Raw genomic sequence first — 216,904 nt, 5'->3', positions numbered from 1 at the left:
CATTACCTTCTTCATCGCGGATGGAATCCGCGCCGATGCGTTCGACCTCACCAGCAAGGTCGCCGTAAACCGTATAGTCATAGGCCGTCACCTGTATGCGAGCGTCCTGTCCCGGATGAATAAAGGCAATGTCTTGCGGCCGCACTCTGGCTTCTACCAGGAGGGTGTCGTTGACGGGCACAATTTCAATTAGTGTCTCACCAGGTTGGATGACAGCGCCTATGGTCTTCAGGGGAATAGCATTGATCACGCCATCGACAGGCGCGCGCAGCACAGTCCTTGCCGCCTTGTCCCGTAGCTGGCGGACTGTTTCGCTTAGGACGGCGAGTTCACTCAGGCTTTCGACGTATTCCTCATGAGCTTTTGCTTGAAAGGAGGAGTTCAGAGACGCGATTTTCTGGTCTGCTTCACGAATGCTTGCTTCAATCCTAGGTAATGTCGCCGTAAGTGTACTCCACTCCCGCTTGTCCTGCTGAGCCTGCCTCTCGAGTTTCAAATACTCCAGAACCGGCATGGCGCGGGCGTCCCTGAGCTTGCCTGCAACCTCGAGCTCTCTTTCTGACAGGGCGAGTGCGGTCTGAGCAGCAGAAATTTTCAACAGCGTTTCCTCGCGCTCAAAGAGGCGTTGCTGTTTCTGTTCCTCGGCAATAGCAGTTTCTTTGGCAAGCGTATCCCGCCGGATGACGAGAAGGCTCTGTTCTCCCCGAAGAATGGTGTCCGGCACGTGGCCCAAAAGACCGAAATCCGGATCTGTGCCCTTAATTTCTGCTTCCAAGCGTGCTTTTCGGGCGGAAAGATATGCAATGCGTTCTTCAACTTCGCCTAGCTTGGAAAGGGCGGCAGTGTCGTCGACCCGCATCATCACCTGCCCCTGTTGCACCAGGTCGCCCTCCCTAACCGCAACCTCCGCGATGAGCCCCGCATCAAGCGACTGCACCACCTGGTTGTTCTGCGCGGCGATGATCTTTCCGTCCCCTCGCGTGACCTCTTCTAAGACGGTTGAAGAGGCCCAAGCATATCCAAGTCCCAAAAGGGTAAACAGCATGCCGAGTAGCACCCAGGTCCTGCGGCCTGAGGGTCTAACGAGCGCCCGCCGGACGTCATTAGCAAAACGGTCTTCAACTGCTCTTTGCATCCGCTTTGACCTGGTGAACCGGTTTTTGGAAGGAGGCAAGTTTTTGGAGGACCAGATCACGCGGTCCGTCGAGTGCAAGTCGGCCGCGATCAAACACGAGAATCCGATCTACATGTGCCAGCGCGGCCTCCTTGTGAGTGGCAATTAGCAAGGCAGTTCCCTGTCGAGCAATCTCGGCAAGTTGTCCCATCAGCTCCCGCTCGGCCTGTTTGTCCATAGCTGCAGAGGGCTCATCCAGGAACAGAAAAGAGGGAGGGGATAGGAAGATCCTAGCCAGCGCGATCGATTGTCGTTGTCCACCCGACAAATTCCGACCGCGTTCCAACACATCCATGTCCAAGCCCTTATCGTGTTGAGCAAGGTGGCGTTCCAGTCCAGATTGGCGGACCGCAGCCAGCAGCGCGTCGTCGTCAGCAAACGGTTGGGACATCAAGAGGTTGTCGCGCACGGTTCCGGAAAAAATATCCGGATCCTGTCCGCAGTACCTGACTGCCTGACGCAATGTGGCGGGTCCGAACTGCCGGCAATCGATCCCGTTGAAAAGAACTTGACCGGTAGAGGGATCTACCAGACCGGAGAGCGCCCGTCCGAAAGTCGATTTCCCCGCACCTACAAGACCAACAATTCCGACACGTTCCCCCGCTTGAAAGCGAGTGCTGACCTTTTCAAGAGCGGGCATGGCCTGGCCGGGGTACTGAACGCCAATGTCGCGGATCTCCAGACTTGATCCTGCGCGGATGGGAGCTGGCAAGGCGAGACCGGCCCCATTGCGGTCGGCGGGCAACGCCATGAATGCGTTGAGGCTTCTTACGGCCGAGCGCGCCTGTGATAGGCGGCTTAGGGTCTGGGCAACGTTTGCAAGCGGCGCAAGGACACGGCCGGCCAATAGGTTGGTGGCGATGACGGCGCCCATGGTGATTTCGCCATCGAGGATCAAAAAAACACCCCAAACTGTGACGGCGATGGTCGTCACCTGTTGGACCGACGTGAGTACCGAGAGGGCAATGCTGTTCCAGAACCGCGCCTGGGCGGCGGAGCTTGCTGAAAGTGCGACATTACGGTCCCATTTGCGCCGGAGCCATGAGGCTGCCCCGATCGACTTAACGGTCTCAAGGCCGGATAGGGTCTCGAACAAGAGGCCATGGCGGCGGCCGCTGTCCTGCTGGCTGCGCCGCACAGCGCTTTCCAGTGGTAGTTGGCACAAAATCGTGACCACGAGAACCAACGGGACAGCGGCGCCGACAACATATGCGAGCGGACCGACAAGCAGCCAGATCACATAGAGGAACAAGCCGATAAACACGGTGTCCATTAGCGCGATCACAGTGCTGGATGTGATCAGGTCACGCACCGTGTCGAATTCGCGGATCTGGTTCGATAGGTCTCCCGAAGAGTTGGGCCGAGTTGTCAGTTTAATCGCCAGAAGGTGGTCAAAAAGTCGGCCGGAAATTGCCATGTCGACCCGCCGTCCGGTCTGGTCGACGATGCTTGTGCGCAGAAGTCGCAGGAAAAAGTCAAACACCAATGCTAAAGCAACGCCCGCGGTCAGCGTCCACAAGGTGGGGATCGCCAGGTTCGGCACAACCCGGTCATAGACATTCATCGTGAACAGCGGTGCGGCGAGCCCGAGCAGGTTCACAAATAAACCGCAAAGCGCCACCTGAAGGTAATTCGGCCAGAAAATACTGACCGCTGACCAGAACCAGCGAGACGGTTTTGCTTCGAACGCATCGTTGGTCGGGTCGTATGATGCCGTACCAAATTCTGGCGTAAGGAAAACACAAAGGCCGGTATAGTCCTGATTAAGTTGTTTCGAGGACAAAGTGCGTGTTGTTTCAAGCGGCGACGGCATGAAAATCACGAGTTTATCTGAACTCGTCCGCTCTTTCAAAACCACGAAAGATCCGTCTTTCAGCGTCAGAAGAACCGGAAATGTTACCGCCGGTATTGCGATCAGCCGGCGCTGTTCTGACCGAGTGACCAACCCTAGGCGACCAGCTGCTTCTTCAAGGTAGTCGATTGTTAATCCGGTAGAAGTGGCAGGAAGGCCGTGCGCGATTTCCAAAGCGTTGGCGGATAAGCCGTGCAACTTGGCGACATGGACCAAGCACGCCAAAAGACCGTTATCAGGAAGCCTAACCTGCTCGTTGCCATGGACGTCTTCGGACTGCAACAACGCTCCACTCCCAACGGGGCTATTTTCTGTAAAACGCCGGGAGCTTCGATCTGTTGGGTACCGGTCGCATCCGGTTTGAGGTGCGCCGGGACTTCCTTCCAACACGCAACCGGCTCCTGATTCAGTCAAGCGGTTTCAGGTAAAGACCATTTGAAAGTGCAAAGCCCAAAGGATTGTTAGGCTGCTGCAAAAGCTGGTGCTGCTCGGGCGGTTGCACGTTGAAGTAACTCAGCAATTTGCCAGTGGCCGCAAGCAGCTGATAGCGCGAATAGTGCGCAATGGATTGGGTGCTTGTCAGTTCGATGCGTACGTTAAATCGGTTGCTTTCAGCCGTCATGAGATCGAAGTAGCTGCGCGTTCCCGCCTCGTACTCCCGTTTAAATGCGGCCACCATTCGATCCGCTTCGGCGAGTTGGGCACGAAGATCACTGGCCTGCTCATCGACCGTGACTTTCTTAACCCATGCGTCTCGAACAGCAAGATCGACGTCTCTTCGGATCTGGTCCAGCTGGTGTTTGCGAGCCGAAACCTCTTCCACACGTTCGCGTTCGCGGGCGTTCTTGATGCCTCCGTCAAATAGGTTCCATGCAACACGCACCCCGACAAAATACTCGTTGTTCAGTCCGGACGTTCCGCCGACGTCTTCACCGACGGAGGCGCTACCGTCTAGGCTAAGAGTTGGATAGTAGTCGCTCCGCGCCCTCTTGCGTTCGAACTCGGCTTGCTCAACGGCCATTTCACTAGATTTTAAAGCGGGATGACTGGCCCTTGCTTTTGCGATTGCCTGACCAACGGAATTCGGCAGTGTCTTCGGGTAGGCTGGAGCGGTCAGGCGTTGTGGCGCGATACCGACGATTGACTCGTATTTCGCATCTGCCAAACCGACCGCTTGGCGCACATCCGCAATTACCTTTTCTGCTGCCCGCAGGCGCTCTCGGGCCTGGGCAACATCGCCGCCTGTGGCCCCACCATTTTCAAATGAGCTAGTAATTTGCGACAGATATGATCGGTGGATGTCGACATTGTTTTTGGCGATCAAGAGAATGTTTCGATGCCTGATTACATCGAGATATGCCTCAGTCGCCGCAAGTGCGGTTTGTTCGGTCTCGTCCAGGACTGCATATGAGGATGCGTTGAGGCTGGCGATACGTGAATAAACATCATTCGCGCGCTTAAACCCATTGAACAGGACTAGACTTGCTGTAAGGTCAGCCTGGCGTTTGGTTTTCCATTCCCGATTTTCATCGACAGAAAGAGAATTCGGTTTGTCGACGTACTGCGGACCGATCGCGGCAGCCAGGTCAACAGTCGGCGAGTATCGGCCGACAGACTGGCGGAGCCGGGCGGCCTCCATCCTGTAGTTGCTGCTTGCTTCTAGAACTTTCGGGTGATTCTGCGTTGCGGATTGAACTGCTTCCTGCAAGTGCACCGTCTGTGCAGACGCCGGCACGGATAGTGTTAGGTATGACAATATCAATATTAAAATGGAACGCATACTTACCCCCGACACAATACTTCGGGTACTAGTGCATCCGCTTTGCTACGTTAGTGTGACTGGAATGTGAGGTTTTTACTGCAGATACTGACCTGCCCCTCCGGAGTGGTTCGATTCGATCATTAGTGCATGCTCGGGTTTTGATCCATTGGGATTATGGCTTCCGGTGTCAGTGGTCCAAGGCGCTTTGTGGGCCCTTGATAATGTAGTGTTTCCTCCATTGCTCGATCAGGGCTTTTTACCTTTTTCAGGGAGTAGAAGGTTTTTTCGTCCAGAGTTTATCTCGGAAACGGGCGTCGAAGAAATCGCAGTAACCTCTCTCGCATGGCGAAACTGGACCTGTCCCGGATTTGTACCGCTCCTTTGACTTGGTATTTTGCCACAAAGGAGAATGTTCATGGCATCACGTCACGGCGCGGAGTTTCGCGCAGAAGCCGTAGGGATCGCGCTGACCAGCGGCTTGTCTCGTAGGCAAGTCGCCCAAGATCTTGGTGTTGGTTTCTCGACACTGGACCGTTGGATACAGCATATCCGGCGCGATCCTGAGAAACCGGCCACCCAATCTGACCTTGAAAAGCAGAGAGCGAAGCTTCGCCGAGAAAACCGCCTGCTCCGGGAGGAGAGGGAGGCGTTAAAAAGGCCAGCCATTTCTTTGCGGAAAGAAGCAAATGAGGTTTTCATTCATCGCGGAGAACCAAGGTGTTTTTCCGGCTTCCAGATTATGTCAGATCATGAACGTCAGTCCCCGGGGCCACCGTTTCTGGCGGGATCGCCCTGTAAGTGACCGGAAGCGTCAGGATTTGGTCTTGCTTGCTCAAATCCGAGAGCAATTTCGGTTTTCGCCTGGCAGCTATGGGCGTCCTCGCATGACCGAACACCTGAAGGCGCTCGGACTTGATGCCGGTCATCGGGGTATTGGACGGCGGATGCGTTAGAATGCGATCACCGTGACAAGGAGCAAGAAGTACAAGGTGACAACCGACAGCAATCACAAGTTCAACATCGCGCCAAATCTGCTGAACCGTGACTTTTCTGCTGACCGGCCGAACCGGAAATGGGCTGGCGACATCAGCTATGTGTGGACCTGGGAGGGCGGCTCTACCTGGCCGTTATCCTCGACCTGCATTCCAGACGTGTCGTAGGTTGGGCTGTCAGCAACCGGATGAAACGCGATCTGGCCATCCGGGCTCTGAATATGGCCATCGCCTTGCGCCGTCCGCCCAGGGGCTGCATTCACCACACGGACCTCGGTAGCCAATATTGCTCTCACGACTATCAGAAGCTTCTGCGCCAGCATGGCTTCCAGGTCTCAATGAGCGGCGCTGGACGCGGCGGGAACGGCGGCCCCGGGGGCACTGGCGAAGTGGGAGGCCGAGGTGGAAACGGTGGTGACGGTGGAACTCTCACCTTGATTGGCGTGCCAGTTAGTCAAATCGACTTTAAAGGGAACAGTGGCACGGCAGGTGCAGGAGGAAATGGCGGCGAAGGAGGCCCAGGCGGTTCTGGTGGCAGTGGAGGCGCACCCCGTGGCTTCTGCAGTGGAAGTGGCCCTAGGGGAGCAGACTGCCCAAGGGGGCGGCGGAGCCGGTTGGCCCCAGCGGTCAATCAGGTCAACAGGGCTCGCCTATTGCAAGTGGTGATTAAGACGCGCGAAGTAAAGCGGCATGACAAGGGTCACTTCCGTAGAAACAAGCTCCATACCGCCACGCAGGTGTTCGACCTGATCTGTTACCCGCCGCTAACGCAGCATGGTTAGGCGGTCCCAGTCCGCATACTCTGGGGAACCCTCGGTCCTCACATCACCATTGTACCCATACTCAATCATATGGATCATTACTGACGACTTCTCGGCAAGCACCACAGCATAACTCTCAGGAAGATCCGATCCAGACAGATTTCGTTCATTCCCGAAGTCCGGCCACGCGGCATGGTTGGTGCCGCGGGGGGCACTGAAAGGTGATCCTCCCCCTTTGAAGTGGTCCGCCGTTATGTTTAGGAAATCGGAGGATCAAAATGTCTACGAAACGTCGCAAGCCAGAAGAAATTGTCTCGAAGTTGCGGCAGGTTGAAGTCCTTGTCGGCCAAGGGATGCCGAGGATCGATGCCATTCGACAGGTTCGCATCACCGAACAGACGTTTTACCGTTGGCGCAAGCAGTATGGTGGGATGGGAACCGACCAACTGAAAGAACTCAAACGCCTTCAGAAAGAGAACGAGCGGCTGCGCAAGGCGGTCTCTGACCTGACCCTAGACAAGCTGATCTTGTCAGAGGCCGCAAAGGGAAACTTCTGAGCCCCGCCCGTCGTCGCGCCTGCATCGATCATATCCGCCAACATCTTGGCGTGTCAGAGCGTCGAACCTGCCGTGTTTTGGGTCAGCACCGATCCACGCAGAGGAAATGTCCAGCAGGGCGTGCTGACGAAGAACGTCTTGTGGCGGATATGATTGAGCTGACCCGCCAGTATGGCCGTTACGGCTACCGTCGGATTGCTGCTTTGCTCAGAGAGGCCGGTTGGCATGTGAATGACAAGCGTGTTGAGCGACTTTGGCGACGAGAGGGGCTGAAAGTTCCTATGAAACAACCAAAGAGAGGGCGGCTCTGGCTGAACGACGGATCATGTGTCCGGTTGCGACCAGAGTATCCCAATCATGTCTGGAGTTATGACTTCGTGCATTGCCGAACCAATGAAGGAAAGGCATTCCGGACTCTGAACATCCTGGACGAGTATTCCCGAGAGTGCCTGGCAATCCGGGTGAAGCGAAGGCTGAACGCCACCGACGTGATTGATGTGCTGACGGATCTCTTCATCCTTCGAGGTGTTCCAGCCAACATCAGATCAGACAACGTCCTATGTCGGGAAAAATTGGCTGCTTTAGTCAGCAGGTCATGGGGCATACGGCGTTCCGAATGCCCTGTTACGTTTGCCCAGACGGGCTCTGCCGTCAAGAAATGATCTCTTCCATAGCAAACACAGAGTACGCCTGCTGGCGGCTCTCACCGTCCTCAATACGAGATTCCAAATCCCAAGCAGAAAGCCCGAACATTATCTACGAGGTCAGCAAGCTGCCTCCACGGCTCTTCAGAGAGAGGTCTTTCCGCCTGGGCTCATCCCCTCGAAGAAGGGACGATAGGGTTCGCCGTTCTTGACTACGGCGTGTGCAGTGCGAGCCATCTTGGCAGCGATTGCGGTGTAGGCCTTGCGACGCAGATGAGCATTGTGCCGGTCCCTTGAGATGTAGCGTTCGAACTTGTCGCGGAAACTGTTCGTTTTCTTCAACACTGCTGTCTGGCCAGCCATCCAGAGGGTACGTCGCAGCCGGGCGTTGCCATACTTTGAGATTCGGCTTTGGCCGCGGAACATGCCTGACTGGACGGTGGCGAGATCCATTCCGCAGAACTTCAGGAACTGCTGGTGATGGCGGAAACGACGCAGGTTGCCAGCCTCAGCCAGGATGGTCATGGCGTTGATCGGACCGATGCCGGGAATGGTCGTCAGCAACTGGTAGTCAGATAGATCAGACAGCAGCTTGACCGCTCGGGCCTCAATCTCATCGCGTTGCCGGATCAGGCTGCGCCCCTCGGCCAGTACCAAACGGAACATGCGAACGGCATCAGAATCCGGATGAACCGGTAGGCCAACCGAACCAACAGCAGTAGCGTAAATATCTGAAAGCAGGCGTTCTTTAGACACTTTGCGGCCGACAACCGCCCAGGCATCTGCGATGAAGGCCTCCCGGCTCATGGCGGTGATCATGTGTGGCGATGGGTACTTCTCCAGGAAAGCCAAAAACCAATCCGTCCGCGAGTTTCGATGAAAGCGGTCGGCTTCCGGAAAATATAGCGGCAGGTAATGAGTCAGGATACGGTGCCAGAGTTCGGTCTTTGAGCGTGAAACGATCTCGTGGGTCTTTGATAGCTCCTGGATGTCGGCCGTACCGGTCACCAACGGGTCATGGAAAAACTGCACGGCACCGATCTCCAGCATGTGCAAGATAACCTGGGCATCCTTGGGGTCATTCTTGGCTCTGACGCACTTTTGCTGACGTACAGATCTTATGGTGCACCAATCAAACGCGCTTGCAGCAGATCGAGTTTTACTCGCCCGTACATTTGGCGTTTGATGAGCTTCAGGCGCGTGATCTGTCCCTCAGTTTGCCCATTCGACCAAGGAGAGATGATGGCGTTTCGAACGGCGTCGATATCCTTTTCGACGCCTTTTGCGAAGGATCCGACCAAGCTGTTCTTGGCTGTTTCAAGCCAATCATCAAGCCTGCGTGCTGTCTTCGAGCGGATCATGGATTGGAAGTCGCCGATGGTGTCGCGCGCGGCCACCAGTTCCGGAACACTCATTTCGATCGCCGCCACCAAGACTGCCTCGGACTTCGCCAAATCATCGCGTGCGGCAGTCATCAATCGAGCGATAACCCTTACCGATGGCGTTCGGGCAAGTCCACTCTGGTTGGCCTTCTCTGCCAGCCGGCGGCGCTGCGCCCATTGTGAGACGACACCGCTTTGCCCTGGAAAGCCCTTCTCCCGCATCTCGCGCCAAAGTGCCAAAGCGTTTCGAGCTCCTTCGTCCCAGCGGCCATTGAGCCAAGGCAGCCAGCTATCGAGCGAGCTGGGCCGTGTACGAAAGACATCAAGGCGCTGGCCTCTTAATACGTCGCGGACAAGCTTCCGGCTATGACCGGTTTGCCGCACGATCTGCCGAATGGGGGTGCCCTTTTTCGAAAGCTCGCGGATCGCTTCATTCGTTTCCTGACGGCGCAGATAACCCTCGTATTGCAACTTTTCCGCATAAGTCAAAAGCTCGGGGTCAACGACATTGCTGCCGACCGCTTGCCTGATCTGGCGCATAGACCTGCCGACAGCATCGAGAAAGGCCCGGCTGGAATTCTCCATCAGATGCCAACGGTCAGCGACCTGCTCTGCATCAGGCAAGGCCTTCGCGATGGCCTCACCATAGCCGCCACCCCTGTCGCGAGCGACGATCGATATCGACTGATGTTGGGCAAGCCATGATCGAGACGTATCCAGCGCCCGATCTGGCAAGAGGGTGACAGGCCTCCGCCGTTCCAGGTCGCAAACGATCGTTCCGTAGGTCTGGCCGCGTCGAAAGGCAAAGTCGTCAATGCCTATGACAGTGAGTTCGTCGCTCTGATCGGCAATACGCCGGCGAACCACCCGTAGCAGCGTGTCGTTGCTCACCGGCATCATGAGGCGGTTGGCAAAGGCGGCGGCCGGTCTGCCACCCAGTGCCAGGCCGAGATGATGGACGATTGTTTCCAGTCGCTGGGTACGCCGACCATAGCGAGCCAGCACACTGCCATCGAACTGCTCGCAGAAGATGCGTCGACCGCACAGGACAGCATCGCACCAGAACCGGCGCGCGACTATCTTCAGTTGGACACGCCGACCGGAAAGCGGAAGGTCAGCAGGCCGGCGCACATAACGGCTTTGAACTCTTCGGCTTACTCGCCCGCAGTCCGGACATCTTCCAAAGGGCTGACGCGACCGCAACTGAATTTGAACGCTATCCGCTGCAACCTTCACTTCATCTACTGAAAAGCCGTCAGGCGCGAGGCTCGCGCGCGGAATTCGATGTCGCATAAGCTGATCCTCCAGTGAATCAGCAAAAGCCTGTCTTCAAACAGCAGCAAATGTGAGTCAGAGCCAATTCTCGGTGGAAATACCGGGTCAGTTCTCGGTGAAAATCAACACTGTGAATGGCAAGTTCGGCTTCCAGGTTCTTGGCGAGCCGGAACAGGATCGCAAAGGACCGGGCCAAAACCAGCATTTGACGGGCGGGCAGCGGGGTGCCGGACTTGCCGGCCTCCAGAAAATCCTCATGGAAAGCGTTGAGGCTGTCGCTGAGTTCGGTGGAGACGGCCCTCATGTGACATCCTCCACGTCGCGGTTTTTCCAGGCGGCCTGGATATGATCGACGGTGAGATCCTCGCCGCTTCCCATGGCGATCATGGTGGCAAGTTTCATGGTCTTGTCGATCTGGCGCATGGCGCCGCCCTTCATGCCAATGCCGATCAACAGCTTGACGCAGTCCGGATCGGTGACATTCCAGCCCTGTATGAAGGTGCGCAGATCAGAAACCCGGGGCTTTTCCCGTTTCAGCCGTTTGCCAAGCCGGCTTTTCAGCTGGGCATAGGACGGCCCGTCGTTCTTCTTGGTAAAGCGCCCATAGACCTCGTTGTTGCCGACAAGGGCAACGCCGCATTTATGGACATCGACAAAGTGCCGGAGCTGATTGATGGCATCGTCCACCAGGTTCTGGGCTTCATCGACAATCAGCAGCGAGCCATTGCCGATGCGCTGCAGTTTGCGCCCGATCGCACGGGTCAGCTTGGCCGGATTGTGTTCCATCACGTCCAGCTCGGCGGCAAGTTCCACCAGCATGCCGTGAACGGTCTTGGTCTGCGGGGAAACGGTGGCGATATAAGCATGCGGCCGGGTGGCGCAATAATGGCGGCAGGCTTCGGTCTTGCCGGTTCCGGCCCCTTGCGTGATCATCACCAGGTCCGAGGTCATCTGCGCCCAGGAGAGCGTTTCGATGATTTCCTGCGACATCTGCATTTTCATGAAGCCGGGAGAGGCTGGGATGAGCGAACAGATATCGGCCTGTTCCTCGATGGCATCCAGCCATTTGGAGACGAGTGAATTCTGGTTTTCCAGCCGGCCGGAGTATTTTCCGGAATACCAGACGGAGAATGTGCCGCCTGGCATGCCGACACGGCGGGCAACTTCGCCCATCGACCAGCCGTTTGCACGGGCGACCTCGATGATCCGGTCGACAAGACCCCACCAGATGTCAATGTCATGCCGGGTTCTGTTCGGCCCGGTTTGGGGACCGGTGACCGGACGCTCCCAGGAGGTTTTTCGGAAAGGTGTTGCGCCAGCGGGCGGGTTCTCACCGGCAACGGACGTGTGGGTATTCATGGAGGGATCCCTTAACGGTTCTGGCCTGCGGCCAGTCATGGTTTGCGGGAACCGTACTGAGGACACTTCGGTTCAATCTGTTCTTCAGGTTTCGGATCGATGGGGGCAGACCTTTGCACCAGCTGAAGCGCTCTGGAAAAACTGTGCTCCACGGCATCGGAACTGAGATCTTCAGCTGGTCGTTGTGTGTGCGCAGACGGCCGGATCTTCGTGTCCGGGACCAATCTTGGAATTTTTGGGAGGTGGGGCACCTGCCGGTTTGTTGAGGCCTCTGGCTGGTGCCCCTTGGCATAGATGTCGGCAAGCTGATTTGCGCTGAGCGCGGCATGCGCCCGCCGTTCCTGGTTGACGGCCTTGGTCCAGGCACTGCGCGAGCGTTCATGGCTGCGGGCGGCATCCACATCATGAAAGCCTGTATCGGCGACGCAGTCCGCTTCGCAGATCAGCGCATTGTCCAGGTCATAGATCTTGAGCGGCCTTGTCAGATGGTCCGGATCAAACCTGATGATGACCTTTTTGCCCGCATAGGCGGTGAGGGACGGGTGCCAGAAGCGGTTGCCATAAAGATGGATCTCGCCGTTGCCCTTGCGCGCCTTGAAGGCTTCCGAGGCCAGCAGCCATAGAGATTTCTGAGCCGATGTTGGCCAGCGCACGATGGTTGCCGGATCGGCGAGGCTTGCTTCAAAGGTCTCTTCGAAGGACCGCCCGGCGCAGGTGGACGCTTTTCGGCCCGTCCTGAGATTGTGCTCCTGGATCTGCCGGTCGACGTGGTGTTTCAGATCTTCAAAGGGAACAGCCCGGCTGGCATAGTTCTCCGGTTTTGCATCCGGGCTGTTGCCGGTATAGGCCCCGGCGCAAACAGGATGGCGGGCAATGTCGTCCGTCAGATCGCGGAACGCCCGCTCGATCGGCTTGGACTGGCCGGAAAACGGCTTGGTCCAGGAAAGCTCAATGCCAAGGGCAACCAGAAGCCCGCGCGGGTCCTCATCGCGCACCTTGAAGCGGTAGCGGGTCGGGGCGCCGCCGGTGATCCATTTGGAGGCAAAGGCACGGCCATTATCCAGCGTGATCTTGTCCGGAATGCCATAACGCTCAACCATATCACCAATGGTTAGGCGCACGGTCTCCTTGTTTTCGCTTTCCGACAAGCGCCAGGCGACGAACTTGCCGGAATAAAGATCCTGAAGGGCGATAAGACAGGGCCGGATGATGTCGCCATTCGGCATGCGGGCAAAAACATCAAGCGTGTGGCCATCCATGTTGACCGCTTCCATGGCGTGTAGGTGATGGCGGGTGCGCCGCTGCGCCGGGTATAGCGCCTTGGCCTTGTCGCGGCCCTCGCGGGCCAGAACCTGAACGGCGCGGGGGACTTCAGTGTCGAGACGGCGGCGGAGGGCGCGTTCGGAGGGGATTTTGCCCCAATCGTGTTCTCTGGCAGCGGAGACAACACGGCGATAACAGGCCGACAGGGACGGTTGTTCTGGCCTTAAGTAATCGGATTTGAAGGTTTCCCAGGCGTCTTCGTGGCACTCGGCGCGCTCGGCACGGCGATTGGCCTGCACAGAATTTTTGGGCGCTAGCGCTGCCAGCCAGTCCTCGCGGGGGTGTCCCTGGATCTGGCCATACCAGGCATAGAGGGTGGCAATGGCAATCCCGGCCCGTTTTGCGGCCATGCGCATGGCAGCGGTCTGGTTGAGGCCTGCGAACTTGAGGTCTTCCACCTCCTGAAGGGCGTTTAAACGCTGTTTACAGAGGGTTTTATTGTGCGCTGACAGGGCCTCATAGCGTTTCCAGAGGTCTTTCCGGCGCCGCCTGGCATTCTTGTCGGTGTCTTCCGAAAATTCCTGGGCGAGGATCGACAGCCGCAACTGGGCAGCTCTTGGCAACAGGGCAATGTGATATTCCCGGCCGCCGCCGCGGCCCTGTCGTTTGCGGGCATAAAGCGGATTTTCCTGCCAGCCTTCCGATCGTGCCAGCGCCTCCAGCCCCTGACGGGTCTGCGGCAGGTCCGGTAGACGGACCGCGGCGAGCTCTGACAGGGAAAACCAGCTGGTCATGAGCGGCCCGATCCCCCAGACTTGTGTCTTTTGATGACAACGGGAACAGAACGCAGGGTTTTAAGCTGTTTGGCGAGATCCCGTTGTTCCTGCTGGAGGCGGGCAATCTCGGCAAGACGGGCTTCGTCCCCTTCAAGGATCAAAAGCCCTTCTTCTGAGACGACCAGATCCCAAAGCCAGGTGGCGCCGGTGGCCCGGACGAAGGCCTTGAAGCGCACCAAAGAGATATCGTGGGTTGTCTTGCTCTCGGCGGTATAGGCATCAAGGGAGGCTCTGGAGAGATTGGGAAGCCCCAGATACTGCGCCATACGCGCGGCAATGACGGGCCGGTTGTGAGGGCATTCGCGGATCGCTCGCGCCATCGCCCGTTTGATCTTTGAGCGGAAGCGGTCCGGATCGATGCTCGCCGAGACGCTGCGCACCGGAAACAGCGCTTCCTGAAAGAGATCAAACTGGTCCGGGTGCGGCTTCATTATTCGGCGGCCTCCATTTGAGAAGGCTGGTCCGTCCGCACAATATAGTCGCAAAACCGCTGTCGGGTTTCTGTACCCGCCCGCTGCCAGGCGTTGACAAGATCGGAAAAAGCCTTGGCCTCGGGGTCCGGCCGTTTGGGTTTGGGCCGGTCATCAATGGCGGTCAGCACCATCTTGAGATCCGGTTCCTGTTTGAAAGCGGCAGCAGCCTGTTTCTGTTTGACCGGTTCCAGCCGTGAGAGTTTGAGAAGGGTCGACTGGTTGTCGGCAATCTCCGTGCCTTTGACGGCAGAGCGCAGATCGGCATGCAAGTTGAGAGCGATCTGGCTAAGGCGCTTGATGGTCTTGGGGTGCAGGCCGAGCCGCTTGGCCGTGTGGTCGGAAAACCCATGACTCTCCGAAGGGACAACTTGTCCCTTCGGGTTCCGCGCTGAAATCTTCTGGATTTTACCATGCCGCTCTTCCCAGAGTTCCCGGTATTTGAGAACGGCAACAGCCCGGTCAATGACGGAGAGTTCGTTGCGATGCAGGTTCTCCGCAATCTCCAGAAGCTGAGCGTCAGCCTGGTCGGCTTTGAGGACAAAACAATCGATTGTCTCAATCGCCAGAAGTTCGGTGGCGCGAAGACGATGGAGACCGGCAATCAGGGTGTAGCTGCCGGCTTTGGCCCGGGGCGTTGCCCGGACCGTGATCGGGTTCATCAGACCGTATTCGGCTATCGACCCGGAAATGACACGGGCAAGGTCTTCGTCCAGGTTCCGGAGACGGGTGGAGATCGAGATTTTGGAGAGAGACAGGGACTTGAACTCGGCCATCAGGCAGCCCCCTCCAAATCAGAAGAGGGCAGGGTGCGGTCGACCTGGAAGTGATAGCGCGTGGCAGCTGCCTCGGCGATCTGACTGTAATGCGCGGCAAAGACCGGACACTCCAGACGCTCATTGATGGTCTGAAGCGCCCGGTTGACCGCCTCGCGGGATCGCTCTTGTGAGGAGACAACACGGCGTTTGGGCAAATTGAACTCGGTGACCATCAGGTGCATGACAATCTGGCGGGCAAGGGCTGCATCAAACCAGTCGTGCGGCGGATCAATCACCGCATCGACGCTCAAATGGGGAAAGCCGTCACGTGTCGCAGACACGCATGCGAAATAGACCGAATTCAGCAAGTCCAGGCTGTTGTGGAGGTTCATCATGACAAATCTCCATCAGGAAAAAAGTGGACGCGCCTGCCTGTGGCGGGGGGACAGCAGGCGCGCCGATCCTCAAGCCTCGTCTGAGACGAAGTACAAGACCGAGCCTTGAGAAGATGGGATTCTGTCCGGTGTGGGTTCATGACGGGACACCAGAAATCTGGCTGCAACTGGCCATGACTGCGAAAAGAAGACTGAAAGCCAACACAACAAAAAGAAGCGCTGTCTCATGGCGTGCCGCCGGTATCTTTACGTGTTGCCGGAACGGGTTTTCCGGTCTGCCGGCATTGTCACAGTTATTGTCTAATTCGACAGGCGGTTTTGCCGTTGCGCGCAAGTCGCTGCCGGGCCAGACTTTCTGGAGAAGTTTACAGATCGCATGGGACGCAGCGGCAACAAGGGTTTGGTGAAGCCGGGCCATCTCACGCAGCCTTTGTGGAAGCTGTGCTTGAAGCGGCTTTCTGGCTGGCAGACTCGGCTTCGTATTTGGTAGACAGAATACGGGATGTTCGAATGGGATAGCGGTCCGGGAAGAGATCTTCGACCGGAACGCTCAAGAACCTGGCCAGGGCAGCTTCCGCCTTGCGATGGGTTCTCGCCCAGACACCCCGGAAAGACTTGGGATTGATGCCCTCCCGTATTGCAAGAGCCGTCAGGGTCATGCCCTGGCGATGCAATTCGGCTTTGATGGCGTGTTTATCCCATAGTTTTCCGGTCATCGGATGTCTCCGGCGGCACCGGCTTGTTGCAGCAAGCCGGTTTATGTCGAGGGTGAAAACGCAATCGCGGGGTGCATGTGCAGTCCGCTGCAATTATAGATAAACAACATTCGCGCTTTTGTAAAGCGCAAATGTAGTCTTTGGTGATTTTTTGTGGCTAGACCGGAGAGCGAACCCAAAACTGATTTAGGTCGGCGGCTTCGTGACGTGCGTAAAGCCTGCGCTGTGCCCGATCGTGAGGCCTTCGCGAAGATCCTTGCTGTAAGCAAGAACTCAATTGCTCACTACGAGCGCGGGGAACGAACCCCAGATGCGTCGGTTCTCGAAGCTTATCTTGATCGCTTTGGCGTAAACCTGAATTGGTTGATATCAGGTCAAGGCCCGATGTTCCTGAACGGTGCGCCGCCTGAGCCAGGCGGATCTTCACCCGACAGCGGCAAGCCGATGGTCCAGTCCGATGTCTTTCGCGAGACCGGCAAGCTGGTCCAGGACAGCCACCGGGAAAAGGGCGTGAGCCTGCCCCCCGAAGCCCATCTCGCCGAAACCGTCGCCCGCTATAACGAGTTGAGCGCCGCAGCCGCCAATCCGTCCGATGAAGCCGAGCTCCGCGCGCTGTTCCCCTGGCTGAAACTGCGCATTGCCCGCGATCTCGAAGCCGCCCGGTCTGCCCCCGGCACCGGCAAACGGCCGGCCTGACGCTGGTCCGGGGTGCGCAATAATAACACTGAAAAAATTGCTAATCAATTTTCGGGATTTCGGGAAGGAACTGGCCACGCCGGTTTGATCACGTTCTTGATGTTCCGCTCATAGCCGGTATTCAGGCGTTTCGCGGCGAAGGGGCGGAGTGAGGCCAAAGTGACTTCCTGCGCGGTGCGCTGAGTTTGAACCTTGGGTGGAAAGCGGCCATACACTGCGGTCTGCACCGAAGCCGGTGCAGTGGACTAAGCCCAAGTCTGAACAAGTCTTTCCTGCTTGTTTCTTGCAAAACAGTTGTTTTGTTAGCAACCGATGTTACCATTTGTCGTACTTGCCGAGTGAATAGATCATTATCTGATTGGCCACCAGAAATTCTAATGCCTGATCGATGATTTCTGGGGTTCCGATTTTTGCTTCTCCCAACCGAGGATTAAACGTGCAGGGTGCAGCTCCACTTTACTCGAGCTCACGCTAAGAAATTTGCACTTCTCATGGCCCGGAGCTCTCTGAAGAAAAGCCGAAGCGCCGCGTGAGTTCAGGCAGGTTTTGTAGCTTCCAACCCTGGCGATTGATTGAACCGGACCGCTCTGCGGAAGAGCGTCACTTAACAGGGAGTTCTCGAGAATGCTCACAAAAACCCTCAAACTGGGCACACTGTCTTTCGCCGCAGGATTGGCGATGTCATCCGCGCTGATGGCGCAAAATGTGACTTTGAATTATGCGACGAATACCCCGCCCAACAACGTCCGCGGGGAGGCTGAGTCGATCTTCCTCGAAGAATTGGAGACCGCTTCTGGTGGCGAGATTTCCGTTGTTCCCTATTGGGGTTCGTCACTGATCCAGGGCCGTGAAATCCTTGGCGGTGTGCGGGACGGCATCACAGAGATGGGTTTTGTAAACATCAATTATTACCCGAACCAATTGCTGCTCAACAGTGCCTTCAATCTCTTCCCCAAAGGACCTTCTGACTATGAAGATATCGTCTGGTCGTTCGAACAGATGTACGAACGCATTCCAGAACTGAACGAAGAGTTTGCAAACCAAGGGCAACGGATCGTTCACATGTACGGTGTCACGCCGTATGCTGGCGTGTTCAAATCTGAAGTCACCAGCCTTGAAGCGATGGAAGGTTTGCGCGTACGTGCTGCTAGCCGTTGGTACCTGAACCTTCTAGAGGGCGCCGGTGCGACCCCAGTTTCCATGCCTTGGGGCGACCTTTACCAAGGCCTGCAAACCGGTGCAATCGACGGCGTTTTCACAAACCTGGACGGCATCCATCGCGCAAGCCTCGATGAAGCTGCTCAGAACGTATTCTTTGTACCAGACCTCTGGCTGGCCATTCCGTTCGCCATCACGATCAATGAGAGTAAGTGGCAGTCGCTGACTGACGAGCAAAAAGCCGCTTTTGAGTTGGCTTCTGAACGTGCCACGGCGCGTTACTCAGAGATCTGGAACGCCTCCATCGAAGACATCCTCCAAGCACAGCGCGACGCGGGCTACACGGTCAACGTTGCAGCAATTTCCATTGCAGATGCCTTCGCCGAACTGCCGGAAGTCGCAAACAACCAAGCGACTTGGGCCACCGAGGCGCGGGATGCCGGTGTAAGCGATCCCGAGGCAATTCTTGAGCAATTCAGGACGGTTATTAGCGAAGCAGTCGCTCGCTGACACTCGGAGCAAATCGGAGAAGTGGTACCTGCCAAGGTGCCACTTCTCTCAGGATGGGAGGGAAATTCATGAAATACGTGCTCGACGGAACCACGAATGTGCTCGCCGAAATATGTGGATGGCTGCTTCTAATTGTGATGGGCTTCATCACTACCGATCTTATTAGCCGTGCACTCGGTACGCCCATCTATGGTGTCTCTGAGAGCGCGATGTTTGTAATGATCGCTATTGTTTACCTTGGATTGCCTTACGCTGAAAAAACACAGACCCACGTTCGTGTTGAACTGGTCCTGGATAGGCTACCGACCAAAGCGGCAGCTATCTTGGATTTGCTCGTTTACCTCCTCGTCGCCGGCACCATGATCCTTATTCTTTACGCGGTAGGCTTGAATGCTCAGAACGCATTGGCAAGTCGGCAGGCGATCGCAGGACCAACGCCACTGCTAATTTGGCCCGTGAAGTTCGTCATGGTTGCGGCTCTGGCGCTCTACTGCCTGCAAATCCTCAGCACAGTTTTCGGCATGCTTCGCAAAATCGGCGAAGCCAACCCACAAGAACAGAAAGGGCAGTAGCCATGGATTTTTTTACGACCGTTGGCATACTTGGTGTTGCGGGTCTTCTGTCGCTGCTTCTGGCGGGCATGCATCTTGCCGTGGCATTTTTGTTCGTGGCTTTTAGCGGCGTTTTCGTGCTCCTCAATTGGAATGCTGCAATCGCTCTCGCAGGCGAAACGCTTTATTCTTCCATAGCAACGCCCACCTACACGGTGTTGCCGCTTTTCGTGCTGATGGGGGCTTTCGCAGCAGCAAGCGGGTTTGCTGAACAAGCTTACAAATCGATACACAGAGCGGCGGCCCGCATCCCGGGATCATTGGCTATCGCAACTTCATTCGGGAGCGCAGCATTCGCAACGATTTGCGGTTCATCTCTTGCGACAGCGAGCGTGTTCGGCCGCATCGCCTATCCTGAAATGCGCCGCTACGGATATGATCGCGGGTTCGCGCTGGGTTCGATCGCCAGTTCCGGAACATTCGCCTCAATGATCCCGCCCAGTGGCATGTTCATCCTCTTTGCGATCTTTACGGAAACATCGATTGGGCAGTTGTTCATGGCGGGCATCATTCCAGGTCTGCTTACAGCGACGGTTTATGCCATTTCGATGTATTGGCGCGCGAAGCGAAACCCAAAACTTGCGCCAATTTCTGAAGAAGAACATGCCGTAACCCCAAAAGATCGCGTAAAAGCGCTCAGGGGTTTGTGGCAGATCGCACTTCTTGGAACACTGGTCATCGGCGGGATGTATGCTGGGTTCTTTACTGCAACCGAAGCCGGCGCCATCGGCGCTATTGGAACACTGCTCTTTGGACTAGCAAACGGTCCGCTGCGGAAGCTGGATAACTTCAGAGGGGCGTTGCGGGAGTCTGCGCAAATCACCGCAACTCTGTTCTTTATTATTATCGGTGCGATGTTCTTCAGCAGGTTCTTGGGACTAACCCGCATTCCGTACAACCTAACGCTTTTCTTAGAAAGTTGGGATGTCCATCGCCACTTCATCCTCGCACTGATCCTGCTGACGTGGTTCGTGCTGGGAATGCTGATCGCGCAGACCGCAGTTTTCGCTCTCACATTGCCTATTCTGTTCCCTATCGTTGTAAACTTGGGGTACGATCCGATCTGGTTTTGCGTTGTGGCAATGAAGATGAATGAAATTGCGGGCGTGACACCGCCTGTCGGATTGAATGCATTCGGTCTGGCAGGATCGGCGGGGCCTGACGTCAGGGTGGAGCATGTCTATCGAGGCGTATTCCCTTTCATCATGTGCGACGTTTTCGTACTTATCTTATTGATCATGGTGCCGAGCATTGTGACTTTCCTCCCGAGCATGATGTACTGATAAGACTTTGATCAATTTTTATGCGGCTGGCGATCAATTGCCGGCCGCTTAGCGTTTTACTTTGGCAAAATTTACTTGATCTAGTTCCGCTTCAGCGCCCTTCGGAGCCAATTCTTGAAGGAACGTATAACGGGGTCACTGCTGTTGGAGGGCAGGTGGACAAGGTGGTAACCAGTTTCGAGTTCTATCGTCTTTTCGGTCAGTTGTGTCACCCGCTCAGCAGATAGATCATCGGCGACAAGGCACTCCTTGACCAGTGCGGCTCCTTCGCCATTAATAGCCGCCGCGATCACCATCCATTGTTGCGAAAACTCTCTGAAAACGAGCCCGTCGACTTGCTTCATGCCGAGTAACTTCAGATATTCTGCCCAACCTGGATAGTTGGCAATAAGCCGGGGGTGCCGATCGACAAGCAGTGGCAGGCAAGATATGAACGACAATTCCTCATCAAGCGCTACGTCTTGAACCAGAGTTTTCGATGCCACCAAAACAAGCTTGTCTTTCGCAAGTTCAGTTGAGGCAAATGAACCAAAGTCGCCAGTCCCATACCGGATACCGACATCGCCATCTGACTCTTCGAATTTTCCGAAAAGCTCGGTTGTCTTGACCGATATCTCAATATCCGGCCACTTTTCCCGAAAGTCCTGCAAGCGTGGCATTAGCCATTTCATGGCGAATGAGGACGTTACCGAAACAACAAAACTCTTTCTGACATTTGGACGAGAAATGGCAGAGGTGGCTGCTCGCAGCGTTCCGAATGCAGTGGACACAGCGGCGTAATACTCTAGCCCTTCGTTAGTGAACTCAAGACCCCTGTTGTTGCGACGAAAGAGTTTGCAACCAATCCACTTCTCAAGTTGTGCGATCTGTTGGCTGACGGCTCCTGCAGACACCCCAAGTTCTTGAGCAGCTCTTGCAATGTTGTGGTGTCGGCCGGCCTGTTCAAAGGCACGGACCGCGTTGAGTGGGGGTAGGTTTTCTCTCATCCCTCATCTGTCATCAGAAAATCTAACTTCAAAACGACTATTACTCACTACGTGCCAATGCACAAGTCCGGTAACATCGTCGTCAAGCTTGCAAGATGGAGGACACTCGCGTTGGCAGATGCATCAAAAGAAACGCTCGAAATTCTGTCGCGGCTTGTCGGCTTCGATACGGTCAGCGATCGGTCCAACCTCGGATTGGTTGGTTATGTGGAAGACTACCTCCGCGATCTGGACATTCCTTTTGAAACAATTCCAACCGAGGACGGTACCAAAGCGAGCATTCTTGCGAGGATCGGCCCCCAAAGGCCTGGTGGTGTTATCCTGTCAGCACACTCTGACGTAGTGCCAGTCGAGGGGCAGGATTGGTCTAGCAACCCTTTCGAACTTAGAATTGAAAACGGGCGTGCGTATGGACGTGGTACTTGTGACATGAAAGGTTTCTTTGCGTCTGTCCTCGCCGCTGCTCCGAAATTCAAAGCCGAACACTTGGAGACACCTATATACTTCGCATTTTCCTATGATGAGGAAGTCGGATGTGCAGGCGTTGCTCCGCTGATCCAGAGAATAAGGGAAATCTGCGATGGACCACGAGCATGTATTGTCGGCGAGCCGACCGGCATGGAGCCAGTGACAGCACATACCGGTAAGCAGATATTTCAGTGCGATTTTTTTGGCACGCCGATGCACTCTTCGCTCGCCCCGAGAGGCCGCAATGCAATCACCGCCGCTGCAGAAGTACTCAACGAGCTGAACCGTTTTGTAGCGGAACTATCTTGCTTCAAAACCTCAGATACGCGCTTCCCGATAACGCATCCGACTATAAACGTCGGTACGATCGAGGGTGGCAAAGCAACCAACATTGTGGCCGAGTATTGCAAGTTCGTTGTTGAGTATCGCCACCCGCCGGGGACGCCTGAAAATGCCCTTCGCGACGAGCTGTCGACCATTTTCGCCGCTATCCCCGACCAGATGGGCAGGTTTCGCGAAACAGCTTCTTACCCTTCATTCTTGTTACCCAACGGCTCTCGAGCACTGGACTTGGTTCAGCAGGAGGGAGAACCGCGCCAGACACACGCGGTGAACTATGGAACAGAGGCAGGCTTATTTGCAGAAGCTGGGATCGACACGGTCGTCCTGGGACCAGGTGACATACAGCAGGCACATCAACCAGACGAGTTCATCGAACTTTCAGAGCTCGCTTCATGCGATGCATTTCTGCAGGAGCTCTGCGCAGAGTTATCGAAAGGAACGCTGGCATGTCAGCTTCCAGCCTGATTTCCGCCCATTCTCTCGGTGAATTTGCAGAAGCGGCGTCAGCGCTTCCGCCAATTACTCATCAAGCGGCGCGTGAATCCGCGCAGTTGGCCGTTGCAGACACCATTGCTTGCATCATTGCCGCTGTAGACGATCCCGCAACTTCCATAGTGAGAGAAACTGCTGTCAATACTGGGATGGGCCGGTGTTCCGCTATTGCGACGTCAGCGCCACTTTCCACTGAAGCGGCTGCAATGCTTAACGGCACGGCGGCGCATGCACTTGATTTTGACGACAACTACTTGCCGGCAGTGACCCATGCTTCTGCGGTACTTGTTCCGACACTGCTGGCATTAGGTGAAGAATGTCAGGTCGCAGGGACGGACCTGATTGATGCTTACATTGTAGGGCTTGAGATCCAAGCTTGGCTTGGCGCGCAAATGTCTCCGGACCACTATGTTGCAGGATGGCATGCAACATCGACCATAGGAACGATTGGTGCCGCTGCGGCAGCGGCGCGTTTGCTACGATTGCCGGACGGACAGTTTCGCAATTCGATCAGCATTGCTTGTTCCCTGGCGGGCGGCTCAAAGGTGCAAATGGGGACGATGACAAAGCCGCTGCATGCTGGTCTTGCCGCCCGATCCGGGGTCCTCGCATCAAAACTTGCGCTGGCAGGCATGGAGGCCAATTCAGAACCTATGTCCGGCGAATGGGGCTTTGTTGCCATGCATCATGGCCGACGCGAAACTGCAAGGACAAACCGAACGGATTTCTCCGTAGTAACCGACGGTCTTGCACAAAAGCGCTTTCCCTGTTGTGCCAGTGCACATCGAAGCCTGGACGCGATAGTACAACTGCGGTCGGAGCATGGCTTTGGGCCCGAAGACATTGAAGCGATCGAAACGACGATCCCATCGTCCAATTTCCGTAATTTGCGATTCAATCAGCCCAGGAACGAAAAAGAAGCAAGATTTTCAATGACCTATTGCGCGGCGCTTGCCGCCATTCAAGGTCACCTCAGTCTTTCCGACTTTGAACCTGATGCTGTTAATCGGGCTCCAGTTCGAGAGTTGATGTCTAAAGTGACCATGAAAGATGCTGGACCCGAATCCGATGAAGGTACAGGAATTTGGGATTTTCCTGCACACACACGCATCAGATTGCGGGACGGTTCAGATTTCGAACTGTCCATCGAACAGCCAGTGGGAACCAAATTTTCTCCGTTGAGTTTAAAAGATAATGAGCGAAAATTTGAAGACTGCGTTGGTCAAAAACTATCTGGCGAGAGTAAAGAACATCTGAAAAGCGTGATTAAGAACATCGAAAACCGCCAATTAAATGAACTCACCGGACTTTTAAGAAAGGCGTCCGCCTCAGAACTGGAATCAGTCTGATGAGCACGCCCAAACATCAACGTACCGAAACCGATGCTCTTGGCAGTGTATGCTTACCCAAAGACGCGTATTGGGGTGTGCATACTGAACGTGCAAGGTGTAATTTTGCAATTTCCGGAATCACCCTGGGGCAATATCCGTGCCTTGTCAGTGCGCTTGTCCAGATTAAACATGCCGCCGCCATTACAAATGGTAAGCTCGGCGTAATCGAACCAAATATATCACAAGTCATCCAAGAAGCGTGCATAGATATAGTACGGCAGGATTACACAGAACAATTTGTTGTTGACATGATACAGGGTGGTGCAGGCACTTCCTCAAACATGAACGCGAACGAGGTGATTGCAAACCGGGCAATTGAACTGTGCGGTGGGGTAAAGGGCGATTATCACGTCATACACCCGAACGATCATGTGAATGCATCGCAATCCACGAATGATGTTTACCCAAGCGCGATTAAACTCGCCGTGTTGAAGGAGCTGGATCGCCTTCTTATCCAAATGGAAGCCTTCAAAACGGTCTGTATTGAGAAGCGGGACGAGTTCAGCACGATACTCAAACTGGGCCGCACACAGTTGCAAGACGCGGTTCCAATGACGCTGGGTCAGGAGTTTGGAGCATACTCGACGACGATTGAAGAAGACATCGCAAGGCTCCGGGAAAGCACAGTACATCTATGCGAATTGAATATAGGCGCAACCGCGATCGGGACAGGCATCAACGCTCCTGTTCGCTTTTCGGAGCATTGCGTTGAAGAGCTGAGGAGACTTAGCGGCTTTAACCTTCGCATCGCTGAGAACCTGATTGAAGCGACGTCAGATGCCGGTGGCTTCGTCCTGTTTTCCGGAGTCGTAAAGCGAGCCGCGATCAAGCTTTCGAAGGTCTGCAACGATCTTAGGTTACTGTCCAGCGGGCCGCGTGGTGGGTTAGGAGAAATAAGACTTCCAGCGGTCCAGGCGGGATCGTCAATCATGCCAGGCAAAGTTAACCCGGTCATTCCTGAGGTTGTGAATCAGATTGCGTACATGATTATGGGCAACGACGTGACGATTAGTTGCGCGGCTGAGTCAGGACAACTCCAGCTGAATGCCTTCGAGCCGGTGATTGCCTTTCGACTCCTGAATTCAGTTCGTTTGTTGACGGAAGGGTTTGCCACTCTGACCGACAAGTGCATTCGCGGCGTTGAAGCTGACGCTGAAAAATGCCGACAAAACCTGAATATGAGCATCGGTCTCGCGACGTACCTTAACCCCGAAATTGGCTACGCCGCGTCCTCTGATCTCGCCAAGCAGGCATTGCTAGAGGGGCGGACAATTAGCGACGTGGCCGAAGCATATCAAGAAGGGTTGAGTAGAGCGATCGATCAGGGTTTGTCCATAGCGCAGGGGCAATAAGAGACTTGCAAAGCGGCTGCGCAAGCGAGGATGGACCAATATGGGGTATGATCTCTCTATCCACGACGTCACGATTTTCGACGGGACCGGGGCAGAATCATACGTGGCGAGTGTTACGGTCAACCTTGGCAAAATCGTTAGTATTGGAGCTCCTGAAAAGGCGCGATGCACGATCGATGGTCATGGTTTGGCGCTTGCTCCGGGTTTTATTGATGTTCACACGCATGATGACGTCGCACTCATCGCGACGCCGGATATGCGGAACAAGATTCGTCAAGGTGTGACGACGGTTGTCACCGGGCTCTGCGGCTATTCGGCGGCGCCGTTTCCAAAAGGAAAGCCACCCCCGCAAGAGTACGGTATCTTGCTGCGGAACAATCAAGACACGTTCGAAACCTTCTCAGATTATCTTGAAGCCGTTGAAAAAGCACGTCCGGCCCTCAATTGGCTTCCGCTAGTTGGTCATTCCACGCTGCGAATTGCAGCAATGGAAGATCTGAACCGAACCGCCAATGATGAAGAGATCTGCACAATGTCCCGACTGCTGCGCGATGCAATGGAGGTGGGGGCTGCTGGTCTGTCAACGGGATTGGCCTACGACATGGCGGTGCACGCACAAGAAGACGAGATTGTCTACTTGGCGAGAAATCTTCAGGAATTTGCCGGCCTGCACGTCACTCATATTCGTGATGAAGCAGACGGATTAATTGATGCGACTATGGAAGCGCTGAGAATTGGTCGTCGCGCGAACGTTGGTACCGTGTTCTCGCATCATAAAACGATCGGTTCCCAAAACTGGGGGGCAACGCAGGAGAGTCTAGAAATCATTGATAATGCAAGTTCGCAGCAGGAAATAGCTCTGGACGCCTATCCCTACACTTTCTCTTCAACGTCCCTTACACCAGCCCGCGCCAGGAGGGGCGGTAAGGTGACAATCACTCGCAGCGATCCGATGCCATCAGCGGCCGGTCGTGACCTTGACGAAATCGCAAAAGAACTTGGCTTTACGACGGATCAAGCGGTTGAAGCTCTGATGCCAGCTGGAGCATTGTTTCATAGCATGTGCGAAGATGACGTGTGTCGCGTGCTTTCTCATCCGAAGTGTATGATTGGGTCGGATGGTCTTCCATTTGATCCCGTCCCACATCCCCGACTTACAGATAGCTTTCCGCGGGTGCTCGGGCATTATGTCCGCGATCACAAGGTTCTGACACTCCCGGAGGCAATAAGAAAAATGACTAGTTTGCCGGCTCAAGTTTTCGGGCTGAAATCGCGTGGCGTTATCGAGTTGGGCAACGCGGCTGATTTAGTTCTCTTTGATCCCTCGCGCATTAGAGAGGGAGTTTCATTATCGAATTTTGCCAACGGTATTGAAGCGGTAATTGTTAACGGTGTGGGTGCTGATAAGAGATCTGGACAACGCCTCCGATCACATAGATCGAGCACTGTAGTTTAGCCATTATGCATTAGCCCATTCATATCTATACTTGAATGGTTCGGAAAAAACTGCATTTCTTCGCCGCCCGATGCAAAACAAGTGGTAAAGTATCACGGTTGTTTGGTTATCGAGATCGATACTGGGGCTTTGGTTGGTCCGCTAGATCGAGGCCAGACTGGTTTCAGAGATTGAGTTGTGTCTCAAAATCTTCGCGTTCAGGTTTTGGTTCGTTCCAGTTATTCGCCATACAGGGCACTGATGGCCTTTGTGGGCCGTTACTACCGTTCGGCCACAGATCCGTATTGTCCGCTCTGCGGGCGTTAAACCGGTGTGCGACGAAAGCCCGCTTTTCGACCAATGTTCCATAATGGACGTTATCCGTGACTGGGTGACTTGCATGTTCCCGCTGTCCAAGGGGACAGGGAAGGGACCCTCCAATCTCCGGAAATCGGAGACTTTTGCGTTGAGATCGTGCTCGCCGCGAACGCCATCATCTTAGGTTTGACCGCGGCAAAGCCCAAGCGCCCTGCAAACACCCGTAAACCGCCGATAAATGCGCATTGAACAGCATTTGAAATTCCGGTTATCTGGCGTGCCGGGACATGGATTTACGGGCCCTCGGAGAACGTGAGTGTCAAACGACTGGCTGTTTTCCAATCATCTATCGTCGCTTAACACACTGAATAAATGCATTATTTCGCGAAATCCCACCTAATGCCGGATAATCCCGTCAATTCCAGTCTCAAGTGTCAAACAACAACGGGCGTTTTTAAAAAGGGGCGCAGGCTTCAACGGGGCCAACGTCCGAAATGGGCGCGCAAAGCGGAAGTTCGTCGACGGAACGTTCGATGATAGCTTTGGGGGATTACCAACAGCCCGTCGAAGTGCCGTTCAATAGCCTGCGGACTGGCGGATTTGCTGAAGACCCATGATAGAGCCTTTTTGGCGCGGGATCAGAACCATTGATCTTGCCTGTTGCCTGGTTTTTAAGGCTCGCGTTCTTCCAAAACCTTCTTGGCAACCCGGAAGCATTCCAGTGCCTGCGGGACGCCGCAATAGATGCCGATCACATGGATGATGGCGCGGATTTCCTCTTTGGACACACCATTGGTGACAGCGCCGCGGCAATGGGTTTCCCACTCGGTCATCTTGCCGAGCGCGCCAATCATGGCAAGGTTCATCATGGAACGGGTCTTGGCGTCGATGACATCATCGCCCCAGCCAAAGCCCCAGCACCAGGCTGTCATGGCCTCCTGGAATGGCCGGGTAAAATCGTCGGCGGCGGCAAGGTTCTTCTCCACATACTCCGCGCCGAGTGTCGCCTTGCGTTGGGCAAGCCCTTTTTCAAACAGATCCTGATCCATCAGCCTATCCTGATTGCAATGTTTTTGGTCTGAACGTAGTTGAGCAAAGCCTCGCGGCCCTTTTCGCGGCCATAGCCGGATTTGCCGAAGCCGCCGAATGGCGTTTCGACACCGCCCGCATACCATTCGTTGACAAAGACCTGACCTGCCCGGAGCTGCCGGGAGGCGCGCATGGCGCGGTCTATATTGGCGGTGAAGACCCCGGCCACGAGGCCATAGGGCGTGCCGTTGGCAATCTCGAGCGCTTCGCTTTCATTCCGTGCCTTCAAAACCGACAGCACAGGCCCGAAGACTTCATCGCTGGCGATAGTCGTATCGGGCGCGACGTTCGTCAGAACAGTCGGCTCGAGAAAGTAGCCCAGGCGGTTCATGCGGTGGCCACCGGTTGCGATCACGGCGCCTTCACGCTCTGCTTCAGAGACCATGCCGGCCGCCCGCTGGCACTGCGCTTCAGAGATCATCGGGCCCATGTTATTGCCGAACTCCGGAAACTCGAGACCCGGACCAACCTTGAGACCTTCCGCCATACTGACGATGCCGTCCACCAATCTGTCATGGATGGCTTCATGGGCGATCACGCGGGACATGGCCGAACACACCTGGCCGGCGTTGAAATAAATCCCCCAACGGACATCGGAAAGGAAGGCGTCAAGATCGGCATCATCGTAGACGATTGCGGCTGATTTTCCGCCAAGTTCAAGCACACAGGGCACGACTTTCCGGGCGGCTGCCGCCGCAATGGCGGAGCCTGTTGCGACGGACCCGGTAAAGACGATCTGATTGACCTCAGGGTGCGCGGACAAGGCCGCACCGGCCTCCCTTCCGAGACCGCAGAGGATGTTCAATGCCCCCGCCGGGAGGCCGCAGGCAAGCGCGGCATCCGCAAAATACCGGTTCGTAAGCGGGTCAAGCTCCGGTGTCTTGACGACGACGGCACATCCGACTGCAAGCGCGGCTGAAACAGACCGTGCCGTCATCTCCATCGGATAGTTCCAAGGAATGATCTGGGCGGAAACGGCAAAGGGCTCATGGACAGTAAAATCGAAATACCCGCCGCCCAAGGGAATCGACCGGCCCTCCATTGTTTCGGCCTGATTGCCGTAGTATTCAAAGTACCGGGCTGCGCCTTCAATCTCGAGTTTCGCTTCCCAAAGCGGCTTTCCGGCTTCCCGGGTCAGGATCGGCGCAATCTCGTCAATACGATCCAGTATATACTCGCCCATCTTGCGGACGATCCGGCCCCGCTCTACAGGGCGACGATCCATCCAGGCCCGGCTGTCGCTGACCCGTTTGGCAGCCTTGACCGCGCGGTCGACGTCAGCGGCATCGGCTAGGGCCTGCTCGGCGAGCTTCTCTCCGGTGCCCGGGTCGAGCACATCAAGACGCCCGGCGCCACCTTCCACAAATGCGCCGTCGATGAAGTTATGCCAATAGGCTGGAGTGCCCTTCATCATACCTCCCGCATCCAGCTTTGCAGCGCTTTGACCGAGTGTTCGGAACTCACGCCGCAGTTCGGGTCCAGAACCAGAGGCCCCGGATTGTATCCCCGGCTCTTCAGCCCGCGCTGTACGGATTCTACAAGGTAGATGTCTTCTTCGACCGTAGTGGAGCGATCCTGCACGGCAAGGCGGCGCACGACTTCACTGTCAACGCCGTCAATCGTGTACCAACCCCGCCAGACGATGACGTGATCCACATCGACTGCCCGCCAGTGATAGGTGTTCAGGATGTTGCCCGGATAGACCTGGAAGGAGAACAGCGGCCACAAAAACCAGGAGGAATAGTCTCCGGCGTGTTCGTTGGACCCAAGGTCAATTTCGTAGGTCATGCGCTCCAGGTTTTGGCACTCTGTTGTGTGGCGCAGACAATAGCCTTGTGGCTGTATGTCATAGGTTTCCGGCTTGATCACGCCGGTTGCGAAAGTGGGGTGGTTGATGGGGCAGTGATAACATTCGGAATAGTTCTCGACCGAGACTTTCCAATTGCAGTTTTCTTCGATTTCCACCCATTCAAGCGGACGCAGCCGGTCGATATGCGGCACGAACGCCCGGAGCTCCGCGCGCACGTTGGGAAACCACGCGTCCATTGGCTTGGCCTCGGGGTCGAGATTCACAAACAGGAAGCCGCAAAAGTCCTCGATGCGCACCGGGGTCAGACATATCTGCTTGCGGTCGAAGCCCGGCACGGAGTTGACGTTCGGCCCAGAGCGGAGACCGCCGGTCAGCTCGTAGGTCCAGCTGTGATAGGGACAGACGAGCAGTTTGGTGTTGCCTTCGCCTTGAACCAACTGGTGCGCGCGGTGCTGGCAAACGTTGTAATAGGCCCGTAAAACGCCAGCCCTGTCGCGCAGGCAGATGATGCTCTCGCCTGCAATGTCGACTGTGAAATAGTCTCCGGCTTTTTCAAGAAGAGAGACGTGACCTGCGAATTGCCACGTTCGAGCCAGCAGGCCCGCCTGTTCCCGTTCAAAGTGTCCCGGATCCGTGTAGTACCGGGCTTCAAGCGAGCGGATAAGCTGGCTGTGTGCGTTCATCAGCGGTCCTTCCATTCTTCCTGATAAAGGCCCATGGCGTGGCGGCGGTTGTGAAACCGTTCAATGCTTGCAATGACTTCGGGCGGTGCATCGGCAATGACGAAGGCGAGAAGTGTTTCCAGAAGCGCGATGGTCGAGACAGAGGACGGAAAAAATTGAGGCGTCTCTGCATCAATGATGAACGCGTGGTCGCTGCCGACCACAATCGGCGAGGCGGCGCTATCGGAAATGGCGATAATGGTCAGGCCGAGTTCGCGGGCCACGTCAACGGCATCAATCACATCCGTGCGGTAGGGCTTGCAGGTCATGGCGACAAGCACGTCCCGCTCATCGGCCCGCGCAAGATCATCTGTTGCCACGGATCCCATGCGCGGGATCGTCCAGATGGTGTCGACCGCCATATCAGATAGATAGGTGAAGTTGCGGGCGTTGGAGTTGTTCACGCCAACGCCGAGCACATAGGTGTGCCGCGCATTCACGATGGCGTCCGCTGCGCATTTCATCGCGTCGGCATCTGTCGCCGCAAACGTGTTTTCGATGTTTGAAATCGCACAAGCCGCCATTTCGGCAAACAGCTCCCCAAGCTGCCCCCCTCTTGAAAGCGACTGCAGCCACCGTGCGCGGTCTGGGAAATCTGTGCCACGGCGCCGGATGGCTTCGCGGAACGGGTGCCGGAAATCCTCATACCCCTCGAACCCGACCGAGCGCGCCATGCGCACAAAAGTGTTGGGTTTCACACCGGCTGCATCTGCAATCTCGCGGATTGAACTCACGCTCACATCGTTTGGATTATCAAGCACATAGCTTGCAGCCTTGCGCAGCTCTGGTGTCAGCTCCTCAAGCTCGGACGCGAGCGTTTCCAGAACATCCGCCGGTGCAATCGAGTCTGTTTTTGGTACATTCATATCATTCATAATTGACGAGCGTACAATTGTACGTTTACGCTGTCCATCAGAAAATCGCCAGCAATGGAGATCAGCCTTGGCGGACCTTGGAACATCAAAACTCCCTTCGTCAGCTCGCGTCGTCATCGTTGGCGGCGGCATCATGGGATGCGGACTTGCCTACCACCTGGCCCATGAAGGCTGGTCGGACGTTGTGCTGCTGGAAAAGGCCGAACTGACCTCGGGTTCCACTTGGCATGCGGCAGGGCAGATCACGCATTCGACCTCCAGCTTTGGCCTTGGAAAATGTGTCGGCTACAACATTGATCTCTATTCCGGTCTTCTGGAAGAAGAGACCGGCCAATCCGTGACATGGCATGGCTGCGGATCATTCCGGCTGGCCTACACCGAAGATGAGATGGACTGGCTGCGCCACACCATGAGTGTTGGCCGGGCCCTGCAGTTTCCGATGGAACTAGTCGGGCCAGAGCGGATCCGGGAGTTGCATCCCTTCTATAATCTGGACGGCGTTCTCGGCGCCTTGCACACGCCGGATGACGGCCATGCGGATCCCTCTGGCGTCACCCAGGCGCTGGCGATCGGCGCGCGAAAGCTGGGCGTGAAAATCATCCGCCGCTGCCGCGCGAAGGACATCAAGCAACTTGAGACCGGCGAGTGGAAAGTCTTCACCGAACTCGGCGATATTACTTGCGAACATGTGGTCAATGCCGGTGGGACCTATGCGCGGCAGATGGGCGAATGGAGCGGCCTGCAATTGCCGATGACCTCCATGACCCACCACTATATCGTCACCGACACGGTGCCGGAGTTCCTGGAGCTAGACAAAGAACTTCCGGTCATTCGCGACGACAAGCTGGTCTCCGGCTACATCCGCATGGAGCAGAAATCCGGACTGATCGGGATTTACGAGAAGGAAAACCCGAACACGGTTTGGGAGGACTTCTGCCCATGGGAAGCCGAGAACGAACTGTTTGACGCCGACTATGACCGGATCATGCCCTGGCTGGAAAACGCCATGGACCGGATGCCGATTTTCGCAGAGCTGGGCATCAAGCGGGAAGTCCATGGCGCGATCTCCCACCCGCCGGACGGCAATCCCCTAATTGGCCCCGCGCCGGGCGTCAAAAACTACTGGTGCTGCTGCGGCACCCAGATCGGTATCGGCTGGGGGCCCGGCCTAACGCGCGAGCTCGCCAGGTGGATGGTACATGGCGCTGCCGATATTTCCATGCGCGAATTCGATCCGCGCCGGTTTGGTGCCTACGCCGGCAAGGAGTGGCAGGTGATCAAGGCCAAGGAAGACTACTGCCTGCGTCACGAAATTCCGTTTCCGCATTTCAACCGTCTGGAAGGCAGGCCCATCAAACCGAGCCCGCTGTATGAGCGCCTGAAAGATAAAGGGGCGGTCTACGAAGAGGTTTATGGCCATGAACGGCCCCGCTGGTTTGCCAAAGATGGTCTTGAGCAGCGCGACTACTATTCCTTCAACCGGGCTGAATGGCATGATGTCGTGGCTAAAGAGATGAAGGCAGTGCGCGAAACCGCCGGCATCATGGACATCTCCGCCTTCACAAAGGTTGAGCTTTCCGGCCCGGACGCAGAAGCCTATCTCGATTGTCTCGTTGCAAACAAATTGCCCAAGAAGGTTGGCGGCATCGCCCTGACCCATATGCTCAACCGGCGTGGCCGGATCGAGCTGGAGCTGACAGTCGTGCGGCTTGCCCCGGACCGGTTCTATCTCGTCTGCGCGGCGTTCTTCGAGCAGCGCCTCCTTGATCATCTGGCGCAGCATCTTGATGGAGAAACCGTGACCATCCGCAATCTCTCCACCGAGTGGGGGGCGATGGCGCTGAATGGCCCGCTGGCCCGCGATATCCTGCAGCCGAACACGCCTGCGCCGCTGGACAATGCCTCCTTCCGGTGGCTGACCGCACAAGAGATTGAGGTCGCAGGGCGCAAGTTATGGGCCTTTCGCATGTCCTATGCAGGCGAGCTGGGCTGGGAGTTTCACGTTCCATACGAAGACATGCTGGTCGTTTATGATGCGCTTTGGACAACCGGCGCGCCGCTCGGCCTTGCTGACTATGGCTCCTTCGCCATGAATGCCCTGCGGCTTGAGAAGGGCTTTAAGGGCGCTGGTGAACTGACGAACGAAGTCACATTGCCGGAAGCGGACGTGATGCGGTTTGTAAAACTGGACAAGGGGGAGTTCCTGGGGCGCCAGGAGACTTCAGAGAGCGCTGAGAGCAAACTCCCCTGGGTCTGTGTCTATCTTGAAGTCGAACCCGACGGTGTGGCCGACGGTCATGGCGGCGAAGCCGTTTTGATGGACGGAGAGGTTGTCGGAGCGACAAGTTCGATTGCCTATGGTCATTCGGTCGGCAAAATCCTCGCCTTTGCTTACGTCAAACCGGAAGCCGCAAAAACGGGAACGGAACTGCAAGTTGTCGTCATGAACGAGGCGCGTGCCGCTCGGGTTCTCGATGTCCCGGCCTATGATCCGGAAAGCATTTTGCCACGCACCGATGCGCCCGTTGGGGTGGCTGCAGAATGACGCAGCGCGGCAACAAACAGCCGATCCCGACGGAGGCAACATGAGCAACGTGCCCGACCTTGAGATTTCCGGCTTGTCTCTCTGGCGGGTCCCGCTGACCAGCCACGAAACCTACTACATGGCGGCCGGCAAGGCCTGTGCCACAGTGGACAGCATGGTCTTGCGCATCGATACCAAACAGGGCGTTTCCGGGTGGGGCGAAGTCTGCCCAATTCCCCACTATCTGCCGGCTTATGCCAACGGCGTTGCTCCGGTCCTGGAAGAACTCGCTCCGGTTCTGATCGGCCGGAGCCCGGTCGGCGCAGAGGCGGCCATGGCTGCGTGCCACCAACACCTTATCGGCCACGTTTACGCGAAATCGGCAATCGACATTGCGCTTTGGGACTTGACCGGCAAGGCTTGCGGGCTGCCGGTTTATACACTACTTGGCGGCCTGCAAACGGCACAGCTTCCGCTTTATCACTCAATCACCTGCATCGCGCCGGAAGACATGGTCCGGATCGCCAAGGATGCGATTGCCGCCGGGATGACGCAGATCCAGGTGAAACTGGGGGCCGACAATGATTGGCAGGCAGATGTCGCCCGTCTCCGGCTGGTGCGCGAGGCGGCCGGGCCGGGTCCGATTGTCTATGGGGATTGGAATTGCGGTGCGACCCGCATGGATGCAACACGGGTTGGACGGGCCGTCGCCGACCTTGACATCATGCTGGAGCAGCCCTGCCAAACACTGGAAGAGTGCGCAGCCGTGCGCGCTGCCACAGGTCTGCCAATGAAGCTCGATGAAAACGCCCATGACATCTCCAGTCTGTTGAAGGCCTACGAACTTGGCTGCATGGATGCCGTTGCGCTGAAACTGTCCAAGTTCGGCGGCATATCCGAACTGCGCAAGGCACGGGACATCTGCCTTTATGCCGGTGCCCGGATGTGTATCGAAGACACCTGGGGGTCTGACATCGCAACGGCCGCGGCCCTGCATGTCGCCGCGGCCACACCGCGCCAAAACATCATGAACGTCTGTGATCTGTCCGGTTATGTTGCGCCCCGGCTTGATCCGGACGCTCCCGCGCGCCACGGTGGGACCATCGCGCCGCCGGCCGGTCCCGGCCTTGGCGTATCGCCCGATCCGGACACCCTCGGTGACCCTGTTCTCGCCGTTGCTGCCTGAAGGAAGCGCCCGATGAAAACGACAATCTCACAAGCCGATTGGAGCGCGCGTGCCGCGGAGGTCCTGCCTGGCGCCGGGTTCGGAAATTTCGACCCCTCCTTAATCGTTCGCGAGGGCAAAGGGTCAAGGGTCTGGGACGAAGACGGCAAAGAGTATATCGACTATCTGATCGGGTCCGGTCCGATGATCCTGGGCCATGGCCATCCGGAAGTGGTCGAGGCAGTGCAGGAACAGCTTGGCAAAGGCATGACCTTCTTCGCCAACAGTGCGGCAGGCATAGAGCTTGCGGAAGTGCTGGTCGATGCCATGGCCTGCGCCGATCAGGTCCGGTATGTGTCAACCGGGGGCGAAGCGGACATGTATGCCATGCGTCTTGCCCGCGCCTTTACCGGTAAAGACCGGGTCCTGAAATTCGAGGGCGGCTACCACGGCATGTCCGGCGAAGCCTTGATGAGCCTTGCACCCAAGTCCTTGATCAACTTCCCGCAAGCGGTCCCGGATTCGGCCGGCATTCCGGACAGCGTCCGCGATGGCATGCTGATTGCGCCGTTCAACGATTCGGATTTCGTTACCTCGCTGGTGGAGGAATACGCGCACGAGATCGCCTGTATCATCGTCGAGCCGCTTCAGCGTCTTGTCCCGCCCGCGCTAGGGTTTCTTCGGACACTTCGCGACCTTGCGACCAAACACGGCATTGTTCTGATTTTCGATGAGGTGGTGACCGGCTTCCGCTTCGCCTATGGCGGGGCGCAGGAATACTACGGTGTCACACCGGATCTGTGCACGCTTGGCAAGGTTATCGGCGGAGGGTTTCCGCTCGCCGCCGTCGCAGGCAAGGCCGAGATCATGGCCCACTTCGACAAATCCAAGGTCGGGGAAAAGGGCTTCACCTTTCAGATCGGCACCTTGAGCGGCAACCCGGTCGCAAGTGTTGCCGGTCTCAAGACGCTGGAGATATTACGCCGTCCCGGTGCCTACCAAATGCTGAAGGATACTGGAGAACGGCTGATGCAAAGCTACGCCACACATCTTGGCGCGGCCGGAGTAGCGCATCAGATCGTTGGCGAGCCGATGTTGTTTGACGTGGTGTTCACGGAGCAGCCCGTTCGCGACTACCGCGGTACACTGAAGAACAACGCCGCCCACGCGAATGCCGTCAACGCATCGCTTCGGCAGAGCGGCATTTTGAAGCCGGACAGCAAATTATATGCGCATCTGGCTCTCACAGAAGAAGATCTCCAGCAAACGGACGCAGCAATCGCGAAGGCCGCGGCGCAGCTCTAGGCTACAACCTGCTGAAGGTTCGCATGGAGCGCTGACCACAACCGGAATTCGGGGCCTGACGAAGCCTAGGTTGGGTCGGTCCGCTTCCAATCGCTTGTATCGGCGGGTTGAAGGGCGGTTGCAACCTGTGACTGGGGTTTACGGGCGAGCGTGCCACCTCCAGGCTTCCTGACGCTCCCTGTTTTCTAAGACTGTTTATCTTGCAAACCGGCGGTGCGCTGTATTGCCCTGAGGACCCGAAACCGCAGCGCCGCATCCCCTTGGCCCGCAGCCACGGACACCGGAGGCTGTGTTGCCATTCGGTCCCGTCACTGTTCCCGCTGCGCCGCACCCGCGCGGACCGCACGCTCGGGCGCCGGCCGCCGTGCCGCCATTTGCGCCGGTTGCAGTGCCCGTTGCTCCGCAGCGCAGGCCAACGCATCCACGGGTGCGGGTGGCGGTCCCGCCATTGGGGCCAACGGCAGTTGTCGTTGCGGTTACTGGAGCGCGGTAATAGGCCGTCCAAGAACCATACCAGGGATAGGTGGTGTAATACCGGTCCCAATAGGCCCGGTTATACGTCACCACGGTCACTCCGGCGGCGGGCGCAACGGCCGGGGTCAGGATCACCGGCGCTCCATTGTAAACGACTTGGATGTATCTGGCTGACACCCAGCCTCTATATGTCCCAAAAGCAATATCGCACCAAGTGTAACCAGAGACGCAGCCATGCGTTACCACACGGCTGCCAGCGGGCACGACTGTCACCACCGGATAGGAGGTCGAGGGGCCAGCTCTCAAATTGACGTTAGCGGTGGAAACCGAGACGGTTGCCGCTGAGGCTGCGGAAACACCAGCCGTCAGAACTGCCATGATCATCAATAACCGCTTCAACATGTTCGTCTCCAGTCTTTTCAAATCAGTCGATCCGCAAGATGCGTCCCAAGTGTTTGGGGTTCCACTTGTGTGAAATGCGCGCCGCTTTGGGGGAAGCGGCGCGCGCGATGCAATGGGCTTGCGGGCAAGAGCCGATTGCGTTGCCTCTTCGCGCCCCGTTAGCGGCCGGCACTTTGCAGTTCAGCTCCCGTGACCTTGCCGTCACCATTGGCATCGAGCCGCCCGAATGCGCGCCCATAAAGATTGCGGTCGCGCACAGTTTGAGCCCTGCCAATGCTGTGCGCGGCATTTAAATCAATAAATGCCTTGAACTCGGCCGGGGTGAGGGCACCGTCTCCATTTCCGTCCGCCTGCATGAAGTTGGAGGCAGCCTGTTGACTGGACGCTGAGGCTTTTTGGGCCTGGGCGAGAGACAACGCCACGAGTGCCGTGCAAAGGACAGTGATTTTGACAGATGACGTCAGGCTGACTGCAAGAAGCGGTTTTCCGAACATAAGAGGACAATCCTTCAAACTCTTGGCAGAACCATCTCCGCCGTCGGGGCCTTTTTGAGTGACACACATTTCAGGAGTGTTGCGGAAAAGGAGGACTGTGTTTCGTCCCGTGTCATGCCTTTCTATTTGTCATACTTTGAAACATCTTGGAGAAAACCGGGCCTCCCGGCTTGGATGATCATCGCGGTAGTTTAGGTGCATGACCCAGAAACAAAGCCGGATTGTCGTTGTGGACGATGATCCTGAAATGCGGACACTTTTGCGCCGGTTCTTGAGCGAGCATGGTTTTGAGACCCGCGCCGTCGAAGATGGCAAAGCGCTTGACCGCGAAGTGAGCCGGAACCCGGCCGACGCCATCGTTCTTGATCTCATGATGCCGGGCGAGGACGGGCTTGCCATTTGCAGGCGTTTAAGAGCGGCCGGTGACACGACCCCCATTGTCATGCTGACCGCACGCGGAGATCCCATCGACAGGATCGTCGGCCTTGAAACCGGTGCCGATGATTATCTGCCGAAACCGTTTGAACCGCGTGAACTGGTCGCCCGGTTGTCTGCGGTTTTGCGCCGGACCCAGTCCGCCGGTCCCGTGCCTTTCGGGGAAGAGGTGCTGGCCGTCGGCCCGCTGGAAATCAACTTTTCCAAGATGACTGTTTTCCGCGATGGCAGGCCCTTGAAGCTTTCCAGCCGGGAATTCGCGCTCCTGTCGGTGCTGGCCCGGAGCCGTGGATGGCCGCTCAGCCGCGCCCAGCTGATTGACCGGGCGCTTGGCCGCGACGCAGTCGTGTCAGACCGTGCGATCGATGTGCAAATTGCCCGGCTGCGCAGGGCCATCGGGGATAGCGCGGACGATCCGGAGTTGATCAAGACGATCTGGGGGATCGGCTACGTGCTGGTCAAAGAGGATGCTTGATACCTTCCTCAAGCAAACAATCGCCGTTCTGGTCTCCACCATTTTTGCAGCCCTCGTCATTAGTTTTGCGACGGTGTCGATTTTTGTCGTCCGTCCGCAGATTGATCGGGCTGCCGAAATCACAGCTCACACACTGCACGCGCTCGGCAAAAGCCTGGATCAACTGGATACGCTTCAACGCGCGCGCCTGATCGAGACACTTACGGCCGATAGTTCCCTGAATGTGCAGGTCGCGCTGGAACGGCCAGCGGTTCAATCACAGCCCGATCATTTTCTTGGCCGCTATTTCAAGCAAGCCCTTGAAACGCGGTATCAGCTTCCAGACGGGGCGGCCGTTGCCAGTGATGCGGGCGGGCAGCTTTGGGTCCGGATCAATGTCGCCCAGCAACCCCTTTGGTTATCGGCGACAACGGCAAGTGTCGCCAATCCTGTTCAGAACCTGCTGCTGCTGGCCGCGCTTGCATTCGTCGCAGCCCTTGTTGCCGGAATTGCGCTGCAGCGCCGTGTCAGCCAGCCCCTTAAAACGCTTGAGAACCACGTCCGGCAGTTTGATGATCCAAAGGCGCACCATCCGCTCAGCGGATCAGGTGTGCGGGAGATCGAAGCGGTTTCCGATGCGTTTAACCAGATGGTCAACCGGCTGAAGCTGACGGAAGCTGACCGGGCCGTGATGCTGGCCGGCGTCAGCCACGATTTGAGAACGCCGCTCACAAAGCTCCGGCTGTCTCTCGATATGCTGCACGATGCCGATGAAGAGCTGACCGCGAGCGCGAAACGGCAAGTGGATCGCATTGAGACGATGCTTGTGCAATTTCTTGAATATGCCCGTGGTTTCGACGCGGAAGAGCCCGTGGCGGTGTCCCTTTGCGCGCTTTTGGACAGGTCGGTCCGGGCGTCAGACTATCCGGATACGGTGCATGTTGATGTGCCGCAAGACGCCACGGTATTTGTCCGGCAGGGGGCTTTGCTGCGCGCCCTTGGGAATCTCATCAATAACGCCATGCGTTACGGCAAAGCACCGGTCCGTGTTTCGGCGCGCCTTGAGGGCGAAATCCTGAGTTTGGAGGTGCTGGATTGTGGTCCGGGCATGGAGCCGGAGGAGGCGAGGGCCTTGACCCGGCCTTTTGCGCGGGGCAACAGCGCAAGAACCGGCGATGGAACGGGCCTTGGCCTTGCCATCGTTGAGCAGGCCGCGCTTGCGCATGGCGGCCGTCTGGACTTCAAAAATTCCGAAATGGTTTTTGGCGCAGCCCTCGTCATCCCCATTCAGTATTCTATGCAAAGTGACCCTTCGGGAGATGATCCAGCTTGATGGACGAGCAATAAATAAGTGATTGTAAAGTGGAGCTTTTATTGAGATTGAAACAGGGTCTTATCGCCCAGAATGACAAGCCATTCAATGATTTTACATAAGTTCTGATCTTCCACTTCTCCTTCTTCGATTGCTTTGTTTACGCGAGCACTTACTTCCGGCCAGTGTTTGTGTAGATCTACAAGACTTTTTATTTCGATATACGTATCACCAATTCTGATCACAGTGGCCTCTTGTGGCATGGTCAAACTCCCCAGTTTGCCCTTCAGTCTTAGCGTTGTTTCGCGGTTTCAATGCGCTAAAAAAACGTGAATCGATGTATGGTGGCTGGATTCACCTAGCTAAGTTGTTTTATTAAAAAGAACAGCTTGCGGGGGAACAGTCTTGGCCGATGCGTCGGTGTTCATCAGAATGTATGGAACATTTACCTGCTCAGATTCTGAGACAGGAGACGTGTTCCCGCTTACTGGCAAGACGGCCGCGATGGTGGCGTTGCTTGCGTCTGCCCCAAACGGGCGGCGGACACGCTCCTGGCTTCAGGACATGCTGTGGCCAAGGTCCGGTTGGCAGCATGGCCGGGCCAGTCTTCGCCAGTCATTGGCCGGGCTCAAGCGGACGCTTGGCCCAAAACACGTTTCCATACTCGGTGCAAACAATCAGGAAATCTGGCTGAACCTGGACCTGGTCAGCTTTGTCGGGTCTCCGCATGAAGGTGTCCTGCTGGAAGGTCTCAATCCTGCCGGTGCGGATGGCTTTGAGGCTTGGCTGAAAGACCAGCGCCGGAGGATCGTGGCGGGTCTCGACAGCGACATCAGATCAAATTTCCGGACGCTGCCGGCATCGCCTGTCCCGCAGCCGGAAGCTGCGTCTGAAAAGGTGCAGCGGTTTACAAAGCTCCGGCCGGCGATTGCTATCTTGCCGTTCTCCCATGCAACCAGTGATCAGATCGATCCGGTTTTCGGCGATATGATTGCCGGCGATCTATCACGCATGATTGCGCGGGCGCACGGAATCGATGTGATTTCCCACTTGTCCTGCCGCTCAACGGGCTTCCTGAATGCCGATTTGGAGCGGTTGAACACGCTTTACGGCGTTGACTACGTTGCCACCGGATTTCTTCGGGATGCGCGCGGCCAGATGACGCTGGATATCGAGTTCACCGACAGCGCTTCCGGCATGATCGTGAATACGAAACGCTTTTCCCGGTCCAGCAAGGACTGGCTGAGGGGAAGCGCGGATATCCTGCAGGAAATCGCCAACTACATCGTTGATTCCCTCTTTAAAGGAGCGTTGCGGGATATCCGCACGAAAAATACCGAAGACGTTGCCTCCCACTCGCTGCTGATGTCGGCGATTGCACTCATGCACCGGCAGGATCTGGCAAGTGTGCTGCGCTCGCACAAGTTTCTGGAGAGCATTCTGGATCAAAGGGGCCCATCGTCGCTTGCATATGCATGGCTTGCCCAATGGTATGTATTGTTCCTGGCGCAGGGGTGGGGAACGAATATCGAAGACGAAAAGCTGGCCGCGCGGGATATGGTGTCCCGGGCGCTTGAGTCCGATCCGGATTGCAGCTTTTCCCAGGTCATGGACGGCGTCGTCTCCTACCAGTTGGAACGGGATTATGAAGGCGCTTCTGTCACTTTCGAAAAAGTGCTGGCGGAAAATGAAAACAATGCGGTGGCCTGGTATTGGAAAGGGATCAAATACGCCTTTGAGGGCGACGGCCAGCAGGCCATTGCATATACCGATTGCGGCCGGCGGCTGACCCCGCTTGATCCAGGCGGGTATCTTTACAAAAACCTGTCAGCCACCGCGCATTTGTCCGGCAGAAATTTTCAAAGCGCGCTGGATCTGGCTAACGAGTCTCTTTCTTTGAACCGCCATCACGCTTCTGCAATTCGGGCCAAAATAATTGCTCTGAACGGATTGAACCGCTTTGACAGCGCCCGTGCCACAGCGCGTGAGATGTTGCAGATGTACCCCAAATACACAATCGAAAATTACCTCTCGGCGCACCCGGCTGCGGAACTGGAGATTGGGCAGGAATGGGCTCAAGCACTTGAGAGTAGCGGAATTCCAAGACGTTAGTATTATTTTCAGGAGGTGGGTATGGCATTTGAAGGTTTCGTGAGCGGCGCCTCTGGTGCAAGTGGTGCCAGTAGCGCATCCGGGGCAAGTGGTGCATCGGGCGCGAGTGGCGCCTCGGGTGCCAGCGGTGCATCTGGTGCCAGTGGCGCGTCAGGGGCCTCCGGGGCAAGCGGAGCCGGCGGCCGTCAGTTCTCCGGCTTCATGGCGCAGAGCATCGTCAATGCCCGCGACGCTATCGTGGGGCCGCGCTCAAGCTGGGACATTCAGTCCGTTTCCCATCTAGGCTTCGAAGACCCCAAGGACACAACCCGGTGGCCGGACTGGGCGCGCGCCATGGTTATTCATGGCGAATTGATGAGCGGTTTGCGGATCTCGACGGATGGGGCCGTTGCCGTCCAGATTGCCCACCGCGATGAAGAACGCACCAACGCGCAGGCCGGTGCGGTCAAGACTCTTGCAACCATCAAGCGGCCCAGCGAAACGTTTTTCGAAGGCCAGATGAACCTCGTCCTGTCCTATGCGGATCTGCGGGTGGACCGTCTTGCCGAAATCGTCAATCAGACAGGCTATCCCGATCACTATTTCGGTATCATTGTCTCCCTTCATCCGGACCGTACCCGCTATACGCTGGAGCTGATGGGAATTGCCCAGCGGTTCGCAACTGCTGTGGTCCAGAACGTCAAAATGGCGCTGGCCTGCAAACGGCCGGATCTTTATTCCGCGTCTGTGCAGCCTGCCATTCCGATGCCCGGTCATGGGGCCTTGCCGTCCGGGCACGCGACAGAAGCCGCGGCCATGGCTCTCATGCTCGCCAAAATCTCGGGCAATCAACCAGCATCGTCGTCCAACGAGAACCGGTATGAAAGGATGATGATGCTTCAGGCGGAACGGGTTGCCGTCAACCGGACGGTTGCCGGTCTTCATTTTCCAGCCGACAGTATTTCCGGCGCCGCACTCGGCCTTTGCATAGCCGAATATTTTGAGGCTCGCGCCCAATCGTCCGCCGGAAACCCGACCTCGATCAAGCCATTTGTATTCGACGCCGCCAAGTCCGGTGAAGACTGTGAGGCAGAATTGAAACGCGCCTCAACAACCGACTTTTACATTCGCGACTATTACAAGAACGGCTCCCGTCAGACCGGGAACCTCGTGACCCTTGGTAACGATCTTGTTTCCGTTAATCACGCGATACCGCAGCTGGGGCATCTCTGGAAGCTGGCCAAAGACGAGTGGAAGTAAGCGGAGGCATGGTGTCATTATGTCGGGACCTTATGCATGGAAACCGGCCAAAGCCTGGCCACACACCGTTGATCCTTACACAAGGTGGTTGATCGACACCGCGCCGAACTGCCTGGACGCCGGGCAAATGGAAAACTGCGCGGATAATCATTGGTTTCTGGTTCTCCTCAAAGAACCGGAGAAAAAGGCGGGCCGGAAACAGGGCGGGTATGGTCTGAACCGGATCGATGCCCATAACCTCGTCTGGAAACCGGAAGGCTCTGAATACGCGTTCTTGTTGACCTGCAAGGACTTTGGGGGAATGGCCGGTGAGTTATGCCAGTCCGGTCCGGAAACTGCGGCGGCTACACACCCCTCAGAGCCTACGGCCAAGGACAGCTCAGACCATGCGAAGGTGGATGCGCAGGCGGATGCGCCAACAGGGCGCATGGCAGATGAAGTCTATGCCCAGCTTGCGCCGCTCGATGATGCCATGATCCCGGAGGAGTTGTACGAGCCGCAGTTGGACGACATGTCCTCGCTCGGGATAAATCCTGCCAAGGCTGTGATTGTGGGCATCATTGATGATGGCATTAACATCGCCCACGAGCATTTCATAGATGCTGATGGCAACCCGCGGGTCGACTGTGCCTGGATCCAAGATGGACGATTGAGCCCGGACGGGCGCCGGGCGTCCTCTGTGCTGTTCGGACAGGAACTCACGGCCAGCCAAATCAAAGGGGTACTGGCACAGTTTGACAGTGAGGAAAAGACCCTGCGCGCCCTCGGTCTGGTGGACCCGACCAGGTCTGAACCGACGACCTTGAGCAAGGCATTCAGTCATGGGACATTCGTTCTGGACGCGCTCGCGGGCTATTCGCACAGCCCGTTCGGACATGATGGCCCGCTGCTGGAAGAACAGGGCCGGCCGGCAGGGCGCCAGACCGCCGATGCGAAAGACCGCCGGATTGTCTCTGTTCAGCTGAACCGCAGGGTCACCGGGGAGAGTTCAGGCGCGCTCTACACGCTGTTTGCGATTTTGGGCCTGGAATACATTGTCGACCGGTCGCGGCGCATTGCCAAACAGCTGCGGAAGCCGGGGGGGAAGAAAATCCCTCTGGTCATGAATTTCAGTTATGGCCTGTCCGGTGGCCCGCATAATGGCGATCATCTGTTTGAGCGGTTCGTGCAAAAAACGGTCGAAACCCTGGACAAGGATCCGGATCTCGGGCCGCTGCTTGTGCCGATGCCGGTTGGAAACCGCTTTCTGCTCAAGGGCCACGCGCATGTTGCCGCTGAAAAAGCGGGAGACCACACGCTCAATCTGAACTGGATTACACAGCCGCAGGACCCCTCGCCAAACTATCTGGAAATCTGGCTGCCGAAGCCGGCAGGCGCTCAGAAAAAACGCGGCAAGGCAAAACAGCCCGTCACGCTGACCTTGACCCCGCCCTTTGGAGACAAGGAGGCCGTGTTTTCCGAAACGGTCGACATTGCTAGTCTGAATGGAACCGAAAACCGGGATCTTCACGATAGCTCCGGAACTATTGTGGGACGGCTTACCTTTGACTGTCTGGATGCGGCCAATGCGCCGTCCGGGCCCGCTTCCGGTCCGCTGCCGAACTCCTATCCAAAACTGCGCATTTTGATTGCGCTCGCTCCCACCCGTCCGGTGGCCGACGAGACGGCCAGCATCCCCCCCGGATCCTGGAACGTGTCGGTAACGGCAAAACTCTCAAAAGGCGAGTTTCTGGAGGCCTGGATCCAACGGGACGATTCCCCACCCTTCTTCCGGCGCCAGGGGCGTCAGTCCTATCTTGAGCATCAATCCTGGACTGTTGAGGGACAGCGCCAGGACGAATTGAACGAACATGTTCAGCCGCTTCCGGAAGAGGCGGGGCTGTCCAAATACGGCACGATAAACGGTCTGGCCACATCCAGCGCCATGATCCGGGTGTCCGGCTACAGACTGAAGGACGGATCCCGGGCGGTCTATGCGGGCGCGCCGCATGCGGGCATGCCCGGCGAGGATGTCTCCGCCGCCTCCGACCGCTCGCGCGTTTTTGCCGGGCTTGTCGGCACAGGGGGCCGGAGCGGCAGCACCCAGATCATGAATGGGACAAGTGTGTCCGCCCCTATCGTTGGCCGCAGCCTTGCAGATTTCCTAGCTGAAAACAGGTTTCAAACGGCAGAAGAGGCGCGCAAAGCCTACCTGACTGCGCTGGGCCCCGGGTCGCCAATTGTGCGGAACCTGTGTGACTAATTGAATGGCCGGACAGTGCCGGCGCAAGCCGTCGCCCTAAACCAAGTCGGGACCACGCCGCTGGTGCATGCGATCCCTGGACCCGCAGGCAAGTGTAGTGGAAATAGAAAAGTGAGGGCTTTCTTCCTAGCCAGTAGTATTGTCGCTCTTCGGGTTCCGGCGCAAACGTCTCGCGAAGCAGAAAATTCCGCCTCGCAGGCTCGCGGTCGCATTCGGTCCACTGCTGACGTTGAAGCATTTAGCTACCAATGTCCGCAATGTGCGCTGGTTGATGTTCAGAATTGTACTGTTCTGAACCGCACCGGGTTTGTCGGAGGCTCCAACTTCTGAGAAAGTGGAGTTATGAGCAAAACAACAAACAAGTTTTCAGCTGAGGTACGCGAACGCGCCATCCGCATGGTGCTCGAGCATGAAGGCGAACATCCGTCCCGGTGGGCCGCAGTTTCTTCTATCGCGGTCAAGATCGGCTGCGCTCCAGCGACGCTGCATGAATGGGTCAAGAAGACAGAGGTCGACAGCGGCAAGCCAGCTGGCCTACCGAGCGATGTAGCCGAGAAGATGAAAGCTCTTGAGCGGGAGAATCGTGAGCTTCGTCAGGCCAACGAGATCCTGCGCAAGGCGTCTGCTTATTTTGCCCAGGCGGAGCTCGACCGCCCACTGAAGCGATGATTTCTTTCATCGATGAGCATCGCCCGGTGTTCGGGGTCGAGCCGATTTGCAGAGTTCTGCCGATTGCCCCGTCGACTTATTACGAGAACATCGCCAAGCGTGAGGACGTGGACCGGCTTTCAGTCCGCGCCCACCGCGATATCGCCTTGAAGATAGAGATACGCGGCGTCTTCGAGGAGAACTTCCGAGTCTATGGCGTGCGCAAGGTCTGGCGGCAATTGCAACGGGAGGGCTTCGATGTTGCCCGCTGCACCGTGGCCCGGCTCATGAGGGCGATGGGGCTTCAGGGGATCATCCGAGGTAAGCCTGTCAAAACGACGTTTGCGGACAAGTCGGCACCCAGTCCACTCGACCGTGTGAACCGCCAGTTCAAGGCACAGGTGCCGAACAGGCTCTGGGTTTCGGATTTCACGTACGTTGCCACCTGGCAGGGCTTCGTCTATGTCGCCTTCGTCATTGATGCATTTGCCCGCCGTATCGTCGGCTGGCGCGTCTGCCGGACAGCGCATGCCACCTTCGTTCTCGATGCCCTGGAGCAGGCACTTCATGAGCGGAGTCCCGTTCTGGCGGTGGCCTTGTGCATCACTCTGAGAGGGGTGTCCAGTACATGTCCATTCGCTATTCCGAGCGGCTGGCAGAAGCAGGCATCGACCCCTCGGTCGGGAGCGTAGGCGACTCCTATGACAACGCGCTCGCAGAAACGATCAACGGGTTTTACAAGGCCGAGGTCATTCATCGGCGTGGGCCTTGGCGAAACTTCGAAGCCGTCGAGTTCGCAACGCTCCAATGGGTCGACTGGTTCAACCACCGGCGTCTTCTGGAGCCAATAGGAAACATCCCTCCGGCTGAAGCGGAGGAAGATTACTACGCCGCGCTGGATCAAACGGCCGTGGCCCCATAACTTATACCAAACAGCCTCCGGCAAACCCGGTGCGGTTCAGTTCGGATTATATGACGAATAGTTATTTACTTGGGATCATGAAGCTTACTGCCGTAAACAAACTATTGTCATTTTACCGTTTCGATCAGGCTCGTGAACTCAATGCGCGATCATGACATGGCGTACCGCGGTGTAGTCTTCGAGCGCATACATCGACATATCCTTGCCGTAGCCGGACTGTTTGAGACCGCCATGGGGCATTTCGTTGACCAGCATGAAATGAGTATTCACCCAGGTGCAACCGTATTGCAGCGCAGCCGAAGCTTCCATAGCCTTGCTAATATCCTGGGTCCAGACAGATGATGCCAACCCGTAAGGACTGTCATTGGCCCAGTCTATAACAGGATCTGCGTCGCTAAAGCGGGTGACGGACACGACTGGTCCAAAAACCTCACGTTGAACGATTTCGTCGGTTTGGAGCGCGCCGGCCACGACAGTTGGTTGAAAGTAGAAGCCTCCACCGTCCACGACGTTGCCGCCGGTCGTGATTTCGATGTGCGATTGTTCAGTTGCTCTTTGGACGAAGCTGGCGACGCGGTCCCGCTGACGCGGTGAAATGAGGGGTGGTATCTCATTCTGGTCATCATCGCTTTCATTGAAGACGATACTTGCTGCGGCAGAAGACAAGTCGGCGACAAAATTGTCGTAGACCGATGCGTGTGCATACACCCGACAGGCTGCGGTGCAGTCTTGTCCCGCATTGTAGTAACCAAATGCCTTGAGACCTTCGACCGTGCGGGCTATGTCTGCGTCGCCATAAACAATGACTGGCGCTTTGCCGCCAAGCTCGAGATGGGTGCGTTTTACGCCTTTCGATGCCGCCATCAGAACCTTCTTGCCAGTAGCGACGTCACCGGTAATCGAGATCATGTCAACGCCGGCGTGATTGACAAGCGCGTTTCCAACCGATGCCCCTTGTCCAGCTATGACATTTACGACGCCCTCCGGAAGGATTCCGGAGAGGATTTTGGCGAAGGCGAGGGCAGTGAGAGGTGTTTGTTCCGACGGTTTCATGACGACAGTGTTGCCGCCAGCAATCGCAGGCGCCAACTTCCACGCCATCATCATAATAGGGTAGTTCCAAGGTGCGATCGAGGCTATCACGCCAATTGGGTCGCGCCGGATCATGGACGTGTGTCCTGCCATATAAGCGCCAGCGACGGGTCCATGCATGTTCCGTACGGCGCCTGCAAAGTATCGAAAACAGTCAGCGACGGCTGGAATTTCTTCGTTTCGCACTTCATTTATCGGTTTGCCGCAATTGAGTGCTTCCAGCTGGGCCAGGTTTTCAAGGTCGGCTTCAACAGCGTCAGCAATTTTGAGAAGCAGGCTTGACCGCTCGCTTGGTGTGGTTTTGGCCCAACCGGGCGCAGCCACACGAGCCGCCGCTACCGCGCGGTCGATCTGATCGGCGTTGGCCTCCGGTATTTTCAACAGGGTTTCACCGGTCCGTGGGTTCAAAACAGTTTCCTCTACTTCGGTGCCTGCTTCAAATCGGTTTCCAATCAGCATTTCGGTTTGCATGGGTCTATCTCCCTGTAATTATTTGCCTTGTCCGGCAACAGTTTCTGTTCCGCGGGTCAGGTAGTAGGCGGCAAGAATGGGAACGAACGTGACAAGCACGACCAGGAGCGCGACCACATTCGTGACCGGGCGTTGGCGAGGCCGGACCAGTTCCTCCAGCATCCAGATCGGAAGCGTTTGTTGCTGCCCGGCGGTAAACGTCGTGACGATGACCTCGTCGAAGCTCAGTGCAAAGGCAAGCATCCCTCCGGCCAACAACGCGGTTGCTATGTTCGGCATGATGACGAAGCGCAGCGTCTGGAAATATGTTGCGCCGAGATCCATGGAGGCTTCGACAAGAGAACTTGACGTTCGTCGGAAACGGGCCACGGCGTTGTTGTACACGACGACAATGCAGAAGGTCGCGTGTCCCAGAACAATGGTCCAGAAGCTGAAGGGTATGTCAGCGATATTGAACGCCGATCGCAGCGATATGCCTGTGATGATGCCCGGCAGCGCAATCGGCAGAATCACGAGAAGCGATATCGTTTCTCGTCCAAAGAACCTGAAACGCGCAACAGCGGCAGCGCACAACGTTCCTAGCACCATTGCGATAACCGTGGAGATCGCAGCAACACGAAGTGATAGCCCCAAAGCCTCCCAAACATCCGGACGGTTCCAGGTCACGCCAAACCATTGCAGCGTTAGCCCGGGAGGAGGCCATTGATAGGACTTGTCTTCCGTGGTGAATGCGTAAACGAAAATCAGCAGGATCGGCAAATGCAGGAACAAAAGCCCGCACATAGCAGCAACTTTGAGTCCAAGCGTGGCTTTAGAGTGCATCGAACGCTCCTGCGCGTTTGGCGAGCGTTAGATAAATGCCCATGACAAAGATGGGGACGACCGCGAATGCAGCAGCGAGCGGAATGTTTCCGGCGGTGCCCTGGAACTGATAGACGGCCTGGCCAATCATCCTTGCAGAAGTGCCGACGATCTGCGGGATGATGTAGTCGCCCATTGTAAGCGAGAAGGTGAAAATCGATCCCGCGATAATACCAGGCAAGGCAAGGGGGAGGATCACGTGACGCAGCGTTTGTCCAGACGAGGCTCCAAGGTCACCGGAAGCCTCCAACATGCTGGGCGGCACGCGTTCGAGCGCAGCCTGGACCGGCAGAATCATAAAGGGCAGCCAGACGTATACGAAGACCAGGAAAGTACCGGTCCAACTCACAGACAGGGAGTTGCCCCCGACAACCGGTATCGCCAGATACGCTTCCAAAATCCAGCTCAAGTAGAGAGTTTCAAAAAACCAGTTAAGGATGCCTTCTTTGGCGAGGATCAGCTTCCAGGAATAAACTTTGACCAGGTAGCTTGACCAAAGCGGCAACATGATCCCGAGGTAGAACACGGCTTTCCATCGCCCTCTTGCATACCTGGCGGCGTAGTAGGCGATGGGAAAGGCGATGATCGCAGATGCGATCGTCACCGCACTTGCCATGACAATTGTTCGAATGAGGATATCGAAGTTTGATGCACGCAGCAGTTCCGCATAGGTCTTCAGCGTGAACTCGTAACGCACCAAGCCTGTAAACTCGTCGATTGAGAAGAAGCTCTGGGCAAGAAGAGCAAATAGGGATCCCAGATAGACAATGCCGAGCCAAAGCAATGGTGGCGTCACAAGAAGAAGCAACAGGATCGTCGGCTGCCGCCAAAAAGCATCCGAAATTCGCGACGGGGCCGATGTTGTATCAGACATCTGGGCCCCGCATCACATGCAGCGCATCTTTGTCCCACGTCAAATGAACGGTACTGTCCAACTCCGGAACTGACGCCGCCTTCGGGAGCAAAACCGACAGACTGTTTCCCTCGACATCCAGCTCGAGCCTTGTTGCAGCGCCCAAGAAGGCCGAACCGATCACTTTGCCACTTAGCTTTCCGTCAGCACTGGTCAAATGGATTTGTTCAGGCCGCAGGCTTGCAGGGGCCGTTTCCCCAATCAGTTGCGCGACCAAATGTGCCGGAAGAACATTGGAAGATCCGACGAAGTCAGCCACAAACGGCGTTTCAGGTCTGTCATAGACATTCTGCGGCGCACCAATTTGCTGAATGTGACCACGATCGAAGACTGCCACACGATCCGCCATTGAGAGCGCCTCGCCCTGATCGTGCGTTACGAAAATGAACGTAATGCCGAGGCGCCGCTGGAGAGCTTTCAGCTCAGTCTGCATTTGTTCCCTGAGCTTCAGGTCCAGGGCACCGAGGGGCTCATCGAGCAGCAACACTTTAGGTTTCAAAACCAAGGCGCGCGCAAGTGCAACGCGCTGTCTTTGCCCACCGGATAGCTCTGATGGTTTACGGCCACCAAATCCCGCGAGCGCGACAAGGGACAAGGCTTCTTCCGATGCCTGGCGCCGAGCTGCTTTTTTTTCACCGCGCACCATCAAACCGTAAGCGACATTGTCAAGAATGTTCAAATGCGGAAACAGGGCATAGTCCTGAAAGACGGTGTTCACGGGGCGGCGGTACGGCGGTACGCGGGTGGCGTCTTCGCCGAAAATGACAACTGAGCCGCTTGTTGGTTGTTCAAATCCGGCAATGAGGCGCAGACAAGTTGTCTTGCCGGATCCGGAGGGACCGAGAAGGGCGAAAAATTCGCCCTCCGCAATGTCGAGATTCACAGCGTCAACAGCCTGAACCTGGCCAAAATGGACGTGAGATGTTTTGGAGCGAGACTGCTGGTTTCATGCTGTGTGCCAAGGGTTGGAAAACATGTGTACTGACCAAGTCCCTGTCGAGTTTAGCGTCCACCGATGACCCCGATGTAATCCGAGACCCAACGGTAGTAGGGAACACACTCATCCTGGCTTTCACACCTGGTCACCGGTGTCGTCCAGAAACTGACCCTGTCGAACTCGTCGAAGCCGTTTTTGGTGCAACCTTCAGCGGTCTGCATACCGCGCCCGTCAGTGCATGCTGCCGGAACAGCCGGGTTTGCGCCGAACCATACAGAAAGGTCAGACATTAAATTCGAGCTGAGCGTATGCTCCATCCACAAGTAGGCGCAATTTGGATTGGCGCTGTCCACGTGCATCATCGTGGTATCGGCCCAACCTGTTACGCCCTCTTGGGGAATGACGCTAGCGATCGGCGCGCCATCACTTTGCAACAAGTTGCGCTGGAACGGCCATGAGCCCGAAGCAGCCATACCTTCGTTCTTAAAGTCGTCGATTTGAATAAAGGCATCATGCCAGTAGCGGCTCACAAGCTTCCGCTGCTCGCGCAGCAGGTCCAGTGCCGCTGCATATTGGTCCGCATTCAGCTCGTATGGAGACACAATTGCGAGCTCTGGCTTGTGTGTCATCAAATACAAGGCAGCATCAGCAATGTGTATCGGGCCATCATAGGCTTGAACGCGGCCAATATTACTTTCGCCGTCCGGGAGGTTTTGTTCTTCGAAGACCACCGACCATGAACTTGGAGGTGTCTCACCAAAAACCTTCGTATTGTACATGAGGATGTTTGGGCCCCACATGTATGGCGTGCCGTAGTGCGTCTGGTCGACAAAGTGCCAAGGCGCCTCTTTCAACCGTTCATCTATGCTGTCCCAACTTGGGATCAATGCGGTGTTGATAGGTTGGACGCGTTTTCCGGCGACCATCCGAAGACTGGCATCCCCCGAGGCGGTGACGAGATCAAAGCCGCCCTCGTTCATCAGAGCCACCATCTCATCGGAAGTATTGGCCGTTTTGACTTTAACCATGCACCCCGTGGCTTTTTCAAAGCCGGTCACCCAGTCAAAATCAGCTGATGTTTCACCACGTTCAATATAGCCCGGCCAAGCTACAATGTTCAGCTCGCCTTCGCCGTCACCAAGTTCTGTCACCATATTGGCGGCGAAAGACGGTGTGGCGATGAGAGCACATAGGCTCACAATTGCTGTGGTCTTTAGAAACTGTCTCATGTTCACCCTCTGAGGCCTATTTTCGCTGGGGTAAAAACTGAGGCAGCAAGCGTAAATTGGCAAATTCAATATTCCGCGACTTAATATCGGCGTTTCCGATATCAGCGCAATCTAGGAGCGTGAAAGGTTTGAGCGACCGAGATAAAACTACGGGCGGTTGCGGTGATGTTTGCTCCGCGCCGCCAGACCAGACCGACTTGGACAACGGGCAATTGACCGGAGACGTCCCTGCTTTCAATCCGCTCGCCATCGAGCGACCAGGGCCGATAGATGAGATCGGGTAACAAGGCAACACCGGCACCACTCGCTACCAGGGAACGCACCGCCTCAACCGACCGTGTTCTAAAGGCAATTGTCGGTCGCTGAGCGAAAACGTCGAGTAGGCGCATGGACTCCGCCTCCATCTCATCGACGTCCAGGAGAATAAGCCGTTCTTCGGCAAGATCCTCAATAGCGATGCTTTCTTTTCTGCTCAGACGATGACCAAGAGGAAGCCACAACCGATAGGGAGATACGACAAGAATTTCGGAATGAAGCGCATGGTGATTGCGCAGGTTTGTCACAACCATGATGCCGATATCGAGTTCGCCGCCGACAAGAAGGTGCTCCAGATATTCGCCGGTGTCTTCGATGGCCCTAGTGTCAATGTAGGGTTGCGCGCGACGAAACCGGGATAGGAGATCAGACAGGACATAACCGGCGGTCAGAGATGTCACACCCAGATTGAGTTCACCAAAAACAGCATTTTCGCGATTGCTGAGATTTATCTCTGCATTGGAGACTTCCGTCAGAATTGCCTTTGCGTGGCGGAGGAAGACATGGCCGTCATGAGTGAGCTCAATCCCACGCTTGCGCCGCTCGAACAACTTCACTCCGAGCCGGATCTCAAGATCCTTGATCGCTTCAGTGACAGAACTCTGTGACACGGATAATTCGACAGCTGCTCGACTAATTGCACCATATTCTGCGGCTCCTACAAAATAGCGAGCCTGCTTCAAAGTAAACGACATCTACTTGCCTCTGACGCAACATATGATCAATCTCAATCGACATTAAACGGTAAAGTCAGTTTGCAAAATACGTCTATTTACAAGCGAAATATCAATTTATTCTTGGCATCTTAACCGATTGCCACATATGTATGTTTCAACAGCCACAATGAAAACGATTAAAACAAAACAGCAACAAGAAACGGTCGCAGATTTTCCGCGAGGCAGAGAGAAAATTGACTAAGCTGCGCGTACTTAAGATTTGCGTCGCCATCCTAATACGCGAAAAGACGACATTCGTTTAATCCGCAGCAAGAGGCCGCTTTCCGCCCAAAGCGGTTGTTACTCGTCAGCTGTTATCGAGAATTGCAAACCGTGCCTTCTTGCCCGCGCCGAATGCGAACTCTTAGAGAATTGTCAGCTCTGCTTGGAGGGTGCCTTACGAGGGGCAGCTAAGCGGTGTTCTACCGCGGGAGGAGTTGAGTATTGGTGGATCCAAAGACCAACACTCAATCCGGGTCTCGGAAAGAAGGTAAATGAAAAAACAGGCAAGCATTCCAAGTGCAAGTCGAGCCGACCCGTCTTGGAATCCTAAAGCGTCACAAGCCGTGCCGCGCCGATCGAAGCTTCTGTGTGTTTGGAGACCGCGATTTTTAGTCCGAGAGCCCGTGATCTGATCTCAGTCCAGGCGGAGTTGGCGGAGCCTCCTCCTGCTGTGTAAACGGTCTCAGGGTAGCCCGCGCCCAGAGCTTCGATCTTTCGGTAACAGGTTGCTTCAATCCGGGCCATGCCCTCCAGCATTGCCTGAAGAAATACCACATCATCTTCTGGGCATGGTTCCAGTCTCGGGGCCAAGTCCGGATCATTGACCGGAAACCGTTCTCCAGCGTCCAGAAGGGGGTAGAAGTCCAGACCAGTGCTTTGGGCCGGGTCAATTGCCTGGCTCAGGGTTTGAAGCTGGTCATCGCTAAAGTGAGCCTTTAGCACCGCGCCGCCGCTGTTGGAGGCGCCGCCCGCCAGCCAGAGATCTCCTAGTCTGTGGGAATAAAGACCGATTTCGGGTGCATCGACCCGGATTGGCGACAGGTATTTTACCGCAATTGTCGACCCCAGCGAGGTGACCGCAACTCTTGGCTTGAGCGGGGCTGAGGCCAGAAACGCCGCAATGCTGTCTGTTGTCCCTGCGTGAACAGTCGTCTGCGGTGACAAACCAAAGTCACGCGCGATGTCAGGCGCCACTTCATCTAATTGTTCGCCAGGGGAATGAACGACCGGAAGAAGTGCAGGGTCAAAGACATGCTCAATCCAGTCAGGCCATTTTTCAGGGCCCGGGTCGAACCCGGTCTTTAAGGCGTTGTTGTAGTCCGACCGTCCGCCAACACCTGACAACTTGGCAACAATGAAGTCGGCCTGATGCATGAGGTGCGAAGGCTCGGACCGGGACAGTTTGTTGAGCCGCATCGCCCTTGCAAGAGCCGAGTTCCCACCTTTTGTGATGTGAGGGCCGGAGACATGGTCTGCGATAATTGCAGCTTCCGCCTCAAAACCCTTTGAATTATACATCAGACCCGGACTGGTCGGCCGCAGTTCTGTGTCTGTCAGAACCATCGTTCCGGATGTTCCATCGACCGCAATGCCTGAAATCTCGGATAAATCGCGGCCAAGAGCTCTGAGCGCTTGACCCTGCATTCTCAGGCACTGCCGGACCGCCTTCCACCATTTTTCGGCGTCAATGTTGGCCGGGTCCTGTGTCAGATGGGGCGTGCGCGCTTCAGAGATGAGCTCCCCATATTCCAGAACCGCCGTGCGCACTCCTGATGTGCCAATGTCGATGCCGAGTGCCAGCATCAGCGTTGCTCCGCAAGCGCCTGGCGGTATTTCTCGGCATCCCAATTGAGCAATTCCGCCTCTGCGTCCGGGCCAATCGGATCCACAGTCCAATCTGCGGGCAGGCGAGCGAGAACATCTGACAGGCAGCGTAACATTGCCTTTTGAGAGCTCGTTGCATCTTTGCGGATAAGTATTCCTTGTCCCTTGATCAAGATTGCTGGCGGAGCACCGTCATGGTCGCGGACAGGCAGCGCCGGACCGAGAAACACCACATGGTCCGGGTAGTACGTACCGGTAAGTGCCAGATCGGCAATTTGCGGATCGAAGGCAATCCAGCTCTCTTCAGACCAAACAAACCCTTCTGGTGCCGGATTGGCGGGATCTGCAGTCTTGTGTTTGAGCGGTGGCATCGCCAACCGGTTTTCAACCTCTTGTAGGAGGTCGCTGACCGCGTCCACGCTTTTTCCGCATACAATCAACCCATGATTTTGCAGCACCACTATTTGTGTTTCCGGCTTTATTCTTGCCAGGATTTCCCGCGTCAGCGGTAAGCCGGGTTTTGCATATGGAACCGTGACGAAGGGCATGTCAGCCAGCTTGTCTGCAAGCACCATCCGCCCTTCCGGACTGATCGCATGGGTGATTGTTGCCACCGAATGCGTGTGCGCGACCACCGCGTGATCCAATGCTGCGTGGAAGGTTGTCTCAATCGACGGCCTCAGTTTGAGCGCCGGGTCCAGTATGGTCGATTTGCAGCTTCCGTCTCCGTAGATTTCATGTGCCTCTGAGAGGGCCGCGGTTCGGTTGACGGCGACGAAAATATCCGCTGTTTCCGCGTTCGCAAGTTCTGTGCCCGACGCTTTGATCCACATGACAGCCCCGGACTTGATCGAGGTGTTGCCGCCTGGGCCTTGAACTTGAAGCGGATCTTGTCCCAGCCGGGCGGACAATGCGCGAAACGCAGGTGTCAGAAGTTCGGGCATTGTTCCGTTCATCGGAGGACCTCCAGTCTGTAGGTCGGAAACGGGGCGCTTTTTTCAGCACATAACCTGGCGAGTGTTGTGTCTGTATCTCCGGTCGAAAAGTCAGCGGCATATAAACCGCCCTGGATCAACACGCTGTCCCATCCGGCAGCGTCTGCTCCGGCAATGTCATGCTCCAGACTGTCGCCAACCATGAGCAATCGATCCGTACCGAGTGCTTGTGCCAAAGAAGCAAATACGGGCTTGAACGGTTTTCCGTAGAAAACGACATCACCTCCGGCAGCGGTGTAGACATCTGCAAGAGCTCCGGGAGACATGACGGTCTGGCCGCCGGCTCTCGGGCTGGCCTTGTCCGGATTGGAGCAATAGATGCGCAGGTGCCGGCTTGCGGCCTCTTCCAACAGTGGTTGCCAATCCGACAGGTTGGTGCCATCCGGTAGCCCCATCAACAACACGGCTTCTGCAGAATTCAGATCCGGCGTTAGGTCAATAGCAAGGTCCGTTGCCCACGCGCTGGCGTCGCCCGCCGTCCGTTCCACCGGGAAAAAGCGGCGTTCGGAAATCGTGCCATTCGCGATGTCCCTCCAAAGGGCTTCGCCGCTCGTCATGACACAGTCAAACAGCCCGCTGGGGAATCCCATGGCGGCGATGCGGGCCCGGTTGGGAGCTGCCCGTTTGCCGGAGTTCGACAGAACTGCAAGCCGGGTCCCTCGTGCCATAAGGTGCTTGAGGGCTGCGGCCGTGCCCGGATAGGCCGCGCTCCCGTCATGCAATACGCCCCACTGGTCCAGAACAATCGCATCATAGTCCGACGCAATCTCCGAAAGGGATTTGATGACTTGGGTCATCCGCGCTCAGTCTTCCATGTCCTCGGGTTTGGCCAAGCCCGAAATGTAGGCCTCCACGTCTTCCGGTTTCATAGCGGTGGCTTCTTTTTGTGCAGCCCCTGATGGCATGTCGCCAAAATAGAACTGGTAGCCAGGGATAACCTGACGCCGCTTCCGCAAAGGCATGCCCGCGTAAGGGAAAACGTCGGATCTGGCGTTTGCCTCATAATCATGACAGGGGAGGACATAGTCGGCGCGCTTGTCGAGTTCTTCGACCGATTTCCAGCCTTCGACCGAATTCACAAAACGCGCTGGTACCCAATACCGCCATTTCTCGGCCGGATTCGGTTCCAGGTTCCGTTCTTCAAAAATAGCGTCGCCACACACCACGATGTCGCCTGCGGTGGTCGCAACGCTGACCGCCATATGCCCAACAGAGTGCCCAGGCGTATGAAACATTGTGATTCCAGGAAGGACTTCGCATTCATCTGCAACGGCCTCGAAAACGCAGCCGGCATAGGCCGGTTCTATCCCTAGGATCCCGCATTCATAGGTGCGGTAATAAAGCGGGAGAGGGTTATAAGCCATTTCGATTTCGGCCTTTGGGGCGATGTATCGGGCGTTTTTGAATTCCTTCATATTCTGCACGTGGTCCCAATGCAGATGGGTGAAGACGATTGCATCGATTTCGTCCGGATGTACACCAAGCTTTTGTTCAAGGTGTTCGTGCACCTGCAGACATCCGCGTTTCTCACAGTTGTGGTGATATTTGCTCGCCCGCTCCTGATCCGGCAACCCGGTATCAATGAGGATCTTGTGTTCGCCGGTGTCGACGTAATGACAGAAAACGGGTTGCCATTTCTTCCTGCCGGCGGGTCCCTTCCAGAAAATGTAGGTGCCCAGATCGCCGTGGAGCCATCCGGTGTTGATCGGGTAGATTTTTGTCTCGGCAACGCCCATCGGCTTCTCCCAACAAGAGGTTGTTATTTTGCATACAAAAATATGTTTTGCATGCAAAAGCAAGAGCAAAGTTCTTCTTGGAGGTGTCAGTTTGCTTTCAGGGTCTCTAGAAAGCTCACGGCCATGTGGTCCCGCATGCTTTTCGATGCGGCCGCCGCGTCTTTGGAGAAAATGCTGTCCAAAAGTGCCTGATGGCTTTGGGCGGAGGAGAGGAGGTCTTCGCGGCTGGCGAATTTCTTTGCGCGGAAGGGGCCGGTTCTTTGCCGAAACTCCGATGCGATTTCTGCCATATAGGGGTTGCCCGTGGCCTTGTAGATGGCCTGATGGAAGGCTTCATTTGCTCTAAGGTATTCTGTGCGGTCGCCCGCCTCAGCGGCTTTCACGCAGCCTGCTTGAGCCGCTTCGATTTCAGATCTGGACAAAAAATCAAGTCTTTGGGCAACGATCCTTGCGCAGGCGGCTTCTATTTCATGCATGGCCTCAAACATCTGGCTTAGCTGTTCACGGCTGTATTCCGCCACGAACACGCCGCGCTTTTCCCCCTGAACCAGGACGCCTTGAGCGGTCAATCTTGAAAGCGCTTCCCGCACAGGCGTGCGGGAAGCGCCAAACCGGCTCGCAAGGCCGGCTTCATCAAGCCGCTGTCCCGGGGCGAGTTCACCTGCTCCGATCTCCTCCAGCAGGCCGCGCTCAATGCGTTGTACGGCCGAAACTGACTGCTTGTTCTCTGTGTTTGTCGAGCCTGTTAGCATGCTTTGCATTCCGTCTTCCGCGAACATCGAGTGACACTATATTACAAAAAAAACCTATTTTGCATATTTACAAATTGATTTGCATACAAAATAGTATCCCGAACGTAGGAGGCGTCCATTTATGCCGCAAATTCGCTTACAGAACCTCGTCAAGCGCTACGGCCACCTAGAGGTTCTGCACGGAATAGACTTACAAATGGCGGAGAACGAGTTCACGGTTCTTGTCGGCCCTTCTGGATGTGGAAAGTCCACAACCTTGCGGATGATCGCGGGTCTGGAAACGGTTTCGGACGGCGAGATCTTTTTCGGTGACCAGCCAGTCAGTCAGTTGGAGCCGAAAGATCGCGGTCTGGCAATGGTCTTTCAGGACTATGCGCTCTACCCGCACATGGATGTTGCTCACAACATTTCTTTTGCGCTGCGCCTTCAAAAAAGGCCGAAAGAGGAGATCAAGGCCAAGGTCAAGGAAGTCGCCGAAATTGTTGGTCTCACCGACTATCTGCAGCGCAAGCCCGGAGCGCTTTCGGGAGGTCAAAGGCAACGGGTTGCAATGGCGCGGGCGCTCGCAAAGGACAGCGAGATTTTTCTGTTCGACGAACCGTTGTCGAACCTTGATGCCAAGCTGAGGGGGCAGATGCGCGCCGAATTGGCGATCATGCGGCAACGGGTCCAAAAAAATATGATCTATGTCACCCATGATCAGATCGAGGCGATGACACTTGCGGATCGGATCGTTGTGATGAGCGACGGCTACATCCAGCAACAAGGATCTCCGGAAGAGCTTTTCAAGCACCCCGCAAACAAGTTTGTCGCGGGGTTCCTGGGCTCGCCGCCGATGAACTTCCTGGATTCCGAACTGATTGATCTGGATGGCACGCTCTATGCTGTGGGTGAGGGGTTTCGGATCGCCATTCCGGCGGAAAAGGCCCATGCCCTTGATCAGTCTGATAAGGCGGTCACCCTTGGCATTCGCCCGTCAGATCTCAGTTACGCCCCGGATGCGCCGCCAGGTCTTGGCCTCGATCTGGAGGTGATCGTTTCAGAATATGTTGGCGCACAATCAGTTCTCTTGTGCGTTTGCGGCCAGGCCAGCGTCACGGTGGAGTTAAAATCGGAAACACCGATCGCGTTGGGGGAGACACTCAGGTTTGCGGTCAGACCTGAGGGCATTCATCTGTTTGACCGCAAAACAGGAACGGCGCTGTAGCGCCCGCAATGGAGCCGAACGGGAGGAACTCCAATGTTGAAAGTCTTAAGACAGGCGTCTCTTGGCGTCGTGTCAGCGCTCGCCCTTACAACGGCTACGCTGGCCAATCCTTACGAGGAATACGCAGGTGAAACCCTGATCGTGAATTTTCCTGCGCACCCCCATTTTGATGCTGTGATGAAAATCCTACCGGAGTTCACAAAGGAAACCGGCATCGAGGTTGAAGTTGACCAACTGCCTTACCTCAAGATGCGGGAGCGCCAAACCCTCGAACTGGCGCAAGATGAGGGCGAATATGATCTGATTGCCTACGTGGTGTTCTCGAAAGCCGATTATGTCTATGCGGACCAGCTTGAAAATTTGGCGCGCTATTTCATGAACCCGAAACTTGCTGATCCGGCATACGATGCCGACGATCTGATTGACGGCTATGTCTACAACATCGGTTTCGCCGGCGGCAACAAGGGCTATCTAGAAGGTAAGACGGGGTCGCTTTTTGGTATTCCATATGGATCAGAAACATCTGTCCTCGGATACCGAAAGGATATCTTCGACAAGCACGGTCTCAAGGTGCCCGAAACATATGAGGAACTTCTTGAGATCGCGTGCAAGATCCCTGAACTGGAACCGGGTATGGGGGGATTGTCCTCGCGTGCGGCATCCGGTCACCACGCCTCGCATGCGTTTCTGCTTCATCTTGCTCCGCTCGGCGGCCGGATCTTTGACGATCAATGGAATCCAATCGTGAACAATGAAGCCGGGGTCCAGGCGGCAAATGCATTGAAGACGATCGTGGATTGCGGCCCCGAGGGCGCAGCTTCCTTCGGCTTTGGCGAGGCTCTTGGGTCCTTCCTGAACGGTGACACGGCGATGTTCCTGGACACCACCGTGGTGGCAGGTCAGATCAATGACCCAGCCAAGAGCCAGGTGGTTGGCAAAGTCGGCTGGGCGATGCATCCGATGGGCGTGCGCCGTGGCTCGCAGACCGGTGGTTTCGGTATCGGTATCCCCAAAAACGCAGAACACAAGGAAGCAGCCTTCCTGTTGATGCAATGGTTGACGTCAAAGCATGGTGACAAGCTGGTTGCCATGCAGGGTGGCAATCCATCGCGCTTCTCCACGCACGCAGATCCTGACGTCAATGAGAAGTTTCCACACATGGGGACATTCGGGGAAGCTCTGAAACATGCGGATCCGGATTGGCGTCCGATCATCCCGGTATGGGGCAAGATCAATGCGGATCTCGGGACCACATTGTCCAAGGTCCTGACCGAAGACCTGGATGTACAAGAAGCGCTTGACGGTGTGGCCGAGCGAACAAAAGCTGTGATGGACGAAGCCGGTTATTACACCTGGCAGTAAGCTCCACCACCCGCGCAGCCCGGTTTCCCCTTCGGGCTGCGCACCCTTTATTCAGTTTCGGAGCGATCATCTTGCGTGCGCAAACCCTCAATCGGGCTACGCCATACATGTTCATGGCGCCGGCTGCCATAATCATGGCCATCGCGCTGCTCTATCCGCTCGGGTACATGATTTACGGATCGTTCCGGGATTGGAACCCAAGCCAGAGTATCGGCGAAAGCGAATTCGTTGGCTTGAAGAACTACATCACCTTGTTTTTCGATCCTGCCTTTCGCGAAAGCCTTTCCGTTACCCTAACGTTTGCTTTTGTTGTTGTCGCTGCCGAGATGGTCCTCGGTGTCGGTTTGGCGCTGCTGTTGGATCGCAACATCCGCGGCATGTCTGTCTTGCGGACGCTTTTCATCCTGCCGATGATGATCGCCCCGGTCGTGGTCGGCCTGATGTGGCGCTACATGTACCACCCAACAGTTGGCACGTTTAACACGATGTTGAAGTCCTGGGGGTTCGACGGGATCGATTGGCTGGGCCAAAACGCCCTCCTTTCCGTGATAATTGCCGATGTATGGCAATGGACCCCTTTCATTTTCATCCTTGCCCTTGCCGCGCTCCAGTCGCTGCCAAGGTCTGCCCTGGAAGCGGCCCGTATTGATGGCGCGACTGCCTGGCAGCAAATCATCCACATCAAGCTGCCGTTGATGATGCCGGTTCTAATCGTCACCGGGCTCCTGCGATTGATTGATGCTTTCAAGGTGCTGGAGGTGATCCTCGTCATGACCGAGGGTGGACCGGGCTTGTCGACCGAAATTGTCGCGTTGCGGATATCCCGCACGGCCACAGAGTTCAGGGAGCTTGGGGTCGCTGCAGCGATGTCGAACTATCTGTTGATGCTGCTCTTATTGCTGACAGTCGCAATGTTCGCAATCACACGCCTGCAAGAGGCCCGTGCCCAACGCGCGGCCAGGCAAATTCAGGAAGATTGACCGGCATGCAGTACGAACGACAAAATCCCGCTTTCTATGCCCTTTTAGCGGCTCTGATCTTCATGTCAGTCGGCCCAATCCTGCTGATGTTTGTTAACTCGTTCAAGCTTGACGTGGACATCATCGGGGGCCGGACAGGTTTGCTTTTTCTGCCCACAATCCGCAATTACGAAACCGCGCTGTGTGATGTGTTGTGGTACGAGCCTGATCATCTCGACTTCTGTTCACTGAAGTTCGGCGGAGCGTTCATCAATTCCTTGATCATTGCACTGGCGTCCACAGTGATTACGCTGGTGATCGGCTGCATGGCTGCCTATGCCCTTGTGCGGTTCCGCTTCATGGGACGAGATACGATCTCCCTGTCAACGCTGATGGTAAGAATGGTTCCGCCCGCCGTTTTGCTGGTGCCGGTCTTCGGGCTCTGGAACAATGAATTCTGCATCGACAAAGCGACAATGGTCGGTGGCTGGATCAGGGATACCTTCGGGGGGCGGGGCGATGTTTGCCTTGCCGGCACCCATTCCGGGATCATTCTGGTTTATGTCGCAATGAATCTACCGTTTGTGATCTGGATTCTTCAAAGCTTCATTGTGCAGGTGCCGCGATCTCTGGAGGAGGCGGCGCGTGTGGATGGTGCCGGCCCATTCCAGGTCTTTTTCAAGATTGTGCTGCCACTGATCAAACCGGGTCTTGCAGCTGCTGCCATCTTCACATTCCGCATTGCCTGGAACGAATACTTGTTGGCCTCGGCCCTGTCTGACCGCAACACCAAAACGGTGCCCATTCTGATTGTAAACAACATGTCCGAATTCAACGTTGAATGGGGTGTGATCATGGCTACCGGCATGTTGCTTGCGATCCCGCCGATCATTTTCACACTGTTTGCCAGCCGCCAGATCATCACCGGAATGACTGCGGGCGCGGTCAAGGGCTAGGTCATGGCGCAGGTTCTGGTGTTAGCGACACTGCAGACGAAACAGGCCGAGGCTGATTTCCTCATCACACAGTTGACTGACTGTGGTGTGTCTGCGCGCGTTGTCGATATTTCTCTGCAGTCGAAGGGTGAGATCCTCGATGGCGCCGGAAAACGTCAGGCCATGGACCAGGCAGCCTTGAATGTTCTTCAGGATGTCGCGGCGGCGGCGAGCGGTGAGACGGAAGTCGTCCTGGGGATTGGCGGCGGTACGGGCGGCGAAATCGCCTTTCGGGTGCTCCGTGCGTTGCCGATCACGTTTCCCAAGATCCTGGTCACCACACTCCCGTTTGATCCCCGCGCCGTTGTTGCGGACAACTCCATCATTCTGGTGCCAACGCTGGCTGATATTGCCGGCTTGAATGCCATTTTGCGTGAAGTCCTGGAAAATGCAGCTCTCATCGCTGCCGGCTTGTGCCGGAAGGAGCGAAAAGGCGAGCTTGTCGATGTTACACCGTCGATCGGCATTACTGCGCTTGGCGCGACAGATGGAGCAGTTGCCCCACTGGTTTCTGAGCTTTCAAAGCGCGGACAGGAAAGCACCGTTTTTCATTCCAACGGTTACGGTGGCGCCGCGTTTGCCCGGTTCGCTGCACATGGGGCCTTCAATGCGATCATCGACCTGACCCCTCATGAACTGACCCGGATCCATCTTGCCGGCGCTCATGTCGACATGCCGGATCGTTTCGTCGCTGGCGGCGATCTGCCCCGGATCGTTCTGCCGGGCGCTTTAAATTTCATCGGCCTCGGCCAGAAGACGCTGGTCCAAAGCGAGTACCTGTCCCGGCCTCACTATGAACACTCCGGGTTTTTTACGCATGTGAAGGTGACGGATGAAGAGATGAAGCTCGTTTGCCTGCGGCTTGCTGAAAGCCTAAACAGCCTTGATGGCCCCTGCGCAATAATTGTCCCAATGGGTGGGTTTTCTCATCAAGACCGGCCGGGAGGCCCCATTGAAGACCCGGCGTTGCGGGAGGTGTGTTTCGATACGCTTAAAGCGTCTCTGAACCCGGATATTCAGCTTCATCGTCTTGATGCGCATCTTTTTGCGCCGGATGTGACAAATGCAATTCTCGAGACATTGACCGTGCTTACGAGCGAAGAGGTTGGACCATGCAGGACCTGACAGCCAAGAAAGACGCCTTGATTGCAACAGCAAAACGGTGCTTCGACTTGCGCCTTCAGACCAATGCTGGCGGGAACCTTTCCGTGCGCCTTGAGAGTGCGGACGCGATCGTGATCAAGCCGTCCGGGATTGGTTTCAACGAGTGCACACGTGACAACCTGCAGGTGGTTCATCTGGACGGAACCATAGAACCGTCGGACCACAAGCCCTCAAAGGACCTGGGGTTTCATCTCGATCTCTATCGAATTCGGGCCGATATCAAGGCGGTTGTCCATTGCCACAGCCCCTGGGCGACCGGTTATGCCAGCGCCGGGGTCGAGATCCCGTGCCTAACGGTTCAAACCATAGAAAAGATCGGAAGGATGCCGTTGATCCCACTGTCACCACAGGGCGGACCGCAAACGGAAATCGAAATCAGTCCGGTCTTCGAGGATCCCAAGGTGGTGGCTGCCGTGCTTGCCAACCATGGAACAATCGGTGTCGGTTCCTCGTTGATGAAGGCGCAGTATCTCGCCGAAATCATAGAGGAAACAGCACATATTGCCTTTGTTCGAGATGCCGTGATGGCGGCTCATGGAAAGAAAGTTGCTGATCTTCCGCGGTTTGGAACCGCAGCCGATGCAGATGCGAGCGCCCCTGATTGACCATCGAGCTTGTTGCATTTTCCATCAGCTGTTGGATGTCGGTATGAAGCGGTATGCTCCTAAACCAGGTCATCGGCCTCGCATGCATCCATGCCCATTTCCCAGGTTGTCTTCAGCACTCTGATTTTGAAAATCTCGTGCGCCTGACATTTTGCTCAGGCCTGAACACATCGTTGGCCTTCAACCCCGGTCAAGTCCCGATCCGTCACCCGTCTTCCAGAACCTTTTTCACCCGCGCGCGGGCGTTTTCGTTGGCTTCGTTTTTCGCGAGCTCAGTTCTGAGGCGTAGGACAAATGGCAGGGTATCGTCGCTGAATGTCCGGACGGGGAGAGGGGGCTCGGCCCAATCCGGTCATTCGTTCCGACCGCAGCGAACGTCCGCTTCCCGCCCAACTCGGACTTCTGCTTTCTTTGCGGGGCAGCCGATTTCAGGACTCTTTCCGGGATTAGGACGGTTGTGGTTTTGAGAGCCCGCCAAAGGCCTGGAGCACGGTGCTGGCTGCGGCGACCATGGGGTCATGGGTTTCGGACAGGATGGCGACCCGGTCGAAGCGGTCCGGATCCCGGTTGACGGCCTCGCGCATGGCCGTGCCAAACGCCTTGCGCAGTTCCGTACCAATATTGAACTTGCAGATGCTGGTTTGCCGCGCGAGCCGCTGGCGCTGGGCAACTGGAACGCCCGAGCCGCCATGGATCACGAGCGGAATTTGAGTCAGGGCCTCAATCGCGCTGATGCGCGCCTCATCCAGACCGCCTTCCTTGTTTTCCTGCAGGTGGACATTGCCAACGGAGATCGCCATGGCATCGACGCCGCTTTGGGCTGCGAATGTTTGAGCTTCCTGCGGATCTGTGCCTTCCGACGCATCGCCCTTGGCATAGCCGACAAAGCCGATCTCGCCCTCGCAGGATATGCCCGCCCCATGGGCGAGCTCTGCAATGCGCGCGGTCTCGTCGATGTTCTGGGCGAGCGGCTTGCGGGACCCGTCATACATGAGCGAGGTGAAACCGCTGTCCAGCGCTTCCAGGCATTCCTCATAGGTGTAGCCGTGGTCAAGATGGGCAACGACCGGAACACTGGCGCCTTCCGCCAAGTGCCGGAACATCTTTCCCAAAATGGGGAGCGGCGTGTGCTTGCGGCAGGAGGGGCCCGCCTGCAGGATCACCGGAACGCCCTCTGCTTCGGCGGCAGCCACATAGGCGCGCATGTCTTCCCAGCCGAGGGTGACCAGCCCGGCCACCGCATATCCGTCCCGCAAGGCCGGCTGGAGAACGTCGCTCAGTGTTGCCAGCGTCATTTGAACTTGGCCACCATGTCCTTGATCCCCGGGATGGTCTCGATCTGATAGGCGTGGGTCGGCTGGAAATACTGGACCAGGGACCGCTGGCTGAGGCCGCCCAAAATGGTGAAGTAGTACATCTCATAGCCGGGCATGACGGCACAGGGGTGATAGCCCTTGTCGATCATGAACGTGGAGCCATCCATCAGCTGATAGGCTTCGCCCGGAACGCCTTCCTCGCGCTGTAGGATCTGGACCCCGGACCCATGTTTGGGCCGGAAGCGGAAATTGTAGGTCTCGTCATGCCGGGTTTCATGGGGCAAGCGGTCGGTATCATGTTTGTGGGCGGGAAAGCCGGACCATCCGCCCTGGCCCACGGTGAAAAGCTCACTCACCAGCAGGCGGCCAACCTTGCCATGTTGTTTCTGCCCCAGAATATGCTTGATCTTGCGATGCGTCTTGGTGTCGTCGGAGCCATATTGCACCAGGTCAATGTCGGCGGTGCGCACGTCGAAGGGCTCCAGCACCTGATCAAATTTCGCACCGGCGATGAATGTCTCGGTCTCATCCGACGTGCAGATGATTGTGACCTTGGCGCCGACGGGGATATAGACGCCTTCCGGCTCGCCGTCCCAGACATCTTCACCGCGATTGCCGAGCGTTTCGAATGTCATGCCTTCGACTTCAACCGTCACGGTTCCCGTGGCCGGTACAATGCAGGTTTCATACCCAGGCACCTGATACTGAAAGGCTTCCCCTTTTTTCAGCTTCACGATGTTGAAGTAGTTGAGCGGAACCAGCGGGTTGTCGATGTCAACAATCGGTTTGTTCTGGTTGTCATGCGGAGCGATATGCATGGGACGTTCCTTTGTGCAGGTGTCGGGCCTTTATGCAGGTGGCGGCCTTTATGCTGGCGTCGGGCCGGGGTGAGAGGCCAGGAACGCCTCCAGTTCGGTCTTGTCGGGCATGGCGGGGGCGCATCCGGGTTTTGCAACGACAATCGATGCACAGGCGGAGCCGCGCAAAACGGCGTCCTTCAAAGAGAAGCCATCAGCAATAGACGTCACCAATCCGCTCATGAAGCTGTCGCCGGCACCATTGGGCTTGAGCGCCTCGACGGGATAAATGCCGGTCTTGAATTCGCCCTCCCGGGTGATCGTGATCGCGCCGTCTTCGCCCATCTTGTAGATGACCAGTTCGGCCGTGGTGCGCACGAGCTCGCGGGCCTTGTCGAGGCCCTTGTCGTAGCCGCCTGCCATGAAGCCGAATTCGACATCATTGCCGACAATCATCTCGCATTGCGCGGCAGCGCGGGAGAGAACTTCGGCGGCAACCTCTGGGGAAGGCCAGGAATAGGGCCGGTAGTCGACGTCGAAAATCAGCGGCAGGCCGGCAGCCTTGGCAAGTTCGAATGCCTGAAAAGCCGCGCTGCGTGAGGGTTCTGCGGCAAAGACCGTGCCCGCCGTGATGAGCGCGCTGTAGCTGGTGTAATCAACGCTCGCGACATCCGCGTCATCCATCTGGAAGTCGGCAGCCCCGTTCCGGTAGATCACATTGCGGTGGCCTTCGACGACGGATTCGTAAAAGGCAAGGGAATTCCGGTATTCGCCGCCAACCGGCGTGACGTGCGTTGTGTCCACGCCATAGTGCTTCAACTGGCCGATACAGTAGCTGCCGACGCTGTCATCGGAGACCCGGGTGACGAGCGCTGCCTTGCCGCCGAGCTTGCAAATGCCCGCGCCGATATTGGCCGCCGACCCGCCCAGGCCGACACTGATCCGCTGGGCATCTTCGGCCCGGACACCGGCGTCGGTGTAAAAATCGATCCCCGCGCGGCCAACAACCACGAAGTTGTTTTTTGCGATTGCCTCGAGAAGCATCAGATCCCCCGGCGCTGTTTGGAGCGGGTGGACTCCCAGTCTTCGTGCGCAGCGCGCACCTTGTCGCTGTCTGTCACATGCGGCGTACCGACCTCCCACCAGGTGTGGCCTTCCGTGGTCCAGCCCTCATAGGCATCGACCTTCATGGAAATTACATAGGTCTTTGTGGCAGCTTTGGCGCGCTTGAACGCTTCGCCAAGTTCCGCCGGATTTGAGACGGTCTCGGCAATGGCGCCCATGGAGGCCGCATGGGCTTCGAAATCGACCGCAAAGGGTTCGGGAACAGTCGGGCAATCTTCGATCAGGTTGTTGAAGCTCTCGTTGCCGGTGTTGTTCTGCAGTTTGTTGATGACCGCGAACCCGCCATTGTCCAGCACCAAAATGATCATCTTCTTCCCGGTCAGGACCGAGGAGTAGATGTCGGAGTTCATCAGGAGATACGACCCGTCGCCGGTAAAGACGATGGTGTCCCTGTCCGGCTCGCGCTCGGCCTGGGCAATCCGGGCGCCCCATCCGCCGGCGATTTCATAGCCCATGCAGGAATAGCCGAACTCCACATCCACCGTGCCAATGCCGAGTGTCCGCCAGTTGGCTGTCACTTCGGCGGGAAGGCCGCCTGCAGCTGCCACGATCCGGTCCCGCGGGTCACACAGTGCGTTCACAACGCCAATGGCTTGAGCGTAGGAATTGGGCCGGTTGCCGGAAGACACGTTGTCGGCAACGTAAGCATCCCAGGCCTTGCGTTCGTCTGCGGCCGTGTTTGTCCAGGCCGATGGCGCCTTATAACCGGCTATTGCATCCTTTAGGGCAAGCAGCGCGAGCTTCGCATCACTGACGACCGGCAGAGACATATGCTTTCCGGCATCATGACGTGCTGCGTTGATCGAGATAAACCGTGCGTCTTGCGCGAATGCGGTCCAGGATCCGGTGGTGAAGTCCTGCAAACGGGTGCCAACCGCCAGAATGACATCGGCCTTTTCGGCCAGCTTGTTGGCGCTGTCAGAACCGGTCACGCCAATCGGACCGGCATTCAGCGGGTGCGTTGCCAGCAGATTTGCGCGGCCGGCAATGGTTTCAACCACAGGGATCTGATGAGCCTCCGCAAACGCGGTCAGTTCGGCAACCGCACCGCTGTATTGAACGCCGCCGCCTGCAATGATCAACGGGCGTTCAGCGGATTTCAGCAGTGCAGCAGCATCTGCAATCTCGCGCTCATCAGCGCTAATGCGCCTGATCCGGTGAAGGCGGCGTTCGAAGAAGGCCTCTGGATAATCATAGGTCCAGCCCTGAACATCCTGCGGCAGGCCGAGAAAAGCGGGGCCGCAATCACCGGGATCAAGCATGGTCGCAAGGGCCGCCGGCAAGGACTGAATGATTTGCGCCGGGTGGGTGATCCGGTCCCAATAGCGTGTCACCGCCTTGAACGCATCATTTACACCCAGCGTCGGGTTGTTGAAGTGTTCGAGCTGCTGCAGCACCGGATCGGGAAGACGCGTGAGGAACGTGTCGCCGCACAGCATCAGCATTGGCAACCGGTTCGCATGCGCCAGGGCTGCCGAGGTCAGAAGATTTGACGTGCCGGGGCCTGCGCTGGCCGTGCAGAAAATGAAGCGCTGGCGCAGCCATTGCTTTGCATAGGCAGCCGCTGCAAAGCCCATGCTTTGCTCGTTCTGGCCGCGATACAGGGGCAAATCAGCTTTGTGATTGTAGAGCGCTTCCCCGAGGCAGGTGACGTTGCCATGGCCGAATATGCCGAAGCCGCCGCCGCAAATGCGCATCTCTTTGCCATCGATTTCGATGAACTGGTTTGCCAGGTAGCGGATAATGGCCTGCGCAGTCGTGAGCTTAACCGTTTTGGTGCTCATCGCTGTCTCTCCCCGAAACGTGTTTTGCCGCAAGGCGAGCGATTGCCGCTTGCGCGTTGTTGGATCTCAAGATACAAATTTTGCAACCGGTTGCAAATCTTTTTCGAAAGCGTAAACAGCAAGACCGGATTAAGGGAGCGGAGAATGGCGGAGATCGGGATTGGCATCCTCGGTGGCGGCTATATGGGCAAGGCCCATGCCGTCGCCATGTCGGCTGTCGGTGCGGTGTTTGGCACTGCCTTGCGGCCCCGCCTGGAAATGGTGTGCGCCAGCTCCCTGGCCTCGGCGGAACGGTACCGGGAGGCTTTCGGGTTTCGCCGGGCTGCCAAAGACTGGCAACAGCTTGTCGAGGATCCCGCGGTCGAGGCGATTGTCATCGCGTCGCCGCAGTCGACCCACCGGGCGGCGGCTGAAGCGGCGTTTGCGCTCGGCAAGCCCGTCCTTTGCGAAAAACCCATGGGCGCGACGCTGGAAGATTCCGAGGCCATGGTCCAGGCCGCCGAGCAGAGCGGCTGTGTGAACATGGTCGCCTATAACTATATCCGCACACCCGCCAGCCAGCATGCCCGCAAACTGATCGCGGACGGCGTGATTGGCGATGTCACCTGGTTCCGGGGTGAGCATACCGAGGACTTTTATGCCGATCCAAAGGCGCCGGCCACGTGGCGCACGCAAGGGGATGCCAATGGCACCATGGGCGATCTTGCGCCGCATATGATCAATGCGGCGCTCGCGCTTGTCGGACCAGTTGCCGGGGTCATGGCGGAAATCGAGCGGGTCCATGAAGACAGACCCGGCGGCAAGGTCACCAATGATGACCACGGCCAGATGATGACCAGGTTTCAGAACGGGGCCATGGGGCACATGTATTTCAGCCGGATCGCGACCGGCCGCAAGATGGGATACGCCTATGAAATAACCGGAACCAAGGGGGCGATCCGCTTTGATCAGGAGGATCAAAACGCCCTGTGGCTCTATCTGATGGACGACCCGGAAGCAGAACGCGGTTTCCGGAAAATTCTGACCGGACCTGCCCATCCAGACTATCTGCCCTTTTGCCAGGGGCCGGGGCATGGAACCGGGTACCAGGACCAGATCATCATTGAGGCCAAGGATTTTCTGGAGGCGATTAATTCCGGGAAATCCATCTGGCCAACTTTCCGGGATGGCCTGGAGGTCAAACGTATCGTCGATGCGGCCATGACGTCATCGCGGACAAAATCCTGGCAATCGCTGCCATCCACATAAATGCACGATCTGAAAGGCTCGCAAGATGAGCATTAGAATTGGCAATGCGCCCTGTTCCTGGGGTGTTGAGTTTCCTGACGATCCCCGGAATCCGGCCTGGAAGACGGTGTTGAAGGAGTGCGCGGGCGCCGGGTACAAAGGTATCGAGCTCGGCCCGGTCGGTTTCATGCCGGAAGACCCTTCAATCCTGTCGGACGCTCTGGCGGAGTATGAGCTTGAGTTGATCGGCGGCGTTGTGTTCCGTCCGTTTCATGATCCGGGTGCCTGGGACAATGTCCTCGACGGAACCCACAGGACGGGCAAGGCCCTGGTTGCTCATGGGGCCAAGCACATGGTTCTGATTGATTCCATTTCTCCGCGCCGTGCGCCGACCGCAGGCCGTCCTGATGAGGCGGAGCAAATGGATGCAGCCGAATGGACTGCATTCCGGGGCCGGATCGCGGAAGCCGCAAAGATCGGGTCCGAGGAGTATGGGCTCACCGTCGGGATGCACGCGCATGCCGCCGGGTTCATCGACTTTGAACCGGAACTGGAGCGTCTGCTGGACGAAGTTGACGAAAAACATCTCAAGATCTGCTTCGATACCGGCCACCATTCCTATGCCGGATTTGATCCGGTGGCCTTCATGGAGCGCCATATCGCGCGGATTTCCTACATGCACTTCAAGGACATCGATCCGAAAGTGAAGGCGGATGTGGTTGCCAATCGGACCGGCTTCTACGATGCATGCGGACAGGGGATCTTCTGCAATCTGGGCGATGGCGATGTCGACTTTCCGAAGGTCCGGCAGATCCTGCTGGACAACGGGTTTGAGGGCTGGTGCACCGTCGAGCAGGATTGCGACCCGACTCTTGATGTGTCGCCCATCGATGACGCGCGGGCGAACCGCGGGTATCTGGAATCCATCGGCTTCAATTAAGGATTTCTTCCATGGCACGTTTGAATTGGGGCATGATCGGCGGCGGTGAAGGCAGCCAGATCGGACCGGCACACCGTCTTGGCGCGGGGCTCGACGGCGCGTTTTCGTTCGTCGCCGGCGCGCTTGATCACCGGCCCGAAGCCGGGCGCGATTACGGCCAGCGTTTGGGTCTTGCGGCTGATCGCGCCTATGGGGACTGGCGCGAGATGCTGTATGGCGAAAAAGGGCGCGATGACCGGATAGACCTGGTCACCGTCGCAACGCCGAATGCCACGCATTTCGAAATCACCAAGGCTTTTTTGGAGGCCGGGTTCCATGTGCTGTGCGAAAAGCCCATGACGATGACGGTGGCAGAAGGCGAGGAAATTGTCCGGATTGCGAAGGCCGCCGGTACCATTTGCGCGGTCAATTATGGATATACCGGCTACTCGCTCGTTCGGCATATGAAGGCGATGGTTGCGCGGGGCGATCTCGGCAAGATCCGGCTGGTGAAAGCCGAATTCGCTCATGGCCACCATGCGGATGCAGCCGATGCCGACAATCCCCGCGTGCGCTGGCGCTATGATCCGGCGCAGGCCGGTGTGTCCGCGCAGTTTGCCGATTGCGGCATTCATGCCTTGCATATGGCCTCCTTCGTCACTGGTCAGGAGGTGGAGCGCCTATCTGCCGACACGGTGTCCTGCATCGAAAGCCGTGTTTTGGAAGACGATGCGATGGTCAATTTCCGAATGGATGGCGGGGCTGTTGGACGGCTTTGGACATCGTCCGTTGCGATTGGCCGCCAGCACGGCCTTACCCTGCAGGTTTTCGGCGAAAAGGGCGGGTTGCGCTGGTCGCAGGAACAGCCGAACCAGCTCTACTGGATGCCACTCAATGGGCGTCTTGAGGTCATTGAACGGGGTGAGGGCAACCTTTCACCAGAGGCAGACCGCACATCGCGTGTCACCATTGGGCACGCAGAAGGCATGCCTCTTGCTTTTGCCAACATCTACACGGACCTGGCCGAGGCAATCAGGGCGCGGAAGGAGGGGAGGGCAATGGATCCTGCGGCCGATCTTTATCCGCGCGCCGAAGATGGTCTAAGGTCCATGGCGGCTGTCTTTGCAGTCGCAGAATCTGGCAAAGCCGAGGGTGTTTGGACAGACGCCCGCCCGCCAATGTTCAGATAGGTTGATGGATTGGTGCCCGGACCGCAGATCTAACTCTCCAATCGATCAGCTTTGGACGGTAAATCGGGTTCGGTTTATCGCCCGCTGGTCTCACTCCGGACCGGGCGCAGGGTGCCGCGTTCGATCACCTGGCAGGGAAATAGCCGTGCTTCCGGATAACGGGACGGGTCTTCGAGCATGGACACGATCAGTTCGACCGACGAGTTGATGATCTGCTGGACCGGCTGGCGGATCGTGGTCAGGTTGATGGTCTGCCAGCCTGCCATTTCCATGTCATTGAGGCCGATGATGCCGATATCGTCCGGGACGCTCAAGCCAGCGTCTTTAATGGCGCTCAAGACGCCAATCGACAAGACATCATCCCCGCAGAAATAGGCTTCAGCTGGCGGGGCTTCGGCCAGCAGGCGTTTCATTTCTTCCCGGCCCGCCTCAAAGGAATAGGCTTTCGCATAGGTATAGGTCATGTCGATCCCGCGGTGATGCGACAGCTCTTCCTGAAAGCCTTTGAAACGGTCCTGGGTTGAGGTGGCTGTTTCCGGGCCGCCCAGAAAGGCAACACGCGTGTGCCCGCGGCTCATCAGTGCCTTTGCCGCCATGCGGCCGCATTCCACGTTGTCGATCCCGACCACATGAAACTCCGGTGCGCTCGAATAGCGTCCGAAGCTGTTCACCACGGGTACCCCGGCATCCTTGAACGCTTTTGAAAAACCCGGCGGGAGCGTGGAGGACGCGACCACGACCCCATCGACGGAGTATTGGCGCAGCATCCTGACTGAGGCCTCCGGATCGGTTTCATCCGACAGATTGACCAGAAGCGGGCGCAGTCCGACGCTTTGGAGCTTGCGGGTGAACTGGTCGAAAACCTCCAGAAAAATCGGATTGTGAAAGTTGTTGGAGACGAGGCCGACAAGCTTGGTGCGCCGCGTGGTTAAGCCGCGGGCGAGGAAGTTGGGTGTGTAGCCGAGCTTTACTGCGGCCTTTTCCACCTTGCGGCGGGTTTTTTCAGAGACCGATGCTCCGTCCGTAAAGGTGCGCGACACCGCAGAGCGGGAAACGCCCGCAAGTTCGGCAACTTCTTTTAATGTAACGGTCATTGATCTCATCATTCCAAATGCCCAGTGGGGTTCATATCCCAACTGACTGTTCCGGGCAGTATGAATTTCCATTTTCATTTTTGCAACCGGTTGCAAATATCTTTGGTTCATGGTTTCCTGCTTGTGAGAGAGGACAAAGAGCCGCTCTTTGACCATGAGAATGGTAATCCTTGGGAGGAAGGAATGAGATCAACTCTTAAGTCGCTGTTGCTTGCAGCAGCAGTCGTCGTAGCGCCGTTTGCAGGCGCGCAAGTCGCATCTGCTGAAGGTGAGAAGTACATTCTTGTCAGCCATGCGCCGGACAGCGACAGCTGGTGGAATACAATCAAGAACGGCATCGCGCTTGCGGGCGACCAAATGGGCGTCGAAGTGGAGTACCGCAACCCGCCGACAGGCGACCTTGCGGACATGGCCCGTATCATTGAGCAGGCAGCTGCCTCCGGCCCGAACGGGATCATCACGACCCTGTCGGACCCGGATGTTCTGTCCGGCCCGATCAAGGATGCGGTTGCCTCCGGGATCGATGTCATCATCATGAACTCCGGAACGCCGGATCAGGCGCGTGAGGTTGGCGCCCTGATGTATGTCGGCCAGCCGGAATATGACGCCGGACACGCGGCCGGTCTGCGGGCAAAGGGCGACGGCATCACGAGCTTCCTTTGCGTGAACCACTACATTAGCTCCCCGTCGTCGACCGAACGCTGCCAGGGCTTTGCTGATGGTCTTGGCGTCGAGCTCGGCGATCAGATGATCGACAGTGGCCAGGATCCTGCCGAGATCAAGAACCGTGTTCTTGCCTATCTCAATGCAAATCCGGACACGGATGCCATCTTGACGCTTGGGCCGACCAGCGCGGACCCGACCCTGCTGGCGCTCGATGAAAACGGCATGGCCGGCGACATTTATTTCGGCACCTTCGACCTCGGTGAAAACATCGTGGAAGGCATCAAGAGCGGTGTCATCAACTGGGGCATCGACCAACAGCCGTTCCTGCAGGCCTATCTTCCGGTCGTGGTTATGACAAACTACCACCGCTATGGCGTGCTGCCGGGTAACAACATCAACTCGGGCCCGGGTTTCGTGACCAAAGACGGCCTGACACTCGTGGAGAAGTATGCGGGCGAATACCGCTAACCTTTACGCACTGATAGGGCGGCGGACCCCGCCGCCCTTTTTCACGAGCTTCACAAAAATAAGACAGAGCCGGGGAGAGGCTAAATGACTGAGGCCAACGCCGCAGCGATTTCCGATGAACGGGTCAAACAGCAATCGGGCCTTCGCAAAGCGCTGATCCGTCCAGAACTGGGCGGGATCTGCGGCACCATCATCGTATTTTCGCTTTTTCTCATCTTCGCTGGCGACAGCGGCATGTTCAACGCGCAAGGCATGATGAACTGGTCGACGGTTTCGGCGCAGTTCATGATCATTGCGGTCGGCGCCTGTCTCTTGATGATCGCTGGCGAATTCGACCTGTCCGTCGGATCCATGATCGGCTTTTCCGGGATGATGATCGCGATCTTCACGGTCACTCTGGAGTGGCCGGTGTGGCAGGCTATCCTCGTGACCTTTGCCTTGACGGTCGCTATTGGCGGGCTCAACGGCTACATCGTCGTACGCACGGGCCTTCCAAGTTTCATTGTGACGCTTGCGTTTCTGTTCATCCTGCGCGGGTTCACGATTTACCTGCCGCAAATCATCGAACGCAAAACCATTATCGGCGGGGTTGACCGGGCAGCTGAAGGCGATTGGCTTGCGGCCCTGTTCGGCGGAAAAGTCCTGACCGGTTTCTTCACCTGGATGGGGGAAGCGGGCATCATAGATGTTTTCGAACGCGGCTCGCGCGCCGGACAGCCAGTTGTCGAGGGCGTCCCGATGTTGATTGTCTGGGCGATCGCGCTGGTCATCTTTGGTCATATCCTTTTGACCCGTACACAGTTCGGGAACTGGATCTTTGCAGCAGGCGGGGATGCCCAGGCAGCGCGTTATGTCGGTGTGCCGGTGAACCGGGTTAAAATCCTGATGTTCATGTTCACGGCCTTCTGCGCGACCGTGTTTGCAACCTGCCAGGTCATGGAGTTCGGTTCGGCCGGGGCCGACCGGGGGCTCTTGAAGGAGTTCGAAGCCATCATCGCCGTTGTGATCGGCGGCGCGCTTTTGACCGGCGGATACGGATCGGTGATTGGAGCGGCTCTGGGGGCGCTGATCTTCGGTGTGGTCCAACAGGGGCTGTTCTTTGCAGGTGTCGAAAGTTCCCTTTTCAGAGTGTTCCTCGGTGTGATCCTGTTGTTTGCGGTGATCCTGAACACCTACATTCGCCGCATCATCACTGGGGAGAGATAAGATGAGCTCGACACATGCTCCCATCATCCAGATGAAAGGCATCGAGAAGCATTTCGGCTCGGTGATCGCACTGGCCGGTGTCTCGGTCGACATCTACCCGGGCGAATGCCATTGCCTTCTTGGCGACAACGGGGCTGGCAAATCCACTTTCATCAAGACAATGTCCGGCGTTCACAAGCCCACGAAGGGCGAGATCCTGTTTGAAGACAAACCAATGCACTTCGCGGATCCGCGGGACGCGATTTCCGCAGGCATTGCCACCGTCTATCAGGATCTGGCCATGATCCCGCTCATGTCGGTGAGCCGGAATTTCTTCATGGGCAACGAGCCGGTGCGCCGGATCGGCCCGCTCAAACTTTTCGATCACGACTATGCCAACCGGGTCACGATGGAAGAAATGGGCAAGATGGGCATCAATCTGCGCGGACCGGATCAGGCTGTAGGAACGCTCTCGGGCGGGGAACGCCAGACGGTTGCCATTGCCCGCGCCGTGCATTTCGGTGCCAAGGTCCTGATCCTCGACGAGCCCACATCGGCATTGGGTGTCCGGCAGACCGCCAATGTGCTTGCCACCATCGACAAGGTGCGCAAACAGGATATTGCCGTGGTCTTCATCACCCACAATGTCCGCCATGCCCTTGCAGTCGGGGACCGCTTCACTGTTCTCAATCGCGGCAAGACCCTTGGTACGGCGCAGCGTGGCCAGATCACGCCTGAAGAGCTGCAGGATATGATGGCCGGGGGGCAGGAGCTCGTGGCCCTGGAAGACTCTCTCGGCGGCACGGTGTAGCTATACGGACGTCTAAGGTCAAAAAGCCGCCCGGCCTGGGCGGCTTTTTCATTATGGGCAAGTGCTCGCCCGCCGCTGCGCGGCCGAGCCGGATCTATCGCCTCAAGTCCTTGCCTTTTCGAACGCGCTCCAGGCGGCTTCGAATTTCTCGAAATTGAAACCGGGTTCACGGGCAGGGGCGAGCACCAGCTTTTCCGTTTCCAATAGTTTTCGGATTGCCCCGCCAAGCGCTGGAATGATGTCTTCAGGAACAACCAGTGCGCCATGGCGGTCTGCATGGATCAGCTCGCCAGGATGAATGTCGAGCCCGAAGATTTTGACCGGGCCGCCGATCTCCTTCACATGCACATAGCCATGGCTCGGTCCGATGGAGCCGGCCACAACAGGAAAGCCGTCGGGCAAGTCGCCCAGATCCCGCATGACACCGTTGGTCAAGGCGCCCGAGAGACCTAGGCCCTTGTGAACGGTTGTGTTGATCTCGCCCCAATAGGCGCCGATTGCATTGGGGTAATCCACGTCCTCCACGACCGTGATCGCCGGGCGCGGGCCTTCGCTCATGTACCTGTAATAGTCCATCCGCCTTGTCCTGATAACATCAGCGGGCTCTGTCGGCGGTGCAAGGGCCGAAATCTTCGCGGTTCTGGCATATCCCACCATGGCGCCGCCCTGAGGATCTGAGGCGAGCATCGTCCCCCGAGTGAAACGGTTGAAGCCTCTGCGGCCTTGCGCGACCTCGATGGCGTTGCAAACGGTCGGTGTATCGACCGTTTTAAGAAGATCTAGAAGGTCGGTATCCATCAACGCTCCAGCCATGTTTGGAATGCGGCATTGACCGCAACAGGTTGTTCGAGGGTCGGCAGGTGTCCGGCATTACCGATGATCTCAAGGACTGAATCTTGTAGCAGGTCATGCATCAATTCGTGCCGGTCCAGCGGGCACAGCCGGTCTTCCCGGCCCATTAGAACCAGCGCTGGGCAGGACAGCCCGCGCAGCGTTTCCTGCTGATCCGGGCGTGCCGCCAAGGCCCTAGACTGGCGTTCAAAGACTTCCGGGCCCAGATCGAGGGCCATTTCCATGCAGGTGTTGAGAACATCCTGGCGGAGCGGGCCGTTGGCCAGATAGTTGGGTTTGAGTTCATCCCGCATGACCTCTTTCAGGCCGCCTCTGCGGACCTTCTCGATCTGAGGGAGCCGCCGGGCCCTGACATCGTCCAATTCCGCGCGCGGATTTGTGTCAAGCAAGGCGATCCGGTCGATGCGCTCCGGTGCCTGGCGGGCAACTTCCATGGCAACGATCCCGCCCATGGAAAGTCCGGCGAGTGCAAATACCGGAGGCGCCGATGCCAGAACGTCCGCCGCGAGATCTTCGACCGTATCATGGCCCGTGAGCGGGCCGAGATGGACAGCACGCTGACCGGAAAAAGCCGCGATTTGAGGACCGAAGAGGCGGGCATCACACATCATGCCGGGTAGAAGCAAAAGCGGTGTCACGCCCGCGCAGCAGCGATCGCCGCCCCTTCAGCCAGTGCGCCGAGCTTGGCATAGGCAATGTCTGGATCGACAGCGCCAAACCCTGCGAAAGTTCCAAAACCGCAATCGGAACCGGCGATTACCCGATCTGTTCCGACTATCGGAACGAACCGCTCCAGGCGCTGCGCCACGACCTCCGGGTGCTCCACGAAATTGGTGGTGGTGTCCACGACACCAGGTACAAGAATTTTGTCGTCCGGGATTTCCGCTTTCCTGTCCCGGAACACCGTCCATTCATGGGCATGCCGGGGATTGGAGGTCTCGAAAAGAATATAGCGCGCCCGCGCCTCCATCAGTGTCGTGAACACTTTGTCCATGGAGATGTCGCACACATGCGGGCCTTCGTAATTGCCCCAGCAGATGTGAATGCGGACCTTGGCCGGATCAATGTTTTGAAGCGCATGGTTGAGCGCTTCCACATGGCTTGCGGCAATTTTGATGAACTCCTCGTCCGACAGATCGGTGAACAGCATGTGGCGGGACAAGGCGAGGTCCGGACAATCCAGCTGAAGATCAAGACCAGATGCCACGATGGTCTCGTATTCGGCCTTCATGGCGTCTGCAAGCGCTTCAAGATAGGCAGCACGTGTCTCGTAGAAATCATTTTGCAGGAACAGGGAAATGACACCAGGCGAGGCCGCGTTCATGAAACCGCGCTCCGCGCCGTGTTCCGCCATCGCCGCTTTCAGGTTGGCGATGTCCTTTTCCAATTCGCCCTGGCCCTTAGACCGGACTTCGCCGGTGCACATGGGCCGGGCGTATTTGGGTGTGCCGCCGCTTTCGGCAATGCGTTTCAGAAAACTCGGATAGAGCTTCAGGTCGGCGGGTGCGTTCCGGGGGCTGTCACCGGAAAAGCCGGTGTAGCGGTCTTTCACATAGGTCGCATAGGAGATCTTTGAGGTCTCGCCATCGCTGACAATCGTGACCCCTGCGTCCACCTGCTTCCGGACGGTATCCGAGACCGCCTTGGCCATCGCCGCATCAAATGCCGCCTCATCATAAGGCTGCTCCTGTTCGCGGGCGAATATGAAGTCGACGACTTCCTGAGTGCGCGGCAGCGACCCTACATGCGAGACGTCAATTTTAGCCATGGTTTCCCCCTCTATGTTTTTGAGGCAGCCCCTTTTTTCCGGGGCCCAAGTGCAGCCCCGGCCGTTGACCGGGGCTGCTGCTGGTTCAGTTTTTCCAGGTGGGGCCGGCCGGATCGTCGGTGTTTGTGACCCGGTAAAGACTGGCCTCGCCGCTCATGGACGGAACAAGAGAATGCTCCAGTCCAGGCGGCACCGCGCATGTGTCCCCCGGAGCGAGGGTATTTTCACCGCCGCCCCAGGTTATTTTCCAATGGCCCCGCATGATCATGAGGATTTCATGGCGGTCCAGCCGGTAAGGAGTTTCGGGGATGGAGCCGCGCGTCAGGAATTCGACATCGAAACCGGGCTTGTCCTTCAACAGCGCTGTTTCTCCGATAACCTTGCAGGGCGCATTGGCCGCCAGTGCCATCATGTCCCAGTAGCGGGCGACATGATCCTTCACCACGTCGACATTGCCAGGTTCGGGGAAGCCTTTCAGGTCTTCATCGCTCAACAACGGCATCGGCGGGACGCTGTCGGGAAGGGTCTGCCCCTTCTTCGTGTCGTAAAGAACACCGTTCTTGCCCAGAACCAGCCCATGGTCTTTCGCATCCTCAATCACCTGCGGTGCCCAGATGACGCCGCCTCCGGCATCATCTCCGCCCAGGATGGCCATGATCATCCCGTAGTCGGTTCCGATGTTTTCAAATCCGCGAAAGATACCCGTGGGGATATTGAAAATGTCCCCTTCTTCGAGGACCACTTCACCGGCCGTTCCCCAGCGCCCCCAGAAGAACCGCCAGCGCCCTTTCAGGACATAAAAGACCTCGGCTGTCGTGTGGGAGTGCAAGGAATTCCGGCACTTGGGCGGCTGGCCCGCGGCGCCGATGTTGAAGCCCGGCGTGTCCTTGATGTGCACATGCTGGTCCGGGCTCTCTGAAACGCCGCCACCGATGATGGTGAAGTTCTCTTTCTGATCGGATCCGGGCGTGTGTGCGTCGATAAATGCAGTCCGGCAGGGCTTCAAATCGCCATAACGGACAATCCGGGTTTCCATTTCTTCGGGGGTCATGACTGGACCTTCAAGGTTTCGCTGACATCAGCCGGTTTTCAAGGCAATCTGCTTCCAGACCGCCGTTTCGTCGAAAAGCACATATTCCCGGCGCAGGCCCCAGGGGCCGAACTCGGCATGGGCCGCCCCCATGACATGAACCTCTGCGCCGGTCGGTTTGCCGAACATGCCCCAGCCGTCATGCGTTCCGGTCAGGGACCACCGAAGCGCGGCTCTTGGCGGCATCATGGGATCATCGCGTCCGATCTGATGCTCGATCTTGAAGTCGGCGGAGGGCAGGCTCGCCCGCAGGCTCATCCAGAACCGGTCGGCATCGCCCCAGGAACAGCCGTTAACGCCCCCCGGATAGGCCAATTGGCAAGCGCGATCATAGTGGTTCTCGATGGCCGCCATGTCCGCACCCATCATCCGGGTGAGAAGGTCGGCGTACTTGCCGCCCCATTCATTGTCATTGCCGTGCCCGGTGTAGGGGCCAGGTCTGTCCATGTCTGGCGTGAAGGGTTTTACGCAGTTCTCAGGTCCACCTTCGCGCTCAATCAGATCAAGGGCATAGTCCTTCGGATCCCAACCCATCTGCCGGACGATGGCGCCCTGATCCCGGATAAGCCATTCGTCGTTGATTTGATTGTTGACCGCATGGCAGTCCGCAATAATCCGGTAGCGCAGCGTCTTGCCGGTCGCCTGGCCATAAACACCGTTTCCCGCATGCGTCGCGGTCGACAGAATTCTGTGGGAGGACAGCATGCCGTCTTCGGGTGTGCCCGACCAGATGACGTCCTCGCCCAGAAGGGTGCGGTCGGGAAACTCGGCAAGGGTCGCCATTGTTGCGCCGATAACATCTTCATTTCCAACAACGATCGACCCGGGCGAGCGGACAATGATGTCGCCGGAATAGTAATGATGGAGGGTTGCGATCTTGCGCTCTTCCCAGATCTCTTTGGTTATCCCGATGATGTAGTCCGGGAAGTCCTTCCAGCGGGCATCAAAGCCTTTCATCATTCCATCCTTGCGGTATTCGGGCCGAGCCCCGGACCATCAACGGCCCATCAATTTGAATCTTCTGAATGCTGGTGCTGCCGTCTTCGATCCAGCCAAGCAGCGTTGCAACCGTGGCCTCGACCATGCGGTTCGAGGGCTGGCGCAAGGTGGTCAGGTCATAAGCGGGCCAGGAGGCCAGAGGGACGTCATCGTAGCCGACCACGGACACGTCCCCTGGAACGTCCAGTTTCAGTTCGAAGCGCAGGACGTCCATAACGGCGAAGGCCATGTGGTCGTTTCCGACGAAGACGGCGTCCGGCCGGTCAGAACCGGAAAATAACTCTATTGCAGCCGCAGCAGCCGTTTCGCGCTTGTACATGCCGTCAATACAGGCGCAGAGCTCGAGGCCAGCGTCTTTTAAGCCAACGCGGAAACCAGCCTCCCGGTCGCGTCCGGTCGAAGAGCCCGACCATCCGGCGATGTGAGCTATCCGCTCATGACCGCTTGCTGCCAGGAATTTTGCAATTTGGCGGCCGCCCTCAAAATTATTGGATGTCACCTGATTCAGCCGGTCATCGTCCTGGCCCCGGTTGAACAGTACGACGGGAACACCGGCTGCCGCACAGCGTGCCGCCAGATCATTCGACATGCCGACAGAGGCGGTAATGATCCCGTCCACCTGATAATCCAGCAGCTCGCCCATAACCTTGTCGACGCTGGCATCCTCGTTGGACACCATGAAAACGAGAATGTGGTAGCCGTGAGCCTGAAGGGCATTCGACAGCTTTTCCAGCGCATCCGGATAGAACTGGTTTTCCAGATAGGCGACCACCAGCCCAATGATTTTGGAGCGTCCGGTAATGAGGGACCGGGCCAATACATTCGGGCGGTATCCGAGTTCCTGGGCGGCCTTGTGGACCTTTTCCGCCATTTTCGGGGAAACGGACGCGCCTTGCGTAAAGACGCGGCTCACCGCGGACTGGCTGACCCCCGCCCGTTTTGCAACATCAACGGATGTGACTTTTTCTCCGGGCATCAGTCTGCCGTCCAGCCTCCGTCAACCAGCAGCGATGTTCCTGTCACAAGCGAGGAGGCATCACTGGCCAGGTAAAGCACCGCGCCCATGATGTCTTCGACAGTTCCGGTCCGCCCGAGTTTGATCTTCTCTTCGATCCATTTCACCCGCTCCGGGTTGTCGAAGGTCGGTTCGGTCAAGGGTGTGCGGATGAAGGTCGGGCAGATGGTGTTGACGCGGATTTTTTTCGGGCCGAATTCCAGAGCCATGGCCTTGGTGAACCCTTCCACCGCAAATTTCGACGCGCAGTAGACAGCCCGGTCGATCCCGCCCACATGTGCCATTTGGGACGACATGTTGATCAAGGATCCGGGCTTCCCGGCTGCGATCAATCCTTTTGCGACGCACTGGGTGATGAAATAGGCCCCGCGAAGATTGACGTTCATGACCGCGTCAAAATCTTCAGGGGTGGTTTCAAGCGACGGCGTATGGCGGGCAAGACCGGCGCTGTTGACCAGCACGTCAAACGGCCCGTGCCGGGCGACACTGACCTCAACTTCAAGCACATCTGCGATGTCAAGCTGGAGAGCCGAAGCGGACCACCCTTTCGCAGTCATGGCGGCCACAGCGTCCTGAAGCTTGTCGGTGCGCCGCGCCGCCAGCACCACATCGCCGCCAGCCTCCGCAAGCGCTGCGGCACACGCAAGCCCTATACCCGAAGAGGCACCGGCGACCAGCACACGCTTGCCACTCAAGGAAAAACTGGGCGTAGAAGGAAGATCGATCATGACAGAGCAACTCCGGTTTCTGGATCAAAGCCCGGACGGGCCTTGTTGAATTCCCGAAGCCGGCGGAAAACGTCAACGCCCAATTGCGCAAAAGCATGCAGGAGGTCGACAAGCACCCAGTTTTCCCGGATCAGACCATTTTCCACCCGCCAGAAATCAAGACTGCGCAGGGTGATGCGCTGCCCGGACGGTGCAATGCCCAGCCAACCGTCATGGGTCACCGTCTGAACCATGTTCGGCCAGCCGGTAACCGCTGCGTAATTGCGGTCGCCGAAGAAGTGAGCATCCACGGGCTCGTCCGACTGGCCGCGATCCGGCATCGCGCTCAGGAACGGAAGCTGGTGCCAGGTCCTGAAGCCACGGATACCCCGTCCGGTCCCAATCCCGGCCGGACCATACCAGCTCATACGGCTGTGCCAGAACTTCGGCAGCTCCATCACCTCTGGACCGCCCTGGGCAGGATGGCGGGTGAGGTGATCGAGCATGTCCAGGATAAGGCGGCAGGTGGCACTGCCTGTCGTTTCGTCGTAGGGACCCGGAACAATGCCGTCCTGGGTTGCCGGTCCGGGTACGTGCCATTCCCGGCCAAGGCTCGGGGCCATCGGCCAGGCATCCGCCTGCATCATGAGTTCGGGAATATCCCAGAGCGCCTGGATCTCAACGGCCTTGCCGTCTTCAAACCGGTAGAATTCATGAAAGCGCATGGCAACCTGATGACCGGTCGCCGGAATGTCGAGCCAAGGCGCAGTGAAGGTTCCGGTGTAATAGCCGCCGCATCCGAGCCAATCGTTTCCGTCAGCCGTTGGTCCCGCCATGACGATGGTGTCGCGGCGTTCCAGGTCCGGAATGGACTTCAACAAGGGAGCATACGCTTTGGTATAAAAAGCATCTGCGCCATCCAGGTCGCCAAATGGATGGCAAAGATGAACCACGACCCCAGGGCCACACAGATCCGAAAGGGCACGGCGGACGGCACTTTCCTCAAAGTCATACATGGCCGCGCGAAGCGGCGCGATCAGAGACTTGTGCTGTGTGTGCCGGTCCAATGTCATGCGCCGGGCACTTTCATATGTGCAAACTCGACCATGACAGCCTCGCGATATGCGGGCCGGTCGCACAGGCGCTGGTAGTAGGACCGAAGGCCCGGCAAATCCGCACGTTCGAAGTCGAGTTCGTAATACCGGTACAGCAGGGCGCCGATCTGGTAATCCGCAAGGTTCAGGCTCTCACCCCCGATGATCCCGTCCGTGATCAGGTCCTGGACGATGGTCATCGAGGTCTTCAGCGCTGCAACAGCACCATCAACCGCTGCTTGATTCCGGGCATCTGCAGTGGTCCTGACCATCTGAATGAAGATGGTCGGGATAAGCGGGACGTAAATGTGCTGCCGGGACATGTCGGCCCACCGTTCGATCCGGGCAGCCGCCATCGGATCACCCGGATGATCCCCATATTGGCGCATGAGGTAACGCAGGATCGTTGCCGCTTCCGAGATAGCATGCCCATTGTCCTCAAGGACCGGTACCAGTCCGAGCGGGTTCATCTTCAGGTATTCCGGGGTGTCGTTGCCACCGAAAGGCCCGCCAACATCCAGGCGCTCAAACGGGACGCCCAGTTCCGACAGGCACCATATAACGGGCTGGACATTTGCCGAGGTTATGCGGCCATGAACCTTGATCATTCAGCTGCCTCCCCATAAGGCACATTGCCGCCGCCATACCGGCGGACCCGGATGTTGGCTTGTTCCGCGTGACCGACAAACCCTTCGAGCATGCATAGCCGCGAGCAATAGGCGCCGATTTCGGCTGCAGCCTTGTCCGTGAGGACTTTCTGATAGGAATGCGTCTTCAGGAACTTGCCGACCCAAAGGCCGCCGGTGTAACGCCCGGCCTTCTTGGTGGGCAGCGTGTGGTTGGTGCCGATAACCTTGTCGCCATTTGCAACGTTTGTCCGTGCACCCAGGAAAAGCGCCCCGTAGCAGGTCATGTTGTCCAGGAACCAGTCATCCCGGTCTGTCATCACCTGAACATGCTCGGATGCAATGTCATCGGCAACGGCGAGCATTTCATCATAGGTGTCGCACAGAATGACTTCGCCATAGTCCTCCCAGGACTTTGCCGCTGTGTCCGCTGTCGGCAGGATCTTGAGAAGCCGGTCGATTTCTTCCAGCGTCTCATTGGCAAGCTTGCGTGAATTGGTCACCAATACGGCTGGCGAGTTGTAGCCATGCTCGGCTTGTCCGAGGAGATCTGTTGCGCACAGTTCCGCATCCACCGTCTCATCGGCAATCACCATGGTTTCGGTGGGGCCGGCAAATAGATCGATGCCAACCCGGCCGAACAACTGGCGTTTTGCCTCGGCCACAAAAGCATTGCCCGGGCCGACAAGCATATGAACCGGATCTATGGTCTCGGTGCCGATCGCCATGGCCCCAACTGCCTGGATCCCGCCAAGCACATAGATCTCGTGCGCTCCGCCCAGATGCATGGCGGCAATCACCGCCGGGTTGGGAGCGCCTTTGAATGGCGGCGTTGCAGCGATGATGCGCGGTACCTTAGCGACCGAAGCTGTTGCCACCGACATATGGGCTGATGCGACCATCGGAAATTTGCCGCCGGGCACATAACACCCGACAGACTGAACCGGAATGTTCTTGTGGCCCAAGATCACACCCGGCATGGTCTCGACCTCGATGTCTAGCATGGAGTCGCGCTGGGCCTGTGCGAAGTTGCGGACCTGCTCCTGCGCAAACTTGATGTCTTCCATATCGCGCGGGGCGACCTGATTCATCAGGGCTTCAATTTCGGATGCGCTCAACCGGAAGCTCTCCGGCGTGTAGTTATCGAACTTCCCGGACAATTCGCGAACGGCAACATCGCCGCGGGTCTCGATGTCTCTCAGCGTTCCTTCGACAATCGCGCGGACCTTGGCATCGTCTTCGGAACGTTCTGTCTCGGGCTTGCCGCGCTTCAGATATTCAACAGCCATGTTTCTTCCCTTTCAAAGCGCCACGCGAAGGCCGGATTTCTAGAGCCTCCACATTGATCGGGCGCGATGGTTTTTTCTTCAATTTGCATACGTATGCACAACTATCAAGGCCATTTCTCTGGATGGGGTGCTTGCGCCGAACAACGATCAGGCCGCCTGTTCAGGGGCTGGTGGTATCCGGTCGCCACGATCAAAACTCTCCCAGCCTTCGCCGCCAAATACATCCTTGCCGAGCTGCGCCAGCACATGCGGGAAATCAACCATGACCCAATTGTCGACAATCTTCCCGTCGACGACTTTCCAGAAGTCCATATATCTGATTTCAATCCGCTTTCCGGTTGGGGCCACGCCCATGAACTCACCCGAATGGGTGGCTTCCTGCCGCCCGAATGCAGCTGCCCATTCGCCCATGTACAGACGGGCTTCATCCACGCAGACTTTGTCGGAAAAGGCGGCTTGGAACGGCTTTTGCCAATTGTCCTGAAACTCCTTGAGCCCGGTTTTTGTGCCGCAGCCGGTATTGCCCATCCATCGGAAGCCGTCGGCGAAGAACTCGCCGATATCACCAATGCGGTGGTCATTGAGCCCGTCGACCATGCTTTCAATGACCTGCCGGGTTGCGTCGGTTTTGCTCATGTCCGTGTCACGGCTCAAAACCGCTTGTTCGGGTCGGGACCCTCTCATGTGTCACCTATCAATTGGGCGTTGATTGCTGGCATCTGCGTTATCCCTTCACGGCGCCAGCCGTCAGGCCGGACACGATCTGGCGCTGGAACACCATCACCAGCAGGAACAGCGGAACCGTTGCGGAAACCACGGCAGCCACGGCAAACATCACATTGCCTTCGGTGTAGGTGGTCCCCAGGAACGCAGCGATCTTGGGCACCATTGTCCGGTTCTGTTCGTTCAGCAGCATCGCCGTGACGGCAAAGTCATTGTAAGCGAGCAGGAAACTGAACAGGCCGGTGGTGATCACGCCCGGCCACATGACCGGAATGATGACAAACCGGAAGGCCTGAAACTGGGTGCAGCCGTCGACTTTTGCGCTTTCGTCAAGGTCCTTCGGGATCTTCTGGAAGAAGGAATGCAGCATCCAAAGTGTGAAGGGTTGATTGATCGCGACCAGGACGATGATCGCCGTGGGCAGGTAGCCCCAGAGGTTCCACTGGAAGAACGGCGGCAGATAACCCGAAACCAGGGTGATCGGCGGCATGGCGCGGAAGATGAGCGCGGCAATCAAAAGCCAGAAGACGTAATTGTGCCCTGAGCGGCTCAGCGCATAGCCGCCGAGTGTTCCGATGGTCAGAGACGTCACGACGACAAAAAAGCACACGATGAAGGTGTTCAGCGCCGCGCGCCAGAACTCTTCCTGAACCCAGGCCCCATAGTAGCCAGCGCCGGTGAACGGGCGGCCATACGTCTCCTTGGTGAGGTCGCCCGTGAGAGCGTTGGTCCAATCCGCGATGGAAAAGAAGTCGAGCTCGACCTTGAACGATCCCCAAAGTGTCCAGAAGAACGGGAAGGCGGCGACCATAAGCCAGATAACGATAAAGACCAGCGAGGCAACCTTGAGGGAAACCGGTTTTCTTTGGGCAGCGGCAGCCATGATTTCACGCCTTTCCTCTGAAGTCGCGCCATGTGCGCACAAGAACCGGCGACAACAGGATCGCAACACCGATAATGGTCAGCACCGACGTGGTTGCCGCAGCCGACAGCTGATTGGTCTCACCGCCAAGGTCGTTGAAGATGATCCAGGAGAGCGATGTCGCGTGGGCAGACGCGTTGAAGCCAACGATTGGCTCAAAGACCCGGAAATTGTCCATCAGCTGAATGAGCGCAACGAATGTCACCAGCGGCATCAAATGCGGCAGGATGACATAGCGGACCTGCTCCCATCTGGATGCGCCATCGATCTGGGCGCTCTCCAGAGTGTCTTGGGGAACGGTCTGAAGCCCTGCATAGAAGACGACGAACGCAAACGGCGCACTGTGCCAGACACCATAAACCATCAGTGCCATCCACATGAGCGGTGTTGAGGCCTTCAAGGACAGGTCAGGATCACCGGCCAGATATTGGATCAACTCCCCGATAATCCCCCGGCTGTCGATCATCCAGAAGAGGATCAAGGAGCCAATCAGCGGCGTAACGATCATCGGCAGAAGCGAAAAGAAGATCACCAGGCCTTTGATGCGCCGGTTGAGCGAGTTGACCGCTAGCGCAATCACGAACCCCAGGATGATCAGGAGCGGGGTCACGATAAAGGTGTAGGAGAGGGTGAATGCCATGGCCCGGTAGAACGGCAGGTCGCCGAGTTCGCCCAGGAATTCGCCGATGCTTTCGCTGGTCTGCCAGGCTTCCCCGATTTCCGCGACTGCCAGGTGCCCGCGGTCGAAGTAGATTTCAAGACCGGCAAACCGGCCGAGCGGCCGCTCTTCGCGCAGTTGTTCCGTTGCTTCCTGGTCGATGACAATGCTCGTTGTACATCCGAACGGTCCGCAGTTTTCCGTTTCGATTAAAACGGCTTCGTGGGGAACGAATAGCGATTGCATCACCACCGAGACGATAGGCGCAGCAATGAAAATCAGCATTGCAAGCGCGGTCGGCAGGAAGAACCAGAAGAAGGTTCTGTGCTTCATGGCAAAGCCCGATCATACGCGAGAGGGATAGGTGGGTGCGCCCTTGGCCAGGGCGCACCAGTCTTGCCAAAAGTCCGGACGGCAGGGCTTAGAGAAAGCCCTTTTCCTTGGCAGCAGCAGTGTAGGCTGCTTCAACGTCCTTCAAGGCTTGCTCCGCGCTTTCCTTGCCTTGCATGAAGTCGGTCAGCTCGGCTCCGAGCGCTGTGTGCATCAGACCCATATATGGGAAGGTCGGGTAGGGGATCGTCTTCATGTTTGCGGCTGCGAAAACACCTGTTGCGGCCGGGGTCGGCTCATAGCCTTCAAGCAGCCAGACCGCCTGCAGTGCAACCTCAGGATCCTGAACGATGGACGGATCGATTGCGTTTTTCATGGCAATGAAGGTCGCTTCCGCGTCTTCGTCGCTGATGTTCTTGGAAACAGTCCAGCCATCCCACCAAAGGGTGGACGCAGCCGTGTCACCACCGCCCACGGTCATCGGGCCGGCAATCGCAAAGCCGTCGACGACTTCCTGCGGCACGCCGTCCGCGGACGTCAGGGTCGCAGCGCGGGAGCCCCACATGTTCATAAGCGCAACATTGCCGGCACGGAACTCGGCATTCGTTGCATTGGAATCATGGGTGAGGAAATCCGGGTTCATGTACGCGCTCAGCGCCTTCATCATCTCCAGTGCCTTGACGCCGGCTTCGGAGTTGACATTCGGCTCAGCCGTGCCTGGCTTGAAGAACTCGCCGCCAAAGCCAAGGAACATGTTGTTGAATTCCTGGGCCAGGTTCCAGCCAGCCGCGTAGGCCCCGCCCACTGGATTTTGCAGGATGCCTTCATCCCGGATCTTCTGGGCAATCTCCAGCATTTCCTCATAGGTCTTCGGCGGTTCCGCGCCAATCTGGTCCAGAATGTCCTTCCGGTAGACAAGGTGTTGGGCGTTGGCCATGAAGGCAACGGCCATCACCTTGCCGTTGATCGTGATCAGCTGGTTTTGCGACAGACCGTCTCCATGTTCTGCCACCAGATCATCAAGCGGACGGATCAGGTCTTCGTTCAACAGCGCCACAATCGAGGAATTGGCGATGATGGCGGTGGTGTATTCCGCCGGATCACCGCTCATACCCGCGACATTCAGCTTCTGATGATCTGCTGTCAGGTTGGACTTCACTTCCACGGTGTCGGAAGCGCACTCGGCAGCGCCGGCGCCGACGGTCTGGATGGCCGGGAATTCATTGCCGATGATGCTGACGCGCCCGTTTTCAATTCCGCACTCGGCGAAAGCCGCGCTCGACAGCAATGTGCCGGTCATCAGTGTGATTGCGCCCGCAAGCGCTGCCTTCCTCATTAACATTGGGTCGCTCCCATTGTTTCAGCGCCTCATGGCGCCACTCTGGATGGTTGGGCCGGTTTCCGGCCGGGGCGGACTGGCTTATCCGTCTAGACGGGCGCCGGTCTCGTGATGAAACAGATGGCAAATCTCTGCCGGGATATGCAGGCCGACGGTCTCGTCGATCTCAATGCGGTAATCCTTGTTGGCCTTGACGGAGACGAGAGCCCCACCGGCCTTGACCGTAATCATGGTTGCGTCGCCCAAAAGCTCCATGGTGTAGACGGGCGCGCTGATTTCGGTGTCCGTGGAGTCGTGAGCGACCGCTGCATCTTCCGCACGGAAGCCAAGCGTGATGGGGCCGTCCGGACCGGTCAATCCGGCAATGCGGACATGATCGCTGGTAAACACACCGCCGCTGAGCGTGCCTTCCATTAGGTTCATGGCGGGAGAGCCGATGAACGCGGCAACGAACGTGTTTGCTGGCCGGTCGTAGATTTCGGTTGGTGAACCCACCTGTTGAATCACACCGCGTTGCATCACAACCACCCGGTCGGCAAGGGTCATCGCCTCGATCTGGTCATGGGTCACGTAAATGGTGGTGACCTTCAGTTCGTGTTGAAGGTTCTTGATCTGCGCGCGGGTCGATACCCGGAGCTTGGCGTCCAGGTTGGATAGCGGCTCGTCCATGAGAAAGACATTCGGCTCGCGCACGATTGCCCGGGCAAGGGCCACGCGCTGACGCTGGCCACCGGACAACTCGGCCGGTTTCCGGTGCAAGAACTCCCGCAGTTCCACCATGTCCGCGGCGCGCATCACCCGCTCGTCATGCGTGGCCGGATCGACCTTGCGCACTTTCAATGGGAAACGGATGTTCTCATAGACATTCATGTTGGGATAAAGGCCATAGGACTGGAACACCATGGCGATGTCGCGGTCCTTCGGCTCAAGGTCGTTCACAACCTGATCGCCGATGATGATCTCGCCGCCGGTCGCCTCTTCCAGCCCTGCGATCATCCGCATGGTTGTCGTCTTGCCGCAGCCAGACGGGCCGAGAAGCACTAGAAATTCGCGGTCGGCGATGGTCAGGTCGAAGTTGTCGACACCGATAAAGCTGCCCCAGCGTTTTGATACGTTTTTGAGCTGAATTTCAGCCACAACGCCCCTCCCAGATCGTTCGCCGCCGTAATTTTGCATTCCTATGCAAAATAGGTAGACACACGGATAAGACTTTGGCAATGCTTTTTTGCATACGAATGCAAAATTCATCTCCAGGCGCGTTCTGCAATTCTCCCATTTATAGAAACACCGAGAATCCCATGACTGATTTCCGAAACGCCCCCCACACGTTCCTGAACACGCTCTGGCATGTGGACGAAGACCGCCAAGGGGCGCTTTTCAAAGACCATTTACAGGAGGATGTGGTGTTTGACGTTGCCCATCCGGTCAATCGCCTGGAGGGGCGGGACGCCGTCCGGGAGGGGTTTTACGCGCCCATGAGGCAAGCCCTGGCGCATGTGCGGCGGCGGGACGAAATCTTTATCGGAGGCCCGAACCGGCGGGAGCCAGGCGGCCATTGGGTGGCGAGTGTGACGCACTACGCCGGAAACTTCGAAAAGCCGCTTTTCGGGATCCAGCCGTCAAACCACCTTGTTTTCCTGCGCTCGGGCGAATTCTACCGGATTGAGCCGGACGGCCGCATATCAGAAGCGAAAATCATCATCGACCTGCTCGATCTCATGCGGCAGGCGGGGCGCTTCCCGCTGCCGCAGATGCTCGGCACCGAGATGCTCTTTCCAGGGCCTGCGACCCATGACGGGGTTTTGCCGGAGATGCAGGGGGACGGCGAAAAAACGCTGGACCTCTGTGAGGCCATGCTCGCCGACCTTAAGGCATTCGATCCGGAGACTTTCACCTCGAAAGGCCAGACGGGTAAGGATGGATACTGGCATGACGACATGCTCTGGTATGGACCTGGCGGAATCGGCTCCAATTACCGGTGGAGCGGATTTGAAAAAGACCACCGCGCTGCCTTTCTGACCGCTTTCCCGGACCGTGTCGGGGGCAACCACTATTGCCGGATTGGTGATGGAAATTATGCGGCAGTCAGCGGCTGGCCATCCATGACAATGACTCACAAAGGCGATTACCTCGGGGTTCCGGCCACTAACAAGGCCCTGACCCTGCGCGTCATGGATTTCTACCGCTGCGCCGGGGGCAAGATCATGGAGAACTGGGTTCTTCTGGACTATCTCCAACTGTTCAGCCAGATGGGGCGTGACCTGATTTCGGAACAGGCATAATTGAGGGGCTTTGCTTTTACGCTCAGCGTCTTGCATCTTGCCGGATCAAGAGCCCTTCATCATGCAAGCAGCCGCTCTTCCGGGTGAACGTCAGCGGCAAAAGGCTTGTTTGCAAGGCCGCTATTCCGCGGGCGGGGCATCTGCACTGGCTGGGCGGTTGCCCAGCTCCGCATCCAGGCGGCGTTCGATGGCCGAGCGCGGTTTGGTGAAGCGGGCCAGTAGGCTGTACAGCACCGGTGTCAGGAACAGCGTCAGGATCCCCGACAGCAGCAGCCCGCCGACAATCACCGTGCCGATGGCCGTGCGGCTTTCGGCGCCCGCGCCGCTTGCCAGCACCAAGGGCATCGCGCCGAGGATCGTTGAGATCACCGTCATTACAATCGGGCGCAGGCGCAAGACGGCCGCATCGATGGCTGATTGGGTGACGGCCTTGCCCTCGTCCCTAAGCTGATTGGCGAACTCGACGATCAGGATGCCGTTCTTGGCCATTAGCCCGACCAGCAGGATAATGCCGATCTGACTGTAGATGTTGAGCGACAAACCGCTGGCCGCCAGAGCGAACACCGCGCCTGCGACCCCAAGCGGCACGGTCAGCATGATCACCAGCGGATGGACGAAACTCTCGAACTGGGCGGCGAGCACAAGGAAGACGATCAGCAGCGCAAGCGCGAAGGTGAAACCAGCCCCGCTCGATGTTTCGCGGAACTGCTGGGACTGGCCAGCAAGGCTGATGCGGGCTTCGGCGGGCAGCAGCTCGGCCACCGCGTCTTCCATATATGTGATCGCATCCCCGAGCGAATAGCCTTCTGCCACCGCGCCCTCGATGGTGATGGACGGCAGGCGGTCGAAACGGCGCAGTTCGGCGGGAGCCGCTTTCACCTCCAAGGATACCAGAGCACTGAGCGGCACCAGCGTTTCGCCATCATCGGCGCGCAGGAAAATGAACTCGATGTCGCTGGGCGAGGCGCGGTCTTCGGAACTTGCCTGAACGAGCACCGGGTATTCCCGCCCCCGTTCGAGGAAGGTCGTCACTTCGCGGGAGGCGAGGAGCGTCTGCATGGTCGTGGCGATGGTCTCGACCGAAATGCCAAGGTCGTCGGCGCGTTCCCGGTCGAGCTGGATGTCGAGCTGCGGCTGGTTCTCCTCGTAGTCCATCTCAAGGTTGCGAAGGTTCGGGTTTTCCTGCCCGCGCTCTAGCAAGATGGCCGCCCATTCCTTCACGCTGTCGAAATCCGGACCGCTGACGACGATCCGCAACGGCGTCCGGCTGCCGCGCAGACCCAGCCCGGCGGGGGTGATCGGAAAGCCGCGGGCCACGGTGATGTTGCCCATGTTCGGGATCATCGCCCGCACCACATCGCGGTGCGAGCGGTCCCGGTCGTCCCAATCGGCCAGACGCAGCACGATGAAGCCCCGGTGCGGCCGGCCCCAGCTCCCCGTAAACGTGAATACGGTCTTCACGTCCCCAGACTCAATGAGCGGTTCGGAGATCCGCTCCACCTGACGGGCGGCCTGGTCGGTGAAGGTGACCGTGCTGCCCTGCGGGGCGGACAGGGGCACGAACACGACGCCGCGGTCCTCGCTCGGGGTCAGTTCGCGCGGCAGCTGCTGATAGACCATCGCGCCAAGGGCCGCGACCGTTACCGCCAGCGCGATGACGACCAGCGGCATACGCACCGCCAGGGTCACGGCGCTGCGGAACCCTCTCAAGAACCAGTTTTCCGGTACGTCTCCGGTGTTGCCGTCCAGTCCACTGGCTGAGCCGGAGGACGGGGTCAGGACCCGTGAGGCGAGGGCAGGACAGGCGGTGAGCGCAACAAAGGTGGAGATGACCACGGCGCTGGCCATGACAAAGCCGAATTCCACGAACAGGCGGCCCACCTGTCCTTGCAGGAAGGACAGCGGCACGAACACCGCAATCAGCGTCATGGAGGTTGCCAGCACGGCGAAGGTGACCTGGCACGTCCCCAGGAAGCTGGCCATCAAGGGGCTTTCGCCGCGGTCGATGCGCCGCTGGATGTTTTCCAGAACCACGATGGCATCATCGACGACAAGGCCAATGGCCAAAAGCAGCGCCAGCAGGGTCAAGACGTTGAGCGAAAACCCGAGCGCGGCAATGGCGGCGAAGGTGCCAATGAGGGCGATCGGAATGGTGATGGCCGGGATGAGCGTCGCCCTGAAGGAGCGCAGGAAGACCAGAATGACCAGCACGACCAGGCCAAGCGACAGGAAGAGCGCGGTCAGGACCTCGCGGATCGACGCGCCGACGAAGATCGCATCATCCGATCCGACCTCGATCTGCATGTCGGCGGGCAGGTTCGGTTCAAGATCGGCAATCTCGGCCCGCACGGCCTCGGAAATGGCGATGGTGTTCGACTGGCTCTGACGAATGACGGCCATGCCGACGGCGGTGCGGCCATTGCTCCGCACAATCGTGTCGTCTTCCGCGACCCCGGCGACGACGGTCGCCACGTCCTTGATGCGGATCGGGTATCCGGCCACCCGGTCGATCACCACATCGGCAAACGCGTCCACCGTCGGCAGGCGGCTGTCGAGGCGGACGGAGAGCTGGCGCGCATCGGATTTCAGTTCGCCCGCGGGCAGTTCGATGTTCGCGCGCCGCAGCGCCTGTTCAATGTCCAGAACGGTCAGGTTGCGCGCGGCCATGGCGCGCCGGTCCAGCCAGATCCGGACAGCCTTGGGCCGACCGCCATAGGTGTCGATCGACGCAACGCCGGGCACGGTGGCGAGCCGGTCGATGATGTAGCGGTCGACATAGTCGGTGATTTCGGCCGCGCTCAGCCGATCTGACGTTACGGCAAGGCGCATGACCGGATCGGAATCCGCATCGTTCTTGACCACTTGCGGCTCGTCGGTGTCGGTCGGCAGGTCGGCCCGCACCCGTGCCACCGCATCGCGCACGTCGTTCGCCGCCGCATCAATGTCGTTGCCGACCTCGAACTCGACGACCACCCGGCTGCGGCCCCGGCGGCTGCTGGAGCTGATGGTTTTCACCCCGGCAACACCGGCCACCGATCCCTCGATGATCTCCGTGATGTCCGTGTCGATGACCTCCGGGGCCGCGCCGCGGTAGGTCGTCGTGATCGTGACCACCGCGGTGTCGATGTCCGGGAGTTCGCGCACCGGCAGGGAGTTCAAAACCCCGATGCCGAACACAATAATGAGAAGACTGGCAACCGCGGCGAGAACGGGACGGCGGATGGCGAGATCGGACAGCATGGCCGCTCAGCCTTGTCGTGCGGGTTGCGGCTTAGCCGCCGTTTCCGGACTTGCCGAACCGTCCCCAGAGCTGGCGGGCGGCGCGCCGATGATTTCGATGGTGCTGCCGTTGCGCAGCGACTGGATCCCGCGATGGATGATGAGGTCACCGGCGGCAACGCCCTCCAGAATTTCGACTTCGCCGTTCCGGCGAATGCCGGCGGTCACCGTCCGCCGTTCGGCCGTTTCGCCGTTGGCGACATAAAGGAAGATGTTTCCGCCTTCTACCTGCAGGGATTCTTCGGGCACGACGATGGCCCTGCGCACGGCCAGTTCGATTTCAAGGCGCATGAACATTCCGACGGGCAGGGCCCTGTCCGGGTTCGGCAGGCGCGCTCTCACCCTGAAGGAGCGCGATGTCTGGTCGACCCGGCTGTCGATTGCCACAACCTTTCCGCTGAAGTTCCGGCCGGGAAAGGCGGCACTCGTGGCAGTGACCGGCTGATCCTGGCGGATCTGCCCATAGAATGTCTCCGGCAGGCGGAACTCGATCTCGACTTCGGAAAGGTCGTCGAGTGTGGTTATCACGTTCGATGTTTCCACGCGCGCGCCAAGATCTATGGAGCTGATCCCCAGGATCCCGCCGAACGGGGCGCGAATAGTCCGGTCGGCCAGTCGCCGCTGGGCCCGGTCGAGTTCCGCCCCTGCAATGGCCAGTTCCGAACGCAACAGTTCCAGGTTGGCCTGACTGATCGTGTTGGTTTGCCGGAGGGATTCGGCCCGTTCCATGGCGAGGCGGCGCTCATTCACACGGGCCTTGGCTTCCGCAAGCGTTGCCCGCTCGATTTCATTGTCTAGCCGGGCAAGAACGGCGCCTTCCGCAACCTCCTCGCCGGGCACGATATCAATCTCGATGATGCGCCCTTCGGCCAGGGGAACAATGTCGACTGCTCTGAGCGCACGGGTCGAGCCCACGGCCTCGGCGAAGACCGGCAAGGCTTTTTCCTCAGCCGGGACGGCCTCGACCTTGACCGTGCGCGCACCGCGCTGGGCCCGGGGGCTGTCGGCTTCGGTGGCGCCAGCGATATGCGTGTCGTAGTACCAGTACCCGCCGCCGCCAAGGCTCGCGAGCACGCACAGCACCAGAACCTGCTTGAAAAAACCCATCGTTTCACGCCTTTGCATGAGCACATCAGCCTCAAAGCAAAGATGCTACAGGCTACAGCCTAGTAAACCATATATGCCGCTGCCCAGCCGTATCAACCTTGCAGGGCAACGGTGGTTCCCGCGAAGCCAGGCGGTCTATCACGCATGCCAGCGCCCGAAGATCACAACGGCCCGCGAGGGCCGGCGGTTTGCTGGGCGGGATCTGCAGGTGGCCGGTAATGGCAAAGCAGACTTCTCCGCTTAGTGCTTTTTCCGCTTGTCGGAGAGCCTTTGGCGAAGCGAAGTCATACGGCCACATGCGAACAGCGTCCCCAGCAAAAGGATCGCCGCGGCAAGCAGCAGAAGATGGAAGGGTGAGCTGACAAAGTGGGCGATGGCGTGGCCTAGACCGGATACTTCATCGTGGCTTCCGGCATGCGCAAATGCCTTGCCGGAAACGAATATTGCAAGGAGGGTGAGGACAGTTCGGTTCATGGCATGGGGTCTCCGGTTTCAAGTCTGGGTTCCAAAAGGGTCAAGAGATCAATGTCCGAGCGCTCGGTGCGCGAGACAAAGGTGAATGTCATCGTTTCACGCTCCCGCACCAATGCGCCAGGGAACGGCATATAAACAAGCTCTTTGGAGGCGAAGGCCGGAGAAGCCGTTCCGATCTGCCAATTGCTGATGATTTGAGCGTCGACCAGATGCTGCGTAAGTCCATCAGATCCCGTCCTTTGAAATGGAATGCCGGCAATGCGCAGGTAGCTGGTCTTGTCGGTAGCCTGCCGGAACCCGTCCATGAAGCTGGTTGAGAGCGCTTGAAGCTCTTCAGCCCTTTCGGATGCAGAGGCGCCATGCACATGGGAATGCAGGTGGTCAGGCCCTGCATGGTTGTGGTCATGTGGGTGGTGAGGGTCACTGCCGTGACGGTGGTGGTGATGGTGCGAGTGGCTATGGCCCATTTTTGCTACTGCACCTCCGGCCCGGCAGGTATTGAGACTGGTTTGTCTATGATCGTCTTGTGCGCTCCCATCTTGCCGTGTGAAACCAACGTCCCGAGCACATCGACAATGACGCGGGTCGCCAGCAAGGCGGTGATGTCGGAACAATCGTAGGGCGGTGACACCTCCACGACCTCCAGGCCGCAAATGCCTTCCTTGGCAACCAATGACACGAGTTCCAGAGCCTCTCGCGGCAAGAAACCACCTGGTTCCGGCCAGCCGGTGCCCGGAACGAAGCCGCAATCAACGCTGTCAATGTCAAAGGATATGTAGACGGCATCCGCGTCCTTCCAGGCGAGCTCCAGCGCGCGGGCCGCCGTTTCCGCAAGGCCCATTTCCTCCACATCCCGCATGGTGAATATGTTGGTGTTTCTGTTGCGGGCGATTTCCACTCCTTCCCGGGGAACCTGCCAGCCGCCAATGCCGATCTGCACCAGATTGACCGCCGGAACATTGACAAGGTCCGTTGCATGAAACCAGGGCGTGGTGTGCATGCGCTCATCAAGATCCTTTTCCTGGATGTCGATATGCCGGTCGAAATGGACAATGCCGATGCGCTTGGACGTGCATTGCGCGATGCCGCGCACACATGGGAACCCGATGGAATGATCGCCGCCGATCATGATCGGCAGGGCGCCGGATGAGGCCACATGAGAGACCGCGCGCGTGATCTGGTCGAAGGTCTTCTCGATGTTGGCCGGGATTGTGAAAATGTCGCCAACGTCGCACAACGTCATCTGCTCCCGCAGATCGACGCCCATCTCATAGTTATAGGGGGTGTAAAGCGCGGAGATCTTCCGCACCCCTTGCGGCCCAAAGCGGGTGCCTGGCCGATATGTGGTCCCACCATCAAACGGAATGCCGATAATCGCGGCATCATAGGCCCCCACCTGCGTGACATCCTCAATGTAGGGTGCCTTCAAGAACGTGTTGATCCCGGCATAGTGCGGCAGCTCACCGCGTGCAAAGGTCGGTATCGATTTGTCGGTGAGGCTGTCCGAACCGGTGAGGCCCATCCTCAGAGCCCAAGCTTTTTCTTTCTCCCAGGCGGCTGAGGGCAATTGGCCTTCCTTCTCGGCCGCTTTCCAGCCACGCAGCTGCAGTTTATCGAAATCGGGGTGGTGCTGGCGGTGTTTCGGTCTTCGGGAAATTGCACCTGCAGCCCGATGGTGTGTTGTGGGTCCACTTGATCCAAAGATGGTCATGGGCGTTCCTTTTTACCTGATTTGGGTAATGGTAGTTTGAGCCAAGACGGGCGGACGCAGTGCATCCGCAATATCGCCCGGCTGGTTCTGGGATTTGCCGGACTGTCCGTTGAGCGGCAGGTCATATGTGATGGTTGCACCATAGGCTTCCGGCGCCTGCGGATCGTGGCGGATCTTGTCGAACACCAGCAAACGGGTGCCCAACTTGAAGGCCTCATGAATATCGTGGGTGACCATGAAGATGGTCATTCCAAGCTCTTCCCAAAGGCCTAAAAGCAGCTCGTGCATGTCGAGCCGGATGCCGGGATCGAGCGCGCCAAATGGTTCGTCCAAAAGCAGGATGCTGGGTTTCTTGATCAGAGCCTGGGCAATGGCGAGGCGCTGCTGCATGCCGCCCGAGAGCTGGGCCGGATATTTGTCCTTTGCAGCGCACAGCCCGATTTTCATCAAAAGGTCGTCGATACCCTCCAGCGCGGACATTCGCGCGCGTCCGAACAACCGGCCGGAGAGAGGGGCTTTTTCGAATTCGCTGGCCAGAATGAGGTTTTCGGCAACGGTCAGATGCGAAAACACCGAGTATTTTTGGAAAACGATGCCGCGGTCAGGCATGGGTTCGTCCGGAAGCGGGTGTCCGTCCAGCAAAATGGTGCCGCGTGTTGGATGTTCCTGGGACAGCAGAATTCTGAGAAACGTGGATTTGCCGCAGCCCGAAGCACCGACAATCGTGCAAAACGCTCCGGTGTCTACATCAAGTTCGACACGTTCCAGCACTGGCATTCCGTCATAGGATTTCGTCAGGCCGCGGACTGAGAGTTTGGGAGCGCCGGTCATAGGGCATCGCTCCCCAGATGATGCCAGCGGAAGGTGCGGCGCGACAAGGCCAGCAGCAGGCGGTCGAGCAGGAAGGCAAGAAGGGTAATCCAGACGACATACGGTAGGATCACATCCATCGCGAGGTACCGGCGGACGAGAAAAATCCGGTAGCCGAGCCCTGTGGTCGACGCGATCGCTTCGGCGGAGATGAGGAAGATCCAGGCCGGTACCAGCCCGAGCCGCAGGGCTGTCAGCAATTTGGGCAAAACCTGCGGCAGGACCAGTCTGGTGATCATCTGCCAGACGGATGCACCGAGCGTTTCTGCCTTGATGATCATCTCACGGGGAATGTCGAGAACGGCCTGTGCCGTTGAACGCACCATGACAGGCGCAGTGCCGACCACGATCAACGCGATCTTGGAGGCTTCCCCCAGGCCAAAGGTAATGAACAGGATGGGCAGGATCGTAATCGGCGGGATCAGCGAGAAGGTCGCGATATAGGGTGCAAGAGCGCTGCGGACATGCGGAATGAACCCGATCGCAATTCCAAGCGTGAGCGCCAGAAGAGTGGCAATGGCCATGCCACTTCCCAGCCGCCATAAGCTGTCAGCCGTATCGACCCATAGCAACAAGTCGCCGGATCGCCGGTCCGGTACCGCTGCCATCCTCCAGAAGGCATTCCCCATGCTTTCAAGGGACGGGAGCAGCTTGTCTGCGGGATTGTCGAGCCGCCGGTAGTGGCTCGCGATCGCGTAGACCAAAATGGTCGCCAGAAATGGCAGGAGCCCTAGGGCGAGGGCCGTGACCCGGGATGGCTTGCGGTTGATGATGCGCATGGAGACGAGGGTCCGATGCTGGTCAGCGCTTGGGAACGGCCCGGCCACTTTTCAGCCGGGCCTTGATCACAGGGCAGAAGTCAGAGCGATCCCTGGGCTGCCATTTCCATGAAACTCGGGTCGAACCGCAGCTTGACATTGTTGACGTCGCCGTAAGTCGACCCGTCGGGGAATGAAATCCCGACAAACTCCGGGCTCGGCGCTCCTTCGCCAAGAATGCCCTTGTCGAACAGGAACTCGGCAACGAACTTCATGGTTGTCGGCAGTTCGGATGACTTTGTGAATTCGACCGCATCTGCGGGCGTGTAGAACATTTTCGTGGTCGCCAGCTGGGCATTGTAACCGTCGAGATCTGTTCCAGATGCCTCTGCCATTTCGGTCAATGCGTCTGCATCGCCGGATGCCATCAAACCCATCACTTCATACCAGGCACCAACCAACGCTTTGCCGAAATCGGGATTCGCGGCCAGCGTCTCGGTGTTCACCATCATGATATCGATGATCTCGCCCGGAATACCCGAACTGTCGAACACCTTGGTCGCATTCGGCTGCGCCTCGATTTCCGACAGCAGAGGGTTCCAGGTCACGACCGACGTAACGTCCGGTGTTGCATAGGCCGCGATCATGTCGGCATCGGACGTGTTCACAACGGTCAGGTCGCGTTCGCTCAACCCGACCGTGTCGAGCGCCCGGGCCAGGAGGTAATGGGAAACGGACAATTCAACCAAGTTGACGGTCTGGCCTTTGATATCCGCCAGTTCGGTCTTGTCCTTCAGGATGATGCCGTCATTCCCGTTGGAATAGTCGCCGACGATAAGCGCAGTCGTGTCGACCCCGCCACCTGCGGGAATGGACAGGGCGTCCATATTTGTCATGGAGCAGCCGTCATATTCGCCGGCCGTGTACTGGTTGATGGATTCCACATAGTCGTTGATCTGTACGATCTCGACATCGATGCCGTATTTGTCCGCCCATTTCTTCATGATGCCGCTGTCCTGGAGGTAGCCCCAGGGCATCCAGCCGACATAGATCGACCAGCAGACTTTAAAGTCCGTTTTTTCCTCGGCTTTAGTGGCGCTCATGGATAAGGGCAGCGAAAGGGCTGCGGCGAGGAGGGTAGCCTTTGCAATGGATTTCAGCATGTGTGCGCGTCTCCTGTCATCTGCCAGGCGTTGGCCGGGCTCTACTGATCAGATCTCTTGCGCACGTCCGGGAGCAGGTTCGCGCGCGCGAAACCTCGTGCAGTTGTCTCCCGGGTTTTTGTCCCGCCGTGTCCCCGGACTATGGAAACGGGCTTCTTGTTGAAGCACCGCTTTTGTCCGGCTTGCACCTCTCGGTCCTGCATCGTTTTGACCGGATCCCTAGGCGCGCTGCACGCTGTCGGCCTCGCAAACCCGATGCCAAGTTCGATGATTTGAGAATTTTCTGCGCAATATCAGAAGGTTGCGTCTGCCAATTGGGTGCGCCCTGCCTGAAGCTCATGTGTTTAAGTCGTGTGCATGTCTAAAAATTAGGCGCCTTCGGGTTGAAATCTGGGCAAGCCAGCTGGCCGCCAGACAGTCATTTGCCGACCGTAAGTCATGATCTCATCGCCCGGCAGACCATATGCGCCGTTTCTAACGTGAACGTACTGTTCACTGATCCTTATCTAGTTGATGGTGATTGAGTGGACTATCTTCCCATCATGAACAGTTCAGGGCGCCCTAAGCCGCCCGAATGACAGGATGGAGACAGCTATGACAGCCTCGGCCAAGACAATTCTTCAAATCGATGCATCCGCCCGGAAAGCGGGTTCTGTGACCCGCGAGCTCGCGGATGCGCTCGTAACGCGCCTGATCGAACAGACGCCGGATGCCAGCATCCTGAAACGGGATGTGTCGCAGGGGTTGCCGTTTCTGGACGAAGACTGGATCAACGCCAACTTTACGGATGCTGCGGACCGGACGCCGGAGCAGAAGCTGAAACTGGCCCTGTCCGACACGCTCGTATCTGAATTGAAGGCTGCCGACACGATTGTCATCGGATCGCCGATTTACAATTTCTCGGTTCCGGCCGCTCTCAAGGCCTGGGTCGATCTGATTGCAAGGGCCCGTTTGACCTTCCAGTACACGGAAAACGGCCCGGTTGGTTTGTTGGAGGGGAAAACCGCCTACATTGTTGTGGCTTCCGGCGGGACCAAGGCGGGATCCGAGATTGATTATGCCTCTACCTACATGAAGCACGTCCTCGGGTTTATCGGGATTACCGACGTCCGGGTCATCGCTGCCGATCAGTTGATGATGACACCGGAGAACCGGGATACGGCACTGGCGCAAACACGGGATTTGGCCGCTTAAAGCGTAACCCCGTCGGCGGCATTGCGATGGCCATGGCAAGGAAGCGCTTCTGCGGAAACGCCTTTTTTGCGTTAATCGGCCATCTGGCTGTGATCATGCAGGCAACACATTGGTCAATGTAACCCGCATGGGTTGTGCCGGAGCGTTCATTCCCAGGCGGTCTCCGCCCGTTTTCCAATCTGAAGATCAGGCCCGCAGCTGGCCGTTCTGACCATTAAAAGACGAGCTGTTTACCATCCGGGATGTGACACAAAAACGGGATCCGCAATGCTCTGTCGCGGATCCCGTCTGCCTGGTGTGGCTATTCCCGTTTTTATAGTCTTTGGCTTAAAGTCTCGCAGGGACCTTAAGCATTTTCCGTTTTACTCTGTCGTACTCAGACCACGCCGATTACGATTGCGGCCAAAAAGGCAAAGGCCGCAAAGAAGGCAATCATGTTCAGGTTCCGTACTAGGGTCATCTGCGCACTCCCGATCACCTCGATTTATGTTGCGATATTAAGACATGGGAAATATTTAGCGAAGCAAAAAAGTTTTTGCAGTGCAATGTGGGGCTGCAGTTGCAGGCTGTGGTTCTTGGGTATCTGTTAACTAACGTATTGAAACACATGAGGTGGAGAGCGCAGGCCCCCCGATAAAAACAGCAATGACGGAGCATGAAAAATTCTGATTGTGATGCTCCGGAAAACCGGCAAAACATGGCCGGCTCCCCTGTGGATCAACGCCCTCATCTGGTAGCTTAATATTAAGGCTGTCCTGTTAAGGTTAGCTCGAATACGGCCTGCGCGATGGGGTAGGAATGATCAGTTTGGCAAAACTCACGGACCTGGCGAAGGATACCAGCGCCACTGGACGGCAGAGTCTTGTCAGCATGCTGACAGATATGTTCATGCAAGGTGGCAAGGACCGGGATGAGCAGATCAGTCTCTTGTTTGGCGACATCGTTCTTAAGGTCCTGGGGCAGCTCGAAGAGGAAACACGCCTGGTCCTGTCCAAGCGGATTTGCTTTGAGGAAGACGCGCCGCGCGAGCTGATGGTGGAACTGGCCAAGGACGATATTGAAATCGCTCAGCCGGTTTTGGAAAACTCGCCCGCCCTGACATCCGAGGACCTGGTTGAAATTGCATCGACCGCATCCATGGACCATCTCGGCGCGATCGCCGGACGCAAGTCCATCGACGAAAATGTGACGTCGGTGCTCGTGGATAGAGGCAATTCGGCTGTTCTGACAAAGGTCGCCAACAATTCGGGTGCACGCTTTGCAGAAGATTCGTTTTTGAAGCTGGTTGAAAAAGCCCGGACCGACGAGGCTATCCAGACGGCCCTGGCTGTCCGGACCGACCTTCCGGAAAAGGCGGGGCTTGCCTTGCTTCCGTTCCTGACTGACGAACTGAAAGCGAGGATTGGTGATCTTGGAGCAGACTCCACGCTTGTTCAGCTTATGGCTCAACGGGCTGCGACAGAAGTTGCGGCCCGGGCTCAGCGTCTTGAGGAGGCGCGCGAGCAGACCAATGCGATGATCCGCGATGTAGTCTCCAAGAAAACCAGCATTGATGAGGCTGTCACGACCTTTGCCCGGGCTGACAAGACCGCAGAGCTTGGCATGCTCCTGGCCAAAGTCAGCAACCTGCCGCCGGCCGCCGTCTCCCAACTCTTGTTCAGCGCCAGTGACAAGCCGCTGGTCATCCTGTGCAAGGCAAACGGTGTTTCATCTGAAGCTTACAAGGATGTCCTGACGATGCGCGCCCGCCGGTTGCGGATTGGAGGCCTCGAACTCAACAATGCGATAAACCGCTATGCGGCCCTGAGCGTCGAAGGCGCAAAACGCTCTCTTGAGACGTTGAAGCAGTCAGGTGCCTCCTTTGGACTGAAGACCCAAGAAGACGCTGACGAGCCTGAAGTCGAAGCGAAACTAGACCGGCCCTTTGCTGCCCGGCGGTCGTCCTAGATCAGCGGGCGTTCGTCGCGCATCTTTGGGCGTTTCAAACAAAACGCCCGATGCTCAAAAGCCAGTTTCGTTCAATCAGATGCATAGTGTGTCGCCGTTTGCGTTGAAATCATCGCGTTCAGGAAGCGACAGACGAATCCGGTCAAGGGCGATTTTCTGAAGAAATCGGTGCGACAGTGCCTTACGCGGAACTTCTTTGGATCGTGGCGGTCATTGCGGCCGCCGATATCAAAAAACCGCCGCCGACCTTGTTGACCAGCCGCATCAGCGCCGGACTGCGCAACTTGCGCCCGATGGCGGCAGCGGCAAAAGCATAGACCGCAGCATTCAACACACCGAGCACGACAAAGGTGGTGCCCAGGATCGTCAATTGAGGCACCAGGGCGGCCTCAGGCGCGATGAAAAGCGGCAAGAAAGCCATGAAGAAGACGATTCCCTTGGGGTTGAGCGCCGTCACCACATAGGCATGCGAAAAGATCTTTCTGGCGGGGATGTCGGGGACGTCCTGTGTGCCGAGGGCTGTCGGCCGGCTGCGCCACATTTTGATGCCGAGCCAGACGAGATAGGCAGCGCCCGCCCATTTGAGGATTGTGAACGCTGTGGCGGAGGCTGCCAGAATGGCGCCCAGCCCCATCAGTGAAGCGAGCGCTGCGGTCGCATCTCCCAGTCCTACGCCCATCACACTGGCAAAGGCGGATTTCCGGCCCTGTGTCAGTGCATAGCTGACCACCAGCATGACGGTGGGCCCCGGAATGGCCAGGACGATCAGGGTTGCCACGATATAGGCGGAATAGAGTTCAATGGTCATGCTTGGGCCGTCCGGTATGGTGTATGGCTTGTGATGCGTGTCTCTTGGTGCGTCTCATCAGTACCCGCCGCCCATGAGGATCAGTTGTGACGTCGAATGTCTATTCAATTTTTCTAGCGGTGGTCACCTGCCTGCCGGTTCTCGGTGGCCCGGTCTTGGCCGCCCAGCCACTTCCGCAAATGAAGCCCTTGGGGTCCGGAACCGGGCATGGTTTTGTGGAAGGTGTCGACACACCAGCGGCAAAACCGTCCAGTGCTCCGAAGGTGGAGAAGGGCGCGGACCCGGCCCCCGATACTCCAGCCAGAACGCAGACGTCTGCGTGTGTTATTCCGGGGGTTGAGCTGACCGTAAGATCTCCTGTGGACGGTGAGAACGGGTGCGGCTTTAGTGATGCAGTGGAAGTCACCGCGGTGGAAGACGGTGATGCACGGATCGCTTTTTCTGGCCCGGTCACAATCACCTGCGAGTTTGCCAAGGTGTTTGCAGAATGGTTGCGGGACGGCGTAATGCCGGCCTCGGAAAAGCACCTGAATTCGGAGTCGCTTCTCGTGATGACCGGGCCGGGATACCAATGCCGGCGGCGCAACAATCTTCCAGACGGGAAACTCTCCGAACACGCGCTTGGCAAAGCGGTCGATATCTCGGGTTTCGTGGTCCCGGAAGGGCAGGCTGTCTCCGTTGAAAAGGACTGGAACGCAAAAACGGAAAAAGGCCGGTTTCTGACCGATATCCACGCATCAGCCTGTACGCACTTTACCACGGTCCTCGGGCCTGATGCCGATCCGCACCATGTGAGCCACATTCACCTGGATACCGGCTGTCACGGCAAGGCATGCGATTATCTGATCTGTCAATAACTGGCTGAGCGGGTTGCATTTATCTGGAAACACTGATCCCTTGGGCCATCGGTGCCAAACCTTGGAGCCACGAATGGACCGGTACAAGACAGCCGTCGAAGCCGCTTTGGCCTTGCGCCCGGACGAACCCGTCTATTGCTTTCGACCCAAAGTCCTTTCCCGCGACGCCAAGAACTTCCAAGACCTCTTTCCCGGCAAGACGGCCTATGCCGTCAAGACAAACGGTGAGCCTTTTGTGCTCGATACTCTGGCAAAAGCCGGGATCGATTGCTTTGACGTCGCCTCGCCCGCCGAATTTGCCGCTGTAAAGGCTGCCGCACCTCAGGCGGAGATGCTTTACATGCATCCGATCAAGGCGCAGTCCGATATCCGGCTCGCGCTGGAGACCTACGGCATCCGTACGCTGTCGCTTGATCACGAGGACGAGGTTGCCAAGATCCTGCGCATCGTCAGGGCGCTTGATATTGACCCGGCGACCATCACGTTGTTTGTCCGCATCGCCACGAAAGGGCACGCTGCTTACGAGCTTTCCAAGAAATTCGGTGCCGCACCAGGACACGCCGTCGAGCTGCTCCAGCGGATCGACCGGATCGGTTTCAAGTGCGGCCTTTGTTTTCATGTCGGCAGCCAGATCGAGGAGCCGGAAACCTATGAGCGGGCACTGGCGTCAGCGGACTGGATCCGGTCCCGCGCCGGGGTCGATATTGTCGAGCTTGATGTCGGTGGCGGTTTTCCGGCGGTCTACGGGCATGATCCGCGCCGGAAGGTCCGCGAGATGCCATCGCTCGAAGACTTGATGGGGCAGCTAAAAAGCGACATTTCGGAGTGGGAGTTCGATAAGCAGCCGCTGGTGGCGGAGCCCGGACGTGTGATTGTCGCCCATTGTATCTCGCTGATCGTGCGCGTTCTCTTGAAGAAGGGGCGGCGGCTTTACATCATCGATGGTATCTGGGCGTCTTTGTCGGACAGCTGGACCGGCAAGATTACGCTTCCAGCCCGTTTTATACCCGATCCGGCCCGCAAAACTCGCTCCGGCGATGCGGACAAGATCGTGCCGTTCAAGGTCTGCGGAGCAACATGTGACAGTGTTGATATTCTGTCCCGGCCCTTCTGGCTGCCGGAGACCGTCGATACTGGTGATTGGATCGAGATCGGTCACATCGGCGCCTACAGCCTGTCGCTCAGAACACGTTTCAACGGTTTTTATCCGGACAAGGTCATCGAGGTGGATACGCCTTTTGATGCCGGCGAGGCCCCGGAGGGTTTTGCCTCCATTGAGACGATGGCCGATTAATACCGAGCGGTTCGGATTTTACCTGATCCGTTTTCTCCGGCAGGAGGCGGGTAATGACCACAAAACAAAAAAGCGGCGGCAGCGTGTGGCCAGTTCGGCTGGCCTGCCGCTGTCCGCCCGAGTTCTTACGGAGCTTGGGGGCTGTGTCACCATCCCCCAAGTTTCTGCCTGTTACTGGCAGAAACGCTGTACACCGCGATAAGTGGTGTAAGTGCCGGTTGACGGGTTGAAAGACCGGTATTTCGAAGAACAGTACTGATACCAGGCCGGGCTCCAAGGCTGATATCCAACCGGACCGCTGACATGGCCCGGGTATGGGGCCGGCGGATAGTAGTTCGGCGGATAGTGTGTCACTGGCGGGGCCGCGCGGCTCGGCTGGCTGGTGGCGCCCAGGAGAATGGCCCCGGCGGCCAGACCAATGACACCCGCTGCGACTGCAGCACCGATATTGTCATTGTTCTTTTTGTGTTTGCGATGCTTATGGTGTTTGTGGTGCTTGCGGTGCGGACGATGGCGCTCGTGCCAGCCGCCATTATTGCGCCAGCCGTCGCGGGGACCTGCTTCGGCAGCGGATACGGTCGGCAGCAAAAGGGCGCTGGTGAGGACTGCGGCAACGAGGCGTTTGCTCAGGGTTTGCATCGGTATACTCTCCGGTTGAGGCGCGCCGTTTGCGCTGCCGTGATCTGATGATGCGACAATGCCAGATGCGCTCTGAACCGGTTCTGATATGGCCGTTCATCTGGTGTTCAGATTTCTCAGGTTGTGTGTGCCAAGCAGGAGGGCACATGAAAGATATTCAGGAAAATCAAGCAGCTAAGGAAAAGTCCGTGATCCGGGAAACCGACGGTCAGGCCCGGATTTTGGCCAAGGAACTGGTCCGTACGGCCCGTTTTGGAGCCTTGGCGGCAATCGAACCGGGCACCAGCTATCCTCTGGCAAGCCGGGTTGCCGTTGCAACGGATCTGGATGGGACGCCCATCATTCTCACAAGCACTTTGTCCGGCCACACAAGTGCCATCCTGGCCAACCCTGCCTGTTCGCTTCTGGTTGGCGAACCGGGAAAAGGCGACCCGCTGGCCCATCCGAGGATTTCACTGTTTTGCAAAGCGCGCCGTATTGAGCGGGAGACCGAAGAGCATGCGCGTGTCCGCCGACGTTATTTGTCCCGGCATCCCAAGGCAGAGCTCTACGCAGATTTCGGGGACTTTTCCTTCTTCGCTCTCACCCTTGAGCGTGCCAGCCTGAACGGCGGGTTCGGGAAGGCTTTCGAGCTCGTCCGGGAGGATCTGCTGGCACCGGTCTCAGACGTCCACGCATGGGCCGCGATGGAGACCGGGGCGGTCGGTCACATGAACGAAGATCACGTCGATGCCATCAAGCTTTATGCAGAAGTCCTTGTTAAGGCCGGGGAGGCCAACTGGCGGATGGCCTGCCTGGATCCGGAAGGCCTTGATCTGGCAGCCGGAGACAAAGTCGCGCGCCTCTGGTTCAAGGAACAGCTCGCGGACCCGGGCTTGCTGCGGGAAACGCTGGTTGCCCTTGCCCTTCAGGCGCGGAATCAGGACTGAGCGCCATGGCGCCGCGTGCGGCAACCTGAGCTTGCGCGCCGCGTTTTCGTGAGTTAGGACGTTTTCAACGTTCATTTTCGGGGCGATTTGTTTTGCCAACACGTTAACCGGTCTTCGATCCTTTTGCCGTGTGCTTCTGCACACGATTGTTTTGACACGTTCGTCGAACTGGCGGATCGGGACCGGTGTGGCTTGGCCAAACCGTATCTGATGTTTCGATACGCCATGTTTCCATTTTTCCCAGCCAAATGACCGGGCGCGGCTTTTCGCGCAATCCCTGATTCCCGTTTGCGAACTTCCGGAAATGGAAGATCCCAAACATGTCGTCCCTTATCAGGGTGGAATGGACCCTTGTCTCAAAGACACGTTTAACTGTTGCTCGTCCCTGCGGGCGGTGCGGTCACCTTCGTCAGTTTGCCTCGACAAATAAGTTCCGGCTCAATGCCAATGGTAGCCGCTTGGATGCCTGGCTTATTTACGCCTGCCAGTCCTGCGGCCATCGCTGGAACCGTGAGGTTATGAAACGGACACCCGTCAGTGCCGTACTGCCAGACCTCTTGTCAGCATTGCAGGCAAACGACCAGGGGCTGGCGCAGACATTGGCGGCCGATCCTGCTTGTCGCCCAAGCAGCCCGCACGAACCGTCTGACTTCGAGCTGCAGAGGCGGGTGGTTCCGAGCAAAGGAAAAGTCGCTGGGAGAGCAGCTGTTCTGTGCATTCGAAATCCGGGCAGGGTGCCGGTTCGTCTGGACCGTGTCTTGTCCACCGGGTTACGGCTGCCGAGACGGGATATCAAACGCCTTGTTACACAGGGTGTCCTGATGGTGACTGGAGGGTCCCGGAACGCGTTTCGCAAAGCCTTGCCGCCGCATCTGGAGTTGATGATCAACACCGGGGAACGAGGCTTGATCGATGCCTTGTTCGCAGGGTGCAGCAAGTCATCAGGCTAGGTCGCTGTTCGACCGGTGTCTGCAGGAGCAGTTAAATGAACAAGGCCGCCCGTGAGGGGCGGCCTTAGACGCTTGCGGTTCACCCGCGCCATGCGCCAATTGGAAGACGGCTGGCTGTTTGTGACTTACCCGGTGCCTTGGATGGCCGACAGGAGCCAGTCACCACCGGAGCTGCGTACGAATGTCCAGACTTCTGTACTCTCGGCGGGGGCGTCCGGGTCGCCCGAAAGCGGCTCGCCGCTATCCCGTTTTGCAATATAGTCGACCGCACTGTAGCGCATGGCGACGGTCACATAGTCCTTGCCGTCTTCATGCCAGGCTTCGGCAACATCGCCCTGGAGCAGTTTGACATCCGAAACGACGTTCTTTTTGCCCGCAGACGCAAGCTCACCCAGCTCTTCGGCCAGATAAGACATGGCTTCCGGCGTTGCCAGCTGGCGCAGGGCGGCATAATCTTCTCGGCTGTAGGCATCCTGGACTTCTGCCAGCATGACCTCGAACTGGTCGAGGTCTTCCGCTGTTGCCTCATAGGGCAGGGTGTCTGGCTGGGCAAAACCTTGTGAGTCTGAGCCACTTGCGCCACCGCCGCCGAAGCTAAACGGAGCCGCTTGAGGTCCACGCTGCTCCGGTGCGCTTTGAAACGGGTTCGGCCCTGCAGTTGCCGGTTGCTGGCGGGAGCGGAAGAAGCGCATGGCGAGGCTGATCAGCAACACGATGAGGCCGACTTGCAGGATCAGGCCGAGGAACCCGGCAAAACCACCAAGCCCGCCGCCGAACAGCATTCCGACGAGGCCACCAAGCATCAAGCCGCCGAGAAGCGCGCCTCCAAAGCCGCCGAAAAGGCCGGGACGCTGCGCATTTGCAGCCTGTCCGGCCGCGCCCGGCGCCGCCCTTTGGCTTTGTGCTGGCTGGGGTGTCATGGACCGTTGAACGGGGGCTGCAGCATCCGGCGCGGTTTTGGTTGTGGGCGGCGCGGAATAGGTTTTGCTACCTCTGCTGCCAAAGCCGCCAAACCCACCCTTGCGGGCCTCGGCATAGTCCATCGCGGCGAACATCGTTGCGATCGCAACGACCATAAAAGCTGTCGTCTTACGCAGACGGCGGGCGGCAGCAAGCATTTTTGTCTCCTCGTTCAGGCCGGTGCGGCCAGTTGCTAGGGATGTAGGAATTTCCGTGTCAATTGCCAGCGGCAACAGCAGGTCTTTATGGCAAGTCCGGAGAGGTTTTTGGGGAGCACTGCGGCGGGCACACAAACACCGCGGGGCGATGATTATCAACGCCTGTGAGTTGAGTTCCCCGATGCCGCGACCGGTGTCACCTCGGTGCTTATGCGTCCGCTGAACGCCAAACGCGAGAATCCACCACATACTCCGCTGTCGTCCCGCACTTGATGCGGGATCTATACCGTGAGCGTTCAACTCGATCAGCCCTGCGCGAGGCGATGAAACGGTTTGGAACCTCGGGTCAAAACCGGGGCCGGCGAAGCGCGGGGAGACGCCTTGTCAAATCGTCACAGATTGTCATCCCGGACGGAGCGGACGCGGAGATCCGGGATCGGGGAACCTGGATGTTGTATCCTCGTATTGAGACCTCAGGGGCTACCCGATCCCGGCTCGCGCTGGGCTTGGCCGGGATGACCCAAAAGACAACTTGGGCCCCAAAAAGCGAAAGGGCGGGGATGATCCCCGCCCTTGAATGCATTGCTTTTTCAGGCTGTTATGCTTTGCCCCAGCCACCGGCGGTCGGGGTGATGACCGTCACGGCTTCGCCCGGTTCCAGGATTGTCTGATCGCAGCCCTTGAGCGGCTGGACCGTTCCGTCCAGACGGCGGACCTCGGTGCGGCCGAGTTCCCCGTTCTCGCCGCCGTCCATGCCTTTCGGTTCGATGGTGCGGTGCGAGCCGAGGATGGCGCAGTCCATCTTTTCCAGGAAGCGGAGCGTGCGCTTGGTGCCGTCACCAGCCGACCATTTGCCCTTGCCGCCGGAGCCCTTGCGGATATGGAAATCCTCCAGAAGGACAGGGAAGCGGAACTCCAGGACTTCCGGATCGGTCAGGCGCGAGTTGGTCATGTGCACATGAACGCCGTCCGTGCCGTTGAAACCAGGACCTGCCGGGGAGCCGGAGCAGATGGTTTCATAGTACTGGTAGGTGTCGTTGCCAAAGGTCAGGTTGTTCATCGAGCCCTGGCTGTTTGCCATCGCGCCAAGCGCTGCAAAGACGGCGTTGGTGACGTGCTGCGACGTTTCCACATTGCCAGCCACAACCGCTGCCGGATAAGACGGGCGCAACATGCAGTCATCCGGAATGATGATGTTGATCGGCTTCAGGCAGCCGGCGTTCATCGGAATGTCGCCGTCGACCATCACACGGAAGCAATAGAGTATCGCGGCGCGGGTGACCGGCTCCGGCGCGTTGAAGTTGTTCGGCTTCACCGCGGATGTGCCGGTGAAATCGACCGTCGCCTCGCGCTTGTCCTTGTCGACCGTGATCTTGACCTTGATAACCGAGCCTTGGTCGGTCGGGTACTCGTACTCAGAGTCCTTTAGAGCTTCGATGACCCGGCGGACGCTTTCTTCGGCGTTGTCCTGAACGTGGCCCATATAAGCCTGAACAACGTCCAGACCGAAATGGGATACCATCTTGCGCAGTTCCTGAATGCCCTTTTCATTGGCTGCGACCTGTGCGGAGAGGTCGGCAACGTTCTGATGCGGGTTTCTGGCCGGATAGGCGTGATCCGTCAGCAGATTGACGAGTTCGGCCTCGCAGAAGCGGCCCTGATCGACGAGCTTGAAGTTGTCGAACAGCACGCCTTCTTCGTCCACCTTGGTCGCAAGCGGGGTCATGGAGCCCGGTGCGGAGCCGCCGACATCGGCGTGGTGGCCGCGGGAGGCCGCCCAGAACAGGATCTCCTTGCCTGCGTTGTCGAAGACGGGAGAGACGACCGTGATGTCCGGCAGGTGCGTGCCGCCGTTATAAGGTGCGTTCAAGGCAAAGACGTCGCCCGGCTTGATCTTGCCCTTGTTCAGCTTGATCACCGTTTCCACGGAGCGGTCCATGGAGCCAAGGTGCACCGGCATGTGCGGGGCGTTGGCAACCAAGGCGCCGCTGGCATCAAAGACGGCGCAGGAGAAGTCCAGGCGTTCCTTGATGTTCACCGAGTAAGCCGTGTTCTGCAGGGTCACGCCCATCTGTTCGGCGATGGACATGAAGAGGTTGTTGAACACCTCCAGCATGACCGGGTCGGCGTGCGTGCCGATGGCGTCGGCCCGTTTCAGCGGGACCACCCGGTGCAGAATGACATGATCCTTGGCGTTGATCTCCGCCTGCCAGCCGTCTTCAACGGCAATGGTCGCATGCGGTTCGATGATCACTGCAGGTCCCATCACTTTCATGCCGGGCTTCAGCGTCTCGCGCTTGAAGATACCTGCATCATGCCACTGGCCTTCGGAGTAAATCCGTGTGCCTTTGGCGGCTGCCGGAACATTGGAGGCCAAGGTGAGGTCCGGTTCGGTGAGACCCGCGCCGCCGCCAGCGGTTTCCACTTCAAGGGCCTCGACGACGACCGGCTTATTGTCATAGGCAAAGCCGAACTGCTTCTTGTGGGCGTCCTCAAAGGCCGCGCGCATTTCCTCGACCGTGCCGAGAAGGACAGGCAGAGGTGTGTCGGTGCCATCGTAGCGCAGATGCGCGGTCGCAACCGTCCGGCGGGCGTCTTCGGTTACGCCTTGTTTGTCGAGTTCAGCTTCTGTCTGGGCACTAAGGTCCTTGCGCAGCGCGTCCAGCTCCGGCAGCAGCTCCTCGGTCATTGTCTTGACGACCGCCTTTTGACGGTCCGCCCGGATGTCGGCAAGGCCCATGCCGTAGGCCGAGAGGATGCCGGAGAAGGGGTGCAGGATGACCGTTTTCATGCCGAGGCTGTCGGCCACCTTGCAGCCGGTCTGGCCGCCCGCGCCGCCGAAGCAGGTCAGGGCATATTCGGTCACATCATAGCCGCGCTGAACGGAGATCTTTTTGATCGCGTTGGCCATGTTTTCGACGGCGATTTTCAGGAAGCCGTCGGCGACTTCCTCCGGTGTCCGGCCATCGCCGATGCGGCTTGCCAAGGCGGCAAACTTTTCGCGCACCACGTCGCCATCCAGCGGCTGGTCCTGGTTCGGGCCGAAGATTTTCGGGAAGAACTCCGGCGCCAGTTTGCCGGTCATCAGGTTGGCATCGGTCACGGTCAGCGGACCGCCGCGGCGGTAACAGGCCGGGCCAGGGTTCGCGCCCGCACTGTCCGGTCCGACCTGGAACCGGCCGTCCGCATAGTGCAGGATCGAGCCGCCGCCAGCTGCGACCGTGTGGATCATCATCATCGGCGCGCGCATGCGCACACCGGCAACTTCCGTTTCAAAGGCGCGCTCATAGTCGCCGTCATAGTGGCAGACATCCGTTGAGGTGCCGCCCATGTCGAAGCCGATGATCTTGTCGTATCCGGCCATTGCCGAGGTTTCGACAGCACCGACAACACCGCCCGCCGGGCCGGACAGGATGGCGTCCTTGCCCTGAAACAGATCCGCCGCCGTCAGACCGCCGGAGGACTGCATGAACATTAGCCGCGGGCCTTCTCCCAGTTCTTCCTGAACCTGGTTCACATAGCGGCGCAGGATCGGAGACAGGTAGGCGTCCACAATGGTGGTGTCGCCGCGGCCGACCAGTTTCATCAGCGGCGAGACTTCATGGGAGACCGAAATCTGCGGGAAGCCGGTCTCCTCCGCGATTTTCTTAAGCGCCTCCTCGTGAGCCGGGTAGGCATAAGCATGCATCAGGACGATCGCGATGGAGCGGATTCCGGCATCCCAAGCGGCCTGCATTTCGGTGCGGGCCTGTGCTTCATCAAGGGCCTGTTCGAGAGTCCCGTCAGCCTGTACGCGTTCGGAAATCTCGTAGACGCGCTCGTAAAGCAGTTCCGGCTTGATGATTTCCTTGGCGAAGATGTGCGGGCGGGCCTGATAGCCAATTTCCAGCGCATCGCGGAAGCCGCGTGTGATGAAGAGGGCCGTGCGTTCGCCCTTGCGCTCCAGCAGGGCGTTGGTGGCAACGGTGGTGCCCATCTTGACCGTCGCGACTTTGTCGGACGGGATCGCGGCGCCTTTTTCAACGCCAAGCAACTCGCGAATGCCCTGGATTGCGGCATCGCGGTAAGCTTCCGGGTTTTCTGACAATACCTTGTGCGGATGAAGGGTTCCGTCCGGCGTACGGCCCACGATGTCGGTGAAAGTGCCGCCGCGATCGATCCAAAAGTCCCACTTGGCTGTCATGATAGTCCCTCCGTTTTGGTATCACGGCCCGTTCCTGACATCGCATTTCCGGGCGTGTTTGACTTTATGCTGACATTTTATCGATAAAATGTCGATGACTTTTTTGATTTTCTCGTAAGGGCCTTAAAATTTCACTGGTCTGATAGCCGCGGGAGGGGTGCTGGTGGGCGGTGAAACGATCATAATGAGAATTTATCGATAAATTGTTGATGTTTTCAAATTTCGAGTCTACGCTGATTAGATGCACAGGCTCGAGTGCGTCCGTAGAAGGCGCCGGGCATGGGCATGCCGACGGGATACTCCCGCTTCCAAGAGGAGAAGATCATGCTGCAATCACGTACATTCGCTAAGGCCGGGCTTCGTCTTGCCACCGCTGCTGCTGTCAGCCTTGCCGGGTTCACGGCTGCGTCCGCCGAAACAAAGTGGGACATGCCGACCCCTTACGGCGACACGAACTTCCACACCCAGAACATTTCGCAATTCGCTGACGACGTCGCAGCGAAGACCGATGGGTCCTTGACCATTCAAATCCATTCAGCCGGTTCGTTGTTCAAGCACCCTGAGATCAAGAACTCTGTCCGTAAGGGCCTTGCGCCGATCGGCGAAGTCCTGGTTTCCCGCCTGTCCAACGAAGATGCCGTTTTTGGCGTCGATTCCGTTCCGTTCCTTGCCCCGTCCTATGATCAGGCCTGGAAGCTCTATCAAGCGTCCAAGCCGGCCCTTGAAGAAAAGCTCGGCGAACAGGGGCTCCAGCTTCTCTACACCGTGCCGTGGCCACCGCAGGGCATCTACGCCAAGAAGGAAATCAACAGCGGCGCCGATCTGCAGGGTCTGAAGTTCCGCGCGTATAATGCCGCAACGGAGCGGATGGCGCAGCTTGCTGGGGCTGTCCCGACCCAGGTGGAAGTGCCGGACATTCCGACCGCTTTCTCGACCGGCCGCGTCGAAGCGATGATCACTTCGCCCTCCACCGGTGCAAACTCCAAGGCATGGGACTTCCTTTCACATTATCATGACACCCAGGCCTGGCTGCCGAAGAACATGGTGATCGTGAACAAGTCAGCCTTTGACGGCCTTTCAGAAGCTGAACAGTCAGCTGTTCTGGAAGCAGCCGCAGATGCGGAAACACGCGGCTGGGAAGCATCCAAAGCCGAGACCAAGGCCAAAACCGATATCCTGATTGAAAACGGCATCACGGTTGTGCAACCGAGTGTCGATCTCTTCCGCGACCTGTCCGCGATCGGTGAGACCATGTCCGCCGAGTGGACGGAAGCTGCGGGTGACGCCGGGATCGAAATCCTGAAAACCTACACAAACTAAAATCTTCCTTGAGCGCCGGGCAAATCATTGCCCGGCGTTTTTATATCTGCTGCTTAAAACCTTGGGGGGAGCGGATGCGAAATGCATTGAATGCTTTGTACAAGGCTGCAACCGTGCTGGCTGCGTTCTGTCTTGTAACGATTGCACTGCTGGTCACGTTGCAGGTCATGGGACGGCTGCTGGACGGAGCCCGTAGCCTGGCCGGCCTGGACCCATGGGGTCTCCTGATCCCGTCGCTTGCCGAGATCGCAGGCTTCTTCCTGGTCGGAGCCTCCTTCCTGGCGCTGGCCGGTACGCTGCGCCAAGGGGATCATATCCGGGTGTCCATCCTGTTGCAGACCGTCAGCCCTGCCATTGGCCGGGTTCTGAACATCTGGTGCCTTGCGGTTGCGTTCGGTCTGGCAAGCTTCTTTTCGTGGCACGCTGTCGCCCTTGTGCTGGACAGCTACCGCTTCAACGAAGTTTCCTTCGGTATCATTCCAGTCCCGCTGATGTACCCGCAAGCGGTCATGACCCTTGGGCTGATCGTTCTTGCCATTGCGTTGCTGGATGACCTTGTAACCGCCTTGCGCGGCAAGGCGCCAAGCTTTGAAACTGTCGTTCGCGACGACCCGATCGAAGGAAGCGAATAATGGATTTTTCTCTTCTTTCCTTCCTGCTCGGATTGGGCATGCTGGCCGCGCTCGCCACGGGCATATGGGTCGCGGTTGCGCTGTTCGCCGTGGCTCTTGCCACGATGATGCTGCTGGTCTCCGTTCCCGCCGGGCCGGTCATGGCGACCACGGTCTGGGGCGCATCCCACCACTGGGACCTCACGGCTTTGCCGATGTTTATCTGGATGGGCGAGATCCTGTTCCGGTCCCGATTGTCAGAAGACATGTTTGCCGGATTGTCGCCCTGGATGCGCAATCTTCCGGGCCGGCTTTTGCACGTGAACATCCTCGGCTGCGGTATCTTTGCGGCTGTGTCCGGCTCTTCCGCCGCAACGGCGGCAACGGTTGGCCGGATGTCGTTGCCTGAACTTAGAAGCCGCGGCTATGACGAGAAACTGGCGATCGGCACCCTGGCCGGGTCCGCGACGCTTGGCTTGCTTATCCCGCCCTCGATCATTCTGATCGTTTACGGCGCAGCCACAGAGCAGTCGATTGCCCGGCTCTTCATGGCTGGTGTGCTGCCCGGCGCGATGTTGTGCCTTTTGTTCATGGGATATGTCGCAGTTTGGGCGATGCTGAACCGGGACAAGATGCCCGCCAAGGAAGACAAAATTCCGCTCTGGACGCAGATCAAAGTAACGCGGCGTCTCTTCCCGGTAATTGGTCTGATTATCGGCGTCATCGGCTCGATCTATGCCGGCCTTGCCTCGCCAACGGAAGCTGCGGCAATCGGTGTTGTCCTGGCGCTTTTGTTGTCCTGGGCGTCCGGGACCTTGACCCGCAAAAGTTTTGCGGATGGTCTTCTGGGCGCGACACGTACATCCTGCATGATTGCGTTCATTCTTGCAGGCGCAGCGTTCCTGACCGTCGCAATGGGCTACACGGGCATCCCCCGGGAGCTGGCCTCCTGGATCGGCGGAATGGATATGTCGCCTTATGTGCTCCTGCTTGCGCTGACCATTTTCTTCATTGTCCTTGGCTGTTTTCTGGATGGGATTTCTGTTGTGGTTCTGACCACGTCCGTGATCCTGCCGATGGTGGAGCAGGCGGGCCTCGATCTGATCTGGTTTGGTATTTTCATCGTTCTTGTCGTAGAGATGAGCCAGATTACACCTCCAGTCGGCTTCAACCTGTTTGTTATTCAGGGAATGACGGGGCGCAACATCTTCTCCGTTGCGCGCATGGCCTTACCGTTCTTCTTGTTGATGGTTGTCGCTCTGGTATTGCTTGTCGCATTTCCGGGACTGGCGCTGTGGTTGCCTGAGACGATGTTGAGCAATTAAAAGGTCAGTTCCGAACAACAAGTGAGATCCATCGATGACTGAGCGGCCGAAACCCAATGCTGATGCCCAAATTGGTCCTGTGGTTTCGGCCGCTCATCTTGCGTCCGGCGCCATGCCGGCCTTGTCTGAAATCGAGTTTGCCGTGACCATGATGGTCAACGCCTACCACCGCTGGATGGTTCGGTGCATGGCCGCCAGCGGTTCTGAGGGCCTTGGTCCTCTCGACGTTCTCGTCCTTCACTCGGTGAACCATCGCGGACGTGCCAAAACGCTCTCGGACATCTGTCTCGTGTTGAACATCGAAGACACGCATACGGTGACCTATGCGTTGAAAAAACTTGAAAAGTCCGGGCTCATCTCTTCCGGGCGCCGGGGCAAGGAAAAGACAGCCGAAATTACGCCGGAAGGCGAAAGTGCCTGCATGGAGTACCGCCGGCTTCGTGAAGCCCTGTTGGTTGAACCAATGAAAGCGCTCGGGCTGGACGAAAAGGAACTTTCCCGGCTTGCCGCGACCCTGCGTCTCGTTTCCGGCAACTACGATCAGGCAGCGCGCGCCGCAGCTGCCATGTGAGTTTTTCCAGTCGGGTCCTGCGTGGGGCGAGCCATCGCGGTTAACAGCCACACAGCCTTTACATGATACGCCGAAGACATCTGTTGCGCAGCTTGCGGTCCGGTAAGCCTGCCAGCTTGAATATTTTTCACTTTTATTATCCAAAAATTCTTGTAGTATCGAAATATGGAAACTGAACATGCTGTAACCGCTCTGGGTGCATTGGCCCAAACTGACAGACTGGCTGCGTTCCGGCTCTTGATGGCGGCCGGGGAGGGCGGTTTGCCGTCAGGCGAGATCGCCCAGAAGCTGGATATTCAGCCAACTCGGATGTCGTTTCATCTGGCATCGCTTGAGCGGGCGGGGCTGTTCAAGACTAGGCGCGCCGGGCGTCAGATTATCTATGCGGTCGATTATGGCCAGATGCGGCAGTTGCTGACTTTCCTGATGGAGGATTGCTGCGGCAACAATCCGGCGGTTTGCTGTTTTCCTATCGATGATTTTTCACAGCCTGAAGGGCGCTGACGGGACACTCTCATGAGCATCACGATCTACCACAACCCGAACTGCGGAACCTCCCGCAACACATTGGAAATGATCCGGACCTCTGGCGAAGAGCCGGTCATCATCGAATATTTGAAAACCCCGCCCAGCCGCGCAAAACTCGTTGAGCTGATCGGCCAGATGGCGATCCCGGTCCGGGAACTGTTGCGGCAAAAGGGGACGCCTTTCGACGAGCTTGGCCTGGACGATCCGAAATGGACCGATGACCAGCTGATCGACTTCATGATGGAGCATCCAATCCTTATCAACCGCCCGATTGTCGTCTCTGACAAAGGCGTTCGCCTGTGCCGTCCATCGGAGAGGGTCATGGATCTGCTTTCCGTCGATATAGGCGCCTTCACGAAAGAAGACGGTGAAACAGTCACGCCCGCGGGAACCAAATGACCAAGATCGATACGCTTGCAAGTGACCTTCGAAATGTCTCTGGCGAAGATCTGGCGCCCATCTCAACGGAAACCCTGCTTGCCCCTGACGGGATAAGCCATCCGCCGCGTATTCTTCTCCTTTACGGGTCCTTGCGGGAGCGGTCCTACAGCAGGTACCTGACGCTGGAGGCCGAACGACTGTTGCGCGCATTCGGGGCTGACACCCGAGTTTACGACCCATCCGGACTTCCGCTACCGGACGATGCCGATATCTCGCACCCAAAAGTCGCTGAACTGCGTGACCTCTCTGCTTGGTCAGAAGCTCAGGTCTGGTGTTCCCCGGAACGCCACGGAGCCATGACAGGCGTCATGAAGAGCCAGATCGACTGGATTCCGCTTAGCGTCGGAGCAATCCGGCCAACCCAGGGCAAGGCACTGGCCTTGATGCAGGTTTCAGGCGGATCGCAGTCGTTCAACGCTCTAAATCAGATGCGTGTTCTTGGACGGTGGATGCGCATGGTGACGATCCCAAACCAGTCTTCTGTGCCGAAAGCCTATACGGAATTTGATGAAGACGGCCGTATGAAGCCATCACCCCTCTATGACCGTGTCGTGGATGTGATGGAAGAACTCATGAAGTTCACGCTGTTGGTGCGGGGCCGGTCGGATTATCTGGTTGACCGCTATTCAGAACGCAAATCGGACCGGTTAAAGAGCATGGCCGCGGCGCAGGCCGCTCAAGACGCGGTCGAGTAACGGCCGCGGTTCAACAACGACTTTTTCCGGTTGAGGTAAAGGCGCGCTAGGCTTCGGCCCGCATGGCCGGATGCATGGTGAGCTTGCGGCTGACCTTGCGGGCTTCGTGCCGGGCAGCCATTTCCGGCTCCGCTGTCTCGTGAACGTCAACGGAGTCCGGTTTGCCATAAAGGTAGCCTTGAACAAGATCGCATCCGGCGGCGCGCAGGAGGACAACCTGGTTTTCGGTTTCCACGCCTTCCGCGGTAATGGTCACGTCCAGGGAGCGCCCAAGGCCAATGATGGAGGTCACGATCGCGTCGGTGCTTGGATCCTTGCCGAGATTGTGAATAAAGGCCTTATCGATCTTGATCTTGTCGAACGGGAACAGGCTCAGATAGCTGAGGGACGAATATCCGGTGCCGAAGTCGTCCATGGCAATTGAGACACCCATGCTGCGAATCTGCTGGAGCGTTTCGATCACGGCATCCGTGTTGGATATCAGAAGGCTTTCGGTAATCTCGATTTCCAGGCGGCTCGGATGCAGCCCGGACGCGTGAAGGGCCTGGGCGACGCGGTTCTGGGTTTCCCCGGCAACGAATTGCGCAGGGGACATATTGACCGCCACGCGGCGGGCGGTGTCGGACCACATGGCTGCTTCCCGGCAGGCATGGTTGAGGACCCAGGTGCCGATCTCCTGGATCATGCCGGTATCTTCCGCGATTGGAATAAAGACATCGGGCCTGATAATGCCCCGCGTGGGGTGCTCCCAGCGGATTAGGGCTTCATAGCCCTTCAGAACGCCGTCTTTCAAAGAATACTGAGGTTGATAGAGCAGTTTTAGTTGATCGTACTTGAGAGCCTTTTCCAGTCCGAGTTCGATCTCTTTCCGCTTTTGTGCATCCGCATCAAGTTCGGGGGTGTACCAGGAGAAAGTTGACCGTCCGCTGTGCTTGGCCCGGTAAAGCGCAAGATCCGCGCAGTGCAACAGGCGGGAGGCCCGCCATGAGCCGTCCGTTGCCCGTGCAAGCCCGATCGAGAGCGATATCTTGATGTCCTTTCCCTCGATCTTGCAGGGAATTTCCGTCGCATTGATCATGTCGGTGGCAAGCTTGGTCATGCGTCCCGGATCGGACAGCGATGTCATCATCACCGCAAACTCATCGCCGGACAGCCGTGCGACCAGATGGTGGGAAAAGACCGCCTTGAGCCGTTCCGCCACAATTTGGAGGAAGACGTCGCCAATGCCATGGCCGTGGGTGTCGTTGATCTCCTTGAACTTGTCGACATCAATGAGCATGACGCCAATGTTGGACGCCTTTGCCTGTGCCAGCCGCAAGGATTCGGTCAACCTGGCATTGAAGACGGCCCGGTTCGGCAGTCCCGTTAACGTGTCGTGGTGGGCGAGATATTGAATGTTCCGGTTGGTTTGAACCTGATCATGCAGACGCAGCCAGAGGAGAAGCCCGGCAAACAGGAAAGAGGCAATACACAATGCGCCGATGACGAAGCTGAGCGTTGTCGCAAGGGGCCTGAGGCTGCTTAACGTCCGGCTTTGATCCACGAGAGCGATCAGAACCGGTTTTGCGTCAGTTTCGGGATTAAAGACGATCAAACTGTTTGTGCCAAACCTGCCAAACCATGTCATATCGGCGATTGCATAGGTTCCGGGTCCGCTTTGAAGTGCCCGCGAAACCAGCTTCTCCGTTGAAGATGCGCGCAGAAGTCTTTCAGTCCGCCATGCCTTGATGACATTGCCCGCTTCGGCCAGTTCCTGCGGGCCTCTTGTTAAAGAAAAGAGCCTTTTCGGTGGCGCCGCATCCTTATGATCAATCAAGACACTCGAAATGGCACTTCTGTCCGTGTCGGACAGTCCGGACGGTGTTGCACTGGACGCGTCGGTAAATCTTAACCCTGTCAGCAACTCATCAGTGTTTGCCACACTGGGTTCCAGTAGTGCGCTTATCCGGGATTGCTTGTCTGAATATGTTTGTTCCAGGCTTCCAATCAGCAGCCAATGGGTCAACAGCCTATTGCTCGCAAAGACCCCTGCCGCCAGGAGTAGAACCAGCGACATGGAGAACAAAAAGACGGCAATGTTGCTTCTGACCAGAGGGACAGCCATTCAGCCGGACACCAATTCGGACACATATGTCTTTAAATTCTAAGCCGAATTCCTTTCGCCATCATGAATCGCAGTCTGCCGCTGCGTAAATGTGCCGATGTCTTGTCTAAACGTGATCTGGGTTCAGCTCCATGGATGGTCCAGCTACGCGCCTGTCTGGCCAAATGCTTACGGTCCAGATATGACTTGGAAGCCGGATTCGTCGGGGCGCATTTTCATTTGAAAAGAAAATGCCTGTTTTTCCACCTGGAGCGAAAATGTGAGCGTCTGGAGCAGCATTGGCAGTATTGTCGGCGCAATCGGGGCCGGCGGGGCTCAGATTGTTGACCGTCTCGTCCAGTTGGTGCTCGCACGGCCGGAGGGAACAAACACGGTCGGCTTTACGGTCGCCATGATCGCGCTTTCGGCAAAAATGGCCAAAGCCGATGGTGTGGTAACGGCCGACGAAGTGCTGGCATTCCGCGATTTGTTCGAAGTTCCTGAAGCCGAGGAGCGCAATGTCGCGCGGCTGTTCAGCCTCGCGCAGGAAGATGTGGCCGGTTATGAGGTCTATGCGAAGAAATTGGCGGATCTTTTTCCCTATGACCGCAAGACCCTATTGGACATTCTAGACGGGCTTTTTCACATTGCCAAAGCTGACGGCATCGTTCACGAGAACGAAATAAGCTACCTTTCCCATGTTGCGGAAGTATTTGGACTGGATGAACGAGAGTTTTCCAAGGTGCTGGCAAGACATGTGCGCAATGATGGCAACCCCTATGAAGTGCTTGGCATCGGGCCCGATGCCAGCGACAGCGAATTGAAGACGCATTACCGGCGGGAGGTGATGGAAACGCACCCGGACCGGATGATCGCGCGGGGCGTGCCTGAAGAGTTTGTGCGCATTGCCAATGACCGGCTTGCGGCTTTGAACACGGCCTGGGCGCAGATTTGTGCGGAGCGCGGCCTATGAGCGTTGCAACTGATACCGGGATCAAGGCAAAGGTCCACCCGTCTCCCAATCACGGTCAGCGGGCATCCGGGGCGCCGATCGATATGGTCATCGTCCATTACACCGGTATGGAAACCGGGCGGGATGCGCTTCAGCGGCTGTGCGACCCGAGATCGGAAGTATCGGCCCATTACCTTATCGAGGAAGACGGCAGCATTCTTCAGTGTGTTCCTGAAGCGCGACGCGCTTGGCATGCTGGACGCAGCTTTTGGAAAGGCGAAAGCGACATCAACTCGCGTTCCATTGGGATCGAAATCGTCAACCCCGGACATGAATTCGGCTACCGCGCGTTTCCGGATGTTCAGATCGAGGCGGTCATCGCCTTGTTGAAGGATGTCTGCGCGCGCCACGCCATTGAGCCCTGGATGGTCTTGGCACACTCCGACATTGCGCCCGACCGGAAGGAAGACCCTGGAGAGTTGTTTCCTTGGGACCGCCTGGCCAAGGCCGGTATCGGGCATTTTGTCCTGCCGATCCCCATTTCCGGAAGCAGTGTGATGATGCAGGAAGGCGAGACCGGTCAGCCGGTTGAGGCCGTGCAATCGATGTTGGCGCTGTATGGCTACGATATCGAGATCACCGGGGACTACGACAAACGGACCCGCTTGGTCGTGACTGCTTTTCAACGTCATTTCCGGCCGGAGCGCGTCGACGGGATTGCCGATCAGTCGACCATCGACACGCTTTATGCGCTGTTAAATAGCATGCCTGTCTTCAGCCCGGAATCCGGGGCAAGTTAGAGTGTTTGATCATTTGGCGTTGGCTAGGCAGAAAATCCGGCGAAATGTGCCCCGCCCAAGGCGGCGTTCTATTTTCGCCTACCCAAAATAGCCTTCCTGAAAATGACGACCCACCTGGTTCTTGACGCCAAAGTCCTCGGAGCAATTTTCATCCGCAGTTTCACGGGGGCTTGCATGCGGGTTGATGATTGATCCGCAACGCGTGGGCTTTTGAGGGGAGCAGCGTTTGAGCAGCGGCAACAGTTTTAGCCCGCTTCCTGATTGCGGCCGACCTCAGCCGTGTTTCAGGCCACACTTTGCCATCATTCAGTCGTATTCTGCAAAAATCGCAATGTTCTGCCGATTTTTGCAGTAAATTTTCGATATAATTTGAAATAATTCGTGATGGGAAAGCGCCCAATTTCGTCCCATCTTGCGGTCATTTCTCCCTTCGCTTTTTCGAAACCTCAACAAAACCAAAAAGGGCTGGACACTTGTTACGGTCATTCAACACCATCACTCGGGCGCTTTGTCTTTTCGCCTGCCTTGTAACTTTCGGCACATACCCTGCAGCTGCCGATATTAAAACGCACATGGAGATCGCCAAGTCGGGGCCGGGCCTGCTGGGCGCCATGTCGCAGTCTGCTGAAGCCGACGTCAAAACCGGCGATCCCCGTAAAGACAAATATGCGACCCTGATCCGCAAAGCTGCGCGCAAGCACGGCGTTCCGATCAAGATCGCGAAAGCGGTCGTGGAAGTGGAAAGTAACTTCAATGCGAAAGCCCGCGGTCGGGCTGGTGAAGTCGGGCTCATGCAAATCAAGCCCGCCACGGCGCGTGGCATGGGCTACCGTGGCTCTACAAAAGCGCTCTACCGCCCGGAGACGAACCTGGAATGGGGCATGAAGTACCTTGCCGGTGCCCATGAGCGGGCCAATGGCGACTTGTGCGGCACGATCCTGCGCTACAATGCAGGCCACTATGCAAAGCGGATGAACCCGATCAGCCGCCGCTACTGCACCAAGGTTAAGCGGATCCTCGCCTCCAGCTGAGGTGCTGTTATGGCCGCAACGTTGCTTTGATGCGGCTGCCGGATCCTGCATACCAACACCCCGCCGCGGATCCGCGGCGGGGTGTTTTGCTATTTGGTCAATGTTTTAGGCAAATTTACGGGCCGCAGACGGTATCGATGCTGGAACCGGACTGGTGTCTGGAACATCAGCTGCCGCCAAAGGCTGTCCAAGTGCTGTGGTGACTGGAACAACGCCCGCCCAGACATTCGATCCTAGGTCCTCTTTGTCATCCACCGGCCCGCCGGTTCTCACTTTCGTGCTCACATAATCCATTGTAAGGCGCAGGACACCGGTCGCCTTGAGCTCTTTCGGCATCATGGCGCGGCATTCGTCCCACCGGCCGGGCAACAGATGATCCGTGATCGCGGCAAGGGCCATGGTCTCTTCGTCTTCGCTGGTCACCTTGCTGGCCGTTCCGTGAACGATCGCGCAGCGGTAATTCATGGAGTGATGAAAGGCGGACCGGGCGACGACAAGGCCATCGACCAGCGTCACCGTCAAGGATGCCGGAACACCATCCACATTCGCCTTGATGATCCGCGTTGTGCTTGCCCCATGAATGTACAGCACGTCGTCAACCCGGGCATATGCCATGGGGATCACCATCGGCTGGCCGTCATGGATGAAGCCGCAATGGGCGATGAGGCCTTTGTCCAGGATTTGATTGGCGATTGCGCGGTCGTAACCACCCCGGTTCATCTGCCGGATTTTTGCGTAAGCGGGCCGGCCGGCCGTGATTTTCTTGTGGTGGGCGCTCATGAGATGTCCTCGACGTTTTTTCTTGTTCCGCGCCATTTCACCTTTATTCTGGTTCTAAAGAAGATCAGGATTTTCAAAAATGATAGAACCTGTTTTGCCGGATGGCATTTTGACTCTGGACCGGGACAGCGGCGTTGCACTGTCTGAGCAGATTTATCGCGGCATTAGGGATGCGGTGCGGTCCGGGCATCTGCAGGCAGGCACCCGCCTGCCATCGAGCCGGCGCCTTGCGGCCGGTCTGTCCGTTGGCCGGAATACCGTGAACACGGCCTATGAGCTCCTGCAGACAGAGGGAATAATCCGGTCCCGCAGCGGCGCTGTCCCCGTTGTGATGGAAGAACTAAGACTGGAAACCGCGATAGACGCGGCCTCCGGAACACGTGCGCGGCCCGAGCTTTCATCACGAGGGGCGCTCATGGCCGCGGACATGCGCGGGCCCGGATGGGGAGGGCGCCATAGTGACGGTGCCTTGCAGCCAGGGGCACCTGCTCTCGACACTTTTCCGTTCGACGACTGGGCGCGTGTCTTGCGGCGTGCCGCAAGGTCCGTGCGGTCACATAACTTGCAGTACCGGAATTACACCGGACTTCCCGCGCTGAAAGCCGAACTGGCCCGGCATCTCTTGCTTGAACGGGGCGTTCAGGCCGACCCGGAGCAAATCCTGATCACCGCATCGATGCAGGCTATTCTTACACTTCTTGCCCAAGGGCTGGCGGATCCCGGCGATACCGTCTGGATCGAGGAGCCCGGTTACATCGGTGCCCGCACGGCGTTTCATGGTGCCGGTCTGAAAATGGTCCCGCTGCCAACCGATGGTGAGGGGGCAGATCCGGCGGCGGTGCCGCCGGGCACAAAAACGCCGAAGATGATCTACGTCACCCCGTCCCATAATTATCCCCTTGGAATGCGGATGCCGCTGGCACGGCGCCTTGCCCTGATAGAGGCGGCACGGGTCTCAGGCGCAATCATTCTGGAGGATGACTATGACAGTGAATTTCTTTTCGTCGGCCGGCCGGTCGCCGCGCTGCATGGTTTGGCGGAGGCGGAACGGATCGTTTACATGGGCACCTTCGCAAAGAGCCTGATGCCGGGACTGCGGATCGCCTTTTGTGTCCTGCCCACCAGCCTGATTGAATCCATGTCGCAAATGGTCCGGAACTTCGGCTGTGCGGCAAATGTTCAGACGCAGGCGGCCTTGGCCCAGTTTATTGACAGCGGTCTTTATCAAAAACACCTCAAGCACATCCGCCAGATTTATGAAGAGCGGGGGCGCTACCTTGTGGGGACTTTGCGCAAGCGGCTCGGAAATCAGATCGACGTGGACATGCCGACGGGAAATGTGCAGGTCACGGCGAAATTCCAGGACACCGTTGATGATGTGGCTTTGGCAAAAGCCATGCAGGCGAGGGGATTTTCCGTCTCGCCGCTCAGCAATTGCTATATCGGTGGCGGCCGCCGGTCCGGATTGATTATCGGATTTGCCGATGCCACACAGGATCAGGTTGCGGCAGGCGTCGCGGCGCTTTCCGTTTGTCTGGACGACGCCCGGTCTGGCTCTAACCGGCTCGGTTAGGCGGTTTCAGAAACTACTCAATTGGTCCGGTTGCTAAAGCTGCATGGACGGGACTTCGCCGCGAATGATCAGATTGGCTTCGGTTGCCGAGATGACATCGTCGACAGTGACGCCGGGCCCGGTTTCCTTTAAAAGCAGGCCGTCTTCGACAGGTTCAATCACGGCCATCTCTGTGACGATCAGGCTGACCCGGCGCTGGGCTGTCAGCGGTAAATTGCATTCATGAAGGATCTTCGGTTTCCCCTTCGCAGTGTGCACCATGGACACAATCACCTGTTTGGCGCCTGCGACAAGATCCATGGCGCCGCCCATGCCGGGCACCATCTTTCCCGGGATCATCCAGTTGGCAAGGTATCCGCGCTCATCGATCTGAAGACCGCCCAAGACGGTGGTATCAAGGTGCCCGCCACGGATCAGGCCAAAGCTCATGGCGCTATCGATGGACGCGGCACCGGGGACGGCAGTGACAAAGCCGCCGCCCGCATCGGTCAGATCCGGATCTTCCATGCCTTCCGGTGGACGTGCTCCCAGCCCAATCACGCCGTTTTCTGCCTGAAAGAACACATGCACATCCTTGGGCAGGAAATTGGCCACCATGGAGGGAAGACCGATGCCGAGATTGACGAGTGTTTCGGGTTGGATCTCCTGAGCGACCCGGCGCGCTATGATTTCCTTGGCGTCCATCAGTGAGCCCTCTCCAGAAGATGATCGATTAGGATGCCCGGTGTCTTGACGCTGTCGGGCGAAATCACGCCGACGGGCACGATCGTGTGAGGTTCGGCGATCACGGTTTTTCCGGCCATGGCCATGATCGGATTGAAGTTGTGGGCCGTGAGTGAGTATTCAAGATTTCCAACATAGTCCGCCTGATGGGCGGCAATCAGCGCAAAATCCCCGGCCAATGGGGTTTCCAGAAGGTAGTCCTTGCCATCAACCGTGATGCTCTGCTTGCCTTCCTCCACCAGGGTTCCGATCCCTGTCGGGGTCAGGATGCCGCCAAGGCCGACCCCGGCCGCCCGGATCCGCTCAACGAGTGTGCCCTGCGGGACAAGATCCACATCGATCTCGCCGGAAATCATTTTCTGCTGGGTTTCGGGGTTCAGGCCGATATGCGAGGCAATGACCTTCGAGACGCATCCCGACGTGATCAGTTTCCCGATCCCGGTTCCCGGCATGGCCGTGTCGTTTGCAATGACCGTCAGGTCTCTGGCTTCGCGTGCCACCAGCGCGTCGATCAACCGGTGCGGGGACCCGACCCCCATGAACCCGCCAATAAGGAGAGACGCACCGTCGGGAATGAGGTCGGCGGCAGCATCCGCCTTAATTGCCTGTTTCATGCAAAGCACCTGATTTCGTAATGTGATGAGGACGTTAGCTTTAACCACGTGACAGGAAAATGAAATTTGTGCGATGCCGTAGTACTACGCACCGTGCCTCATGGTCTCGCAGCTCCGTTTGGTGGAACTGAAATTCGGTTAGAGCAAGCGGGGCACATGAGCCGAACTTCAAATTCGGGTGGCTGCAGCGCCCGGCCATCGCTTAAGCGCGTGCCAAATCTGGGAGGAAGATGATGACACAAAACCAATTGAAGGGCCGCACCGCACTCGTGACCGGCTCTGTGCAGGGGATCGGTTTGGCGGTCGCCAGGAAACTGGCTGAAGCCGGGTGCCGGATTGCGGTTCATGGCCTCGCCGATCAGGCGGCTTGCGAAAAGGCCGTTTCTGAACTGGAGGCCGCAGGTGCCCCAGAAGCGCGTTTCTTTGACGGCGACTTGAGGGACCCCGATGCAATTGCAAAACTGATGCATGCTGTTGAGGCATGGGGCCCGCTCGACATTCTGGTCAATAATGCCGGCATTCAGCACACAGCCTCGTTTGAAGACATGCCTGCCGCGACCTGGGACGCGATTATCGCCGTCAACCTCTCCAGTGCATTTCATACCATGCAGAAGGCCCTGCCGGCGATGGCCGCGCGTGGATTTGGGCGCGTCGTCAACATTGCCTCGGTCCACGGCCTTGTCGCCTCGATCAACAAAGGCCCTTACGTGGCTGCGAAGCATGGTCTGGTCGGGTTGTCCAAGGTTGCGGCCCTTGAATATGCCACGGCCGGCAGCAAGCATTCCGGCGGTGTGACCATCAATTGCGTTTGTCCGGGGTGGACGGAAACCGAGTTGATCCAGCCGCAAATCAATGCACGCGCGCAGCAGTTCGGCGGAGATCGTGACAAGGCGGTTGCCAGCCTGCTTTCGGAGAAGCAGCCAACGCAACGCACGTCTGATTCTTCGGAAATTGGGGAGGCGGTCCTGTGGCTTTGCAGTCCGCTGGCGCATAACATCACCGGGATATCATTACCGGTCGATGGCGGGTGGACGGCGCAATAACGCCGTTTACGCATTCGCCTCGACGGTTTGAGCGGCGAGTTCTGCAGCAGCGCGAATGTCCTTTGGATCGGCGCCGGTGCGGGCCATGCCGTTCAGGCCAAAGAGTGTTGTCATGACAAAAGCGCTGAGCTGTTCTGCGGAACCGGTGTCGCTCTCCGCCAGCCCTTTGAGGGCGAGATCAACCTTCTCCTGAATACGGCCGGCGATGAGCGCGTTGAGCTCCGCCAGTTGATCTCCTTGCGGCGTACCGTCCAGAGACCGTTCTGACACGTTGGAAAAAATCAGGCAGCCGCGCCGGGTGTCTTCGGCCATCCTATTGCCGATGTGGCGCAAGAAACGCGCAAGGCCCTTTCTGGGACCCGCCGGGTCATCGAGCAGATCCAGTCCTTTTAGCGTGCGTCTTTGGACATAACGATCCAGGACAGACGAGAAGACGGCATCCTTGCTTTCAAACGTCGAATAGAAGCTGCCCCGCTTGATCCCAATCGCATCCTGGAGATCGTCGACGGATGTCGCAGCATAGCCCTTGGTCCAGAACACATCCATGAAGGCGTCCAGGGCCTTGTCTTCATCAAATTTGCGCGGCCGTCCTGCCATGGCGCTTCAATCCAGATAATGTGGGGGCGCAGCCCGCGCAAACGGGCTGCGATCCGTAAGGGTTACTCAGCCGCGGCACGGGCCGGCGGGGTCCACGCAAACTTGTGAAAGACCTTGTCGACCGGCGTTTCGGCAATGTGATTAACATAGTTCGACATGACTTTCTGGGCGAGGCCGAGAATGATGTCGAGCACATTGCGCTTGGTAAAGCCGGCATCGAGGAAGGTTTGAACCTCTTCGTCCGACACGTAGCCACGCTGACGGACAACTTTGAGCGTGAATTCGCGCAGAGCTTCCAGCTTCGGGTCGGCCAAGGGTGTGTTGTTGCGCAGCGCTTCAATGACATCTTCAGGCACTTTTTGCATATGTGCGATGCCGGTGTGGGCAGGGACACAGTAATGGCACTCATGTTCCACGTTGATTACCAGCCAGACAACGTTTTGCTCAACGGTGGTCAGGCTTGTTTCCTGGAAGAGCTGATGTAGACGCTGATACCCGTCCAGCAATTGCGGGGACTCGGACATGACGGCATGCAGACCGGGGATGCGGCCGAAGGCTTTCTGGGACTTTTCAAGAAGCTCGGCGCCGCCTTCCGGGGCGCTTTCCAGTGTGTGGATTGTAAAGTCGGTCATTGTGCTTTCCTTGAGGTGTTTGAACGCTGACGCGGTGTTGCGCTGACCCCAACTTGGATATTTTGTACTCAAAAGTCAAAAATAAAATCTGATCCAGAAATGGCTGAATTTTGCCGTTTTTTGAAAAGCTCTCGATTTCGTGTATTTCCGTGGCCAGTCCGTGACCGGATGACCGTGAGTGCGGGTGAACGAAGCGGGGGCAATCGCGGCATGGGTCCTTGGACCGGGATTGGCCACCTTGAGGCTTGTGCAGATCATGGCTGGTGTGTTTGTCATCTGCACACGGTGTGCTGGCGCCAGGAGGCAGGACATGAAGGAAGCAGAGGCACCTGCCGAGACAGCGGCCGACAACGCAATTATGGCGGGATTCGAGGCATGGCTGAGTCAAGCAGCAGACCTGGATCAGGAGGTGTTTGAGACCCTTCGCTTCGAGGCGCGTGTTGTGCGGTTCGCCGCGGGGGAGACACTCTTGCAGGCCGGTGATGTTCCGGATGATCTCTTTTTCATTTCGTCCGGTCTTGTCAGGTATTACTACCTCACGCCCGCGGGGCAGGAATTCAACAAGAATTTCCTGGCAGGCGGCGGCGTTGCGACAAGCCTCTCCACATTCTTGCAGGATGAGCCCATGCCGTTTTTCATTCAGGCCCTGGAAGATACGGTTTGCGTGGCCGTACCGCTTCATGTTGTCCGGACCATGAGGCACAGGTTGCATAGCTGGGAACGGCTGATCAGCCGTTTCATCACGGATCTGGCCCTCAGCAAGGAGCGCCGGGAGGCCTCGTTTTTGCTACAATCTGCTCTGGAGCGGTATGAGGCGTTCCTGGACGATTATGCCGGCATCGCACATCGGCTCCCGCAGTACCATATTGCGTCCTATCTCGGGATCACCCCGGTTGCCTTGTCCCGGATCCGCGCCCGCCGGGCTGTTTCTTAACCCGGGTTAATGCGCCTGCCGCGCTGCCGGCCTACCCAAGCCTCCATCGCAAAACGGAGGCGGAACATGCAGGACAGCAAGACCATCTTGATTACCGTAGGCGCGATTGGCCTTGGGAAAGAACTGACCAAAGCATATGCGGGGCAGGGGCACCGTGTAGTCATTTGCGGGCGGACGGAAACGGCCTTGCAGGAAATGTGCGGTCCGCACCAAAATGTGGTGCCCATTTGCGCGGACCTTGCCTGCCCCGCGGGCCGGCGGGCACTTGTGGATGCGGTTTATGCCGGGCAGCGGCCGCTTGATCTTCTGATCCACAATGCGGCCATCCAGCTTCCCCACGACTTCCAGCAACAAGGGGGGCTGCTGGAGCAGGTTGAAACGGAACTGGCCGTGAACCTTCTTGCGCCAATCGAACTGACGCTGGAGTTGCTTCCGCTCTTGAAACAATCCGCAAGCCCTCAAGTTGCGTTTGTCACTTCAGCACTTGCGCGGGTCCCAAAGCGGTCGGCGCCGATCTATTGCGCGACAAAGGCGGGCTTGTCCATCTTCACAAGAGCGCTGAGCTATCAGTTGGAAGGAACCGGGATAACTGTGAGCGAAATTGTTCCGGATCTGCTGCGAACCCGGATGGCGGCCGGCCGGGATCTGAAAGCTCTCCCGGTGAAAGAGGCTGCACGGCAGATCGTCAAAGGGCTTGGCAAAGGAGAGACGGAGATCAGGCTTGGGCGTGTTGCTTTCCTTTACACACTCCATCGTCTGGCGCCCCGGTTCGCGTACAGGCTGCTGAAGGCATCGTGACCCTTGTAAAACACGTTTGCCGCCAATCGCTTTGCTTGACCTTGCCCCCAAAGCCGCATAAGCCACGCGGGCCAGTCGGCCGGACAGCCGCTGCCGCTAGCGCCGAAAGGCCGCGGGGGAGGAAAGTCCGGGCTCCACGGAAACACGGTGCCGGGTAACTCCCGGCGAGGGCGACCTTAGGGAAAGTGCCACAGAAAGCAAACCGCCCCGGACCTGGTCCGGAGTAAGGGTGAAAGGGTGGGGTAAGAGCCCACCGCGCACCTGGCAACAGGGGCGGCATGGTAAACCCCACCGGGAGCAAAACCGAATAGGGACAGCGCGGGCCTCGTGCCCAGGCCGGTTTCCAGGCCAGTTGTCCGGGTTGGTTGCGTGAGGCGTCTGGCAACAGGCGTCCAAGATGAATGGCTGTCGCGTCCGCTTTTGATCTTCGGATTTTTGCGGGCCATACAGAACCCGGCTTACAGGCCGGCTGGCTTTTTAAAGAAAATGAGATCGCTCCGGGAAGAATAGCAGGTCTCAAGTTTTATATATATTTTTTTGAAAATATTTTTCATAAAATTTGGTGTAAATGTGGCTGGAATGTCATGATATGACCATGAACAATTAATGAATTGTCCATGTGGTGACGTAATTTGCTGCCTATTTTGCTGATGTATTTACATCAACAAGGCAGGTTTCCCATGGAAGGAACTTTCGAAGACTTTCTGTCGGCGCTATTGGCGTTCGAGTCGGGTTGGGATCGCGACCGGTATAATGCCGGTGTCATTCAGGACTGGCAGCTGGATCAATGGGCTGGAGGCCCGGTGCAAGACCGGTTTCCGCAATATTCGAGCTGGTCGCAATTAACCGATGCTGAGTGGGAGGCAATGGCCTACCAGTCCATGAATTCGCTTGGATTTGTGGGATTTCAGTTCGGTGAAGCGCTCCTCATCGATCTTGGTTATTATGATGACGACCAGTTTTACGGAAACGGTGCCGCCACCAATACCTGGGACGGAACATGGACCGGCAAAAACGGTGTCAATTCCTTCTCCGATTTCACGACCAAGGCAGCTCAGGATGTCGCGATCCAGGAAGCCTTTGGCTATAATCTGCAGGTAATCGAAAACCAGCTCAGCAACAGCGGCCAGTCCCTGAGTGACTACATCGGTCAGACCGCAAGTTATACTCAGAACGGCCAGACGGTGACGGTCGAGCTTACGCTCACCGGTATACTTGCAGCAGCTCATTTGCGGGGGGCCTGGGGTACGGCATCACTTCTGCAAAGCGGAGCGGTCAGCACCGATGAATATGGAACCTCCATTCTCCAGTATATTGACCAGTTCGGCGGCTTTGCCGCGCCATCGGTCGGTGAGCTGATCGCCTTTTACGAGGACCGTTTGACCGGTGACGAGGGGCTTGGAACACCCGATGGCGATTCACCCTCAACACCTGGACCGAATGACCCCGGAAATGGCGATGCCGGTGTTGGCGAAACGGACGCGGATGTGGTGATCACGTGGTCCTGGGGGCAGGATGAAGTCATTTCCGGCTTCGATCCTTCCAGCGACACGATTTTCATAGACTGGATCGGTGCTGCGGACTTGCAGATCAGCCAGACGGCCAATGGTGTTGTTTTCGCGGTGCCGTCCAACAACCAGACGACAACCTTGTCGGGAATCCAGCTTTCCCAGCTCAGTGAGGCCAACTTCTCCATTCTCGACACCGGGACAGCGGCCAAGGTGTTTGGTCTCATCGGCGGAACCGACACACCTGACACACCTGACACACCTGACACACCTGATGTTCCTGATACTCCGGATCAGCCTGATACGCCCGATGAACCGGATGTGCCGGACACGCCAGATGAACCGGATGTGCCGGATACGCCCGGCACACCGGCGCCAGCACCTGACAGTTGGAACGGCACGGCGAATGTCACCGCAGCAACCGCCACGGCCGTGATCACATGGGCTTGGGGCACCAATCAGGTGATCGCAGATTTCGATCCTGCGAACGACACGATTTTTATCGACTGGTTCGGACCGGACGCGATCGATGTGGCTGAGGTGAATGGCAGCGTCGTTTTCACCATGGCGTCCAACAACCAGACCATGACCCTTCAAGGCGTTAGTTTGAGCGACTTGTCACCTTCCAACTTCACGATCCAAAGCGTTCAAACCGGACAAGAGATACTCAGTCAGGTCGGTTCGGGAGATGTTGGGACTCCAGAGACGCCGGATGAGCCCGATACTCCGGACATGCCGGACATGCCGCAAATGATCATGATCACGCCGGATAGCCCGTCACGGGTAATCACGGATTTTGATCCGGCCACCGACATGCTGCATCTGGAAGCCGGTGTCATCGCCGAACGTTTGAACTTCGCCGACTATCCGGAAACCATTGCCGATATCGCTGCCGGGCTCACGGTCCAGGTGCTGACACCGACCGGCGGGATTGCTAGCGAAACCGTCTTGGTTGGTATCGAAGCGTCTGACCTTTCCATGAACAATTTCATGGTGGCCGAAGAAAGCGCGCTGAACGAAGTCGCCACTCTATTGGGCGAAGCGATCATTACGCCGGTCACTGACGGATTTGATGTCGTCTATGACACCGATGGGTCCAATACGCCTGTTCCGGCCGGCCCGAGTGATCTTGGCGGTGTCAAATGGCCAGCGGATTTCGGGGCGGACGATATTGTCGGCTTCAATCCGGCCGGGGACGAAATCGACTTTGGCAATGCCTCCGTCCACGGGCTGATCCTCACCATGACGCCGAATGGGGAGCCGGTTATCGACAACCCATGGGGTCCGGATATGCAGATCCTGCAGGGCGTTCAGCTTTCCGAATTGTCCATCGAGAATTTCGGCGTTGTCGGGAACGAACACCTTCGCCAGGATCTCGGGGGGATCTTGTCCTGGGAAAAGGGAATTGGTCCGCGGGACGCAGACACGGTCTACATCCGGTCGCACGAGTATGGGCAAGGCGAGGTGGTGAACGGCTTCGACCCGGCCACCCAGAAAATCAGCTTTTTGTACTTCGGCACCCGTGAACGGCTGAACGTTGAAGACACACCGGATGGCATGGTGATCAGCTCGCTGCCATCTGGCCAAAGCTTCACCTTTCCAGGTGTCAGCAAGTCGGATCTGATCCCGGGTAATCTCGAGTTCCACTTTGACCAGGTGATGGAAGACAATCTGGAAGCTGCTTTCGGCATCGACCAGAACGATGTGTCGCTGGTGTCCCGCGAGGCTCTTTTGACACCGGAAGCCCCTCCAGGGGCAACGACCGATGGCCATCAGGTCAGGGAAGGTGTCGGAGCTGTGCCAGATACGCCCGATACACCTGACATGCCCGATACACCTGAGGAACCGGTTACACCGCCGGTCACCTCCGATGATATCATTCTTGGCGACGGGGCGGAGACCGTTCAGGTCACCTGGGATTGGGGCCGCGCTTTCGCGGTTCAGAATTTCGATCCGTCGGAAGACATTCTCAACTTTGGCAGCCTGTCGGCGTCTGACGTTCTTGTGCAGGAAACCGGCTCGGATCTTTTGATTACGGTTCAGAACAACGGCGGCCACAGCTATCTGCTCGAGGGGCTGCAAGCCGAGGATCTCTCGATTGCAAATCTGACCGCGGCGAGCTGGAACCCTGTCGTGACCGACAGCGGCGGCATTGCGGAGCAGCTTCAGGCGCTGGGCAATGCTGATTTGCTGATGTAGCCGGACGCAACGCCACCTGGACCAAGTCCTTTAGCCAAGGGAACGCCGTGCCTCCGCACGGCGTTCTTTTTTCTCCACAAGTCTTTGCAGATAGGCAGCTTTTGCCGGGTCCGGCGAGGGCAATTGGTAAAACCTCCGTAAATCTGCGAATCCGATTCTTCAGTTGAGTCAAGGCTTCGTTAAGCATGTTGGAGCTAATGTCAGCCGATGGGGTCGTGTGCGATCAAATCGAGCCGGAATCCAGCAGATTCCATTGACCGCCCATGAATTCCCATGATATCCCATGTTTACCCAGAACGGGGAGCGCGGGCCCATTTCTGTCGGGCGCGGGACTGCCGCGAAGAGGTGCGTAGGGGCGCCCTTCTTGCAAAATGCAAGTCTCGAAGTCTGCGAGCCGTCTTTCGTTCCGGGTGCATTGGGGATCTGAACGGGTGGGGACCCGTTTGAAGGGGACGTATGGCCGGCTTTGTTTCTCACTTTACCAACCGGCTGGATGCCAAGGGTCGCGTGTCGATCCCGGCGCCCTTTCGTGCGGTATTGGCGAGAGATGGTTTTGAAGGGCTCTATTGTTTCAACTCGACCCACAATCCGGCGGTTGATGCCGGCGGCAATCAGCTGCTCGCCGAAATCAAGACGCAGACGGAAAAATTTGCGAAGCTCACGTCCGATCACGACATGCTGGCTGCAGCCCTTTTCGGCGACAGCGAGATCCTCAAAGTTGATGGAGATGGCAGGATGACCATTTCCGACATGATCCGCGAGCAAACCGGTCTGAGCGACCAGGTCACCTTTGTCGGCCTCGACTACAAATTCCAGATCTGGGAGCCGCAGAAATATCGCGAGTATCGCGCAGAGGCCCAAAAGCGCGCGCTTGCGATGTTGTCGGCCCTTGGGCCGGCGTCTTCTCAAGGAGGGCCGGCATGATGGCGCTCGGCAGCAAGGCATCCGGTCTTGAGGCTGGCGGACCAGAGCGTCACGTGCCGGTTCTCCTGGAAGAAGTCCTTCAGTGGCTTGATCCCAAGCCGGGTGAAGTCATCGTGGATGGAACTTTCGGGGCAGGTGGTTATTCCACCGCCCTTCTTGGCAAGGGCGCGAAGGTTGTCGGCATCGACCGGGATCCGGATGCGATTGCCGGCGGCCAGGACCTTGTCCAGAAGGCGCAAGGCGATCTCATCCTGGTGCCGGGGCAGTTCGCGGACCTTGAAACGCATGCCCGTGCCAGCGGTTTCGACGGTGTTGATGGCGTCGTGCTCGATCTCGGCGTGTCTTCCATGCAGCTTGACCAGGCTGAGCGCGGGTTTTCGTTTTTGCGGGACGGCCCGCTCGACATGCGTATGGAGCAATCCGGCCCGTCTGCGGCGGACGTGGTGAACAATTTGCCGGTCCGGGACCTCATTCGCATCATCGGGCTGTTAGGTGAGGAAAAACGCGCCACGTCGGTTGCACATGCCATCGATAAGGCGCGACAAGAAAAGCCGTTCAGCCGGACTGTCGAGCTGGCGAACCTGATCGAAAAAGTGCTGGGGCGGTCGCCGAAAAAGGCGCAGATCCATCCTGCAACCCGCACCTTTCAGGCCTTGCGTATCTATGTGAACGGCGAGTTGCATCAGGCTGCCAAAGCACTGGCGGGTGCTGAGCGGATCTTGAAGCCGGGCGGGCGGCTCGTGCTTGTCTCGTTCCATTCGCTGGAAGACCGGATCGTCAAGCGGTTCTTTCAGGACAGGACGCGGACACGGGGCGGCGGGTCCCGCCACATGCCGGAGGAAGATGTTCCCCCGGCAACTTTTGAAAACCTGACCCGCAAGGCGGTGGAAGCGCGCTCTGAAGAGACCGGCGCGAACCCGCGGGCGCGGTCTGCAAAACTGAGGGCTGGGCGCAGAACAGATGCGCCGGCACGCGATTTGGATATTCATGCAGCCGGTGTTCCGAAACTGGCGGCGTATCATGGGCTTGGGGGCTGAATATGGTTCGGACACTGAACATATTATTCATTCTTGCGGTCGTGATCGGCGCGGCCACCGTTTACGACATGAAGCTCGCCGCGGAAAAATCGGCGGAGCGGGTTGCTGATCTGCAGCGGCAGATCGAAGAAGAGCGCGATGCGATCCGCCACCTGAAGGCCGAGTGGAGCCTGTTGAACAAGCCGGAGCGTCTGCAGAACCTGGTTGAGCGGTACAATGACTACCTCCAGCTTGAAGCTCTCGAGCCAAAACAGATCGTGACACTGGACGACCTGCCGTCCCGCCCGGTGATGCTTGAACCCATTGGCGGAGCCGAGCCGCTTGGCGGTTACGCCGGCTCATCGGCAATGGTCCAGTGAGGCGCGAGCGATGACAATGATCAGCGAACCGGCAAGCTTCCTCCAGGTCAGACGCAGTCAGCCACGCTCTGTCCAGGGCTCCGTATCGTCCAGTGCCGTGAAATCGCGCGTTTATGTTGCGATGCTGGCATTCGCCTGTGTCTACCTGGCAATTGCCGGGCGGCTCGTTCACCTGGCGCAGATGGATGTGGCGCCTGCAAATGCCTGGATCTCCGCGCAGGACGCTATTGCCGCCTCGCGGCCTGATCTGATCGACCGGAATGGTGAAATTCTGGCCACAGACATCAAGACCGCCTCCCTTTATGCGGAGCCACGGCGCATTCTCGACGTCGATGAAGCGGTCGAGGGACTGATCCGGGTGTTGCCGGACCTGAACGAAGATATCGTCCGCCGGAGATTGTCCAGCGGCGCGGGCTTTGTGTGGCTGCAACGCGAGATCACTCCGAAACAGGCGGAAACGATCCACAATCTCGGTTTGCCGGGCGTCGGCTTCCTGTCAGAAAGCCAGCGGTTTTATCCAGGCGGTCCGACGGCCGGTCATATTGTCGGCTCGGTAAATGTCGACAACCAGGGCCTGGCGGGGATTGAAAAATTTATTGACGATTCCTGGTTGTCAGACTTGCAATCCCTCGGATTTGCGTCTGACCGGTCGATGGAGCCGGTCCGCCTGTCAGTCGACCTTCGGGTGCAGCATGTCGTGCGGGATGAACTGGTCAAGGCGATGGAACGCTACCGCGCCATTGCGGCAGCTGGCATTGTGCTTGATGCCAAGACCGGCGAAGTGGTGGCCATGTCCTCCTTGCCGGACTACGACCCCAATGACCGCGCCCAGGCTCTGGAGAAAGACCGTTTGAACCGGGCGACAGGCGGTGTGTTCGAAATGGGGTCCGTGTTCAAGACCTTCACGACGGCAATGGCGCTTGATTCCGGTGCTGTGTCGATCAATGACAGCTTTGATGCAACGCGGCCCATTCGCGCCGGCGGGCGGACGATTTCAGATTTCCACGGGAAAAATCGCATCCTGTCCGTGCCGGAAATCTTTATCTATTCGTCCAATATCGGGACGGCAAAGATGATGCTCGCGACCGGTGTCGCGCGTCAGCAGGAGTTCATGGAACGCCTGCATCTGACCAAGCGCCTGAAGACCGAACTCCCGGAAAACGCAGCACCGCTTCTACCGCCCAAATGGAATGAGCTCGCCGCAATGACCATCTCGTTCGGCCACGGGATCTCGGTTACACCGATGCAGACAGCTGTTGCTGCGGCCGCATTGGTCAATGGCGGAAAGCTGCTGCCGCCGACCTTCCAGCCCCGGACCCAGGAGGAGGTGGAAGCGCTTGAAAAACAAGTTATTTCGCCTGAAGTCAGCCGTGTGATGCGCTACCTGTTCCGGCTCAATGTCCTGTCAGGCTCCGGTAAGCGCGCGGATGTGCCCGGCTATACGGTTGGCGGAAAAACCGGCACCGCCGAGAAGATCGAAAACGGAAAATATGTCAGCAACAAACGCCGGAACTCGTTCCTGTCGGCTTTCCCGATGGACGACCCGAGGTATGTGGTTTTGGTGGTGATCGATGAGCCGAAGCCGGAGCGCGAGGGTATCGGCGCGACCGCGGGTCTCAACACCGCCCCGGTCACAGGGGCTATCATCCGCCGCGCCGCGCCAATGCTGGGTGTCATGCCAAGGTTTTCACAAGGGGATGAACCGATTGAGATTTCCTATTAAAGGAGACTAGGTGAAGCAGGAAAGCCGGACGGGGTCGCAGCCGATAGCCGGTCTTTCAGGCGCTTCAAATCAGACGACGCACTTACTTTGATGATCGGAAGTCATGGATCTTTCCTACCTCGCCGCCGGCATGGACTTGCCGGATCCGGCGCCAGACCTGCAGATCAAGGGACTTACGGCCGATAGCCGGAAGGTCCAGCCAGGTTATTTGTTCGCAGCCTTTAAAGGTGCCAGCACCGACGGCACGCAATTCGCGGCGGATTCAGCGGCTGCCGGAGCGGTTGCGATCCTGTGCGCATCGGATGTGGTGGAAAGCGTCCGTCAGGCGGTCTCTAATGCCCGTGTTCAGGTTCTCGGCAGTCAGGAACCGCGACAGGTTTTTGCCAAGATGGCCGCCCGCTTCTATGGCGCGCAGCCCGATACCATTGTCGCGGTTACGGGAACGGCCGGCAAAACATCCGTTGCCCATTTCGTCCGGCAGATTTTCCAAGCGGCTGGTCATCCGGCCGCCAGCCTTGGAACGCTCGGAACAATCCGCCCGGATGGATCAAGTTACGGCGGCCTAACAACGCCCGATCCCGTGGCGCTTCAAAAGGAATTGTCCGAGCTTCAGCATGAGGGGGTTGATCATGCCGCCCTCGAAGCCTCTTCGCACGGGCTCGATCAGTACCGCCTCGACGGTGTCCGCTTGACCGCAGCAGCCTTTACCAATCTTGGCCGCGATCACATGGACTACCATCCAACGATTGAGGATTATCTTCAGGCGAAATTGCGCCTGTTTTCCGAACTTCTTCCGGCCAGTGGAACAGTTGTTGTAGATCCCGGTGAGAAATATGCCGACCGGGTGCTTCAAATTGCCGGGCAACGCGGGGTGCGGGTCTTAACCGTCGGGGAAACCGGTAAAGACCTGAAGCTCACCGGTCTGCGCCCTGAAGGCGGTGGTCAATTGCTTACCATCGAGACGGAACGGGGCGAATACAAGGTTATCCTGCCATTGATCGGCCGGTTTCAAGTGTCCAATGCAATGATTGCCGCAGGGCTGTCGATTGCGGCCGGGATTGGTGTTGGAACGGTGATGCGCGCGCTGGAAAATCTGAAAGGGGCACCGGGGCGCTTGGAGCTTGCCGGTAAGACTGGCTCCGGCGGGATGGTGTTCGTTGATTATGCCCACAAACCGGATGCGCTCGACAAAGCCCTTGCCGCCTTGAAGCCCTTTGCAAGGGGGCACTTGAGTGTCGTGATCGGCGCGGGCGGAGACCGTGATCCGGGCAAGCGCCCCCTGATGGGGGAAGCCGCTGCCCGGCACGCTGATCTTGTAATTGTGACGGATGACAATCCAAGATCCGAAGATCCGGCATCCATCCGCAAAGCTGTTGTTGGTGGCGCGCCTGGAGCTTTGGAAATTGGAGATCGGTACGAGGCGATTGCAGAGGGCGTGCGCCGCTTGCACTCAGGCGATATCCTGTGTGTTGCCGGAAAAGGCCACGAAACGGGCCAGATTGTTGGCGACACAGTGATTCCCTTTTCCGATCACGAAGCCGTTACACGCGCGATCAGCCAATTAGGAGACACATGAGCGACCCGCTTTGGACCTTGGATGCCTTTGTTGAAGCCTGTGCGGGGCGCAAGCAAGGGGACGTTCGCGCTGACATTACCGGAATATCCATAGACAGCCGGAGCCTTCAGCCCGGCGATGCCTTTGTTGCGATCAAGGGCGACCGGCTGGACGGGCATGATTATGTGGCTCAGGCTTTGGAGGCAGGCGCCTCGCTCGCGCTTGTTGCCGAAAGCCGGTTGGCGTCGCTGCCTGAGGACGGGCGTTATGTGGTCGTTGACGATCCGCTGGAGGCGCTCCGTCAGGTTGGGCGGGCAGCGCGGGCGAGGACTGAAGCGCGTATCGTTGCCGTCACCGGGTCTGTCGGCAAGACGGGCACAAAAGAGGCGCTTCGGCTCACGCTTGAAAAATCAGGCAAGGTTCATGCTTCCGTTGCTTCGTTCAACAACCATTGGGGTGTTCCGCTGACACTGGCGCGGATGCCGCAGGACACCGAGTTCGGCGTCTTTGAAATCGGCATGAACCATGCCGGTGAGATTTCCCCGCTCGTCAAGATGGTCCGCCCGCATGTGGCGATCATCACGACGGTCCAGGCGGTGCATCTTGAGTTTTTCGAGTCGGTCGAGAAGATCGCCCAGGCCAAGGCCGAAATATTCGATGGGCTGGAGCCGGATGGCATCGCCATCTTGAACCGGGACAACCGCCAATATGACCTGCTGCGGTTCCTGGCGACAACGGCGGGTGTGAGCCATGTTCAGACGTTTGGCGAGACCAGCGCCTGTGACAGTTTCCTGGAAAATGTTGCCAGTTATCCAGCTGGGTCGAGTGTCGATGCCAGCATTCTGGGCCGTGAGATAACCTACAAGATCGGTGCACCGGGCAAGCATCATGTCAAGAACAGCCTTGCTGTTCTGACGGCGGTCGTCGCGCTTGGCGGTGACCTGGCCAAGGCAGGGCTTGCGCTTGACGCCATGCGTCCGCCGAAGGGCCGCGGCGAGGTAACCCGTCTGCCGTTCCCGGGCGGCGAGGTCAACCTGATTGACGAGAGCTACAACGCCAATCCCGCGTCAATGCGGGCCGCCCTTGCGGTGCTTGCAGAAGCACCCGTCAAGCGCCCTGGCCGCCGGATTGCTGTCATCGGTGATATGCGTGAGCTTGGTCCCGACGCCGACCGTCTCCATGCCGAACTCGCCGGTCCCATCGAGGAGGCCCAAGTTGACGCGGTTTACTGCGCCGGACCGCATATGCGCTCTCTTTGGCAGCAATTGCCCCATGATCTCAAAGCCCATTACAGCGAAGAGGCAAAAGATCTGGAAGATCCGCTTTTAAATGATATCCGTCCGGGCGACGTGATTATGATCAAGGGATCGCTCGGAACCAAGATGGGCCCGCTTGTCGACGCCTTGAAAAAAGAATATCCGCCTGCTGACGATACTGCAGCGGCATAGGGAAAAGCTGATGTTTTATTTTTTGGGCCAGTTCGCAGACCAGATATCCGCACTGAACGTGTTCCGGTATATCACGTTCCGCACTGGCGGCGCGATCATGACGGCCTTGTTCTTCGTGTTTCTGTTCGGGCCAAAGATTATTGCGAGCCTGCGCATCCGCCAGGGGCATGGCCAGCCGATCCGTGCGGACGGTCCGGAAAGCCATCTGACCAAGAAGGGCACGCCGACCATGGGCGGGCTGATGATCCTGTCCGGCGCGCTTGTTGCTGCGCTGCTTTGGGCGGATCTTACCAACCCTTATGTTTGGGTGGTCATCGGGGTGACGCTGGGGTTTGGCCTGATCGGCTTTTACGATGATTATCTGAAAGTCACCAAGTCTTCCCACAAGGGCTTTGGCGGCAAGGCCCGGCTTGGACTTGAATTTGCGATTGCCGGAGCTGCTGCATTCGCTGTTACCATTCTCGACAATCCACCTTTTTCCACCTCCATCGCCTTTCCGTTCCTGAAGGATCTGACCCTCAATCTCGGCCTTTTCTTCATCCCGTTTGCGGCCTTTGTGATGGTTGGCGCCGGGAATGCGGTGAACTTGACCGACGGGCTTGACGGTTTGGCGATCGTGCCGGTGATGATTGCGTGCGCGTCCTTCGGCCTGATTGCCTATCTGTCGGGAAATGCGCTTTTCGCAAACTATCTGCAGATCCACTATGTCGCCGGTACTGGTGAGCTGGCCGTGATCTGCGGGGCCGTGATTGGAGCCGGGCTCGGCTTTTTATGGTTCAATGCGCCGCCGGCCGCGATTTTCATGGGAGATACGGGTTCGCTGGCGCTTGGCGGCATGATTGGCGCTATTGCCGTTGCCACGAAACACGAAATCGTCCTTGCCATTATCGGTGGTCTGTTCGTGCTGGAGGCCGTCTCCGTCATCGTTCAGGTCATGTCGTTCCGCCTCACAGGCAAGCGTGTTTTCCGGATGGCGCCAATCCACCACCATTTTGAGATTCAAGGCTGGACCGAAAGCCAGGTTGTGATCCGTTTCTGGATCATCTCCGTCGTTCTTGCCCTGATCGGTCTTGCAACGTTGAAACTGAGGTAAGTGGATGATCCCGGTCACCACATTCAAGGATCAAACCGTTCCCCTGTTCGGACTGGGCGGGTCGGGTTTGGCGACCGCGAAGGCTCTTCAGGCCGGCGGTGCGGATGTGGTGTGTTTCGATGACAATACAGACCGGGTCAGCCAGGCGGGCAAGGACGGGCTTAAAACCCAGAACCTGCGCGAACTTGATTGGTCGCATGTATCTGCGCTCGTGCTGGCCCCCGGTGTACCTTTGACACATCCCGTGCCGCATTGGTCGGTGGATTTGGCGCGCGATGCAGGTGTCGAAGTCATTGGGGATGTAGAGCTCTTCTGCCGGGAGCGGCGGGTCCTGTGCCCGCAGGCCCCCATGATTGCCATTACCGGAACCAACGGAAAATCGACCACGACGGCGCTGATCAGCCATCTTTTGGAAGCTCTTGGCTATGACGTGCAAATGGGCGGCAACATCGGCACGCCCGTGCTGGACCTGGCACCACCGCAGCCCGGCCGCCACTATGTGATTGAGTGTTCATCATACCAGATAGATCTGGCGCCAACGCTTGATCCGACTGTTGGTGTGCATATGAACCTGTCGCCGGATCACCTCGACCGGCACGGAAGCATGGAACATTACGCGGCGATCAAGGAGCGTCTGGTGGCCGGCTCCAAGGTTGCCATTGTCGGCGTGGATGACCGGCTGTCTTCCATGATCGCCGACCGGCTCGAGTTGGCGCGGAAGCCCGTATGCCGGATTGCCGGTGAGCGGGAGCTGACCAGCGGAATTTATGCGCGTCATGGCGACCTTCTCGAAGCACATGACGGAACACAGACCGAAGTGGCGCATCTTGGCGGCATCGACAGCCTGCGCGGTGATCATAACGGTCAAAACGCAGCAGCCGCATTCGCGGCTTTAAGGGCACTGGACATCCCGCCGGCGAAAATTGCGGGTGCCCTGAAGACGTTTCCGGGCCTTCACCACCGCATGGAAGTCGTTGCCCGGAATGGCCGGATCCTGTTCATAAACGATTCCAAGGCGACAAATGCCGATGCGGCAGCACGGGCCCTATCCAGCTTCGACCGGATTTACTGGATTGCGGGCGGACGTGCCAAGGAAGGCGGGATCTCCTCGTTGGACGAGTATTTCCCCCGTATCGCCAAGACCTTCCTGATCGGTGAGGCGGCGAGCGAATTCGCCAAAACCCTGGAAGGCCGTGTTCCCTTCAAGGTGAGCGGTACATTGGCCGAAGCCGTCCGGGATGCGGCCGGAGAAGCGGCGGAAGATGGTGCTGAGGAAATCGCCATATTGCTGTCGCCAGCATGTGCCAGCTTTGACCAATTCCCCAATTTCGAACTGCGGGGCGCTGCTTTTGTAGATGCGGTGCGTGCCTTGCCGGGTGATAAAAACACTCAGGAGGTCGCATAATGGTTTCGCGCGCTGATCGAAGCCGGTTCGCCGATTGGTTCTGGACAGTTGACCACTACTTGCTGGCAGCTTTCAGCCTCTTGATGCTTGCTGGTGTGGTCTTTTCATTTGCTGCAAGCCCTCCGGTCGCGGAGCGCATTGGCGTCGACACACTGTTTTTCGTCAAGCGCCAGGCAATGTACCTGATCCCAGCCTTGGGATTGATGCTTGCGGGCTCCTTGATGACACCGCGCATGGTGCGCCGGGCCGCTCTGCTCGTGTTCACCGTTTCTCTTATCCTGCTTATCGCAACCCTGTTCATGGGCTTTGAAACCAAGGGCGCCAGGCGCTGGATCTATCTCGGCGGCGTGTCGCTGCAGGCATCGGAGTTCCTGAAACCTGCCTTTGTGGTCCTGATCGCCTTTCTTTTGTCCGAGAGCGGACGGCGCAGCGAAGTGCCAGGGGTTCTGTTTGCCTTTGTGCTCTTTGGCATTTGTGCGGCGCTCTTGATCGCCCAGCCGGATTTCGGCCAGACAATGCTTCTTGGCCTGGTCTGGGCCGGCCTGTTCTTCTTCAATGGCATTTCATGGCTGATCATCATGGGGCTCGGTTTGACGGGGCTCGTCGGCCTCTTTGCCGCCTATGCTTTCCTGCCGCACGTGACCGCGCGCGTGGACCGGTTCCTTGATCCAAGTTCCGGTGACACGTATCAGATCGATACCGCCATGGATTCCTTCCTGTCCGGCGGCTGGTTCGGCCGTGGCCCCGGGGAGGGAACCGTGAAGAGGATCCTTCCGGACAGCCATGCGGATTTTATCTTCGCGGTTGTCGGCGAGGAGTTCGGCGCCGTCGCCTGCCTTATCGTTGTGTCGGTCTTTGCCTTTATCGTGATCCGCGGTCTCTGGCATGCCAGCAAGGACCAGGATGCGTTCAGCCGTCTGGCGACCGCTGGTCTCGTTGTCCTATTCGGCCTGCAGGCCACCATCAATCTTGCTGTGAACCTCCACCTCATACCCTCCAAGGGCATGACGCTCCCGTTTATCTCCTATGGCGGGTCATCGCTTCTTTCCTCAGCCATGACCGCCGGTGCGATCCTGGCTTTGACCCGCCGTCGTCCGCAACCAAGCCGCGGTGCTGTGGTCACCGTCAGCCGGTTGTCGCCTTCGTCCCTGATGTAAAGGCCTTTGTCTGTAGTCTATGAGCAAAACAGTTCTCCTGACGGCCGGAGGAACCGGCGGCCATTTATTTCCAGCTCAAGCGCTCGCCAGCGAATTGATCCGGCGCGGCTGGACGGTTGAACTTGCGACCGACGAGCGCGCCGACAAATATGGCAGCGCCTTTCCCGCGCGGGACGTTCATATCATTTCGTCCGAAACCATCCGCAGCAAGAATCCGGTATCCCTGGCAAAGACAGCCTTGCGCCTGTTTCTCGGGACCCTGCAGGCGCGGGCCGTCATCAAGAAACTGAAGCCGGATGTGGTTGCAGGATTTGGCGGGTATCCGACCTTTCCGCCAATGTTCGCTGCCCGCTTGACCAATACCCCGTCAATTCTCCACGAGGCGAATGGCGTGATGGGACGGGCCAACAAGCTGCTTGCAAAAGGGGCAACGGCCATTGCGACCAGCGTTCCGATAGACGATCTTCCGGCCGGACTGACCGCCAAACTGACGCAGACCGGAAACCCGGTCCGGGACGCGGTTCTGGACGCGGCCGAGCTCGCCTATTCGCCGCCGCAAGAAGGTGGCCCGCTTAACCTGCTTGTCTTCGGCGGGTCGCAGGGCGCCCGCTTCTTTTCTGATCTCCTGCCCCCGGCAGTTACTAGTCTGCCCGAGGCTGTCCGGGATCGGCTCAAGATTGTGCAGCAGTGCCGTCCGGAAGACATGGAGCGGGTCCAGGCGGCATATGATGAGCAGGGTGTCGATGCCGAATGCGCACCCTTCTTTCAGGATTTGCCCCAACGGATCGCTCAGGCGCATCTCGTGATTTGCCGGTCGGGTGCCTCATCGGTGAGCGAGTTGGCTGTTCTCGGCCGGCCCTCCATCCTGGTGCCGCTTCCAGGCGCGCTCGATCAGGATCAGGCAGCCAACGCCAAGGTACTTGAGAAGGTGGGCGGGGCTTGGCCGATCCGGGAAGTCGATCTTTATCCCGACCGCCTTGCGCAAGAATTGCAGCGCTTTGCAAACGCGCCCGGCATGCTTGCCGAAGCCGCACAAAATGCGAGAAGCGTCGCCAAACCAGATGCCGTCAAACGGCTTGCAGATCTCGTTGAGGCAGTTGCCGAGACCAAAGGAGAACGGCCATGAAAATGCCGCAGGATATCGGACCGGTTCACTTCGTCGGCATTGGAGGTATCGGTATGAGCGGGATCGCGGAGGTCCTGAAAACCCTCGGCTATGCTGTCCAGGGCTCCGACATGGCGGAAAATGCCAACGTGCAGCGGCTTCGGGCCAACGGAATTCCGGTGACAGTCGGTCATGCGGCTGAGAACCTCGGCGATGCAGAAGTTTTGGTCGTTTCTTCCGCGATCAAAAAAGATAATCCGGAACTGGTCGCAGCCCGCGAAAAGCTGATCCCGGTTGTCCGGCGCGCGGAAATGCTTGCCGAACTCATGCGGTTCAAACAGGCCATTGCCGTTGGCGGAACCCACGGCAAAACAACGACCACATCCATGGTTGCGGCGTTGTTAGACGCAGGGAAACTCGATCCGACCGTCATCAATGGCGGAATCATCAACGCCTACGGGACCAACGCCCGGATGGGCGAGGGCGACTGGATGGTCGTCGAGGCCGATGAGAGCGACGGAACGTTCGTCAAACTTCCGGCAGACGTTGCGATTGTCACGAACATCGATCCGGAACACCTGGACCATTACGGCGACTTCGCCGGCGTCCGGGCGGCCTTCAGGCAGTTCATCGAAAACGTACCGTTTTACGGGTTCGCCGTAATGTGCCTGGACCATCCCGAAGTCCAGACCATGATTGGCACCATCGAGGACCGCCGCGTGGTCACCTATGGCACAAACCCACAGGCGGATGTCCGTTATACAGATGTCTCCATGGATGGCGGGAAATCAACGTTCTCGGTCACAATTCGGGACCGGCGGTCCGATGATGTTACGGAGCTCAAGGACCTCGTTCTTCCCATGCCGGGGCTCCACAATGTCTCGAATGCCACGGCTGCCATCGCGGTTGCATCGCAACTTGGGGTCGGACCTGAAGACCTCACCAAGGGGATCTCTGCATTCGGTGGGGTCAAACGCCGGTTCACACACACGGGTACCGTCGGCGGTGTTCAGATCTTCGACGATTACGGGCACCATCCGGTCGAGATCAAGGCCGTTCTCCATGCGGCCCGGCAGTCCACCAACGGCAAGGTGATTGCGGTCATGCAGCCGCATCGCTATTCGCGCCTCCAAAGCCTGTTCGATGATTTTTCCAATTGCTTCAATGATGCCGATGCGGTGCTGATCGCGCCGGTTTATGCAGCCGGTGAACAGCCGATCCAAGGCGCCTCCCATGAAGACCTTGTCTCGGGTATGAAGACCAGGGGACACCGGAACGTAAAGGCTTTTGGCACACCGGAAGAATTGCCACAGCTGGTCAAGGAAATCGCCGGGCCCGGAGATTTCGTTGTTTGCCTTGGGGCGGGCAACATTACCCAGTGGGCCTATGCCCTGCCAAAACAGCTGGAAGCGCTGTGAGCCCTGCCATGAGCTATCCCGACCTTCTTATCGACTTGCCGGACCTGAAGGAGGGCACGCGCGGACGGCTTACGCCGAACCAGCCGCTCTCATCGGTAACCTGGTTCCGCACCGGCGGGCCTGCCCAGTTGATGTTCCAGCCGGCCGATGAAGACGACCTTGCAGCCTTCCTCATGAAGCTGCCCAAAGACATCCCGGTTCTTCCGGTCGGCCTCGGATCGAACCTGCTCATCCGAGACGGCGGGCTCGCCGGTGTGGTCGTCAGGTTAAGTGCCAAAGGGTTCGGCGGTACGGAAATCCTGGACGGCAACCGCTTGCGGGCAGGGGCTGCGGTGCCCGACAAGCGCCTTGCGGAAACAGCTGCCGGGGCGGGGCTTGGCGGTTTTGCCTTTTATACCGGCATTCCGGGCGCTTTGGGCGGTGCGCTGCGGATGAACGCCGGTGCGCATGGCACGGAAACCCGTGAGCGGATGGTGGAGCTGACCGCAATTGACCGGGATGGCAACAAGCATGTCCTGTCCAATGCGGACATGGGCTACGCCTACCGCCATTCCAGTGCATCCAGGGATCTTATTTTCACGTCCGCTGTTTTTGAGGGCATCCCGCAGGACGAAACCGGTATTCGCGCCGAAATGGCGGCCGTGGTCGAACACCGGGAAAAGGCCCAGCCGATCCGGGAAAAAACCGGCGGCTCGACCTTCAAGAACCCGGAAGGCACGTCCGCCTGGAAGGAAGTCGATGCCGCTGGCTGCCGCGGCCTGACCATCGGCGGCGCGCAAATGTCTGAAATGCACTGCAATTTCATGATCAATACCGGCAGCGCAACTGCGCATGACCTTGAGTTGTTGGGTGAAACGGTGCGGGCGCGGGTGCTGAAAAACAGCGGGATCCGGCTTGAATGGGAAATCAAGCGCTTGGGGAACTTTGGGGCCGAGGGGCCGGTTGAGCCGTTTTTGGGTCAGGATCAGGAGGCCGCGTAGTGGCGAAGAAGCATGTTGCCGTTTTGATGGGTGGATGGGTGAATGAACGTCCTGTGAGCCTGTCGACTGGAGAAGGCTGCGCCAAGGGCCTGGAAGAAGCGGGGTACAAGGTTACCCGGGTTGATGTGGACCGGAACATCTCCGAAGTCCTGAAGCAATTGAAGCCGGATGTCGCCTTCAATGCCCTGCATGGACCGTTCGGCGAGGATGGCTGTGTTCAGGGAATATTAGAGTTTCTTAACATTCCCTATACCCACTCCGGCGTGATGGCTTCGGCCCTCGCGATGAACAAAATCAAGGCCAAGGCGGTCATGGCGGCGGCCGGAGTTCCGGTGACCGAGCACAAGATTGTGAACCGCCGGGAGATCGGCCGGGACCACCCGATGGAGCCGCCCTACGTTCTGAAACCCATCAATGAGGGGTCCAGTTTCGGGGTGCTGATTATCAAGGAAGATCAAGCCTTTCCGCCGCAAGAGCTGCAGCGGGAGGACTGGCCTTATCCCGATGTTCTAATGTGCGAGAAGTTCATCAAGGGCCGCGAATTGACCTGCGCGGTCATGGACGGACGGGCGCTCGGGGTCATCGATATCATCCCGCAAGGGCAGGGCTTTTATGATTATGATGCGAAATATGTAGAAGGCGGATCAAAACACATCCTTCCTGCAAAAATTTCACCCTTTGTTTACCAAACAGTTGAGACACTGGCCATCAAGGCGCATCAGGCTCTGGGATGCCGTGGGGTGTCCCGGGCCGATTTCCGATTCGATGAACGCGAAGACGGAACCGGGGATCTGATTTGCCTTGAAGTAAACACGCAACCAGGCATGACGCCGACCTCGCTCGTTCCCGAAATGGCCGAGCATTCGGGCATAAGCTTCAAGGACCTGGTGAGCTGGATGGTTGAGGACGCAAGTTGCTGTCGCTAGGGCGCAAACATAAACGGGACGGGATGACCCCGCTGGAGGCCGAGCTGGCCCCGCGCGGGCGCGGCGTGTCGCGTTTGCATCGTCAGCCCGTTTGGCGTGCCTCTGGGCATCTTGCCCATCTTCCGAACTGGAGCGGCTCGGCTGCTGCTATTGGTTTCTTAACCTTAACGATTGGTTATGGAATAGTCATAGGGGGGCACGGCAAGGTGGTTGCCGATGCTCTTTTGTCTGCCGCCGGCTTCGGCGTGGAAGCCGTTAAATTGTCCGGGCAACGGGAAATCGACGAATTCCAGATCCTGGAAGCGCTGGAAATTCATGAAGGCACTTCGCTGATCCTGTTTGATGCATCCGGCGCCCGTGAGCGGCTGAACGAGATGGCCTGGGTTAAAAATGCTTCAGTGATGAAGCTCTATCCAAGCACGCTTCAAATCAAGATCGAGGAACGCGAGCCTTACGCGCTTTGGCAGCGGGGCGACTCTGTGTCGATCGTCAATGAGGCTGGGGACGTCATCACGGATGATGTTGATGGCCGCTATGCAAATCTCCTTCTGGTTGTGAACCATGGTGCACAGCGCCGTGCCAAGGAAATCTACACCGCGCTTGCCACGGTTCCCGAGCTCCGTCCGCGGGTTCGCGCCGCCTTCCTGATCAAGGACCGGCGCTGGGATCTGCAGCTTGAGAACGGGATTACAATCCGGCTGCCGGAAGAAAACACGGAAGCTGCGCTTTCAGAATTGATGAAAATGGACAAGGAAAGCGGTCTTCTGGCCCGCGATATCGTGGCGATTGACCTGCGCCTTGCCGACCGGGTTACGGTCCGCATGTCGGACGAGGCAGCAGAACAACGCAAAATCATGACCGGCGGCAACGGCGGGTCCGGCAACAGGGAGCGCGACACATGAGCAGTGCTTCCAACCTGTTGTATCTTCCAAAGATGCGTCCGTTGCCAAGCCGGCGCTCGGTCATCATGTCCGTGCTGGATGTTGGTTCCACCAAGGTTTGCTGCCTGATCGCCAAGCTTATCCCGCAGGAAGAGCGGTCGATCCTTTCGAGCCGGTCTCACAAGGTCGAAGTGCTGGGCTACGGCTATCAGCGCTCCCGCGGGATCAAGTCCGGCGTCGTGGTCGACATGGATGCAGCCGAGCATGCCATCCGGCTCGCAGTCGACAGTGCCGAGCGGATGGCAGGGGTGACGGTTGAATCGCTGATTGCAAACATCAGCTGCGGCCGCCTGCAAAGCGAAATCTACAGCGCCAGCGTGCCGTTGGCGGGCGACAGTGTTTCTGAGGCCGATATCCAGAGGGTTCTGTCCGCAGGCTCCAGCCACTCCGTGACCGACGGGCGCGCGGTTACCCACGCGTTGCCGATCTCCTACACCCTGGACGGTAGCCGGGGCATTCGCGATCCTCGCGGGATGATGGGCCACAAGCTGGGTGTCGACATGCAGGTGGTGACCGCCGAAGTTGCACCGGTCCGCAATCTCGAGCTTTGCATCAACCGTGGCCACCTGCATGTGGAAACCATGGTTGCAACACCGTTTGCTTCGGGCCTGTCGACCATCGTGGATGATGAGGCTGAACTCGGTGTCGCCTGCATCGACATGGGCGGTGGAACAACCACCCTGTCCGTCTTTGTAGATGGGCATATGGTGCACCTGGACGCGATTGCCGTTGGCGGCAATCACGTCACCACCGATATCGCCCGTGCATTTGCGACCCGCCTGCAGGACGCAGAGCGGCTCAAAACGCTTTATGGTTCGCCGCTGGCGTCCAGCTCCGATGAGCGCGATATGCTCACCGTTCCGGCGCTGGAAAGCGATGGCGATTTGCCAAACCAGATCCCGCGCTCGGCACTGACACGAGTCATACGCCCGCGCGTGGAAGAAATCCTTGAACTCGTGAGAGATCGCCTGACGGCCTCCGGCTTTGCCGGCCGGGTGGGAAAGCAGATCGTTTTGACCGGGGGCGCCAGTCAGCTCACGGGTTTGGGAGAAGTTGCGCGCCACATTCTGGGACGCAACGTCCGTCTTGGCCGGCCTCTAGGCGTCGCCGGTCTTCCCGAGGCCGCCAAAGGTCCGGCATTTGCCGCGGCCGTTGGTCTCTTGATTTATCCGCAAGTCGCGCAGATCGAGCAGTTCGAGCACAAGAACCGCAGGTCCGGGTGGGGCGGGCAATCTGGTTACCTGGCCCGTGTGGGCCAATGGATCAGGGAAAGCTTCTGAAGACATGAGCGAAGAAGACACCAGCCAAGATATGGAACTGCCAGGATTGGCTAACGAAATTAGGGAAGAAGAGGCTGCTCCCGATGCGGGGGCACCAGTGGGTCGCGAGGATAACATGACCATTAACCTGAAGATGCCCGACATTCAGGAGCTGAAGCCCCGCATTACGGTCTTCGGCGTCGGCGGCGCGGGCGGAAACGCCGTCAATAACATGATCACGGCTGGCCTCCAGGGGTGCGACTTTGTCGTTGCCAATACGGATGCTCAAGCCCTTGCCATGAACCAGTCCGACCGGCTCGTCCAGATGGGCGTTGCGGTCACCGAAGGACTTGGTGCCGGCTCGCAGCCTGAAGTCGGCTCTGCAGCGGCCGAGGAAGTGATCGACGAGATCAACGACCATCTCAGCGGGTCGCACATGGTGTTCATCACGGCCGGTATGGGCGGTGGTACAGGCACAGGTGCTGCTCCTGTGATTGCCCGCGCTGCGCGCGAACAAGGCATCCTGACCGTTGGTGTGGTCACCAAGCCGTTCCAGTTCGAAGGTGCGCGCCGGATGCGCATTGCGGACAGCGGGATCGAAGAACTTCAGCGCAACGTTGATACGCTGATCGTCATTCCGAACCAGAACCTGTTCCGGATCGCCAATGCGCAGACAACCTTTGCCGACGCATTCGCCATGGCCGACCAGGTTCTATATTCCGGTGTTGCCTGCATCACCGACCTGATGGTCAAGGAAGGCCTGATCAACCTCGACTTTGCCGATGTCCGCTCTGTCATGCGCGGCATGGGCAAGGCCATGATGGGCACCGGGGAAGCCTCCGGCGAAAAGCGGGCTCAGCAGGCAGCGGAAGCTGCCATTGCAAATCCGCTGCTCGACGAAAGCTCGATGAAGGGTGCAAGAGGTCTGTTGATCTCCATTACCGGCGGCAACGATCTGACGCTGTTCGAAGTGGATGAAGCAGCAACCCGCATCCGCGAAGAAGTCGACGCAGACGCCAACATCATTCTTGGCGCGACGTTCGACGAGACGCTTGATGGCATCATCCGAGTATCGGTCGTGGCAACCGGGATTGACCGGGAGGAAGGCCAGGCCGCTGGTACCTTTCCAGCAGCTGGCGCACAGCCTGTAAAGCAGCCGGCCTTGGTTGAGCGCACACCTTCGATTTCCACGGCAGCTGCAGTGTCTGCAAGTGTCGAGGATGCTGCGGCGAAGGCTGTTGCCAATCTCGAGCGGGAACTTGCTATTCCGGATCCGAAGCCGGTCTCTGTGGCCAGCGATCCGGATGTTGAGATCAAGAAGGTTCAACCGACTGCCGAATCCATTTCTGCCAAACCGCACATGATGGATCTGGAAGACGAGACGCCTGCTCCCGTCGTGGACGATGCACCGGTCGCAAAGCCTTACATTCCGCCGGCAGCGGAAGAACACTCCCCGGCACCGCGGATGCCGCGGGTAGAAGACTTCCCGCCGATCGCGCAGCGCGAAATAATGGCTCAACAACCACAGGCCGAGCCACAAAAGGCTGCGGTTCCGCAACAAGCCGCACCCGCTGCAGCGCCAGCTGCCATGGCTGACGAGCACGGCGAAGAAGACCGCCGCCCGATGGGACTTCTCCGCCGGTTGGCAAGTGGTCTTGGCCGCCGTGAGGACGAGGAAGAGTTCGAGGCAGAAGCACCGCAGCAGCGGGCTGCTCCGCAAATGCGTCCGGCTCCGGCCGCAACGCCCCGTCCTGCTCAGCCGCGCCAAGGCGCGCAAGGGGCGGCAGGCCAGCTTGACGGCACAGGCCGGGCTGCACCAAAGCCGGTTGCGCAAACAGAAGACGAGCAGTTGGAGATCCCGGCGTTCCTGCGCCGTCAGGCCAACTGATTCGAATTGCGATCCTCTTCCCTGATCGCGGCAGCCCGGAGTGTGAACTTCGGGCTGCTTTTGTAACACGAATAAAAAGATCGTTTTTTATCAAAAGGTTGCGCGTCTGTGGATCGTTACAAACCGTAATAAAGCTTTATTTCATAGACTCGGTATTTGCGACTATCTTCCCCGGCAACTGGTGATCGTTAAAAGTCCGTAACCTTTTTAAGGCAAATCCGGACTGCTTTCCGATCCCAAACCGGAAGGGCTGGGTGCATGACCAATTACATCGACCGACAGACGACGCTTGCCGATCAGGTGACACTGACCGGTATCGGCGTTCATTCGGGGAAACCCGCGTCGATTACCTTGGTGCCCGCCGAAGCTTGCGTGGGGATTGTGTTCACCCGCACCGATTGCGAAAACGCCGCTGAAATTCCGGCGAAATGGGACGAAGTCTCCGCAACCGCCCTTTGCACTGTCCTTGGCGATCCGTCAAAGGACGGCATTGCAACGGTAGAGCATATCATGGCCGCCTTGTTTGGCATGGGTGTCGATAACCTTATCGTGGAGATCGACGGCCCGGAAATGCCGATCATGGATGGCAGCAGCACGGTCTTCGTGGATGCGATTGAGCAGGTCGGACTGAAATCACTGGATCGCGGCCGCCGGTATCTGAAAGTCAAGAAAACCGTTCGTGTCGATAACGGCAGTGCGTGGTGCGAACTGCGTCCCTATGACGGAACGAAGTTTGATATCACTATCGATTTCGACACGCCTTTGATCGGCCGCCAGCAGTTTGTGTCAGACATGACACCGGACGTGTTCCGTGATGAACTTTCCCGTGCGCGGACCTTCGGCAACGTGAAGGATGTCGAGCAGCTCTGGAAAATGGGCTTTGCGCTGGGGTCTTCTCTTGAGAACTCAGTGGCAATTTCGGACGATAAGGTTTTGAACCCGGAAGGCACTCGCTGGCCGGACGAATTTGCGCGGCACAAGGCTCTTGATGCGGTGGGGGATCTTGCTCTTGCCGGTCTTCCAATCCTCGGTCTTTACCGCTCCTACAAGGGCGGCCATAAGATGAACCACTCTATCCTGGTGAAGTTGTTCGAAGACCCGTCAGCGTTTGAACTCGTCGAAGCTCCAGCTTTCCGGCGTGTGGGGCAGGTTGACAAGGGCGGATTGGCCGCATCAGCCGTTTTTGGGCCGGACGTTTCCTGAACTTGCTTCGCGCCTGTGCAGCGGCTAAGCGCCGTCTCAGTCACAGATGTTCAGCCAAATTCAGCCGGTTGCCATAAAAAAGCTCAAAAAATCCTTCAATTGGCCGATCTGTACGTGACGGGGGCGGTACGTTTCCGGTAAACACTTTTTCAAAGCGATTGTAGGGCCCGGCCAAAACGGGCCGGATGGGGCCTTGAACGGCTCGGGAGTAACGGCGTGAACGGAATGGACAGCGGGCTTGCGGCAAGAGTCACCAAGCACCTGAAAACCCTTTTGAAGCTTGCAGTCCTGGCTGCACCCTTGGCGCTGGCGGCTTGCGGCGGCAAAGACGATCTCGATGAGCTTGCCCTGAACGACACGCCGCCTGAAGTCCTGTTCAACGAAGGCTTGGCGCTTCGCGCACAGGGAAATCTTAGAGATTCTACCGAGAAATTTGAAGAGCTGGACAAGCTCTATCCCTACTCTGAATATTCCAAAAAGTCCCTCGTGAACCTGGCCTTCCTTAATTACTCAAGGGGCAAGTACACCGAGGCGATCACGGCGGCCCAGCGGTTCGTGACCCTTTACCCAGGCGATGAAGACGCTGCCTACATGCTCTACATTGCCGGGCAAAGTTACTTCCGTCAGATGCCGGACATTACCCGGGACCAAGGTCCGACCGAGCGGGCGGCTTCAGCGTTTCAGGATCTGATTCAGCGGTATCCCGACTCCGAATACACTGCCGATGCCGAGCAGAAACTTCGCGTTGTTCGAGACCAGCTTGGCGGCAAAGAAATGCAGATCGGCCGGTACTATCTCAAAAGGCGGAACTATGTTGCCTCGATCAACCGCTTCAAAAATGTTGTTTTGAACTACCAGACCACCCGGCATGTGGAAGAAGCGCTGTTCCGGCTGACTGAATCTTACTACGCACTGGGTGTTGTCAGCGAGGCGCAGACTGCGGCAGCAGTGCTAGGACACAACTATCCCGATACCCAGTGGTACAAGGATGCCTTCACGCTCCTCAACGAGGGCGGTTTCCAACCGTCTGAAGACGAAGGTAGCTGGATTAGCCGGGCATTCAGAGGTATCAACGTGCTCTAGAAAGCGACTCGGCTGGGCCTAGTTTCCAGCCTTGTCGAACTCTAAGGAGCCTTGCATTCATGCTGGTTACGCTGTCCATCCGCGACATCGTCCTCATCGACCGATTAGACCTGGATTTTGCTGCTGGAATGTCGGTCCTCACCGGCGAGACAGGCGCGGGAAAATCCATTTTGCTGGATTCCATGTCCCTCGCCCTTGGCGCGCGCGGTGACGCGGACCTTGTCCGCCATGGGGAAGGCCAGGGCCAGGTCACGGCTGCCTTTGATGTGCCGATGTCTCACCCGGTGCGCTTCCTTTTGAAGGACAATGATCTTGAGCATGACGGGGATATCATCCTGCGCCGGATACAGGCCGCAGACGGCCGCACGCGCGCCTTCATAAACGATCAGCCGGTTAGTGCCGGCCTGTTGCGCCAGGCGGGCGTTTTGCTGGTCGAAATTCATGGCCAGCACGATGATCGCGCGCTTGTGGATGCCGACAGCCACCGGGCGCTGATTGATGTGTTCGGCGGACTGGCGAAAGATGTTGATGCTGTGTCGGCCGCCTATTCTGCTTACAAGGCGGCGGACAAGGCCGTGAGGGATCACGAAGCGCGCATCGAGGCGGCCCGCAATGAAGCGGATTTCCTGCGCGCGGCCGTGGAGGAGCTCTCGCAGCTGAAGCCGCAGGCCGGTGAAGAAGAAGAGCTTGCCGCGCGGCGCACCGACATGATGGCTGTCGAAAAGATTGCCGGCGATCTGAATGAAGCATTTGAAACCTTGAACGGTGCGGCGTCACCGATTCCGGAGCTGGCGAGTTTGCTCCGCCGCCTTGAACGGAAAGCCGACCAGGTGCCGGCTTTGCTCGGGACGCCGGTCAGGACCCTGTCCGAAGCGCTCGACCTTCTGGAGGAGACGCGCGGCGGGCTTGAAGCAGCGCTTCGGGAGACTGAATTCGACCCCCGTGAACTGGAAAGCGTTGAGGAGCGGCTGTTTGCCTTGCGCGCGGCGTCGCGCAAATTCTCCGTGCCGGTGGACGAACTGGCAGCCCTGTGCGAACGCATGGCCAATGACCTGGGCGATCTGGATGCTGGTGAAGACAAGCTGGCCGCCCTTGTTGAGACCGCTGCCAAGGCTCGGTCCGCCTATGATCAGAAAGCTGTGTCGCTGTCTGAAAAACGCCGGAAGACGGCAAGGGCGCTGGAAAAAGCCGTTGAGACGGAATTGCCGGATTTGAAGCTGGAACGGGCGAAGTTCATCGTTGAACTTGCTACTGATTCGGAAAGCCGGGGTCGGTCGGGGATCGATACGCTCGAGTTTCATGTTCAGACTAACCCCGGCACAAAGCCCGGGCCGATGATGAAGGTTGCATCCGGCGGTGAACTGTCCCGCTTTTTGCTGGCTTTGAAGGTTTCTCTTGCCGACAAGGGGTCTGCGCCGACGCTCGTCTTTGATGAGATTGATACCGGGGTCGGCGGTGCTGTCGCAGAGGCTATCGGATTGCGTCTTGCCCGGCTGGCAGGAAGCGTTCAGGTTTTGACAGTCACACATGCGCCGCAGGTGGCAGCCCGCGCGGAAGGCCATTTCCTGATCGCCAAGGAGGCCGCCAGCAAGGACCGGGTGGCAACCCGCGTCACCCGCATAGATGATGATCACCGCAGCGAAGAGATCGCGCGAATGCTCGCAGGCAGCGTCATCACTGAAGAAGCCCGCGCGGCCGCTAAGAAACTGATGGCTGTATCTGTCCCCTGACCCTGGAATGTGAAAAGGCCACATCACCGATGTGATGTGGCCCGAATGGTCTGTGCAAGTGGCTTGCCTTCTAGCCCGGTCAGCCTTCGTCAGCCCCCGGCAAAGCGAGATTCAATTCACGCTCTTCACCGTTCGGGAGGCCGAGTTCGATCGACAGGCCCGGTTCGGACTGTTCCTCCTGGATGTAATAGTAGGCACCAATGCAACCGGCTACGATGAGCGCGCCCAACACAAACCACAAAGTGCGTGACTCAATCGCTTTTGCCGTTTTGTTGTTGTCGGTTTGAATTGCCATGACTAACTCCGTTGTCCTTTCAGTGAAAAGCGGCATATTGATCAAACGCACGGGCCGGCGTTTGGTTCCAGGCCCTCATCCCCACGCTGTTTTTTGTTGCTGGTTACATGTCTGAAAATACAGAGCCTTCGTCCGAAGTGAGCATGCTTTCACCCGAAGAGGCCAAGGTTGAATTGGAGCGGCTCGCCGAGGAGATCGCTGAACATGACCGGCGGTATCACCAGGATGATGCGCCGACGATTTCCGACGCGAAGTATGATGCGCTGCGCCGCCGGAATGCGGCAATCGAAGCCCGGTTTCCGAACCTCATACGCGCCGATGGACCATCTGCGCAGATCGGTGCAGCACCGGCTTCCGGTTTTTCCAAGGTCACGCACCGTGTACCGATGCTGTCGCTGGACAATGCCTTTTCCGATGAGGATGTCCGGGACTTCGTAGGGCGCGTCCGGCGGTTTCTGAAATTTGATCCGTTGATGGGCGCGCTGGCGGTGACGGCTGAGCCGAAGATCGATGGGTTGTCCCTGTCCTTGCGCTTTGAAGACGGCAAACTCGTTTATGCGGCAACACGGGGCGACGGCACTACGGGCGAGAACGTTACGGAAAATGCCAAGACGATTGAGGATATTCCTCAGGGTCTTGCCGGGGACTTTCCCGAGATTGTTGAGGTGCGCGGTGAGGTCTACATGGCCCACAAGGACTTTCAGGCCCTCAACATGCGCATGGCGGCAAATGGCGGCAAAGTGTTTGCCAATCCGCGGAACGCGGCGGCAGGATCGCTCCGCCAGCTGAAATCCGAAATCACGGCTTCCCGCCCGTTGAAGTTCTTTGCCTATGCCTGGGGCGAAGTGAGCGCTCTGCCGGAGGACACCCAGTCGGGAATGGTGGCTCAGCTCGGCAAGTGGGGCTTTCAAATCAATCCCTTGATGAAACGCTGCGAAACGGTCGAAGAGCTTCTGGACGTCTATCACGGGATCGAAGAAAACCGTGCGCAGCTCGACTACGATATCGACGGTGTGGTGTACAAGGTCGACCGCCTTGACCTTCAGGAGCGACTTGGGTTTGTCTCCAGGTCACCCCGCTGGGCAATTGCGCACAAGTTTCCGGCCGAACAGGCCTGGACGGTTTTGAATGACATCGAAATCCAGGTCGGGCGAACCGGTGCATTGACGCCAGTCGCCAAGCTTGAGCCGATCACGGTGGGCGGTGTTGTCGTTTCCAATGCGACCCTTCACAATGAAGATTACATTTTGGGCATTGGTCAGGACGGAGAACCCATCCGCGGCGGCAAGGATCTTCGCGTCGGGGATACGGTCAAAATCCAGCGTGCCGGAGATGTTATCCCGCAGATCATTGATGTGGACCTGGACAAACGCCCGGAAGAGGCGGTCAAGTTCAAGCCCATGGACCTGTGTCCCGCGTGCGGTAGCCATGCCGTTCGGGAAGAAAACGAAAAGACCGGCCGCAAGGATGCGGTCCGGCGCTGCACCGGCGGCTTAATCTGTCCGGCCCAGGCGACTGAAAAGCTCAAGCACTTCGTTTCAAGAAATGCCTTCGATATCGAAGGGTTCGGCGACAAGCAGGTCGATGCGTTCTACAAGGACGGCCTGGTTATGGCCCCAGCCGATATCTTTACGCTGGAGGAGCGGGACAAGCGCGCCCTGACGAAGCTGCGCAATCGGGAAGGGTGGGGAGCCGTATCCGCCCGCAACCTTTTCGAAGCAATCAGGGCCCGCAAAGAGATCGATCTGCACCGCTTCATATTCGCGCTCGGCATTCGCCATGTCGGCGAGGGCAACGCCAAACTACTGGCGCGCGGCTATGGGTCCTGGGATGCGTTTTATGCGGCAATGACAGCGGCCAGTGACAAATCCTCCGAAGCCTGGGCCGACCTCAACGATATCGACGGCATCGGCCATATCGTTGCCGAGGCGCTCGTGGCGTTTTTCGGCGAACAGCATAATCGGGATCAACTGGATGCCCTGCTGGCGGAGGTTTCGCCTAAACAAGCAGAAAAAATCGAGGCCTCCGGATCTCCCGTTGCCGGAAAGACCGTTGTCTTTACCGGATCTCTCGAACGCATGACCCGGGACGAAGCGAAAGCCATGGCGGAGCGATTTGGAGCGAAGGTCTCCGGGTCGGTGTCTAAGAAGACCGATCTTGTGGTCGCGGGCCCTGGTGCCGGATCCAAGCTGAAAAAAGCACAGGATCTGGAGGTCGAGGTGATTTCCGAAGATGGCTGGTTCGATCTGGTTGGTGCTTGATGCCAATCCTTGGAAATCGTGCCGACTCATCGGAAATTGTTTCACTTTAAAAGTGTAACTTCACTGTCTTTCTATTGTAATAAATATCAGGTTGCTTGATTTTAAATGCATCACTCTTAGTTGTTTTTCTTGGCATGTTTCTGTTTTTTTGTCGTGTTTTGCCAAGTTTGTCATTCCGTTAAGTAACAGGTAACGCTGCGACCCTAGCGTCTCGCCAGAAATCCGCTGTGGAGGGTGGTGGGAAATGAAACGTATTAAGGTACAGATCGTCTTGCTGGCGCTCGGGCCGATGCTTGCTGTAGCAGGCTTTGCCGGATTATCGGTCTATGAAAAAGCCGACGAACTGAAGCATCATGTTTACATGCAGCCGCTCACGCGCGTAGCCGAGGATGCGGCTAATGTAGTGCATGAGTTGCAGAAAGAACGTGGCATGAGTGTCGGTCTTGTGAGGTCCGGCTACGCAGCTTCAAAACGTGCGAATGTTGACAAACAAAGACCACTTGTCGATGAGAAGATTGCGCTGTTCCGCGATCACCTTGACCAGGTTTCACTGAGTGACAAAACCACTCAAGATGATCTCTTGAAGGTTAGTGGGACGCTGGACAAGATTGCCGGTTTCCGGGCCAGTGTTGACAATCGCACATTCAAAGCGCCGGACATTGTTAAAAACTATACGGCTGAAATCCACGAGCTCATTCACCTGATTGGTGTGGCGATTGAGGCGAGCCCATCCCCTGAAATCACTTCAGAGTTGTTCCCGTTTATTGCGCTTGTGGAGGCCAAGGAAGCGGGGGGGCTTGAGCGTGCCCTGGGTGCTAGTCTCCTGACCGAGTTTACGGAAACCGGTGAAGTGAACTATCCGGTATTTTTGAATTACATGAAAAAACTGGGCGCCGAGCAGGCTTTTCTGTCTGAATTCGGTGCAATCGCTCTTCCTGGTCAAAAGACAATTTTTGAGAATACTCTAACCGGCCCGGACGTAAACCAGGTGCAGCAATGGCGCCCGGTTATTCAAAACCTTCTACTCAGCAAGGACGCTGAGGGTTTGACCGGTGATGTGTGGTTCGCCACCGCAACAAAACGCCTTAATCTCATTAAGGATGTGTCAGATGAATTGGTCCACCGGGCAGAGGCGGCAGCTGATGATGATATTGCTCGCCTTCAGTCTGAAATTTTCTGGATCAGTCTATTTGCTGCTATCATTACACTTGGTGGCATTGCTTTCGTCGTGATTCAAGTCATTGGAATCGCCAGAATTCTTAAGATTCAAAGCGGAACGATCTCCAAACTGGCCGATGGCGATCTGGAATCACGTATCCCGTTTCAGGATCGCCCTGATGAAATCGGTGATATTGCGCGCGCGGCCAAGGTGTTCAAGGTCAATGCCTTGCACCAACGGGAGCTCGAGGAAGAAGCCGAGAGAACTCGCGTCGAACGGCGCAAGCGTCAAGAGCACGTGGAAGCGGCGATCCGGAAATTCCAGTCAAGCGTCAGCGCGATCCAGAACCAGCTCCAAAATGAAGCCCGCGAGGTCGGGCAATCTGCGGGTCAGATGGTGCAAATTGCCCACTATGCCTCCGAGAGCGCATCCGCGGCGAATTCGGCGACAGAAGAAGCGACCACCAACGTACAAACGGTTGCCTCTGCGGCGGCCGAGCTGTCGGCGTCTATCAGCGAGATTTCGCGGCAGGCCAATACGGCCATGGAAATTTCCGAAGCCGCTTCAAACACCGCGCAAGCTGCCGACAAGGACGTCTCGATCCTGGCTGAAACTGCCGACAAGATCGGAGAAGTCGTGGAGATGATCCGGGCAATCGCCGAGCAGACAAATCTGCTTGCCCTGAACGCGACCATCGAAGCTGCCCGCGCAGGGGAGGCCGGGAAAGGCTTCGCGGTTGTTGCAGCCGAGGTCAAGGAACTGTCCACACAGACCGCAAAGGCGACGGACGAAATTGCCAGCCAGATTGCCGAAGTCCAAAGTTCGACACAAAAATCCGTAACGGCAATCCGTTCGATTGTGGAACAGATTGGCGAGGTGCAATCAGTAACCAGCACGATTGCGGTCTCCGTTGATGAGCAGAACGCGGCGACCAGCGAAATCACCCAGAGCATCACGCTGGCTTCTGATGGTGCATCGGCGGCCGCTTCCAACGTATCGGGTGTGTCCGGGTCGATCGACCAGACCCGTGATCAGTCGGAGGCCATGAGCCGGTCAGCTGACCAACTTGGCAAGGTTGCCACAGATCTGTCTGGGGTTGTGAGCGAGTTCCTGGCCCAGGTCCATGAGGATGAAGCGGCTTAGTGCCACCTTTTCTTTTATGTTTGATGCGGGGAGGTTCATATCTCCCCGTTTTTCGTTTTAAGCACAAGCGTTGCTTGTGGTCTTGTCCCCACCAAATCCTTTTGTCCCGTCTCGTCAGCGCCGTATTTGTTGCTATATTGTTCTTCGAACCTGCAAGAGACCGGACCACGCTATATGACAGACCCGAACGGGTACGATGATGCCTTCGACGATCCTTTTCAGCCGGTCGGAACCCGCACTGGAGCGGAGCCCGCACCTGCTCGTCCTGGCGGTGGAATTGCAGCGCGGGCCATGGCAGCCCGCAAGGCGCCGGATTACCTGACCGGCCTCAATCCCGAACAGCGGCTCGCCGTTGAAACCACGGAAGGTCCGGTTCTGGTGCTGGCCGGTGCCGGAACCGGCAAGACAAGGGTCCTGACAACCCGGATCGCTCATATTCTGGCGACCGGTCTGGCACGCCCACACGAAATTCTGGCCGTTACCTTTACCAATAAGGCCGCGCGGGAAATGAAGGACCGCATTGCCGGGTTTGTCGGCGGCAATGTCGAGGGCATGGCCTGGCTCGGAACGTTCCACTCGATCTGTGTGAAAATCCTTCGAAAACATGCCGAGCTGATCGGCCTGAAGTCCGGCTTTTCCATCCTTGATACCGACGATCAGATCCGCTTGATCAAGCAAATCATTCAGGCTGAGGGGCTGGACGACAAGCGCTGGACGGCGAGAGCCTTTGCCAGCATGCTGGATGGCTGGAAGAACCGGGCTTTGACGCCGGACCAGGTGCCCGAAGGCGAAGCACGGGCATTCGCCAATGGGAAGGGCCGCAAGCTCTACGAGGAATATCAGGAACGTTTATCGATCCTGAATGCCGCTGATTTTGGCGATCTTCTACTCCATGTCATCACACTGTTCAAAACGCGCCCGGACGTTCTCTCCGAGTATCAGCGGCGGTTCCGCTACATGCTGGTGGATGAGTACCAGGACACCAACATTGCCCAGTATCTGTGGCTCCGGCTTCTTGCGCAGGGCAATCCGAATGTCTGCTGCGTCGGCGATGACGATCAGTCGATTTATGGCTGGCGCGGCGCGGAAGTCGATAACATCCTGCGCTTCGAGCATGACTTCAAAGGCGCGGAGGTGATCCGGCTGGAGCGCAACTACCGCTCCACCAGTCATATCCTGGCGGCTGCGTCTCATCTGATCTCGTTCAACGAAGGACGTCTTGGCAAGACGCTGTTCACCGATTTCCAGGAGCCGGACCATGATCTGGTCTCGGTCGCGTCGGTCTGGGACAGCGAGGAAGAAGCCCGCACCATCGGGGATGAAATCGAGGCGCTTCAGACCAAAGGGCATGCGCTGAACGAGATGGCCGTTCTGGTCCGTGCCTCGTTCCAGATGCGTGAGTTCGAAGACCGGTTTGTCACGCTTGGCCTGAATTACCGGGTCATTGGCGGCCCTCGCTTTTATGAGCGGATGGAAATCCGCGATGCAATGGCGTATCTGCGCTGTACTGTTCAGCCTGCCGACGATCTGGCGTTTGAGCGGATCGTGAACACCCCGAAACGTGGGCTGGGCGATGCGACCTTGAAGCTGGTGCATGGTCTGGCGCGGGCAGAGCGCATTCCGTTGATGCAGGCGGCTGCGCAGCTGATCGACACCGAAGAGCTCAAACCCAAGCCGCGCAATGCGCTCAAAACAGTACTTGACAATTTCGAGCGCTGGCGCCGCCAGCTCGGCACGGTCAAGCATACCGAATTGGCCGAAATCATTCTGGATGAAAGCGGCTACACCGAAATGTGGCGGCAGGACCGGTCGGCCGAGGCGCCCGGTCGGCTAGACAACCTGAAAGAACTGATCCGGTCCATGGAAGACTTCGAATCCTTGGCCGGATTTCTGGAGCATATTTCGCTTGTCATGGACCGGGACAGTGCGGATGCGAGCGATGCCGTCTCGATCATGACGCTCCATTCCGCCAAGGGGCTGGAATTCGACACAGTGTTCCTGCCTGGCTGGGAGGAGGGGCTGTTCCCGCATCAGCGGGCACTGGACGAAAGCGGCCGCGCAGGCCTGGAAGAAGAGCGGCGGCTTGCCTATGTCGGCATTACCCGCGCCAAGAAACGGGCGAAGCTGTATTTCGCCTCCAACCGGCGCATTCACGGTCAATGGCAGTCCAGCATTCCGTCCCGGTTTCTGGACGAGCTGCCGCCCGATCATGTTGAAATCGCGGAAGCCTCATCGAATTACGGGGGATACGGCGGCGGCGGTTACGGTGCCTCGCGCTTTGACAGCCGTGACCCGTTTGACAGCGGCAGCTATTCGACGCCCGGCTGGCAGCGGGCGCAAAGGGCGCGCCAGTCTTCCGGCGGTTTTTCAGATGGCGGTGGCCGCGGATATCAGTCCGCCCGGCAAAAACGGCAGGGGCCACTGACGATTGAGGGCGAGCTGGTGGCCAAATCGGTCAGTGAAACCCCTTCTGAGTATTCCGTTGGCGAACGGGTCTTTCACATCAAGTTCGGCTATGGCGCGATCAAATCGATCGAGGGAAACAAGCTGACAATTGATTTTGAGAAGGCGGGGCAGAAGAAGGTCATCGACAGCTTTGTCGAGCGCCACTGAAGCCGCGTACCAAATCCGTGGATCAATGCAGTCCAGTTAAAAACCGGCCGCCCCCAGAGGCGCTGGGGGCGGCCGGCCGGTTTCTTGATGCCAATAAGGGGCAGTGGCGAAAGCATCGGGCGTTTGTTGGAAACGCCGTAAGATGCTCGATCCTCCCATGATCAATCGAAGTTGGGTTTTAAATCGTTTCTGATTTATCGCCCTTTGATCCAGGGCGGGACCTAATCAGGCAGGAACCTGGTTTCAAGAAACCGTATTTCGGACCTCAGGGTGTGTTGTGGGGATCAGAGGCCCGGAATGTCTCAGACTGTAAAGCTTACAATCTGTCTTGGCCGCCTTCGCCCACTTTCGTATTTGGGCTCGTAGTGGTTTGATCTCCCGACAGGTTCCCCGGAAGTCTTGTGAAGGATGCTGATCCGATCTGCATGGTTCGCTCCTGCAAGAGCGGCGGCTTGAGTAAGGTCACCCTGGGAGCGCATTGGTTTACGGGATCTTAACGGTTGGCGGCCGTTGATTTCGGCTTTTTTCAGCCTCACCCGGCAGAAACAAACGGAAACACTTTCCGCATTTTTAAGATGAATCTCCGCGCTGTTTTGGCCTAAAAGCAGGCATGAGCCGGACACCGCATATTCTAATCGTCGAAGACGACCCTGAAATTGGGATGCTGATGAAACGGCATCTCGTTGCCCAGGACTTCAAGGTCACCGTTTCGACCAATGGCGTTGAAATGGACCGTCTGCTTGCCAGCGACCGGTTTGATCTCGTCATTCTCGATATCATGTTGCCGGGCGAAGATGGGATCAGCCTGTGCCGGCGTGTCCGGGCGACCAGTACATTGCCGATCATTATTGTGTCGGCGAAATCTGACGATATTGACCGGGTCATCGGACTGGAGGTCGGCGCGGATGATTATGTTTCCAAGCCATTCAATCCGCGGGAACTGATCGCGCGGGTGCGGGCACTCTTCCGGCGCGTTGAAATGGGTCAGGCAGCGCCAAGGGCATCGGCAAAACGTGTGTCCTTTGAAGGCTGGGAAATGGACTGCACGACCCGGACGCTGGTCAATCCGGAGAAGAGCCTGGTCACACTGACACCGGGGGAATTCAATCTTCTGCAGGTCATGGCCGAACGCAGTGGCCGGGTCTTGAGCCGCGATCAGCTTGTCGATCTGACCTATGGCCAGATCGGTGCCACCAACGGTCGCAGCGTCGACATTCTGGTCAGCCGGTTGCGTGCCAAGCTGAAGGCGGGCGGCGCGGGATACCAGTTCATCGTCACGGTGCGGTCGGGCGGGTACGAGTTTGTGGCACCTGCCGTCCTCTACAGCGGTCATGCTTAGGACGTTTTGGCCAAGGTCCGTTCTGAAACAGGTCTTGGTCCTGCTAAGCCTCACCGGTGTGATCATGATGAGCGCTGCGGCCCTGGGCGGCTTCTTGTTGCAGCAGTCTTTTGACAAAAGCCCGACGGTGATGATGACGTTTGTGAACGCCATGACCATCGCCAAGTTGAACGAAACGCCTGCCTTGGAACGCCCGGCGATCTTGGCCGCGCTAAAGTCCGGGAACACGGAGTTGGACCTGGAGCCTGTGCCGTCAGGCTCATTGCCGGATCGTGGTTTGAAAGCTTCTAAGCGGCGTCATGGTCCGTTTGCATTGGGCGAAGTTCTTCCCGGCATCGAGCTGGTGCATGTGGAGGGCAGGCGCGGCACACCGCATTATCTGTACTTCCGGCTGCAGGACGGTGACCTCGTGCGGGCGGTTTGGAACCGGTCGGGAGAACCGTTGCCACCCGGGCCGTGGCGCTCCATCATTTTCGTTTGTGTTTTTGTCGCGCTTGCCTTCACCGGCCTGATGTTGTGGGCCATTCGCGGAGTTGTGCGGCCGATGGAGGATCTCGCATCCGCCGCCGAGGATTTCGCGAAGCAGGGTGCCGAGCCTGTGCCCGTATCGATTTCAGGACCTGAGGAAATCCGGACGGCCGGTGAGGCATTCAACCGGATGCAGCTGCAAATCCAGGATTTTGTCAGCAAACAAAGGCGGACGCTGGCCGCCATCAGTCATGACCTTCGCACCCCGCTCACGCGGTTGCGTCTGCGTCTGGACCTTCTGGAGGAGGGGGAAATCCGGGACCGGAGCCTGGCGGACCTCGATCTGATGGACCAGCAAATCACACAGGCGCTCGCCTTTCTGAAAGGGGGCAACAGCAGCGAGCCGCTCGTGCGGACCGATGCTGCAAGTCTGCTGCAGGCGGTCGTGGATAAGTATTCCGAGACCGGGCTGACCGTACAGCTGGAATGTGAAACCGGACTGGCCATCATGGTTCATGTCAACGATTTCATCCGCGCACTGTCCAACCTGATCGACAATGCCAACCACTATGCCGACGGGGCCGATATCAGCCTGAGTAGCATGGACGGATTTTGCCAGATCGATGTCCGCGACCACGGCCCGGGGATTGCGGATGAGGACAAGGCGCGGCTTTTGGAGCCGTTCGAACGCGGTGACCTTGCCCGGCAGGTACGCCAGGGCACGGGGTTCGGCCTTGGCCTTGCGACTACAAACGCAATTGTCGAGGCAATTGGCGGCAGTGTGGAGCTGCTTGATACAAAGGGGGGCGGGCTCACGGTTCGCCTGCGTTTGCCATTGGCAAAGGCGACCTGAAGGACATCAACGCTGGTCAACACCGCAAAAGACCGGAGAAAGTCTCTCCACCGCTTCTGAGCATAGGTCTTACAGCTCAATGCCCTCTTCCGGCTCGATGTCCATCAAAAGGAAACGTTCCTGGATAAACGGGTGGATGGAGACCGCTTGGCGCAGGGCTTTTTGGCCCAGCCGGACCCGGCCCTGTTCCATCAGGATCCGGCCTTTGCCGGACAAGGCACCGAAATGGCGCGGCTCCAGCCGAAGCACCTCATCAAGATCCTGAAGCGACCTGTCGGGACGTCCTTGCAGGTAATAGACAAAGGCGCGCTGGTTCCACGCTTCCGCGTAATTTGGCGCGAGTTCTATCGCCTCATCCAGATCCGAGAGCGCGCCTTCATAATCCGCAACACGCCGTTTCGTCATGGCGCCGCGCACAAGGGACTCGATTTCCGGTGTTGGAGCTGCCGAAATCCAGGTTTCCCAGATTTCCGCTTCGATCGCGCGGGAGTCTTTTTCGGTCTGCGCGTCTTTCAGGGCCTTGAACAAACGCTCGTCAGGGAGGTTTTGTGCCCCCGCCGGGAGGGCCAGGGCGATGACCAAGGCGAAGGCGCATAGCATGAAGAAAAGTGCGCGGCCTGCGCGAAAGTGAGCGATAAATGCCATGAAGCCTCCCAGGTCTTTCCAATTAAACTAGGTCATGCCGGTGCCGTGGCCAGCCGCAGGGCAGCAATTGAAAAGAGGCGGGGCAGCATTTCCGGAAAAGCTCTGGTCCGGCAGGTGGCTTGGCGCTATACCGCTCGCTCAAACTTTGACGCGTTTTCCAAAACGCGGTCGAACCCCAAAGGGCCGGTACATGAAGACCATCCGCGTGCGGATCACCGCAGAAGAACTGGAAGCCAAGAGAATTTCTGACATCCTTGAACGCGCGTTTGAGGAGGATGGCTATCCGGTCACGATTTATGAATTCACGCCGGATGGAAAGATTTGGGCCGCTGAAATATTGTTGTTCGACATGGAGCCGGAGGACGCGATTGCGACTGTCCGGGACCGGGTCGGCGCGGATGCCTTTGCAGCGCCGGTCGAAGCAGAAGCGCTTCCGGATATCAACTGGGTTGAAAAAAGCCTGGAGGGTCTGAAACCTGTTCTCGCGGGCCGTTTTCTTGTTCATGGCGGGCATGACAGAGACAAGGTACCGGGCGGCGCAATCGGGCTGGAGATCGAGGCAGCGCTTGCCTTTGGAACCGGCCACCACGGCACAACGGCCGGCTGCCTAGAGGAGATCGACCGGCTCTTGTCCATGCGCGAGTATCAAAGCATTCTGGACCTGGGGACCGGAACCGGCGTGCTTGCCATTGCCGCTGCCCTGAAAGCCCGGCAGAGCGTTCTGGCAACCGATATCGATCCGGTTGCGACCAAAACCGCGCTTGAAAATGCCCGTTTGAACGGTGCGTCGCATCTAGTGCAAGGCTTCACCGCCAACGGAATGCAAGACCGGCGCTTCTCACTTTACGGGCCGTTCGACTTGGTTATCGCCAACATCCTGGCGCGTCCGCTCATGAAAATGGCCAAATCCATCGGAGAGCAGATGACGCAGACGGCCACCTTGGTCTTGAGTGGTCTACGTGTCGAGGATGGCCCGAGGATTCTATTCGCCTATGGCTGCCAGGGCTTTATCCTGGACCGCCGCCGGGAGAAGGACGGCTGGCTGACCTTGACCCTGGTTCGCGGCCGGAAACACGCTTGATCCGGCACGCTCCTACCCGAACAAGCAAAAAGGCCTGACAGATCCACTCTGTCAGGCCTCTTTTATACGTGATTTAAGGATGCCGCTGCGGTCGCTTAGAAGGCGCTTGTAGCAGCCCCTTCGCGCTCAATCTGCGCACGATCATAGCCGTGTGCGGCCAAGGTCGCGTCGTCCAAAGACAGCAGGTAGCCGTTGACATAGCGGCGCGCTTGAACGGTGCGGGCTTCGATCATGCGGTCAAACGCACGGCGCATGAAGCCGCTGGAAGCGCTGGTAGAAGTTCTCGTTGCGATGGTCATCGTCACAGTCCCATTTGAAGTTTCAAGAAGCTTCCCTAGGGAGGAACGTCTTTCTTGTTTGATTGACCAGAATATGGAGGGATCCCAACGCATTAGGTAGGCCAAATGGCGCATGTCAGCCTTGCATATTCCGCATGTGCGAAGTCATAATGTTGCAGCGCACTCATTCCTTTGGTTGAAATTCCGGTGTCCGGCGGCACGAAACGTCTTGATCCGCACAATCCGTCAAATTACCGTCTGCGCCATGTTTCAGACATTCGAAGATCTTAGCGATCCCTCCTGCGGGGCGCCGCATGCAGCGCTTCTCAGGGCCGAACTTACCCGCCGCGGCCTAGATGGTTTTCTAATTCCAAGAGCAGACGCGCATCAGGGCGAATATGTCCCGCCGCATGACTGCCGTCTGCAATGGCTGACGGGGTTTACCGGGTCTGCTGGCATGGCCGCCGTTCTTGGCAGGGACGCTGCAATCTTTGTGGATGGGCGCTACACCATTCAGGTCCGCGATCAGGTTGATATGTCTGTGTTTCCAGCCCAGCATCTAGTCAATGAACCAGTCACGGACTGGCTGGCCACGCATCTTCAGCCTGGCCAGAAACTCGGCATTGATGCAATGTTGCACACCGTGCGTGAGGTCCGCCGTCTCGAAGACGTGTGCCGGGAAGCGGGGGCGGAGCTGGTGAAGCTTTCAGACAACCCGCTGGACGCTGTTTGGGAGGACCGGCCGGAGCCACCGCTGGGTGCGGTTGAGCTCTATCCGACGATAAATTCCGGTAAGGATGCCACGCAGAAGATTGCCGAAATACAGGAGATCCTGCGGGGTAAAAAGGCTGATGCCTGTGTTCTGACACAGCCCGATTCGATCGCCTGGCTCTTCAACATCCGCGGGTCTGATGTGGGCCATACGCCGCTGCCCCTGTCCTTTGCCACTTTGCCGGCCGATGGCAAACCGGCCCTTCATATTGACGGCCGTAAGCTTTCGAATTCCGTTCGGGACAGCCTGTCGGAACTGACAGATATTGTGGAGCCGTCCGCCTTCATGTCCGGCCTTGAAACATTGGGCAAGACAGGCGCAAGCGTTCTGATCGATCCGTCGCTGGCCGGTGTTGGCATTGCCGACGCCATCACCGCGGCAGGTGGCTCCCTCATCGAAGCGCAAGACCCGATCCTTCTGCCCAAGGCAGTCAAGAACACGGTCGAGCTTGAGGGGGCACGAGCGGCCCATATTCGCGATGCCGCCGCCTATATCAACTTCCTGTGCTGGTTTGATGAAGAGGCGCCGAAAGGCAATCTTGATGAAATCGGTGCTGCGGAAAAGCTGGAAGATTTCCGCCGCCAGACAGGTGCCTTGAAGGACATCTCTTTCGACACGATTTCCGGTGCGGGCCCGAATGGCGCGATTTGCCATTATCGGGTAAGCCGGTCCAGCAACTTGAAGATTCCGGTCGGAAAGCCTTATCTGATCGATTCCGGTGGCCAGTATATCGACGGGACCACGGACATCACCCGTACGCTTGCGGTCGGCAGCATGACCGATGAGATGAAACGGCACTACACGCTGGTGCTCAAGGGGCATATCGCCATTTCGACCGCCAAGTTTCCGGCCGGCACAACCGGGGCACAGCTTGATACGCTGGCCCGGATCGACCTCTGGAAGGCCGGTCTGGATTTCGACCATGGAACGGGTCACGGTGTTGGGGTCTATCTGGGCGTCCATGAAGGACCACAGCGGATCGCAAAGACCGGAACGCAGCCTCTGGAAGCCGGTATGATCCTGTCGAACGAGCCCGGATATTACCCCACGGGTGAGTATGGTATCCGGCTGGAAAACCTCGAGATCGTGACTGAGCCGCGCGACATCCCTGGCGGCGAGCGGCCGATGCACGGGTTTGAGACCATCACGCTTGTGCCGATGGATTTGCGTCTGATTGATGGGGCGCTTCTCACTAAGGCTGAGCGCGACTGGCTGAACACCTATCATGCGCGCGTTTATGATTCTATCGGCCCGCTGGTCGGAGAAAAAGAGCGCGCATGGCTGGAGAACGCGACGCGGGCGATTTAATGTAAAGCACGGGCGCTGTTGCGAAATGGCTGCAGCGCCCCGGTTTATTCGAAACGGTTTTAGGCGGCTGCACATGCGGAGCGCGGATATCTTGAAAATGCCCTGGTTCGCGGCCGAGCTCGCGACAGGGGCCAAGTCATTTTGCGACAATCCATTGATCGGAAGTCGCCGGCTGAATGAAGCTGGCTTGCATGTGCGGCGCATTCAGCTGGCAGAGCGACTCGCGGACAGCCGGCGCAGGCGCTTGGCGCATCTTGTGGATGCACAAGGCCGCGACGCCTATGCCCAGGACGGGTTCATCAAGACCGGCAACGTACTCTCCGCGGAGACGCTCGAAGGTGCCCGCCACGAAATCGAGACGACCCGGTTCAAGGCCTGGGACATGCGTCAGGGGAACGCGGTTACCCGGTTCATTCCCCTGCCGCCGAATGTCTTGAAGAACCTTCCGTATCTGCGGGCAGCCGTGTGGAGCAAACCGTTCCAAAACGGCTTGAGATATGTGGGGTCAACCAATGGCGATCCGCTTGTCTATCTGCACATCGTCATGACCAATCCAGGTGCAAAACGGCGGGCGGATCCGCAAACGGCCTTCCATTCCGACACCTTTCACGCGACCGCCAAGGCGTGGCTGTTCTTCTATGACATTGATGATCGTGAGGGACCGTTCACCTATATTCCCGGCTCGCACCGGCTCACGCCGCAGCGGCTGGAATGGGAGCGCCAGCAAAGCCTGATTGCAGCGGATCACGAAAACCGCCTGCATGCGCGGGGATCGTTCCGTCTCCCGGCGGATCAGGTACGGGCAATGGGATATGACGACCCGGTTCGCTTCTCGGTGCCTGGAAACACGCTGGTTGTGGCCGATACGCATGGGTTTCATGCAAGGGCCGCTAGCGACAAACCATCTGTCCGTGTGGGGCTTTACGGCTCTCTCCGCCGCAATCCATTCCTGCCGTGGACGGGATTGGATGTCTTCAATCTGCCCGGTGTGCGCGGCCGGCAAGCGCGGATTTTCGTCGGCCAAAAAGACCTTGCGACCCGCATCAAGGGGCGTCCGGTGTCGCATCGGTATGCGGGCGAAGTTTTACCGACAGAGCCGTCAAAGTTTTAAGGCGCACGCATCGCGATTGGCCTCCGGCCATTCAAACCGGATCGGGCCGGATTATTCGTGTTCTTCCTTTGTGGCCTTGATCAGGGCTGCATTGAAATAGCGCAAGCCCCTGACATGGCGCGCGATCCCTATAATGCGTGTCGCATCGCCGTGGCGGACGACCGGCAGACTGCCTTTGCCGCAGGAGTCGAAACTTTTGAGCGCGCTTTCCAGACTGTCGTTTTCATGAAGGTAAGGGCCATCGGTGCCCGGATTGAACACCCGGTCTTCCTTTTTCTCAGGCGGTGGGTCCATGAATTCCCGGACCTTGACCGTATAGCTCAAATGCCGGTGTGTGCCTTCATTGACGAAGCAGCCACGCATGCCCAGCTGCCAGTGGAAGTAGGATTTTCCGTGGACAGCCTGGGTGAGGCCGGTTGCGATGGAAACGGCCAGGAGCAGCGCAATCGACAGGGCATAGCCGCCGGTAAGCTCGAACACGATTACAGTTGTAGACACCGGGGCTCCAAGCACGGCTGCTGCCACGGCGCCCATGCCCAAAATGGCATAAAGACCATGACTGGACGCCATTTCCGGAAAGGCCGAGGCTGCGATCAATCCGAATGCGCCCCCAGTCATGGCCCCCAGATAAAGGGCTGGCGAGAAAATTCCGCCGCCAAACCGGGAGGCAAGCGTGATTGCTGTTGCCGCGGTCTTGAGGACCAGAAGAATGAGCATGGTTGAAATCGCCAGCTCCTGTTTCAGAGCCAGGTCAGTCGCCTCATATCCGACACCAAGCACCGCCGGGTAGAAAACGCCGATGGATCCGACTGCCAGCCCGCCAATCACGGGACGGAGCCACAAGGGCATGGTGATGTTCCGGGCTGTCCAGTCCGTGCCGATCAACGCGAACTGAAAAATGATTGCGACGAGTGCGCAGGTCAGCCCCAGAAGGGCGAAGGCCGGAATTTCCCAATAGGACGTAATCTCGTAGAGCGGGATTTCAAAGGCCGCGACGTCGCCGAAATAGAGGCGCGCCAGCAGCGTTCCCATGACCGAGGCCAGGACGATGGGGACAAATGCCGATACGGCATAATGGCCAAGCACCACTTCATGGGCAAACAGAACGCCCGCAATGGGGGCGTTGAACGAGGCCGAGACGCCGCTGGCAACCGCACAGCCCAGAAGAACGCGCCTTGCGGAATCCGGCAGGTTGAACTTGGACGTGACAGCGGCGCCTAAAGTGGCACCAAGATGCACCACGGGGCCCTCCCGTCCGGCACTTGCGCCAAAGCCGAGGGAAAGCGCCGTTACCAGGGCAGACCAAAGCCCGGCTTTCAATGGGAGCCCGCGTGCTCCGTAGGCCCGTGCCTCAATGACGTCCGCAACGCCGCCCGCCCGCTGATAGGGGTGGTACTTGGTCAGAATCCATCCAACGAGCAGCCCGCCGAAAACAGGGGCGAGCATGATCAGCCACCACGGCTGCATAAAGGCTGCCTGAATGGTCAGTTCCGTTTCGGTACCAAGCCAGGGCAGCTGAAACAAGCCGATCAGTTTGCGGAACGCGATGGCAGCGGCCGCGACGAGCAATCCAATGACTATTGCCAAGCCCCAAACGATGTGAAGACGGGCGGCACGGTACTGGCGAACGTTGGGCGTTATCCAGCTGACGAGGATCTCGGGAAGGTGGCTTGCCGCTTCAATTATCTTGCGCATGGGCTGGATCGGTTGGCAGAAGGTTCTGAGGACAACAGTTTCACGCGAGTCGAGACGAAAGAACAGCCCAAGGACCGTTCGAGCCGATCAATTCACGGAATTACTGTCAGTATTGACGATATTTAGGCCTTTGCCGGGATCTCAATCTTCCGCCCCGACCGGTCGGGGAGCGGCAATGTGCTGTGCGCCTTCGCCAGAGCCTCCAGATTGGTGATGATGTCGCCGGGCCAGGGCGAGACCTTGCGGGCTGCCATGTCGACATGAAGGCTCATCTGTTCCGAGGTTGCTGACAGCCAGCCTTCCTCCGCATGACGGAGTTCCTGGAAGAAGTGAGCACGCTTGGAATCAAATCCGATCAGCTGCAAGGAAACGGTCACCGGCATCCCGGCGCTGAGCTCGCGGACATAGCAGACGTGGACCTCGGCCGTGAAATAGGAGGCATTGCGGGTTTTGACGTAATCGGACCCGAGCCCCAGCTTCTCAAAAACCTCGTCGACAGCGGTATCGAACAGAACATTGTAATAGGCCATGTTGAGATGGCCGTTATAGTCGATCCAGTCATTCTTTACGGTCATGACCGAGCTCTTGAGCGGTTCTGCCGTCAAATCTGTCGTCATTCCAGGTGTCTCCCGTTCTGTTGCTATCGTCCGGTGGGCCTGCGACCGGAATGCCTTTGACCTTTTCGCGTCTGGCTAACATATTCAATCAAAACACGCAGCGGGTAGCCCGGCGTACATAAACTTGGAGGAGTTCGATTGGCGGACACGGCAGAAATTGCGCAAGCAGCATCGCCCAGTGAACATGCGGGTGAGGTGATCCAGCATTTGAAAAACCGGTTCGCGGACCGTTGCACAACCTCAAAAGCGCTGCGCGAGCAACATGCCCATACCACGACTTGGCTTCAAAACCAGCCTCCGGATGCTGTTGTCTTTGCCGAGTCGACGCAGGAAGTCGCCGAAATTGTAAAGCTATGTGCCGAATTTGGGGTTCCGGTCATTCCTTTCGGGACAGGGTCCTCTTTGGAAGGTCATGTGAATGCGCCCCTTGGCGGTGTATCGATTGATGTATCCCGCATGAACCGCGTTCTGGAGGTAAATGCCGAGGATCTCGATTGCCGTGTCGAGGCCGGGGTTACCCGGAAGCAGATCAATGCGGACCTCAGGGATACGGGGCTGTTCTTTCCGATTGATCCGGGGGCGGACGCAAGCCTGGGCGGTATGGCGGCGACCCGTGCATCGGGCACGAACGCGGTGCGTTATGGCACCATGAAGGATGCTGTGCTCGGCCTGACGGTCGTCACCGCTGATGGGCGGATCATCAAGACCGGGGGACGGGCGCGCAAATCCTCCGCCGGATATGATTTGACCCGGCTTTTTGTAGGATCGGAAGGAACCTTGGGCGTCATGACGGAGCTGACGCTGCGCCTTCACGGACAGCCGGAGGCGATTTCCGGTGGTGTCTGCCCGTTTCCGGATGTGCACGCCGCTTGCAATGCGGTTATTTCGACCATCCAGATGGGAATTCCGGTCGCGCGGATCGAACTTCTCGACAGCTTGCAGGTCCGGGCCTGCAATGCCTATTCCAAGCTGGACCTTGAAGAAACACCCACGCTATTCCTCGAATTTCATGGGTCTGCGGCCGGGGTGCGCGAACAGTCCGAAACCTTTTCCGATATAGCGGCAGAATATGGCGGCGGTCCTTTCCGCTGGGCAACGGCGCCGGAAGACCGGACCAAATTGTGGTCTGCCCGCCATGATGCCTATTGGGCGGGAAAGGCTCTGAAACCGGCGGCCGATATCATGGTGACGGATGTCTGTGTTCCGATTTCCCGGCTGGCCGATTGTGTCACGGACACGGCCGCCGATATTGCCGAGACCGGCCTTCTTGCGCCTATTGTCGGGCATGTCGGCGACGGCAACTTCCATGTGCAAATCCTGACGGATCGAAGTGATGCGGACGCGGTTCGCAAGGCAGAGGCGTTCATCGGCCGGCTCGCGGAGCGTGCGATAGACATGGGCGGTACCTGCACTGGAGAACATGGCGTTGGTCAGGGCAAGCAGAAGTATCTGCGCCGCGAGCATGGCGAGGGTCTGGAACTGATGCATGCCATCAAACAGGCGCTGGATCCGCACAATGTGATGAATCCGGGCAAGATCCTGCCGCAGTCATGATATTGTATCGAATCAGATCAATAAGCGACGGTGCCGGCAACATCGTGCAGGCTTCAGGACTGCGGAAAAAGCCAGCTGATCTGAGTTTGCGCTGCAGCAAACATGCTGTAATTCTAACCGGGAATTTGACCGGTGGCATTGGAGAGCAAGGAGACTTGGCCTGAACTCCGTCTACATCACCTTGGGAATTTCGGTCATTCTGGTGCTGGTGGCAGCGCTGGTCGGGCCGTTCTTTGTCGATTGGACCGTTTACCGCTCGACCTTCGAGACCTATGCGGAGCGGGCGCTGGGCCATAAGGTGACGGTGTTGGGCGAGGCGGATCTGCGCTTGTTGCCGGCGCCATTCGTGCGCTTTTCGGATGTGCGGGTTGGCCCGGCCGAGGACCCGCTGCTGGTGGTGTCGCAGTTTGATATGCGAATCGAGCTGCCACCGCTTCTCAAGGGCGAAATCCGGGTCATGGACATGCAGCTGGAACGGCCGCACTTGTCTTTGTCTCTCGATGAGGAGGGGCGTCTGGACTGGCTGACCGCCATGTCAACGGACGGGGCGCTGGCAAAACTTGCTCCCGAAGACCTTGCTTTCGATCAGGTGAGCATCCGCGACGGCGCGCTGACCATCGTTGATGCGCGTTCTGAAGAAACGCACCAGATCGACAACGCAAATCTTTCTGTCAGCGCACGCACGCTGGAGGGACCTTTCAGGGCGACCGGCAGCCTGACGGTTGAGGGCGCTCCCTACAGTATCAGTCTTGCCACCGGCCGGGCCCAGGCAGGATCGGATCTTCGGGTTAAGGGCGAGGTGACCCCAACCCAATGGCCTGTGAATTTTACCTTTGACGGATTACTGGGCCAGGCGGATGCCGCGCCTGAATTTGCCGGGTCGTTCGGCCTGAACTCCATTGCACTTGACGAAAATGACCCTGGCCGCTGGACCGCAGAAGGCGAGTTTCTCGCCTCGATTTCCGAAGTCGCAATTCCGGCGTTCGAATTCCGGTACGGTCCTGACGACAAGCGTCTCAGTCTCACTGGAAACGCCGACCTTGTCTATGCCGGGAACAAGCGTTTCGAGGTGCGCGCGAACTCCAATCAGGTCGATCTCGACCGTTTGCTTGGTGGCGGTCCCTCCGAACCGATCAATGTGGCGGCTGCCGGTGATCAACTTGTCCAGGCGCTTCAATCTGTTCCGCTTCCTCCGATCGACGGCGTTATCTCTTTCGATGTTCCCGCCGTCGTGGCCGGGGGCGGGATTGTCCAGAACGTGCTTCTCGATCTTGAGACCATGCTTGGCGGATGGCGGGTTGCCCGCCTCGCCGGACGGTTGCCGGGCAGGACCGTGGTCGCGACACAGGGCGATTTCGGACTGGAGCCGGACCTGACCTACCGGGGGGCATTTTCCATCAAATCCGAACAGCCCGGCTCTTTCATCAGCTGGGTCAGGCAATCAGGCACCGGATCGGTGGTCCTGAAGCCGGTTGCCTTGGAAGGCCGGTTGAACCTTGCAGCCGATGGTGCTGCGGTCGACAATCTGCGGGTGACTTTGGCCGGGGCGGAAGCACGGGGTGGTCTCGCCTACCGGCGTCCGCGCACTGGCAACGATGTGTTCTCCCTCAGCCTAGATGCTGATCGCCTCAACCTTGATGAAATCGAAAAACTCGCCGGTCTCGTTCAGCCTGAAAAGGGCGCGGATGACGAGGCAGATCAGCCGTCGGAGCTTGATGTTTCCTTGCGCCTGAGGGCACGGGAAGTGTCCGCGCGCGGCGTGGACGGGAAGGGATTGACCCTCGAGGCGGAATACACAGACGGCGGGGTCCGGATTGATCGTCTTTTTGCCGAGGATCTGGCCGGGGCCCGTTTTGATGTCAGCGGTCAAATCCGGAATCTTCTATCCACGCCGGAAGGGGCCATCAGCGGGACGCTGGATGCGCGGGATCTGTCTGGCCTGGTTGCGCTCGTCGGGGGGGCTTTTCCGGGCTCAACGCTTGCGGCGCGGCTGGAGCAATCTGCGGCCAATCTGGTTCCGGCCCGGTTTGAAGCAAATCTGCAGGCTTCCGCACTTGGTGATGAAACAGACTTGCAACTCGACCTGACCGGTTCCGCCGGCGGTACCCAGACATCGCTTTCTTTCGGGCTGAATGGCCGGGTGGACGAGTGGCAGGAGGCCGATCTTGATCTTGCCCTGGCAATGGCCGGGCCGGATGGCAGCCGTGTTCTTCAGCAACTCGGCCTGGATGTCATCCCGGTTGACACGATTGGGGCAGGAGATCTGTCCGCCGCGCTGACCGGAACACCGGCAAAAGGCCTTGCCGTTGATCTTGCGACACAAATTGGCGGAGCACGCCTGGAGGCGCAAGGCACCGCCAAACTGGCGCCCGGCGAAGATCCTGAAGTGCGGCTCGCGGTGAAATCCAGCGCGGAAGACCTCGTCCCGGTTGCCCTGATGAGTGGGCGTGTTCTGCCGATCCTGGGGGGGCAGCTTTCGGCTTCCCTGTCCTTTGATCTGGAAAGCATTGGCGATGCCGTTGAGATAAATTCGATCTCCGGTCAGATTGCGCAGACGTCTTTCACAGGCGACCTTGCGGGCAATCTCGATCTTGTACCCGGAGAGCAGAACCGTCGTGTAACGGGTTCCCTAGCAATCAATCAGGCAGACCTGCGTACCCTTTCAGAACTGGTTTTGGGGCCGGATCAATGGGCATCGCTTGGCGATGGGACGAGTTCCTGGCCGACGGCCCCGTTTGGCGCCCCGCTTCTGGATGGCTGGGACCTCACAATCGGGCTCACGGCCGACACGCTGTTGGCGGATGACGATACTGCGCTTCAAAATGCAAAGGCCGAGTTCCGGCTGACACCAACCATGATGCGTCTGGACGGGCTCGCTGGAGCCTATGCCGGGGGCGCACTTCAGGGAGCCTTGTCGATCCGCCGGACGGAAGCCGAGGCGGCTGTGTCCGGCCGGGTCAAGCTCGACAATGCTGATATCCGGCAATTGAGCTGGCGCCGGGCCGGCCGCTCGGTCGCCTCCGGGTCGCTGGACGTGTTCCTGGAGTTTGAAGGCGTTGGGCGGTCCATTTCGGCGATGGTCTCCAGCCTGAATGGCGGCGGGACGTTTTCCATGTCGGAGGGGGACATCCGCGGCCTGAATCCGCAAGCGTTTCCGCTTGTCATCCGGGCGGTGGATGCGGGTCTGGACCTGCGGGATGAAAAGATCGAAGAGGTGTTTGTCAGCCACATGGCGGCAGGAACACTACCGTTCAAGGCTATTGACGGCACCTTGACCCTTGTCGGCGGGCGGTTAAGTGCCCGGAACGTGGTTGTGGACGCGGAACGTGCCGAGGTGTTCGGATCTGCGGAAATTGATTTTTCCGACCATGAGCTGGATGCCGATTTTGCGCTCAAAGTCGATCCCGGCGAAAATGCTGTTACCGGCGCCGAACCGCAGGTGGGGCTTGTTTTTCAGGGCCCGCTCGATGCTCCAATCCGCCAAGTCGACATTACGCCCTTCACCGCTTACCTCACCCTGAGGGCTTTTGAGCAGGAAGTGGAACGGGTGGAACGCCTGCAAGCCGAAATCCTGGAACGGGACCGGCTCTTGCGGGAACTCAACCGGCAGCAGGAAGCGCGGGCCCGTCAAGCCCGCCTTGCAGCTGAAGCAGAAGCCGAAGAACAGCGGCGCTTGGAAGAGCTGGAAAATGCCCCGGACACTTCTGGCCAAGAGCAGGAAAACTCCGCGCGCCCGCAGGAAACACAGCCGCAGCAAGCCGCCAGCCCTGCAGAAGACCAGGCGTCGCTCACAGAGCGTATCCGAGCGGTCCTCAACAGCCAGGAAGAAGCCCCGGTTACCGCGAGTGTTGGAACCCCCGAGACGAAACCCGAAACCGGACTGCCGCCGCTTGAACCGCCGGTGTCTATCGATGACCTGATTTCCCGCGAAATCGGCGTTCCGGCAAACGGCGTTGGCCGTGGTGACGGGCCGTTCGTTCTTCCTGGCGTATCTCAGTAACAGATCAAGCGGGATTTGATTTCCTTGGACGAGCACGGGCCGGACCCGCCAGCCTGTTGCAGCGCCATGTGTCAAAACCGGTCAATGACCTGGCTGATCCCCGGATTGCTTCAGTCCGCTTCGGCCAGCCTTGCTGTGACACGTGCCAGTGCCCAGACCCTCATGGTTGAGGAAAGGGCGTCTTCCGGATCCCGATTGTCGTCGATTTCGGCAATGAGGCTTGCAAGCGATTGATCGCGGATCGCAGTTTCCCGGTCGATGACCTCCCAGAATTCCGGCTCAAGCGCAAGGCTTGTCCGGTGTCCATGGAGGGAAACGGAGCGTTTGATCAGGGGCATGCCGCTCAGCTGCGATCAGGTGGATCAATGAGGGGGGAAACCGGAGCGTCCAGCTTGTGGCCGTCGACCTGTTTTTCGAGCTCCGCGCGACGTCTCCGGGCGGCTTCGCGCTCTTCCTTGCTGCGGCCGTATTTCAAACGGTTATCCGCAGCCGTCTGTTCTTTCTTTTGCCGCTGCTTTTGCTTGCGAGCTTGCCGGAGGTTGATGATTTCAGCGCACATTGGGCCGCCCTTTCAAACACTCCGCTTAGAGCATCGGGCGTTTAATTCGAAACACCCAAAGATGCTTGTTTGTTTCATAGCCGATCAGCTTTGGGCGGTAATCGGGTCCGATTTATCGCCCGCTGATCTCGACGTCAGGTCTTTTTCCGGAAGGCGTCCAGAGGACACGACTTCGCCGCCACCATCGCCTTGGGCGTCCTTTTTCTCCGGCTTTTTGTCACCCTCTTCTTCGTCGGAGTTTGCAGCGTCCGCGATCACTTCCACGTCCGGCTTGTCCTTGGCCTCGTGGTCCTGTTCCGCTTTCGCAAGCTCTTCAACCGCTTCCAGCAGTTCTTCCGGCAGTTCTTCCGCGGTCTTGCCCGGATCAAATTCGAGCGCGAACTGGACGGACGGGTCAAAGAACCCCTTTATGGCCGAATAGGGCACCAGAAGCTTTTCCGGCACACCGCCGAAGGATAATCCGACCTCGAATGCGTGCTCGCCAATGGCCAGGTCCCAGAACTGATGCTGGAGGACGATCGTCATTTCTTGCGGATAGCGCTCCTTGAGACGCGGCGATATCCGCACTCCGGGCGCATTCGTATCGAAAGCGATGTAGAAATGGTGATCACCCGGCAAGCCGGTCCGGCCGACCTCGGCCAGTATTTTCTTCACCGCTCCGCGCAGGGCGTCCTGGATCAAAATGTCGTATCGCAACAGGTCTTCAGACATTGCTTTCTTGTCGAATCTCGCCGGAAATTTCACATATCAGTTGCACATTGACCGTCCGGGCTCAAAAAGAAAAGGCTCTTTTCCAAGTGATACCAGATTAATCCGGATGCTGTCCGGGCTCATAGGCAACGGTTTCTCAAAGCAGATAGGCCATCTACACGGTTTGGGGAAGTCAGTGGAGGCTTCTGTTGCCAGGTGCCTCCGAACCCCGCCTGCCGGTGCTAATCCAGCAGGGCTTTAAAGGACTACCGGCACTGCATTACGCAGCGACAGCGTTGTCCATAGCATAGTTGTCGTTTGCAACTATTAAGAAAGCCCGATAACGGTGGTACAATGCCGAGCAAAAGCACAGTCTTTACGCCCTCGTCGATCCTATTTCGCCCCCGCCGAAACCCATGTGGTTTCAAAAGGTTGAGCCTCATGGGCTTGGGTGGAGGCGCCGGGTACCGCCCCCGGGTCCGATAGGTTTATTGCACTGACCATTTATTGCCATAGCTGGAAAACCAGCGCCCTTGATATAAGACGTTGAATGCAGAATTGAAAGGGCAATCCAGCGGGCCAAGCCCTTTGCCGCCGAAATTCATCCACAAGGCGGGCGGCGGGATCTGGGGAAAATGACGGGCAGGGGCTGTCATTTCCGCCAAAGCTGCCACATTAGCGGGTGATCAAAGTGCGCGATAAAGGGGCTCCGGCGTGCAGCAATATCTCGACCTGATGCAGACGATTTTGGACAAGGGCGTCGACCGCGGTGACCGCACCGGCACAGGCACGCGGTCCATTTTCGGCCATCAGATGCGCTTTGATCTCTCTGAAGGGTTTCCCGTCGTCACCACAAAGAAGCTCCATCTGCGCTCGATTGTTCACGAGCTGCTCTGGTTCCTGGCAGGCGACACGAACGTAAAGTATCTTCAAGACAATGGCGTCAAGATCTGGGACGATTGGGCCGATGAAAACGGCGAACTGGGGCCGGTTTACGGCTATCAATGGCGGTCATGGCCAGCGCCCAACGGACAGTCCATTGACCAGATCGCCAAGCTTCTGGAGATGATCAAGACCAGCCCGGAAAGCCGCCGCCTGATCGTGTCGGCCTGGAACCCGGCCTTGGTGGACGAAATGGCCCTTCCGCCCTGCCATTCCCTGTTCCAGTTCTATGTCGCGGAGGGCAAGCTGTCCTGCCAGCTGTATCAGCGGTCCGCCGATGTTTTTTTGGGGGTGCCGTTCAACATCGCCTCTTATGCCCTGCTCACCATGATGATCGCGCAGGTGACCGGCCTGAAACCCGGAGACTTCGTACATACATTCGGCGATGCGCATCTATATGCCAATCATTTCGATCAGGCCCGCGAGCAGCTCACCCGTTCGCCCCGCCCGTTGCCGGCGATGAAAATCAATCCAGATGTGACCGATCTTTTTGCCTTCAAATATGAAGATTTCGAGCTGACCGGCTACGATCCGCACCCGCACATCAAGGCGCCGATTGCCGTTTGAGTGATCAAGCGGACGCAGTCAGCTTGCGCATTTCTGCAAGAGCGTGGGATTTTGATGCATTGGTTTGCGATGCGATCTCTGGCCTCAGGTGTCCATTGGCATCTGTCAGGTAAAGCGGTTCGAAATCCTTGGCGAATTTTGCAGCCATCTTGTGGGCCGGAGTGTAGGCAACACTCAGCGGCTCGGTGGTTGCGCAGAAGGTGCGTTTCGGTTCACGCCATGTCTGCCGCATTTGACGATATGTGCCGACCCGCATTCCGCCCCAGAACCTGACAATCGGGCCTGCCATGCTGATGAGCGTTTGAAGCCTGTCGAACGAGGCCCTGCGGGACCAGGCGTGCCGGGCCGCGTGTCTTGCAAACGCCATTTTGCGGCCCCGGAATTGCAAAAGATCCGCGAGATAGGGAACGACCTTGTCGAGCGGCTCCTGCGGCCATTCGACCAGCTTCTGGCCGTCGAGGTCCGCCAGCCGCAATTTCGGCATGAGTTTTCCGGACGCCGCCGACTGATTGAAGTGCGGCGTGCCAAGAATCGGGATGGTGAGCGACAACAGCGCCGGAAGCGGCGTTTCTGCATGTTCCAGAAGGCCGTCAATCTGGGCATCGACATCGGCAACCGTCTGCTGGGAGAAGTCGAGCATCATGCCATAATCGAACAGGATGCCGTACTCCGCGCAGAGCTGGGCCAGGGATCTCGGGTCCGAAGAGAGGCTGTGTTTCTTGTTGTAGGTTCGCAAGACCGCCGGATCGAGCGATTCCACACCGGAGAAGAGCGCCCTGCAGCCATTTGCGGCAACCTTGGCAAGGTTGTCCGGGTTCTTGAAGAAGTCACCGGTGACAAGAGCACCCCAGCCCCGGTACTGCCCGCGCCGCCAACGTTCTCCCAAAAGCTCTGTCCGGCGTATGAAATCCGCCCGGTTGCTGCCGTAGAAATTGTTGTCCAGCACCATCAGCATTGAGGTGCGCCCGCCTGCGTCGAGCTGGCGTTCGATATCGGCCGTGGAATAGGGCTGATAGCCGCGTCCTTCACCAGTCAAGGAGCAGAAGGCGCATTTGAAATTGCAGTATTTTGTGGTTTCCACGAACCCCAGACCGAACGACCATCCGGCCAGGTCAAATCGCGGGGCTGGGCTCTCAGCAACACAATCTGAGCCGAAGGTCTCTTCGATCAAGGCCTCGATGGTCTCCACATCGCCCAGCAAGACATGGTCGAAGATCGTGGCGCACAGCTCAGGCAGGGCCCTTGGGATTGGTCCCCCGATGGCCACGGCAACACTTGGATTTGCGTTCCGGAAATAGGCCGAAAGCTGGCGTGCCCGGTCAAAGGCGGCAGTCAATCCGGTCAGGATAACAAGGTCCGGCCAGTCAAACAGGCGCGGATCAAGCAGCGCACCATGATAGACCTCGTCATACACCCTGACCTCAGCCCGAGCCCTGTTTATGTGTCCCGCCAGATAGTAGGGGGCCATCGCACGGGGAATGAACAGGCGCATTGGGGCAGCGCACCGCCACGGGTCCACATAGGCGTTGACGATCAGGATTTTCGGGCGGGCATTCGCACGCGTGGTTTTTATTGTCATTTATGTGCCTGTATTCCCATCAGACCTGATCCAGGCCCGCGAAGATCCCCAGGATGAAGATCGCATAAACGCCTATGATTGCGTGGGAAATGATTGACGGGATGACGCTTCCCGATCTCATGAACAGCCAGCCCCAGAGAAGCGAAGGCGCAATCACGGCCAGCGAAACAATCGGATTGAGATGGGCGTGCAGAACGGCGAACAGTAGCGTGGAAACGAGATTGGCGATCCAGCCGGCTTGGCTGACAACACCGGTAAGGAAGCTTTGAAGCGGCGCCTGAATGGCGCAGCGGATCGCGAATTGCTGGATGAATACCGAAACGAGATAAATCCCAAGTGCCGCCACGAACACTGCTGGTTCGCGGACATGGGTGCCATCGTCCAGCACCAGAAAACTGAACAGGTCCGGAGCCGTTTGCCCTCCGCTTGCCTCAACGGAAATGATGATCCACTTGCCGAGCGTCATGGCGGCGCAAAACGCGAGGGACCAGGCAATACTCTCAATTACATAGCGGCGGCTGGTCCTCAGATTGAGCTTGAGGGCGCTCACGCCGAATGAGGATCTGAGGCCGATGAAAAAGCCGATGACAATCAGTGTCATAAGCGCAATGACCGGCCCGAAATCATAAAAGTGGGCCTGGGCGAGCTTCTGCATCGGCTCGAGCAGCAGCGTAAACACACTGAAGATCGTCAGGACGGCCACGATGAAGCGCCCGGTGGCCGCGCGCTCGCTCTCCCTGTCGGCTGTTTTCTTGAGCAGTTCAACCCGCTCGCTCTCATCGGCGAGCATCACGAGGACGCCAATCCGCTCGTTGGTGGCCTTCTTGTGGAGAAGGGCTGCGCGAACGCTCAGGTGCAAAACCGTGCCGTCTGCACGATCCAGGCTGATCGTGGCCACATGCTCTTTTTCAGGCTGCTGGACCGCCTGCAACACGCAATCTGTGAAATCATCCAGATGTTCCAGCGGAAGGAAAACCTCGGCAATCGTCTTTCCGGTCACCGCGGAAGCGCGCAGCCCGAAAATGGCTTCGGCGCCCGGATTGAACGAGGTAATGATCCCGTGAGGATCGATGGTGATGATGCCGTCGCGGGACGATGCGACAATGTCATCGGTCATCGCGTCCGGAAAGCGGACCAGATTCCGGGCTTCATTTGCATGATCTAAAATGTCGTCTTGCAAGATTTAAAGCCTGGTTGAGTTTACGAGGGCGATAGCATTTTGATCCAAACAGCTTTGACGGCTAATGCCGCTATGCCGGGCGGAACGACCGTTGTAACCAGATCAGTTTAGTCTTGTCATATGGTTACTGGGGTTAATCTTTGGACATGTAGCCGGGAACAGGCGGCCTTTTTCGTTTTTTTGACGGGCAGGCCTGCCGATGGGCTATCGGAACCGGATCCGCTGCGCACAGTGTTGCCTGTTGTCCAGATCGGCGCTATGCCTAGGCCATCCTTCCTTTTTGACGGCTAAGTCATTGTCATCAGCAGCATCTATTCCCCAGGGGCCACGGGCAAACCTCGTTGGCAGCCTCTTGATGGTTTTGTCCATGGGCCTTTTTGCCCTTGAGGACATGTTCATCAAGAAAGCGGCCACCGGATTGCCAGTCGGCGAAATCCTGATTTTGTTCGGCGCGGGCGGAGCTGTCTGCTTCTATGCGCTGGCATTGGTCCGGCGGGAGCGGATTTTCGTTCCCGACGTCCTGTCGAAAACCATGCTGGTCCGGTTTGTGTTCGAGCTGACAGGACGCCTTTTTTATACCTTGTCGCTCGCACTGACCTCGCTCTCATCCACCACTGCGATCCTGCAGGCCACGCCGATCGTGGTTGTCATGGGCGCGGCGCTTTTCTTTGGTGAGACGGTTGGCTGGCGGCGCTGGACAGCGATTATCACCGGGCTCATCGGCGTGATGATCGTTCTGCAACCTGGATCGGACGCGTTTTCGGCGCTGTCCATTCTTGCAGTGATCGGAATGATCGGCTTTGCCGGACGGGATCTTGCCAGCCGGGCCGCCCCGCCCACCATCGGTACCAATGCGCTCGGATTTTATGGCTTCCTGACCCTTATCATGGCCGGCATCGTTGTGGCTCTGTGGGACGGGCACAGCTTCGAGGCTCCATCGGCTCCTGCCGCAATTGCTTTGACTGGCGCGGTCCTGGCGGGTGTCGGGGCCTATGCGGCCCTCATGAAAGCCATGCGAACGGGCGACGTTTCCAGCGTAACGCCATTCCGGTACTCCCGTTTGTTGTTCGGCGTCGGCCTTGGGGTTTTCTTCTTCGATGAAGCCATCAGCCAATCGATGTTGCTCGGCTGCGGTCTGATCGTTGCATCAGGATTGTTTATCCTCGTCAGGGGAAGGAAATCCGCGGTCCGGACACAAAACCTTAGCTGACTTCAAACCACTCCCTCATGCCCGAGGCGGCATGGCCCAGCATGTGGCAATGGATCAGCCATTTGCCCGGATTGTCTGCAACAAACGCGATCTTGACCGTTTCTCCCCGAGTGGTGGTGTAGGTATCGTGCCAGTCCGCGTTTGGAAGCCGTTCCCCATTCCGTTCCAGAACCTGGAAGTGATGGCCATGCAGGTGGATCGCATGGTCAAAAGCGCTGTCGTTCCGGCTTTCAATGAGGAGTGTTTCGCCGCGCTTGGCTGAAAAGAGCGGTGTCTGATCCGTTCCCGCCTTCCCGTTAAAGACCCAAAACTTCCCCTCTTGGATCATCTGGCGCAGATCGTCCTCGCTTTTGCCTTCGCCCATCAGCGAGCGCATCCCCTCCATCGCGCCGCCCGCCATGACAAGTGGAACCACGCGGGCTGTGTCCAGGGAGGGCTCCGGCAGATCGTTTGGGGGCGGCATCTTCAGGGGCTGGTTTTCCGGAGCGGCCGGGCCAACAACAAAATTGGCAAATGTGAAGGGTTGGCCGGTCATTGCTTCAAGGGGGATCGTGCCTGTGGTCTCAGGGCGGATCGCAAGATCCATGCGCTGCGCCGGAGACAGCCTCAAAGTGGACTCGATCCGGCGCGGTGTGCTGAAAGTCTGGCCGTCAAGACCAATGACATCCGCTCCGAAGCGGGAGGGGGCAATCTCCAGAATACGCGAGGCGGAGCTGTTGATCAGCCGCAGGCGATGCCAGCGTCCTTGCTGAAGCGGGATTTCAGGCAGCGATATACCGTTTACGGTGAGCCAGTTGCCCAGCCGTCCGGCGTGGGAGAAGTCATGCCGTGCGCCGAAGTCGTCTGTAATCAGCTGGCCGTCTTCGTTAAGCCGCCAGTCGCTCAGCATCATCGTGATGTCTGCACCGGCAAAGGGATCTTCGTCATCCTCAATGATCAGGGCCCCCGCCAGCCCGCGCGGAACCTGGTTCCAGCTCATGTTATGCGCGTGGTACCAGAAGGTTCCGGCATCGGGTGCGACGAAATCATAATCAAACATCTCACCCGGCATCACTGGGGGCTGGGTCAGGCCGGCAACCCCATCCATGGCATTGTCGATCCGGATACCGTGCCAGTGGACCGATGTCGGCTCTTCAAGCTCGTTCCGGAAGCGCACGCGCACCCGTTCGCCCCGTTTTACGCGGATTTCCGGGCCGGGCAGCATCCCGTTGTAAAGCCAGAGCTCCGACGGCTCGCCATCTGTCCCATAGAGCCGGGCCGTTCCTGGCGCGGCCGTGAGCTCAAAGACGTTTTCGGCTTGTGCCGCAAGCCCCAGGCGCGGGGAGAAAAATGTTGCTCCCGCCGCGAAAGCGGATGATTGCAGGAATGTGCGCCTGTCCATTGTTAGCCTTCCGATAAAACGCATTCGCGCAGGCGGTGTTGGAGGCGGGGCGTGCCAAACCACCAAACTCCAAACGCCTCGTCTGTATCTTATAGGAAGAAAGATAAGGCTTCCCGCCACTGGAAGGTCAAGCGGCCAGGAAAGTGCTTTCTAAAAGCTGCTCTTATGGGTGTTCACCAGCTCCCGGTACCATTTCCCGCTGTCCTTTAGCGTGCGTACCTGGGTGTCATAGTCCACATGGACAATGCCGAACCGCATCTTGTAGCCCTCGGCCCATTCGAAATTGTCCATCAGGCTCCACAGGAAATAGCCCTTGAGCGGAACACCGGCATCAATCGCATCGGCGGACGCCTCAAAATGCTGTTCGAGATAGTCTGTTCGGCGGGTGTCCGGCACGGCGCCGTTGTCCACACCGTCATTGTAGCAGGCGCCGTTCTCGGTGATGTAGACAGGCGGCAGGTCATAGCGTTTGTAGAGATCGATCAAGAGGTCGGAAAGCCCCTTGGCGTCGACCTCCCAGCCGATATCGGTCACGGGAACACCGTCTTTGGGCGGGGTCGCTTCCGCATTTGGATATGCGGCGCCAGCCGCAAAGTCTGCATGGATGCGCCAGGGCGTGTAGTAGTTCAGGCCCCACCAGTCCAGCGGCTGATTGATGACCTCAAGGTCACCATCCTGAATATTCATCTTGTCGCCGAACACGTCCAGGATGTCCGGAGGATAAGCACCGCTGAAGACAGGCGACATGTAGATGCCGTTGTGAAAGGTGAAGGCCCGCTCGGCGGCCGCCTTATCTTCGCCGCTCTCTGTTGCCGGATAGATTGAATAGGCGTTCAACACAGTGCCCATAGGAAGGTCCGGCCGGACGGAACGGGCGGCCTGCACGCCCAAGCCATGGGCCAGATTGAGCGTGTGGACTGCGGCCGCAAACGCGTCAGTGCTTTTTTCGCCCGGCGCATGAATGCCGTACAGATGGCTGAGGTGGCAGATACACCAGGGTTCATTGATGGTTGCCAGAGCATCCATGCGATCACCAAGCCGACGCACCACAATCTCCGCATAGTCGGCAAAGGCTTCGGCGGTCGACCGGGCGGTCCAGCCGCCATCGCCCATCAGCATCAGCGGCAGGTCCCAGTGATAAAGCGTCGGATAGACCTTCAGTCCGCGCGCCACCATGCCGTCAATCAGCCGGTCATAGAAGTCGAGGCCCTTGTCGTTCACCTTACCGCGCCCGTCCGGCAAAATCCGCGGCCAAGCGATGGAAAACCGGTATGCCCCAACGCCAAGGGACTTGATGAGATCGAGGTCTTTTTCCCAAAGGTGGTAATGGTCGCAGGCCACATCGCCGGTATGCTGCTGGAAGACCCGTCCGGGCATCCTTGAGAACGCATCCCAGATGGAAGGTCCCCGGCCATCTTCTTTTGCGGCCCCCTCAATCTGATAGGCCGCCGTTGCAACGCCAAACAAAAACTCCTTCGGCAGTCTGGCCGCCAAATCCTTTGCCGATGTCATGGTTTCTCCGCCGGAAGTCTTTTGGATAGAGGAAAACTGACCGTATTTCTCAAAGCGCTTTGGATCAAGTGCTTTGCACTCTTTCCCTAGCCAAGTCTGAGGAAACACCGAGAATGGAAGCAGGCACTCAGCGCTGGCAGTTGCCTTTTCCCAGACCGGAAAAATCGTGATAGAGGGCTAAGTCAGCGGGCGGCGAATCGAGCCCGTTGTTCTGGCAATGCTGGACGTTAATTCGGAGACGGGAATGCCGGAAATTTTCATGATTGCTGCTGTTGCCCGGAACGGGGTCATCGGCGCGGATAATGACATGCCGTGGACGCTGTCGAGCGATCTGAAGCACTTCAAGAAGCTGACGCTTGGCAAGCCGGTGGTAATGGGGCGGAAGACCTTTCTGTCCTTCGGTGGCAAGCCGCTGCCGGGGCGTCCGCATATCGTCATTTCCCGTGATCCGGACTATCAACCGAATGGTGCGGAAGCTGCAACATCTCTCGATGAAGCGCTACGATTGGCGGGGAAGCAGGCGGTAGCCATGGGGGCCGATGAAATCGCGATCATCGGGGGTGGCCAAATTTACGCGCAGGCCATGCCGCGCGCCGACCGCCTTGAAATCACCGAAGTGGCCGCTGACCCGCAGGGCGACACCCGCTTTCCGGATATTGATCCGGCAGTCTGGACGGAGACTTCCCGCGTTCCGGGGGGGCGAACGGACAAGGACAGTGCCGATTTCACCTTTGTCACCTATCACCGCTTGGACAGCACAGTGAATGCATGACGTTTCCACCCGGCTCACCGGATACTGGTTTTCATTTGAGACCTTGTCGCCGAAGGATCTACATGATCTTTTGAAGTTGCGGCAAGATGTCTTTGTTCTGGAGCAAACCTGCCTTTATCCGGACATAGACGGCAAGGACCCGGACGCGCAGCATTATCTATTGCGCGAGGGGGCGGCAGGACCGCTTGCAGGCGCTATCCGGATGTTCACTGACGGGAACCAAAGTGAGGCCCGCATCGGGCGCGTCGTCATTGCGCAGAGCCACAGGGGGCAGGGACTTGGCCGCGTCCTGATGCGCGACGCAATTGCCGAAGCCCGCCGTCAGATACCCGGCTGTGTGATCCATGTGTCTGCTCAGGCGCACCTTGAAAAGTTCTACCGCTCGCTTGGGTTTCAGACCATATCCGACAGCTACCTGGAAGACGGCATTCCGCATCTGGACATGGCTTCCGGCATCTAGGGCCCGGACACGGCAGGGCTACACTTTCTGACGAAACCCGTCGCCCAAGGCAGAAAAGGCAATCTGTCGCGCCCTAATATACGTGAAAACCCGTAAGCTCTCGGTAATGTATTCTTGACAAAAGCGGGTGCGTCACCCACCTCCGGCACAAGGTATCCGTGCGGTGTGGTGGAGGCGACCGCCGAGGCTTTCCGTTGAAAGCCACCGGTAACCTCCCTATAACCATCGGTGAGTAAGAACGGGCGAAAGCCCAGGTCCGGTAGCTCATGTCAAAAGGCTGACCGGACGTCAAAGAAGGAAGTATTGATGCCTTGGAGCAATCAGTCAGGCGGCGGTGGTCCCTGGAAAGGTGGCGGTAACAATGGCGGCCCTTGGGGCGGCGGAGGCGGAAACGGCAACGGCCCATGGGGCGGTGGCGGTCCGAACCGCAGTGGTGGCGGTGGCGGTGGAAATCCGCCCGACCTTGAAGAGCTGTTGAAACGTACCCAAGACCGCATGAAGACCGTGCTTCCGGGCGGCGGTGGCGGCCTTGGTGCTGCCGGCGTTCTGATTGTTGTTGGCCTTGGCCTCATCGGCTGGCTCGCGACCGGCTTCTACATCGTCGATGAACGTGAGCGCGGTGTTGAACTGGTGCTTGGCAAGGTGGAAAGCCTGACATCGCCGGGCATCAACTACAACTGGCCCTATCCGATTGGCGAAGTCTACAGGCCTGCCGTAGAACAACAGCGCGAGACAACCGTTGGCGTGCAGGAATTCTTCACGAACAGCGGCGCGCTCCGCTCCCAGGAAGTGCCTGAGGAAAGCCTGATGCTGACGGGCGATGAGAACATCGTCGATGTTGGCTTCAAGGTGCTGTGGCGGATCCAGGCAACCAACGAAGGCATCGCGGACTATCTCTTCAATGTCGAAGACCCGGCAACAACCGTGAAAGCGGTCGCGGAAAGCGCGATGCGTGAGGTTGTCGGCGGCTCGAACATCGACTCCATTCTGACCGAAAATCGCGTGACCATTCAGAACGATGTGAACGTGGTCATGCAGAGGACACTGGACGAGTATCGCGCCGGGATTGAGATCACGGAAGTGCAGATGCAGCGCGTTGACCCGCCTGCCCAGGTTATCGATGCATTCCGTGACGTTCAAGCCGCCCGTGCCGATCAGGAGCGTATCCAGAACGAAGCGCAAGCCTATGCGAACCGGAAGATCCCGGAAGCCCGCGGCGAGGCAGCCCGTATTATGGAAGCGGCTAATGCCTACAAGGACCAGACCATCGCCGAGGCGACCGGTCAGTCGCAGCGCTTCACGAAAGTCTATGAGCAGTACGTCAACGCGCCGGACGTGACCCGGGAGCGCCTGTACCTTGAAACTCTGGAGAAAGTGTTGGGTTCCAACAACAAGATCATCATCGACAGCGAGTCTTCGGGATCCGGCGTTCTACCGTTCCTGCCGCTGAACGATCTGAATGGGCGCGGCTCCGGCCAGACAGCCCGCACGGCAGGAGGTAACTGATCATGCGTAGCACGATACTCGCAGTCCTCGTCGGTGCCGTTGTTGTCCTCGGCTATATGTCGATCTACATCGTCAATCCGACCCAACAGGCGCTGGTCTTCCAGCTCGGCCGGATCGTGGATAAGCAGACCGAGCCAGGATACAATTTCAAGTATCCGTTCATTCAGAACGTGGTCTATCTCGACAGCCGCATCTTGAACCTCAATATGCCGCCGCTTGAGCCGATCACTTCTGACAAGAAGCGCCTGATCGTTGACGCGTTCGCGCGGTACCGGATTTCCGACCCGGTCCTGTTCTATCAGCGTCTGCAGAACGTGCAGACGGCCAACCGCCGCCTGTCCATTCTGCTGCAGTCCTCGCTGCGGTCGGAACTTGGCCGGACAAGCTTTGTCTCGGTTGTCCGCGACGACCGTGCCGGCTTGATGGAAAAAATCCGCAATGACGTCAGCGCCAATGCTGCCGAGCTTGGTATTGAGGTGGTTGACGTGAAGATCCGCCGTGCGGACCTTCCGGAGGCGAACTCACAGGCCATTTACGCAAGAATGCAGACCGAGCGTCAGCGGGAAGCAACCGAGATCCGGGCACAGGGTGAGGAGCAATCCCGCCGGATCCGGTCGCGCGCGGACCGTGATGCAACGGTTCTGGTCGCTGAGGCGAACCGGGATTCCGAGATCATCCGCGGTGATGGCGATGCGGAACGGAACAAGATCTTCGCTGAAGCCTTTGGCGCGGATCCTGAGTTCTTTGCCTTCTACAGGTCCATGCAGGCTTATGAGGCCGGATTGCAGTCAGGCGACACCAGCCTGGTCCTGTCGCCCGACTCCAGCTTCTTCCGGTTCTTCAAGGACCCGGCGGGCGTAGGGGCGCCGGTGAATGGCATTGGCGATGACGACAACGGGATTACGACCAGTTCGCCCTCGCTCGCCGCGCAATGAATGAACTCATAACGGCGCTTGGATTGGTCCTGGTCTTTGAAGGTGTTCTTTATGCGCTCGCGCCGGGCGGCATGAAGTCGATCATGCGAAGCGCGCTGGAGACACCGGACCAATCCTTGCGGACCGCCGGACTGATCGCTGCCGCCATCGGCGTATTTATTGTGTGGATCATCCGCGGATAACGAAAAGTTTCAGGGCGGGAGGCGTAAAATCCTTCCGCCCGTTCTATATTTACTGACATCTTCGACCTTTTAGGTCTCTCACCGCAGTCGCAGGACTGGAATGGAGGAGAAAGCTGTATGGCTTCTGAGTTTATCCGCCGCCGAATGACACCGCTGGCAGCTGCCGCGGCTAGTCTTGCATTCGGGGCATTTGTTGTTGCCGGGCCAGTGCCATCCGCCCGCGCTCATGACGGCCACGGCCCTGAATCCGTCGCCGACCTTGCCGAAAATCTGGCGGATGCCGTTGTCAACATTTCTACGGCGCAAACGGTTCAGGGGCGCCGGTCGGTTCCAATGCCGCAGGTTCCGGACGGCTCTCCGTTCCAGGAATTCTTTGAGGAATTCTTCAACCGCCAGCAACAGGACAACGATCAGCCGCGCCGGGTTCAGTCTCTTGGATCAGGCTTCGTCATTGACGGCGAAGAAGGCATCATAATCACCAACAACCACGTGATTGAAGGGGCGGATGAAGTCACCGCGAACTTCAATGATGGCACCAAGCTCGTGGCCGAGGTTCTGGGCACCGACGAGAAAACGGACCTTGCGGTTCTGAAGGTCACACCGGAAAGCCCGCTCAAGGCCGTATCGTTAGGCGATTCAGATGCGATCCGGGTCGGCGACTGGGTGATGGCGATTGGCAACCCGTTTGGCCTTGGCGGCACCGTGACCGTGGGCATCGTGTCCGCCCGGAACCGGGACATCAATTCCGGTCCTTATGACAACTTCATTCAGACCGACGCCTCGATCAACCGCGGAAACTCGGGCGGGCCGCTGTTTGACATGAACGGCAATGTTGTGGGCATCAACACCGCGATTATATCGCCGTCTGGCGGGTCCATCGGCATCGGCTTCGCCATTCCGGCAAAAACCGCCATGCGTGTGATCGATCAACTGCGCGAGTTCGGTGAGACCCGCCGTGGCTGGCTTGGTGTCCGGATCCAGGAAGTGACCGATGAAATCGCCGAGAGCCTCGGCATGGACGAGGCAATGGGTGCGCTGGTCGCCGGTGTGACCGACGATGGCCCGGCCGCGAAGGCGGAGATTGAAGCCGGTGACGTGATCTTGCGGTTTGACGGCAAAGAGGTCGAGGCCATGCGTGAACTGCCACGGATGGTGGCGGAGACCGCCATTGGCAAGGACGTTGAAGTGGTCGTTCTGCGCAAGGGTGAGGAAGTCACCATCTCGGTCACGCTGGAGCGCCTTGAAGAAAACGAGCCGGTGAATGCAAGCGCGACGGTCGAAGAAGAAGAGAGCGAACCTGCAGAGACCAGCACGGTGCTCGGCATGACGCTTGCGGTGCTCGACGACGATTTGCGGGCGCAGTTCTCCATCGACGCGGATGTAACCGGTGTGGTCATTACCGAAGTGGAAGCCGGATCTTCAGCGGAAGAAAAGCGGGTCCAGGCCGGTGACGTGATCAAGGAAGTCGCTCAGGAGCCGGTGGAAACCCCGGCCGACGTCGAAGCTCAGATCAAGAAGCTAGACGAAGAGGGCCGCCGCTCGGCGCTGCTGCTGCTTGCAAACCCGACCGGGGATGTGCGCTTTGTTCCAGTTCGGATCGAAGAACAATAAGCTTCTATCTCAACCCGATGCGGAAAAGGGCGCCAAACGGCGCCCTTTTTGATTCACGCTGCTATGGCGTTCATGGTTCGGCCGGATAGGTCAGCTCAAGACGAAATCCGTCTCCGAATATCCCTGGAAATAGAGCAGGGCGGTCAGGTCGCCGTGATCGATGCGGAAATCGGCGGCTGCGGCGACAGCTGGTTTGGCTCTGTAGGCAATGCCCGCTCCGGCCCGTTCGATCATGGCCAGGTCATTAGCGCCGTCTCCCACGGCAAGCGTGTCTGCGAAGCCAATGCCCTTTTCGGCGACCAGGGCTTCGAGACGGTCGCGCTTGGCGTCGCGGCCAAGGATCGGCTCTCCGACTTTTCCCGTTAGCGCGCCATCTTCCTCCAGCAGCAGATTTGCCTGGTTTTCGTCAAAGCCGATCATGTTGGCAATCGCCTTGGTGAAGTGGGTGAAGCCGCCTGACACGAGGGCGCAGTAAGCGCCATGGGCCTTCATGGTCTGGACCAGCGTACGCCCGCCCGGCATCAGCTGGATACGTGTGCTGAGAACCTGGTTGACAGCAGATACGGGCAAACCCTTCAAAAGCCCAACCCGTTCACGGAGGGCCGGTTCAAAGTCGATCTCCCCGCGCATCGCCCTTTCGGTGATGGCGGAAATCTTGTCTTTCAGGCCCAGTTCCGCAGCCAGTTCATCAATGCATTCCTGGCGGATCATGGTGCTGTCCATATCCGCAATGAGAAGCTTTTTGCGCCGGTCCTGGTCCGGCTGAACGAAGATGTCGACCGGTGCATCGCCGATGAGTGCGCGCAGCATTTTATCCGTAGCGCTTGCATCTTCCCCGTCAAAGCGGATATCCGCTGCTACACCTGCTTTGAGTATGATGGGCTCTTCACCTGCTTTCAGGGCTGTGGCCGCCTTTTGAACCAAGCCGCTTTCGACCGCTGGCTGGACCGGAGTGGAAACCAATGTGGCAACGAGGGACATGGGCGAAACCTTGAAAAGCGTGAAGGACAGGACTGTGACGGGGCGCGCCATTCTGATAGCGGGCCCAACGGCCAGCGGCAAGTCGGCATTGTCGCTGGAGCTTGCGGAAAAGCTGAATGGCGTGGTGGTCAATGCCGATTCCATGCAGCTCTACGAGGAATTGCGTCTTGTGAGCGCGCGGCCGAGCCCCGATGAGGAGCGCCGCGTGCCACATCGTCTTTATGGTGTTCTACCGGCGGCAACGCCTTTTTCAACAGGCGCCTGGTTACGCCGGATGGCGCACGAACTGTCTGCTGTTTGGCGTGAGGATGAGCTCCCCATCCTGGTGGGGGGCACCGGGCTGTATTTCAAGGCGCTGACAGAGGGGTTTGCAGAGCTGCCTGAGATCGGCCAAGCAGACAGGGAGTTTGCAAGAGGACTGGCCGCTGAGGCAGGTGTCGATGGGCTTCGGCGCGCGCTTATTGAGGCGGGCGATCCTGAAGGCGCTGCCGCCTGGTCGGATCCGCAGCGGCTCGCAAGAGCCCTGGAAGTCATCCGGGCCACAGGCCGTCCACTCTCTGCCTGGCAAACCGACCATCAGACCGCGCCGCTTCTTGAACCTGAGAGCTGTTGCCGGATCGTTCTGGCGCCGCCGCGCCCATGGCTTCATGAACGGATCGCCCTAAGAGCTGACCTCATGCTCTCAGCAGAGGGTCTTGCGGAGGTCGAAGGCCTTCTCGCGCAGGAGTTGCCGCCGGATTTGCCGGCCATGAGGGCCATCGGCGTTCGGGAAATCGGCTCTTATCTAACCGGGCAAGCCACTCGTGAACAGGCTGTGCACAGCCTCACTGTTGCAACGCGTCAATACGCAAAACGGCAGGAAACCTGGTTCCGGAACCAAATGGCGGACTGGCAACGGATTGATCCGTCATCAGAAATCGACTTGAGCCCGATTCTTGACACGTTCCGCTAGCGGTCCGGCAACCTCTGGCATGTGCGCTGCAGCGAAAGTTTTTCGGTAACTCGTTGTTAATACGAATATAATTCGGCTACCGTTAGCATTATACTTTGGTCTGCCATTTGAATGGCACAATTCAGAGTTAGGGTAACTGCAATGGGGTTGAGGCCCTGTGGGTTTGCCTTGCTGAAGCAAACAGACACAACCAAGGGCGCACGGGAGGACGAATATGCAAACGATATTTCTCGAATGCGGATCGGTTAAGCTCGTTCCCTTCACGGTTACGGACATCGATCTCGTGAAAGCCTTGCATGCGGATCCGTATGGAAACCGCTGCACGGAGTTTTCAACCAACTGCTACGTGGCAGATGCCCGTCAACTCGTCCTGTCGGCGCTTCAAAACCAGAATGATCTTGGACTGGCCAAATGGAAGGCCGTGGACGGGGATGGTGAGTTCATTGGCTGGGCCGGGTTTACGCCCGTCGAGGAAACATCGGAAATCAGGCTGAACTACTGTCTGTACAACAGCAATGGCGACCTGGACGAGGCCCTGCCGGACCGTTTGTGCACAGCGCTGACCGAGTGGTTTTTTGAGAACACTTATTTCTCGCACTTGGTCGCTGTCGTGCGGACCGATAACCGGGCGATGCGGAACGTCGTGTTGAATGCGGGTTTTTACCATCGCGAGAGCCAGGTGATCGGGGGGATGCAGGCCGACGTCTTCCAGATGTTGAGCCCTTCCATGCAAAGCTATTTGATGAGTGCGTAAGGTCACTAACGGACTGGTGCGTTGCGGAGGTATTTAAAAACCTGATCGCCGCGCCGTCCGGATAAGCGGCCTTCGTAATGAAAACGGCGCCTTCCGGCGCCGTCAGACTGCTCACAAACTCTCAATTCGTCATCCCGGACGCAGCATCGCTGCGATCCGGGATCGGTGTGCCTGGGGCGATCAGAATAATGCCAGCAGCATTTTAAGTTTTGTGGCTCTCCGATCCCGGTTCGCGCTGCGCTTGACCGGGATGACCGTGATTGTTTGGAGCTTTGTCATCAAGCGCACGGCGCCTTCCGGCGCCGTTTGTTTTTTGTGAGGGACTGGGGCGTCGGGCGTGTCGTCGTAAACGCCCGAGCCTGCGCGGCCACGCCCCAATCGACCAGCGGGCAGCAGATCAGACAGCCTGCAAGGCACCCGGATTGCTGGCGCCCGTTCTCAGTGCCAGCTTGTTCATGGCGGATACATATGCCCGGGCCGAGGCGACCAGCGTGTCGGTATCTGCCCCCTTGCCGGTCGCGATCCGTCCTTCGGCTTCCAGACGTACCGACACTTCCGCCTGCGCGTCGGTGCCCTCGGTTACGGCATGCACCTGATACAGCGACAATGTCGCCTCATGCGGCATGATCGACTTGATGGCATTGAAAGTCGCGTCGACCGGTCCGTCGCCTGTTGCTTCCTTGGTGATGTGCTGGCCGTCGACATCCATGGTCAAGATGGCCTTTTGCGGACCGCCGGTGCCGGCAATCACGGTCAGAGCAATCACCTTCGCGCCTTCACCCAGGATGTTGATCTCATCCTCGACCAGGGCCTCAATATCTTCGTCGTAGACATGCTTCTTGCGGTCGGCCAAATCCTTGAAGCGCTTGAAAGCATCCTGCAGCGCATTGTCGCCCAGCTCGTAACCCAGTTCCTTCAGCTTGTCGCGGAACGCATGGCGGCCGGAATGCTTGCCCATGACCAGAGAGGTCGCTTTAACCCCGACATCTTCGGGGCGCATGATCTCATAGGTCTCGGCATTCTTCAGCATGCCATCCTGGTGAATGCCGCTCTCATGCGCGAAGGCATTCTTGCCGACAATGGCCTTGTTGTACTGAACCGCGAAGCCCGAGGCCCCGGCCACCATCTGGGAGGCGCGGACCAGGAACTGCGGGTCGATCTGCGTCGCGTAGGGCAGCACATCAGCGCGGGTGCGGATCGCCATCACGATTTCTTCCAGCGATGCATTTCCGGCACGTTCGCCCAAGCCGTTGATGGTGCACTCGATCTGGCGTGCGCCGCCCGCGACACCGGCCAGGGAATTGGCGACCGCCAGGCCCAGATCGTCGTGGCAGTGGACGGAAAAGATCGCCTTGTCCGAATCCGGCACCCGTTCCCGGATCTGGACAAACATGTCCTTGTATTCTTCCGGGGTCGCATAGCCCACGGTGTCCGGCAGGTTGATGGTGGTCGCACCGCACTTGATGGCCGCTTCCACACACCGGCACAGATAGTCTATCGGCGTCCGGGTTGCGTCCATTGCCGACCATTCCACATCGTCGATCAGGTTCCGTGACCGGGTCACCGTATCGGTGATGATGTCCAGGACCTGCTCTTCGGTCTTGTTCATCTGGAACTGCAGGTGGATCGGGGAAGTGGAGACGAAAGTGTGAATACGGCCTTGTGCGGCATGCTTTACGGCTTCGCCGCAGCGGTCGATATCGCCGTGGATCGCACGGGCCAAGCCGGCAATGATGGATTTCTGGGATCGCCGGGCGATTTCGCTGACCGCTTCAAAATCCCCATTGGAGGCGATCGGGAAACCCGCCTCGATAACGTCAACGCCCATGTCATCGAGAATTTCTGCGATCTGCAGTTTTTCCTCCAGGGTCATGGAGGCGCCCGGTGATTGTTCGCCGTCCCGCAAGGTCGTGTCGAAGATGCGGACCTGGTCCTTCTCAGATGGTGCAGTCATGATGTTTCGTTCCTTAAGTGGACCGGGCCGGACGTGTTTTTATGAAACAGGGGTAATCAGCGCGCGATCCGTAATGTCTTGATGCGGTGTGTTTAGTCTCCCCTAAGTGCCCGTTCCGCTATGTGTTAGACGCGGATCAGCCGACGCTCAGGGGCATCTAAGAAGGAGGAGGTCGCTGATTAGGAGGAGGCCGCCGCGCTTGCAGTTTTGCGCGTCGCTTGAAAAGACAATGATGTCGCCTGCCGCGATCATGGGTCTGTTCTGGCCTTTGGTCGTCCAAACGGTTTGTAATTACACTGCCGTGAAACACTAACTGTCCGGTTAAGATCTTTTGTTCTTACGGCAGCTTCTGAAGAGATGCAACCGGCTTTTGCCAAACATCCGCACATCTTGGCGCCCGGTGCCATGGGCGGCCGGTGTGGTGCCGATGCTCTCCGGGGTCGATCAAAGGGCAGGTTCGGACGATCACTTTCCTTCCCCCTTTCAACGGCGGCATTACCCGGGTCCATCGCGGAACTCTCATAGGCGCCAGAACTCCGAAAAGCGCTTTGTCATTGTTAATTTTGTGAGTGTAATTGATCGCGAGGCAAGTAATAGCTTGTTTATCATGCGATTAGGTAATTCGAGCTTAAATAATCTCAGGTCTTTTATTTAAGAAATTCAAAGGGAAAACAGCTTAATCCGATGTCCAGTTCCAACCTTGGGGGATATCATGAAATTTGGACAAATCGTCTCCGCCGCAGTTCTCGCACTTGGCTTGACCACCGCCGCAAAAGCGGAAACGCTCCAGATCGGTGTGGGCGAATGGGCGCCTTATATCGGTGAAGCCTTGCCGGATCAGGGCCTGCACACGAAGCGCGTCATGGATGTGCTGAACGCTGCCGGATACAACGATCTGGAGCTCGTTTTCCAGCCTTGGAAACGCTCCTATGAAGTCGCAAAACGTGGCGATTATGTTGCCACGTTCTCCTGGTCCCATTCCGATGAGCGCGAAGCCGACTTCATTTATCCGGAAGTCCCGCTTGAAGAACAGACTGATGTCATCTTCTACAGCAAGGCCAAACATCCGGACGGCATCTCGGCAACGTCTATTGAGGACATCAAGGCACAGGGCCTTCAGGTCGTCGGTCTTGCCGGCTACTGGTACGAATCCGCCTTGAAAGATGCAGGCGTTGATATCCACATCGTCTCTTCTGAAGACAATGCCTGGAAATTCCTGCAAGCAGGCCGGGCCGATATCATGATTGAAAATGAAGTGGTTGGCGGCCTGTCGGTTGAGAACATCTTGGGCGCGGATGCAAGCGACATCGGAAAAGGCGCCGTGCTGCGGACTGTTCCAATGTATGTGATGTTCAGCAAGGCGCACCCGGAAGCGGAAGCCATGGCAAAAGCATGGGATGCGAACGCAAAATAGGTTTGCTTACCAAAAATATCGGACACTGCATTGAACCCGGTCTAAGGCCGGGTTCTTTTTTGTGCAGCCGGGCTAATCAGCTCCAATCAACGCTGGAGTTGTCATGCGCAAGCAACCCCATCTTGCGCAGTCGTTAAACGAACAGCTCTCCACGGGCGACGAGAGTCGCCTGCCCGCCGATGCGCACCGCATGCATCTTCCCGCCCGTCATGTCGATCTCAAGGTCGATCAGGGACGGCCGGCCCATTTCGAACCCCTGTTCGATCCGGATATGATGCGTTCCGTTCGGAAGATCGTCGTAATAATCGACGACACCGGCAAAGGCTGCGGCCGCAGAACCGGTTGCCGGGTCTTCCATGATCCCCATTTCCGGTGCGAACAGACGCGCATGAAATGCGCTGTCATGGGAGCGGGTTTCGCGGCAATAGACATATGCATCGCTGTGGCTGTGCTTGCCAAAGCCGCTTTTCCACCGGGACATGACCGGCTTGGCCCGGGACAAGGCGTTGAGATCCCGCACGGGCACGAACGTGAAAGGGGGCCCTACCTGGAAACTGGAGGGCGCGTGGTTCTCAAAACCGATATCGGAGGGCTCCAGATCAAGGGCGGCTGCGATGAGTTCGACATTGTGGGTCGGACCGGCCGGTTCGGGGAGCTTCGGGACATCGAATTCGGCAAAGGCAGCAGCGTTTTCGCGCAGGATAACCGCGCACCGGACAGCACCGATATTCTGTTTCAACACCACAACGGCATCCTGTTCGCCGGTGATGTCGCCAAACCGCTCCATCGCCGTCAAAATCGCCGTCCCGACCGTCGGGTGTCCGGCAAAGGGCAGTTCCATTTTGGGCGTGTAGATGCGCATATTCGCCGAATGGCCAGGGTTTTCCGCTGGGAAGACGAAGACGGTTTCCGACAAGTTGAACTCGCCGGCGATCTTCTGCATTTGCTCGTCGCTCAGACCTTCAGAATCCAGAACAACCGCCAGCGGATTGCCAGCAAGGGATTTGTTCGTAAAGACATCCAAGATCGCGTAGCGACGGCCCATCCGTTTATTCTCCCAGTTGAGATTGCAAGTGCAGCCAAAAAGTGACCGGACTTTTGCATTTATCCAATCGTCCCGCCAGTGGTAAGTGCTGATTTTTGGTGAACAAAATCTTTCTCTCCGGCGGCTCTGCTCATGCTTTGGCTGAGGCCTTTTCAAGGAGATGCAAGGCGCAATAGCGAGCATAGGGAACGATCGCAGGATCGTTTAAGTCAGCTGGAGACCGGATGATTCTGACGTCGGATAGTTCTTGTTCTTCGCTGGCCTCGGAATGGGTCAGGATCGACGTCCGCAGCTCGTCTGCCGGGCGGTGGATGTCAAACACTTGGGCAATCGATATACGCGGACCGTCAAAGGCGACCAGAAGACTGCCCGGAACAACATCGTTTCTCTGAAGGCCCGTTTCCTCTTGCAGTTCCCGGTAGATTGCTCCTCTAACATCGACCGATCCGCCCGCGGTCACATCGTCCGGATCCAGATTTCCACCCGGAGGATAAATCTGTCCGGCAGTTGCGGTCCGTTCCGACATGACACCGAACAGCAAGTGGCCTTCCTTTGACCTCAAGATCGCGGATCCGAACAGATTGTGGGTGGTCAGATCCGGTGCTCCCCAATCACGCCAGGTCAAAAAAGCAGCATAGGAGCACTCGGTGCAGGTCCCGTGAAAACGGCCATCGGCGAACGCATAACCGGTCAGCTTCAGGGTGCGGCCATTCCAAAGCAACGGGATACGTTGTTGCGCTGCTTTGAAATAGGTGTCGATCTCTGCCTTGTTTTGCGTTTCAAACGCCCACCCATCCTCTGAAACGGTAAGCGACAGATCCTGCAGCTCATGCACATTGGGCTTTAATCGCTTTTCCATTTCCGGTGCGAAATGGCCGGGCACCAGCTTGCTCGGGATTGTGCCGACGGTTTCAAATCCATGCTTTTCGTAGAAGCTGCCTGCGTGAACATCGCTGATCAGGTAAAGCCGGGACAGGCGGTGCTGGCGGGCATGGTCTTCGGCGCGCAAGAGCAGCAATTTGCCGAGGCCGTTTCCTTGATGATCCGGACAGACGAAGATGTGGTCGATCAGAAGCGTTTCAGCGTCCATCGGCTCGACAGCCAAATATGCAACCGGCTGCCCGTCGCGTTCGGCGACTATGACATGCTGTCCGGCAATTTGGTCACGTGTGACGTGATCATGTTGTTTGATCAGCGCGGCTTGCTCCGGAGTGTATCCCCAGGAAGCCTTGGACCGTTGCATGATATCCGTGAGCGCCTCGGCGTCGGAACGGAGCGCGCGGCGGAGTTTCAATGGCATGGCTGTCCAATCATGCAAGCGTCGAGGGTACTAAAAGCGCACGACTACTCGATAATGAGTATGCGGGCTGGACAGCCGTACCGGGTGTTTATGAAGCTGACAAGGCGGCGCCGTCAGCGAATGAACGTTCCGTTCTGCAGTTCATTGATTGCCTGCGTCAGCTCTTGCCGTGTGTTCATGACAATTGGGCCGTGCCAGGCCACCGGTTCCTTGATTGGCGCGCCGGAAACAAGCAGAAACCGGATCCCGTGATCACCGGCCTGGACCACGATCTCGTCGCCTGTGCCGAAGATAACGAGGGTCCTGTCTCCGGTCTGATCGCGGATTTTCAATTCTTCGCCGCCAAATTCTTTTTCGGTCAAGACGCCGAAAGGATCAGAGGCGCCCTCGAAGGTTCCCGATCCTTCGAAAACATAGGCGAAGGTCTGCTTGTATGTGTCGACCTTGAAACGTTTCTTCTTTCCGGCCGGAACGTGGATGTCCAGATATTGCGGATCGGCTGCGATACCGTCGACCGGGCCTTTTTGCCCCCAGAAATCACCAATGATCACGCGTGCCGAGGTGCCGTCATCGTCGGTCACGGCCGGAATATCCTTACCCTCAATGTCCTGATAACGGGGTTCGGTCATCTTCAATGAGGACGGCAGATTGGCCCAGAGCTGAAACCCATGCATGCGGCCGGTTTCGTCCCCTTTTGGCATTTCCTGATGCATGATCCCGCGCCCGGCTGTCATCCATTGCACGGAGCCCGCGCCCAGTGTGCCCCGGTTCCCGAGGCTGTCACCATGTTCAACGGTGCCGGCCAAGACATAAGTGATGGTCTCGATGCCCCTATGCGGATGCCAGGGAAAGCCTGCCAGGTAGTCTTCAGGCCGCTCGTTCCGGAAATCGTCCATCATGAGAAACGGATCGAGCATCTCCGGATCCTGGAACCCGAAGACCCGCTCAAGCTTTACGCCTGCACCCTCAAGCGTTGGCTGCGTCTTGCCGATATGTGTAACTGGACGGATGGACATCGTGGTCGCTCCCTGACTGGCTCGTGTTATCAGATCTAGATCTTCGGTTCGCAAAACACAGGCCCTTGCGCGCAGACGGAGTGTTTACCATCTGGAAACAGTCAAGCGCGTGCATTGGCAGCCTCTTGCAGGCGCCAGCTTCGCGTGCAAGGTTGCGTGTCCCCGGCAAGCAAGCCGCCTCTTCTCATTTTGCAGTAAAGTGTAATGGCTCCGATTTTATCCGTGCGTCAGCTGGAAAAGACCTACGAAGGTGGTTTTCAGGCTCTCAAATCTGTTTCTCTGGACATTCAAAAAGGCGAAGTGTTTGCCCTGCTGGGTCCGAATGGCGCGGGCAAGACAACCTTGATCAGTGCTATTTGCGGTCTGGTGAAGCCGACATCGGGGACCGTCACTGTCGGTGGATTTGATATTCAGTCCGATTTCCGGAAAGCCCGTCAGCTGATCGGGCTTGTTCCGCAAGAGATGCCAACAGCTCCGTTCGAGATCGTTGGCGACTCAGTTGCTTTCAGCCGGGGTTTGTTTGGATTGCGGCCCGACCGGTCCAAGATCGATGCGATCCTGAAGGATCTCACGCTGTATGAAAAACGCACCAGTCAGATCATGGCTCTATCAGGTGGTATGAAACGGCGCCTTCTGGTCGCAAAGGCACTGGCCCATGAACCGCAGATCCTGTTTCTGGACGAGCCGACCGCAGGTGTGGATGTGGAGCTGCGGCACGACATGTGGCGCATTGTCGGCAGGCTTCGCGATACGGGTGTCACGATCATTCTGACGACCCACTACATCGAGGAAGCCGAGGAAATGGCGGACCGTGTCGGGGTGATCAACAAGGGCGAAATCATTCTCGTTGAAAACAAGACCGAGTTGATGCGGAAACTCGGGCGCAAAGTTCTGACATTGACATTGGCGGAGCCGCTGGCAGAGATCCCCGGGTCTCTGGCCGAGTTCGACCTCACGCTGTCAGAGGACAAACACTTTTTGACCTACGCCTATGACACACAAGCGGAGCGGACGGGGATCACCTCCTTGATGTCGGCGCTGGCGGCAGCTGGCATCCGCTTCCAGGACCTTCAGACGGACCAGTCCTCCCTGGAGGATATCTTCGTTGATCTGGTCAGGAACGGAGAGGCCTCCGGCTTATGAGTGATATTCAGATCCGCAAAGCAAAACGGGACGATAAGGCGGCCCTAACGGCTCTCAGCCTGAGGTCAAAAAAATCCAATGGATATGCGGACGCGTTCGTTCAGATGTGCGTTGAAGAACTGACCGTGCGCGATGAGTGGATCCTGACCCATGACTTCTGGGTTGCGGAAACCGAAGGAACCCGGCCTGCCGGCTGCATTCGCCTGTCAGTTGAGGAAAGCAGCGAGTCCGGCGAACTGGAAACTTGCTTCGTTGCACCGGAGTTGAAAGGGCAGGGCCTGGGCCGCATGTTGTTCGACGTACTGCTGGAACGGGCCCGCGAACTCGGGCTGTCACGCATCGGTCTTGATGCGGACCCATTCGCCGAACCGTTCTACGCCCGAATGGGGTTCAAGACGGTCGGCAAAAGTCCGTCCGGGTCAATTCCCGGACGGTTCATACCGCGGATGGAACTGGAATTGCAGACTGCACAAGATGCGCGGCAGGCACGGTAAAGACCATGAATTTTCAAGCAATCAAGTCAATCTATATCGCTGAAATGGCCCGCACGAAACGGACCATATTCCAGAGCGTTATTTCTCCGGTCATCTCAACGGTCCTGTACTTTGTCGTCTTCGGGGCGGCTATCGGGTCCCGGATCACAGAGGTGGACGGGGTCAGCTACGGCGCATTTATCGTGCCCGGCCTCATCATGCTCTCGCTGATGACGCAAAGCCTGTCGAATGCGTCCTTCGGGATCTATTTTCCAAGGTTCACCGGCACCATTTTCGAAGTGCTGTCGGCGCCCGTGTCGTTTTTCGAAATCACCATCGCTTATGTCGGCGCTGCGGCCACCAAGTCGATTGTTGTTGGCCTGATCATTCTCGGAACCGCGAACTTCTTCGTTGATCTGCAGATCCAGCATCCGGTCTTTATGGCTTTGTTTTTCATCCTGACAGCGGTCACGTTTGCGCTACTGGGCTTCATTATCGGGATTTGGGCCGACAATTTTGAAAAGCTCCAGTTCGTTCCGTTGTTGATCGTGACACCGCTCGCCTTTCTTGGGGGAAGCTTTTATTCGATCAACATGCTGCCGGAGTTCTGGCAAACGGTGACGCTGGCCAATCCGGTCGTCTATCTGATCTCCGGTTTCCGTTGGAGCTTCTATGGATCTGCAGATGTCAGCCTGTGGCTTTCTCTGCTGATGACAATGATTTTTCTGGCCGGATCCTTGGCAGTTATCCATTGGATCTTTAAAACCGGGTACCGCTTGAAACCATAAACGGGTGTGATCGGCCGTGAGATCGAAAATGTTCCTGAAAGCCCGGGCTGCGAAGGCGGCGATCACCGGTCTCGCCCTATTGCTGACGGCGTGCCAAACCGCACAACCGCCGGGTTCTCAAGGTGCGGTTCCGACTTCTCCAACCGTCCAGACCGTTTCCCTGCCTGTTGCCGGGTTTGCACCGTCAACAGCACAGGAGCGCGGGTTTTCAGCGCTTGTCTTGAACGCTTCGACGGGGGCGGAGCTGTACGCCGTTTCAGCGGATGCGCCCCGCTTTCCGGCCTCACTGACCAAGATGATGACGCTCTACATGCTGTTTGAGGCGGTCTCCAGCGGGCGATACTCCCTGTCGTCTCCGCTTGAGGTGTCTGCCAATGCGGCCTCGCAACCGCCGGCCAAGATCGGTTTAAAGGCTGGCACAACAATCACCGTCGAGCAGGCGGCCCGCGCATTGGCAGTCAAGTCGGCAAATGATGTCGGTGTTGCAGTTGCTGAAAATCTTGCTGGAAGCGAGGCGGCTTTCGCCCGGCAGATGACCCAGAAAGCCCGGTCTCTCGGCCTCAGCCGGACGCGGTTTGTCAATGCCACCGGCCTTCCGGATCCCGCACAGGTCACCACCGCGCGGGACATGGCCAAGCTGGGCCTGGCCTTGAAGCGCCGGTTCCCGCAATATGCGAGTTACTACCGGGCCCGGTCATTCGTTTACAATGGCCGGACTTTTCGGGCGACGAATAACCTCTTGGGCAAGGTGCAAGGGGTCGATGGCCTGAAAACCGGCTATATCCGCATGTCCGGATACAATCTGGTGGCCACCGCAAACCGCGGCGGCAAGCAGTTGATCGTTGTTGTCATGGGCGGTGCCAGTGAAACGGCGCGGGATGCGGAAGTTACACGGCTGATTGAAGCTCACCTTTAGCGGACCCGCCTTGCCTGTCGGTTTGAGGCGCGGGCAAGACCCTCAGTTCGGACGCGTTCTTCGGAAGGGTCAGCGAGATCCGGTTCCGGCCCGAATTCTTGGACTGGTAAAGCCCTTGGTCGACGATCCGCACCAGATCGGTCGGGGTAAGCCCATCGCCCTTGCCGTGATACATGCCACCAGAGATCGTCAGCTGGAAGTCGTCGGGAGCAAACGCAAATTTTTGCTTGGCGACAAGCGCCCTGATGCGTTCGGCAATCTTGAGAGCATCGTCCCTGTCCACATTCGGCAAAAGCACCCCAAACTCCTCTCCGCCCAGCCGGGCAAAGCAGTCGCTCTGGCGCAAATGGTGTTTGATCGCCTGGCACACCTTCACCAATGCCTCGTCACCCGCGACGTGGCCGAAGCGGTCGTTGACCTGCTTGAAATGGTCTAAGTCGAATTGCACCAGACCAAATTTCCTGTCCGAGGCCGGACGGAGATGGTCTTCCAATCGCCGGAGAAATTCGCGGCGGTTGAACGTCCCGGTCAACGGATCCCGACGTGCTTCTTCCTGGTTCTGCTGGGCGATCTGTTCGAAGGAGATGGCCATGGAAAACGCGCCCGACAGGGCAACGAAGATGAGCGAGATCATCAGGTAAACGCTTGTGGTGCCATCGTTAATCAGGCCCGGGCCGAACGGGGTGTCGACCAAGAGACCGTGGGTGGTGCGCACACCGCCCTCAAGCGCCATGATGCCGAAGGCAAGGATCAGCGCCATCCGGGAAATCAGTCCGTTGAAAGCGGGGCTTGCATAGGTCCAGGCAACCCAGCAGCACATACCGGCGAAGATCACATTTGAGGCGGTATAGGCGAGGGCGTAGTTGTTCAAGATAAAGGCGGGCACGGCCACAAGCCCGTAGATGATGGCCGGGGCGATCAGCAGGCTCGGACGTGTCGGCGTTTGTTTGAGACTGCGTGCGGCCTGTAAATGAAAGCTCAATCCGAGCAGCAACAGGATGTTCGGCAGCAGATAGGCGACCACAAGCGGCAGCTTCTGCTGGCCTGCAAAAGCGAGCAAAGCAAGGGTGATCAGCGTGTTTGCAACAGCCCAGCTGCGCCAATGCCCGTTCGGCCTGGCGCTAAAGGAGATCGCCAGGAATGAGATCGCGAAAACCGACAGAAGGAGCATGTTCGCCGAAAACAGGGGCAGGGATGTCATAAAAGTTCGGCTCCGGAATTCGTCTGCAGCTCACCTTGCGATCTAACCTTACGGGAGAAGCCGTTTCTCCCATGTTAGGGGCAGCGGGGAAACTTACATTAAATTGCAACGGATCGGTCAACGTTTCATGCGCCGGAATGGGCAAAAGGCCCGGCTTCAGAAAGCCGGGCCTTCTATCTGAGACCGGTCAAGTGCGGAACTGGCTTGACCCAATACCCTCGATTTTCCGGCTGTACCGGTCATAAGCGTGTTGGACTTGATCCCGCTCGCCTGCCATTGGCAGGCGAGCGGTTTTTTGGTTCTGGATCCAATCCAACGCGGGCAAGAACTTAGTTCTTGGTCTTGTCGACCAGTTCGGTTTTTGGGGCGTTGGATTTGATCCCCCCGCCTGCCATTGGCAGGCGAGCGGTTTTATTTGTCTTGGATCTAATCCAACGCGGGCAAGATTTTAGTTCTTAGTCTTGTCGACCAGGGCGTTGGATTTGATCCAGGGCATCATGCCGCGGAGCTTCTCGCCAACTTCTTCGATCTGGTGCGCGTCGTTCAGGCGGCGGGTTGCCTTGAACTTGGCGGCACCGGCCCGGTACTCCTGCATCCAGTCAGAGGTGAACTTGCCGGTCTGAATGTCTGTCAGGACACGCTTCATCTCGGCTTTGGTTTCGGCAGTCACGATGCGCGGACCGGTGACATACTCGCCCCACTCAGCGGTGTTGGAGATGGAGTAGTTCATGTTCGCGATGCCGCCCTCGTAGATCAGGTCGACAATGAGCTTCACTTCGTGCAAGCACTCGAAATAGGCCATTTCCGGCGCATAACCAGCTTCCACCAGGGTTTCGAAACCGGCGCGGATCAGCTCGACGAGACCGCCGCAGAGAACGGCCTGTTCGCCGAAGAGATCGGTTTCACACTCTTCCTTGAAGGTGGTCTCGATGATGCCGGACCGGCCGCCGCCAACGCCGCAGGCATAGGACAGGCCAAGATCCAGCGCATTGCCGGACGCATCCTGGTGAACAGCGACCAGGCACGGCACGCCGCCACCTTTCTGGTATTCGCCGCGCACTGTGTGGCCCGGGCCCTTCGGCGCAACCATCAGAACGTCGACAGTGTCTTTCGGCTCGATCAGGCCGAAATGCACGTTCAGGCCGTGGGCGAAGGCGATTGCCGCGCCATCACGGATGTTTGCCGCAATGTGGTCCTTGTAGATGTCGGCCTGCAGCTCGTCCGGGGTTGCCATCATCATCAGGTCGGCCCAGGCGGCTGCTTCCGCCACGGTCATGACCTTGAAACCGTCAGCTTCGGCCTTCAGTGCGGTAGTGGACCCGGCGCGCAGGGCAACGGCGATTTCCGTTTGGCCGCTGTCTTTCAGGTTCATGGCATGGGCGCGCCCCTGCGAGCCATAGCCGATAATGGCAACTTTCTTGGATTTGATCAGGTTGAGATCTGCATCACGATCGTAATAAACGCGCATGGAGTGTCCTTTCTCCCGTTGGCATCTTTGATTTTGCGCCGGTCTTTTGCCGGTCTGATTGTTTTGGGGTTCCCCGGTGGATACAGCTGGCCGGGCCGGTCAGGCGCCGAACAGCCTGTAAAATCGGTCGACCGCGCGGGCGGCCTGATCAGCGTGATTGTTCACCTCTGCAGTGGCGGTTTCGCCCAGCAGAAGACGGATATGGACGTCGCGGATAGCAAGGCCGTAGAGCACCTGGTAGGCATCGTCCGCATCGTCGAATTTCAAGAGGGCATGCCGCCGCCCTGTCTCCAGCATGGTGCGCGCCCGCGAAGAGATCATGTGCTTTCCGCGCACCAGCAAAAGCTCGCCGAGCTTGTTGGAATTGGTGTTGGACTGGCCGATGGAAAGCCGGTTGAGCGCCAGCGAGCTTTCCGAAAACAGAACCCCGAGCAAGGCTTCCACAAAGGCAGTGACATGGGCGCGGAACGTGTCCGGATCCGCCGTTGCACCGCTTTCAGAGGGAAACTGTACCTGGCTCGCCTGATAGGCGACCACGGCCGCCAGCAGACCGTCCCGGTCGCCGAACCACTTGTAAAGGCTTTCCTTTGAGCAGCTGGCGGTGCGGGCAAGCCCGGCCGTGGTCAAAGCCTTTTCGCCGCCTTCGACCAGAAGCTTGAGCGCATGTTGCAGAACCACCTGCTGGCGCGGCGAAAACTCGGGCGCGGCGTCCGGGCGGGCGGTGGCAATGTCATAAGCGGCTGCGGGCATTTGAGACTGTTTGATCTGACTGGCGGGCTATTGATGTCTTTGGCGAACCGTACCGTACGGTTCGGGTGAGGTTATGGCAAAGGCCGCAATCAAGGTCAAGGGAAAATCGTACGGGCGTGACGTTCAAGCTACGGGCGCTGGGATCAGCGGGCGTTGATGCTGATGTCATTTCCTGTGCGGCGCTGCTCGATTGTTGAAAAGGTGATACGTTCCGGTGGGCCTGCCGAACGGGGAGTGTTTACGGCCAGCACCAAAAGCGCCGTAAGGTTTCCCTCCGGCGTTTGGTTCAAAAACGCTCCCGTTTGGCACAGGAGCGGCGGAGCG

The 216,904-nt window shown here is 57.9% G+C and carries 186 protein-coding genes, 2 other RNA genes, 3 pseudogenes and 1 other annotated feature; of the genes and pseudogenes, 100 read left to right on the top strand and 91 right to left on the bottom strand.

Annotated features, from left to right (window positions below; translation table 11 throughout):
- The 3 genes from E1180_RS14325 to E1180_RS14315 all read right to left on the bottom strand — a co-directional run.
- The coding region (locus E1180_RS14325; protein ID WP_196220603.1) for an HlyD family type I secretion periplasmic adaptor subunit at nucleotides 1–1,045 on the bottom strand (1,045 nt) is incomplete at its 3' end.
- Between the two features lie 73 nt (nucleotides 1,046–1,118).
- The gene (locus E1180_RS14320; RefSeq protein WP_196220602.1) at nucleotides 1,119–3,311 is read right to left on the bottom strand and encodes a type I secretion system permease/ATPase; all 2,193 of its coding nucleotides are present in this window, start codon (nucleotides 3,309–3,311) and stop codon (nucleotides 1,119–1,121) included.
- 121 nt (nucleotides 3,312–3,432) lie between these two features.
- Entirely contained in the window at nucleotides 3,433–4,734 is a 1,302-nt protein-coding gene (locus E1180_RS14315) for a TolC family outer membrane protein (protein ID WP_196220601.1), read from the bottom strand.
- Nucleotides 4,735–5,203: 469 nt separating this feature from the next.
- Between E1180_RS14315 and E1180_RS22780 the strand changes: the two genes are divergently transcribed.
- From E1180_RS22780 to E1180_RS14300, 4 genes and pseudogenes are all read left to right on the top strand, one after another.
- The gene (locus E1180_RS22780) at nucleotides 5,204–5,590 is read left to right on the top strand and encodes a transposase (protein WP_425280920.1); all 387 of its coding nucleotides are present in this window, start codon (nucleotides 5,204–5,206) and stop codon (nucleotides 5,588–5,590) included.
- Entirely contained in the window at nucleotides 5,475–5,741 is a 267-nt protein-coding gene (locus E1180_RS22775) for an IS3 family transposase (protein WP_425280918.1), read from the top strand. The genes E1180_RS22780 and E1180_RS22775 overlap by 116 nt, the downstream gene beginning before the upstream one ends.
- A 119-nt stretch (nucleotides 5,742–5,860) precedes the next feature.
- Nucleotides 5,861–6,562, top strand: a complete 702-nt coding sequence (locus E1180_RS22770) for a DDE-type integrase/transposase/recombinase (RefSeq protein ID WP_155191886.1) — start codon at nucleotides 5,861–5,863, stop codon at nucleotides 6,560–6,562.
- A 257-nt stretch (nucleotides 6,563–6,819) separates the two neighbouring features.
- Nucleotides 6,820–7,652: pseudogene (locus E1180_RS14300) on the top strand (IS3 family transposase); the annotation flags it as partial.
- A gap of 234 nt (nucleotides 7,653–7,886) precedes the next feature.
- Here E1180_RS14300 and E1180_RS14295 read toward each other — a convergent pair.
- The 9 genes from E1180_RS14295 to E1180_RS14255 all read right to left on the bottom strand — a co-directional run bounded on the left by E1180_RS14295 (nucleotide 7,887) and on the right by E1180_RS14255 (nucleotide 16,196).
- Nucleotides 7,887–8,864 (bottom strand): IS110 family RNA-guided transposase, encoded by a 978-nt coding sequence (locus E1180_RS14295; RefSeq protein ID WP_425280919.1) that lies wholly within the window; start codon nucleotides 8,862–8,864, stop codon nucleotides 7,887–7,889.
- Nucleotides 8,861–10,417: an ISL3 family transposase gene (locus E1180_RS14290; protein ID WP_155191885.1), complete on the bottom strand. Its 1,557-nt coding sequence runs from the start codon at nucleotides 10,415–10,417 to the stop codon at nucleotides 8,861–8,863. Before E1180_RS14290 ends, E1180_RS14295 begins: the two co-directional genes overlap by 4 nt.
- Before the next feature lie 19 nt (nucleotides 10,418–10,436).
- The gene (locus E1180_RS14285) at nucleotides 10,437–10,703 is read right to left on the bottom strand and encodes a hypothetical protein (protein ID WP_155191884.1); all 267 of its coding nucleotides are present in this window, start codon (nucleotides 10,701–10,703) and stop codon (nucleotides 10,437–10,439) included.
- On the bottom strand, nucleotides 10,700–11,758 hold the full coding sequence (locus E1180_RS14280) for an AAA family ATPase (RefSeq protein ID WP_155191883.1): 1,059 nt from the start codon (nucleotides 11,756–11,758) through the stop codon (nucleotides 10,700–10,702). Before E1180_RS14280 ends, E1180_RS14285 begins: the two co-directional genes overlap by 4 nt.
- A gap of 35 nt (nucleotides 11,759–11,793) precedes the next feature.
- Nucleotides 11,794–13,815 carry a transposase domain-containing protein gene (locus tag E1180_RS14275; RefSeq protein ID WP_155191882.1) on the bottom strand — a complete coding sequence of 674 codons (2,022 nt, stop codon included), beginning with the start codon at nucleotides 13,813–13,815 and terminating at the stop codon, nucleotides 11,794–11,796.
- The gene (locus E1180_RS14270) at nucleotides 13,812–14,288 is read right to left on the bottom strand and encodes a hypothetical protein (RefSeq protein WP_155191881.1); all 477 of its coding nucleotides are present in this window, start codon (nucleotides 14,286–14,288) and stop codon (nucleotides 13,812–13,814) included. Before E1180_RS14270 ends, E1180_RS14275 begins: the two co-directional genes overlap by 4 nt.
- Nucleotides 14,288–15,103: a ParB N-terminal domain-containing protein gene (locus E1180_RS14265; protein WP_155191880.1), complete on the bottom strand. Its 816-nt coding sequence runs from the start codon at nucleotides 15,101–15,103 to the stop codon at nucleotides 14,288–14,290. Before E1180_RS14265 ends, E1180_RS14270 begins: the two co-directional genes overlap by 1 nt.
- Nucleotides 15,103–15,480: a hypothetical protein gene (locus E1180_RS14260; RefSeq protein ID WP_244314068.1), complete on the bottom strand. Its 378-nt coding sequence runs from the start codon at nucleotides 15,478–15,480 to the stop codon at nucleotides 15,103–15,105. The genes E1180_RS14265 and E1180_RS14260 overlap by 1 nt, the downstream gene beginning before the upstream one ends.
- 419 nt (nucleotides 15,481–15,899) lie before the next feature.
- Nucleotides 15,900–16,196, bottom strand: a complete 297-nt coding sequence (locus E1180_RS14255; protein ID WP_155191879.1) for a helix-turn-helix domain-containing protein — start codon at nucleotides 16,194–16,196, stop codon at nucleotides 15,900–15,902.
- A 153-nt stretch (nucleotides 16,197–16,349) separates the two neighbouring features.
- On the opposite strand from E1180_RS14255, the gene E1180_RS14250 reads away from it, so the two are divergent.
- From E1180_RS14250 to E1180_RS14235, 4 genes are all read left to right on the top strand, one after another.
- Entirely contained in the window at nucleotides 16,350–16,892 is a 543-nt protein-coding gene (locus E1180_RS14250) for a helix-turn-helix domain-containing protein (RefSeq protein ID WP_283404380.1), read from the top strand.
- A gap of 624 nt (nucleotides 16,893–17,516) precedes the next feature.
- The gene (gene dctP, locus E1180_RS14245; protein ID WP_155191878.1) at nucleotides 17,517–18,560 is read left to right on the top strand and encodes a TRAP transporter substrate-binding protein DctP; all 1,044 of its coding nucleotides are present in this window, start codon (nucleotides 17,517–17,519) and stop codon (nucleotides 18,558–18,560) included.
- A 68-nt stretch (nucleotides 18,561–18,628) separates the two neighbouring features.
- On the top strand, nucleotides 18,629–19,132 hold the full coding sequence (locus E1180_RS14240; RefSeq protein ID WP_196220599.1) for a TRAP transporter small permease subunit: 504 nt from the start codon (nucleotides 18,629–18,631) through the stop codon (nucleotides 19,130–19,132).
- A 2-nt stretch (nucleotides 19,133–19,134) separates the two neighbouring features.
- Nucleotides 19,135–20,454, top strand: coding sequence for a TRAP transporter large permease (locus E1180_RS14235; RefSeq protein WP_155191876.1), 1,320 nt, complete (start codon nucleotides 19,135–19,137; stop codon nucleotides 20,452–20,454).
- 80 nt (nucleotides 20,455–20,534) lie between these two features.
- On the opposite strand, the gene E1180_RS14230 is transcribed toward E1180_RS14235, so the two are convergent.
- Nucleotides 20,535–21,440 carry a LysR substrate-binding domain-containing protein gene (locus E1180_RS14230; protein ID WP_155191875.1) on the bottom strand — a complete coding sequence of 302 codons (906 nt, stop codon included), beginning with the start codon at nucleotides 21,438–21,440 and terminating at the stop codon, nucleotides 20,535–20,537.
- Between the two features lie 111 nt (nucleotides 21,441–21,551).
- Here E1180_RS14230 and argE point away from each other — a divergent pair, with 111 nt between their 5' ends.
- Genes argE through E1180_RS14210 form a run of 4 tightly spaced genes read left to right on the top strand, consistent with a single transcriptional unit; the run spans nucleotide 21,552 to nucleotide 26,941 of the window.
- Nucleotides 21,552–22,715, top strand: coding sequence for an acetylornithine deacetylase (argE, locus tag E1180_RS14225; protein ID WP_196220598.1), 1,164 nt, complete (start codon nucleotides 21,552–21,554; stop codon nucleotides 22,713–22,715).
- Nucleotides 22,697–24,091, top strand: a complete 1,395-nt coding sequence (locus E1180_RS14220) for an MmgE/PrpD family protein (protein WP_196220597.1) — start codon at nucleotides 22,697–22,699, stop codon at nucleotides 24,089–24,091. The genes argE and E1180_RS14220 overlap by 19 nt, the downstream gene beginning before the upstream one ends.
- Complete coding sequence (locus E1180_RS14215) at nucleotides 24,091–25,485, top strand: aspartate ammonia-lyase (protein ID WP_155191872.1); 1,395 nt, start codon at nucleotides 24,091–24,093, stop codon at nucleotides 25,483–25,485. The genes E1180_RS14220 and E1180_RS14215 overlap by 1 nt, the downstream gene beginning before the upstream one ends.
- Before the next feature lie 40 nt (nucleotides 25,486–25,525).
- Nucleotides 25,526–26,941 (top strand): N-acyl-D-amino-acid deacylase family protein, encoded by a 1,416-nt coding sequence (locus E1180_RS14210; protein WP_155191871.1) that lies wholly within the window; start codon nucleotides 25,526–25,528, stop codon nucleotides 26,939–26,941.
- A 968-nt stretch (nucleotides 26,942–27,909) separates the two neighbouring features.
- Here the strand turns inward: E1180_RS14210 and E1180_RS14205 are convergent.
- The 4 genes from E1180_RS14205 to E1180_RS14190 are packed head-to-tail and all read right to left on the bottom strand — an operon-like array spanning nucleotide 27,910 to nucleotide 31,725.
- Nucleotides 27,910–28,287, bottom strand: a complete 378-nt coding sequence (locus tag E1180_RS14205; RefSeq protein ID WP_155191870.1) for a carboxymuconolactone decarboxylase family protein — start codon at nucleotides 28,285–28,287, stop codon at nucleotides 27,910–27,912.
- On the bottom strand, nucleotides 28,287–29,738 hold the full coding sequence (locus tag E1180_RS14200) for an aldehyde dehydrogenase family protein (protein ID WP_208997142.1): 1,452 nt from the start codon (nucleotides 29,736–29,738) through the stop codon (nucleotides 28,287–28,289). Before E1180_RS14200 ends, E1180_RS14205 begins: the two co-directional genes overlap by 1 nt.
- Nucleotides 29,738–30,820 (bottom strand): aromatic ring-hydroxylating oxygenase subunit alpha, encoded by a 1,083-nt coding sequence (locus E1180_RS14195; protein ID WP_244314067.1) that lies wholly within the window; start codon nucleotides 30,818–30,820, stop codon nucleotides 29,738–29,740. Before E1180_RS14195 ends, E1180_RS14200 begins: the two co-directional genes overlap by 1 nt.
- Complete coding sequence (locus tag E1180_RS14190) at nucleotides 30,820–31,725, bottom strand: MurR/RpiR family transcriptional regulator (RefSeq protein ID WP_155191867.1); 906 nt, start codon at nucleotides 31,723–31,725, stop codon at nucleotides 30,820–30,822. The genes E1180_RS14195 and E1180_RS14190 overlap by 1 nt, the downstream gene beginning before the upstream one ends.
- Nucleotides 31,726–31,801: 76 nt before the next feature.
- Between E1180_RS14190 and E1180_RS14185 the strand changes: the two genes are divergently transcribed.
- The 3 genes from E1180_RS14185 to E1180_RS14175 are packed head-to-tail and all read left to right on the top strand — an operon-like array spanning nucleotide 31,802 to nucleotide 36,728.
- Nucleotides 31,802–34,279, top strand: a complete 2,478-nt coding sequence (locus tag E1180_RS14185; RefSeq protein ID WP_155191866.1) for an FAD-dependent oxidoreductase — start codon at nucleotides 31,802–31,804, stop codon at nucleotides 34,277–34,279.
- Nucleotides 34,280–34,319: 40 nt separating this feature from the next.
- The gene (locus tag E1180_RS14180; RefSeq protein ID WP_155191865.1) at nucleotides 34,320–35,444 is read left to right on the top strand and encodes a mandelate racemase/muconate lactonizing enzyme family protein; all 1,125 of its coding nucleotides are present in this window, start codon (nucleotides 34,320–34,322) and stop codon (nucleotides 35,442–35,444) included.
- Nucleotides 35,445–35,456: 12 nt separating this feature from the next.
- Nucleotides 35,457–36,728 (top strand): aspartate aminotransferase family protein, encoded by a 1,272-nt coding sequence (locus E1180_RS14175; protein WP_155191864.1) that lies wholly within the window; start codon nucleotides 35,457–35,459, stop codon nucleotides 36,726–36,728.
- A 195-nt stretch (nucleotides 36,729–36,923) separates the two neighbouring features.
- Here E1180_RS14175 and E1180_RS14170 read toward each other — a convergent pair whose 3' ends face one another.
- Nucleotides 36,924–37,604 (bottom strand): SH3 domain-containing protein, encoded by a 681-nt coding sequence (locus tag E1180_RS14170; RefSeq protein ID WP_155191863.1) that lies wholly within the window; start codon nucleotides 37,602–37,604, stop codon nucleotides 36,924–36,926.
- A 158-nt stretch (nucleotides 37,605–37,762) separates the two neighbouring features.
- On the bottom strand, nucleotides 37,763–38,098 hold the full coding sequence (locus E1180_RS22245; RefSeq protein ID WP_208997141.1) for an EF-hand domain-containing protein: 336 nt from the start codon (nucleotides 38,096–38,098) through the stop codon (nucleotides 37,763–37,765).
- A gap of 199 nt (nucleotides 38,099–38,297) precedes the next feature.
- Here E1180_RS22245 and E1180_RS14160 point away from each other — a divergent pair, with 199 nt between their 5' ends.
- Nucleotides 38,298–39,008, top strand: a complete 711-nt coding sequence (locus E1180_RS14160) for a response regulator (protein WP_155191862.1) — start codon at nucleotides 38,298–38,300, stop codon at nucleotides 39,006–39,008.
- Nucleotides 39,001–40,320, top strand: coding sequence for an ATP-binding protein (locus E1180_RS14155; protein ID WP_155191861.1), 1,320 nt, complete (start codon nucleotides 39,001–39,003; stop codon nucleotides 40,318–40,320). The genes E1180_RS14160 and E1180_RS14155 overlap by 8 nt, the downstream gene beginning before the upstream one ends.
- Before the next feature lie 38 nt (nucleotides 40,321–40,358).
- Here E1180_RS14155 and E1180_RS14150 read toward each other — a convergent pair whose 3' ends face one another.
- Nucleotides 40,359–40,562 (bottom strand): hypothetical protein, encoded by a 204-nt coding sequence (locus E1180_RS14150; RefSeq protein WP_155191860.1) that lies wholly within the window; start codon nucleotides 40,560–40,562, stop codon nucleotides 40,359–40,361.
- A gap of 211 nt (nucleotides 40,563–40,773) precedes the next feature.
- Here E1180_RS14150 and E1180_RS14145 point away from each other — a divergent pair, with 211 nt between their 5' ends.
- The 4 genes and pseudogenes from E1180_RS14145 to E1180_RS14130 all read left to right on the top strand — a co-directional run bounded on the left by E1180_RS14145 (nucleotide 40,774) and on the right by E1180_RS14130 (nucleotide 47,462).
- Nucleotides 40,774–42,411, top strand: a complete 1,638-nt coding sequence (locus tag E1180_RS14145; RefSeq protein ID WP_155191859.1) for a hypothetical protein — start codon at nucleotides 40,774–40,776, stop codon at nucleotides 42,409–42,411.
- Between the two features lie 21 nt (nucleotides 42,412–42,432).
- Complete coding sequence (locus E1180_RS14140) at nucleotides 42,433–43,650, top strand: phosphatase PAP2 family protein (protein ID WP_155191858.1); 1,218 nt, start codon at nucleotides 42,433–42,435, stop codon at nucleotides 43,648–43,650.
- 19 nt (nucleotides 43,651–43,669) lie between these two features.
- Nucleotides 43,670–45,892 (top strand): S8/S53 family peptidase, encoded by a 2,223-nt coding sequence (locus tag E1180_RS14135; protein WP_155191857.1) that lies wholly within the window; start codon nucleotides 43,670–43,672, stop codon nucleotides 45,890–45,892.
- Nucleotides 45,893–46,234: 342 nt separating this feature from the next.
- A pseudogene (locus E1180_RS14130) lies at nucleotides 46,235–47,462 on the top strand (IS3 family transposase).
- Nucleotides 46,516–46,632, top strand: a sequence feature (AL1L pseudoknot). Its footprint overlaps the pseudogene before it by 117 nt.
- A 138-nt stretch (nucleotides 47,463–47,600) precedes the next feature.
- Here the strand turns inward: E1180_RS14130 and E1180_RS14125 are convergent.
- The 11 genes and pseudogenes from E1180_RS14125 to E1180_RS14075 form a co-directional block, all read right to left on the bottom strand.
- Nucleotides 47,601–49,025 (bottom strand): gamma-aminobutyraldehyde dehydrogenase, encoded by a 1,425-nt coding sequence (locus E1180_RS14125; RefSeq protein WP_155191856.1) that lies wholly within the window; start codon nucleotides 49,023–49,025, stop codon nucleotides 47,601–47,603.
- 18 nt (nucleotides 49,026–49,043) lie between these two features.
- Nucleotides 49,044–49,847, bottom strand: a complete 804-nt coding sequence (locus E1180_RS14120) for an ABC transporter permease (RefSeq protein ID WP_155191855.1) — start codon at nucleotides 49,845–49,847, stop codon at nucleotides 49,044–49,046.
- Nucleotides 49,837–50,760, bottom strand: a complete 924-nt coding sequence (locus E1180_RS14115; protein WP_155191854.1) for an ABC transporter permease — start codon at nucleotides 50,758–50,760, stop codon at nucleotides 49,837–49,839. The genes E1180_RS14120 and E1180_RS14115 overlap by 11 nt, the downstream gene beginning before the upstream one ends.
- A pseudogene (locus E1180_RS14110) lies at nucleotides 50,753–51,749 on the bottom strand (ABC transporter ATP-binding protein). Before E1180_RS14110 ends, E1180_RS14115 begins: the two are co-directional and overlap by 8 nt.
- Nucleotides 51,750–51,801: 52 nt before the next feature.
- Entirely contained in the window at nucleotides 51,802–52,965 is a 1,164-nt protein-coding gene (locus tag E1180_RS14105) for an ABC transporter substrate-binding protein (RefSeq protein ID WP_155191853.1), read from the bottom strand.
- Between the two features lie 101 nt (nucleotides 52,966–53,066).
- Nucleotides 53,067–53,975, bottom strand: coding sequence for a LysR family transcriptional regulator (locus E1180_RS14100; RefSeq protein WP_155191852.1), 909 nt, complete (start codon nucleotides 53,973–53,975; stop codon nucleotides 53,067–53,069).
- 570 nt (nucleotides 53,976–54,545) lie between these two features.
- Nucleotides 54,546–55,802, bottom strand: coding sequence for an FGGY-family carbohydrate kinase (locus E1180_RS14095; RefSeq protein ID WP_155191851.1), 1,257 nt, complete (start codon nucleotides 55,800–55,802; stop codon nucleotides 54,546–54,548).
- Nucleotides 55,802–56,779 carry a class II aldolase/adducin family protein gene (locus E1180_RS14090; RefSeq protein WP_208997140.1) on the bottom strand — a complete coding sequence of 326 codons (978 nt, stop codon included), beginning with the start codon at nucleotides 56,777–56,779 and terminating at the stop codon, nucleotides 55,802–55,804. Before E1180_RS14090 ends, E1180_RS14095 begins: the two co-directional genes overlap by 1 nt.
- Complete coding sequence (locus E1180_RS14085; protein ID WP_155191850.1) at nucleotides 56,776–57,615, bottom strand: TIGR01459 family HAD-type hydrolase; 840 nt, start codon at nucleotides 57,613–57,615, stop codon at nucleotides 56,776–56,778. Before E1180_RS14085 ends, E1180_RS14090 begins: the two co-directional genes overlap by 4 nt.
- A gap of 6 nt (nucleotides 57,616–57,621) precedes the next feature.
- On the bottom strand, nucleotides 57,622–58,554 hold the full coding sequence (locus E1180_RS14080; protein WP_155191849.1) for an N-acyl homoserine lactonase family protein: 933 nt from the start codon (nucleotides 58,552–58,554) through the stop codon (nucleotides 57,622–57,624).
- A gap of 86 nt (nucleotides 58,555–58,640) precedes the next feature.
- Nucleotides 58,641–59,315: a GntR family transcriptional regulator gene (locus E1180_RS14075; protein WP_208997139.1), complete on the bottom strand. Its 675-nt coding sequence runs from the start codon at nucleotides 59,313–59,315 to the stop codon at nucleotides 58,641–58,643.
- A gap of 112 nt (nucleotides 59,316–59,427) precedes the next feature.
- Here E1180_RS14075 and E1180_RS14070 point away from each other — a divergent pair, with 112 nt between their 5' ends.
- From E1180_RS14070 to E1180_RS14045, 6 genes are all read left to right on the top strand, one after another.
- Nucleotides 59,428–60,513 (top strand): ABC transporter ATP-binding protein, encoded by a 1,086-nt coding sequence (locus E1180_RS14070; protein ID WP_155191848.1) that lies wholly within the window; start codon nucleotides 59,428–59,430, stop codon nucleotides 60,511–60,513.
- Nucleotides 60,514–60,546: 33 nt separating this feature from the next.
- Nucleotides 60,547–61,875 carry an extracellular solute-binding protein gene (locus E1180_RS14065; RefSeq protein ID WP_155191847.1) on the top strand — a complete coding sequence of 443 codons (1,329 nt, stop codon included), beginning with the start codon at nucleotides 60,547–60,549 and terminating at the stop codon, nucleotides 61,873–61,875.
- 71 nt (nucleotides 61,876–61,946) lie between these two features.
- Nucleotides 61,947–62,855 carry a carbohydrate ABC transporter permease gene (locus E1180_RS14060; RefSeq protein WP_244314066.1) on the top strand — a complete coding sequence of 303 codons (909 nt, stop codon included), beginning with the start codon at nucleotides 61,947–61,949 and terminating at the stop codon, nucleotides 62,853–62,855.
- Between the two features lie 5 nt (nucleotides 62,856–62,860).
- Complete coding sequence (locus tag E1180_RS14055) at nucleotides 62,861–63,790, top strand: carbohydrate ABC transporter permease (RefSeq protein WP_155191846.1); 930 nt, start codon at nucleotides 62,861–62,863, stop codon at nucleotides 63,788–63,790.
- Nucleotides 63,791–63,793: 3 nt separating this feature from the next.
- On the top strand, nucleotides 63,794–64,954 hold the full coding sequence (locus E1180_RS14050) for a Tm-1-like ATP-binding domain-containing protein (RefSeq protein ID WP_155191845.1): 1,161 nt from the start codon (nucleotides 63,794–63,796) through the stop codon (nucleotides 64,952–64,954).
- Nucleotides 64,942–65,598: a class II aldolase/adducin family protein gene (locus E1180_RS14045; protein ID WP_155191844.1), complete on the top strand. Its 657-nt coding sequence runs from the start codon at nucleotides 64,942–64,944 to the stop codon at nucleotides 65,596–65,598. Before E1180_RS14050 ends, E1180_RS14045 begins: the two co-directional genes overlap by 13 nt.
- Before the next feature lie 446 nt (nucleotides 65,599–66,044).
- Here E1180_RS14045 and E1180_RS14040 read toward each other — a convergent pair whose 3' ends face one another.
- The 4 genes from E1180_RS14040 to iolD are packed head-to-tail and all read right to left on the bottom strand — an operon-like array spanning nucleotide 66,045 to nucleotide 70,620.
- A complete protein-coding gene (locus tag E1180_RS14040) occupies nucleotides 66,045–66,893 on the bottom strand; it encodes a class II fructose-bisphosphate aldolase (protein WP_155191843.1) in 849 nt (282 codons plus the stop codon).
- Complete coding sequence (locus E1180_RS14035; protein ID WP_155191842.1) at nucleotides 66,890–67,732, bottom strand: 5-deoxy-glucuronate isomerase; 843 nt, start codon at nucleotides 67,730–67,732, stop codon at nucleotides 66,890–66,892. The genes E1180_RS14040 and E1180_RS14035 overlap by 4 nt, the downstream gene beginning before the upstream one ends.
- A 48-nt stretch (nucleotides 67,733–67,780) precedes the next feature.
- Nucleotides 67,781–68,755, bottom strand: a complete 975-nt coding sequence (iolC, locus tag E1180_RS14030; RefSeq protein WP_155191841.1) for a 5-dehydro-2-deoxygluconokinase — start codon at nucleotides 68,753–68,755, stop codon at nucleotides 67,781–67,783.
- Complete coding sequence (iolD, locus tag E1180_RS14025) at nucleotides 68,755–70,620, bottom strand: 3D-(3,5/4)-trihydroxycyclohexane-1,2-dione acylhydrolase (decyclizing) (RefSeq protein ID WP_155191840.1); 1,866 nt, start codon at nucleotides 70,618–70,620, stop codon at nucleotides 68,755–68,757. The genes iolC and iolD overlap by 1 nt, the downstream gene beginning before the upstream one ends.
- A gap of 144 nt (nucleotides 70,621–70,764) precedes the next feature.
- Between iolD and E1180_RS14020 the strand changes: the two genes are divergently transcribed.
- Genes E1180_RS14020 through E1180_RS14010 form a run of 3 tightly spaced genes read left to right on the top strand, consistent with a single transcriptional unit; the run spans nucleotide 70,765 to nucleotide 73,956 of the window.
- Complete coding sequence (locus tag E1180_RS14020) at nucleotides 70,765–71,868, top strand: Gfo/Idh/MocA family protein (RefSeq protein ID WP_155191839.1); 1,104 nt, start codon at nucleotides 70,765–70,767, stop codon at nucleotides 71,866–71,868.
- Between the two features lie 25 nt (nucleotides 71,869–71,893).
- Nucleotides 71,894–72,787, top strand: a complete 894-nt coding sequence (locus tag E1180_RS14015; protein WP_155191838.1) for a TIM barrel protein — start codon at nucleotides 71,894–71,896, stop codon at nucleotides 72,785–72,787.
- An 11-nt stretch (nucleotides 72,788–72,798) separates the two neighbouring features.
- Nucleotides 72,799–73,956, top strand: coding sequence for a Gfo/Idh/MocA family protein (locus E1180_RS14010; RefSeq protein ID WP_155191837.1), 1,158 nt, complete (start codon nucleotides 72,799–72,801; stop codon nucleotides 73,954–73,956).
- 74 nt (nucleotides 73,957–74,030) lie between these two features.
- Here the strand turns inward: E1180_RS14010 and E1180_RS14005 are convergent, their stop codons facing one another.
- Nucleotides 74,031–75,050: a LacI family DNA-binding transcriptional regulator gene (locus E1180_RS14005; protein WP_155191836.1), complete on the bottom strand. Its 1,020-nt coding sequence runs from the start codon at nucleotides 75,048–75,050 to the stop codon at nucleotides 74,031–74,033.
- A gap of 183 nt (nucleotides 75,051–75,233) precedes the next feature.
- Here E1180_RS14005 and E1180_RS14000 point away from each other — a divergent pair, with 183 nt between their 5' ends.
- The 3 genes from E1180_RS14000 (at nucleotide 75,234) to E1180_RS13990 (ending at nucleotide 78,180) form a co-directional block, all read left to right on the top strand.
- The gene (locus E1180_RS14000; protein ID WP_155191835.1) at nucleotides 75,234–76,184 is read left to right on the top strand and encodes a sugar ABC transporter substrate-binding protein; all 951 of its coding nucleotides are present in this window, start codon (nucleotides 75,234–75,236) and stop codon (nucleotides 76,182–76,184) included.
- Nucleotides 76,185–76,268: 84 nt separating this feature from the next.
- Complete coding sequence (locus E1180_RS13995) at nucleotides 76,269–77,390, top strand: ABC transporter permease (protein ID WP_155191834.1); 1,122 nt, start codon at nucleotides 76,269–76,271, stop codon at nucleotides 77,388–77,390.
- Nucleotides 77,391–77,421: 31 nt separating this feature from the next.
- Nucleotides 77,422–78,180 carry an ATP-binding cassette domain-containing protein gene (locus tag E1180_RS13990; RefSeq protein ID WP_244314074.1) on the top strand — a complete coding sequence of 253 codons (759 nt, stop codon included), beginning with the start codon at nucleotides 77,422–77,424 and terminating at the stop codon, nucleotides 78,178–78,180.
- 102 nt (nucleotides 78,181–78,282) lie between these two features.
- Here E1180_RS13990 and E1180_RS13985 read toward each other — a convergent pair whose 3' ends face one another.
- From E1180_RS13985 to E1180_RS13915, 15 genes are all read right to left on the bottom strand, one after another.
- Nucleotides 78,283–78,978 (bottom strand): RraA family protein, encoded by a 696-nt coding sequence (locus tag E1180_RS13985; protein WP_155191832.1) that lies wholly within the window; start codon nucleotides 78,976–78,978, stop codon nucleotides 78,283–78,285.
- Nucleotides 78,978–79,670: an alpha/beta fold hydrolase gene (locus E1180_RS13980; protein WP_283404378.1), complete on the bottom strand. Its 693-nt coding sequence runs from the start codon at nucleotides 79,668–79,670 to the stop codon at nucleotides 78,978–78,980. Before E1180_RS13980 ends, E1180_RS13985 begins: the two co-directional genes overlap by 1 nt.
- Complete coding sequence (locus E1180_RS13975; RefSeq protein ID WP_155191831.1) at nucleotides 79,667–80,800, bottom strand: cobalamin-independent methionine synthase II family protein; 1,134 nt, start codon at nucleotides 80,798–80,800, stop codon at nucleotides 79,667–79,669. The genes E1180_RS13980 and E1180_RS13975 overlap by 4 nt, the downstream gene beginning before the upstream one ends.
- Before the next feature lie 85 nt (nucleotides 80,801–80,885).
- On the bottom strand, nucleotides 80,886–81,851 hold the full coding sequence (locus tag E1180_RS13970; RefSeq protein WP_155191830.1) for a cupin domain-containing protein: 966 nt from the start codon (nucleotides 81,849–81,851) through the stop codon (nucleotides 80,886–80,888).
- A gap of 27 nt (nucleotides 81,852–81,878) precedes the next feature.
- Entirely contained in the window at nucleotides 81,879–82,850 is a 972-nt protein-coding gene (locus tag E1180_RS13965; RefSeq protein ID WP_208997138.1) for a nuclear transport factor 2 family protein, read from the bottom strand.
- Nucleotides 82,834–83,865, bottom strand: coding sequence for a LacI family DNA-binding transcriptional regulator (locus tag E1180_RS13960; protein ID WP_155191829.1), 1,032 nt, complete (start codon nucleotides 83,863–83,865; stop codon nucleotides 82,834–82,836). The genes E1180_RS13965 and E1180_RS13960 overlap by 17 nt, the downstream gene beginning before the upstream one ends.
- Nucleotides 83,865–84,632, bottom strand: coding sequence for an SDR family NAD(P)-dependent oxidoreductase (locus E1180_RS13955; protein ID WP_155191828.1), 768 nt, complete (start codon nucleotides 84,630–84,632; stop codon nucleotides 83,865–83,867). The genes E1180_RS13960 and E1180_RS13955 overlap by 1 nt, the downstream gene beginning before the upstream one ends.
- The gene (locus E1180_RS13950) at nucleotides 84,629–85,684 is read right to left on the bottom strand and encodes an ester cyclase (protein ID WP_155191827.1); all 1,056 of its coding nucleotides are present in this window, start codon (nucleotides 85,682–85,684) and stop codon (nucleotides 84,629–84,631) included. Before E1180_RS13950 ends, E1180_RS13955 begins: the two co-directional genes overlap by 4 nt.
- Nucleotides 85,681–86,313, bottom strand: a complete 633-nt coding sequence (locus E1180_RS13945) for a glutathione S-transferase family protein (protein WP_155191826.1) — start codon at nucleotides 86,311–86,313, stop codon at nucleotides 85,681–85,683. Before E1180_RS13945 ends, E1180_RS13950 begins: the two co-directional genes overlap by 4 nt.
- A complete protein-coding gene (gene hisD / locus E1180_RS13940) occupies nucleotides 86,310–87,620 on the bottom strand; it encodes a histidinol dehydrogenase (RefSeq protein WP_155191825.1) in 1,311 nt (436 codons plus the stop codon). The genes E1180_RS13945 and hisD overlap by 4 nt, the downstream gene beginning before the upstream one ends.
- 147 nt (nucleotides 87,621–87,767) lie before the next feature.
- Entirely contained in the window at nucleotides 87,768–88,256 is a 489-nt protein-coding gene (locus E1180_RS13935; RefSeq protein WP_208997137.1) for an ester cyclase, read from the bottom strand.
- An 88-nt stretch (nucleotides 88,257–88,344) separates the two neighbouring features.
- The gene (locus tag E1180_RS13930) at nucleotides 88,345–89,226 is read right to left on the bottom strand and encodes a carbohydrate ABC transporter permease (protein WP_155191823.1); all 882 of its coding nucleotides are present in this window, start codon (nucleotides 89,224–89,226) and stop codon (nucleotides 88,345–88,347) included.
- A gap of 4 nt (nucleotides 89,227–89,230) precedes the next feature.
- Nucleotides 89,231–90,256: a carbohydrate ABC transporter permease gene (locus E1180_RS13925; protein WP_155191822.1), complete on the bottom strand. Its 1,026-nt coding sequence runs from the start codon at nucleotides 90,254–90,256 to the stop codon at nucleotides 89,231–89,233.
- A gap of 88 nt (nucleotides 90,257–90,344) precedes the next feature.
- On the bottom strand, nucleotides 90,345–91,595 hold the full coding sequence (locus E1180_RS13920; RefSeq protein WP_155191821.1) for an ABC transporter substrate-binding protein: 1,251 nt from the start codon (nucleotides 91,593–91,595) through the stop codon (nucleotides 90,345–90,347).
- Between the two features lie 78 nt (nucleotides 91,596–91,673).
- Nucleotides 91,674–92,729: an ABC transporter ATP-binding protein gene (locus E1180_RS13915; RefSeq protein WP_283404377.1), complete on the bottom strand. Its 1,056-nt coding sequence runs from the start codon at nucleotides 92,727–92,729 to the stop codon at nucleotides 91,674–91,676.
- 161 nt (nucleotides 92,730–92,890) lie between these two features.
- Between E1180_RS13915 and E1180_RS13910 the strand changes: the two genes are divergently transcribed.
- Nucleotides 92,891–93,874 carry a nuclear transport factor 2 family protein gene (locus E1180_RS13910; protein ID WP_155191819.1) on the top strand — a complete coding sequence of 328 codons (984 nt, stop codon included), beginning with the start codon at nucleotides 92,891–92,893 and terminating at the stop codon, nucleotides 93,872–93,874.
- A 120-nt stretch (nucleotides 93,875–93,994) separates the two neighbouring features.
- On the opposite strand, the gene E1180_RS13905 is transcribed toward E1180_RS13910, so the two are convergent.
- From E1180_RS13905 to E1180_RS13870, 8 genes are all read right to left on the bottom strand, one after another.
- Nucleotides 93,995–97,114, bottom strand: a complete 3,120-nt coding sequence (locus E1180_RS13905; RefSeq protein ID WP_155191818.1) for an efflux RND transporter permease subunit — start codon at nucleotides 97,112–97,114, stop codon at nucleotides 93,995–93,997.
- 6 nt (nucleotides 97,115–97,120) lie between these two features.
- Nucleotides 97,121–98,260, bottom strand: a complete 1,140-nt coding sequence (locus tag E1180_RS13900; RefSeq protein ID WP_155191817.1) for an efflux RND transporter periplasmic adaptor subunit — start codon at nucleotides 98,258–98,260, stop codon at nucleotides 97,121–97,123.
- 240 nt (nucleotides 98,261–98,500) lie between these two features.
- Nucleotides 98,501–98,734 (bottom strand): hypothetical protein, encoded by a 234-nt coding sequence (locus E1180_RS13895; RefSeq protein ID WP_155191816.1) that lies wholly within the window; start codon nucleotides 98,732–98,734, stop codon nucleotides 98,501–98,503.
- Nucleotides 98,731–99,201, bottom strand: a complete 471-nt coding sequence (locus tag E1180_RS13890; RefSeq protein WP_196220596.1) for a hypothetical protein — start codon at nucleotides 99,199–99,201, stop codon at nucleotides 98,731–98,733. The genes E1180_RS13895 and E1180_RS13890 overlap by 4 nt, the downstream gene beginning before the upstream one ends.
- Nucleotides 99,202–99,206: 5 nt before the next feature.
- Nucleotides 99,207–100,445 (bottom strand): agmatinase family protein, encoded by a 1,239-nt coding sequence (locus E1180_RS13885; protein ID WP_155191815.1) that lies wholly within the window; start codon nucleotides 100,443–100,445, stop codon nucleotides 99,207–99,209.
- Between the two features lie 12 nt (nucleotides 100,446–100,457).
- On the bottom strand, nucleotides 100,458–101,276 hold the full coding sequence (locus E1180_RS13880; RefSeq protein WP_155191814.1) for an ATP-binding cassette domain-containing protein: 819 nt from the start codon (nucleotides 101,274–101,276) through the stop codon (nucleotides 100,458–100,460).
- A complete protein-coding gene (locus tag E1180_RS13875) occupies nucleotides 101,273–102,094 on the bottom strand; it encodes an ABC transporter permease (protein WP_155191813.1) in 822 nt (273 codons plus the stop codon). The genes E1180_RS13880 and E1180_RS13875 overlap by 4 nt, the downstream gene beginning before the upstream one ends.
- An 80-nt stretch (nucleotides 102,095–102,174) precedes the next feature.
- Nucleotides 102,175–103,236 (bottom strand): putative urea ABC transporter substrate-binding protein, encoded by a 1,062-nt coding sequence (locus E1180_RS13870; RefSeq protein WP_155191812.1) that lies wholly within the window; start codon nucleotides 103,234–103,236, stop codon nucleotides 102,175–102,177.
- A gap of 594 nt (nucleotides 103,237–103,830) precedes the next feature.
- Between E1180_RS13870 and E1180_RS13865 the strand changes: the two genes are divergently transcribed.
- Nucleotides 103,831–104,430, top strand: a complete 600-nt coding sequence (locus tag E1180_RS13865; protein WP_155191811.1) for an FMN-dependent NADH-azoreductase — start codon at nucleotides 103,831–103,833, stop codon at nucleotides 104,428–104,430.
- Nucleotides 104,431–105,228: 798 nt separating this feature from the next.
- Nucleotides 105,229–106,377, top strand: a complete 1,149-nt coding sequence (locus E1180_RS13860; protein ID WP_155191810.1) for a DUF2336 domain-containing protein — start codon at nucleotides 105,229–105,231, stop codon at nucleotides 106,375–106,377.
- 181 nt (nucleotides 106,378–106,558) lie between these two features.
- On the opposite strand, the gene E1180_RS13855 is transcribed toward E1180_RS13860, so the two are convergent.
- Nucleotides 106,559–107,185 (bottom strand): LysE family translocator, encoded by a 627-nt coding sequence (locus E1180_RS13855; protein WP_155191809.1) that lies wholly within the window; start codon nucleotides 107,183–107,185, stop codon nucleotides 106,559–106,561.
- Nucleotides 107,186–107,271: 86 nt separating this feature from the next.
- Here E1180_RS13855 and E1180_RS13850 point away from each other — a divergent pair, with 86 nt between their 5' ends.
- Both E1180_RS13850 and E1180_RS13845 read left to right on the top strand, forming a co-directional pair.
- Nucleotides 107,272–108,042 (top strand): extensin-like domain-containing protein, encoded by a 771-nt coding sequence (locus tag E1180_RS13850; protein WP_155191808.1) that lies wholly within the window; start codon nucleotides 107,272–107,274, stop codon nucleotides 108,040–108,042.
- Nucleotides 108,043–108,115: 73 nt separating this feature from the next.
- Nucleotides 108,116–109,336: an alanine racemase gene (locus tag E1180_RS13845; protein ID WP_155191807.1), complete on the top strand. Its 1,221-nt coding sequence runs from the start codon at nucleotides 108,116–108,118 to the stop codon at nucleotides 109,334–109,336.
- Between the two features lie 171 nt (nucleotides 109,337–109,507).
- Here E1180_RS13845 and E1180_RS13840 read toward each other — a convergent pair whose 3' ends face one another.
- Nucleotides 109,508–109,975: a BA14K family protein gene (locus E1180_RS13840; protein WP_155191806.1), complete on the bottom strand. Its 468-nt coding sequence runs from the start codon at nucleotides 109,973–109,975 to the stop codon at nucleotides 109,508–109,510.
- Between the two features lie 146 nt (nucleotides 109,976–110,121).
- Here E1180_RS13840 and E1180_RS13835 point away from each other — a divergent pair, with 146 nt between their 5' ends.
- Complete coding sequence (locus E1180_RS13835) at nucleotides 110,122–110,904, top strand: HugZ family pyridoxamine 5'-phosphate oxidase (protein ID WP_208997136.1); 783 nt, start codon at nucleotides 110,122–110,124, stop codon at nucleotides 110,902–110,904.
- 320 nt (nucleotides 110,905–111,224) lie between these two features.
- Nucleotides 111,225–111,854 (top strand): DUF1062 domain-containing protein, encoded by a 630-nt coding sequence (locus E1180_RS13830; protein ID WP_155191805.1) that lies wholly within the window; start codon nucleotides 111,225–111,227, stop codon nucleotides 111,852–111,854.
- A gap of 125 nt (nucleotides 111,855–111,979) precedes the next feature.
- Here E1180_RS13830 and E1180_RS13825 read toward each other — a convergent pair whose 3' ends face one another.
- Together E1180_RS13825 and E1180_RS13820 are read right to left on the bottom strand one after the other, a co-directional pair.
- Nucleotides 111,980–112,972, bottom strand: a complete 993-nt coding sequence (locus E1180_RS13825) for a Tim44 domain-containing protein (protein WP_155191804.1) — start codon at nucleotides 112,970–112,972, stop codon at nucleotides 111,980–111,982.
- Nucleotides 112,973–113,570: 598 nt separating this feature from the next.
- Nucleotides 113,571–117,155, bottom strand: a complete 3,585-nt coding sequence (locus tag E1180_RS13820; RefSeq protein WP_155191803.1) for a hydantoinase B/oxoprolinase family protein — start codon at nucleotides 117,153–117,155, stop codon at nucleotides 113,571–113,573.
- Between the two features lie 324 nt (nucleotides 117,156–117,479).
- Here E1180_RS13820 and E1180_RS13815 point away from each other — a divergent pair, with 324 nt between their 5' ends.
- From E1180_RS13815 to arsH, 7 genes are all read left to right on the top strand, one after another.
- Nucleotides 117,480–118,475: a TRAP transporter substrate-binding protein gene (locus E1180_RS13815; protein WP_155191802.1), complete on the top strand. Its 996-nt coding sequence runs from the start codon at nucleotides 117,480–117,482 to the stop codon at nucleotides 118,473–118,475.
- A 74-nt stretch (nucleotides 118,476–118,549) separates the two neighbouring features.
- Nucleotides 118,550–119,107, top strand: a complete 558-nt coding sequence (locus E1180_RS13810) for a TRAP transporter small permease (RefSeq protein ID WP_155191801.1) — start codon at nucleotides 118,550–118,552, stop codon at nucleotides 119,105–119,107.
- The gene (locus E1180_RS13805) at nucleotides 119,107–120,411 is read left to right on the top strand and encodes a TRAP transporter large permease (RefSeq protein WP_155191800.1); all 1,305 of its coding nucleotides are present in this window, start codon (nucleotides 119,107–119,109) and stop codon (nucleotides 120,409–120,411) included. Before E1180_RS13810 ends, E1180_RS13805 begins: the two co-directional genes overlap by 1 nt.
- Before the next feature lie 34 nt (nucleotides 120,412–120,445).
- A complete protein-coding gene (locus E1180_RS13800) occupies nucleotides 120,446–120,982 on the top strand; it encodes a winged helix DNA-binding protein (protein ID WP_155191799.1) in 537 nt (178 codons plus the stop codon).
- 165 nt (nucleotides 120,983–121,147) lie between these two features.
- On the top strand, nucleotides 121,148–121,486 hold the full coding sequence (locus E1180_RS13795) for an ArsR/SmtB family transcription factor (protein WP_155191798.1): 339 nt from the start codon (nucleotides 121,148–121,150) through the stop codon (nucleotides 121,484–121,486).
- Between the two features lie 12 nt (nucleotides 121,487–121,498).
- Nucleotides 121,499–121,909, top strand: a complete 411-nt coding sequence (arsC, locus tag E1180_RS13790) for an arsenate reductase (glutaredoxin) (protein WP_155191797.1) — start codon at nucleotides 121,499–121,501, stop codon at nucleotides 121,907–121,909.
- Nucleotides 121,906–122,646, top strand: a complete 741-nt coding sequence (gene arsH / locus E1180_RS13785; protein WP_155191796.1) for an arsenical resistance protein ArsH — start codon at nucleotides 121,906–121,908, stop codon at nucleotides 122,644–122,646. Before arsC ends, arsH begins: the two co-directional genes overlap by 4 nt.
- A gap of 46 nt (nucleotides 122,647–122,692) precedes the next feature.
- Here the strand turns inward: arsH and E1180_RS13780 are convergent, their stop codons facing one another.
- The gene (locus tag E1180_RS13780; protein ID WP_208997135.1) at nucleotides 122,693–124,750 is read right to left on the bottom strand and encodes a putative bifunctional diguanylate cyclase/phosphodiesterase; all 2,058 of its coding nucleotides are present in this window, start codon (nucleotides 124,748–124,750) and stop codon (nucleotides 122,693–122,695) included.
- 259 nt (nucleotides 124,751–125,009) lie between these two features.
- Between E1180_RS13780 and E1180_RS13775 the strand changes: the two genes are divergently transcribed.
- The 3 genes from E1180_RS13775 (at nucleotide 125,010) to E1180_RS13765 (ending at nucleotide 127,512) form a co-directional block, all read left to right on the top strand.
- Nucleotides 125,010–125,702, top strand: coding sequence for a J domain-containing protein (locus E1180_RS13775; protein ID WP_283404376.1), 693 nt, complete (start codon nucleotides 125,010–125,012; stop codon nucleotides 125,700–125,702).
- Nucleotides 125,699–126,481 carry an N-acetylmuramoyl-L-alanine amidase gene (locus tag E1180_RS13770; protein ID WP_155191795.1) on the top strand — a complete coding sequence of 261 codons (783 nt, stop codon included), beginning with the start codon at nucleotides 125,699–125,701 and terminating at the stop codon, nucleotides 126,479–126,481. The genes E1180_RS13775 and E1180_RS13770 overlap by 4 nt, the downstream gene beginning before the upstream one ends.
- Nucleotides 126,482–127,053: 572 nt before the next feature.
- On the top strand, nucleotides 127,054–127,512 hold the full coding sequence (locus E1180_RS13765; RefSeq protein ID WP_155191794.1) for a lytic transglycosylase domain-containing protein: 459 nt from the start codon (nucleotides 127,054–127,056) through the stop codon (nucleotides 127,510–127,512).
- Between the two features lie 105 nt (nucleotides 127,513–127,617).
- On the opposite strand, the gene E1180_RS13760 is transcribed toward E1180_RS13765, so the two are convergent.
- Nucleotides 127,618–128,292, bottom strand: coding sequence for a pyridoxamine 5'-phosphate oxidase family protein (locus tag E1180_RS13760; protein WP_155191793.1), 675 nt, complete (start codon nucleotides 128,290–128,292; stop codon nucleotides 127,618–127,620).
- 79 nt (nucleotides 128,293–128,371) lie between these two features.
- On the opposite strand from E1180_RS13760, the gene pdxR reads away from it, so the two are divergent.
- Nucleotides 128,372–129,865, top strand: coding sequence for a MocR-like pyridoxine biosynthesis transcription factor PdxR (gene pdxR / locus E1180_RS13755; protein WP_155191792.1), 1,494 nt, complete (start codon nucleotides 128,372–128,374; stop codon nucleotides 129,863–129,865).
- A 33-nt stretch (nucleotides 129,866–129,898) separates the two neighbouring features.
- Here pdxR and E1180_RS13750 read toward each other — a convergent pair whose 3' ends face one another.
- Entirely contained in the window at nucleotides 129,899–130,549 is a 651-nt protein-coding gene (locus tag E1180_RS13750) for a 3-oxoacid CoA-transferase subunit B (RefSeq protein WP_155191791.1), read from the bottom strand.
- Nucleotides 130,549–131,202, bottom strand: coding sequence for a CoA transferase subunit A (locus E1180_RS13745; RefSeq protein ID WP_155191790.1), 654 nt, complete (start codon nucleotides 131,200–131,202; stop codon nucleotides 130,549–130,551). The genes E1180_RS13750 and E1180_RS13745 overlap by 1 nt, the downstream gene beginning before the upstream one ends.
- Nucleotides 131,203–131,432: 230 nt before the next feature.
- On the opposite strand from E1180_RS13745, the gene E1180_RS13740 reads away from it, so the two are divergent.
- Entirely contained in the window at nucleotides 131,433–132,245 is an 813-nt protein-coding gene (locus tag E1180_RS13740; protein ID WP_280115251.1) for a 3-hydroxybutyrate dehydrogenase, read from the top strand.
- Between the two features lie 6 nt (nucleotides 132,246–132,251).
- Here E1180_RS13740 and E1180_RS13735 read toward each other — a convergent pair whose 3' ends face one another.
- Together E1180_RS13735 and E1180_RS13730 are read right to left on the bottom strand one after the other, a co-directional pair.
- Complete coding sequence (locus E1180_RS13735) at nucleotides 132,252–132,842, bottom strand: TetR/AcrR family transcriptional regulator (protein WP_155191789.1); 591 nt, start codon at nucleotides 132,840–132,842, stop codon at nucleotides 132,252–132,254.
- 62 nt (nucleotides 132,843–132,904) lie between these two features.
- A complete protein-coding gene (locus tag E1180_RS13730) occupies nucleotides 132,905–133,474 on the bottom strand; it encodes a carboxymuconolactone decarboxylase family protein (RefSeq protein WP_155191788.1) in 570 nt (189 codons plus the stop codon).
- Nucleotides 133,475–133,784: 310 nt separating this feature from the next.
- Between E1180_RS13730 and E1180_RS13725 the strand changes: the two genes are divergently transcribed.
- The 23 genes from E1180_RS13725 to recN all read left to right on the top strand — a co-directional run bounded on the left by E1180_RS13725 (nucleotide 133,785) and on the right by recN (nucleotide 162,147).
- Complete coding sequence (locus E1180_RS13725; RefSeq protein WP_196220594.1) at nucleotides 133,785–134,408, top strand: Crp/Fnr family transcriptional regulator; 624 nt, start codon at nucleotides 133,785–133,787, stop codon at nucleotides 134,406–134,408.
- A 66-nt stretch (nucleotides 134,409–134,474) separates the two neighbouring features.
- Nucleotides 134,475–135,206, top strand: a complete 732-nt coding sequence (locus E1180_RS13720; RefSeq protein WP_196220593.1) for an SDR family NAD(P)-dependent oxidoreductase — start codon at nucleotides 134,475–134,477, stop codon at nucleotides 135,204–135,206.
- 71 nt (nucleotides 135,207–135,277) lie between these two features.
- An RNA gene (gene rnpB, locus E1180_RS13715) (RNase P RNA component class A) lies at nucleotides 135,278–135,683 on the top strand.
- 203 nt (nucleotides 135,684–135,886) lie between these two features.
- Nucleotides 135,887–138,913 (top strand): hypothetical protein, encoded by a 3,027-nt coding sequence (locus E1180_RS13710; RefSeq protein ID WP_155191785.1) that lies wholly within the window; start codon nucleotides 135,887–135,889, stop codon nucleotides 138,911–138,913.
- 456 nt (nucleotides 138,914–139,369) lie between these two features.
- On the top strand, nucleotides 139,370–139,837 hold the full coding sequence (locus E1180_RS13705; RefSeq protein ID WP_155191784.1) for a division/cell wall cluster transcriptional repressor MraZ: 468 nt from the start codon (nucleotides 139,370–139,372) through the stop codon (nucleotides 139,835–139,837).
- On the top strand, nucleotides 139,834–140,874 hold the full coding sequence (gene rsmH / locus E1180_RS13700) for a 16S rRNA (cytosine(1402)-N(4))-methyltransferase RsmH (RefSeq protein WP_155191783.1): 1,041 nt from the start codon (nucleotides 139,834–139,836) through the stop codon (nucleotides 140,872–140,874). Before E1180_RS13705 ends, rsmH begins: the two co-directional genes overlap by 4 nt.
- A gap of 2 nt (nucleotides 140,875–140,876) precedes the next feature.
- Nucleotides 140,877–141,233, top strand: coding sequence for a cell division protein FtsL (ftsL, locus tag E1180_RS13695; protein ID WP_155191782.1), 357 nt, complete (start codon nucleotides 140,877–140,879; stop codon nucleotides 141,231–141,233).
- A 10-nt stretch (nucleotides 141,234–141,243) separates the two neighbouring features.
- Nucleotides 141,244–142,956: a peptidoglycan D,D-transpeptidase FtsI family protein gene (locus E1180_RS13690; protein WP_155191781.1), complete on the top strand. Its 1,713-nt coding sequence runs from the start codon at nucleotides 141,244–141,246 to the stop codon at nucleotides 142,954–142,956.
- A gap of 103 nt (nucleotides 142,957–143,059) precedes the next feature.
- The gene (locus E1180_RS13685) at nucleotides 143,060–144,532 is read left to right on the top strand and encodes a UDP-N-acetylmuramoyl-L-alanyl-D-glutamate--2,6-diaminopimelate ligase (protein WP_155191780.1); all 1,473 of its coding nucleotides are present in this window, start codon (nucleotides 143,060–143,062) and stop codon (nucleotides 144,530–144,532) included.
- Nucleotides 144,529–145,959: a UDP-N-acetylmuramoylalanyl-D-glutamyl-2,6-diaminopimelate--D-alanyl-D-alanine ligase gene (locus E1180_RS13680; protein ID WP_155191779.1), complete on the top strand. Its 1,431-nt coding sequence runs from the start codon at nucleotides 144,529–144,531 to the stop codon at nucleotides 145,957–145,959. Before E1180_RS13685 ends, E1180_RS13680 begins: the two co-directional genes overlap by 4 nt.
- Nucleotides 145,960–145,969: 10 nt before the next feature.
- Nucleotides 145,970–147,052: a phospho-N-acetylmuramoyl-pentapeptide-transferase gene (gene mraY / locus E1180_RS13675; RefSeq protein WP_155191778.1), complete on the top strand. Its 1,083-nt coding sequence runs from the start codon at nucleotides 145,970–145,972 to the stop codon at nucleotides 147,050–147,052.
- Between the two features lie 4 nt (nucleotides 147,053–147,056).
- The gene (gene murD / locus E1180_RS13670; RefSeq protein ID WP_155191777.1) at nucleotides 147,057–148,457 is read left to right on the top strand and encodes a UDP-N-acetylmuramoyl-L-alanine--D-glutamate ligase; all 1,401 of its coding nucleotides are present in this window, start codon (nucleotides 147,057–147,059) and stop codon (nucleotides 148,455–148,457) included.
- Nucleotides 148,457–149,614, top strand: coding sequence for an FtsW/RodA/SpoVE family cell cycle protein (locus E1180_RS13665; RefSeq protein WP_155191776.1), 1,158 nt, complete (start codon nucleotides 148,457–148,459; stop codon nucleotides 149,612–149,614). The genes murD and E1180_RS13665 overlap by 1 nt, the downstream gene beginning before the upstream one ends.
- Before the next feature lie 19 nt (nucleotides 149,615–149,633).
- Entirely contained in the window at nucleotides 149,634–150,740 is a 1,107-nt protein-coding gene (gene murG, locus E1180_RS13660) for an undecaprenyldiphospho-muramoylpentapeptide beta-N-acetylglucosaminyltransferase (RefSeq protein WP_155191775.1), read from the top strand.
- Complete coding sequence (murC, locus tag E1180_RS13655; protein ID WP_155191774.1) at nucleotides 150,737–152,137, top strand: UDP-N-acetylmuramate--L-alanine ligase; 1,401 nt, start codon at nucleotides 150,737–150,739, stop codon at nucleotides 152,135–152,137. Before murG ends, murC begins: the two co-directional genes overlap by 4 nt.
- 8 nt (nucleotides 152,138–152,145) lie before the next feature.
- On the top strand, nucleotides 152,146–153,117 hold the full coding sequence (murB, locus tag E1180_RS13650) for a UDP-N-acetylmuramate dehydrogenase (RefSeq protein ID WP_155191773.1): 972 nt from the start codon (nucleotides 152,146–152,148) through the stop codon (nucleotides 153,115–153,117).
- The gene (locus E1180_RS13645) at nucleotides 153,117–154,043 is read left to right on the top strand and encodes a D-alanine--D-alanine ligase (protein WP_283404373.1); all 927 of its coding nucleotides are present in this window, start codon (nucleotides 153,117–153,119) and stop codon (nucleotides 154,041–154,043) included. The genes murB and E1180_RS13645 overlap by 1 nt, the downstream gene beginning before the upstream one ends.
- A gap of 23 nt (nucleotides 154,044–154,066) precedes the next feature.
- Entirely contained in the window at nucleotides 154,067–154,945 is an 879-nt protein-coding gene (locus E1180_RS13640) for a cell division protein FtsQ/DivIB (RefSeq protein WP_208997134.1), read from the top strand.
- On the top strand, nucleotides 154,942–156,264 hold the full coding sequence (gene ftsA, locus E1180_RS13635; protein ID WP_155191772.1) for a cell division protein FtsA: 1,323 nt from the start codon (nucleotides 154,942–154,944) through the stop codon (nucleotides 156,262–156,264). Before E1180_RS13640 ends, ftsA begins: the two co-directional genes overlap by 4 nt.
- 115 nt (nucleotides 156,265–156,379) lie before the next feature.
- Entirely contained in the window at nucleotides 156,380–158,131 is a 1,752-nt protein-coding gene (gene ftsZ / locus E1180_RS13630; protein ID WP_155191895.1) for a cell division protein FtsZ, read from the top strand.
- 258 nt (nucleotides 158,132–158,389) lie between these two features.
- Nucleotides 158,390–159,334, top strand: a complete 945-nt coding sequence (gene lpxC / locus E1180_RS13625; RefSeq protein WP_155191771.1) for a UDP-3-O-acyl-N-acetylglucosamine deacetylase — start codon at nucleotides 158,390–158,392, stop codon at nucleotides 159,332–159,334.
- A gap of 225 nt (nucleotides 159,335–159,559) precedes the next feature.
- Nucleotides 159,560–160,417 (top strand): outer membrane protein assembly factor BamD, encoded by an 858-nt coding sequence (locus tag E1180_RS13620; protein ID WP_155191894.1) that lies wholly within the window; start codon nucleotides 159,560–159,562, stop codon nucleotides 160,415–160,417.
- Nucleotides 160,418–160,476: 59 nt separating this feature from the next.
- Nucleotides 160,477–162,147 (top strand): DNA repair protein RecN, encoded by a 1,671-nt coding sequence (recN, locus tag E1180_RS13615; protein WP_155191770.1) that lies wholly within the window; start codon nucleotides 160,477–160,479, stop codon nucleotides 162,145–162,147.
- Nucleotides 162,148–162,226: 79 nt separating this feature from the next.
- Here the strand turns inward: recN and E1180_RS13610 are convergent, their stop codons facing one another.
- Nucleotides 162,227–162,442, bottom strand: coding sequence for a hypothetical protein (locus E1180_RS13610; protein WP_155191769.1), 216 nt, complete (start codon nucleotides 162,440–162,442; stop codon nucleotides 162,227–162,229).
- 107 nt (nucleotides 162,443–162,549) lie between these two features.
- Between E1180_RS13610 and ligA the strand changes: the two genes are divergently transcribed.
- The 5 genes from ligA (at nucleotide 162,550) to E1180_RS13585 (ending at nucleotide 172,278) form a co-directional block, all read left to right on the top strand.
- The gene (gene ligA / locus E1180_RS13605) at nucleotides 162,550–164,703 is read left to right on the top strand and encodes an NAD-dependent DNA ligase LigA (RefSeq protein WP_155191768.1); all 2,154 of its coding nucleotides are present in this window, start codon (nucleotides 162,550–162,552) and stop codon (nucleotides 164,701–164,703) included.
- A gap of 244 nt (nucleotides 164,704–164,947) precedes the next feature.
- On the top strand, nucleotides 164,948–167,005 hold the full coding sequence (locus E1180_RS13600) for a methyl-accepting chemotaxis protein (protein WP_155191767.1): 2,058 nt from the start codon (nucleotides 164,948–164,950) through the stop codon (nucleotides 167,003–167,005).
- Between the two features lie 174 nt (nucleotides 167,006–167,179).
- Complete coding sequence (locus tag E1180_RS13595; RefSeq protein ID WP_155191766.1) at nucleotides 167,180–169,618, top strand: ATP-dependent helicase; 2,439 nt, start codon at nucleotides 167,180–167,182, stop codon at nucleotides 169,616–169,618.
- A gap of 610 nt (nucleotides 169,619–170,228) precedes the next feature.
- Nucleotides 170,229–170,957, top strand: coding sequence for a response regulator (locus tag E1180_RS13590; RefSeq protein ID WP_155191765.1), 729 nt, complete (start codon nucleotides 170,229–170,231; stop codon nucleotides 170,955–170,957).
- The gene (locus E1180_RS13585) at nucleotides 170,950–172,278 is read left to right on the top strand and encodes an ATP-binding protein (protein ID WP_155191764.1); all 1,329 of its coding nucleotides are present in this window, start codon (nucleotides 170,950–170,952) and stop codon (nucleotides 172,276–172,278) included. Before E1180_RS13590 ends, E1180_RS13585 begins: the two co-directional genes overlap by 8 nt.
- 69 nt (nucleotides 172,279–172,347) lie before the next feature.
- Here E1180_RS13585 and E1180_RS13580 read toward each other — a convergent pair whose 3' ends face one another.
- Nucleotides 172,348–172,923, bottom strand: coding sequence for a tetratricopeptide repeat protein (locus tag E1180_RS13580; RefSeq protein ID WP_155191763.1), 576 nt, complete (start codon nucleotides 172,921–172,923; stop codon nucleotides 172,348–172,350).
- Nucleotides 172,924–173,113: 190 nt separating this feature from the next.
- Here E1180_RS13580 and E1180_RS13575 point away from each other — a divergent pair, with 190 nt between their 5' ends.
- Nucleotides 173,114–174,004, top strand: coding sequence for a 50S ribosomal protein L11 methyltransferase (locus tag E1180_RS13575; RefSeq protein ID WP_155191762.1), 891 nt, complete (start codon nucleotides 173,114–173,116; stop codon nucleotides 174,002–174,004).
- Between the two features lie 95 nt (nucleotides 174,005–174,099).
- Here the strand turns inward: E1180_RS13575 and E1180_RS13570 are convergent, their stop codons facing one another.
- Nucleotides 174,100–174,303 (bottom strand): hypothetical protein, encoded by a 204-nt coding sequence (locus E1180_RS13570; protein WP_155191761.1) that lies wholly within the window; start codon nucleotides 174,301–174,303, stop codon nucleotides 174,100–174,102.
- A gap of 244 nt (nucleotides 174,304–174,547) precedes the next feature.
- On the opposite strand from E1180_RS13570, the gene E1180_RS13565 reads away from it, so the two are divergent.
- Together E1180_RS13565 and E1180_RS13560 are read left to right on the top strand one after the other, a co-directional pair.
- Entirely contained in the window at nucleotides 174,548–176,362 is a 1,815-nt protein-coding gene (locus E1180_RS13565; RefSeq protein WP_155191893.1) for an aminopeptidase P family protein, read from the top strand.
- A gap of 73 nt (nucleotides 176,363–176,435) precedes the next feature.
- The gene (locus E1180_RS13560) at nucleotides 176,436–177,473 is read left to right on the top strand and encodes a phytanoyl-CoA dioxygenase family protein (protein ID WP_155191759.1); all 1,038 of its coding nucleotides are present in this window, start codon (nucleotides 176,436–176,438) and stop codon (nucleotides 177,471–177,473) included.
- Between the two features lie 51 nt (nucleotides 177,474–177,524).
- Here the strand turns inward: E1180_RS13560 and E1180_RS13555 are convergent, their stop codons facing one another.
- The gene (locus E1180_RS13555; RefSeq protein WP_155191757.1) at nucleotides 177,525–179,168 is read right to left on the bottom strand and encodes a chloride channel protein; all 1,644 of its coding nucleotides are present in this window, start codon (nucleotides 179,166–179,168) and stop codon (nucleotides 177,525–177,527) included.
- Between the two features lie 122 nt (nucleotides 179,169–179,290).
- Nucleotides 179,291–179,785 (bottom strand): thioesterase family protein, encoded by a 495-nt coding sequence (locus E1180_RS13550; RefSeq protein ID WP_155191755.1) that lies wholly within the window; start codon nucleotides 179,783–179,785, stop codon nucleotides 179,291–179,293.
- Nucleotides 179,786–179,923: 138 nt separating this feature from the next.
- Here E1180_RS13550 and E1180_RS13545 point away from each other — a divergent pair, with 138 nt between their 5' ends.
- Together E1180_RS13545 and E1180_RS13540 are read left to right on the top strand one after the other, a co-directional pair.
- Complete coding sequence (locus tag E1180_RS13545; RefSeq protein WP_155191754.1) at nucleotides 179,924–181,339, top strand: FAD-binding oxidoreductase; 1,416 nt, start codon at nucleotides 179,924–179,926, stop codon at nucleotides 181,337–181,339.
- A gap of 181 nt (nucleotides 181,340–181,520) precedes the next feature.
- Nucleotides 181,521–185,339 carry an AsmA family protein gene (locus tag E1180_RS13540; protein ID WP_155191752.1) on the top strand — a complete coding sequence of 1,273 codons (3,819 nt, stop codon included), beginning with the start codon at nucleotides 181,521–181,523 and terminating at the stop codon, nucleotides 185,337–185,339.
- 110 nt (nucleotides 185,340–185,449) lie between these two features.
- Here the strand turns inward: E1180_RS13540 and E1180_RS13535 are convergent, their stop codons facing one another.
- The 4 genes from E1180_RS13535 to ssrA all read right to left on the bottom strand — a co-directional run bounded on the left by E1180_RS13535 (nucleotide 185,450) and on the right by ssrA (nucleotide 187,156).
- Complete coding sequence (locus tag E1180_RS13535; protein WP_155191750.1) at nucleotides 185,450–185,677, bottom strand: ribbon-helix-helix domain-containing protein; 228 nt, start codon at nucleotides 185,675–185,677, stop codon at nucleotides 185,450–185,452.
- Between the two features lie 5 nt (nucleotides 185,678–185,682).
- Nucleotides 185,683–185,898 carry a DUF4169 family protein gene (locus E1180_RS13530; RefSeq protein WP_155191748.1) on the bottom strand — a complete coding sequence of 72 codons (216 nt, stop codon included), beginning with the start codon at nucleotides 185,896–185,898 and terminating at the stop codon, nucleotides 185,683–185,685.
- An 84-nt stretch (nucleotides 185,899–185,982) separates the two neighbouring features.
- The gene (locus tag E1180_RS13525; protein WP_208997133.1) at nucleotides 185,983–186,609 is read right to left on the bottom strand and encodes an SspB family protein; all 627 of its coding nucleotides are present in this window, start codon (nucleotides 186,607–186,609) and stop codon (nucleotides 185,983–185,985) included.
- Between the two features lie 174 nt (nucleotides 186,610–186,783).
- Nucleotides 186,784–187,156: a transfer-messenger RNA gene (gene ssrA / locus E1180_RS13520) on the bottom strand.
- A 146-nt stretch (nucleotides 187,157–187,302) separates the two neighbouring features.
- Between ssrA and E1180_RS13515 the strand changes: the two genes are divergently transcribed.
- Nucleotides 187,303–188,097, top strand: a complete 795-nt coding sequence (locus tag E1180_RS13515) for a thymidylate synthase (RefSeq protein ID WP_283404370.1) — start codon at nucleotides 187,303–187,305, stop codon at nucleotides 188,095–188,097.
- Between the two features lie 4 nt (nucleotides 188,098–188,101).
- On the opposite strand, the gene E1180_RS13510 is transcribed toward E1180_RS13515, so the two are convergent.
- Entirely contained in the window at nucleotides 188,102–189,676 is a 1,575-nt protein-coding gene (locus tag E1180_RS13510; protein ID WP_155191747.1) for a B12-binding domain-containing radical SAM protein, read from the bottom strand.
- Between the two features lie 19 nt (nucleotides 189,677–189,695).
- A complete protein-coding gene (locus tag E1180_RS13505; RefSeq protein WP_155191745.1) occupies nucleotides 189,696–190,793 on the bottom strand; it encodes a CPBP family intramembrane glutamic endopeptidase in 1,098 nt (365 codons plus the stop codon).
- Between the two features lie 358 nt (nucleotides 190,794–191,151).
- On the opposite strand from E1180_RS13505, the gene E1180_RS13500 reads away from it, so the two are divergent.
- Nucleotides 191,152–192,066: a DMT family transporter gene (locus tag E1180_RS13500; protein WP_244314065.1), complete on the top strand. Its 915-nt coding sequence runs from the start codon at nucleotides 191,152–191,154 to the stop codon at nucleotides 192,064–192,066.
- On the opposite strand, the gene E1180_RS13495 is transcribed toward E1180_RS13500, so the two are convergent.
- Together E1180_RS13495 and E1180_RS13490 are read right to left on the bottom strand one after the other, a co-directional pair.
- A complete protein-coding gene (locus E1180_RS13495) occupies nucleotides 192,059–193,447 on the bottom strand; it encodes a multicopper oxidase family protein (protein WP_155191741.1) in 1,389 nt (462 codons plus the stop codon). The two genes, E1180_RS13500 and E1180_RS13495, sit on opposite strands and share 8 nt — an antisense overlap.
- A gap of 150 nt (nucleotides 193,448–193,597) precedes the next feature.
- Nucleotides 193,598–194,959, bottom strand: coding sequence for a GH1 family beta-glucosidase (locus tag E1180_RS13490; RefSeq protein WP_155191739.1), 1,362 nt, complete (start codon nucleotides 194,957–194,959; stop codon nucleotides 193,598–193,600).
- A gap of 244 nt (nucleotides 194,960–195,203) precedes the next feature.
- Here E1180_RS13490 and E1180_RS13485 point away from each other — a divergent pair, with 244 nt between their 5' ends.
- The 6 genes from E1180_RS13485 (at nucleotide 195,204) to E1180_RS13460 (ending at nucleotide 200,425) form a co-directional block, all read left to right on the top strand.
- The gene (locus tag E1180_RS13485) at nucleotides 195,204–195,731 is read left to right on the top strand and encodes a dihydrofolate reductase (protein ID WP_155191737.1); all 528 of its coding nucleotides are present in this window, start codon (nucleotides 195,204–195,206) and stop codon (nucleotides 195,729–195,731) included.
- The gene (locus E1180_RS13480) at nucleotides 195,724–196,191 is read left to right on the top strand and encodes a GNAT family N-acetyltransferase (protein WP_155191735.1); all 468 of its coding nucleotides are present in this window, start codon (nucleotides 195,724–195,726) and stop codon (nucleotides 196,189–196,191) included. Before E1180_RS13485 ends, E1180_RS13480 begins: the two co-directional genes overlap by 8 nt.
- A 306-nt stretch (nucleotides 196,192–196,497) precedes the next feature.
- Nucleotides 196,498–197,697: an FtsH protease activity modulator HflK gene (hflK, locus tag E1180_RS13475; RefSeq protein ID WP_155191733.1), complete on the top strand. Its 1,200-nt coding sequence runs from the start codon at nucleotides 196,498–196,500 to the stop codon at nucleotides 197,695–197,697.
- A 2-nt stretch (nucleotides 197,698–197,699) separates the two neighbouring features.
- Entirely contained in the window at nucleotides 197,700–198,632 is a 933-nt protein-coding gene (hflC, locus tag E1180_RS13470) for a protease modulator HflC (protein ID WP_155191731.1), read from the top strand.
- Complete coding sequence (locus E1180_RS13465; RefSeq protein ID WP_155191730.1) at nucleotides 198,629–198,814, top strand: DUF2065 domain-containing protein; 186 nt, start codon at nucleotides 198,629–198,631, stop codon at nucleotides 198,812–198,814. Before hflC ends, E1180_RS13465 begins: the two co-directional genes overlap by 4 nt.
- A gap of 117 nt (nucleotides 198,815–198,931) precedes the next feature.
- Entirely contained in the window at nucleotides 198,932–200,425 is a 1,494-nt protein-coding gene (locus E1180_RS13460) for a DegQ family serine endoprotease (protein ID WP_155191729.1), read from the top strand.
- A 90-nt stretch (nucleotides 200,426–200,515) separates the two neighbouring features.
- On the opposite strand, the gene serB is transcribed toward E1180_RS13460, so the two are convergent.
- On the bottom strand, nucleotides 200,516–201,406 hold the full coding sequence (gene serB / locus E1180_RS13455) for a phosphoserine phosphatase SerB (protein ID WP_155191727.1): 891 nt from the start codon (nucleotides 201,404–201,406) through the stop codon (nucleotides 200,516–200,518).
- Between serB and miaA the strand changes: the two genes are divergently transcribed.
- Nucleotides 201,390–202,358, top strand: coding sequence for a tRNA (adenosine(37)-N6)-dimethylallyltransferase MiaA (gene miaA, locus E1180_RS13450; RefSeq protein WP_341873559.1), 969 nt, complete (start codon nucleotides 201,390–201,392; stop codon nucleotides 202,356–202,358). The genes serB and miaA overlap by 17 nt on opposite strands.
- Nucleotides 202,359–202,572: 214 nt before the next feature.
- Nucleotides 202,573–203,112 (top strand): GNAT family N-acetyltransferase, encoded by a 540-nt coding sequence (locus tag E1180_RS13445; protein WP_155191725.1) that lies wholly within the window; start codon nucleotides 202,573–202,575, stop codon nucleotides 203,110–203,112.
- Between the two features lie 397 nt (nucleotides 203,113–203,509).
- On the opposite strand, the gene E1180_RS13440 is transcribed toward E1180_RS13445, so the two are convergent.
- Entirely contained in the window at nucleotides 203,510–205,066 is a 1,557-nt protein-coding gene (locus E1180_RS13440) for a 2-isopropylmalate synthase (RefSeq protein WP_155191723.1), read from the bottom strand.
- A gap of 712 nt (nucleotides 205,067–205,778) precedes the next feature.
- Between E1180_RS13440 and E1180_RS13435 the strand changes: the two genes are divergently transcribed.
- On the top strand, nucleotides 205,779–206,480 hold the full coding sequence (locus E1180_RS13435; RefSeq protein ID WP_155191721.1) for a substrate-binding periplasmic protein: 702 nt from the start codon (nucleotides 205,779–205,781) through the stop codon (nucleotides 206,478–206,480).
- A gap of 133 nt (nucleotides 206,481–206,613) precedes the next feature.
- Here E1180_RS13435 and E1180_RS13430 read toward each other — a convergent pair whose 3' ends face one another.
- The 3 genes from E1180_RS13430 to E1180_RS13420 form a co-directional block, all read right to left on the bottom strand.
- Nucleotides 206,614–207,525 (bottom strand): PhzF family phenazine biosynthesis protein, encoded by a 912-nt coding sequence (locus E1180_RS13430; RefSeq protein WP_155191720.1) that lies wholly within the window; start codon nucleotides 207,523–207,525, stop codon nucleotides 206,614–206,616.
- Nucleotides 207,526–207,655: 130 nt separating this feature from the next.
- The gene (locus E1180_RS13425) at nucleotides 207,656–208,825 is read right to left on the bottom strand and encodes a GNAT family N-acetyltransferase (protein WP_155191718.1); all 1,170 of its coding nucleotides are present in this window, start codon (nucleotides 208,823–208,825) and stop codon (nucleotides 207,656–207,658) included.
- Nucleotides 208,826–208,938: 113 nt separating this feature from the next.
- Nucleotides 208,939–209,841, bottom strand: coding sequence for a pirin family protein (locus tag E1180_RS13420; protein ID WP_155191716.1), 903 nt, complete (start codon nucleotides 209,839–209,841; stop codon nucleotides 208,939–208,941).
- A 204-nt stretch (nucleotides 209,842–210,045) separates the two neighbouring features.
- On the opposite strand from E1180_RS13420, the gene E1180_RS13415 reads away from it, so the two are divergent.
- The 4 genes from E1180_RS13415 to E1180_RS13400 are packed head-to-tail and all read left to right on the top strand — an operon-like array spanning nucleotide 210,046 to nucleotide 213,161.
- Entirely contained in the window at nucleotides 210,046–210,984 is a 939-nt protein-coding gene (locus tag E1180_RS13415; RefSeq protein WP_155191714.1) for an ABC transporter ATP-binding protein, read from the top strand.
- Nucleotides 210,981–211,478 (top strand): GNAT family N-acetyltransferase, encoded by a 498-nt coding sequence (locus E1180_RS13410; protein WP_155191713.1) that lies wholly within the window; start codon nucleotides 210,981–210,983, stop codon nucleotides 211,476–211,478. The genes E1180_RS13415 and E1180_RS13410 overlap by 4 nt, the downstream gene beginning before the upstream one ends.
- 5 nt (nucleotides 211,479–211,483) lie before the next feature.
- Complete coding sequence (locus tag E1180_RS13405) at nucleotides 211,484–212,245, top strand: ABC transporter permease (protein ID WP_155191712.1); 762 nt, start codon at nucleotides 211,484–211,486, stop codon at nucleotides 212,243–212,245.
- 28 nt (nucleotides 212,246–212,273) lie between these two features.
- The gene (locus E1180_RS13400; protein ID WP_155191710.1) at nucleotides 212,274–213,161 is read left to right on the top strand and encodes a D-alanyl-D-alanine carboxypeptidase family protein; all 888 of its coding nucleotides are present in this window, start codon (nucleotides 212,274–212,276) and stop codon (nucleotides 213,159–213,161) included.
- On the opposite strand, the gene E1180_RS13395 is transcribed toward E1180_RS13400, so the two are convergent.
- The 4 genes from E1180_RS13395 to E1180_RS22240 form a co-directional block, all read right to left on the bottom strand.
- Complete coding sequence (locus E1180_RS13395; protein ID WP_208997132.1) at nucleotides 213,133–214,362, bottom strand: GGDEF domain-containing protein; 1,230 nt, start codon at nucleotides 214,360–214,362, stop codon at nucleotides 213,133–213,135. The genes E1180_RS13400 and E1180_RS13395 overlap by 29 nt on opposite strands.
- Nucleotides 214,363–214,810: 448 nt before the next feature.
- Entirely contained in the window at nucleotides 214,811–215,830 is a 1,020-nt protein-coding gene (ilvC, locus tag E1180_RS13390; RefSeq protein WP_155191708.1) for a ketol-acid reductoisomerase, read from the bottom strand.
- 99 nt (nucleotides 215,831–215,929) lie between these two features.
- Complete coding sequence (locus tag E1180_RS13385) at nucleotides 215,930–216,580, bottom strand: TetR/AcrR family transcriptional regulator (RefSeq protein WP_155191707.1); 651 nt, start codon at nucleotides 216,578–216,580, stop codon at nucleotides 215,930–215,932.
- A gap of 143 nt (nucleotides 216,581–216,723) precedes the next feature.
- The coding region (locus E1180_RS22240; protein ID WP_208997131.1) for a hypothetical protein at nucleotides 216,724–216,904 on the bottom strand (181 nt) is incomplete at its 5' end.

The sequence above is a fragment of the Roseibium denhamense genome (genome assembly GCF_009711415.1).
Classification (GTDB): Bacteria; Pseudomonadota; Alphaproteobacteria; order Rhizobiales; family Stappiaceae; genus Roseibium; species Roseibium denhamense.
This window is presented reverse-complemented; position numbering and strand designations above follow the sequence as displayed.

What these genes read in the sequence shown, in the direction of transcription:
- E1180_RS13550 (WP_155191755.1), bottom strand. Translation starts at nt 179,785, where the DNA reads ATGACGACAGATTTGACGGCAGAACCGCTCAAGAGCTCGGTCATGACC.
- E1180_RS13490 (WP_155191739.1), bottom strand. Translation starts at nt 194,959, where the DNA reads ATGACATCGGCAAAGGATTTGGCGGCCAGACTGCCGAAGGAGTTTTTG.
- E1180_RS14265 (WP_155191880.1), bottom strand. Translation starts at nt 15,103, where the DNA reads ATGGCCGAGTTCAAGTCCCTGTCTCTCTCCAAAATCTCGATCTCCACC.
- E1180_RS14210 (WP_155191871.1), top strand. Translation starts at nt 25,526, where the DNA reads ATGGGGTATGATCTCTCTATCCACGACGTCACGATTTTCGACGGGACC.
- lpxC (WP_155191771.1), top strand. Translation starts at nt 158,390, where the DNA reads ATGACCAATTACATCGACCGACAGACGACGCTTGCCGATCAGGTGACA.
- E1180_RS13935 (WP_208997137.1), bottom strand. Translation starts at nt 88,256, where the DNA reads ATGAGCAAAACCGACGCAACCCGGCAGGTCATTGAAAGCATGGTCGAC.
- E1180_RS13835 (WP_208997136.1), top strand. Translation starts at nt 110,122, where the DNA reads ATGAAAGATATTCAGGAAAATCAAGCAGCTAAGGAAAAGTCCGTGATC.
- E1180_RS13575 (WP_155191762.1), top strand. Translation starts at nt 173,114, where the DNA reads ATGAAGACCATCCGCGTGCGGATCACCGCAGAAGAACTGGAAGCCAAG.
- E1180_RS13690 (WP_155191781.1), top strand. Translation starts at nt 141,244, where the DNA reads ATGACAATGATCAGCGAACCGGCAAGCTTCCTCCAGGTCAGACGCAGT.
- E1180_RS22780 (WP_425280920.1), top strand. Translation starts at nt 5,204, where the DNA reads ATGGCATCACGTCACGGCGCGGAGTTTCGCGCAGAAGCCGTAGGGATC.
- E1180_RS14035 (WP_155191842.1), bottom strand. Translation starts at nt 67,732, where the DNA reads ATGCATATCGCTCCGCATGACAACCAGAACAAACCGATTGTTGACATC.
- E1180_RS13445 (WP_155191725.1), top strand. Translation starts at nt 202,573, where the DNA reads ATGCAAACGATATTTCTCGAATGCGGATCGGTTAAGCTCGTTCCCTTC.
- E1180_RS13920 (WP_155191821.1), bottom strand. Translation starts at nt 91,595, where the DNA reads ATGTTAATGAGGAAGGCAGCGCTTGCGGGCGCAATCACACTGATGACC.
- iolC (WP_155191841.1), bottom strand. Translation starts at nt 68,755, where the DNA reads ATGCTTCTCGAGGCAATCGCAAAAAACAACTTCGTGGTTGTTGGCCGC.
- E1180_RS13925 (WP_155191822.1), bottom strand. Translation starts at nt 90,256, where the DNA reads ATGAAGCACAGAACCTTCTTCTGGTTCTTCCTGCCGACCGCGCTTGCA.
- E1180_RS13595 (WP_155191766.1), top strand. Translation starts at nt 167,180, where the DNA reads ATGACAGACCCGAACGGGTACGATGATGCCTTCGACGATCCTTTTCAG.
- E1180_RS13525 (WP_208997133.1), bottom strand. Translation starts at nt 186,609, where the DNA reads ATGTCTGAAGACCTGTTGCGATACGACATTTTGATCCAGGACGCCCTG.
- E1180_RS13855 (WP_155191809.1), bottom strand. Translation starts at nt 107,185, where the DNA reads ATGACCATTGAACTCTATTCCGCCTATATCGTGGCAACCCTGATCGTC.
- E1180_RS13995 (WP_155191834.1), top strand. Translation starts at nt 76,269, where the DNA reads ATGACTGAGGCCAACGCCGCAGCGATTTCCGATGAACGGGTCAAACAG.
- E1180_RS13585 (WP_155191764.1), top strand. Translation starts at nt 170,950, where the DNA reads ATGCTTAGGACGTTTTGGCCAAGGTCCGTTCTGAAACAGGTCTTGGTC.
- E1180_RS13555 (WP_155191757.1), bottom strand. Translation starts at nt 179,168, where the DNA reads ATGCGCAAGATAATTGAAGCGGCAAGCCACCTTCCCGAGATCCTCGTC.
- E1180_RS13705 (WP_155191784.1), top strand. Translation starts at nt 139,370, where the DNA reads ATGGCCGGCTTTGTTTCTCACTTTACCAACCGGCTGGATGCCAAGGGT.
- ftsA (WP_155191772.1), top strand. Translation starts at nt 154,942, where the DNA reads ATGAGCAGTGCTTCCAACCTGTTGTATCTTCCAAAGATGCGTCCGTTG.
- E1180_RS22775 (WP_425280918.1), top strand. Translation starts at nt 5,475, where the DNA reads ATGAGGTTTTCATTCATCGCGGAGAACCAAGGTGTTTTTCCGGCTTCC.
- E1180_RS13885 (WP_155191815.1), bottom strand. Translation starts at nt 100,445, where the DNA reads ATGACCATCTTTGGATCAAGTGGACCCACAACACACCATCGGGCTGCA.
- E1180_RS13530 (WP_155191748.1), bottom strand. Translation starts at nt 185,898, where the DNA reads ATGTGCGCTGAAATCATCAACCTCCGGCAAGCTCGCAAGCAAAAGCAG.
- E1180_RS14205 (WP_155191870.1), bottom strand. Translation starts at nt 28,287, where the DNA reads ATGGATCAGGATCTGTTTGAAAAAGGGCTTGCCCAACGCAAGGCGACA.
- E1180_RS14280 (WP_155191883.1), bottom strand. Translation starts at nt 11,758, where the DNA reads ATGAATACCCACACGTCCGTTGCCGGTGAGAACCCGCCCGCTGGCGCA.
- E1180_RS13975 (WP_155191831.1), bottom strand. Translation starts at nt 80,800, where the DNA reads ATGGCTAAAATTGACGTCTCGCATGTAGGGTCGCTGCCGCGCACTCAG.
- E1180_RS13985 (WP_155191832.1), bottom strand. Translation starts at nt 78,978, where the DNA reads ATGGATACCGACCTTCTAGATCTTCTTAAAACGGTCGATACACCGACC.
- E1180_RS13810 (WP_155191801.1), top strand. Translation starts at nt 118,550, where the DNA reads ATGCGAAATGCATTGAATGCTTTGTACAAGGCTGCAACCGTGCTGGCT.
- E1180_RS13820 (WP_155191803.1), bottom strand. Translation starts at nt 117,155, where the DNA reads ATGACAGCCAAGTGGGACTTTTGGATCGATCGCGGCGGCACTTTCACC.
- E1180_RS13400 (WP_155191710.1), top strand. Translation starts at nt 212,274, where the DNA reads ATGTTCCTGAAAGCCCGGGCTGCGAAGGCGGCGATCACCGGTCTCGCC.
- iolD (WP_155191840.1), bottom strand. Translation starts at nt 70,620, where the DNA reads ATGAGCACCAAAACGGTTAAGCTCACGACTGCGCAGGCCATTATCCGC.
- E1180_RS13880 (WP_155191814.1), bottom strand. Translation starts at nt 101,276, where the DNA reads ATGACCGGCGCTCCCAAACTCTCAGTCCGCGGCCTGACGAAATCCTAT.
- E1180_RS14120 (WP_155191855.1), bottom strand. Translation starts at nt 49,847, where the DNA reads ATGCACTCTAAAGCCACGCTTGGACTCAAAGTTGCTGCTATGTGCGGG.
- E1180_RS14040 (WP_155191843.1), bottom strand. Translation starts at nt 66,893, where the DNA reads ATGACGCTGGCAACACTGAGCGACGTTCTCCAGCCGGCCTTGCGGGAC.
- E1180_RS13955 (WP_155191828.1), bottom strand. Translation starts at nt 84,632, where the DNA reads ATGATCGATCTTCCTTCTACGCCCAGTTTTTCCTTGAGTGGCAAGCGT.
- E1180_RS13740 (WP_280115251.1), top strand. Translation starts at nt 131,433, where the DNA reads ATGATGACACAAAACCAATTGAAGGGCCGCACCGCACTCGTGACCGGC.
- E1180_RS13425 (WP_155191718.1), bottom strand. Translation starts at nt 208,825, where the DNA reads ATGCCATTGAAACTCCGCCGCGCGCTCCGTTCCGACGCCGAGGCGCTC.
- E1180_RS13930 (WP_155191823.1), bottom strand. Translation starts at nt 89,226, where the DNA reads ATGGCTGCCGCTGCCCAAAGAAAACCGGTTTCCCTCAAGGTTGCCTCG.
- E1180_RS13760 (WP_155191793.1), bottom strand. Translation starts at nt 128,292, where the DNA reads ATGAGCGCCCACCACAAGAAAATCACGGCCGGCCGGCCCGCTTACGCA.
- E1180_RS13600 (WP_155191767.1), top strand. Translation starts at nt 164,948, where the DNA reads ATGAAACGTATTAAGGTACAGATCGTCTTGCTGGCGCTCGGGCCGATG.
- E1180_RS13620 (WP_155191894.1), top strand. Translation starts at nt 159,560, where the DNA reads ATGGACAGCGGGCTTGCGGCAAGAGTCACCAAGCACCTGAAAACCCTT.
- E1180_RS14235 (WP_155191876.1), top strand. Translation starts at nt 19,135, where the DNA reads ATGGATTTTTTTACGACCGTTGGCATACTTGGTGTTGCGGGTCTTCTG.
- E1180_RS22770 (WP_155191886.1), top strand. Translation starts at nt 5,861, where the DNA reads ATGGGCTGGCGACATCAGCTATGTGTGGACCTGGGAGGGCGGCTCTAC.
- E1180_RS14175 (WP_155191864.1), top strand. Translation starts at nt 35,457, where the DNA reads ATGAAAACGACAATCTCACAAGCCGATTGGAGCGCGCGTGCCGCGGAG.
- E1180_RS14170 (WP_155191863.1), bottom strand. Translation starts at nt 37,604, where the DNA reads ATGTTGAAGCGGTTATTGATGATCATGGCAGTTCTGACGGCTGGTGTT.
- hflC (WP_155191731.1), top strand. Translation starts at nt 197,700, where the DNA reads ATGCGTAGCACGATACTCGCAGTCCTCGTCGGTGCCGTTGTTGTCCTC.
- E1180_RS13730 (WP_155191788.1), bottom strand. Translation starts at nt 133,474, where the DNA reads ATGACCGACTTTACAATCCACACACTGGAAAGCGCCCCGGAAGGCGGC.
- E1180_RS14260 (WP_244314068.1), bottom strand. Translation starts at nt 15,480, where the DNA reads ATGATGAACCTCCACAACAGCCTGGACTTGCTGAATTCGGTCTATTTC.
- E1180_RS14055 (WP_155191846.1), top strand. Translation starts at nt 62,861, where the DNA reads ATGCAGTACGAACGACAAAATCCCGCTTTCTATGCCCTTTTAGCGGCT.
- E1180_RS13990 (WP_244314074.1), top strand. Translation starts at nt 77,422, where the DNA reads ATGAAAGGCATCGAGAAGCATTTCGGCTCGGTGATCGCACTGGCCGGT.
- E1180_RS14180 (WP_155191865.1), top strand. Translation starts at nt 34,320, where the DNA reads ATGAGCAACGTGCCCGACCTTGAGATTTCCGGCTTGTCTCTCTGGCGG.
- E1180_RS13950 (WP_155191827.1), bottom strand. Translation starts at nt 85,684, where the DNA reads ATGACATTGGACCGGCACACACAGCACAAGTCTCTGATCGCGCCGCTT.
- E1180_RS13510 (WP_155191747.1), bottom strand. Translation starts at nt 189,676, where the DNA reads ATGACAATAAAAACCACGCGTGCGAATGCCCGCCCGAAAATCCTGATC.
- E1180_RS14070 (WP_155191848.1), top strand. Translation starts at nt 59,428, where the DNA reads ATGCCGCAAATTCGCTTACAGAACCTCGTCAAGCGCTACGGCCACCTA.
- E1180_RS14020 (WP_155191839.1), top strand. Translation starts at nt 70,765, where the DNA reads ATGGCGGAGATCGGGATTGGCATCCTCGGTGGCGGCTATATGGGCAAG.
- E1180_RS13720 (WP_196220593.1), top strand. Translation starts at nt 134,475, where the DNA reads ATGCAGGACAGCAAGACCATCTTGATTACCGTAGGCGCGATTGGCCTT.
- E1180_RS13890 (WP_196220596.1), bottom strand. Translation starts at nt 99,201, where the DNA reads ATGGGCCATAGCCACTCGCACCATCACCACCACCGTCACGGCAGTGAC.
- dctP (WP_155191878.1), top strand. Translation starts at nt 17,517, where the DNA reads ATGCTCACAAAAACCCTCAAACTGGGCACACTGTCTTTCGCCGCAGGA.
- E1180_RS13580 (WP_155191763.1), bottom strand. Translation starts at nt 172,923, where the DNA reads ATGGCATTTATCGCTCACTTTCGCGCAGGCCGCGCACTTTTCTTCATG.
- E1180_RS14010 (WP_155191837.1), top strand. Translation starts at nt 72,799, where the DNA reads ATGGCACGTTTGAATTGGGGCATGATCGGCGGCGGTGAAGGCAGCCAG.
- E1180_RS13905 (WP_155191818.1), bottom strand. Translation starts at nt 97,114, where the DNA reads ATGCTGTCCGATCTCGCCATCCGCCGTCCCGTTCTCGCCGCGGTTGCC.
- E1180_RS14050 (WP_155191845.1), top strand. Translation starts at nt 63,794, where the DNA reads ATGGCGCAGGTTCTGGTGTTAGCGACACTGCAGACGAAACAGGCCGAG.
- E1180_RS13590 (WP_155191765.1), top strand. Translation starts at nt 170,229, where the DNA reads ATGAGCCGGACACCGCATATTCTAATCGTCGAAGACGACCCTGAAATT.
- E1180_RS14080 (WP_155191849.1), bottom strand. Translation starts at nt 58,554, where the DNA reads ATGGGCGTTGCCGAGACAAAAATCTACCCGATCAACACCGGATGGCTC.
- E1180_RS13460 (WP_155191729.1), top strand. Translation starts at nt 198,932, where the DNA reads ATGGCTTCTGAGTTTATCCGCCGCCGAATGACACCGCTGGCAGCTGCC.
- E1180_RS13840 (WP_155191806.1), bottom strand. Translation starts at nt 109,975, where the DNA reads ATGCAAACCCTGAGCAAACGCCTCGTTGCCGCAGTCCTCACCAGCGCC.
- E1180_RS13860 (WP_155191810.1), top strand. Translation starts at nt 105,229, where the DNA reads ATGATCAGTTTGGCAAAACTCACGGACCTGGCGAAGGATACCAGCGCC.
- E1180_RS14285 (WP_155191884.1), bottom strand. Translation starts at nt 10,703, where the DNA reads ATGAGGGCCGTCTCCACCGAACTCAGCGACAGCCTCAACGCTTTCCAT.
- E1180_RS14155 (WP_155191861.1), top strand. Translation starts at nt 39,001, where the DNA reads ATGCTTGATACCTTCCTCAAGCAAACAATCGCCGTTCTGGTCTCCACC.
- E1180_RS14015 (WP_155191838.1), top strand. Translation starts at nt 71,894, where the DNA reads ATGAGCATTAGAATTGGCAATGCGCCCTGTTCCTGGGGTGTTGAGTTT.
- E1180_RS14135 (WP_155191857.1), top strand. Translation starts at nt 43,670, where the DNA reads ATGTCGGGACCTTATGCATGGAAACCGGCCAAAGCCTGGCCACACACC.
- E1180_RS13795 (WP_155191798.1), top strand. Translation starts at nt 121,148, where the DNA reads ATGGAAACTGAACATGCTGTAACCGCTCTGGGTGCATTGGCCCAAACT.
- E1180_RS13735 (WP_155191789.1), bottom strand. Translation starts at nt 132,842, where the DNA reads ATGGCAGGACGGCCGCGCAAATTTGATGAAGACAAGGCCCTGGACGCC.
- E1180_RS13815 (WP_155191802.1), top strand. Translation starts at nt 117,480, where the DNA reads ATGCTGCAATCACGTACATTCGCTAAGGCCGGGCTTCGTCTTGCCACC.
- rsmH (WP_155191783.1), top strand. Translation starts at nt 139,834, where the DNA reads ATGATGGCGCTCGGCAGCAAGGCATCCGGTCTTGAGGCTGGCGGACCA.
- mraY (WP_155191778.1), top strand. Translation starts at nt 145,970, where the DNA reads ATGTTTTATTTTTTGGGCCAGTTCGCAGACCAGATATCCGCACTGAAC.
- E1180_RS14190 (WP_155191867.1), bottom strand. Translation starts at nt 31,725, where the DNA reads ATGAATGTACCAAAAACAGACTCGATTGCACCGGCGGATGTTCTGGAA.
- murB (WP_155191773.1), top strand. Translation starts at nt 152,146, where the DNA reads ATGAGCTATCCCGACCTTCTTATCGACTTGCCGGACCTGAAGGAGGGC.
- E1180_RS13870 (WP_155191812.1), bottom strand. Translation starts at nt 103,236, where the DNA reads ATGCTGAAATCCATTGCAAAGGCTACCCTCCTCGCCGCAGCCCTTTCG.
- E1180_RS14005 (WP_155191836.1), bottom strand. Translation starts at nt 75,050, where the DNA reads ATGACCGTTACATTAAAAGAAGTTGCCGAACTTGCGGGCGTTTCCCGC.
- pdxR (WP_155191792.1), top strand. Translation starts at nt 128,372, where the DNA reads ATGATAGAACCTGTTTTGCCGGATGGCATTTTGACTCTGGACCGGGAC.
- E1180_RS14125 (WP_155191856.1), bottom strand. Translation starts at nt 49,025, where the DNA reads ATGCAAACCGAAATGCTGATTGGAAACCGATTTGAAGCAGGCACCGAA.
- E1180_RS13415 (WP_155191714.1), top strand. Translation starts at nt 210,046, where the DNA reads ATGGCTCCGATTTTATCCGTGCGTCAGCTGGAAAAGACCTACGAAGGT.
- arsH (WP_155191796.1), top strand. Translation starts at nt 121,906, where the DNA reads ATGACCAAGATCGATACGCTTGCAAGTGACCTTCGAAATGTCTCTGGC.
- hflK (WP_155191733.1), top strand. Translation starts at nt 196,498, where the DNA reads ATGCCTTGGAGCAATCAGTCAGGCGGCGGTGGTCCCTGGAAAGGTGGC.
- murD (WP_155191777.1), top strand. Translation starts at nt 147,057, where the DNA reads ATGATCCCGGTCACCACATTCAAGGATCAAACCGTTCCCCTGTTCGGA.
- E1180_RS13440 (WP_155191723.1), bottom strand. Translation starts at nt 205,066, where the DNA reads ATGACTGCACCATCTGAGAAGGACCAGGTCCGCATCTTCGACACGACC.
- E1180_RS14075 (WP_208997139.1), bottom strand. Translation starts at nt 59,315, where the DNA reads ATGCAAAGCATGCTAACAGGCTCGACAAACACAGAGAACAAGCAGTCA.
- E1180_RS13765 (WP_155191794.1), top strand. Translation starts at nt 127,054, where the DNA reads ATGGAGATCGCCAAGTCGGGGCCGGGCCTGCTGGGCGCCATGTCGCAG.
- E1180_RS13565 (WP_155191893.1), top strand. Translation starts at nt 174,548, where the DNA reads ATGTTTCAGACATTCGAAGATCTTAGCGATCCCTCCTGCGGGGCGCCG.
- E1180_RS13680 (WP_155191779.1), top strand. Translation starts at nt 144,529, where the DNA reads ATGAGCGACCCGCTTTGGACCTTGGATGCCTTTGTTGAAGCCTGTGCG.
- E1180_RS13420 (WP_155191716.1), bottom strand. Translation starts at nt 209,841, where the DNA reads ATGTCCATCCGTCCAGTTACACATATCGGCAAGACGCAGCCAACGCTT.
- murG (WP_155191775.1), top strand. Translation starts at nt 149,634, where the DNA reads ATGAGCAAAACAGTTCTCCTGACGGCCGGAGGAACCGGCGGCCATTTA.
- E1180_RS13970 (WP_155191830.1), bottom strand. Translation starts at nt 81,851, where the DNA reads ATGACCCCCGAAGAAATGGAAACCCGGATTGTCCGTTATGGCGATTTG.
- arsC (WP_155191797.1), top strand. Translation starts at nt 121,499, where the DNA reads ATGAGCATCACGATCTACCACAACCCGAACTGCGGAACCTCCCGCAAC.
- hisD (WP_155191825.1), bottom strand. Translation starts at nt 87,620, where the DNA reads ATGGCTGTTGAATATCTGAAGCGCGGCAAGCCCGAGACAGAACGTTCC.
- E1180_RS22245 (WP_208997141.1), bottom strand. Translation starts at nt 38,098, where the DNA reads ATGTTCGGAAAACCGCTTCTTGCAGTCAGCCTGACGTCATCTGTCAAA.
- E1180_RS13570 (WP_155191761.1), bottom strand. Translation starts at nt 174,303, where the DNA reads ATGACCATCGCAACGAGAACTTCTACCAGCGCTTCCAGCGGCTTCATG.
- E1180_RS13685 (WP_155191780.1), top strand. Translation starts at nt 143,060, where the DNA reads ATGGATCTTTCCTACCTCGCCGCCGGCATGGACTTGCCGGATCCGGCG.
- ilvC (WP_155191708.1), bottom strand. Translation starts at nt 215,830, where the DNA reads ATGCGCGTTTATTACGATCGTGATGCAGATCTCAACCTGATCAAATCC.
- E1180_RS14195 (WP_244314067.1), bottom strand. Translation starts at nt 30,820, where the DNA reads ATGAACGCACACAGCCAGCTTATCCGCTCGCTTGAAGCCCGGTACTAC.
- E1180_RS14045 (WP_155191844.1), top strand. Translation starts at nt 64,942, where the DNA reads ATGCAGGACCTGACAGCCAAGAAAGACGCCTTGATTGCAACAGCAAAA.
- E1180_RS14100 (WP_155191852.1), bottom strand. Translation starts at nt 53,975, where the DNA reads ATGTCGTTTACTTTGAAGCAGGCTCGCTATTTTGTAGGAGCCGCAGAA.
- E1180_RS13895 (WP_155191816.1), bottom strand. Translation starts at nt 98,734, where the DNA reads ATGAACCGAACTGTCCTCACCCTCCTTGCAATATTCGTTTCCGGCAAG.
- E1180_RS14140 (WP_155191858.1), top strand. Translation starts at nt 42,433, where the DNA reads ATGGCATTTGAAGGTTTCGTGAGCGGCGCCTCTGGTGCAAGTGGTGCC.
- E1180_RS14215 (WP_155191872.1), top strand. Translation starts at nt 24,091, where the DNA reads ATGAGCACGCCCAAACATCAACGTACCGAAACCGATGCTCTTGGCAGT.
- E1180_RS13750 (WP_155191791.1), bottom strand. Translation starts at nt 130,549, where the DNA reads ATGGACGCCAAGGAAATCATAGCGCGCCGGGTCGCTCAGGAGATCCAA.
- E1180_RS13480 (WP_155191735.1), top strand. Translation starts at nt 195,724, where the DNA reads ATGCATGACGTTTCCACCCGGCTCACCGGATACTGGTTTTCATTTGAG.
- E1180_RS13485 (WP_155191737.1), top strand. Translation starts at nt 195,204, where the DNA reads ATGCCGGAAATTTTCATGATTGCTGCTGTTGCCCGGAACGGGGTCATC.
- E1180_RS14150 (WP_155191860.1), bottom strand. Translation starts at nt 40,562, where the DNA reads ATGCCACAAGAGGCCACTGTGATCAGAATTGGTGATACGTATATCGAA.
- E1180_RS14270 (WP_155191881.1), bottom strand. Translation starts at nt 14,288, where the DNA reads ATGAAGCCGCACCCGGACCAGTTTGATCTCTTTCAGGAAGCGCTGTTT.
- E1180_RS13405 (WP_155191712.1), top strand. Translation starts at nt 211,484, where the DNA reads ATGAATTTTCAAGCAATCAAGTCAATCTATATCGCTGAAATGGCCCGC.
- E1180_RS13465 (WP_155191730.1), top strand. Translation starts at nt 198,629, where the DNA reads ATGAATGAACTCATAACGGCGCTTGGATTGGTCCTGGTCTTTGAAGGT.
- E1180_RS13745 (WP_155191790.1), bottom strand. Translation starts at nt 131,202, where the DNA reads ATGAAACAGGCAATTAAGGCGGATGCTGCCGCCGACCTCATTCCCGAC.
- E1180_RS14160 (WP_155191862.1), top strand. Translation starts at nt 38,298, where the DNA reads ATGACCCAGAAACAAAGCCGGATTGTCGTTGTGGACGATGATCCTGAA.
- E1180_RS14230 (WP_155191875.1), bottom strand. Translation starts at nt 21,440, where the DNA reads ATGAGAGAAAACCTACCCCCACTCAACGCGGTCCGTGCCTTTGAACAG.
- E1180_RS13610 (WP_155191769.1), bottom strand. Translation starts at nt 162,442, where the DNA reads ATGGCAATTCAAACCGACAACAACAAAACGGCAAAAGCGATTGAGTCA.
- E1180_RS14115 (WP_155191854.1), bottom strand. Translation starts at nt 50,760, where the DNA reads ATGTCTGATACAACATCGGCCCCGTCGCGAATTTCGGATGCTTTTTGG.
- E1180_RS14065 (WP_155191847.1), top strand. Translation starts at nt 60,547, where the DNA reads ATGTTGAAAGTCTTAAGACAGGCGTCTCTTGGCGTCGTGTCAGCGCTC.
- E1180_RS13395 (WP_208997132.1), bottom strand. Translation starts at nt 214,362, where the DNA reads ATGACATCCCTGCCCCTGTTTTCGGCGAACATGCTCCTTCTGTCGGTT.
- E1180_RS13830 (WP_155191805.1), top strand. Translation starts at nt 111,225, where the DNA reads ATGTCGTCCCTTATCAGGGTGGAATGGACCCTTGTCTCAAAGACACGT.
- E1180_RS13945 (WP_155191826.1), bottom strand. Translation starts at nt 86,313, where the DNA reads ATGATCAAGGTTCATGGCCGCATAACCTCGGCAAATGTCCAGCCCGTT.
- E1180_RS14290 (WP_155191885.1), bottom strand. Translation starts at nt 10,417, where the DNA reads ATGCGACATCGAATTCCGCGCGCGAGCCTCGCGCCTGACGGCTTTTCA.
- E1180_RS14240 (WP_196220599.1), top strand. Translation starts at nt 18,629, where the DNA reads ATGAAATACGTGCTCGACGGAACCACGAATGTGCTCGCCGAAATATGT.
- E1180_RS13770 (WP_155191795.1), top strand. Translation starts at nt 125,699, where the DNA reads ATGAGCGTTGCAACTGATACCGGGATCAAGGCAAAGGTCCACCCGTCT.
- murC (WP_155191774.1), top strand. Translation starts at nt 150,737, where the DNA reads ATGAAAATGCCGCAGGATATCGGACCGGTTCACTTCGTCGGCATTGGA.
- E1180_RS13385 (WP_155191707.1), bottom strand. Translation starts at nt 216,580, where the DNA reads ATGCCCGCAGCCGCTTATGACATTGCCACCGCCCGCCCGGACGCCGCG.
- E1180_RS13495 (WP_155191741.1), bottom strand. Translation starts at nt 193,447, where the DNA reads ATGGACAGGCGCACATTCCTGCAATCATCCGCTTTCGCGGCGGGAGCA.
- E1180_RS13910 (WP_155191819.1), top strand. Translation starts at nt 92,891, where the DNA reads ATGACTGATTTCCGAAACGCCCCCCACACGTTCCTGAACACGCTCTGG.
- E1180_RS13435 (WP_155191721.1), top strand. Translation starts at nt 205,779, where the DNA reads ATGAAATTTGGACAAATCGTCTCCGCCGCAGTTCTCGCACTTGGCTTG.
- E1180_RS13725 (WP_196220594.1), top strand. Translation starts at nt 133,785, where the DNA reads ATGAAGGAAGCAGAGGCACCTGCCGAGACAGCGGCCGACAACGCAATT.
- E1180_RS14200 (WP_208997142.1), bottom strand. Translation starts at nt 29,738, where the DNA reads ATGAAGGGCACTCCAGCCTATTGGCATAACTTCATCGACGGCGCATTT.
- E1180_RS13805 (WP_155191800.1), top strand. Translation starts at nt 119,107, where the DNA reads ATGGATTTTTCTCTTCTTTCCTTCCTGCTCGGATTGGGCATGCTGGCC.
- E1180_RS13900 (WP_155191817.1), bottom strand. Translation starts at nt 98,260, where the DNA reads ATGGGTTTTTTCAAGCAGGTTCTGGTGCTGTGCGTGCTCGCGAGCCTT.
- E1180_RS13960 (WP_155191829.1), bottom strand. Translation starts at nt 83,865, where the DNA reads ATGCCCGGAGAAAAAGTCACATCCGTTGATGTTGCAAAACGGGCGGGG.
- E1180_RS13505 (WP_155191745.1), bottom strand. Translation starts at nt 190,793, where the DNA reads ATGACCGATGACATTGTCGCATCGTCCCGCGACGGCATCATCACCATC.
- ligA (WP_155191768.1), top strand. Translation starts at nt 162,550, where the DNA reads ATGTCTGAAAATACAGAGCCTTCGTCCGAAGTGAGCATGCTTTCACCC.
- recN (WP_155191770.1), top strand. Translation starts at nt 160,477, where the DNA reads ATGCTGGTTACGCTGTCCATCCGCGACATCGTCCTCATCGACCGATTA.
- E1180_RS13965 (WP_208997138.1), bottom strand. Translation starts at nt 82,850, where the DNA reads ATGATGAAAGGCTTTGATGCCCGCTGGAAGGACTTCCCGGACTACATC.
- E1180_RS13800 (WP_155191799.1), top strand. Translation starts at nt 120,446, where the DNA reads ATGACTGAGCGGCCGAAACCCAATGCTGATGCCCAAATTGGTCCTGTG.
- E1180_RS13430 (WP_155191720.1), bottom strand. Translation starts at nt 207,525, where the DNA reads ATGGGCCGTCGCTACGCGATCTTGGATGTCTTTACGAACAAATCCCTT.
- E1180_RS13640 (WP_208997134.1), top strand. Translation starts at nt 154,067, where the DNA reads ATGACCCCGCTGGAGGCCGAGCTGGCCCCGCGCGGGCGCGGCGTGTCG.
- ftsZ (WP_155191895.1), top strand. Translation starts at nt 156,380, where the DNA reads ATGACCATTAACCTGAAGATGCCCGACATTCAGGAGCTGAAGCCCCGC.
- E1180_RS13865 (WP_155191811.1), top strand. Translation starts at nt 103,831, where the DNA reads ATGACAGCCTCGGCCAAGACAATTCTTCAAATCGATGCATCCGCCCGG.
- E1180_RS13665 (WP_155191776.1), top strand. Translation starts at nt 148,457, where the DNA reads ATGGTTTCGCGCGCTGATCGAAGCCGGTTCGCCGATTGGTTCTGGACA.
- E1180_RS13845 (WP_155191807.1), top strand. Translation starts at nt 108,116, where the DNA reads ATGGACCGGTACAAGACAGCCGTCGAAGCCGCTTTGGCCTTGCGCCCG.
- serB (WP_155191727.1), bottom strand. Translation starts at nt 201,406, where the DNA reads ATGTCCCTCGTTGCCACATTGGTTTCCACTCCGGTCCAGCCAGCGGTC.
- ftsL (WP_155191782.1), top strand. Translation starts at nt 140,877, where the DNA reads ATGGTTCGGACACTGAACATATTATTCATTCTTGCGGTCGTGATCGGC.
- E1180_RS13710 (WP_155191785.1), top strand. Translation starts at nt 135,887, where the DNA reads ATGGAAGGAACTTTCGAAGACTTTCTGTCGGCGCTATTGGCGTTCGAG.
- E1180_RS13825 (WP_155191804.1), bottom strand. Translation starts at nt 112,972, where the DNA reads ATGCTTGCTGCCGCCCGCCGTCTGCGTAAGACGACAGCTTTTATGGTC.
- E1180_RS14000 (WP_155191835.1), top strand. Translation starts at nt 75,234, where the DNA reads ATGAGATCAACTCTTAAGTCGCTGTTGCTTGCAGCAGCAGTCGTCGTA.
- E1180_RS13780 (WP_208997135.1), bottom strand. Translation starts at nt 124,750, where the DNA reads ATGGCTGTCCCTCTGGTCAGAAGCAACATTGCCGTCTTTTTGTTCTCC.
- E1180_RS13410 (WP_155191713.1), top strand. Translation starts at nt 210,981, where the DNA reads ATGAGTGATATTCAGATCCGCAAAGCAAAACGGGACGATAAGGCGGCC.
- E1180_RS14105 (WP_155191853.1), bottom strand. Translation starts at nt 52,965, where the DNA reads ATGAGACAGTTTCTAAAGACCACAGCAATTGTGAGCCTATGTGCTCTC.
- E1180_RS14220 (WP_196220597.1), top strand. Translation starts at nt 22,697, where the DNA reads ATGTCAGCTTCCAGCCTGATTTCCGCCCATTCTCTCGGTGAATTTGCA.
- E1180_RS13560 (WP_155191759.1), top strand. Translation starts at nt 176,436, where the DNA reads ATGCGGAGCGCGGATATCTTGAAAATGCCCTGGTTCGCGGCCGAGCTC.
- E1180_RS14095 (WP_155191851.1), bottom strand. Translation starts at nt 55,802, where the DNA reads ATGCTGGCACTCGGCATCGACATTGGCACATCAGGAGTGCGCACGGCG.
- E1180_RS13875 (WP_155191813.1), bottom strand. Translation starts at nt 102,094, where the DNA reads ATGCGCATCATCAACCGCAAGCCATCCCGGGTCACGGCCCTCGCCCTA.
- E1180_RS14275 (WP_155191882.1), bottom strand. Translation starts at nt 13,815, where the DNA reads ATGACCAGCTGGTTTTCCCTGTCAGAGCTCGCCGCGGTCCGTCTACCG.
- E1180_RS14090 (WP_208997140.1), bottom strand. Translation starts at nt 56,779, where the DNA reads ATGAACGGAACAATGCCCGAACTTCTGACACCTGCGTTTCGCGCATTG.
- E1180_RS14085 (WP_155191850.1), bottom strand. Translation starts at nt 57,615, where the DNA reads ATGACCCAAGTCATCAAATCCCTTTCGGAGATTGCGTCGGACTATGAT.
- E1180_RS14255 (WP_155191879.1), bottom strand. Translation starts at nt 16,196, where the DNA reads ATGACCGGAAAACTATGGGATAAACACGCCATCAAAGCCGAATTGCAT.
- E1180_RS13535 (WP_155191750.1), bottom strand. Translation starts at nt 185,677, where the DNA reads ATGCCCCTGATCAAACGCTCCGTTTCCCTCCATGGACACCGGACAAGC.